191 protein-coding genes (2 of these 191 cut by a window edge) are annotated in these 230,686 nt (G+C 71.5%); 113 read left to right on the plus strand and 78 right to left on the minus strand.

Annotated elements, in window-relative coordinates; genetic code table 11:
* Together aceB and OG514_RS24815 are read right to left on the minus strand one after the other, a co-directional pair.
* Positions 1 to 1,046 carry the 5' portion of a malate synthase A gene (gene aceB / locus OG514_RS24810; RefSeq protein ID WP_266898355.1) on the minus strand. It extends 586 nt beyond the left edge of the window, so only the first 1,046 of its 1,632 coding nucleotides appear in the window; the start codon lies at positions 1,044 to 1,046; its stop codon lies off the left edge, out of view.
* 226 nt (positions 1,047 to 1,272) lie between these two features.
* Positions 1,273 to 1,899, minus strand: a complete 627-nt coding sequence (locus OG514_RS24815) for an NTP transferase domain-containing protein (RefSeq protein ID WP_266898357.1) — start codon at positions 1,897 to 1,899, stop codon at positions 1,273 to 1,275.
* A 196-nt stretch (positions 1,900 to 2,095) separates the two neighbouring features.
* Here OG514_RS24815 and OG514_RS24820 point away from each other — a divergent pair, with 196 nt between their 5' ends.
* A complete protein-coding gene (locus tag OG514_RS24820; protein ID WP_266898359.1) occupies positions 2,096 to 2,431 on the plus strand; it encodes a DUF5955 family protein in 336 nt (111 codons plus the stop codon).
* 8 nt (positions 2,432 to 2,439) lie between these two features.
* On the opposite strand, the gene OG514_RS24825 is transcribed toward OG514_RS24820, so the two are convergent.
* Together OG514_RS24825 and OG514_RS24830 are read right to left on the minus strand one after the other, a co-directional pair.
* The gene (locus tag OG514_RS24825) at positions 2,440 to 3,069 is read right to left on the minus strand and encodes a response regulator transcription factor (protein ID WP_266898361.1); all 630 of its coding nucleotides are present in this window, start codon (positions 3,067 to 3,069) and stop codon (positions 2,440 to 2,442) included.
* A gap of 3 nt (positions 3,070 to 3,072) precedes the next feature.
* Entirely contained in the window at positions 3,073 to 4,284 is a 1,212-nt protein-coding gene (locus OG514_RS24830) for a sensor histidine kinase (RefSeq protein ID WP_266898363.1), read from the minus strand.
* Positions 4,285 to 4,396: 112 nt separating this feature from the next.
* Here OG514_RS24830 and OG514_RS24835 point away from each other — a divergent pair, with 112 nt between their 5' ends.
* A complete protein-coding gene (locus OG514_RS24835; protein ID WP_266898365.1) occupies positions 4,397 to 5,476 on the plus strand; it encodes an ABC transporter permease in 1,080 nt (359 codons plus the stop codon).
* A complete protein-coding gene (locus OG514_RS24840) occupies positions 5,473 to 6,153 on the plus strand; it encodes an ABC transporter ATP-binding protein (protein ID WP_266898367.1) in 681 nt (226 codons plus the stop codon). The genes OG514_RS24835 and OG514_RS24840 overlap by 4 nt, the downstream gene beginning before the upstream one ends.
* 59 nt (positions 6,154 to 6,212) lie before the next feature.
* Here the strand turns inward: OG514_RS24840 and OG514_RS24845 are convergent, their stop codons facing one another.
* Complete coding sequence (locus OG514_RS24845; RefSeq protein ID WP_266898369.1) at positions 6,213 to 6,614, minus strand: helix-turn-helix domain-containing protein; 402 nt, start codon at positions 6,612 to 6,614, stop codon at positions 6,213 to 6,215.
* Positions 6,615 to 6,682: 68 nt separating this feature from the next.
* Here OG514_RS24845 and OG514_RS24850 point away from each other — a divergent pair, with 68 nt between their 5' ends.
* Positions 6,683 to 7,375: a nitroreductase family protein gene (locus OG514_RS24850; RefSeq protein WP_266898371.1), complete on the plus strand. Its 693-nt coding sequence runs from the start codon at positions 6,683 to 6,685 to the stop codon at positions 7,373 to 7,375.
* Positions 7,376 to 7,444: 69 nt separating this feature from the next.
* Here OG514_RS24850 and OG514_RS24855 read toward each other — a convergent pair whose 3' ends face one another.
* Positions 7,445 to 8,251 carry an IclR family transcriptional regulator gene (locus OG514_RS24855; protein WP_266898373.1) on the minus strand — a complete coding sequence of 269 codons (807 nt, stop codon included), beginning with the start codon at positions 8,249 to 8,251 and terminating at the stop codon, positions 7,445 to 7,447.
* 336 nt (positions 8,252 to 8,587) lie between these two features.
* Here OG514_RS24855 and allB point away from each other — a divergent pair, with 336 nt between their 5' ends.
* Both allB and alc read left to right on the plus strand, forming a co-directional pair.
* Positions 8,588 to 9,922, plus strand: coding sequence for an allantoinase AllB (gene allB / locus OG514_RS24860; protein WP_266898375.1), 1,335 nt, complete (start codon positions 8,588 to 8,590; stop codon positions 9,920 to 9,922).
* A 3-nt stretch (positions 9,923 to 9,925) separates the two neighbouring features.
* Positions 9,926 to 11,044 carry an allantoicase gene (alc, locus tag OG514_RS24865; protein ID WP_266898377.1) on the plus strand — a complete coding sequence of 373 codons (1,119 nt, stop codon included), beginning with the start codon at positions 9,926 to 9,928 and terminating at the stop codon, positions 11,042 to 11,044.
* 371 nt (positions 11,045 to 11,415) lie between these two features.
* Here alc and OG514_RS24870 read toward each other — a convergent pair whose 3' ends face one another.
* Positions 11,416 to 12,156, minus strand: coding sequence for an SDR family NAD(P)-dependent oxidoreductase (locus tag OG514_RS24870; protein ID WP_266898379.1), 741 nt, complete (start codon positions 12,154 to 12,156; stop codon positions 11,416 to 11,418).
* Positions 12,157 to 12,327: 171 nt separating this feature from the next.
* Here OG514_RS24870 and OG514_RS24875 point away from each other — a divergent pair, with 171 nt between their 5' ends.
* The 3 genes from OG514_RS24875 (at position 12,328) to OG514_RS24885 (ending at position 14,352) form a co-directional block, all read left to right on the plus strand.
* Positions 12,328 to 12,936 carry a dihydrofolate reductase family protein gene (locus tag OG514_RS24875; protein ID WP_266898381.1) on the plus strand — a complete coding sequence of 203 codons (609 nt, stop codon included), beginning with the start codon at positions 12,328 to 12,330 and terminating at the stop codon, positions 12,934 to 12,936.
* Positions 12,937 to 13,054: 118 nt separating this feature from the next.
* Positions 13,055 to 13,987: a DMT family transporter gene (locus OG514_RS24880; protein WP_266898383.1), complete on the plus strand. Its 933-nt coding sequence runs from the start codon at positions 13,055 to 13,057 to the stop codon at positions 13,985 to 13,987.
* 11 nt (positions 13,988 to 13,998) lie between these two features.
* Positions 13,999 to 14,352: a hypothetical protein gene (locus tag OG514_RS24885; RefSeq protein ID WP_266898385.1), complete on the plus strand. Its 354-nt coding sequence runs from the start codon at positions 13,999 to 14,001 to the stop codon at positions 14,350 to 14,352.
* Between the two features lie 17 nt (positions 14,353 to 14,369).
* Here OG514_RS24885 and OG514_RS24890 read toward each other — a convergent pair whose 3' ends face one another.
* On the minus strand, positions 14,370 to 14,591 hold the full coding sequence (locus OG514_RS24890) for a hypothetical protein (protein WP_055602027.1): 222 nt from the start codon (positions 14,589 to 14,591) through the stop codon (positions 14,370 to 14,372).
* A gap of 146 nt (positions 14,592 to 14,737) precedes the next feature.
* Here OG514_RS24890 and OG514_RS24895 point away from each other — a divergent pair, with 146 nt between their 5' ends.
* From OG514_RS24895 to OG514_RS24905, 3 genes are read left to right on the plus strand one after another with little or no spacing between them, the layout of a single operon-like run.
* Positions 14,738 to 15,952, plus strand: coding sequence for a sensor histidine kinase (locus tag OG514_RS24895; RefSeq protein WP_266898391.1), 1,215 nt, complete (start codon positions 14,738 to 14,740; stop codon positions 15,950 to 15,952).
* Entirely contained in the window at positions 15,949 to 16,623 is a 675-nt protein-coding gene (locus OG514_RS24900) for a response regulator transcription factor (protein ID WP_266898393.1), read from the plus strand. Before OG514_RS24895 ends, OG514_RS24900 begins: the two co-directional genes overlap by 4 nt.
* Positions 16,624 to 16,660: 37 nt before the next feature.
* Positions 16,661 to 17,839, plus strand: coding sequence for a cytochrome P450 (locus OG514_RS24905; RefSeq protein WP_266898395.1), 1,179 nt, complete (start codon positions 16,661 to 16,663; stop codon positions 17,837 to 17,839).
* A 48-nt stretch (positions 17,840 to 17,887) separates the two neighbouring features.
* Here OG514_RS24905 and OG514_RS24910 read toward each other — a convergent pair whose 3' ends face one another.
* Positions 17,888 to 18,886 carry a Gfo/Idh/MocA family oxidoreductase gene (locus OG514_RS24910; RefSeq protein ID WP_266898397.1) on the minus strand — a complete coding sequence of 333 codons (999 nt, stop codon included), beginning with the start codon at positions 18,884 to 18,886 and terminating at the stop codon, positions 17,888 to 17,890.
* Between the two features lie 139 nt (positions 18,887 to 19,025).
* Between OG514_RS24910 and OG514_RS24915 the strand changes: the two genes are divergently transcribed.
* The 6 genes from OG514_RS24915 to OG514_RS24940 all read left to right on the plus strand — a co-directional run bounded on the left by OG514_RS24915 (position 19,026) and on the right by OG514_RS24940 (position 24,565).
* Positions 19,026 to 19,745 (plus strand): GntR family transcriptional regulator, encoded by a 720-nt coding sequence (locus OG514_RS24915; RefSeq protein ID WP_266900951.1) that lies wholly within the window; start codon positions 19,026 to 19,028, stop codon positions 19,743 to 19,745.
* Between the two features lie 123 nt (positions 19,746 to 19,868).
* A complete protein-coding gene (locus tag OG514_RS24920; RefSeq protein ID WP_266898399.1) occupies positions 19,869 to 20,888 on the plus strand; it encodes a sugar ABC transporter substrate-binding protein in 1,020 nt (339 codons plus the stop codon).
* On the plus strand, positions 20,885 to 21,955 hold the full coding sequence (locus OG514_RS24925) for an ABC transporter permease (protein ID WP_266898401.1): 1,071 nt from the start codon (positions 20,885 to 20,887) through the stop codon (positions 21,953 to 21,955). Before OG514_RS24920 ends, OG514_RS24925 begins: the two co-directional genes overlap by 4 nt.
* A complete protein-coding gene (locus OG514_RS24930) occupies positions 21,952 to 22,758 on the plus strand; it encodes an ATP-binding cassette domain-containing protein (protein ID WP_266898402.1) in 807 nt (268 codons plus the stop codon). Before OG514_RS24925 ends, OG514_RS24930 begins: the two co-directional genes overlap by 4 nt.
* 56 nt (positions 22,759 to 22,814) lie before the next feature.
* Positions 22,815 to 23,990: an ROK family glucokinase gene (locus OG514_RS24935; protein WP_266898404.1), complete on the plus strand. Its 1,176-nt coding sequence runs from the start codon at positions 22,815 to 22,817 to the stop codon at positions 23,988 to 23,990.
* Positions 23,987 to 24,565, plus strand: a complete 579-nt coding sequence (locus OG514_RS24940) for a hypothetical protein (RefSeq protein ID WP_266898406.1) — start codon at positions 23,987 to 23,989, stop codon at positions 24,563 to 24,565. The genes OG514_RS24935 and OG514_RS24940 overlap by 4 nt, the downstream gene beginning before the upstream one ends.
* A 37-nt stretch (positions 24,566 to 24,602) precedes the next feature.
* Here OG514_RS24940 and OG514_RS24945 read toward each other — a convergent pair whose 3' ends face one another.
* Complete coding sequence (locus OG514_RS24945) at positions 24,603 to 25,043, minus strand: MarR family winged helix-turn-helix transcriptional regulator (protein ID WP_266898408.1); 441 nt, start codon at positions 25,041 to 25,043, stop codon at positions 24,603 to 24,605.
* A gap of 170 nt (positions 25,044 to 25,213) precedes the next feature.
* On the opposite strand from OG514_RS24945, the gene OG514_RS24950 reads away from it, so the two are divergent.
* From OG514_RS24950 to OG514_RS24980, 7 genes are all read left to right on the plus strand, one after another.
* On the plus strand, positions 25,214 to 26,755 hold the full coding sequence (locus tag OG514_RS24950; protein ID WP_266898410.1) for an MFS transporter: 1,542 nt from the start codon (positions 25,214 to 25,216) through the stop codon (positions 26,753 to 26,755).
* A gap of 435 nt (positions 26,756 to 27,190) precedes the next feature.
* Positions 27,191 to 27,409 (plus strand): hypothetical protein, encoded by a 219-nt coding sequence (locus OG514_RS24955; protein WP_266898412.1) that lies wholly within the window; start codon positions 27,191 to 27,193, stop codon positions 27,407 to 27,409.
* Between the two features lie 130 nt (positions 27,410 to 27,539).
* Positions 27,540 to 28,343 (plus strand): biotin/lipoyl-containing protein, encoded by an 804-nt coding sequence (locus tag OG514_RS24960; RefSeq protein ID WP_266898414.1) that lies wholly within the window; start codon positions 27,540 to 27,542, stop codon positions 28,341 to 28,343.
* 170 nt (positions 28,344 to 28,513) lie between these two features.
* Positions 28,514 to 30,640, plus strand: coding sequence for an NHLP family bacteriocin export ABC transporter peptidase/permease/ATPase subunit (locus OG514_RS24965; protein WP_266900952.1), 2,127 nt, complete (start codon positions 28,514 to 28,516; stop codon positions 30,638 to 30,640).
* A gap of 1 nt (position 30,641) precedes the next feature.
* Positions 30,642 to 33,506 (plus strand): NHLP bacteriocin export ABC transporter permease/ATPase subunit, encoded by a 2,865-nt coding sequence (locus OG514_RS24970; RefSeq protein WP_266898416.1) that lies wholly within the window; start codon positions 30,642 to 30,644, stop codon positions 33,504 to 33,506.
* A gap of 179 nt (positions 33,507 to 33,685) precedes the next feature.
* The gene (locus OG514_RS24975; protein ID WP_266898418.1) at positions 33,686 to 34,240 is read left to right on the plus strand and encodes a hypothetical protein; all 555 of its coding nucleotides are present in this window, start codon (positions 33,686 to 33,688) and stop codon (positions 34,238 to 34,240) included.
* A gap of 83 nt (positions 34,241 to 34,323) precedes the next feature.
* Entirely contained in the window at positions 34,324 to 36,003 is a 1,680-nt protein-coding gene (locus OG514_RS24980; protein WP_266898420.1) for a long-chain-fatty-acid--CoA ligase, read from the plus strand.
* 70 nt (positions 36,004 to 36,073) lie between these two features.
* On the opposite strand, the gene OG514_RS24985 is transcribed toward OG514_RS24980, so the two are convergent.
* From OG514_RS24985 to OG514_RS25015, 7 genes are all read right to left on the minus strand, one after another.
* On the minus strand, positions 36,074 to 36,505 hold the full coding sequence (locus OG514_RS24985) for a hypothetical protein (RefSeq protein WP_266898422.1): 432 nt from the start codon (positions 36,503 to 36,505) through the stop codon (positions 36,074 to 36,076).
* Positions 36,502 to 37,632: an NAD(P)/FAD-dependent oxidoreductase gene (locus tag OG514_RS24990; protein ID WP_266898424.1), complete on the minus strand. Its 1,131-nt coding sequence runs from the start codon at positions 37,630 to 37,632 to the stop codon at positions 36,502 to 36,504. Before OG514_RS24990 ends, OG514_RS24985 begins: the two co-directional genes overlap by 4 nt.
* Before the next feature lie 103 nt (positions 37,633 to 37,735).
* Positions 37,736 to 51,016: a non-ribosomal peptide synthetase/type I polyketide synthase gene (locus OG514_RS24995; RefSeq protein ID WP_266898426.1), complete on the minus strand. Its 13,281-nt coding sequence runs from the start codon at positions 51,014 to 51,016 to the stop codon at positions 37,736 to 37,738.
* A 145-nt stretch (positions 51,017 to 51,161) separates the two neighbouring features.
* The gene (locus OG514_RS25000) at positions 51,162 to 60,788 is read right to left on the minus strand and encodes an SDR family NAD(P)-dependent oxidoreductase (protein WP_323181599.1); all 9,627 of its coding nucleotides are present in this window, start codon (positions 60,786 to 60,788) and stop codon (positions 51,162 to 51,164) included.
* A 383-nt stretch (positions 60,789 to 61,171) separates the two neighbouring features.
* A complete protein-coding gene (locus OG514_RS25005) occupies positions 61,172 to 61,531 on the minus strand; it encodes a hypothetical protein (RefSeq protein ID WP_266900953.1) in 360 nt (119 codons plus the stop codon).
* Between the two features lie 56 nt (positions 61,532 to 61,587).
* A complete protein-coding gene (locus tag OG514_RS25010) occupies positions 61,588 to 62,160 on the minus strand; it encodes an RNA polymerase sigma factor (RefSeq protein ID WP_266898430.1) in 573 nt (190 codons plus the stop codon).
* A 440-nt stretch (positions 62,161 to 62,600) separates the two neighbouring features.
* The gene (locus OG514_RS25015) at positions 62,601 to 63,146 is read right to left on the minus strand and encodes a hypothetical protein (RefSeq protein ID WP_266898431.1); all 546 of its coding nucleotides are present in this window, start codon (positions 63,144 to 63,146) and stop codon (positions 62,601 to 62,603) included.
* 201 nt (positions 63,147 to 63,347) lie between these two features.
* Between OG514_RS25015 and OG514_RS25020 the strand changes: the two genes are divergently transcribed.
* The gene (locus OG514_RS25020; protein ID WP_266898433.1) at positions 63,348 to 65,702 is read left to right on the plus strand and encodes an LPXTG cell wall anchor domain-containing protein; all 2,355 of its coding nucleotides are present in this window, start codon (positions 63,348 to 63,350) and stop codon (positions 65,700 to 65,702) included.
* Between the two features lie 68 nt (positions 65,703 to 65,770).
* On the plus strand, positions 65,771 to 66,409 hold the full coding sequence (locus OG514_RS25025; protein ID WP_323181600.1) for a hypothetical protein: 639 nt from the start codon (positions 65,771 to 65,773) through the stop codon (positions 66,407 to 66,409).
* Between the two features lie 57 nt (positions 66,410 to 66,466).
* Here the strand turns inward: OG514_RS25025 and glsA are convergent, their stop codons facing one another.
* Positions 66,467 to 67,798: a glutaminase A gene (gene glsA / locus OG514_RS25030; RefSeq protein WP_266898435.1), complete on the minus strand. Its 1,332-nt coding sequence runs from the start codon at positions 67,796 to 67,798 to the stop codon at positions 66,467 to 66,469.
* 352 nt (positions 67,799 to 68,150) lie between these two features.
* Here glsA and OG514_RS25035 point away from each other — a divergent pair, with 352 nt between their 5' ends.
* The 8 genes from OG514_RS25035 (at position 68,151) to OG514_RS25070 (ending at position 74,835) form a co-directional block, all read left to right on the plus strand.
* Positions 68,151 to 69,401: an alpha/beta fold hydrolase gene (locus OG514_RS25035; protein ID WP_266898437.1), complete on the plus strand. Its 1,251-nt coding sequence runs from the start codon at positions 68,151 to 68,153 to the stop codon at positions 69,399 to 69,401.
* Between the two features lie 9 nt (positions 69,402 to 69,410).
* Positions 69,411 to 70,043, plus strand: a complete 633-nt coding sequence (locus OG514_RS25040) for an MBL fold metallo-hydrolase (protein ID WP_266898439.1) — start codon at positions 69,411 to 69,413, stop codon at positions 70,041 to 70,043.
* A 63-nt stretch (positions 70,044 to 70,106) separates the two neighbouring features.
* Positions 70,107 to 70,886 carry an exodeoxyribonuclease III gene (locus OG514_RS25045; protein WP_266898441.1) on the plus strand — a complete coding sequence of 260 codons (780 nt, stop codon included), beginning with the start codon at positions 70,107 to 70,109 and terminating at the stop codon, positions 70,884 to 70,886.
* Positions 70,887 to 71,034: 148 nt separating this feature from the next.
* On the plus strand, positions 71,035 to 71,478 hold the full coding sequence (locus tag OG514_RS25050; protein ID WP_266898443.1) for a DUF6278 family protein: 444 nt from the start codon (positions 71,035 to 71,037) through the stop codon (positions 71,476 to 71,478).
* A gap of 161 nt (positions 71,479 to 71,639) precedes the next feature.
* Positions 71,640 to 72,386: an amino acid ABC transporter ATP-binding protein gene (locus OG514_RS25055; RefSeq protein WP_266898445.1), complete on the plus strand. Its 747-nt coding sequence runs from the start codon at positions 71,640 to 71,642 to the stop codon at positions 72,384 to 72,386.
* A 14-nt stretch (positions 72,387 to 72,400) separates the two neighbouring features.
* Positions 72,401 to 73,318 carry a glutamate ABC transporter substrate-binding protein gene (locus tag OG514_RS25060; RefSeq protein WP_266898447.1) on the plus strand — a complete coding sequence of 306 codons (918 nt, stop codon included), beginning with the start codon at positions 72,401 to 72,403 and terminating at the stop codon, positions 73,316 to 73,318.
* 18 nt (positions 73,319 to 73,336) lie between these two features.
* Positions 73,337 to 73,981 carry an amino acid ABC transporter permease gene (locus OG514_RS25065; RefSeq protein WP_266898449.1) on the plus strand — a complete coding sequence of 215 codons (645 nt, stop codon included), beginning with the start codon at positions 73,337 to 73,339 and terminating at the stop codon, positions 73,979 to 73,981.
* Entirely contained in the window at positions 73,978 to 74,835 is an 858-nt protein-coding gene (locus OG514_RS25070) for an amino acid ABC transporter permease (protein WP_266898451.1), read from the plus strand. Before OG514_RS25065 ends, OG514_RS25070 begins: the two co-directional genes overlap by 4 nt.
* A 38-nt stretch (positions 74,836 to 74,873) precedes the next feature.
* On the opposite strand, the gene OG514_RS25075 is transcribed toward OG514_RS25070, so the two are convergent.
* Together OG514_RS25075 and OG514_RS25080 are read right to left on the minus strand one after the other, a co-directional pair.
* A complete protein-coding gene (locus tag OG514_RS25075) occupies positions 74,874 to 76,442 on the minus strand; it encodes an alpha/beta fold hydrolase (protein ID WP_266898453.1) in 1,569 nt (522 codons plus the stop codon).
* A 114-nt stretch (positions 76,443 to 76,556) separates the two neighbouring features.
* Complete coding sequence (locus OG514_RS25080) at positions 76,557 to 77,822, minus strand: hypothetical protein (RefSeq protein WP_266898455.1); 1,266 nt, start codon at positions 77,820 to 77,822, stop codon at positions 76,557 to 76,559.
* 89 nt (positions 77,823 to 77,911) lie between these two features.
* Between OG514_RS25080 and OG514_RS25085 the strand changes: the two genes are divergently transcribed.
* Positions 77,912 to 79,201, plus strand: coding sequence for a cytochrome P450 (locus tag OG514_RS25085; protein ID WP_266898457.1), 1,290 nt, complete (start codon positions 77,912 to 77,914; stop codon positions 79,199 to 79,201).
* On the opposite strand, the gene OG514_RS25090 is transcribed toward OG514_RS25085, so the two are convergent.
* The gene (locus OG514_RS25090; protein ID WP_266898459.1) at positions 79,152 to 79,886 is read right to left on the minus strand and encodes a hypothetical protein; all 735 of its coding nucleotides are present in this window, start codon (positions 79,884 to 79,886) and stop codon (positions 79,152 to 79,154) included. The two genes, OG514_RS25085 and OG514_RS25090, sit on opposite strands and share 50 nt — an antisense overlap.
* Before the next feature lie 105 nt (positions 79,887 to 79,991).
* Between OG514_RS25090 and ggt the strand changes: the two genes are divergently transcribed.
* Positions 79,992 to 81,794, plus strand: coding sequence for a gamma-glutamyltransferase (ggt, locus tag OG514_RS25095; protein ID WP_266898461.1), 1,803 nt, complete (start codon positions 79,992 to 79,994; stop codon positions 81,792 to 81,794).
* A 61-nt stretch (positions 81,795 to 81,855) separates the two neighbouring features.
* Here the strand turns inward: ggt and map are convergent, their stop codons facing one another.
* Positions 81,856 to 82,623, minus strand: a complete 768-nt coding sequence (gene map, locus OG514_RS25100) for a type I methionyl aminopeptidase (protein ID WP_266898463.1) — start codon at positions 82,621 to 82,623, stop codon at positions 81,856 to 81,858.
* A gap of 32 nt (positions 82,624 to 82,655) precedes the next feature.
* Between map and OG514_RS25105 the strand changes: the two genes are divergently transcribed.
* A complete protein-coding gene (locus OG514_RS25105) occupies positions 82,656 to 82,907 on the plus strand; it encodes a helix-turn-helix domain-containing protein (protein WP_266898469.1) in 252 nt (83 codons plus the stop codon).
* Between the two features lie 105 nt (positions 82,908 to 83,012).
* A complete protein-coding gene (locus OG514_RS25110) occupies positions 83,013 to 83,585 on the plus strand; it encodes a DinB family protein (RefSeq protein WP_266898471.1) in 573 nt (190 codons plus the stop codon).
* 119 nt (positions 83,586 to 83,704) lie between these two features.
* Here OG514_RS25110 and OG514_RS25115 read toward each other — a convergent pair whose 3' ends face one another.
* On the minus strand, positions 83,705 to 84,412 hold the full coding sequence (locus OG514_RS25115) for an NAD(P)-dependent oxidoreductase (RefSeq protein WP_266898473.1): 708 nt from the start codon (positions 84,410 to 84,412) through the stop codon (positions 83,705 to 83,707).
* A gap of 61 nt (positions 84,413 to 84,473) precedes the next feature.
* Between OG514_RS25115 and OG514_RS25120 the strand changes: the two genes are divergently transcribed.
* The 7 genes from OG514_RS25120 to OG514_RS25150 all read left to right on the plus strand — a co-directional run bounded on the left by OG514_RS25120 (position 84,474) and on the right by OG514_RS25150 (position 91,735).
* Positions 84,474 to 84,848, plus strand: coding sequence for a helix-turn-helix domain-containing protein (locus OG514_RS25120; RefSeq protein WP_266898475.1), 375 nt, complete (start codon positions 84,474 to 84,476; stop codon positions 84,846 to 84,848).
* Between the two features lie 90 nt (positions 84,849 to 84,938).
* Positions 84,939 to 85,322 (plus strand): PPOX class F420-dependent oxidoreductase, encoded by a 384-nt coding sequence (locus tag OG514_RS25125; protein ID WP_266898477.1) that lies wholly within the window; start codon positions 84,939 to 84,941, stop codon positions 85,320 to 85,322.
* A gap of 115 nt (positions 85,323 to 85,437) precedes the next feature.
* Positions 85,438 to 86,811 carry a UL36 very large tegument protein gene (locus OG514_RS25130; RefSeq protein ID WP_266898479.1) on the plus strand — a complete coding sequence of 458 codons (1,374 nt, stop codon included), beginning with the start codon at positions 85,438 to 85,440 and terminating at the stop codon, positions 86,809 to 86,811.
* A 283-nt stretch (positions 86,812 to 87,094) separates the two neighbouring features.
* Complete coding sequence (locus OG514_RS25135) at positions 87,095 to 87,937, plus strand: nitrilase-related carbon-nitrogen hydrolase (RefSeq protein ID WP_266898481.1); 843 nt, start codon at positions 87,095 to 87,097, stop codon at positions 87,935 to 87,937.
* Positions 87,934 to 89,214, plus strand: a complete 1,281-nt coding sequence (locus tag OG514_RS25140) for an aspartate aminotransferase family protein (protein ID WP_266898483.1) — start codon at positions 87,934 to 87,936, stop codon at positions 89,212 to 89,214. The genes OG514_RS25135 and OG514_RS25140 overlap by 4 nt, the downstream gene beginning before the upstream one ends.
* Positions 89,215 to 89,269: 55 nt before the next feature.
* Positions 89,270 to 90,673: a dihydropyrimidinase gene (gene hydA / locus OG514_RS25145; protein ID WP_266898485.1), complete on the plus strand. Its 1,404-nt coding sequence runs from the start codon at positions 89,270 to 89,272 to the stop codon at positions 90,671 to 90,673.
* Between the two features lie 45 nt (positions 90,674 to 90,718).
* Positions 90,719 to 91,735, plus strand: coding sequence for a TIGR03842 family LLM class F420-dependent oxidoreductase (locus OG514_RS25150; RefSeq protein WP_266898487.1), 1,017 nt, complete (start codon positions 90,719 to 90,721; stop codon positions 91,733 to 91,735).
* A gap of 64 nt (positions 91,736 to 91,799) precedes the next feature.
* Here the strand turns inward: OG514_RS25150 and OG514_RS25155 are convergent, their stop codons facing one another.
* Complete coding sequence (locus OG514_RS25155; RefSeq protein ID WP_266898489.1) at positions 91,800 to 92,234, minus strand: hypothetical protein; 435 nt, start codon at positions 92,232 to 92,234, stop codon at positions 91,800 to 91,802.
* A 239-nt stretch (positions 92,235 to 92,473) separates the two neighbouring features.
* On the opposite strand from OG514_RS25155, the gene OG514_RS25160 reads away from it, so the two are divergent.
* Positions 92,474 to 93,037, plus strand: a complete 564-nt coding sequence (locus OG514_RS25160) for a GNAT family N-acetyltransferase (protein WP_266898491.1) — start codon at positions 92,474 to 92,476, stop codon at positions 93,035 to 93,037.
* Positions 93,038 to 93,228: 191 nt separating this feature from the next.
* Complete coding sequence (locus OG514_RS25165; RefSeq protein WP_266898493.1) at positions 93,229 to 94,800, plus strand: NCS1 family nucleobase:cation symporter-1; 1,572 nt, start codon at positions 93,229 to 93,231, stop codon at positions 94,798 to 94,800.
* Here OG514_RS25165 and OG514_RS25170 read toward each other — a convergent pair.
* The 3 genes from OG514_RS25170 to OG514_RS25180 all read right to left on the minus strand — a co-directional run bounded on the left by OG514_RS25170 (position 94,754) and on the right by OG514_RS25180 (position 97,824).
* Positions 94,754 to 95,566, minus strand: coding sequence for a serine protease (locus OG514_RS25170; protein WP_266898495.1), 813 nt, complete (start codon positions 95,564 to 95,566; stop codon positions 94,754 to 94,756). The genes OG514_RS25165 and OG514_RS25170 overlap by 47 nt on opposite strands.
* Positions 95,567 to 95,797: 231 nt before the next feature.
* Positions 95,798 to 96,685: a hypothetical protein gene (locus OG514_RS25175; protein ID WP_266898497.1), complete on the minus strand. Its 888-nt coding sequence runs from the start codon at positions 96,683 to 96,685 to the stop codon at positions 95,798 to 95,800.
* A 71-nt stretch (positions 96,686 to 96,756) separates the two neighbouring features.
* Positions 96,757 to 97,824: a biotin/lipoate A/B protein ligase family protein gene (locus OG514_RS25180; RefSeq protein ID WP_266898499.1), complete on the minus strand. Its 1,068-nt coding sequence runs from the start codon at positions 97,822 to 97,824 to the stop codon at positions 96,757 to 96,759.
* Positions 97,825 to 97,936: 112 nt separating this feature from the next.
* Between OG514_RS25180 and OG514_RS25185 the strand changes: the two genes are divergently transcribed.
* From OG514_RS25185 to OG514_RS25230, 10 genes are all read left to right on the plus strand, one after another.
* Positions 97,937 to 98,773 carry an inositol monophosphatase family protein gene (locus tag OG514_RS25185; protein ID WP_266898501.1) on the plus strand — a complete coding sequence of 279 codons (837 nt, stop codon included), beginning with the start codon at positions 97,937 to 97,939 and terminating at the stop codon, positions 98,771 to 98,773.
* Between the two features lie 81 nt (positions 98,774 to 98,854).
* Entirely contained in the window at positions 98,855 to 100,273 is a 1,419-nt protein-coding gene (locus OG514_RS25190) for an NAD(P)/FAD-dependent oxidoreductase (RefSeq protein ID WP_266900955.1), read from the plus strand.
* Positions 100,274 to 100,282: 9 nt separating this feature from the next.
* Entirely contained in the window at positions 100,283 to 100,903 is a 621-nt protein-coding gene (locus OG514_RS25195; protein WP_266898503.1) for an L-threonylcarbamoyladenylate synthase, read from the plus strand.
* Positions 100,904 to 101,016: 113 nt separating this feature from the next.
* The gene (locus OG514_RS25200) at positions 101,017 to 101,778 is read left to right on the plus strand and encodes a metallophosphoesterase (protein WP_266898505.1); all 762 of its coding nucleotides are present in this window, start codon (positions 101,017 to 101,019) and stop codon (positions 101,776 to 101,778) included.
* A 103-nt stretch (positions 101,779 to 101,881) separates the two neighbouring features.
* A complete protein-coding gene (locus tag OG514_RS25205) occupies positions 101,882 to 103,366 on the plus strand; it encodes an AlkA N-terminal domain-containing protein (RefSeq protein WP_266898507.1) in 1,485 nt (494 codons plus the stop codon).
* Positions 103,367 to 103,372: 6 nt separating this feature from the next.
* Positions 103,373 to 103,870 (plus strand): methylated-DNA--[protein]-cysteine S-methyltransferase, encoded by a 498-nt coding sequence (locus OG514_RS25210; protein WP_266898509.1) that lies wholly within the window; start codon positions 103,373 to 103,375, stop codon positions 103,868 to 103,870.
* A 29-nt stretch (positions 103,871 to 103,899) separates the two neighbouring features.
* Entirely contained in the window at positions 103,900 to 104,103 is a 204-nt protein-coding gene (locus OG514_RS25215) for a type II toxin-antitoxin system VapB family antitoxin (RefSeq protein WP_266898511.1), read from the plus strand.
* A 171-nt stretch (positions 104,104 to 104,274) separates the two neighbouring features.
* Positions 104,275 to 104,823, plus strand: coding sequence for a hypothetical protein (locus tag OG514_RS25220; protein WP_266898513.1), 549 nt, complete (start codon positions 104,275 to 104,277; stop codon positions 104,821 to 104,823).
* A 103-nt stretch (positions 104,824 to 104,926) separates the two neighbouring features.
* Entirely contained in the window at positions 104,927 to 109,120 is a 4,194-nt protein-coding gene (locus OG514_RS25225; protein WP_266898515.1) for an SGNH/GDSL hydrolase family protein, read from the plus strand.
* 1 nt (position 109,121) lies between these two features.
* A complete protein-coding gene (locus tag OG514_RS25230) occupies positions 109,122 to 109,556 on the plus strand; it encodes a hypothetical protein (protein WP_266898517.1) in 435 nt (144 codons plus the stop codon).
* 51 nt (positions 109,557 to 109,607) lie between these two features.
* On the opposite strand, the gene OG514_RS25235 is transcribed toward OG514_RS25230, so the two are convergent.
* Positions 109,608 to 110,705, minus strand: a complete 1,098-nt coding sequence (locus tag OG514_RS25235; RefSeq protein WP_266898519.1) for an ADP-ribosylglycohydrolase family protein — start codon at positions 110,703 to 110,705, stop codon at positions 109,608 to 109,610.
* Between the two features lie 52 nt (positions 110,706 to 110,757).
* A complete protein-coding gene (locus OG514_RS25240) occupies positions 110,758 to 112,446 on the minus strand; it encodes a BCCT family transporter (protein WP_266898521.1) in 1,689 nt (562 codons plus the stop codon).
* 112 nt (positions 112,447 to 112,558) lie between these two features.
* Between OG514_RS25240 and OG514_RS25245 the strand changes: the two genes are divergently transcribed.
* Complete coding sequence (locus OG514_RS25245; protein ID WP_266898523.1) at positions 112,559 to 113,710, plus strand: glycerate kinase; 1,152 nt, start codon at positions 112,559 to 112,561, stop codon at positions 113,708 to 113,710.
* 191 nt (positions 113,711 to 113,901) lie between these two features.
* Positions 113,902 to 114,330, plus strand: coding sequence for a pyridoxamine 5'-phosphate oxidase family protein (locus OG514_RS25250; protein ID WP_266898525.1), 429 nt, complete (start codon positions 113,902 to 113,904; stop codon positions 114,328 to 114,330).
* A 66-nt stretch (positions 114,331 to 114,396) separates the two neighbouring features.
* Here the strand turns inward: OG514_RS25250 and OG514_RS25255 are convergent, their stop codons facing one another.
* The gene (locus OG514_RS25255; protein WP_266898527.1) at positions 114,397 to 115,596 is read right to left on the minus strand and encodes a CdaR family transcriptional regulator; all 1,200 of its coding nucleotides are present in this window, start codon (positions 115,594 to 115,596) and stop codon (positions 114,397 to 114,399) included.
* A 205-nt stretch (positions 115,597 to 115,801) separates the two neighbouring features.
* Here OG514_RS25255 and OG514_RS25260 point away from each other — a divergent pair, with 205 nt between their 5' ends.
* From OG514_RS25260 to OG514_RS25280, 5 genes are read left to right on the plus strand one after another with little or no spacing between them, the layout of a single operon-like run.
* Positions 115,802 to 116,620, plus strand: coding sequence for an ABC transporter ATP-binding protein (locus OG514_RS25260; RefSeq protein WP_266898529.1), 819 nt, complete (start codon positions 115,802 to 115,804; stop codon positions 116,618 to 116,620).
* On the plus strand, positions 116,617 to 117,540 hold the full coding sequence (locus OG514_RS25265) for an ABC transporter ATP-binding protein (protein ID WP_266898531.1): 924 nt from the start codon (positions 116,617 to 116,619) through the stop codon (positions 117,538 to 117,540). Before OG514_RS25260 ends, OG514_RS25265 begins: the two co-directional genes overlap by 4 nt.
* Positions 117,537 to 118,427 carry a branched-chain amino acid ABC transporter permease gene (locus tag OG514_RS25270; protein WP_266898533.1) on the plus strand — a complete coding sequence of 297 codons (891 nt, stop codon included), beginning with the start codon at positions 117,537 to 117,539 and terminating at the stop codon, positions 118,425 to 118,427. The genes OG514_RS25265 and OG514_RS25270 overlap by 4 nt, the downstream gene beginning before the upstream one ends.
* Before the next feature lie 40 nt (positions 118,428 to 118,467).
* Positions 118,468 to 119,556: a branched-chain amino acid ABC transporter permease gene (locus tag OG514_RS25275; protein WP_266900956.1), complete on the plus strand. Its 1,089-nt coding sequence runs from the start codon at positions 118,468 to 118,470 to the stop codon at positions 119,554 to 119,556.
* The gene (locus OG514_RS25280) at positions 119,553 to 120,818 is read left to right on the plus strand and encodes an ABC transporter substrate-binding protein (protein ID WP_266898535.1); all 1,266 of its coding nucleotides are present in this window, start codon (positions 119,553 to 119,555) and stop codon (positions 120,816 to 120,818) included. Before OG514_RS25275 ends, OG514_RS25280 begins: the two co-directional genes overlap by 4 nt.
* A gap of 13 nt (positions 120,819 to 120,831) precedes the next feature.
* Here OG514_RS25280 and OG514_RS25285 read toward each other — a convergent pair whose 3' ends face one another.
* A complete protein-coding gene (locus tag OG514_RS25285) occupies positions 120,832 to 121,671 on the minus strand; it encodes an NAD(P)-dependent oxidoreductase (RefSeq protein ID WP_266898537.1) in 840 nt (279 codons plus the stop codon).
* A 58-nt stretch (positions 121,672 to 121,729) separates the two neighbouring features.
* Here OG514_RS25285 and OG514_RS39400 point away from each other — a divergent pair, with 58 nt between their 5' ends.
* Entirely contained in the window at positions 121,730 to 122,731 is a 1,002-nt protein-coding gene (locus OG514_RS39400) for a GNAT family N-acetyltransferase (RefSeq protein ID WP_323181602.1), read from the plus strand.
* 72 nt (positions 122,732 to 122,803) lie between these two features.
* Here the strand turns inward: OG514_RS39400 and pssA are convergent, their stop codons facing one another.
* The 9 genes from pssA to OG514_RS25340 form a co-directional block, all read right to left on the minus strand.
* Positions 122,804 to 123,670, minus strand: a complete 867-nt coding sequence (gene pssA / locus OG514_RS25300; RefSeq protein ID WP_030320135.1) for a CDP-diacylglycerol--serine O-phosphatidyltransferase — start codon at positions 123,668 to 123,670, stop codon at positions 122,804 to 122,806.
* Positions 123,663 to 124,319 (minus strand): phosphatidylserine decarboxylase, encoded by a 657-nt coding sequence (locus OG514_RS25305; RefSeq protein WP_266898539.1) that lies wholly within the window; start codon positions 124,317 to 124,319, stop codon positions 123,663 to 123,665. Before OG514_RS25305 ends, pssA begins: the two co-directional genes overlap by 8 nt.
* 169 nt (positions 124,320 to 124,488) lie before the next feature.
* Complete coding sequence (locus OG514_RS25310; protein ID WP_015037484.1) at positions 124,489 to 125,694, minus strand: acyl-CoA dehydrogenase family protein; 1,206 nt, start codon at positions 125,692 to 125,694, stop codon at positions 124,489 to 124,491.
* A 2-nt stretch (positions 125,695 to 125,696) separates the two neighbouring features.
* A complete protein-coding gene (locus OG514_RS25315) occupies positions 125,697 to 126,221 on the minus strand; it encodes a MaoC family dehydratase (protein ID WP_229315537.1) in 525 nt (174 codons plus the stop codon).
* 5 nt (positions 126,222 to 126,226) lie between these two features.
* Complete coding sequence (locus tag OG514_RS25320; protein ID WP_055640579.1) at positions 126,227 to 127,192, minus strand: CoA ester lyase; 966 nt, start codon at positions 127,190 to 127,192, stop codon at positions 126,227 to 126,229.
* Positions 127,189 to 129,210, minus strand: a complete 2,022-nt coding sequence (locus tag OG514_RS25325; protein WP_266898556.1) for a protein meaA — start codon at positions 129,208 to 129,210, stop codon at positions 127,189 to 127,191. Before OG514_RS25325 ends, OG514_RS25320 begins: the two co-directional genes overlap by 4 nt.
* Before the next feature lie 14 nt (positions 129,211 to 129,224).
* On the minus strand, positions 129,225 to 130,562 hold the full coding sequence (gene ccrA, locus OG514_RS25330; RefSeq protein ID WP_266898558.1) for a crotonyl-CoA carboxylase/reductase: 1,338 nt from the start codon (positions 130,560 to 130,562) through the stop codon (positions 129,225 to 129,227).
* Positions 130,563 to 130,947: 385 nt separating this feature from the next.
* Positions 130,948 to 131,778, minus strand: coding sequence for a TetR family transcriptional regulator (locus OG514_RS25335; protein WP_266898560.1), 831 nt, complete (start codon positions 131,776 to 131,778; stop codon positions 130,948 to 130,950).
* 115 nt (positions 131,779 to 131,893) lie between these two features.
* Positions 131,894 to 133,675: a 3-hydroxyacyl-CoA dehydrogenase family protein gene (locus OG514_RS25340; RefSeq protein WP_266898562.1), complete on the minus strand. Its 1,782-nt coding sequence runs from the start codon at positions 133,673 to 133,675 to the stop codon at positions 131,894 to 131,896.
* A 300-nt stretch (positions 133,676 to 133,975) separates the two neighbouring features.
* Between OG514_RS25340 and OG514_RS25345 the strand changes: the two genes are divergently transcribed.
* The gene (locus OG514_RS25345) at positions 133,976 to 134,578 is read left to right on the plus strand and encodes a HEAT repeat domain-containing protein (protein WP_266898564.1); all 603 of its coding nucleotides are present in this window, start codon (positions 133,976 to 133,978) and stop codon (positions 134,576 to 134,578) included.
* Here the strand turns inward: OG514_RS25345 and OG514_RS25350 are convergent.
* The 3 genes from OG514_RS25350 to OG514_RS25360 all read right to left on the minus strand — a co-directional run bounded on the left by OG514_RS25350 (position 134,549) and on the right by OG514_RS25360 (position 137,846).
* Positions 134,549 to 135,028 carry a RidA family protein gene (locus OG514_RS25350; protein WP_266898566.1) on the minus strand — a complete coding sequence of 160 codons (480 nt, stop codon included), beginning with the start codon at positions 135,026 to 135,028 and terminating at the stop codon, positions 134,549 to 134,551. The two genes, OG514_RS25345 and OG514_RS25350, sit on opposite strands and share 30 nt — an antisense overlap.
* A 77-nt stretch (positions 135,029 to 135,105) precedes the next feature.
* A complete protein-coding gene (locus OG514_RS25355; protein WP_266898568.1) occupies positions 135,106 to 136,698 on the minus strand; it encodes an alpha/beta hydrolase in 1,593 nt (530 codons plus the stop codon).
* 116 nt (positions 136,699 to 136,814) lie between these two features.
* Complete coding sequence (locus tag OG514_RS25360) at positions 136,815 to 137,846, minus strand: Rv2578c family radical SAM protein (RefSeq protein WP_266898570.1); 1,032 nt, start codon at positions 137,844 to 137,846, stop codon at positions 136,815 to 136,817.
* Positions 137,847 to 137,993: 147 nt separating this feature from the next.
* On the opposite strand from OG514_RS25360, the gene OG514_RS25365 reads away from it, so the two are divergent.
* Together OG514_RS25365 and OG514_RS25370 are read left to right on the plus strand one after the other, a co-directional pair.
* Positions 137,994 to 138,437 carry an SRPBCC family protein gene (locus tag OG514_RS25365; protein WP_266898572.1) on the plus strand — a complete coding sequence of 148 codons (444 nt, stop codon included), beginning with the start codon at positions 137,994 to 137,996 and terminating at the stop codon, positions 138,435 to 138,437.
* A 253-nt stretch (positions 138,438 to 138,690) separates the two neighbouring features.
* Positions 138,691 to 141,159: an MFS transporter gene (locus tag OG514_RS25370; RefSeq protein ID WP_266900958.1), complete on the plus strand. Its 2,469-nt coding sequence runs from the start codon at positions 138,691 to 138,693 to the stop codon at positions 141,157 to 141,159.
* Positions 141,160 to 141,241: 82 nt separating this feature from the next.
* Here OG514_RS25370 and OG514_RS25375 read toward each other — a convergent pair whose 3' ends face one another.
* Positions 141,242 to 144,427: a hypothetical protein gene (locus OG514_RS25375; protein ID WP_266898574.1), complete on the minus strand. Its 3,186-nt coding sequence runs from the start codon at positions 144,425 to 144,427 to the stop codon at positions 141,242 to 141,244.
* Positions 144,428 to 145,029: 602 nt separating this feature from the next.
* Between OG514_RS25375 and OG514_RS25380 the strand changes: the two genes are divergently transcribed.
* Positions 145,030 to 153,042 carry a ricin-type beta-trefoil lectin domain protein gene (locus OG514_RS25380; RefSeq protein ID WP_266898576.1) on the plus strand — a complete coding sequence of 2,671 codons (8,013 nt, stop codon included), beginning with the start codon at positions 145,030 to 145,032 and terminating at the stop codon, positions 153,040 to 153,042.
* Positions 153,039 to 153,611 (plus strand): hypothetical protein, encoded by a 573-nt coding sequence (locus OG514_RS25385; RefSeq protein ID WP_266898578.1) that lies wholly within the window; start codon positions 153,039 to 153,041, stop codon positions 153,609 to 153,611. The genes OG514_RS25380 and OG514_RS25385 overlap by 4 nt, the downstream gene beginning before the upstream one ends.
* A gap of 107 nt (positions 153,612 to 153,718) precedes the next feature.
* On the opposite strand, the gene OG514_RS25390 is transcribed toward OG514_RS25385, so the two are convergent.
* Positions 153,719 to 154,879 carry a hypothetical protein gene (locus tag OG514_RS25390; protein ID WP_266898580.1) on the minus strand — a complete coding sequence of 387 codons (1,161 nt, stop codon included), beginning with the start codon at positions 154,877 to 154,879 and terminating at the stop codon, positions 153,719 to 153,721.
* 57 nt (positions 154,880 to 154,936) lie between these two features.
* Between OG514_RS25390 and OG514_RS25395 the strand changes: the two genes are divergently transcribed.
* From OG514_RS25395 to OG514_RS25420, 6 genes are all read left to right on the plus strand, one after another.
* Positions 154,937 to 155,554 carry a hypothetical protein gene (locus OG514_RS25395; protein WP_266898582.1) on the plus strand — a complete coding sequence of 206 codons (618 nt, stop codon included), beginning with the start codon at positions 154,937 to 154,939 and terminating at the stop codon, positions 155,552 to 155,554.
* A gap of 247 nt (positions 155,555 to 155,801) precedes the next feature.
* A complete protein-coding gene (locus OG514_RS25400) occupies positions 155,802 to 156,635 on the plus strand; it encodes a M55 family metallopeptidase (RefSeq protein WP_266898584.1) in 834 nt (277 codons plus the stop codon).
* A complete protein-coding gene (locus tag OG514_RS25405; RefSeq protein ID WP_266898586.1) occupies positions 156,628 to 157,962 on the plus strand; it encodes a M20/M25/M40 family metallo-hydrolase in 1,335 nt (444 codons plus the stop codon). The genes OG514_RS25400 and OG514_RS25405 overlap by 8 nt, the downstream gene beginning before the upstream one ends.
* A 99-nt stretch (positions 157,963 to 158,061) precedes the next feature.
* Entirely contained in the window at positions 158,062 to 160,065 is a 2,004-nt protein-coding gene (locus OG514_RS25410; protein WP_266898588.1) for a prolyl oligopeptidase family serine peptidase, read from the plus strand.
* The gene (locus tag OG514_RS25415) at positions 160,062 to 161,039 is read left to right on the plus strand and encodes an LD-carboxypeptidase (RefSeq protein ID WP_266898590.1); all 978 of its coding nucleotides are present in this window, start codon (positions 160,062 to 160,064) and stop codon (positions 161,037 to 161,039) included. Before OG514_RS25410 ends, OG514_RS25415 begins: the two co-directional genes overlap by 4 nt.
* A 170-nt stretch (positions 161,040 to 161,209) precedes the next feature.
* The gene (locus OG514_RS25420; protein WP_266898592.1) at positions 161,210 to 163,006 is read left to right on the plus strand and encodes a CocE/NonD family hydrolase; all 1,797 of its coding nucleotides are present in this window, start codon (positions 161,210 to 161,212) and stop codon (positions 163,004 to 163,006) included.
* 40 nt (positions 163,007 to 163,046) lie between these two features.
* On the opposite strand, the gene OG514_RS25425 is transcribed toward OG514_RS25420, so the two are convergent.
* Both OG514_RS25425 and OG514_RS25430 read right to left on the minus strand, forming a co-directional pair.
* Positions 163,047 to 164,141 (minus strand): adenosine deaminase, encoded by a 1,095-nt coding sequence (locus OG514_RS25425; RefSeq protein WP_266898595.1) that lies wholly within the window; start codon positions 164,139 to 164,141, stop codon positions 163,047 to 163,049.
* A 100-nt stretch (positions 164,142 to 164,241) separates the two neighbouring features.
* Positions 164,242 to 165,045: a GntR family transcriptional regulator gene (locus tag OG514_RS25430; RefSeq protein WP_266898597.1), complete on the minus strand. Its 804-nt coding sequence runs from the start codon at positions 165,043 to 165,045 to the stop codon at positions 164,242 to 164,244.
* A gap of 209 nt (positions 165,046 to 165,254) precedes the next feature.
* Between OG514_RS25430 and OG514_RS25435 the strand changes: the two genes are divergently transcribed.
* The 3 genes from OG514_RS25435 (at position 165,255) to OG514_RS25445 (ending at position 166,503) form a co-directional block, all read left to right on the plus strand.
* Positions 165,255 to 165,506: a lipopolysaccharide assembly protein LapA domain-containing protein gene (locus OG514_RS25435; protein WP_266898599.1), complete on the plus strand. Its 252-nt coding sequence runs from the start codon at positions 165,255 to 165,257 to the stop codon at positions 165,504 to 165,506.
* Positions 165,503 to 165,850, plus strand: a complete 348-nt coding sequence (locus OG514_RS25440; protein ID WP_266898601.1) for a hypothetical protein — start codon at positions 165,503 to 165,505, stop codon at positions 165,848 to 165,850. The genes OG514_RS25435 and OG514_RS25440 overlap by 4 nt, the downstream gene beginning before the upstream one ends.
* Positions 165,851 to 165,915: 65 nt before the next feature.
* Complete coding sequence (locus OG514_RS25445) at positions 165,916 to 166,503, plus strand: GNAT family N-acetyltransferase (protein WP_266898603.1); 588 nt, start codon at positions 165,916 to 165,918, stop codon at positions 166,501 to 166,503.
* On the opposite strand, the gene OG514_RS25450 is transcribed toward OG514_RS25445, so the two are convergent.
* Positions 166,491 to 166,823, minus strand: coding sequence for a DUF6204 family protein (locus tag OG514_RS25450; RefSeq protein ID WP_266898605.1), 333 nt, complete (start codon positions 166,821 to 166,823; stop codon positions 166,491 to 166,493). The genes OG514_RS25445 and OG514_RS25450 overlap by 13 nt on opposite strands.
* A 176-nt stretch (positions 166,824 to 166,999) precedes the next feature.
* Between OG514_RS25450 and OG514_RS25455 the strand changes: the two genes are divergently transcribed.
* Positions 167,000 to 169,018 carry a DUF5107 domain-containing protein gene (locus OG514_RS25455; RefSeq protein ID WP_266898607.1) on the plus strand — a complete coding sequence of 673 codons (2,019 nt, stop codon included), beginning with the start codon at positions 167,000 to 167,002 and terminating at the stop codon, positions 169,016 to 169,018.
* A gap of 304 nt (positions 169,019 to 169,322) precedes the next feature.
* On the opposite strand, the gene OG514_RS25460 is transcribed toward OG514_RS25455, so the two are convergent.
* Complete coding sequence (locus OG514_RS25460; protein WP_266898609.1) at positions 169,323 to 170,282, minus strand: YafY family protein; 960 nt, start codon at positions 170,280 to 170,282, stop codon at positions 169,323 to 169,325.
* Positions 170,283 to 170,378: 96 nt separating this feature from the next.
* Here OG514_RS25460 and OG514_RS25465 point away from each other — a divergent pair, with 96 nt between their 5' ends.
* From OG514_RS25465 to OG514_RS25475, 3 genes are all read left to right on the plus strand, one after another.
* The gene (locus OG514_RS25465; protein ID WP_266898611.1) at positions 170,379 to 171,368 is read left to right on the plus strand and encodes an NADP-dependent oxidoreductase; all 990 of its coding nucleotides are present in this window, start codon (positions 170,379 to 170,381) and stop codon (positions 171,366 to 171,368) included.
* Complete coding sequence (locus tag OG514_RS25470) at positions 171,365 to 172,498, plus strand: winged helix DNA-binding domain-containing protein (RefSeq protein ID WP_266898613.1); 1,134 nt, start codon at positions 171,365 to 171,367, stop codon at positions 172,496 to 172,498. Before OG514_RS25465 ends, OG514_RS25470 begins: the two co-directional genes overlap by 4 nt.
* 148 nt (positions 172,499 to 172,646) lie before the next feature.
* A complete protein-coding gene (locus OG514_RS25475) occupies positions 172,647 to 174,011 on the plus strand; it encodes a hypothetical protein (protein WP_266898615.1) in 1,365 nt (454 codons plus the stop codon).
* Positions 174,012 to 174,018: 7 nt separating this feature from the next.
* On the opposite strand, the gene OG514_RS25480 is transcribed toward OG514_RS25475, so the two are convergent.
* Positions 174,019 to 174,864: a methyltransferase domain-containing protein gene (locus tag OG514_RS25480; protein ID WP_266898617.1), complete on the minus strand. Its 846-nt coding sequence runs from the start codon at positions 174,862 to 174,864 to the stop codon at positions 174,019 to 174,021.
* A gap of 91 nt (positions 174,865 to 174,955) precedes the next feature.
* Positions 174,956 to 175,474, minus strand: a complete 519-nt coding sequence (locus OG514_RS25485) for a GNAT family N-acetyltransferase (protein ID WP_266898619.1) — start codon at positions 175,472 to 175,474, stop codon at positions 174,956 to 174,958.
* A 280-nt stretch (positions 175,475 to 175,754) separates the two neighbouring features.
* On the opposite strand from OG514_RS25485, the gene OG514_RS25490 reads away from it, so the two are divergent.
* From OG514_RS25490 to OG514_RS25500, 3 genes are all read left to right on the plus strand, one after another.
* Entirely contained in the window at positions 175,755 to 177,011 is a 1,257-nt protein-coding gene (locus OG514_RS25490) for a sulfite oxidase (protein ID WP_266898621.1), read from the plus strand.
* Between the two features lie 131 nt (positions 177,012 to 177,142).
* Positions 177,143 to 178,375, plus strand: a complete 1,233-nt coding sequence (locus OG514_RS25495; protein ID WP_266898623.1) for an aminotransferase class I/II-fold pyridoxal phosphate-dependent enzyme — start codon at positions 177,143 to 177,145, stop codon at positions 178,373 to 178,375.
* A gap of 127 nt (positions 178,376 to 178,502) precedes the next feature.
* The gene (locus OG514_RS25500) at positions 178,503 to 179,561 is read left to right on the plus strand and encodes an MBL fold metallo-hydrolase (RefSeq protein ID WP_266898625.1); all 1,059 of its coding nucleotides are present in this window, start codon (positions 178,503 to 178,505) and stop codon (positions 179,559 to 179,561) included.
* Here OG514_RS25500 and OG514_RS25505 read toward each other — a convergent pair.
* Positions 179,541 to 180,206 (minus strand): DedA family protein, encoded by a 666-nt coding sequence (locus OG514_RS25505; RefSeq protein WP_266898627.1) that lies wholly within the window; start codon positions 180,204 to 180,206, stop codon positions 179,541 to 179,543. The genes OG514_RS25500 and OG514_RS25505 overlap by 21 nt on opposite strands.
* Positions 180,207 to 180,240: 34 nt before the next feature.
* A complete protein-coding gene (locus OG514_RS25510; RefSeq protein ID WP_266898629.1) occupies positions 180,241 to 181,020 on the minus strand; it encodes an MBL fold metallo-hydrolase in 780 nt (259 codons plus the stop codon).
* A gap of 136 nt (positions 181,021 to 181,156) precedes the next feature.
* On the opposite strand from OG514_RS25510, the gene OG514_RS25515 reads away from it, so the two are divergent.
* The 4 genes from OG514_RS25515 to OG514_RS25530 all read left to right on the plus strand — a co-directional run bounded on the left by OG514_RS25515 (position 181,157) and on the right by OG514_RS25530 (position 184,727).
* The gene (locus tag OG514_RS25515) at positions 181,157 to 181,573 is read left to right on the plus strand and encodes a hypothetical protein (protein ID WP_266898631.1); all 417 of its coding nucleotides are present in this window, start codon (positions 181,157 to 181,159) and stop codon (positions 181,571 to 181,573) included.
* A gap of 173 nt (positions 181,574 to 181,746) precedes the next feature.
* Positions 181,747 to 183,888, plus strand: coding sequence for a phage holin family protein (locus OG514_RS25520; protein WP_266898633.1), 2,142 nt, complete (start codon positions 181,747 to 181,749; stop codon positions 183,886 to 183,888).
* A 169-nt stretch (positions 183,889 to 184,057) separates the two neighbouring features.
* On the plus strand, positions 184,058 to 184,441 hold the full coding sequence (locus tag OG514_RS25525) for a hypothetical protein (protein ID WP_266898635.1): 384 nt from the start codon (positions 184,058 to 184,060) through the stop codon (positions 184,439 to 184,441).
* Between the two features lie 64 nt (positions 184,442 to 184,505).
* Positions 184,506 to 184,727 carry a hypothetical protein gene (locus OG514_RS25530; RefSeq protein WP_266898637.1) on the plus strand — a complete coding sequence of 74 codons (222 nt, stop codon included), beginning with the start codon at positions 184,506 to 184,508 and terminating at the stop codon, positions 184,725 to 184,727.
* Between the two features lie 234 nt (positions 184,728 to 184,961).
* On the opposite strand, the gene OG514_RS25535 is transcribed toward OG514_RS25530, so the two are convergent.
* From OG514_RS25535 to OG514_RS25575, 9 genes are all read right to left on the minus strand, one after another.
* Complete coding sequence (locus OG514_RS25535) at positions 184,962 to 186,143, minus strand: low temperature requirement protein A (protein WP_266898639.1); 1,182 nt, start codon at positions 186,141 to 186,143, stop codon at positions 184,962 to 184,964.
* A 272-nt stretch (positions 186,144 to 186,415) separates the two neighbouring features.
* Entirely contained in the window at positions 186,416 to 187,585 is a 1,170-nt protein-coding gene (locus OG514_RS25540; protein ID WP_266898641.1) for a tyrosine recombinase XerC, read from the minus strand.
* A 67-nt stretch (positions 187,586 to 187,652) separates the two neighbouring features.
* Positions 187,653 to 187,880, minus strand: a complete 228-nt coding sequence (locus OG514_RS25545; protein ID WP_266898643.1) for a DNA-binding protein — start codon at positions 187,878 to 187,880, stop codon at positions 187,653 to 187,655.
* A gap of 297 nt (positions 187,881 to 188,177) precedes the next feature.
* A complete protein-coding gene (locus OG514_RS25550; protein ID WP_266898645.1) occupies positions 188,178 to 189,719 on the minus strand; it encodes a YfjI family protein in 1,542 nt (513 codons plus the stop codon).
* Positions 189,716 to 190,018 (minus strand): hypothetical protein, encoded by a 303-nt coding sequence (locus OG514_RS25555; protein WP_266898647.1) that lies wholly within the window; start codon positions 190,016 to 190,018, stop codon positions 189,716 to 189,718. Before OG514_RS25555 ends, OG514_RS25550 begins: the two co-directional genes overlap by 4 nt.
* Positions 190,015 to 190,929 carry a bifunctional DNA primase/polymerase gene (locus OG514_RS25560; RefSeq protein WP_266898649.1) on the minus strand — a complete coding sequence of 305 codons (915 nt, stop codon included), beginning with the start codon at positions 190,927 to 190,929 and terminating at the stop codon, positions 190,015 to 190,017. Before OG514_RS25560 ends, OG514_RS25555 begins: the two co-directional genes overlap by 4 nt.
* Positions 190,926 to 191,654, minus strand: coding sequence for a DNA methylase (locus OG514_RS25565; protein WP_266898651.1), 729 nt, complete (start codon positions 191,652 to 191,654; stop codon positions 190,926 to 190,928). The genes OG514_RS25560 and OG514_RS25565 overlap by 4 nt, the downstream gene beginning before the upstream one ends.
* Before the next feature lie 85 nt (positions 191,655 to 191,739).
* The gene (locus OG514_RS25570) at positions 191,740 to 192,102 is read right to left on the minus strand and encodes a hypothetical protein (protein WP_266898653.1); all 363 of its coding nucleotides are present in this window, start codon (positions 192,100 to 192,102) and stop codon (positions 191,740 to 191,742) included.
* Positions 192,086 to 192,367, minus strand: a complete 282-nt coding sequence (locus tag OG514_RS25575; RefSeq protein ID WP_266898655.1) for a hypothetical protein — start codon at positions 192,365 to 192,367, stop codon at positions 192,086 to 192,088. Before OG514_RS25575 ends, OG514_RS25570 begins: the two co-directional genes overlap by 17 nt.
* Before the next feature lie 63 nt (positions 192,368 to 192,430).
* Between OG514_RS25575 and OG514_RS25580 the strand changes: the two genes are divergently transcribed.
* Entirely contained in the window at positions 192,431 to 192,757 is a 327-nt protein-coding gene (locus OG514_RS25580) for a hypothetical protein (protein WP_266898657.1), read from the plus strand.
* A 34-nt stretch (positions 192,758 to 192,791) separates the two neighbouring features.
* Here the strand turns inward: OG514_RS25580 and OG514_RS25585 are convergent, their stop codons facing one another.
* From OG514_RS25585 to OG514_RS25625, 9 genes are all read right to left on the minus strand, one after another.
* Entirely contained in the window at positions 192,792 to 193,268 is a 477-nt protein-coding gene (locus OG514_RS25585; RefSeq protein ID WP_266900959.1) for a hypothetical protein, read from the minus strand.
* A gap of 239 nt (positions 193,269 to 193,507) precedes the next feature.
* The gene (locus OG514_RS25590) at positions 193,508 to 195,601 is read right to left on the minus strand and encodes a hypothetical protein (RefSeq protein WP_266898660.1); all 2,094 of its coding nucleotides are present in this window, start codon (positions 195,599 to 195,601) and stop codon (positions 193,508 to 193,510) included.
* 2 nt (positions 195,602 to 195,603) lie between these two features.
* The gene (locus OG514_RS25595) at positions 195,604 to 197,217 is read right to left on the minus strand and encodes a hypothetical protein (RefSeq protein ID WP_266898662.1); all 1,614 of its coding nucleotides are present in this window, start codon (positions 197,215 to 197,217) and stop codon (positions 195,604 to 195,606) included.
* Positions 197,218 to 197,297: 80 nt separating this feature from the next.
* Positions 197,298 to 197,513, minus strand: coding sequence for a hypothetical protein (locus OG514_RS25600; RefSeq protein ID WP_266898664.1), 216 nt, complete (start codon positions 197,511 to 197,513; stop codon positions 197,298 to 197,300).
* A 14-nt stretch (positions 197,514 to 197,527) separates the two neighbouring features.
* Positions 197,528 to 197,848 (minus strand): hypothetical protein, encoded by a 321-nt coding sequence (locus tag OG514_RS25605; protein ID WP_266898666.1) that lies wholly within the window; start codon positions 197,846 to 197,848, stop codon positions 197,528 to 197,530.
* Positions 197,849 to 197,862: 14 nt separating this feature from the next.
* On the minus strand, positions 197,863 to 198,192 hold the full coding sequence (locus tag OG514_RS25610; protein WP_266898668.1) for an RRQRL motif-containing zinc-binding protein: 330 nt from the start codon (positions 198,190 to 198,192) through the stop codon (positions 197,863 to 197,865).
* Positions 198,189 to 199,193, minus strand: a complete 1,005-nt coding sequence (locus OG514_RS25615; protein WP_266898670.1) for a DUF2637 domain-containing protein — start codon at positions 199,191 to 199,193, stop codon at positions 198,189 to 198,191. Before OG514_RS25615 ends, OG514_RS25610 begins: the two co-directional genes overlap by 4 nt.
* Complete coding sequence (locus tag OG514_RS25620; protein ID WP_266898672.1) at positions 199,190 to 199,528, minus strand: hypothetical protein; 339 nt, start codon at positions 199,526 to 199,528, stop codon at positions 199,190 to 199,192. Before OG514_RS25620 ends, OG514_RS25615 begins: the two co-directional genes overlap by 4 nt.
* Positions 199,525 to 199,791 (minus strand): DUF6284 family protein, encoded by a 267-nt coding sequence (locus OG514_RS25625; RefSeq protein WP_266898674.1) that lies wholly within the window; start codon positions 199,789 to 199,791, stop codon positions 199,525 to 199,527. Before OG514_RS25625 ends, OG514_RS25620 begins: the two co-directional genes overlap by 4 nt.
* Before the next feature lie 712 nt (positions 199,792 to 200,503).
* Here OG514_RS25625 and OG514_RS25630 point away from each other — a divergent pair.
* The 7 genes from OG514_RS25630 (at position 200,504) to OG514_RS25660 (ending at position 208,291) form a co-directional block, all read left to right on the plus strand.
* Complete coding sequence (locus OG514_RS25630; RefSeq protein ID WP_266898676.1) at positions 200,504 to 201,385, plus strand: sigma-70 family RNA polymerase sigma factor; 882 nt, start codon at positions 200,504 to 200,506, stop codon at positions 201,383 to 201,385.
* 1 nt (position 201,386) lies between these two features.
* Positions 201,387 to 202,196, plus strand: a complete 810-nt coding sequence (locus OG514_RS25635) for a protein phosphatase 2C domain-containing protein (protein WP_266898678.1) — start codon at positions 201,387 to 201,389, stop codon at positions 202,194 to 202,196.
* A 301-nt stretch (positions 202,197 to 202,497) separates the two neighbouring features.
* On the plus strand, positions 202,498 to 203,379 hold the full coding sequence (locus OG514_RS25640) for a hypothetical protein (RefSeq protein ID WP_266898680.1): 882 nt from the start codon (positions 202,498 to 202,500) through the stop codon (positions 203,377 to 203,379).
* Between the two features lie 119 nt (positions 203,380 to 203,498).
* Positions 203,499 to 203,879 (plus strand): hypothetical protein, encoded by a 381-nt coding sequence (locus OG514_RS25645; RefSeq protein ID WP_266898682.1) that lies wholly within the window; start codon positions 203,499 to 203,501, stop codon positions 203,877 to 203,879.
* Between the two features lie 14 nt (positions 203,880 to 203,893).
* Positions 203,894 to 204,283: a hypothetical protein gene (locus tag OG514_RS25650; RefSeq protein WP_266898684.1), complete on the plus strand. Its 390-nt coding sequence runs from the start codon at positions 203,894 to 203,896 to the stop codon at positions 204,281 to 204,283.
* Positions 204,284 to 205,365: 1,082 nt separating this feature from the next.
* Positions 205,366 to 206,439, plus strand: a complete 1,074-nt coding sequence (locus OG514_RS25655) for a hypothetical protein (protein ID WP_266898686.1) — start codon at positions 205,366 to 205,368, stop codon at positions 206,437 to 206,439.
* Between the two features lie 634 nt (positions 206,440 to 207,073).
* Complete coding sequence (locus tag OG514_RS25660) at positions 207,074 to 208,291, plus strand: DUF3578 domain-containing protein (protein WP_266898688.1); 1,218 nt, start codon at positions 207,074 to 207,076, stop codon at positions 208,289 to 208,291.
* A gap of 68 nt (positions 208,292 to 208,359) precedes the next feature.
* Here the strand turns inward: OG514_RS25660 and OG514_RS25665 are convergent, their stop codons facing one another.
* Complete coding sequence (locus OG514_RS25665) at positions 208,360 to 211,323, minus strand: ATP-dependent DNA helicase (protein WP_266898690.1); 2,964 nt, start codon at positions 211,321 to 211,323, stop codon at positions 208,360 to 208,362.
* Positions 211,324 to 211,802: 479 nt separating this feature from the next.
* Here OG514_RS25665 and OG514_RS25670 point away from each other — a divergent pair, with 479 nt between their 5' ends.
* The gene (locus OG514_RS25670) at positions 211,803 to 212,243 is read left to right on the plus strand and encodes a hypothetical protein (protein ID WP_266898692.1); all 441 of its coding nucleotides are present in this window, start codon (positions 211,803 to 211,805) and stop codon (positions 212,241 to 212,243) included.
* Between the two features lie 10 nt (positions 212,244 to 212,253).
* On the opposite strand, the gene OG514_RS25675 is transcribed toward OG514_RS25670, so the two are convergent.
* Positions 212,254 to 213,081 (minus strand): helix-turn-helix domain-containing protein, encoded by an 828-nt coding sequence (locus OG514_RS25675; RefSeq protein WP_266898694.1) that lies wholly within the window; start codon positions 213,079 to 213,081, stop codon positions 212,254 to 212,256.
* A 90-nt stretch (positions 213,082 to 213,171) separates the two neighbouring features.
* Between OG514_RS25675 and OG514_RS25680 the strand changes: the two genes are divergently transcribed.
* Positions 213,172 to 213,477 carry a 4a-hydroxytetrahydrobiopterin dehydratase gene (locus OG514_RS25680; protein ID WP_266898696.1) on the plus strand — a complete coding sequence of 102 codons (306 nt, stop codon included), beginning with the start codon at positions 213,172 to 213,174 and terminating at the stop codon, positions 213,475 to 213,477.
* Between the two features lie 67 nt (positions 213,478 to 213,544).
* Positions 213,545 to 214,291, plus strand: coding sequence for a class I SAM-dependent methyltransferase (locus OG514_RS25685; RefSeq protein ID WP_266898698.1), 747 nt, complete (start codon positions 213,545 to 213,547; stop codon positions 214,289 to 214,291).
* Positions 214,292 to 214,309: 18 nt separating this feature from the next.
* Here the strand turns inward: OG514_RS25685 and OG514_RS25690 are convergent, their stop codons facing one another.
* Positions 214,310 to 215,221: an NmrA family transcriptional regulator gene (locus OG514_RS25690; RefSeq protein WP_266898700.1), complete on the minus strand. Its 912-nt coding sequence runs from the start codon at positions 215,219 to 215,221 to the stop codon at positions 214,310 to 214,312.
* Positions 215,222 to 215,316: 95 nt separating this feature from the next.
* On the opposite strand from OG514_RS25690, the gene OG514_RS25695 reads away from it, so the two are divergent.
* Entirely contained in the window at positions 215,317 to 216,249 is a 933-nt protein-coding gene (locus OG514_RS25695) for an AraC family transcriptional regulator (RefSeq protein ID WP_266898702.1), read from the plus strand.
* Positions 216,250 to 216,380: 131 nt separating this feature from the next.
* Positions 216,381 to 217,328 (plus strand): class I SAM-dependent methyltransferase, encoded by a 948-nt coding sequence (locus OG514_RS25700; protein WP_266898704.1) that lies wholly within the window; start codon positions 216,381 to 216,383, stop codon positions 217,326 to 217,328.
* A gap of 34 nt (positions 217,329 to 217,362) precedes the next feature.
* Here OG514_RS25700 and OG514_RS25705 read toward each other — a convergent pair whose 3' ends face one another.
* The 4 genes from OG514_RS25705 to OG514_RS25720 form a co-directional block, all read right to left on the minus strand.
* The gene (locus OG514_RS25705; RefSeq protein ID WP_323181603.1) at positions 217,363 to 217,830 is read right to left on the minus strand and encodes an RICIN domain-containing protein; all 468 of its coding nucleotides are present in this window, start codon (positions 217,828 to 217,830) and stop codon (positions 217,363 to 217,365) included.
* 147 nt (positions 217,831 to 217,977) lie between these two features.
* Entirely contained in the window at positions 217,978 to 218,766 is a 789-nt protein-coding gene (locus OG514_RS25710; RefSeq protein WP_266900960.1) for an aldo/keto reductase, read from the minus strand.
* Between the two features lie 200 nt (positions 218,767 to 218,966).
* Positions 218,967 to 220,790, minus strand: coding sequence for a long-chain fatty acid--CoA ligase (locus tag OG514_RS25715; RefSeq protein ID WP_266898708.1), 1,824 nt, complete (start codon positions 220,788 to 220,790; stop codon positions 218,967 to 218,969).
* Positions 220,791 to 221,075: 285 nt separating this feature from the next.
* Positions 221,076 to 221,942 carry a LysR substrate-binding domain-containing protein gene (locus OG514_RS25720; RefSeq protein ID WP_266898710.1) on the minus strand — a complete coding sequence of 289 codons (867 nt, stop codon included), beginning with the start codon at positions 221,940 to 221,942 and terminating at the stop codon, positions 221,076 to 221,078.
* Positions 221,943 to 222,274: 332 nt separating this feature from the next.
* Here OG514_RS25720 and OG514_RS25725 point away from each other — a divergent pair, with 332 nt between their 5' ends.
* The 9 genes from OG514_RS25725 to OG514_RS25765 all read left to right on the plus strand — a co-directional run.
* On the plus strand, positions 222,275 to 223,348 hold the full coding sequence (locus OG514_RS25725) for a bile acid:sodium symporter family protein (RefSeq protein ID WP_266898711.1): 1,074 nt from the start codon (positions 222,275 to 222,277) through the stop codon (positions 223,346 to 223,348).
* Between the two features lie 25 nt (positions 223,349 to 223,373).
* Complete coding sequence (locus tag OG514_RS25730) at positions 223,374 to 223,970, plus strand: isochorismatase family protein (protein WP_266898713.1); 597 nt, start codon at positions 223,374 to 223,376, stop codon at positions 223,968 to 223,970.
* The gene (locus OG514_RS25735) at positions 223,967 to 224,350 is read left to right on the plus strand and encodes a (2Fe-2S) ferredoxin domain-containing protein (RefSeq protein WP_266898715.1); all 384 of its coding nucleotides are present in this window, start codon (positions 223,967 to 223,969) and stop codon (positions 224,348 to 224,350) included. The genes OG514_RS25730 and OG514_RS25735 overlap by 4 nt, the downstream gene beginning before the upstream one ends.
* Positions 224,351 to 224,524: 174 nt before the next feature.
* Positions 224,525 to 225,481: a beta-ketoacyl-ACP synthase III gene (locus OG514_RS25740; protein WP_266898717.1), complete on the plus strand. Its 957-nt coding sequence runs from the start codon at positions 224,525 to 224,527 to the stop codon at positions 225,479 to 225,481.
* A gap of 260 nt (positions 225,482 to 225,741) precedes the next feature.
* Positions 225,742 to 226,299, plus strand: a complete 558-nt coding sequence (locus OG514_RS25745; RefSeq protein ID WP_266898719.1) for a hypothetical protein — start codon at positions 225,742 to 225,744, stop codon at positions 226,297 to 226,299.
* A gap of 111 nt (positions 226,300 to 226,410) precedes the next feature.
* Positions 226,411 to 227,091 (plus strand): class F sortase, encoded by a 681-nt coding sequence (locus OG514_RS25750; protein WP_266898721.1) that lies wholly within the window; start codon positions 226,411 to 226,413, stop codon positions 227,089 to 227,091.
* A 233-nt stretch (positions 227,092 to 227,324) separates the two neighbouring features.
* Positions 227,325 to 228,506 (plus strand): ROK family transcriptional regulator, encoded by a 1,182-nt coding sequence (locus OG514_RS25755; protein ID WP_266898723.1) that lies wholly within the window; start codon positions 227,325 to 227,327, stop codon positions 228,504 to 228,506.
* Positions 228,507 to 228,697: 191 nt separating this feature from the next.
* Entirely contained in the window at positions 228,698 to 230,185 is a 1,488-nt protein-coding gene (locus OG514_RS25760; RefSeq protein WP_266900961.1) for a sugar ABC transporter ATP-binding protein, read from the plus strand.
* Positions 230,182 to 230,686 carry the 5' portion of an ABC transporter permease gene (locus OG514_RS25765; RefSeq protein WP_266898725.1) on the plus strand. 497 nt of this gene lie beyond the right edge of the window, so only the first 505 of its 1,002 coding nucleotides appear in the window; the start codon lies at positions 230,182 to 230,184; its stop codon lies off the right edge, out of view. The genes OG514_RS25760 and OG514_RS25765 overlap by 4 nt, the downstream gene beginning before the upstream one ends.

Below are 230,686 nucleotides of genomic sequence, written 5' to 3' on the forward strand. Positions count from 1 at the left end.
ACCTTGTTGACCTCGGCGTCCTTGCGGGAGGGGATGAACGCCGCCATGCCGCCGATCGCGTGCGCGCCGCGCTTGTGGCAGGTGCGCACGAGGAGCTCGGTGTAGGCGCGCATGAACGGGGCCGTCATCGTGACCGCGTTGCGGTCCGGAAGGACGAACTTGGCGCCGCCGTCACGGAAGTTCTTGACGATGGAGAAGAGGTAGTCCCAGCGGCCCGCGTTCAACCCGGCGGCGTGGTCGCGGAGTTCGTAGAGGATCTCCTCCATCTCGTACGCGGCCGTGATGGTCTCGATGAGGACCGTGGCGCGGACGGTGCCCTGCGGGATGCCGACGTAGTCCTGGGCGAAGACGAAGATCTCGTTCCAGAGGCGGGCCTCAAGGTGCGATTCCGTCTTCGGCAGGTAGAAGTAAGGACCCTTGCCGAGGTCGATCAGCCGCTGGGCGTTGTGGAAGAAGTACAGGCCGAAGTCGACGAGCGCGCCCGGCACGGGGCGTCCGTCGAACGTGAGGTGACGCTCCTCCAGGTGCCAGCCGCGGGGCCGCATGACGACCGTGGCCAGCTCGCCGGCGGGCTTGAGGGCGTACGACTTGCCCGAGCGCGGGTCCGTGAAGTCGATCTTCCGGCCGTACGCGTCGATCAGGTTGAGCTGGCCCAGGACCACGTTCTCCCAGGTCGGTGCCGAGGCGTCCTCGAAGTCGGCGAGCCAGACCCTCGCGCCGGAGTTGAGCGCGTTGATCGTCATCTTGCGGTCGGTCGGGCCGGTGATCTCGACACGGCGGTCGTTCAGGGCCGCCGGGGCCGGCGCGACCTTCCAGGAGTCGTCGGCGCGGATCGCCGCGGTCTCCGGCAGGAAGTCCAGGGTGGACGTACGGGCGATCTCGGCGCGACGCTCCGCTCGGCGGGCGAGGAGCTCGTCCCGGCGCGGGGTGAACCGCCGGTGCAGTTCGGCGACGAAGGCCAGGGCGGCCTCGGTGAGCACCTCTTCCTGACGCGGCAGGGGCTCGGCATCGACGACGGCCAGGGGGGACGGCGCTGGTGCGGACATGAACTGTCACTTCCTTCAGCGGACTTCACGGGCGGTGCCATGCGGCCGCCGGGCGTCGTGGGACGGCACGGAGTGCCGCAGGCGCCGAGATACGGCCGCGAGCGCCTTCTGAACGAGCAAGCGCTTCTGAACAGTGGATACTAGTTTCCTCATGGTGGAAGTTCAATGGTTTGTTGATATCGAGATTCTCCGGATCGACAGACCATGGCTCTGGGTGCCACGCCCTTCACTCCAGGTGCGCCAGGTCCGCCTCCGTGTCGATGTCGTAGGGCTCGGCCACATCCGAACAGTCCACGGGCGTGATCGCATCCCGGTGCGCCGCCAGATAGTCCCGCGCGCCCCGGTCGCCCACCGCGAGCTCGGCGATCCCCGCCCAGTGCCCCGCGCCGAACAGCACCGGATGGCCCCGCTGCCCGTCGTACGAGGCCGCCGCGAGCGAATCCCGAGAGGTGTACGCCGCCCGGACCCGGGCCACCGCCTCCGCCCCGATCCCCGGCTGGTCGACCAGGAGGACCAGTGCCGCGTCCACCCCGCGCGGGTCGGCGGCCAGCGAGGCGAGCCCCGCCCGCAGCGAGGAACCCATCCCCTCGGCCCACTCCGGGTTGTCCACGAGCACGCATCCGGGCAGCTCCGCCCGCTCCCGTACGACATCGGCCGACGCGCCGAGGATCACGTGCACCACCTCGCACCCGGCCCCGCGCAGCACCCCCACGGCGTACTCGACGAGGGGGCGGCCACGGTGGGGGAGCAGCGCCTTGGGTCGCCCCCCGAGCCGCCGCCCGCCCCCGGCGGCCAGCAGCAGGCCGGCGACGACGGGCGTGTGGACATCCGTTCGGTCATGCGCTGTTGTCATGGGGACTGCATACCTCATCAGGCGGAATAACACGGTCGCCTGAATTACGCGGGCGAAGGGTGGCGCGCCGGGGTGGCGAAGGAGTTAACTGACCGCGACTCACGGCGCCCGACCACCGTCCGACGGGTCGGCTCCGGGCGGGCGGTGTGTTCGGGGTACGGCATTCTGCGCACAGTGTCGTGCGAGGGGGAGAGCCATGTTGCGAAGCGTGGGGCAGAGGCGAGTGACCGGCGAGGGCATGGACCCGAGGGTGGCCGAACTGCGGTCCGCCGTGTCCCGGCTCCGGCGTGAACTGGCGGCCCACCGCGTAGAGTTCGCCGACCGGGGCATCGCCGAGGACGAACTCGCCGCGCTCGACGCGATGGCGCTCAGCGGCGCCCCCGAGGTACGGCGGCTGCGCCGCTCGCTGCTGCTCGTCGCGGGATCGGTCGGCTCCGTCAGCGCCCTCGCGGCAGGGCTCGCCGGGGTCCGGCGGGCGGTGGAACTCTTCGGACCGCCGACACCGCCGGCACCCAGCGATCCGGTCGACTGACCCTCGGACTACCGCCTGATCAGGCGGCGTGCCGTCGCCGTCGCCACCGCCGCCGTGCGGGAGTCGACGCCCAGCTTCGCGAAGATGTGCACCAGATGGGACTTCACCGTCGCCTGGCTCAGGAACAGCACCTTGCTGATCTGCTGGTTCGACAGGCCCTCGCCCACCAGCTGGAGCACCTCCAGCTCGCGCTTGGTCAGTGCCTCCGCGGGGGTCCGCATCCGGTCCATCAGCCGGTGCGCCACCGCCGGGGCGAGCGCCGACTGCCCGGCGGCCGCCGTCCGGACCGCCGCCGCCAGCTCCTCCGGCGGGGCGTCCTTCAGGAGGTAGCCGGAGGCGCCCGCCTCCACCGCCGCGAGGATGTCCGCGTCCGTGTCGTACGTCGTCAGGACCAGCACCTTCGGCCCGCCGGGCGCCGCCGTGATCGCCGCCGTCGCCTCCGAGCCGTGCATCCCGGAGCCGAACTGCAGGTCCATCAGGACCACGTCCACGTCCCCGGCGGCGGCCAGCTCCACCGCGCGCTCGGCGGTCGCCGCCTCCGCGACGACGGCGAAGTCGGGCTCCGTGTCCAGGACCGCGCGCAGGCCCGCCCGTACCACCGGGTGGTCGTCGGCGAGGAGAAGGCGGATGGTGGTCATGGTTCAGGCTCCAGCGGGGAGAGGGAGGGAGACGGCGACGGCCGTGCCCTGGCCGGGGGCGGACTCGACGGTGAACGTGCCGCCCAGCGACTCCGCGCGCGAGCGCATCGCCGGGAGCCCGAAACCGCCGTCGGAGGAGGGGCGTACCGAACCGGGCTCGAAGCCCTCGCCGTCGTCGACCACGTCCAGGGTCACCGAGGCGTCCATGAACGACAGGGTGATCTCCGCCCGCGAGGCCGCCGCGTGCCGCACCGTGTTCGCGAGCGCCGACTGGGCGATACGGAGCAGTGCCACCTCGTAGGGGGTGGGCAGCTCGACCGGCGTACCGCTCACGGAGAAACGGACCCGCGGCCCCGGGCCGTACGGACTCGCCGTGGCGCCCCCGCCGGCCCCCGGCTCGCACAGGCGCTCAAGGGCCGCCGCCAGGGAGCCGTGCTCCAGGTCCGGCGGGGACAGTGCCCGGACGAAGCGGCGCGCCTCCGCCAGGTTGTCCTGGGCCGCCTGCCGGGCCCGGTCGATGTGGTCCGCGGCCGGCGAGTCGGGCGGCAGCGACCGCTCGGCCGCCCGCAGCAGCAGCTGGATCGAGGACAGGCCCTGCGCGAGCGTGTCGTGGATCTCGCGGGCGAGCCGCTCCCGCTCGGCGAGCGTCCCCGCGTGCCGCTCCGCCGCCGCCAGCTCCGCCCGCGTCGCGATCAGCTCCTCGATGAGCCGACGCCGCCGCTCGCTCTCCCGGTAGAGCGCCTGGTAGCCGAGGACCGTCGCCACCGCCACCGCCGCGCCGAGCAGCGGCCCGATGAACACCCCCGGATTGAGGGCGGCGCCGTGCCCCACGTACGAGAGGATCGCCGCGCCGGCCGTCAGCGCCACCGCCGGCAGCGACCAGCGGGTCGGCAGCAGGTGCAGCTGGAGGAAGTAGAGCGGGAAGGCCAGCCAGAGCGCCTCCGGGGTCAGCCAGAGCAGGGCGAGCCAGGACGCGCCCAGGGCGCCCAGCCACAGGGCCGCGGCCCGCTGCGAGTCCCTGACGGACGGCAGGTACGACCCGGCCGCGTAGACCGCGCCCGTCACCACCGCGAGCGCCGCCCCGGCGGCCGAGTCCGCCCGCACCGCCGCGAGGGCGAGCAGGCCCGCCATCAGCAGGTGCAGACAGAGGCGCAGCGCGCGCAGGGCGGGGGTGGGGGAACGCCGGGCGGGGTGGAGGGAGAGACTCGGATCCATGTTCCCTCCAGCCTAGACAGCGGCAGACAATCCGGACTCAACCGAAAGTTTGATTGCGGAGCCATCCGTGGCGCGATGCCCGGGGGCCGCCTCGCGGACCACTCTGGTCAGCATGTTCGTGGCATGGAGAGACCTCAGATTCGCCAAGGGGCGATTCGCCCTCATGGGCACGGTGATCGTGCTGATCACCCTGCTCGTGGGGTTGCTGTCAGGGCTGACCGCCGGGCTCGCGCGGGAGAACATCTCCGCGATCACCGGTCTGCCCGCCGACCGGCTGGCCTTCGCGGCGCCGCCGTCCGGGCAGTCTGTCTCCTTCACCAACTCGACGGTGACGGAGGAGCAGTGGCGCCGGTGGGCGGAGCGTCCGGGGGTGGCTTCGGCGGCGCCGCTCGGCATCCGTACGCTCAACGGCGCCGCCGGGGACCGTACCGCCGCCGTGTCCGCCTTCGGTACGGAGCCGGAGGCCGGGCTCGCACCCGTGGCGCCCGCTTCGGGCAAGGCCGTCCTCTCGGAGTCGGCCGCCGAGGAGCTGGGCGTCTCGGCCGGTGACTCCGTCCGCCTCGGCACCCTGGAGCTGACCGTCACGGCGGTCGCCGGTGACGCCTCGTACAGCCACACCCCGGTGGTGTGGACCTCCCTCGACGACTGGCAGCGGCTCGGCCACACCGGCACCACGGCGGAGGAACAGGCGACCGTCGTCGCGCTCCGGGGCGGTGGGGAGGCCGACTGGGCGGCCGGTGACAAGGCCGTCGGCACCGAGGCGCGGACCGTCGACGAGGCCCTCACCGCCATAGGGTCCTACCAGGCCGAGAACGGCTCGCTCCAGCTCATGCGCGGCTTCCTCTTCGCCATCTCGGCCCTCGTCATAGGGGCCTTCTTCACCGTCTGGACCATTCAGCGCAGCGGCGACGTCGCCGTCCTCAAGGCGCTCGGAGCCTCGACCCCGTACCTCCTCAAGGACGCCCTCGGGCAGGCGGTGCTCATGCTCACGGCGGGCACGTTGCTCGGAACCGCGCTCGCGGTCGGCATCGGGGTGCTGGTCAGCGGCGGGAACGTGCCGTTCGTGCTGCAGCCCCTGACCGTCCTCGGGCCGGCGGCCGTGATGGTGGTACTCGGTGTGCTCGGGGCCGCGCTGTCCATTCGGCGGATCACCGCCGTCGATCCCCTCACCGCGCTCGGGAGTGCCCGATGAGTCTCGTCCTCGATGCCGTCACCCTCACCTACCCGGACGGGGACGGCCGGCTGACCGCCCTCGACGCGGTGTCCCTCGACGTCCCCGCGGGTTCCCTCACGGCCGTCGTCGGTCCCTCCGGATCCGGCAAGTCCAGCCTGCTCGCCGTCGCCGCCACGCTGGTGACCCCGGACCGGGGCCGGGTCGAGGTCGCCGGTACGGACACGGGCGCGCTGGACGCTGCCGGGCGGGCGGCACTGCGGCGGGAGCGGATCGGGATCGTGTTCCAGCAGCCCAACCTGCTGCCCTCGCTCACGGCGGCGGAACAGCTCCAGGTGATGGCGCACCTCTCGGGGCGCCCGCCGAAGTCGGCCCGGAGCCGGGCCATGGAGCTCCTCGACGCGGTGGGCCTCGCGGACCTGGCGGGGCGGCGGCCGCACCAGCTGTCCGGCGGGCAGCGGCAGCGGGTCAACATCGCACGCGCCCTGGTGAACGAGCCGGCCGTCCTCCTCGTCGACGAGCCGACGAGCGCGCTCGACCACGAGCGGGGCGCGGCGGTGATGGAGCTGCTCGCCGGGCTGACGGTGGGGCGGGGGACGGCGACGGTGCTGGTGACCCATGACCGGACGCATGTCGCTCGCGCGGCGCGGGTGGTGGAGGTGAGGGACGGCCGCCTGTCGGAACGCGCGACCGTCTGACCACCGGCCCGCCCCTCGCCGGGGATCGTGTCACCGCCTGACGGATGCGGCGCGGTGGGTCACGGCGCCTGGGTGCTCCTCGCTGCCGCGGTGGCGTGGGCCCGGGCCCGTTCGATCTCGTTGATGTGGGTCTCCGTCCATTGCCGGAGTGCGGTGATCGGCCCGGCGAGGCTCCGGCCCAGGTCCGTCAGGTCGTACTCGACCCTGGGCGGGATGGACGGGTACACCGTGCGGGTGAGGAAGCCGTCGGCCTCAAGGCCGCGGAGGGTCTGGGTGAGCATCTTCTGCGAGACGCCCTCGATGCGTCGGCTCAAGTCGGTGTAGCGCATGGTGCCTTCGAGGAGGGCATCGACGACCAGGATCGTCCACTTGCCGGCGATGTGGTCGAGGACCTGGCGCGTCGGGCACTTCGCGGAGTAGGCGTCGGCCGGTAGTCCGGAGGATTCCACGACGGTCTTCATGCCGGGAGAGTAACGCACCAATAAGTGCCTTCTTCCCAAGGGAGAGTGACTCTCCAATAGTTCGTGTCATGACGAACCACACGCTTTCCGTCGCCGACGCGATCCGCACGCGCCGCACCGTCCGCCACTACCGGCCCGACCCGATCCCGGACGACGCCCTCGCCACGCTGCTCGAACTCGCGGTCCAGGCACCCTCCAGCTGGAATCTGCAGGACCGGTCGATCGTCGTCGTCACCGACGACGAGGGCCGTGACGGACTGACCTGGGCCACCGGAGGCCAACCCCAGCCGCGGGAGGCCCCCGTGGTCCTGGTCTTCGTCGCCGAGCCGCAGTCCTGGCGTGACGATCACAGCGACGTCTACGACCGGGCCCGCCGCAACGGCGCCTGGGACGACGAGTTCATCGCCCTGTTCTCCGCCGCCTCGACCGCGTTCCAGGAAGACCTCGACCGGCGTGGTCTCCTGCGGGAGTACGCGGTGAAGGACGCCGTGATCGCGGCATCCTTCCTGATGCTCGCCGCGACCGAGCTGGGCCTGGCCACCTCGCCGATGAACGGCTGGGACGAGGCCAAGGTGAAGAAGGTGATCGGGATCGGCGACCGGGACGACCTGGCCATCGCCCTGCTCATGTCGGTCGGCTACCCGGCGGAGGAACGGCGCCATCCCGGCCGGCGCGCCATGGAACGCAACGTCTTCTACGGACAGCACGGTGCGTTCTGCGGACAGCGCGGCGCGAAGGAGAGCGCCGCACGCCGGGAGTAGGCGCCTTGCGCCCGCACGGCGGGGGCGGGCGGGCGCCGCCCGCGCCGTGGTGGGCAGGGGAGCGGGGCGCTACGACCCGTTGTTGCCCGTCGTGTTCGCCAGGGCCGCCGAGAGCTCTCGGGCCACTTCCTGGAGGATCGGGACGATCTTCTCCGTGGCCGCTTCCGTCACGCGGCCCGCCGGGCCCGAGATGGAGATCGCCGCGGCGGTGGGGGAGTCCGGGACGGAGACCGCGAGGCAGCGGACTCCTATTTCCTGCTCGTTGTCGTCGACCGCGTACCCCGTCTCGCGGACCGCGACGAGCGCGTCGAGGAAGCCGTCCGGCGTCGTGATGGTCTTCTCGGTGGCCGCGGGCATGCCGGTACGGGCCAGCAGGGCGCGGACCTCCTCCGCCGGGGTGTGGGCCAGCAGCGCCTTGCCGACGCCCGTCGAGTGCGGCAGCACCCGCCGGCCGACCTCGGTGAACATCCGCATCGAGTGCTTGGACGGCACCTGTGCCACGTACACGATCTCGTCGCCGTCGAGCAGCGCCATGTTCGCCGTCTCGCCGGTCTCCTCGACGAGCCGCGCCAGGTACGGGCGCGCCCAGGTGCCGAGGAGGCGGGAGGCGGATTCGCCGAGCCGGATGAGCCGGGGGCCGAGCGCGTACCGCCGGTTGGGCTGCTGGCGTACGTAGCCGCAGGCGACCAGGGTGCGCATCAGGCGGTGGATGGTGGGGAGCGGGAGTCCGCTGCTGGCGGAGAGCTCGCTCAGCCCGACCTCGCCCCCGGCGTCGGCCATCCGCTCAAGGAGGTCGAAGGCACGCTCAAGGGACTGGACGCCACCGCTTGCGGCGGGCTTGGCGGCGTCGGTGGTGCTGGCGCTGGACGTCGGCACGTCAACGGTCCTTTCGGGGCAGGCGGGCAAGGCAGCAGCCTACCGGCCCATCGGCCGGGCCACACGGTCCGGCTGTCGGCGTCAGGGCCGGTCAGGACGTGTTTGTCCGGTGTCGGTGACGGCCCGGAGCGGTCCGGGTCAGCCCCGCATGTACGGAGCTACGTTCTACTGTACGAAATTTATATTCCACTTCGTGGAAACATCCAAGCGACGTTCGGCGGCGGCCGATGGAGGCGGCCATGCTGGAAGTGTGCCCTTGACGACATGTCGTCCGGAAGTGAAGACTCCTTCAACAGTTCGTTGAATTTTTCCCGAAGCACTGGAAGAGGGGTACGGGTGGACGTCAACCTGGTCCTGCGCTCGACGCGTGTCATCACCCCCGAGGGGACACGCCCGGCGTCGATCGCCGTCTCCGGAGGGACGATCGCGGCCGTGCTGCCGTACGACGCCGAGGTACCCGCCGGTGCCCGGCTGGAGGACGTCGGCGACGACGTCGTCCTGCCCGGACTCGTCGACACCCATGTGCACGTGAACGACCCCGGCCGCACCGAGTGGGAGGGCTTCTGGACCGCCACCCGCGCCGCCGCGGCCGGTGGCATCACCACCCTGCTCGACATGCCCCTCAACTCGCTGCCCCCGACCACCACCGTGGAGAACCTGCGCGTCAAGCAGGAGGTCGCCCGCGCCAAGGCCCACGTCGACGTCGGCTTCTGGGGCGGCGCCCTGCCCGACAACGTCAAGGACCTGCGTCCGCTCCACGACGCCGGTGTCTTCGGATTCAAGTGCTTCCTGTCGCCGTCCGGCGTGGAGGAGTTCCCCGAGCTCGACCAGGAGCAGCTGGCCACCTCACTCGCCGAGATCTCCGGCTTCGACGGCCTGATGATCGTGCACGCCGAGGATCCCCACCACCTCGCTGCCGCCCCCCAGCGCTCCGGCGGCGCGTACGCCGACTTCCTCGCCTCCCGTCCCCGGGACGCCGAGAACACGGCCATCGAGAACCTGATCAACCAGGCCCGCCGGCTGAACGCCCGCGTCCACGTCCTGCACCTCTCCTCCTCGGACGCGCTGCCGGTCATCGCCGCCGCCAAGGCCGAGGGCGTCAAGGTCACCGTCGAGTCCTGTCCGCACTTCCTCACGCTCACCGCCGAGGAGATCCCGGACGGCGCCACCGAGTTCAAGTGCTGCCCGCCGATCCGCGAGGCCGTCAACCAGGACGCGCTGTGGCAGGGGCTCGCGGACGGCACGATCGACTGCATCGTCTCCGACCACTCCCCGTCCACGACCGACCTCAAGACGCCCGACTTCGCGTCCGCCTGGGGCGGCATCTCCTCCCTCCAGCTCGGCCTGCCCGCCATCTGGACCGAGGCCCGCCGCCGCGGCTTCGACCTGACGGACGTCGTGCGCTGGATGTCGGAGGGCCCGGCCCGGCTCGCCGGACTCACCCGCAAGGGCGCCATCGAGGCCGGCCGCGACGCCGACTTCGCCGTCCTCGCCCCCGAGGCCACCTTCACCGTCGACCCGGCCGAGCTCCAGCACCGCAACCGGATCACCGCCTACGCGGGCAAGACCCTCCACGGCGTCGTCACCTCCACCTGGCTGCGTGGCGAGCGGATCGCCGACCACGGCACCCTCGCCGAGCCCTCCGGCCGCCTCCTCGAAAGGAACAACTGACCCGTGAGCACCGGCATACCCTCCTTCACCGGCGACGCCAGCCCCTACGGCGGCGGCGACCCGTACGCCGACTACCGGACGGCCGACTTCCCCTTCACCCAGTACGCGGACCTCGCCGACCGACGCCTCGGTGCGGGCGTGATCGCCGCCAACGACGAGTTCTTCGCCGAGCGCGAGAACCTGCTCAAGCCCGAGGCCGCCGAGTTCGACCCCGAGCACTTCGGCCACAAGGGCAAGATCATGGACGGCTGGGAGACCCGCCGCCGCCGCGGCGTCTCCGCCCAGCAGCCGCACCCCACCGAGGACGACCACGACTGGGCCCTCGTACGGCTCGGCGCGCCCGGCGTCGTCCGCGGCATCGTCCTCGACACCGCCCACTTCCGCGGCAACTACCCGCAGGCCGTCTCCGTCGAGGCCGCCTCCGTCCCCGGCTCGCCCTCGCCCGAGGAGCTCCTCGCCGACGACGTGAAGTGGACGACGCTCGTCCCGCGCACCGCCGTCGGCGGCCACGCCGCCAACGGCTTCGCCGTCGACGTCGAGCAGCGCTTCACGCACCTGCGCGTCAACCAGCACCCCGACGGCGGCATCGCCCGCCTCCGCGTCTACGGCGAGGTCGCCCCCGACCCCGCGTGGCTCGGGGTCCTCGGCACCTTCGACCTCGCGGCCCTGGAGAACGGCGGCCAGGTCGAGGACGCCTCCGACCGCTTCTACTCCCCGGCCACCAACACGATCCAGCCGGGCCGCTCCCGCAAGATGGACGACGGCTGGGAGACCCGCCGGCGCCGCGACAAGGGCAACGACTGGATCCGCTACCAGCTCGTCGCCGAGTCCGAGATCCGCGCCGTCGAGATCGACACCGCGTACCTCAAGGGCAACAGCGCCGGCTGGGCCGCGCTCTCCGTCGCCGCCGAGGGCTCGGAGGAGTGGACCGAGATCCTGCCCCGGACCCGCCTCCAGCCCGACACCAACCACCGCTTCGTGCTCGGCACCCCGGCGGTCGGCTCCCGCGTCCGGATCGACATCTACCCGGACGGCGGCATCTCCCGCCTCCGCCTCTTCGGCTCCCTCACGGAGGCCGGTACGGCCCGGCTCGCGGCCCGCCACCAGGAACTGGGCGGCTGACCGCCCCGTACGAACAGGCCGGCCGGGGCTCCGGATCCGGGCGGCCGACACCGCCCGGCTCCCGGGAGCCCGGCCACCCCAAGAACTGGGCGGGACACGACACCCCGCCCGGCCCGCGAGGGCGCACCGGACCGACAGCACCGGTGCGCCCTCGCGTAACCCCACTTTTTTCGGGCTCGGTTCGCCTCCGGGCGCCTTGAGCCGATGGAACGACCCCGACCGTGCTCGACCCCCTCGTTCCTCGGGGGCCTCCGCGCGCTCGGGGTCGTTCCATCGGCGGCGCCCTTCGACTCACTCGCCGGCCCTGGCCGCGGGCGCTTCGAGTCGGCCCACGTACGGGCGGTGCTGCGCCGAGCGCCCCCTTGCGGGTGCTACGCCGCGTGCCCGCCGTCCACCGAGAACTCCGCGCCCGTCACGTACCGTGCCTCCGGGCCCGCCAGGAAGGCGACCATGGAGGCCACCTCGGCCGGGGTGCCGAAGCGGCCCAGTGCCGTCATGGCCGCCTGGCCCTCCGCGTACGGTCCGTCCGCCGGGTTCATGTCGGTGTCGACGGGGCCGGGGTGGACGAGGTTCGCCGTGATCCCACGGCCGCCCAGCTCCCGGGCCAGCGCCTTCGTGAGGCCGGTCAGGGCCGACTTGCTCATCGCGTACAGCGTCCCGCCGGGCCCCGGCACCCGCTGTGTCATGCAGGTGCCGATCGTGATGATCCGCCCGCCGTCAGGCAGCCGCCCGGCCGCCGCCTGTGAGGCGAGGAACGCCGCCCGGACGTTCACGGCGAGGACCCGGTCCACGTCCGTGAGGGCCAGGGACTCCAGCGGCCCGAGGACCCCGGCACCGACGTTGTTGACCAGGACGTCGAGCCGGCCCAGGGCGTCCGCCGCCCAGTGCACCGCGCCCGCCGCGTCCCCGGCGTCGGCGGCGTCCGCCCGCAGGGGCAGCGCCTTGCGGCCGGTCGCCTCGATCCGTGCGGCGACCTCCTTGGCCCGCACCTCGTCCCGGACGTAGGTGAAGGCGACGTCGGCGCCCTCCTGCGCGAGGCGTACGGCGGTGGCGGCGCCGATCCCGCGGCTGCCGCCCGTCACCAGTACCGCCGTGCCGTTCATCGTGGACATCCCGAAACCTCCGTGGCAGGAAACCGTATGTGGTTGCGGGTTCAATGAAAGTCGCCGGGGCGTCCCGAGGCTGGCACGAATCGGACGCCGACCCGATCACCGATGAGTTCCGCCGGGCGGCACGGTCCGAACTGCTGAGACACGATGGACCGGAGACGAAAGGGCACCACCATGGCCACGCTCAGCCTCACCCAGTTCCTGACCCTCGACGGCGTCCACCAGGCCCCCGGCGGCCCGGAGGAGGACCCCAGCGAAGGCTTCACCCACGGCGGCTGGTCCGTGCCGTTCGGGGACGAGGACTTCGGACGGTTCATGGACGGGGTCTTCACCCGGCCGACCGCCTTCCTCCTCGGCCGCCGCACGTACGACATCTTCGCCGGTTACTGGCCGAAGCAGACGGACCCCGCCAACCCGATCGCCACGAAGCTCAACGCACTCCCCAAGTACGTCGCCAGCACCACCCTCGAATCCGCCGACTGGGACGGGACCACCGTGCTCCGCGGGGACGTCGTCGAGGAGGTCAGGGCACTCAAGGAGCGCACCGACGGTGAGATCCAGATGCACGGCAGCGGCGGTCTCGCCCGGACCCTGCTCGACCACGACCTGATCGACACCCTGCATCTGCTCGTCTTCCCGGTGATCCTCGGCACCGGCCGCCGCCTCTTCACCGACGGCGTCCGTCCCACCGCCTTCCGGCTGACCGACGCGCGCACCACCGGCGCGGGCGTCACCCTCACCACGTACGAGCTCGCGGGCCGCCCCGAGTACGGCAGTTACTGAGCCGACGGCGGGCAACAGAAACATGTAGCCACCACAGGCCCGTCCCGGTACGGTGATCGCTCCACGTGCGAGCCGTCGAAGTCTCCACCCCACCCAGAGAGTCGGAGAAACGGCCGCAATGTCAGCTTCGTCGATCGCCGCCCCCGTGCCCCTCGGCGCCCCGCGCCGGGCCTGGCTCACCGACCTGCCCGTTCTGCTCGTCGCCGTCGTCTGGGGCGCCAGCTATCTCGCGGCCAAGGGCATCACCACCACCCACACCGTCATCGCCGTCCTCGTGCTGCGGTTCGCGGTGGTGCTGCCCGTCCTCGTCGTCGCGGGGTGGGCCAGGCTCCGGACGCTGAGCGCGGCCCAGTGGCGCGGCGCCGGGGCCCTCGGGCTGATCCTCAGCGGGATCTTCCTCCTGGAGACCTACGGCGTCGTCCACACCTCCGCCACCAACGCGGGCCTGATCATCAGCCTCACCATGATCTTCACCCCGCTCGCAGAGGCCGCCGTCACCAAGGTCAGACCGCCCCGCGCGTTCCTCGGCGCCGCCGCGCTCTCCGTGGCCGGCGTCGTGCTCCTCACCCAGGGCGGCGGCTTCACCGCCCCCTCCCTCGGCGACCTGCTGATGCTGCTCGCCGCCCTCGCCCGTACCGTCCACGTCCTGGCGATGTCCCGGATCAAGGCGGTCCGGTCTGCCGACTCGCTCCCCCTCACCACCGTGCAGCTCGGCTCCGCCGTGGCCGTCTTCGCCGTCATCGCCGCCTTCCCCGGCACCGGCGCCTCGCCCTGGGCCGTGGCCCTCGACTTCGGCCCGCGCGAATGGGCGGGGCTGCTCTTCCTCTCCGTCTTCTGCACGCTCTTCGCCTTCTTCGTGCAGATGTGGGCGGTCCGCCGCAGCTCCCCGTCGCGGGTCAGCCTCCTCCTCGGTACGGAGCCGCTCTGGGCAGCCGGCGCGGGCATCGCCCTCGCCGGCGACCGCCCCGGCGTCCTCGGCCTCGCGGGTGCGATCCTCGTTCTGGCGGGCACCAGTTGGGGCCGCAGGGCCGCCGACGACGACGCCCGGTAAGTTCTTCGATCATGCGTTCACTTGCTTACGACACCGCCTTCCGCGCCCGCGCCCGACGTACCCAGGGCTGGGGCCTCGGCCTGCTGACCCTGGCCGCCCTGCTCTGGGTCTGGTTCGGCGTCCTCCTCCTCACGCCGTACGAGCCGGCCGACAGCAGCAACACCTGCCCCGCGCTGCTCACCAGCGAGTACCTCCACGACAAGGCCTGCGAAGAGTCCCGCGACTGGCCCGAACTCGTGGGCGTCATCGGTGCCTCCGTCCCCCTCGCGGTGATCGGCGCCGTCCTCTACACCAGCGGCTCGGTCTCCCACCGGATGGCCGAGCACCTTGCCGAGGTGAACCGCCTCGAATCCGCGAGCGCCTGACCCCGGGAAGGGACCCGTCAGGACTTCGCCACCCGGTCCGACACGATCATGAGGACCAGGCCGAGCACCGCGATCACGATGTTGGTGAACAGCTCCCGGCCCTCCAGGAACCACACGTTCTCGGTGAGGAACCGGGTCACGCCGAGGAGCCGGAACCAGCCGTCCGTCAGCTCGCGCACCACCCCGGCCACACCGAAGAGGGCGAGCAGGAAACCGGCGACCTCCAGAAACTTCTTCATGAAGTGATCATGACGCGGCCGGGAGAGCGGCCGCGTCCGCCTCCGGTCCAGAGGCACCGCGACCGAAGTATCGACCTCCGCGACTTCGGTAGCGGCCCCACCGCCGATGCCCCGCACGGCGCCCCCGGCTGCGTACATTTGCCGACATGACTCGTACGGACCGGCAGCGCTGGCTGCTCCCCTCCCACCTGGTCGAACCGGGCGGGAACGGGGCGGCGCGGCCCCGCCGTACCGTCCGCGACTGGATCGTGGACACCTCGCTCTTCCTCCTCGCGGCCTTCGTCGGCCTCATCGCCGCCGACACCAGCGCGCAGTACACCAGCGGGGCCGTCACCCTCGTCGACCAACTCCTGGGCGCCGCCGCCTGCTGCGCCCTCTGGCTGCGCCGCCGCTGGCCCGCCGGGCTCGCCATCGGCCTCTCGCTGCTCAACATCGTGGCCCCGGTCGCCGCCGGCGCCCTCCTCGCGAGCCTGTTCAGCGTCGCCGTACGCAAGCCCTTCCGCGAGGTCGCCGCGATCGGCGCGCTCGCCGTCGCCGCCTCCACCGCGCAGGCGTTCATCCGGCCCGACCCCACCACCCACACCGGGCTCTCCATCGCCCTCGGTTTCATCCTCATCCTGCTCGTCACCGCCTGGGGCATGCTCGTCCGCTCCCGCCGCCAGCTCGTCGAGGCCCTCAGAGAACGCGCCCGCCGCGCCGAGGCCGAAGCCGAGCTGCGCGCCGCCCAGGCCCAGCGGCTCGCCCGTGAGGCCATCGCCCGCGAGATGCACGACGTCCTCGCCCACCGGCTCACCCTGCTCAGCGTGCACGCCGGAGCCCTGGAGTTCCGGCCCGACGCCCCGCCCGAGCAGGTCGCCCGCGCCGCCGGGGTCATCCGTGACAGCGCCCACGAAGCGCTCCAGGACCTCCGCGAGATCATCGGCGTCCTGCGCGCACCCGGCGAGAACGGCGAAGGCGGCGACCGGCCGCAGCCCACCCTCGTCACCCTCGACGCGCTGATCGAGGAGTCCCGCGAGGCCGGGGCGGACGTCGTCCTCGACACCACCGTGGACGAACCGGCCGCCGTGCCCGCCGCCACCGGCCGTACGGTCTACCGCATCGCCCAGGAGGGCCTCACCAACGCCCGCAAGCACGCCCCCGGCACCACGGTCACCGTCACCGTGCGCGGGCGTCCCGGCGAGGGCCTCACCGTCGACATCCACAATCCGGCGCCCGCCGGACCGGTCCCGCACGTCCCCGGCTCGGGCCAGGGTCTCATCGGGCTCACCGAGCGCACGGCCCTCGCCGGCGGCCGGATGGAACACGGACCGGCCCCCGACGGCGGATTCTCGCTCCATGCATGGCTACCGTGGCCCCCATGACCATCCGGCTGCTCATCGTCGACGACGACCCCCTGGTCCGCGCGGGCCTCGCCTTCATGCTCGGCGGTGCCGAGGACCTGGAGATCGTCGGCGAGGGCGCCGACGGCCGCGAGGTCCCCGAACTCGTCGCCCGGTACGCCCCCGACGTCGTCCTCATGGACATCCGCATGCCCCACGTGGACGGGCTCACCGCCACCGAGCGGCTGCGCGCCGCCGGGCCCGGCGCGCCCGAGGTCGTCGTCCTCACCACCTTCCACGCCGACGAGCAGGTGCTGCGCGCCCTGCGGGCGGGCGCCGCGGGCTTCGTCCTCAAGGACACCCCGCCCGCCGAGATCGTCGCCGCCGTCCGCCGGGTCGCCGCAGGGGACCCGGTGCTCTCCCCGGCCGTCACCCGCCAGCTCATGACCCATGTCGCCGAACAGCCGGAGCAGTCCCCGCGCACCGCGGCCGCCGGACGTCTCACCGAACTCGCCGACCGCGAGCGGGAGGTGGCCGTCGCCGTGGGCCGAGGCCTCTCCAACGCCGAGATCGCCGCCGAGCTGTACATGAGCGTGCCGACGGTCAAGACCCATGTCTCGCGGGTACTCGCCAAACTCGGTCTCAACAACCGCGTCCAGATCGCCCTCCTCGTCCACGACGCCGGTCTTCTGGACGAAGACGGCCGGAACTGATCGTTTGGGGCCCGGAACGGTCGGCTAGTCTGCGTTGATGTCCGTCATCGAACTGGGGGAGTACGGCGCGGACTTCACCGCGAACCCGTACCCCTACTACGCCAAGTTCCGCGAGGCCGGCCCCGTCCACGAGGTGCGGATGCCCGACGGCTTCCAGTTCTGGCTGGTCGTCGGCCACGAGGAGGGCCGCGCGGCGTTCGCCGACCCCCGGCTCGCGAAGTCCCCGCACGTGATCGGTGTACGGGCGCCGGAGGAGGACATCATCGGCGTCCACCTCCTCTCGGCCGACGCGCCCGACCACACCCGGCTGCGCCGCCTGGTCACGGGCGAGTTCACCGGCCGCCGGGTGGAAGCCCTGCGGCCCCGCATCGAGCGGCTCACCGCAGACCTCGTCGACGCGATGGAACCGGCCGGTCGGGCCGACCTCGTCGACGCCTTCGCGTACCCGCTGCCGATCACCGTCATCTGCGAGCTCCTCGGGGTCCCCTCGGCGGACCGCGACACCTTCCGCCGCTGGTCGACGGAGCTGGTCACCCCCACCGGCGACGAGAGCTTCACCCGGAGCATGGTGGACTTCGGCGCCTACCTCGACGCGCTCATCGAGGACAAACGGGCCGCGGGCCCCACCGACGACCTGCTCTCCGGTCTGATCGCCGCCCGCGCCGAGGACGGCGACCGGCTCTCCGGTCCCGAACTCCGGGCCATGGCCTATCTGCTGCTCATCGCCGGCCACGAGACCACCGTCAACCTGATCGCCAACACCGTCCGCAACCTGCTCACCCATCCCGACCAGCTCGCGGCCCTGCGCGCCCACCCGAGCCTCCTGGACGGGACGATCGAGGAGTCCCTGCGGTACGACGGGCCGGTGGAGACCAGCACCTTCCGTTTCAGCCGGGAGCCCGTCACCCTGGGCGGCACCGAGATCCCGGCAGGTCAGAGCGTTCTCGTCGCCATCGGGGCGCTCGACCGCGACCCGGCCCGCTTCCCCGACCCCGACCGCTTCGACATCCGCCGGGACACCAAGGGTCATCTGGCGTTCGGGCACGGCATCCACTACTGCCTGGGCGCCCCGCTCGCCCGGCTCGAAGGCCGGATCGCGCTCCGGACCCTCCTCGACCGCTTCCCGAACCTGGAACTCGACCCCGAGGGCGAGCCCTGGGAATGGCTCCCCGGCCTCCTCATGCGCGGAGTCCGGCACCTCCCGGTCCGGTGGTGACCCCGGTGGGCCGCTGAACGGATGTCCCGTCGACCGGGCCGCGCTCGCCTAGCCGATGTCGTCCACCCGCACCGGACGCCGCTCCTGCCGCGAGCGCTCGCACGCCTCGGCGATCCGGAGCGCCGCCAGGGCCTCCCGGCCGTCGCAGGGGTTGGGCGCCTCGCCGCGCACCACGCGTACGAAGGCGTCGAGCTCGGCCTCGTACGCGGGGGCGAACCGCTCCAGGAAGCCGGTCCAGGGTTTCCCCGGCGGGGCCGGAGCCCAGGGTTCCACCGAGGCGAGCGGGGTGCGGTCGTCCAGGCCCACCGCGATCTGGTCCCGGTCGCCCGCCAGCTCCATGCGGACGTCGTACCCGGCGCCGTTGCAGCGGGTCGCGGTCGCCGTGACCAGAGTGCCGTCGTCCAGGGTGAGCAGCGCGGCGGCCGTGGACAGGTCACCGGCCGCACGGAACATCGCCGGTCCGGCGTCCGAACCCGTCGCGTACACCTCCACCACCTCCCGCCCGGTCACCCAGCGGACGATGTCGAAGTCGTGCACCAGACAGTCGCGGAAGAGACCGCCGGAGAGCGGCAGGTACGCGGCCGGCGGCGGCTCCGGGTCGGAGGTCGCCGCCCGTACGGTGTGCAGCCGGCCGAGCCGACCCGAGCGCACCGCCTCGCGCGCCGCCCGGTATCCCGCGTCGAAGCGCCGCATGAAGCCGAGCTGGAGCTCCGTACCGGCTTCCGCCACCGCCGTGAGCGCGGCGGTCGTTCCCGGCACGTCCAGGGAGATCGGCTTCTCGCAGAAGGCCGGGAGCCCCGCGCCCGCGGCGCGGGCGATCAGCTCGGCGTGCGCGGCCGTCGCGGAGGCGATCACCACGGCGTCCAGGGCGTGCGCGAACAGCGCGGTGACGTCCGGCGCGGCCTCCGCCCCGAGCGCTCCCGCGACCCCGGCGGCCCGGACGGCGTCCGCGTCCGCCACGACCAGCGACTCGACCTCCGGGTGGCGGGCCAGCACCCCCGCGTGGAAGCTCCCGATCCGTCCCGTACCGATGAGTCCGATGCGCATGGCCCCACCGTGGAGCTGTCCGTCCCCGGTGTCAAGGATTTGTCAGGACAACCGGACGTCACGACTTCCCGTCATCAGCGCACCGGGCTACGCTCCCCCCGTGTCCAAGCAGTCAGGCTCCGCCCTGCCCCCGCTCTCCGTGGACCGCACCAGCCCGGTCCCGCTCTACTTCCAGCTGGCCCAGCAGCTGGAGAGCGCCGTGGAGAACGGGACGCTGACCCCGGGCACCCTCCTCGGCAACGAGATCGACCTCGCCACCCGCCTCGGCCTCTCCCGCCCCACCGTCCGCCAGGCCATCCAGAGCCTCGTCGACAAGGGCCTCCTGGTCCGCCGCCGGGGCGTCGGCACCCAGGTCGTGCACAGCACGGTCCGCCGCCCGCTGGAACTGAGCAGCCTCTACGACGATCTCGACGCCGCCGGACAGGTCCCCGCCACCCGGGTCCTGGTCAACCGCCTCGAACCCGCCACCGGCCAGGTCGCCGCGGCCCTCCGCGTACCCGAGGGGAGCGAGGTCCTCTACCTCGAACGGCTCCGTACCGCACACGGCGAGCCCATGGCGTACCTGCGCAACCACCTCCCCGCCGGACTCGTCGACCCGGACACCGCCCGTCTGGAGGCCACCGGCCTCTACCGGATGCTCCGCTCCGCCGCGCTCACCCTGCACAGCGCCCGCCAGGCCGTCGGCGCCCGCGCCGCGACCGCCGCCGAGGCGGCCCTGCTCGACGAGCGGGAGGGTGCCCCGCTGCTGACGATGGAGCGCGTCACCTTCGACGACACCGGCCGCGCCGTCGAGTACGGCTCCCACCTCTACCGGGCCGCCCGCTACTCCTTCGAGTTCCAGCTGATGGTCCGTCCGTAGGCCGTACCCCACCGGCGGGAAGGGCCGGACACAGGCCCCCTGACAAGTGCCACGACCCGCATGACCGATACTGCAATGCACGACTGCAATGCACGCAAAGGACACATAGGAGGGCACGGCCTCGTGACCAGGCTTCGGACAGGAGGGGTACGGGCCGCAGTCGGCGCCGTGCTCGCGCTCGCGCTCACCGGGGCGCTCGCCGGGTGCAGCAGCACCGGCGGAAAGCGGGCGGAGGACGCCCGCAAGGCCGCCGAGGCCCAGGGCAGGGCGGCCGTCGACACCCCCCGCTGGACCTTCGCCATGGTGACCCACTCGGGTGACGGCGACACCTTCTGGGACATCGTCCAGAAGGGCGCCAAGCAGGCCGCCGTCAAGGACAACATCAACTTCCTCTACGCCCACAGCGACGAGGCCCAGCAGCAGGCGCAGCTGATCGACTCGTACGTCGCCAAGGGCGTCGACGGTCTGATCGTCACGCTCGCGAAGCCCGACGCGATGAAGGCCGCCGTCGAGAAGGCCGTCAAGGCCGGCATCCCGGTGATCACCGTGAACTCGGGCGCCGAGCAGTCCAAGGCGTACGGGGCGCTCACCCACATCGGCCAGGACGAGGCCGTCGCGGGCGAGGCCGTCGGCGAGGAACTCGACAAGCGGGGCAAGAAGAAGGCGCTCTGCGTCCTGCACGAGCAGGGCAACGTCGGCCACGAGCAGCGCTGCGCCGGAACGAAGAAGACCTTCGGCGGCGAGCTGGTCAACCTCTACGTCGACGGCACCAACATGCCCGACGTGAAGGCGTCCATCGAGGCCAAGCTCCAGTCCGACAAGGACGTCGACGCCGTCGTCACCCTCGGCGCCCCCTTCGCCGATGCCGCCGTCCAGGCCGCCAAGAGCGCCGGGAGCAAGGCCGAGGTCGACACCTTCGACCTCAACGCCAAGGTCGCGACCTCCCTCCAGGCCGGCACCCTCGGCTTCGCCGTCGACCAGCAGCCCTACCTCCAGGGCTACGAGGCCGTCGACCTGCTCTGGCTGTACCGCTACAACGCCAACGTCCTCGGCGGCGGCAAGCCGGTCCTCACCGGCCCGCAGATCATCACCAAGGACGACGCCGCCCAGCTCGTCGAGTACGCGGAGCGGGGCACCCGATGAGTTCCACCGCCCCGGCGTCCGGACCCTCGGGCCCCTCGGGCATCGACCACGTCGACGAGCGGCTGCTGCGCACCACCCCGCTGAAGAAGCTCCTCGCCCGCCCCGAGCTCGGCTCGGTCGTCGGCGCGATCGCCGTCTTCGTCTTCTTCTCGGTGGTCGCCGACAGCTTCCTGAACCCGTCCAGCCTGGGGACCGTGCTCTACGCGGCCTCCACCATCGGCATCATGGCCGTCCCCGTCGCGCTGCTCATGATCGGCGGCGAGTTCGACCTGTCCGCCGGCGTCCTGGTCACCAGCTCGGCCCTGATCTCGTCGATGTTCAGCTACCAGATGACGGCGAACGTCTGGGTCGGGGTCGGCGTCTCGCTGCTCGTCACGCTGGCGATCGGCGTCTTCAACGGCGTCATGCTGACCCGTACCAAGCTGCCCAGCTTCATCATCACGCTCGGCACCTTCCTCATGCTGACCGGCCTGAACCTGGGCCTCACCAAGCTCATCAGCGGCACCGTCTCCACCAAGACCATCGCCGACATGGAGGGCTTCTCCTCCGCCCGCAAGCTGTTCGCCTCGCAGCTGACCATCGGCGGCGTCGAGTTCAAGGTGACCATCCTGTGGTGGTTCGGCCTGGTCGCGCTCGCCACCTGGATCCTGCTCCGGACCCGCTTCGGCAACTGGATCTTCGCGGTCGGCGGCGGCGCCGACGCGGCCCGTGCGGTCGGCGTCCCCGTCTACCGGACGAAGATCGGCCTCTACATGGGCGTGGCGTTCTGCGCCTGGATCTCCGGCCAACACCTGCTCTTCTCCTTCGACGTCGTCCAGTCGGGCGAGGGCGTCGGCAACGAGCTGATCTACATCATCGCGGCCGTCATCGGCGGCTGTCTGATTACCGGCGGATACGGCTCCGCCATCGGCTCGGCCGTCGGCGCCCTCATCTTCGGCATGACCAGCAAGGGCATCGTGTACGCCGAGTGGAACCCGGACTGGTTCAAGTTCTTCCTGGGAGCGATGCTCCTCCTGGCGACCCTGCTGAACGCCTGGATCCGCAAGCGCGTGGAGGCCACCAAGTGACGACGGCCACGAAGACCGAGTCCGTTCCGCTCGTCGAGCTCGACGACGTCAGCAAGTACTACGGCAACATCCGCGCCCTCGAAGGGGTCTCCCTGGAGGTCCGCTCCGGCGAGATCTCCTGCGTCCTCGGCGACAACGGCGCCGGCAAGTCCACCCTCATCAAGATCGTCGCCGGGCTGCACCGGCACGACGCGGGCACCTTCCGCATCGAGGGCGAGGAGGTCACCCTCGCCAACCCGCGCGACGCCCTCGACCGGGGCATCGCCACCGTCTACCAGGACCTCGCCGTCGTCCCGCTCATGCCCGTCTGGCGGAACTTCTTCCTCGGCTCCGAGCCCACCAAGGGCTCCGGCCCGTTCAAGCGGCTCGACGTCGACCTGATGCGGACCACCACCCGCGAGGCGCTGCTCCGCATGGGCATCGACCTGCGCGACGTCGACCAGCCGATCGGCACCCTCTCCGGCGGCGAGCGCCAGTGCGTGGCCATCGCCCGTGCCGTCCACTTCGGCGCCAAGGTCCTCGTCCTCGACGAGCCGACCGCCGCGCTCGGCGTCAAGCAGTCCGGCGTCGTCCTGAAGTACGTGGCCGCCGCCCGCGACCAGGGACTCGGCGTGGTTCTCATCACCCACAACCCGCACCACGCCTATCTCGTCGGCGACCGGTTCGTCCTCCTCAAGCGCGGCGTGATGGCCGGCAGCCACACCAAGGGCTCCGTCACGCTCGACGAGTTGACCCGGCAGATGGCCGGCGGCACCGAGCTGGAGGACCTCCGCCACGAGCTGGAGCGGCCTTCCGGGCCGTAGCGGCGCCGCCCCGATGTGACGGCCCCTTGACACCCCACCTGGCAGAATCGGAGCCGATGAGTACCTACCGTGACCTCGCGCACCGGGGCTCCGCCCGCGGCACCGTGCTGCGGACCGTCGGCACCCGGGAGCGGCGCTCCCATCTGACGGCGCCCCGGGTGCCGACCGTCGGCATCGACATCGGCGGTACGAAGGTGATGGCCGGTGTCGTCGACGCCGACGGCAACATCCTGGAGAAGCTCCGCACGGAGACCCCGGACAAGTCCAAGAGCCCCAAGGTCGTCGAGGACACCATCGTCGAGCTGGTCCTGGACCTCTCCGACCGGCACGACGTGCACGCCGTCGGCATCGGGGCGGCGGGCTGGGTGGACGCCGAGCGCGCCACCGTGCTCTTCGCCCCGCACCTCGCCTGGCGCAACGAGCCCCTTCGGGACGCCCTCCAGGGCCGTCTCGCCGTCCCCGTCATGGTCGACAACGACGCCAACACCGCCGCCTGGGCGGAGTGGCGCTTCGGTGCCGGACGGGGCGAGGACCACCTCGTCATGATCACCCTCGGCACCGGCATCGGCGGCGCCATTCTGGAGGGCGGCCAGGTCAAGCGCGGCAAGTACGGGGTGGCCGGCGAGTTCGGCCACATGCAGGTCGTCCCCGGCGGTCACCGCTGCCCCTGCGGCAACCGCGGCTGCTGGGAGCAGTACAGCTCGGGCAACGCGCTGGTCCGCGAGGCCCGCGAGCTGGCCGCCGCCGACTCCCCGGTCGCGTACAACATCATCGAACGGGTCAAGGGGAACGTCCCGGAGATCACCGGGCCGCTCATCACCGAGCTGGCCCGCGAGGGCGACGCCATGTGCGTCGAGCTGCTCCAGGACATCGGCCAGTGGCTCGGCGTCGGCATCGCCAACCTGGCCGCCGCCCTCGACCCCTCCTGCTTCGTCATCGGCGGTGGTGTCTCGGCCGCCGACGACCTGCTCATCGGCCCCGCGAGGGACTCCTTCCGTCGCCACCTCACCGGCCGCGGCTACCGTCCCGAGGCCCGCATCACCCGCGCCCAGCTCGGCCCCGAGGCGGGCATGGTCGGCGCCGCCGACCTCGCCCGGCTCGTCGCCCGCCGCTTCCGCCGCGCCAACCGGCGCCGGTTGGAGCGGTACGAACGGTACGAGCGTTACGCCCAGGCCCTGCGCAACGGGACCTCGGGCCGGGCCGCCCGTACCCCCGAGGATCCGCCTTCATGACCCTGCCCCACCAGTCCACCCCGCCGCGCGACCCCCGGGGCAAGCTTCCCGAGGACCGTCGGCACATGATCCGCCGCCGCTGGATCACGGCCGTCATCATCGTGCTCCTGGTCGGCATCCCGGCCGGCTATCTCGTCATCTCCGCAGGTCAGAGCCGGGACAGCGGACGCGACAAGGAACGCGAGTCCTCGGCGGCCGGCCTCCAGGCCAACTGGCCGTCGCTGATGAAGCGCCGGGTCTTCGAGGTCCCCGTTCCCGGCGGGGCCTGGGGCGTCGCGTACTACGAGACCAGCAACTGGAAGACGAGCCGGCTGTACGTGCAGTTCACGACCACCGCGGCCGGCCTCGACGGCTTCCTCGCCGAGTCCGGGTCCGGTCGCGCGGAACTCACCCCGGGCCGGATCACCGTCGGCGAACGCGACGCCGACATCGCGGGCTGGACCTTCGCCGAGGGCATGAGCTGGGCCGGTACGACGGTGAAGCGCGAGGAACCGCGCCCGACGACCGACATCACGGTCGACCTCACCGACCCGGCGTTCCCCCGGGTGTACGCGGTCTCCGCGACGAGCCCCTGAGGTCTCCCCGGATTCCTCCGGGCCAGGTGTCCCCGGGTCAGGCGTTCTTCTCCATGCCCGGGCGCAGCCGGGCGAGCAGGGCGTAGAGCGTCGTGCTCTCGTCCTCGTCGAGGGTGTCGAGCGCCCCGCTGGTGGCCTGCATCTCCTCGCGGACGCGACGGATGATCTCGCGGCCCTCGTCGGTCGCCACGACGTTCTTGACGCGGCGGTCGGCGGGGTCGGGCTCGCGGCGGACCAGGGAGCGGGCCTCCAGGCGGTCGATGATCCCGGTGACGTTGGACGCGTCGCACACGAGCAGGGTGGCGAGGGCGCGCATCGGCAGTGGGCCGTTGAGCTGAGCGAGGACCTTCGCCTGTGTGGAGGTCAGTCCGTGGTGGGCCGCGGCGGCCGCGAAGTCGCGCCACTGGGCCGTGCCGATGGCGGCGAGGAGCTCCAGGAGCTGGAGCTTGGTGGGGGTCACGGGGGTCGTCGCGCTCATGGTTCGAGCGTACTCAGAACACTTGACATTATCAATTGTTTACTTGACCACATCAAGTATCGGGGTCTAACGTCGGCGAAGTACTTGATGACATCAAACATCGACGATCTGAAGCAGTGACGCTCCGAAGCGCCGACGTTGCCGAAGCACTGAAAAGGCCCTCCTCTGCCATGAGCCACGCCCCCACGACGTCCACCGCCGATCCCCGGCGCGAGACGGTCATCGTCTTCGCCCTGAGTCTCGCCGCCATGGTCGTCTCGATGATGCAGACCCTGCCGGTCCCGATCCTCGGCCTCATCCGGGCCGACCTCGGCACCTCGACCGCCAACGTGAGCTGGGTGACCACCGCCACGCTGCTCTCCGCCGCCGTCTTCACCCCGCTGCTCGGCCGCTTCGGCGACCAGCACGGCAAGAAGCCGACCCTCGTCGCCGTGCTCGGCGTCATGGTCGTCGGTTCCGTGGTCGCCGCCCTCGCGACCTCGCTGCCCCTGCTGATCCTCGGCCGTGTCCTCCAGGGCGCCGCCACCGCGATCTTCCCGCTCGCCCTGTCCGTGCTCCGCGAGGAGGTCAGGCCGCAGCGGCTGCCCGGCGCCATGTCGCTCGTCAGCGGCACCCTCGCGTTCGGCAGTGGCCTCGCGCTCGTCGCCACCGGCCTGCTCACCTCCGGCTCCGACGCCGACTACCGCAGCGCCTTCTGGATGGCCACCGGCTTCGCGGCGCTCGCCCTGCTCGCGGTCGTCTTCCTCGTCCCCGCGACCCGCCACAAGACGGGCGGCCGGACCGACTTCCTCGGCGCGCTGACCCTCGGCATCACGCTGCTGCTGCTCCTGCTGCCCATCTCGCAGGGCCACGAGTGGGGCTGGGCCTCGGCCCGTACGCTCGGCAGCTTCGCCGGTGCCGCCGTCATGGCGGTCGTCTGGGTCCTCGTGGAACGGAAGGTCCGCGAACCGCTCGTCGACATGAAGATGTTCGTGCACCGTCCCGTGCTCATGGCCAACCTGGCCGGCATCCTCGTCGGCTTCGGCATGTTCGCGAACTTCCTCGGTGTCTCCTACCTCGTCCAGATGCCCGAGGCCCTCACCGGCTACGGCTTCGACGCGTCCATCCTGCGCGCCTCCGTGGAGTTCCTGCTGCCCGGCGCGATCGTCTCGCTGCTCGCCTCCCCGATCGGCGGCCAGCTGGTCCGCCACCGCGGCCCCCGCGCGGCCCTCGCCCTGGCCGCCGGCCTCGGCGCCGTCGGCTTCGCCTGGCTCGCCCTCGACCACGGCCACACGGCCTCGGTGATCGGCGCGGGTGTCGTGGTCGGTGCCGCCGTGAGCTTCGGTTACGCGGCCATGCCGGCGGTCATCATGTCGAGCGTCCCGCACCACCAGAGCGGCATCGCGAACGGCATCAACTCCATCTCCCGCTCCACGGGCAGCGCGATCGGCAGCGCGGTCGTCACCACGATCCTCGCCTCGCAGACGATCGAGCACCTTCCGGCCGGGGTGCCGCCCCTGCCCGCCGAGTCCGGCTTCACCCTCACCTTCTGGATCGGCGCCACGGCCTTCGCCCTGGTCGCGGCGATCGCGGGGCTGGGTCTGCGCGGGCGGCAGACGCCCCGCACGACTCCGGCGACGGCCGACGACTCCGCCTCCGCTTCCGCCCCTGCCTCCGCTTCTGCCTCCGCCTCCCATTCGGAGGAGGCGACGGTGACGGTCGCGGCGTCCTAGGCGAGGCCCTCTTCGCCGGAGCGGCGCTCGGGTTCGGACGGCACCTGGTGTGCCGTCGCCGTCACCGAGCGTCGCTCCGGCGAATCTTCACATCGTGCGAGTGGAGGGGACGCCTCCCCTTGTGTCCTTCCTCGACCCGCCGGCCGTGCTCCCGCAGTTTGGGGCGTCTATGTCCCCTTCCGTTCCGCCAGGTCGACGGAGGGTCGATTTCTGTTACTCGATCCTGCGGAGAACCTGTGGCGATCTGCGGGCGATCTTCCAAGTGGATCGAAACGCCCTTCGTTTCGGTGATGAATTCGTGTGCCACGGCACGTCAACTCGGTTGGCCGGGCAACCCGTTCGCGTGCTTACATCTGCCCATCGCGGCCGCCGTCGGAACGGTGCTTGATTCCGGCCGGGGTAAAAACATTCACACGAATTGAAGGGTGCGCACACATGCGTAACGACATCGAGACCCGTGAGATCGCCGACGCCGAGCTGGACGCCGTCTCCGGCGGCCTCGCCATCACCGGTGGCCTCGCCGGCGCCGTGATCGGCGACGTCAGCACCGTCCTGGGCACCGTGACCTCCCTCCAGACGGTCCAGGGCGTCCAGGCCGTGCCGGGCGTCGTCACGGGCCTCGCCGGTGTCAACGTCGGTATCGCCGGTCTCTGAGCGGCATATCCGTGAACCCCGGAACGCTTTCCCGTTCCGGGGTTCACGGCTGCCCGTCACGCCCTTGGCCGACGGGTTTCGGCCGGTCAATTCGGCAGCCCTGTAAAGAATGCAGTCGAAGGAAGAGTCCGTGCAGTTCCGTCAGAAGGCGCTTTCCAAGCTGCAATCGCCCGAAGAACTCGACCTGCCCGTACGGTTCGCGCGCCCGCCCGGCCGGCTCGTGCTGGCCGTCACGGTCGTCGTCATGGCCGCCGCGGCCTTCTGGGCCTTCACCGGATCCGTGTCCCCCAAGCTGAGCGCGCCCGGCGTCCTCACCCGCGCCGAGGGCAGCTACCTCCTGCAGAGCCCGTACGCCGGACAGGTCACCGAGGTCCTCGCCGAGGAGGGCCAGCTGCTGTCCCCCGGCGCACCCCTCCTCACGGTCCGAACGGACAAGGGCGACCGCGAGGTCAGCGTGGTCGAACGAGGGCGGGTGACCGGTCTCCTCGCCAAGACCGGTCTCGTCGTCACCACCGGCGCCGACGTGGCGACCGTGGAACGCGTCAGGAACCAGGACGACCCCCTGGTCGCCATGCTCTACGTACCCGGCGGCAGCGGCGCGGCCATCCCCGTCGGCGCCCAGGTCGACCTAGGCGTCCAGTCCGCGCCCCGCCAACGGTTCGGCGTGCTGCGCGGCCGGGTCAAGGCGGTCGGCCGAGCCCCCCAGACGCAGGCGCAGATCATCGGCTTCCTCGGCGACGGCAGGCTCGCCGCGCAGTTCACCCGGCAGGGCGACCCCGTCGCGGTGCTCGTCCAGCTGGAGCGCTCCGCCACCACGTCCGGCTACCGGTGGTCCTCGGCGGACGGGCCCCCTTACGCCGTCGACTCCACCACGCCCGTCACCGGAACCGTCCACCTCGCCGCGCAGCGCCCCGTCGATTGGCTGCTCCCGTGACCGCGTCGCCCGACACGACCCCCCGGCTCCCGTCCACCGGACACCGGCGCCATCGCCCGGCGCCCCAGAGCTCCACCCGGCGCCGCCGCCCGGAACCGGCGGGCCGCAACCCCCGGCGCCGCCCGTCCGTCCCCAAGGGCCGTACGCCCCGTCCCGTACGCACCCCCACCGTGCTGCAGATGGAGGCGGTGGAGTGCGGCGCCGCCGCGCTCGCGATGGTGCTCGGCCACTACGGCAGGTTCGTCGCCCTGGAAGAGCTGCGCATCGCCTGCGGGGTCTCCCGCGACGGGTCCCGCGCCAGCAACCTCCTCAAGGCGGCGCGCGGTTACGGCCTGAAGGCCAAGGGCATGCAGATGGACCTGGCCGCGCTCGCCGGCGTGGGCCCCCCGGCCGTCCTCTTCTGGGAGTTCAACCACTACGTCGTCTACGAGGGCATCGGACGCCGCCTCGGCCGCCGTGGCGTGTACATCAACGACCCGGCCAAGGGCCGGCGGTTCGTCCCCATGGACGAGTTCGACACCAGCTTCACCGGCGTCGTGCTCACCTTCGAGCCAGGCGAGGGCTTCCGCCGCACCGGGCGCAGGCCCGGCGTCATGGGCGCCATGCCGGCCCGGCTGCGCGGCACGTCGGGCACCCTGCTCGCCGCCGTGCTCTCCAGCCTCCTGCTCGTCGCGGTCGGGGCGGCGGTGCCCGCGCTGAGCCGCACGTACATCGACATGTTCCTGATCGGGGAGCAGACGTCCCTGCTCGGCGTGCTCTTCGCGTCGATGGCCACGGCCCTGGTGCTCACGGCGGTGCTCACCTCCGTGCAGCAGGCCAACCTGCTGCGCGGCCGCATCATCTCCTCCACCCTGGGCAGCGCCCGCTTCCTGCGACACCTGCTCAGACTGCCCGTCACCTTCTTCTCCCAGCGCAACCCGGCCGACCTGGTCCAGCGTCTGCAGTCCAACGACGCCGTCGCCGAGACGCTGGCACGCGACCTCGCCGCCGCCGGTGTCGACGCGGTGGTCGTGGTCCTCTACGCGGTGCTGCTGTGGACGTACGACCCGCAGCTCACGGTCGTCGGCATCGGCATCGCCCTGCTCAACGTCCTCGCCATGCGGATCGTCATCCATCTGAGGGCCACCGACACCCAGAAGCTGCGCGCCGAGAACGCCCGGCTCACCAACACCTCGTACAGCGGCCTGCAGCTCATCGAGACGATGAAGGCCACCGGCGGCGAGAACGGCTTCTTCCGCCGCTGGGCGGGCCAGCACGCCGTCACCCTCGACGTACAGCAACGCCTCGGCGTCCCCAGCATGTGGCTCGCGGTCGTCGCCCCCACCCTGGCCGCGCTCAACAGCGCGCTGATCCTGATGATCGGCGGCCTGCGCGCGGTGGAGGGGCACCTCTCGGTCGGCCTGCTCGTCGCCTTCCAGGCCCTGGTCACCAGCTTCACCGCGCCGATCACCCGCCTCAACGGCGTCGCCGGACGCATCCAGGACTTCGCGGCCGACGTCGCCCGCCTCAAGGACGTCGAGAACTTCCCCGTCGACCCGATCTACTCACGGCGCGAGCCGCCCGCCGCCACCCGGCGCCTCAAGGGCCATGTGGTGCTCGACGGCATCACCTTCGGCTACAGCCCGCTGGACGCGCCGCTGCTCCAGGACTTCTCGCTCTCCGTCGGCCCCGGGCAGCAGGTCGCGCTCGTCGGCGGCTCCGGCAGCGGCAAGTCCACCGTCTCGCGGCTGATATCAGGGCTCTACGCCCCCTGGGAGGGCACCATCCGCATCGACGGCGTGCGGATCGAGGACATCCCGCGCGGCGCGCTCGCCGCCTCCGTCTCCTTCGTCGACCAGGACGTCTTCCTCTTCGAGGGCACCGTCCGCGACAACGTCGCCCTGTGGGACCCCTCCATCCCCGACGAGGCGGTCGTGGCCGCCCTGGAGGACGCCGCCGTGTACGAGGTGATCGCGCGCCGCCCCGGCGGCATCCACAGCCGGGTCGAGCAGGACGGCCGCAACTTCTCCGGCGGCCAGCGCCAACGCCTGGAGATCGCACGGGCGTTGGTGCGCCGCCCCAGCGTCATGGTCCTGGACGAGGTGACCAGCGCCCTGGACGCGGCGACCGAGCAGCTCGTCATCGACAACCTGCGGCGCCGGGGCTGCGCCTGTGTGGTCATCGCCCACCGGCTGAGCACCGTGCGCGACAGCGACGAGATCGTCGTCCTCGAACGCGGCACGGTCGTCGAACGCGGGCGTCACGAGCACCTGCTCGCCGCGCGGGGCGCGTACGCCGAACTGGTCAAGGAGCACTGAGGTGACGTCCCCCCACCCCCCACACGTCGCCGTGGATCCGGTCGTGGCCGCCCTGGGCGGACTCGGCTCGCCCGTCGACTGCACGAGCATGCGCAGCCTGTCCCTGGAGGGTCCGCTCGTCCTGTGGCTGGTCGTCGAGGGCGCGCTGGACCTCTTCGCGATCGACGCGGCCCAGGAGGGCCACTGGCACTTCCTGGGCCGCCTGGAACCGGGCACGCTGCTGCTCGGCCCGGCCGAAGGCCCCGGCCACACCCTGATCGGCCGCCCCCTGTCGGGCTGCCTGCTGCGCCGCATCGAACTGCGCGAGCTGCAGTACGGATACGGGCCGTACGGATCCGGCCCGTACGGATCCGGGCAGTACGGCGACGCCTCCGAGGTGCCCCTGAGCCCGCTGGAGAACGCCTTCGCCCTCGGCATCGGGCGCGGCCTGCGCGTCCTCTACCAGGCGCCGCTGGAGAGCCGGGCCACCGCGGGCCCGGGCGCGGCCGACGACGACATCCTGTGGATGCAGATCACCCCGGGCAGCGTCCAGTACGGCGCCTTCTACGAGGGGTACGAGGGGTACGACACAACGGGCGCGCTCCTCGTCGACGGGGCGATGTGGCAGGGCATGGTCGACCAGCAGTACCGGCTGCTGTACGCCCTGGACCACTGGATCGAGCAGGTCGAGCGCGCCCACGAGGACCGCACGGCGGCCGGCATCGAGGCCGGTGAGGCCGCCCGCACCCAGGCCGACCAGGCGCTGCTCGCCTCGATCGGCCGCTCCGGCGACCGGTCGCGCGGGGCCGCCCGGCGCGGCGCGAGCGACGATGCGGTCTTCGCCGTGTGCCGGCTGGTCGCGCGCGAGGCGGGCATCGCCCTGTCGGAACCGGTCGGGAGCGGCGCCGACTCCGGGCATACGGACCCCGTCGAACGCATCGCGCTCGCCTCGCGGATCCGCACCCGCGTCGTACGGCTCCACGGCCGCTGGTGGCGGGAGGACAGCGGACCGCTGGTGGGGCGGCGCGAGGAGGACGGCGCACCGGTCGCCCTGCTGTGGCGGCGCGGCGGATACGAGGCCGTCGACCCCGCCACCGGCAGCCGGGAGCGGGTCGGCTCCGCCGACGAGGACGCCTTCGAACCGGGCGCCGTCATGTTCTACCGCCCCCTGCCCGACGGGAAGCCGGGCCTCCTGCGGCTGCTCCGCTTCAGTCTGCGCGGGACCGGCGGGGACCTGCGCAGCCTCCTCGTCGGCGGTCTCGTCGCGGTCGGCCTCGGCGCGCTCGTCCCCCTCGCCACCGGCAAGGTCCTCGGCGAGTACGTACCGCGGGCCGAGGACAGCCTCATCGTGCAGACCGCGCTCGCGCTCATCGCGACCAGCGTCGTATCGGCCTCCTTCATGCTGCTGCAGAACATGGCGATCCTGCGGATGGAGGGCCGTATCGAGGCCACCCTGCAGCCGGCCGTCTGGGACCGGCTGCTGAGGCTGCCGGTGACGTTCTTCGCCGGCAGCTCCACCGGTGAACTGGCGAGCGCGGCCATGGGGATCAGCTCCATCCGCAGCGTGCTGTCCGGCATCGGCTCGGTCTGTCTGCAGGCGGGCACCGTCGGCACGATGAACCTCGTCCTGCTGCTCTTCTACAGCGTGCCGCTGGCCATGGCCGCGCTCGCCATGCTGCTCGTCATCGCCGCGCTCTTCCTGGGGCTCGGACTCTGGCAGCTGCGGTACCAGCGGCAGCTGCTCAGGCTCGGCAACAAGCTCGACAACCAGGCGTTCCAGACCCTGCGAGGGCTGCCCAAGCTGCGGGTGGCCGCGGCCGAGAGCTTCGCCTACGCGGCCTGGGCGCGGGAGTTCGCCCGCACCCGGGAACTGCAGCAGCGGATCGGCCGGATCAAGAACGTGATCACGGTCCTCAACGCGGTCTGTGGGCCCCTGTGCATGCTCGTGATGTTCATGCTGCTGGCCGGCCCGGCCCGGGGCAGCATGTCCGCCGGTGAGTTCCTCACCTTCAGCACCGCCGTGACGATCCTGCTGTCCTCGGTCACCCAGCTGACCGGCGCGCTCATCTCGGCCGCCGCCGTACAACCGATGTTCGAGCAGATCAGGCCGGTCTTCGAGGAGACCCCCGAGATACGCGGCTCCAGCACGCGACCGGGTGTGCTCGCCGGGGGAGTCGAGGCACGGAACCTGTCCTACCGGTACACCGAGGACGGTCCGCTGGTCCTGGACGACGTGTCGGTGCGGGTGCGGCCGGGTGAGTTCGTCGCGATCGTCGGGGCCAGCGGCTGCGGCAAGTCGACCCTCCTCCGGCTGCTCATCGGCTTCGACCGGCCGGTCGCGGGCAGCGTGCTGTACGACGGGCAGGATCTGGCGGCGCTCGACCGGGCGGCCGTGCGCCGTCAGTGCGGCGTCGTCCTGCAGAACGCGCAGCCGTTCTCCGGCTCGATCCTCGACTGCATCCGCGGCGCCGAGCCGTACCCGCCGGAGGAGGCGTGGGAGGCGGCCGCCATGGCCGGTCTCGCCGAGGACATCAAGGCCATGCCCATGGGCATGCACACCATGCTGTCCGACGGCGGCGGCACCGTCTCGGGCGGTCAGCGCCAGCGGCTGATGATCGCTCAGGCCCTCATCCGCAAGCCGCGCATCCTCTTCCTCGACGAGGCCACCAGCGCCCTGGACAACGAGGCCCAGCGCGTGGTCATCGACTCGACGCGCACGCTGCGCTCCACCCGTGTCGTGATCGCCCACAGGCTGTCCACGGTCATGGACGCCGACCGGGTGATCGTCATGGCGGAGGGGAGGGTCGCCCAGCAGGGCCCGCCCGCCGAGCTGCTCGCCGACACGAGCGGCCCGTTCCACGAGCTCGTACGCCGCCAGCTCGGCTGATCGGCGCCCCCGCGCGGGGCGGCCGCGGATACGTGGGGAGGGCACGTTTCGGAATCCGACCCTCCCGGAAGGAAAAGCCGGAATGCCTCGACGGAAGGGCTTTCGATCGGGGAAGCTGTCCTCAACAGGCCTTCATATAGGCGTAGTTGGGCAATTTCTGCATCATTCCGGGGGAGAAGATGGCAACACTCGCACACCGCTGGCTTGCGCGCGCGGCAGGCGCGGCGGCCGCGGCGGTACTGATAACCGGCGGTACGGCCGGCGTCACGTTCGCCACCGAGACGGACCGCGCGTCCGTGGTCGCCGAAACGTGGCTGCCCACCGTCGACATCGCCTCGAACTTCGGCGTGGTCGCGACCGCGCATCCGGACACCGTGGGCTGCAACGGATACAACGTGGTCGGTACGGGGACCGCCACGGGCAAGCCGATCGGCAGCGCCACCTGGGCACAGACCGAGGTGGTGTGTACCGCGACCATCCCCGGCAAGTACGACATCAAGGGGACGCTGACGCTCACCGAGGCCGACGGTGACAAGCTCAACCTCAGCTACGCGCTCACCGCGCCGCTGACCACGGCGACCCTGGTCTACCCGACCGGCACGTTCAAGATCACCGGCGGCACCGGCAACTACGCGATGGTGGCCGGCAGCGGCAAGATGAACGCCCGGGTCAACCTCCTCGACCACGATCATGTCAGCGCCACGCTGGTGGGGGACATCCAGTACCTGGGCTGATCCCGTCACCCACCCCCGGAGCCGGCTCCGTCCTCGGGGCCGGCTTCGTCCTTCCGGCGACGCAACCTCCAAGGGGCCGCACCATGAAGAGCACGATGCAGGACCGCGAGCTGCTGGTCCGTGACCTCCTCGCCCACGGCCAACGCGTCTACGCGGACAGCCGGGTGATCCGATGTGCCGACGGGTCGACCGCACGGTCCTTACAGACCTTCGCCGGCATCGCCGAGCAGGCCGAGCAACTCGCCGCCGCGTTGGCCGGGTTGGGCGTGCAGCTCGGCGAGCGCGTCGCCACCCTGGCGTGGAACACCCCCGAACACCTGGTGGCCTATCTCGCCGTACCGAGCATGGGTGCCGTACTGCACACGCTCAACCTGCGCCTCCACCCGGACCAGTTGGGCTACATCGTCGAGCACGCCGAGGACGCCGTCCTCCTGGTCGACTCGACCCTCCAGGACATGCTCGTCCCCCTGCGGGACCGGCTCGGCAGCGTACGCCACGTGGTCGTCATCGGCGGTGCGCCGGAGGTCGACCTGCCCGCGCACATCGCCGTGCACCGCTGGGACGACCTCCTCGCGGCCGAGCGGCCCGGCTTCGTCTGGCCCGACCTGGACGAGCGGGAAGCGGCGGCGCTCTGCTACACGACCGGCACCACCGGGGACCCCAAGGGCGTGGCCTACAGCCATCGCTCGATCACCCTGCACACCCTCGGCGTCTCGGGCGGCTCCGGATTCGCGATGCACGACGGCGACCGCGTCCTGCCGATCGTGCCGATGTTCCACGCCAACGCCTGGGGCTGGCCGTACTCCGCCTGGCTGGCCGGCTCCGACCTGATCATGAACGGCCGACAGCTGCACACCCCGGACCTGGCCCGGATCATCAACGAGGAGCGGCCCACCGCGGTCGCCGCGATCTGCACGATCTGGAACAGCCTGGTCCACCACGGCGAGCAGCACCCGCTGGACCTGAGCAGCGTACGGCTCGCGGGCTGCGGCGGCGCGACCCCGCCGCGCGCCCTCCTGGAGCGGCTCAAGGACCGCTACGGGGTCCGCCTGACACAGGGCTGGGGACTGACCGAGACCAGCCCCCTGGCCACCTTCGCGGTCCCCCCGCACGGCACGCCCGACGAGGAGGAGGTCGGCTGGCTGGCCAAGAGCGGCCGCGTGATGCCGTACGTCGAAGTACGGCTGATCGCGGAGGACGGCAGCGAACAGCCCTGGGACGGAACCTCGGTGGGCGAACTGGAGCTGCGCGGGCCCTGGGTCACCGGGTCGTACTACAACACCGAGGACTCCGCGGAGAAGTTCCACGAGGGCTGGCTCCGCACCGGCGACCTGGGGGTCATCGAGCCGGGTGGCTGGGTGGTGGTCAGCGATCGGCTCAAGGACGGCATCAAGAGCGGCGGCGAGTGGATCTCCACCATCGAGCTGGAGAACGCGATCATCGAGCACCCCGCGGTCCTTGAGGCGGTCGTGGTCGGCGTACCCGACCCGCGTTGGGAGGAACGACCCCTGGCCGTCGTGTCGTGGGTGCCGGGCACCGGGACCGGCGTGGACGAGCTGCGGGATTTCCTCACCGGGCGGGTGGCCCGCTGGTGGATACCGGAGCGGTGGTCGTTCGTGGACGCGGTGCCCAAGACCAGCGTCGGCAAGTACGACAAGCGGGCGGTACGGACGCTGTACGCGCAGGACGCGCTGGACATCCGCGTCCCCGGCGCCCCCGACGTACAGGCGCCCACGGAGTCCGGGCCGTCGCCGCAGGAGTGAACGACGGAGCGGCGCCCGTACGGCCCGGAGTACCAGGACCGTCCCGGGCGCCGCTCTCGGCCCCGGTGCCTCAGGCCGCCAGTCGGCTCGCCGCCTCGGCCAGCAGCTCCCGCTGCTGGTCGGGGTCGAGGCCCAGCTCCCGTACCAGTCGGAGGGTCAGCACCAGACGGGCCTGGATCGTCGTCTCGGGATCCGGGTGCTCCCCGCCGGGCGCCGTGCCGTGCAGGCCGTCGGCGATCAGCCCTTCGAGGAACGCCGGGTCGAAGTCCTCCGCGCCCGCGTCCAGCGAGCCGAGGACCTCCGCGACGTAGCCGCCGATCCCCTCAGGTGTCGCGCCCCGCGGGAAGCGACGACGGGCCGCGAGACCGAAGGCGGCGCCCACCGCCTGCCCGTAGTGCGGGTCCGCGGGGTCGAGGGCGGCGGACTTCTGCGCGAACCCGATGAAGTCGAACGCCAACAGCGCTCCCAGCACATCGAGTTCGGTGTCGGTGGCACTGGTCATGACGCCCGGCCTTCAGTCGTGGGAGGAGCGGTCGTGGTGCCGCGGGCGGTGGTGGTGATCGCCGCCGCGACGTGTTCGGCGTCCCGGCCGACGAAGCCGATCAGCGCCGAGCCGCGGGTACGCATCCGGTAGAGCCCCAGGTAGTAGCTGCCGGGCAGCGCCCCGATGCCCTCGGTGTGCCGGGGTTGTCCGGCGTCGTCGAGCATCTCCGGGTCGAGCCAGCTCCAGTCCGTGGCGTAGCCGGTCGCCCAGATCACCGTGGACGGCTTGACGCGTTCGCCGTCCGCGACCAGCAGCTCGGCGCCCTCGGCAGCCGTGATCCGGCCCACCGTACGGATCCCGCCCGCCGCGACCAGCTCCGGGACGCGGTCGCCGACGACCGGGTCGGGCGCCTGCATGTTCACCGGCAGACGCATCACGCCGAGGACGCTCATCCACCAGAACATGTCCCGTCCGACGACGGTCTGCGGCAGGGGCGGTGAGACGGCCTCGCCGCAACTCAGCACCACACTGTGGGTCGTGGACAGCTCGGCGGCTATCTGACGACCGGAGTTGCCGTCCCCGACGACCACCACGGTGCCGGGCGCCACCTGCGCGGGGCCTTCGTACGCGCTGGTGTGCAGGGTGGGCACGTCCGGGCTCAGCCCGGCCGCGAACTCCGGCAGGCGGGGGACGCCGAACGCCCCGGTCGCGATCACGATCTGCTCGGCCCGGCATTCACCGTGCGTGGTGCTCAGCAGATAGCCGTCACCGTCCCCGCGTACCGACAGCACCCGGTGGCCGGTCAGCACCGGGAGGTCGAACCGCTCGGCGTAGTCCCGCAGATACGCCACCACCTCGTCCTTGCCGGGGTAGTGCCCGGCGTCGCCGGGGAAGGGCAGGCCGGGCAGCCCGGAGAACTGCGCGGACGTGAACAACCTCAGTGAGTCCCAGCGCCGCTCCCACGTCTCGCCGACCTCGCTCCCCGCGTCGAGCAGCACGCACCGTACGCCGGCCTGCCGCAGGTGGTACGCGGCGGCGAGGCCGGACTGGCCCGCTCCGACGACGGCGACCGGCACGGTGGCCGGCAGCGCGCCCCTCGGCTCGTCCGCCTGCCGGCCCTTCGGGTCGGCCTGATCAATTCGCATACCGAATGTCCTCACTTCTCGGACCTGGACCCCGCGGCACCCGCGGGGTCCAGGTCCGGGTGGACCGGCCGGGCCGCCGGAGCGGCGGTCCGGCCGGTTCGGGTCAGTGGGCGTCGAGCGCCCGGCTCAGCTCGGCGGCCAGGACGCGCAGCCGCTCGCCCCGCATCACCGTGTAGTGGTCGCCGGGGACGTCGACGAGGGTGGCGTCGCCGGGGAAGTACTCCATCCAGCGGGACGCGGTCTCGACCGTCGCACCGCCGTCGGCGGCCCGCAGCGACAGCACCCGCCCGGCGAAGCCGCTGGGCGCGTACCGCAGGAGGGCCCGGTAGTTGCTCTGGAACCGGCCGACGATGGAACTCAGCGTGTCGAGGTCGATGTCCTCGGACAACGCCCCCGCGGCACGGGCCTCGGCGTGCAGCACCTCCACCGGCGGGCGCCCGTCGAACACCCCCGGGGCCAGTACCCAGTCCACTCCGGCCAGACCCGCCAGGTCCCGGGCGAACCAGGACAGCAGCACCTCGTCGGAGACGGGCGCGCCCCCGGCCGGACCGGGCTGCTCCATCAGATCGACCACGGCCAGGAGGTCCACCTCGGCGCCCGCCGCGGTGAGCTGGGCCGCCATCTCCAGGGCGATCACCCCGCCCATCGACCAGCCCCCGAGCCTGTACGGGCCTTCGGGCAGCGCCTCGCGGACCGCCGCGACATAGTGGGCGGCCATGTCCTCGACGTCGAGCAGCTCCGTGTCCGGCAGCTGCAGGGCGTAGAACGGCTGGTCGTGGCCGAGGAGTTCGGCGAGCTCCGCGTAACAGAGCACGTCACCGCCGACCGGATGGACGAACACCAGCGGAGTCCGCCAGCCGGTCGTGCGTACCGGCACCAGCGCCCTGCGGCCCTCCTCGCCGCTTCCGGCCTCCCGGACCGCCCGGGCGAGCAGTTCGATGGTCGGCCGGGCGAAGAGGGTGGACAGCGGCAGGCTGCGGCCCAGACCGCGGGCGATCCTGGCCATCAGCCGCACCGCGAGCAGGGAGTCCCCGCCGAGGTCGAAGAAGCTCGCCGTCACCCCGATCTCGGTCACACCGAAGAACTCCGCCCAGATGTCGGCGAGCCGGCGCTCCACGTCGTCGCGGGGCGCGACGAACCCGGCGCCTTCGACCCCGATCTCGTCGGGCGCGGGCAGCGCCGCCCGGTTGACCTTCCCGTTGTCGCTGAGCGGCAGTTCGTCCAGGACCAGGATGCGCTGCGGCACCAGATGCTGCGGGACCTGCTTGCGCAGCGCCTCGGTGATCCGCTGCTCACTGTCGTCCCGGCCGTCGTCGAGGACGACGTAGGCGATCAACCGCTTGGGTCCGTGCTGCTCGCCCGCCGCGACGACCGCGGCGGCCCGTACCCCCTCGCACTGGGTGAGCGCGGCTTCCACCTCGCCCAGCTCGATGCGGTAGCCCTGGATCTTGACCTGGGAGTCCTGCCGGCCGAGGAACTCGATGGTGCCGTCCGGCAGGAATCGCCCCAGATCGCCCGTGCGGTAGAGACGTTCGCCGGTGACCGGGTGGTGCAGGAACGCGGCACGGGTCTTGGCCTCGTCGTTCAGATAGCCGCGGGCCAGACCGACCCCGGCGATGTAGAGGTCGCCCGGCACCCACACGGGACAGGGCCGCATCGCGCTGTCGAGCACATGGAAGCGCTGGTTACGCATCGCCTTGCCGTAGGGAATGCTCACGCAGTCGTCCCTGACCTCCCCGATGGGGTGCAGGATCGACCAGATCGACGCCTCGGTGGCGCCGCCGAGGCTCCACAACCCGGCGTCCGGCAGCAGCAGTCGGATCCGGCCCGGCAGCGTCACCGGGATCCAGTCCCCGCTCATCATGACCAGCCGCAGCGGCAGCCCGGTGAGCCGGTTCGCGAGGGCGTGCTCGGTGAACATCTCCATCAGCGCGGGCACGCTGTTCCAGATCGTCACCCCGTGCTCGGTGACCAGCTCCGCCCAGCGGGCGGGCTCGCGGTGCGCGGACGGTTCGGGCAGCACGAGCGCGCCGCCCACCGACAGCAGGCCGAACACGTCGTAGACCGACAGGTCGAAGTGCATCGCGGACAGTCCGAGTGCCCGGTCCGCCGCTGTGACGCCGTAACGCTCGTTGACGTCGACCACCGTGTTCAGGGCCGCGCCGTGCTCGATCATCACGCCCTTGGGCAGCCCCGTGGAGCCCGAGGTGAAGATCACGTAGGCGAGGTCCGTGGCCTTGGCGCCGGACGGGCCGAGCGGCTCCGCCTCTCCCTCCCCACCCTCGTCGTCGGCCCGCACCACGGTCCTGGCCACGCCCTGCGGCCAGTCGGCCGTGTCGTCCACCCACGGCTGGGTGACGACGCGGCCGATCCCGGCGCTCTCAAGGAGCACGTGCAGCCGCTCGGCGGGCACCCGGGCGTCGATCGGGACGTACGCCGCCCCGGCCCGCAGGATGCCGAGAGCCGCCACGACCTGCTCCCAGCCCTTGTCCATGACGATCGCCACCAGGTCACCGGGACCGGCACCCTGAGCGCGCAGCCGCTGCCCCACCTGGTGCGACCTGCGGTCGAGCTCCCCGTACGTCAGGGTCAGCGCTCGCGAGATGACCGCGGGCGCGTCGGGCGTGGCCGCGGCCCGGGCGAGGACCGCGTCGTGCAGCAGCCCCTCCGGTACGGGCCCGTCGGTGGCGTTGGCCTCGTCCCGTACATCCAGGTCGGCGGCCGGTACGAGGGCGGGCCTGGGCCGCTGCCAGGCCTCCGGGTCACGGGACAGGTCCCGCAGCGTCCCCTGGTAGGCGGCGAACATCGCGTCGACGCAGCCCGCCGGGAACAGTTCCTCGATCACGTCCCAGTTCAGGTGGAGTTCACCGGCCTCCTCGACCACCTGGTGGTCGAGCCACACCTGCGGGGTGCGGACCGAGCTGCTCACCTGGCGGCCGTTCTCACCGATCCCGGCCAGGTACCGCACCACTCCGCCCTGCTCGGCGTCCTGCTGCCCCCCGAGGTTGACCAGGCTGGTGAAGACGACCGGCGCGGCGGCCCGCATCGAGGCGCCCCGGGCCCGGTTCAGCTCCCTGAGCACCTGCACACCACTGACCTGACTGTGCTCCATGTCGCTCCACAGCCGGTTCTGCACGTCGGCGGCGCGAGCGGCGAACGCGTCGCCGGCCGAGTCACGGATCTCCAACATCAGGGTCGTGGAGAACTGGCCGATGACGTCACCGACCTGCGGATGCAACGGCAGCCGGTTGAAGTAGAGCAGGTTCAGCGAGAAGTCGGGAGTGGCGCTCCACTCCGCGATCACCTGCGCGTACGCGGTGCACAGGGCCGCGGAGGGGCTGACCCCGGCTGTCGCGGCGTGCTGCTTGAACCGGTCCCAGTCCTCCTTCGGCAGCGTCGCGCCACGGTGGTTGAACACCGGCCGGTCCAGGCTCGACGGATCGACGGCCAGCGGCAGTTGGGGCGCGGGCGGCAGGGTGTCGAGCCGATCCCGCCAGTAGGCGAGCGCCCGGTCGTACTCGGCTCCACCCTCAAGGGCGCGGGCCTCCCGGACGTAGTCCCGGTAACGCAGGCTCAGTTCGGGCAGCGTCTCACCGCGGTACCGCGCGGCCCACTCCTTGAACAGGATCGACGTACTGAAACCGTCGATGATCAGGGCGTCGAACCCGGCGTGCAGCCGGATCACCCGGTCGTCGATCCGGGTCACCCGCACGTCGAACAGCGGCCAGCGGGAGGTGTCGAAGACCTGATGCCGCATCTCCTCGTGCACCGCGGTCAGTTCGGCCTCGCGCGCGGCCGGATCCAGGGCGGAGACGTCGGTCTCACGGATCACATAGGCCGGGACATCGCGCCGCACGCGCTGCTCGCCCTCGGGGGTGAAGACCGCCCGCAGCATGTCGTGGCGTTCGATCATCGCCCGGAAGGACGAGCCGAGCCGGTCCAGGTCCACGTTCTCCAGGTCGATCTCGATCTGGAAGTAGGTGGAGGTGTTGCCGAGTTCGAAGGCGTCGCCACGGCCGACGAGATACGCCTGCTGGAGGTCGGTCAGACCGAACGGCTCGTAGCGCTCCGCGTCGTCCCCGTCGGCGGTGGTGGCTGCGTCGCCGGATGCCTGCGGGGTCTCCGCCTCTTGTTCCGCTTCGGTGCCGGTGCCGGTGCCGGTGCCGGTGCCGGAGTCAGTGCCGGTTTCAGTGTCAGTGCCGGAGCTGGTGTCGGTGTCGGTTTCGGACCCGAGGGCGGACAGTACGTCCTCGGCGAGGTCGTCTGTGCTGCGGCCGTTGAGGAACGCCGTCATCGGCAGCAGGACGTCGAACTCCTTGTTCAGCGTCGTCCGGATCCTCATCGCGATCAGCGAGTCCAGACCGAGCGCCTGCAACGACTGCCGGGCGTCGAGCCGGGCCGCCGTGGTGCCCATCGCCCGGGCGACCGTGCGGGTCACGAAGGCCCCGACTGCCTCGGGTGCGATGGCGGGCGTCAGGTCGGTTGCGGATGCCGATGCCGATGCCGGGGCCGTGGTGGTGGCCGCCGGGGCCGCGACGCGCGGGCGCGGCTCGGGTGCCGGAGCGGGCGCCCGTACAGCCTCGGGTACGGCTTGCGCCGTGGGTGCCTGTGCCGTCTCGGGTTCCGCCACCGGCCGGGTCGGGACGGGGGTGAAGCGCACGCCGTCGGCCTCGGCGACCAGCCGGCCGTTCGCCGAGACGAGCCGGATACGTGCCCGGGTACCGCCGTCGAACAGTTCGGCGTGACATCGGAGCCCGTCGAGCGGACCGCCGCGGTCGTAGTGCACGAAGCGGTCGAGACCGACCGGCACGAGGGCCGGGCCGTCCGTGGGGAAGCAGGCCAGCGCGGTCTGGAACATCGCGTCGACGAGTCCGGGGTGTATCACATAGGGCTCTGCCTCACCGGGCACGGCGGGCCGGATCTCGGCGGTGGCCTCGCCCCGGCCGAGCCTGATCCGCTCCACCCAGCGGGCGGCGGAGCCCAGATACAGGGCCCGCTGCCACAGCAGCCGGTACAACTCGTCGCCGGTCAGCTCGCGGCCTGACCCACCCGCCGCGAGCGCCACCGTCGGCGCGGCCGCCGCGCCCGACTGGACCCGGGCCCGCGCGTGCAGCTGCCAACCACCGGCCGAGTCCTGCGCGTAGTAGTCGAACTGGGTTCCATTGACGGTGAGTTGAGCCGCACGCTCGGTGATGGCCGGCGCGAGCGCCAGATCGACGGGCAGTTCCAGGTCCTCGACGGACACCGGTCCCGGCCCGACGAGCTCGGTGACCGCTTCGATCAGCGACTCCACGAACACGCCGGCGCTGACCACCGGCCGACCGCCGACCACGAAGTCGTCGAGGCAGGGGTGCGCCGACGCGTCGAGTCGCGGGGAGAACTGCGCCTCTGCGAGCGGCGACGACGGCAGTCGTGCGCCCAACAGGCTTTCGGACTCGGCGGCCGGCACCACCGATCGCGGCGCGCCGGCGGGGGCCGCTGTGACGGGTGTGGGTTCGAGCCAGTAGTGGTGGCGTTGGAAGGGGTAGGAGGGGAGTTCGACGGTGTGGGGGTGGTAGGGGTTCAGGAGTGTCGGCCAGTCGATGGTGGTGCCGTGGGTCCATGCTTCGGCGGCGGATTCCACGAAGCGGTGGAGTGCGCCGTTGTGGCGGTGCAGGGTGCCGACGGCGGCGCCGGTGTCGCCGATGGTTTCCGAGATGCCGGAGGTGAGGACGGGGTGTGCGCTGACTTCGATGAACACGAGGTCGGGTGCGGCGAGTTGTTCGATGACGTCGGTGAGGCGGACCTTGTTGCGCAGGTTGCGGAACCAGTAGGCGGAGTCCAGTTCGCTGGTGTCGAGTGGGCTGCCGGTGACGGTGGAGTGGAAGGCGATGTGCCCCGTGCGGGGGGTGATGTCCTTCAGTTCGTTTGCGAGGGTGTCTTGGATCTGGTCGACGTGTGCGGAGTGGGAGGCGTAGTCGACGGGGATGCGGCGGGCCCAGATGTTGGTGGTCTCGCAGTGGGCGAGGAGTTCGTCGAGTGCTTCGGGTCGGCCGGCGACGACGGTGGAGGAGGGGCCGTTGACGGCTGCGACGGAGAGGTGTCCGGGCCAGGCGGTGAGGATTTCCTGGGTCTGGGTTTCGGGGAGGCTCATCCAGGCCATGCCGCCGCCACCGGACAGTACGCGCAGTGCTTTGGAGCGGAGGGCGACGACGCGGGCGCCGTCTTCCATGGACAGGCCGCCGGCGACTACTGCGGCGGCGATTTCGCCTTGGGAGTGGCCGACGACGGCCATCGGGTGGACGCCGGCGGCGCGCCAGAGTGCGGCGAGGCCGACCATCATGGCCCAGGAGGCGGGCTGGACGACGTCGACGCGGTCGAGACCGGGTGCGCCGTCCTGGCTGCGCAGGACCGCGGTCAGGGACCAGTCCACGAAGGGTGTGAGTGCTGTCTCGCACTCCTCGATGACGCGGGCGAAGACGGGGGAGGAGTCCAGCAGCTCGACCGCCATTCCGACCCACTGCGACCCCTGCCCCGGGAACACGAACACGACAGAAGCACCCGAGGCGCGCCCCGGCTTCGCACCGGAGACGGCCGCGGCGACCGCGTCGACCTCGCGGGAGGCGAGTGCGTCGAGGCCCGCGAGGAGTCCGTCCCGTCCTTCGGCGGCGGGGACCATGGCCCGGGACTCGAAGGCGGAACGGTTCGCGGCCAGCGAGAACGCCACATCGGCCGTGCTGAGCTCGGGCCGCGCCCGTACGTACTCGGCCAACCGGCCCGCGGCCTCGGCCAGCGCGTCGGCCGATCGCGCCGACACCATCCATGGCAGGCCTGCCTCGGGACGCTCCGTGACGTCCTCGGTGCCCGGCTCGGCCGTCGGTGCTTCGGCGAGGATGACGTGGGCGTTGGTGCCGCTGATGCCGAACGAGGAGACGCCGGCCCGTCGGACCCTCCCTTCCGTGGCAGGCCAGGGGCGTGCCTCGGTGAGTACTTCGACGCCGCCGGACTCCCAGTCGACGAGTTCGCTGGGCTTGCTCACGTTGAGGGAGGCGGGTACTTCGCCATGGCGCAGTGCCATGACCATCTTGATGACGCCGCCGACTCCGGCGGCGGCTTGGGCGTGGCCGAGGTTGGACTTGAGCGATCCCAGCATCAGGGGCCGGTCACCCTCGCGCTGGCTGCCGTAGGTGGCGAGGAGGGCTTGTGCCTCGATCGGGTCGCCGAGGACGGTGCCGGTGCCGTGGGCCTCGACGGCGTCGACTCCGGAGAACGACACTCCGGCGTCGGCCACGGCGGCGCGGATGACTCGTTCCTGTGCGGGTCCGCTGGGTGCGGTGAGTCCGTTGGAGGCGCCGTCCTGGTTGACGGCGGTACCGGCGACCACCGCAAGCACGTCGTGCCCGAGTCGTCGTGCGTCCGAGAGCCGCTCCACGACGAGGACGCCGACACCCTCCGCCCACGCCGTACCGTCCGCATCGGCGGAGAACGACTTGATGCGACCGTCGGCCGCGAGACCCCGCTGACGCGAGAACTCGATGAAGGTGTTGGGGGTGGACATCACCGCGGCGCCGCCGGCGAGGGCGAGCGAGCATTCGCCGGACCGCAGGGCACGTACGGCCAGGTGCAGTGCGACCAGGGACGACGAGCAGGCCGTGTCCACCGTCAGGGCAGGGCCCTGCAGGCCCAGCGTGTACGCCACCCGGCCGGTGGCGACGCTGCCGGCGGTGCCGGTCAGGAAGTGGCCTTCGGCCTCCTCCGGAAGCCGGCCGCCACCGCCGTAGTCGTGGTACATCACCCCGGCGAACACACCGGTGTCGCTGCCGTGCAGCGATCCGGGTGCGATGCCGGACCGCTCCAGGGCCTCCCACGACACCTCAAGGAGGAGCCGCTGCTGGGGGTCCATCGCCAGTGCCTCGCGCGGCGAGATCCCGAAGAACGCGGGGTCGAACTCGGCGGCCTCGTGGAGGAATCCGCCGGTGCGCACATACGACGTGCCGGAGTGGTCCGGGTCCGGGTGGTAGAGCCCGTCGAGGTCCCAGCCCCGGTCGGTGGGGAAGCCCGATATGACGTCGCGCTGCTCGGCGACGACCTGCCACAGCGCCTCGGGCGAGTCCACCCCGCCCGGGAATCGGCACCCCATGCCGACGATCACGATCGGATCGTCGTCCGCACGGTCGGTGCGGTCCGTACGTGGGGCGACGGAGCCGGCGGGCTGAGGGGCGGCGCTCTCGGCACGTTCCCGCGCGAGCGCGAGCGTGAAGTCGACGACGGCGGCCGGCGTGGGGTGGTCGAAGACGAGGGTGGCCGGAAGGCGCAGGCCCGTGGCGGAGTTGAGGCGGTTGCGCAGCTGCACCGCGAGGAGCGAGTCGACGCCGAAGCTCTTGAACGGCTGGTCCGGATCGATCCCGTCCGACGAGTCGCTGCCGATGACGGCGGCGAGCTGGGTGCGTACGAGGTCGAGCAGCAGGCGGCTGCCCTCCTCCTCGGACATCCGGCCGAGCCTGCGGCGCAGGCCGGACTCGCCGGGGCGCCGCTGCGGGACCCGTACCAGCGAGCGCAGGACCGGGGACATGGTTCCGTTGAGCGCGTCGGTGCGCAGCGCGGCCGGGTCGAGGCGGGCCGGCACGAGCATGGCCCGGTCGTCGGCGAGCGCCCGGTCGAGGAGTTCGAGCCCCTGCTCCGTGGAGAGCGGGGCGATGCCTCGGGTCGACAGGGTGCCATCGTCCAAGTGGCCGGTGAGGCCGGTGCGTTCGGCCCACAGGCCCCAGGCGAGCGAGGTCGCGGGGAGGCCGGCGTCGCGACGGCGGGCGGCGAGCGCGTCGAGGAAGACGTTGCCCGCGGCGTAGTTGGCCTGGCCCGGGTTTCCGAGCACGCCCGCCACCGAGGAGAACAGGACGAACGCGGCGAGGTCCTGGTCCGCGGTCAGTTCGTCGAGGTGCGCGGCGGCGTCCACCTTGGGGCGCAGTACCGCGGTGAGCCGGTCCGCGGTCATCGTCTCGACCACGCCGTCGTCCAGGAGGCCCGCGGTGTGGACGACGGCGGTGAGCCGTACGTCGGCCAGCAGCTGGGCGAGCGCGTCGCGGTCGGCGGTGTCGCAGGCGGCGAGTACGACCTCCGCCCCCAACGTGGCCAGTTCGGCGGAGAGTTCCTCGGCGCCGGGCGCGTCGGCGCCGCGACGGCTGACGAGGAGAAGACGGCGAGCACCGTGCTCGGTGACCAGGTGCCGCGCGACCGACGCGCCGAGCACCCCGGTTCCGCCGGTGATGAGCACGGTGCCTTCCGGATCGAGCCGGGTGGAACCGGCCGGGTCGGCGACGGTGGCGTGCCGGACCAGCCGAGGGGCGAGAACCGTGCCCACCCGCAGGGCGAGCTGGGGGTCGGTGAGTACGGCCCCGGGCACGGTGCCGTCCTGATGGGCCTCGTCCGAGTCCAACAGGGAGAAACGGTCGGGGTGTTCGGACTGTGCGGTCCTGATCAGGCCCCACACAGTGGCCTGGGCGGGGTTCCTGACGTCGGGGCCGGCGGCGCCGTCGGTCAGTACCAGCAGCCGCGAACCGGTGAAGCGGGCATCGGCCAGCCACTCCTGGACCAGACCGAGCGCCCAGCTCGCCGCCTGATGTGCGTCCTCCGCGAGGCCGACTCCCGTGCTGTGCGAGTCCTGCGATGAGCCCGGACATCGCACACCGACGAGCTGGGGTACGGGGTCCGGGACCTCGGCCAGGTCCGCGACCAGACACACCTCGGCGTCGACCGTGGCCGCCGGGACCGGCTGCCACTCCAGCCGGAACAGCGAGTTGCCTGTCCGTCCGGCGGCGAGGTCGGCGGTGAACGGCCGCATCGTGACGGACTCCGCGGACAGTACGGGCTTTCCCTCGCCGTCGGTGACGCGCAGCGTCACCCCGTCCTCGCCCCTCGCGCCGAGCCACACCCGCAGGGCGTCCGCGCCCTCGGTGTAGCGGGTCACGCCGGACCAGGAGAAGGGCAGAACGGTTCCGCCGTCCTCGCGCAGCAGGCCGACCGCGTGCAGGGCCGCGTCCAGCACCGCCGGGTGCACCCCGAACGAGGTGCCGTCCAGCTCGGCGGGCAGACCCACCTCGGCGTAGACGTCACGGCCGGAGCGCCAGGCGGCACGCAGGCCCTGGAAGGCGGGACCGTAGTCGTAACCCGCTTCCGCGAGCGTCTCGTACCGGGACTCGACGTCGATCTCGTGGGCGCCGGGCGGCGGCCACTCGACGAGGTCGAAGTCCGCGGTGTCCTCGTCGATGTCGAGCAGCGCCGCGGCGTGCCGTGTCCAGGGGGCACCCGGGTCGGCGTCCTGCGGCCGGGAGTGCACGGCCAGCTCCCGCTGCCCGTTCGCGGTCGGCGGTTCGACGGTCACCCGGAGCTGTACGGCTTCGCCGGGCTGGAGCACCAGCGGGGCCTGGAGGGTGAGTTCGGCGAGCTTCCGCCAGCCCATCCGGGCGCCCACGGCCATCGCGAGTTCGAGGAACGCGGTGCCGGGCAGCAGCACGGTGCCGTGCACGGCGTGATCGGCGAGCCACGGCTGCGTGTCGAGGGCGAGCCGCCCCGTGTACACCAGCCGGTCCTCCTCGACGAGTTCGACCACGGCACCCAGCAGCGGGTGCCCTGCCGAGGCCAGACCCAGTCCGCGGGCATCGGTAGCGGCGGGTGTGGGTTCGAGCCAGTAGTGGTGGCGTTGGAAGGGGTAGGAGGGGAGTTCGACGGTGTGGGGGTGGTAGGGGTTCAGGAGTGTCGGCCAGTCGATGGTGGTGCCGTGGGTCCATGCTTCGGCGGCGGATTCCACGAAGCGGTGGAGTGCGCCGTTGTGGCGGTGCAGGGTGCCGACGGCGGCGCCGGTGTCGCCGATGGTTTCCGAGATGCCGGAGGTGAGGACGGGGTGTGCGCTGACTTCGATGAACACGAGGTCGGGTGCGGCGAGTTGTTCGATGACGTCGGTGAGGCGGACCTTGTTGCGCAGGTTGCGGAACCAGTAGGCGGAGTCCAGTTCGCTGGTGTCGAGTGGGCTGCCGGTGACGGTGGAGTGGAAGGCGATGTGCCCCGTGCGGGGGGTGATGTCCTTCAGTTCGTTTGCGAGGGTGTCTTGGATCTGGTCGACGTGTGCGGAGTGGGAGGCGTAGTCGACGGGGATGCGGCGGGCCCAGATGTTGGTGGTCTCGCAGTGGGCGAGGAGTTCGTCGAGTGCTTCGGGTCGGCCGGCGACGACGGTGGAGGAGGGGCCGTTGACGGCTGCGACGGAGAGGTGTCCGGGCCAGGCGGTGAGGATTTCCTGGGTCTGGGTTTCGGGGAGGCTCATCCAGGCCATGCCGCCGCCACCGGACAGTACGCGCAGTGCTTTGGAGCGGAGGGCGACGACGCGGGCGCCGTCTTCCATGGACAGGCCGCCGGCGACTACTGCGGCGGCGATTTCGCCTTGGGAGTGGCCGACGACGGCCATCGGGTGGACGCCGGCGGCGCGCCAGAGTGCGGCGAGGCCGACCATCATGGCCCAGGAGGCGGGCTGGACGACGTCGACGCGGTCGAGACCGGGTGCGCCGTCCTGGCTGCGCAGGACCGCGGTCAGGGACCAGTCCACGAAGGGTGTGAGTGCTGTCTCGCACTCCTCGATGACGCGGGCGAAGACGGGGGAGGAGTCCAGCAGCTCGACCGCCATTCCGACCCACTGCGACCCCTGCCCCGGGAACACGAACACGACACGGGAAGGCGACACGTCGTTCTGGCTCTCGAACTCGCCGGAAGCGAGCGCGTCGAGGCCTGCGAGGAGCCCGTCCCGTCCGTCGGTGCCAGGGACGGAGGCCCGTGCCTCGAAGACCGAGCGGCCGGTGGCCAGGGAGTAGGACACATCGGCCGTGCTGAGCTCGGGCCGCGCCCGTACGTACTCGGCCAACCGTCCGGCGGCCTGAGCGAGCGCGTCGGCGGAACGCGCCGACACCATCCATGGCAGGCCTGCCTCGGGACGCTCCGTGACGTCCTCGGTGCCCGGCTCGGCCGTCGGTGCTTCGGCGAGGATGACGTGGGCGTTGGTGCCGCTGATGCCGAAGGAGGAGACGCCGGCCCGTCGGGTCCTGTCCTCGGTGGCGGGCCACGGCCGGGAGTCTGTCAGGACCTCGACGCCGCCTCCGGCCCAGTCGACGAGTTCGCTGGGCTTGCTCACGTTGAGCGAGGCGGGCAGCTCTTCCTGCCGTAGTGCCATGACCATCTTGATGACGCCGCCGACTCCGGCGGCGGCTTGGGCGTGGCCGAGGTTGGACTTGAGCGATCCCAGCATCAGGGGCCGGTCACCCTCGCGCTGGCTGCCGTAGGTGGCGAGGAGGGCTTGTGCCTCGATGGGGTCGCCGAGGACGGTGCCGGTGCCGTGGGCCTCGACGGCGTCGACTCCGGAGAACGACACTCCGGCGTCGGCCACGGCGGCGCGGATGACTCGTTCCTGTGCGGGTCCGCTGGGTGCGGTGAGTCCGTTGGAGGCGCCGTCCTGGTTGACGGCGGTACCGGCGACGACGGCCAGCACCTTGTGCCCGAGTCGTCGTGCGTCCGAGAGCCGCTCCACGACGAGGACGCCGACACCCTCGGCCCACGCCGTACCGTCCGCGTCGGCGGAGAAGGACTTGCACCGGCCGTCGGCTGCGAGGCCTCGCTGGCGGGAGAATTCCACGAAGATGCCGGGTGTCGACATCACGGTCACACCACCCGCGAGGGCGAGCGAGCATTCCCCGGACCGCAGCGCACGTACGGCCAGGTGCAGTGCGACCAGGGACGACGAACAAGCGGTGTCGACCGTCAGCGCAGGGCCCTGTAAGCCCAGGGTGTACGCCACCCGGCCCGAGGCGACACTCGACGTGGTTCCCGTCAGCCCGAACCCGGTCGCGCCCGCACCCGCCTCACCCAGCCGCGGACCGTACTCCTGGGCGATCGCACCCAGGAACACGCCCGTCGACGTGCCGTGCAGCGATCCGGGGGTGATGCCGGACCGCTCCAGGGCCTCCCACGACACCTCAAGGAGGAGCCGCTGCTGGGGGTCCATCGAGAGCGCTTCACGGGGCGAGATCCCGAAGAACGCGGGGTCGAACTCGGCGGCCTCGTGGAGGAATCCGCCGTTGCGCACGTACGACGTGCCGGAGTGGTCGGGGTCCGGGTGGTAGAGGCCGTCGAGGTCCCAGCCCCGGTCGGTCGGGAGCCCGGAGATCACGTCGCGCTGCTCGGCGACGACCTGCCACAGCGCTTCGGGCGAGTCCACCCCGCCCGGGAATCGGCACCCCATGCCGACGATCACGATCGGATCGTCGTCCGTGCCGGCCTCCAGCTCGCGGACCCGCTGACGGGACTGGTGGAGGTCGACGGTGAGGCGCTTGAGGTAATCGACGAGTTTGTCGTTGTCCGGTGTTGTCATGGTGATGATGCCCCCGTAGGCGTCGTGAATCCGTGCGTGCGCGCGGTCGCGGTCAGGGCATGGCTGCCCGTGAAGCGTGCCCGGGCGTCCCGCGCGCGGTGAACAGGATGGGCTGGGTGAGGGTCCGGGTGATGCGGACGTGGAGTCAGAGTTCGGAGTCGATGAACGCGAGCAGTTCGTCGACGGACGCCGACTCGACCCGCGCGGTCACATCGCTGCTGTCGGTCCGGGTCCGCTGAGCCGGTACACGGGCCGCCAGTGCCTGGAGTCGTTGGACGATCTCGTCTCGGATGTCGTCCTGGGTGTCGTCCGGCAGTTCGGCAAGCGCCGCTTCCAGCCCGTTGAGTTCGATCAGACCGGGTACGGCCGTGGAGTCGGTGGAACCGGTGGAATGGGTGGAGCCGAAGGAGCCGGTGGAGTCGGCGGATTCGCTGTCGGTCGGGGCCAGTTCGGTGCTCAGGTGGGCCACGACCGCGAGCGGCGTCGGGTAGTTGAAGAGGAAGGTGGCGGGCAGCCGGAGACCGGCGCTGGTCTGCAGCCTGTTGCGCAGCTCCACGAGCGTGAGCGAATCGCAGCCCATGTCCTTGAAGGACCGGTCGGCGGGAATGCCGGACGCGGAGGAACGACCGAGTACGGCGGCGGTCTGCACCCGGACGAGGTCCAGGAGCAGTTCCTGCCGCTCGGCCGGGTTCAGCGCGGCGAGCCGGTCGCGCAGGGTCGCGGTCGTCGGGGCCGTGGTGGCGGTCGCAACCTGGGTCGGGCGCGGTGCGGCCGGAGCCAGGTTCCGTAGCACCGAAGGCAGTTGAGCGCCGAGTGCGCCGAGCGCGGCACGGTCGAAGGGTGCGGGCACGAGCGCGGCGACGTCCATGCGCAGTGCCGCGTCGAGCAGCGCCAGGCCCTCCGCGCGGTCGATGGGTGCGAGGCCGGTTCGGGCGATCCGTCCCCGGTCGGCCTCGGACAGGGCACCCGCCATTCCGGCGGCTCCCGGCCGTCCCGCGGTGTCCGCCCACATGCCCCAGGCCAGGGAGAGCGCGGGGAGGTGCTGTGCCCTACGGTGCTGGGCCAGGGCGTCCAGATAGGCGTTGGCGGCAGCGTAGTTGCCCTGGCCCGCGCCGCCGACGACACCCATCACGGAGGAGAAGAGGACGAAGGCCGCCAGGTCCTGGTCCGCGGTCAGTTCGTGCAGGTTGCGGGCCGCGGTGGCCTTCGGGGCGAGCACCGTGTCGAGGCGGTCGGGGCTGAGCGCCGTGATCACGCCGTCGTCGAGCACTCCTGCGGCGTGGACGACGGCGGTGAGCCGTACGCCGGTCAGCAGTCGCGCGAGCGCGTCGCGGTCGGCGGTGTCACAGGCGGCGAGGGTGACCTCGGCGCCCGACTCGGCGAGTTCCGCCGCCAGTTCCTTGGCATCCGGGGCGTCGGGGCCGCGGCGGCTGACAAGCAGCAGACGGCGAGCGCCGTGCTCGGTGACCAGGTGCCGCGCGACCAGTCCGCCGAGGGCGCCGGTGGCACCGGTGACCAGGACCGTGCCGGCCGGATCGAGGACCGCGGGCAGGGTGAGGACGACCTTGCCGATGTGCCGGGCCTGGCTGACGTGACGGAACGCCTCCGGTGCCCGGCGGACGTCCCAGGTGCTGTGCGGCAGTGGCGTCAGTGCCCCTGAGGACAGCAACGTGAGTACATCGGTGAGCAGTTCGGCGATCCGCTCGGTCGGTTCCTGGAGCAGGTCGAAGAAGCGGTAGTCCACCCCGGGGTGATCGGCAGCGACGACGCCCGGCTCGCGTAGATCGGTCTTGCCCATCTCCACGAAGCGGCCGCCGTGCGGCAGCAGCCTCAGCGAGGCGTCCACGAACTCACCGGCGAGGGAGTTCAGTACGACGTCCATGCCGCGGCCTTCGGTGGCCGCGCCGAACGCGGTCTCGAAGTCCAGGGTGCGCGACGACGCCAGATTGGCCCCTTCCAGGCCGAGGGAACGCAGGGCGTCCCACTTGCCCGGGCCCGCCGTGCCGTAGACCTCCGCTCCCAGATGTCGGGCCAGTTGGACGGCCGCCATACCGACGCCACCCGCGGCGGCATGGATCAGGACGCGCTCGCCCGCGGCCAGGCCGGCGAGGTCGACCAGGGCGTGGTAGGCGGTCAGGAACACGATGGGCGCGGACGCCGCCTGGGCGAACGTCCAGTCGGCGGGCAGCACCGCGACCCGCCGGTGGTCGGTGACGGCCACCGGGCCGAACGCCCCGGGGAACAGGCCCATGACCCGGTCTCCGACACCGAGACCGCTGACGCCGGGCCCGACCTCGGTGACCACACCGGCCCCTTCGAGGCCGAGCAGACCGGGGTCGCCGGGGTAGAGGCCGAGGGTGTTCAGCACATCGCGGAAGTTGACGCCCGCGGCGCGCACCGAGATGCGTATCTCGCCGTCGCCGAGCGGGGCCTGGACCTCCGGGCAGGGTTCGAGCGCCAGGTGGTCCAGGGTCCCGCGGTCGCGCACTGCCAGCCGCCAGGCGGTCACCCCGGCAGGGGGAACCAGGGTGCTGCCGGCTGTCGCCCGGCCGATCACGGGCACCAGCAACGCGTCCTCGCGTGCGGCGAGTTGGTGCTCCGTGCCGATCAGCGGCAGTGCGGTACGGCAGTCGGCGGCCGACTCCACGTCGAGGAGTCCGACCCGTCCGGGGTTCTCGGTCTGCGCCGAGCGGGCCAGACCCCATACGGCCGCGGCGTCGGGGTCCACATCGGCGTCGGGTGCCGTGGCCACGGCCGCCCGGGTGACGAGCACCAGCCGGGAGTCGGCGAGCCGGTCGTCGGCCAGCCAGGCCTGGAGCAGGGCGAGCGCGCGGTGCACGACGGGCCGGTCGCCGGCCGCGGAACCTTCCACGAAGTCCGTCGGCGCGCCGAGGTCCGCCAGGTCCGCGAGCGGTGCGAAGACCACCGCGGGGGCGGGTAGCCCCGCGGTGAGGGCCTGGCCGAGGGTCGCGAGGTCGGCGTACTGCGGGCCGACGCCCAGATCGGCGGTGCCGAGTGCGACGGCCGACGGGGACGGTTCCCGGTCCGCCGTGGCCGGCGTCCAGTCCAGGCGGTGGAGCGAGCGCGGGACGGCGACGTCGTCGCTCACCGGACGCAGGACCAGCTCCTCGACCTCGGCGACCACCGCGTGGGACTCGTCGAGCAGGGTCAGCGACACCGCGTCCGGCCCGGTGTCGCCGATCAGGACGCGGGCGGTGCGGGCGCCGGGCTGGTGGACGGTCACGCCGCGCCAGGAGAAGGGCAGCAGACGGCGGTTGCCGCCGTCCAGCGCGGTCATGACGATCGGGTGCAGGGCCGCGTCGAGCAGCGCCGGATGCAGCCCGTAGGAGCCGGCGTCGGTGACGGACGTCGGCAGGGCGACCTCGGCGACCAGGTCCGCGCCGTGTCGCGACGCGGCGCGCAGGCCACGGAAGATCGGGCCGTAGGCGTAGCCCGCGGCGGCCAGGTCGTCGTAGCAGCCGTCGACGGTCAGTGGCTCGCCCTCGGCGGCGGGCAGGCCCGGGGCGGTCGCGGGGCCTCCGTCGTGCGGCGCGAGGGTGCCGGTGGCGTGCAGGGTCCACGGCTCGGTGGTGCCGTCCGGCGTCTCGGTGCGGGCGTGGACGGTCACCGTGCGCTGTCCGTCGTCGTCGGGCGCGGCCACGACGACCTGTACCTCGGTGCGGCCCTCCTCGGGGATCACCAGCGGCGCGAGCAGGGTGAGTTCGGCGACCCGCGGCGCACCGGTCTGCGAGCCCGCCCGTGCGACGAGTTCGAGGAAAGCGGTGCCGGGCAGCAGGACCGAGCCCAGAACGGCGTGGTCGGCGAGCCAGGAGTGGGTACGGCGGCCGAGCCGGGCGCTCAGTACGGCCTGCCCGGATTCGGCGAGTTCGACGGCGGGGCCCAGCAACGGGTGACCGGCCGGTCCTTCGGTGCCCTGCGCGGTCAGCCAGTACCGCTCCCGCTGGAAGGCGTACGTGGGCAGGCCGGGGGTCGGCCCCGGGCCGAACACGGCCCGCCAGTCCGGGCTCCGGCCCCGGACGTGCACGGTGCCGAGCGCGGAGGTCAGGGTGCGGCGTTCGGACCGGCCGCGGCGCAGCACCGGGAGGAACGCCGACGCGTCGTCGTCCAGACAGTCCTGGCCCAGGGCCGACAGCACACCGTCCGGGCCGAGTTCGAGGAAGGTCCGCATCCCGAGGTCGTGGAGTGCGGCGAGACCGTCGGACATCCGCACTTCCCGGCGCACCTGCCGGACCCAGTAGTCGGCGGTGACGTCGACGGTCCCGCCGGTGACGGTGGACACCATGGGGACGCGCGGCTCCGCGTACCGGATTCCCGCGGTGACGGCGGCGAACGCGTCGAGCATCCCGTCCATGCGGTGGGAGTGGAAGGCGTGACTGACGGTGAGCCGGCGCGTCTTGCGGCCGGCGCCGGCGAACACGGCGGCGACCTCTTCGACGGCCTCCACGTCACCGGAGACGACGACGGCCGTGGGGCCGTTGACGGCGGCGATGCTCACTTCGTGCTCGCGGCCCTCCACCGCGGCGCGGACCTCGTCCTGCGACGCCTGGACGGCCGTCATCGCACCGCCGGACGGCAGGGCCTGCATCAGCCGACCGCGCGCGGCGACCAGGGCACAGGCGTCGGGCAGGGTGAGGATCCCGGCGACGTGGGCAGCGGCGAACTCACCGATGGAGTGGCCGAGTACGGCGTCCGGCGCCAGGCCCCGGTGCTCAAGGAGCCGGAACAGGGCGACCTGGAGGGCGAAGAGCGCGCACTGGGTGTTCTCGGTCCGGTCGAGGGCCTCGGCCTCGTGGAACATCACCTCGCGGATCGGCGGTGTGCCGGGCACGGAGGTGCGGCAGGCGTCGAGTTCGGCGCACACCGCGTCGAGGGCGTCGGCGAAGACCGGCTCGCTCTCGTACAACTCGCGTCCCATGCCGACGCGTTGGCTGCCCTGCCCGGTGAAGAGGTAGGCGAGACCGTCGTCGGGACGTGCCGAGCCGAGCGCCAGCGCGGAGTGCGGTTCACCGCGACCGAGAGCGGCCAGCGCCGCGACGGCCTCGGCGTGGTCCTCGGCGGTGACGGCCGCGCGGTGGTCGAGGGCGGTACGGGTGGTGGCCAGGGCGCGGCCGAGGTCACGGACGGACCCCTCGTCGAGGGTGTCCAGGGCGTCGACGAGTGCGGTGGCCTGGGCGCGCAACGCCGGCTCGGTACGGCCGGACAGCACCCACAGAGGCGCGGAGCCGTCCTCTCCGGAGCCGGTTCCGGACGCGACCGGCTCGGCTGTCGGTGCTTCGGCGAGGATGACGTGGGCGTTGGTGCCGCTGATGCCGAACGACGACACTCCGGCCCGTCGGGTCCTGTCTTCGGTGGAGGGCCAGGGGCGTGCCTCGGTGAGTACTTCGACGCCGCCGGACTCCCAGTCGACGAGTTCGCTGGGCTTGCTCACGTTGAGGGAGGCGGGTACTTCGCCATGGCGCAGTGCCATGACCATCTTGATGACGCCGCCGACTCCGGCGGCGGCTTGGGCGTGGCCGAGGTTGGACTTGAGCGATCCCAGCATCAGGGGGCGGCCGTCGCGCTGGCTGCCGTAGGTGGCGAGGAGGGCTTGTGCCTCGATGGGGTCGCCGAGGACGGTGCCGGTGCCGTGGGCTTCGACGGCGTCGATGCCGGAGAACGATACTCCGGCGTCGGCCACGGCGGCGCGGATGACTCGTTCCTGTGCGGGTCCGCTGGGTGCGGTGAGTCCGTTGGAGGCGCCGTCCTGGTTGACGGCGGTACCGGCGACCACCGCAAGCACGTCGTGCCCGAGTCGTCGTGCGTCGGACAACCGCTCCACGACGAGGACGCCGACACCCTCGGCCCAGGCGGTGCCGTCCGCGTCGGCGGAGAAGGACTTGCACCGGCCGTCGGCCGCGAGGCCTCGCTGGCGGGAGAACTCCACGAAGATGCCGGGTGTCGACATCACGGTCACACCACCCGCGAGGGCGAGCGAGCATTCCCCGGACCGCAGCGCACGTACGGCCAGGTGCAGTGCGACCAGGGACGACGAACAAGCGGTGTCGACCGTCAGCGCAGGGCCCTGTAAGCCCAGGGTGTACGCCACCCGGCCCGAGGCGACACTCGACGTGGTTCCCGTCAGCCCGAACCCGGCGGCGCCCGCACCCGCCTCACCCAGCCGCGGACCGTACTCCTGGGCCATGACACCGGCGAACACCCCTGCCTGGGTGCCGCGCAGGGAGTCCGGGGCGATACCGGCCCGCTCCAGGGCCTCCCAGCAGGTTTCGAGGAAGGCGCGCTGCTGGGGGTCCATCGCCAAGGCCTCACGCGGCGAGATCCCGAACAGTTCGGCGTCGAACTCGGCGGCGTCTTCGAGGAAGCCGCCGTTACGCACATAGGTGGTGCCCACGTGGGCGGGGTCCGGGTGGTAGAGGCCGTCGAGGTCCCAGCCGCGGTCGGACGGGAAGCCCGAGATCACGTCGCGCTGCTCGGCGACGACCTGCCACAGCGCCTCGGGGGAGTCCACCCCGCCCGGGAAGCGGCACCCCATGCCGACGATCACGATCGGATCGTCGTCCTGTTCGGAGCGGGCCTCGGGGGCCGCCGCGTCGTGCTGGGCGTCGGCGAGCAGGGCGGCCAGCTCGGCGGGGCTGGGGTGGTCGTACACCACGGTGGTGGGGAGCTTGCGTCCGGTGGCGCTGACGAGCCGGTTGCGCAGCGCGACGACCATGACCGAGTCGATGCCCAGTTCCTTGAAGGTCCGCCGTGGCTCGATCTCGGCGGCGGAGTCGTAGCCGAGGACGGCGGCGGTGTGTGCCCGGACCAGCTCCAGGGCGGCGGGGCCGGTCAGCGGGCGGTTCGGCTCGGACTCGGGTCCGTCCGCGGCGTCCTCCGGGAGCGCCGGGTTCCGTGGTGCCGTCGCGGTGCCGGCCGACGGCAGGGTCCGGGCGGTGCCGGGCTGACCGGAGATCCAGTGGCGGCGCCGCTGGAAGGCGTAGGTCGGCAGCTCGGCGCGGGCGGTACGGGCGGTGCCGGCGGGCAGGACGGCGGACCAGTCCACCTCCGCGCCGTGGCAGAACGCCTCGCCGAACGCGAGCAGCAGTCGCTCCGGGCCGCCCTCGTCGCGGCGCAGTGTGCCCAGTGCGGCGACCGGCAGGTCCGCGGCCTCCGCGGTCTGCTGGACCGCGAGCGAGAGCACGGGGTGCGGGCTCATCTCGATGAACAGCTCGTGCCCCGCGTCGAGCAGGGCCCGTACGGCGGGCTCGAACCGCACGGGTTCCCGCAGGTTGCGGTACCAGTAGGCGACGTCGAGCTCGGCGCCGTCGAGCGCCGTGGCGGTCACGGTGGAGTGCAGCGGCACGCTGCCCGCGCGCGGCGCGATCCCGTCGAGCTCGGCCGGCAGGGTGTCGCGTACGGCGTCGACGTGCGGGCTGTGCGAGGCGTAGGCGACCGGGACGCGCCGGGTACGGACGTCCTCGCCGTACCGCGCGGCCAGTGCGTCGAGGGCGGCGCCGTCTCCGGCGACCACGGTCATGCCGGGGGAGTTGACGGCCGCCACACTCAACCCCGGGTATGCGGCGAGATCTTCACGCACCCGGTCGGCGGGCAGGGACACGGTGAGCATGCCGCCGCCGCGGCCTGCCAGCGTGCCGAGGGCGGCGCTTCGTACGGCGATCAGCCGGGCCGCGTCGTCCAGGGTGAGGGCGCCGCTGACAGTGGCGGCGGCGATCTCGCCCTGTGAGTGACCGACGACCGCGGCCGGTTCGACACCCGCCGACCGCCACAGCGCGGCCAGTCCGACCATCACGGCCCACAGGGCGGGTTGTACGACGTCGTCGCGTTCGAGGGCGGGCGCGCCCGGGCGTCCGCGCAGGACATCGGTGAGCGACCAGTCGCGGTACGGGCGCAGTGCGCGCTCGCAGTCCTCGATGACCCGGGCGAACACGGGAGCGCTGTCAAGGAGTTCGGCGGCCATTCCGGCCCACTGCGAACCCTGGCCGGGGAAGACGAACACCGCCTCGCGGACGGCCCGGAGGCTGCTGCCCTCGACCGCGGCCCGGGTGACCCGGGAGTCGGCGACCGCGTCCAGGGCGGTCAGCAGCGCGTTGCGGTCGGCGCCGACCAGAACGGCCCGGTGGCTGAAGGCGGTGCGGTCGTGAGCGAGGGCCCGGGCGGTCTCGGCGGCACCGACCTCCTGGTGCGCGGCGAGGTGTTCGCGCAGACGGGCGGCCTGGGCGCGCAGTGCCTTGTCGCCGCGCCCGGACAGCACCCAGGTGAGGGAACCGTATGCGCCCGATTCAGTCGGCCTTTCAGCAGGCTGCTCCGCTGTTTGTTCTGTCGCTTGTTCCGGCTTGTTCTCGGCGGTGGTGGCGGTGGCGCTGTCGGGCCACTCGCTGAGTACGAGATGACAGTTCGTGCCCCCCATTCCGACCGATGTCACACCCGCGACGAGCGGCCCGTCGGGATTCGGCCACGGACCGGCTCCGGTGGCGGCGGCGAGCCCCAGATCGGTGAAAGGTATCTGTGGATTGGGGGTGCGGTAGTTCAGGGTCGGGACGATTTCCCGCTCTTTGAGGCAGAGAATGGTCTTGACCAGTCCCGCGATGCCTGCGGCGCCTTCGAGGTGGCCGATGTTCGTCTTGACGGATCCGAGCCTGAGCGGATTGTCCGCAGTGCGGGACGAGGCGAAGACAGCGCCCAGAGCAGAGGCTTCAATGGGATCGCCGACCCGGGTGCCCGATCCGTGGATTTCTACGTACTGTGCTTGTTCCAGCGGTATTCGCGCATTTTCCCAGGCGTCGCGTATGACGCGTTCCTGGGCCTTTCCATTCGGAGTGGGGAGGGTGTCGCTCGCGCCGTCGTTGCCGATGGCGCCACCGCGCAGGAGGCAATGGATGCGGTCCCCGTCGGCTAAAGCCCGGCTGAGGAGTTTCAGCGCGACCACACCGCCGCCCTCGCCCCGGACATAGCCGTTCGCCCGGGCGTCGAGTGCGTAACATCGGCCGTCGGGCGAGAGGCTGCCGAAGGCCGCCAGGGCGTGGGTGCTCTCCGGTGCGAGGTTGAGGTTGACGCCGCCGGCCAGCGCGACGACGGACTCGCCGCGGCGCAGGCTCTCGGCGGCCAGATGCACCGCGACCAGCGCTGATGACTGTGCGGTGTCGACCACCATGCTGGGTCCTCGCAGGCCGAGGACGTAGGAGACGCGGTTGGCGATGATGCCGCGGTGCAGGCCGGTCACCGTGTGCGCGGAGGTGGCTTCGGGGCCGGCGGCCTGGGTGAGGGCCGCGTAGTCGTCGGCGATCGCGCCCACGAAGACGCCGGTCGCGGTGTCGGCGAGCGTGGCCGGGACGATGCCGGCGTCCTCCAGCGCCTCCCAGGCGAGCTCAAGGACGAGCCGCTGCTGCGGGTCCATCGCGGCAGCTTCGCGCGGCGATATGCCGAAGAACTCGGCATCGAAGGTGTCGACACGGGGCAGGAATCCGCCGGGGCGCGGCGACCCATCGCCCAATAAGGCCAGGTGCGCGCGATCCGCGGGCGGCTCCGCTATGGCGTCGCGGCCGTTCCTGAGGAGATCCCAGAATTCGGCGGGGTTTGCCCCACCGGGAAATCGGCAGGAGAGTCCTACGACGGCAACAGTGCGGTCGTCAAGACTGTCCGGCGGCGTTGCTGCCGCCTCAATTTGGGCATGGTGGATCATGGCTTTCTTGCTCCCCCCGTGAAGCACGATCAACGGCACTGCCGACCAGGCGGCACCACCGCATTCAATCTCCATTTGGACCCTAGCAGCGAGTCGCCACGCCGTAAACCAAAGGCCGGGCCATGGAGTTGCTATCCGGAATCAATATTCCGGGTAATCGGGGGGATTCGGCTTCCTCGTGACCGTACCGTCAACCGCAAGGAAACAACGCGTACTTCTGGTGGGACATGGGGCGGGCCGCCTGCGCTTTCCGGCCACGGCACTCGGGTGCCGCCGGAAGTGGTCCGCCACTTCGCCGACCGATGCCTCCCGGCCTGGTGACACCACCTCCGGGACGGTCGACGGGGGCGGAGGTCAAGCCGGGCCGGGACGCCGGCCGCCCCGGGGCCGAGGCCACGGAGAAGCCGGCGGATCGGGCGTTCGCGGGTTCGCCGTATACGGTCCGGACCGTGGCCCGATCACCGCGAAGCGGCCGGAACCTTGCTGTCGACGCTCGGCTCGCCGGCGTGCTGCGCCGCCGGGTGGGCCTTGGTCAGCGTGCAGACGCCGTCCACGCACTGGCGCTCCAGACGCCCACGGGAGATGGTCTGAGCCAGGCCGACCATCCAGCAGGTGGGGCAGCCGCGGAAGGCGATCAGGGCCAGTGGGGCCGCGAGCAGGGTGGCCGGGCCGGCGGCCGGCACCATGGCGATCGAGCCGATGATCAGCCCAAAGCCGATGACGCCGCGCGCCAGGTGGCGCGGGACGGACTTGCTGGCGAAGTCGGGTGCCGCGGACTTCGCGTTCGTCCGGATCTTCACGTCCGGTGCGGGCTTCACTGTGTTCACGGTCGTGACTCTCCTCCGACTGGGTGGTCGATGGCTCGATCGGGCGCCTAGGCGGCGGCTTGATCGGATGCTTGTTCGGTCGCTTCCAGGGCGTCGCGCACCGTCGCGCGTGCCCTGTGCAGCCGCGACTTCATCGCGGCGGTGCTCAGACCGAGCGCATGGGCGACGGTCCTGCCGGGCAGGCCCTGGACGTCCCGCATGATCAGGACCTGCCGCTGGTCACGGGGCAGAGCGCTGACCGCGGCCGCGATCCGCTCCACCTCCAGCCTGTGCAGCACCGCCTCCTCGGCGGACGGTTCCGGGGACGCCTCCGATTCGGCCGACGGCTCGTCGTTGCGCGAGACGAGCAGCCGCACCTGCCGGAGGCACTCGTTGCGCACGATCCGGAACATCCATGAGGCGAGCGCGCCGGTGGCCCGCAAGGTGCCGATCTTCCGGTAGAGGATGATCAGCGCCTCCTGCGCGGCGTCCTCGGCATCCTGCGGCGAGGCGCACAGCGACTTGGCGAACTTGCGCACATGAGGCTGCGATTCCATGACGACGGTGGTGAGCGACGTGACGTCGCCGTCCTGAGCGGCCTTGATCAGCCGCTCGTCCGGCCAGGAGAAACGTTGGTTCATGTGCTACTCATACCCGGCGGGCGTCCTGCGCGCAGGCACTCGTCAGCTTCGGCTCTTGAAGCGGCGCATGAGGTGCCAGCTGCACGCGCCCACGAGCAGGACTCCGATGACTACGATGGCCGTGACCATGGTGTTTCTCCTGTGTTCTGCCGGCGCCGTTCGGCCGGTACACACATAAGAGACGGCGAGGTCCCCAGAGGATTCACCTCCCGCCGAAGTTTTTTCCCGGACGGCCGCGGCCGCGCCGGCCGCCCCGGTCAGGGCCGGGACGACGATCCCCTTGATTCATTGCGGTGGGACGGCCTCCGGACGTACGTCTCGGTCCGCCGGAACAAGTCGGCCGTGCCCAACCTGGAGCGACGAGTGAAGAAGAGAAGCGGCAAGCTGTCGGTGCCACCCGCAGCGACGACGCATACCGCGGCCCGCGAGGGAGCGCGGCATCACACCTCGTCGTCGCCGGCGCCGGGCTCGTAGTCGTCCAGTTCGCTTCGCAGTGAGGCCGGGCCGGACGTGGGGCCCTCCCGGAGGAGGGTGAGGAAGCTGCTGAGCGGGTGGTGCTGGGGCCGGGCGTCGTAGTCGATGCCCTCGGGGTCCCGGTACTCGTCCAGATGGGCGAAGGGCACGATGACGTACGGGCGTTGGGACCACGGGTGGCTGTCGGCGGGATCGGGGTCCATGCGCCACTCGGTGCCACGTGTGCGGTTGTGGACTTCGCCGACGTACCAGCAGGCGGTCTGGATCATCGGGGTGTGCTCACGGACGAACAAGTCGTCGACGGATGTGACGTGTTCGCGGATCAGGGCTTCCATACGGTCGAGGGAGCGTTCGTCGAAGTCCCATCCACCGCCGTGGCGGCGGCTCCACTCGTCGAAGCGTCCCTGCTGCTCGCCCAGCCACGCCGTCAGGCGGGGGTTGTCGGCGTGCGCTCTGTCGATGCGCTCGGCGACGGCGTGCTCGTCCTCATGGTCCCAGATGTCATCGCTCACAGCCGCTAAGCCTAGCCCTCGATATGACGGCAAGAATCAGTGATCTGCACGGAGTTAACACATGCCACGCCGCCTAAATGGCATTGCGGCGGCAAAGCGCGGCCCTAGGATCGGACCGCTTGTGCGGCGCCGACATGAGCAACGGGGGCCCTGGCGCCACACAGCCGGAACCGAACCCGTGGGGCTCCCGGGGAGAGCACTGTGAAGCCAGCACGAATAGCGCGCCGCTGGCGTGCGCTCAGGAACAGCCTGCTAGCGCTCGCCTGTGCCACCGTCATCACCGTCACCGGCCAGCCGGTCGTCGGTGTCACCGGCGTCGCCGAAGCCGCGCCGCTGCCACGGCCGAAGCCGGGCAAGCGCTGCGACGAGATGTACGGGGTGAAGAACGTCCCCACCGGCGGCCTGCCCCAGGGGGACGCCTCCCGTGCGGTGGACCGTTGGGACACGTACGACTACACCAACCCGGGTCTCCAGTTCGACGGCCTGAACCCCACCCAGGCCGAGCTCGACGCGGCGGGCACCGACTACAAGAAGTACGACCACAGCGACCCGCGGCGCATCTACGCCCGGTTCAACGCGCAGAAGCGGTGGAAGGTCTTCGGCGACTACCTGGCGAAGGTCTACATCCCGAACCAGGGCCACGACGCCCGCGGCAAGGCCTTCATGGCCAAGGTCGTGCGCGAGATGGGTCTGACCGGCCCGGACTGGATCTGCGAGAAGGAGTTCTACTTCGTCGATCCCGACAACCCCCGCGACCGCCACCTGCGCCGGCCGGACGCCTACAACAAGCGCACCCGGGAAATCGTGGAGGTCAAGTCCAACGGCAGCCCCGCCACGAGCGAGAAGGCCGCGGACCGGGCGTGGGCCAAGCACCCGGGCTGGCGCTCCTACAAGTACACCTATGTGTTCGCCGAGAACCAGACCCGCGACGCCAAGAACTTCATGAAGGAGCTGAAGGACAGCGCGGGCAAGGACGCGCTCGGCCGCGACCGGCTCCGTACCTACGACTACCAGTCCCATCACAGGGGACTGCCGCCCAAGGGCACCGAGAACGGCCCGTACCGCGCGAACGGTACGACGATGTCACCGGGCAACGGCACCTCCACCGGGTCCCGCGGCTCCGGCAACCAGGTGATCAACCAGTCCCCGGCGAACCCGCAGACCCTCAAGGAGCAGCTCGACCGGCTGGGCAAGACCGGACAGCGGTCCTTGATGAACCGCGGCCTCGGTGGCATCGACTTCACCACCCTCGACCTGCGGTACATCGGCAAGGCCAAGAGCGGCAAGGGACTGGACTACGCGTTCTCCGCCAAGTCGGTGGAGGACGAGTACGCGGCCGGGTGGGGCGGTCAGGAGAAGGGCAACCTGATCTCCGACGCGTTCTTCACCTGGCTCGCCCTGGACCCGTCCACGTTCTGGGTGAACCTCAACCCGGACGAGCCGAACCGCATCATCGACAAGGACTTCGGCAAGACCGACGCGGGCCGGGTGCTCCTGGAAGCGGACCTGGAGCTGAAGCACGACATCTTCAAGGCCATGGACCCGGAGACGGACGCGGGCCGCAACTTCATGAACGCCCTGCCCAAGCGCAACGGCTTCCCCTGCTGGGCCGGTTTCCGCTACTGGATCGAGCCGGAGACCGCGGTCGTGCGCGAGCAGGACGGCGGCATCCACATCCTCGACACCCCGCTGAAGCTGTCCACGGTGCCGCAGGAGACCACCACGCAGCCGCCCGGCGGGAAGGGCTGCGACCTCACCGAGGCGGAGACGCAGCAGTCCGACCGCGTACTCGACCAGTACATCACCCCCCTGGTCTCGGAGAAGGTCAACAACGGCGACTACTACGCCGACCTGCGCCGCGTCTACACCGCCCGCGTCGCCGCCGAGTGGGTCCGTCAGAACGCCGCCGACATGCCCGCCGAGTACCGCAGGATCATCAACAGCAACGACGTGAAGCGCTGGGCGCTGCGCGCGCCGCATCAGGACTGGACCGGCAAGCAGGTCTGGGAGCGCTACTACAAGGCGTTCACCGAAGGCACCTTCAAGTACAAGTGGTCCAACGGCGAGGACGTCTACGTCTACACCGTGGGCGGGGTCGACTTCTCCAAGCAGCCCAAGAGCAACATGAATCCGGTGCGTTTCCGCACCGAGCAGCGCTACAAGCCCCGCACGGTCGGATTCGCGGTCGACACGCTCGCAGACGATCCGAACAAGAAGGGCTATCTGATGTTCGGCGGAAACAGCGCCGGACACTCCGATGCCGGCACCCCCGGTCCCACTCCCACCCCCACGGGGACCGGAGAGCCGACCCAGACGGCGACCCCGACCCCGACGGGTACGGGGACGCAGACCCCGACCCCGACGGATCCGGCACCGACCGCCAGCCAGTCTCCCGGGGCCACCACCCCGCCCGGCCCGAAGGACCCCGACGGTGACCTCGCCGACACCGGCAGCAGCACGCCCCTGGGCCTGATCGGCGGCATCGCGGCCGCAGCGATCGCCGCGGGCGGCGCACTCGTCTGGTGGCGCCGCCGCCGGGCGACCAGCGGCAGCTGACCGGCACCGCACCTTCGGAACAGCACAGCAGAGGGGTCCTTCCCGCCCACGGGAGGGACCCCTCCCGCATGGCGGCGCTGTCCTACTCCTACGACGGCGGCACCACCTGGACCGACGCGCCGACGAGGCAGCTGGGCGGCAAGTGGACAGCCGTCGTGGACCACACCGGCGCCACCGGCAAGCAGGTCATGACGAAGGCGAGCCGGGCGCTCGCGCACTCGTTCGGAGTAACTGAACGATCGCTCCCGGACCTACGGCCGGACGATGAGCCCATGAGCCAGAACACCGCACCGCGCCCGCCCCGCGCCGATTCAGGCGCCACAGGGGCCTCCGGCGGAACCCTTTTCGCCGGAGTCCTCATGGTGGTCGTCGGTATCCTGGACATCCTCCAGGGCATCGTCGCCATCGCCAAGGACGACATCTACACCCGCGTCGGCGACTACGTCTTCGAGTTCAGTCTGACCAGCTGGGGCTGGACCCACCTCATCCTCGGCATCCTCGTCGCCCTCGCCGGCGCCGGAATCCTCAAGGGCTCCGAGTGGGGGCGGATGGGCGGCATCACACTCGCCTCCCTGAACGCCGTCGCCCAGTTCCTCTTCCTGCCCTACTACCCCTGGTGGGCGCTCTTCTCGATGGCCGTCTCGATCGTCGTGGTCTGGGCGCTGGCCACGGACGACACGTCCTTCCGGAAGAGCGGCGCGGCGTGATCCCTCATCCGGCGATGGCGGACGGCTGAGGCCCGAAGGGGCGCGTGTACGCACCTGTCACGAGGGCAGCCGTGCCCACTCGACGGCGGCGGACCGTGAGGCGAGCATGGTCCCTCGGGCGCTGAACGGCACCGCGGCGTCGCCCACGAAACCGATGAGGTGCCCCATGGCGGTGACGCGTTCCAGGACGACGCGAATGACGCCTTCCGCGGCCGTGTCGACGGCGGTGACGCGCACGAGATCGATGACAGCGCGTCCACGGCCGACCTCGGGCAGGCGCTCCGCCAGGGCGCAGACCAACTGTTCGGCGGCTGTGAAGTCCAGCTCTCCTTGCGCCGCGACCCATGCGGGCAGATCGCCGGTCGCCGTCCCGCCCCCGGCCTGGCGCCAGGCGGCCTCATCGGGTCCGTCGCCCGGGCCGGGGCGGATGATCGTCGGGGCGCCGGACGGAGGGTTGTGCATCAGATGGAGCCCGAACTCTCGCGACAGCTCGGCCAGCGCCGCGACCGCCCGGACGGGGTTCCCGGCGGCGTCCAGCAGAGGGCTGTAGCAGCCGACTCCGGATCGCCCCGGCCTGACCGCCACCAACCCCCCGGAGACGCCGCTCTTCGCGGGAAGCCCCACGCGCAGGAGCCAGTCGCCCGAACCGTCGTACATCCCGCACGTCGCCATGACGGCCAGGACCTGCACGGTCACCGGCTCCGGGACGACTCTCGCGCCGGTGACAGGATTGACGCCTCCGTTCGCCAGCGTCGCGGCCATCACCGACAGGTCGAGGGCGGTGACCCGGATCGCGCACTGCCGGAAATAGACGTCCAGCACGCCTGAGGGATCACCCGCGAGGGATCCCGCCGCGCGCATCAGGTGCGCGAGGGCGATGTTCCGGTCACCCGTGGCCGCCTCGGCGCGGTAGACCTCGTCATCCACGTCCAGGGACCGCCCGGCGAAGCTGCCCAGCGTCTCCAGGATCCGCGTGAACCGCTGCTCCGCACTCGCGGCCGGCACCAGGGCGGTGGTCGCGATGGCCCCCGCGTTGATCATCGGGTTCGCCGGTCGGCCCGTCTCCGGATCCAGACTGATCGCATTGAACCGCTCGCCGCTCGGCTCGGCGCCCACCCGGCGGAAGACCTCGTCCGCGCCGAGTTCGGTCAGCGCGAGCGCCAGGACGAACGGTTTGGACACCGACTGGATCGTGAACGTCTTGTCCGCCTCGCCCGCCTGATAGCGATGCCCCTCCGCACTGGTCAGCGCCATGCCGAAGTCCCCGGGCTCCGCCCGCGCCAGAGGCGGAATGTACGTGGCGACGTGCCCGCTGTTCAGTTCACGGAACTCACGGCAAAGGTCCGCCAGGACGGCGTTCACTGCGTCGAACACGACACGTTTCACCATGCTGTCATCCTTGTCCACAATGACCGTTTCGCAACGCAGGCGCCCCTCAGGGACGGGAACTCATCGCCGACGCAGGCCTGTTGTGGCATCAGCGTCGCCAGGCCAGGCTTGCCCCTCGGCCGCGAGAGCGGGCCGTGGGGCCGGCGCGAAACACCGGCCGACGCGAGCGGACGGCTCCTGTGTCCGCCGGGCTCAGGTCGGGGCACCGCCGCATCGAGGAGGGCGAGACCCGGCGCGAAGCCGTCAGACGCCTCGAACGCTGTGCTGCCCGGAAGGGCTTCCACCTGCTCGAACCCGCGCAGTCGTGCCCCCAGTCACAGCGGCGGTCGGGAGAGATGAGAGGGTCTTGCGGGTGAGTGAGACACCGACGAACACCCTGCAATACCGACTCGACGGCCGCGAAGACGCTCCGGTCCTGGTCCTGGGACCCTCGCTGGGGACGACCTGGCACATGTGGGACCGGCAGATACCGGAGCTCACCCGGGACTGGCGGGTCGTCCGGTTCGACCTTCCCGGGCACGGCGGCGCACCCGCCGAACCCTTCACCTCCGTCGCCGAGCTCGGCGACCGGCTCCTCGCCACCCTCGACTCGATCGGCGTCCAGCGCTTCGGGTACGCCGGCTGCTCCCTCGGCGGAGCCGTCGGCCTCGACCTGGCCCTGCGCGCGCCCCACCGGGTCGCCTCCCTGGCCCTGGTCGCCACCTCGCCCCGGTTCGGCACCGCCGACGAGTTCCGCCAGCGCGGAGTCATCGTCCGCGCCAACGGCCTGGAGCCGATGGCCCGCACCGCGCCCGAGCAGTGGTTCACCTCGATGTTCGCCGGCGCGCAGCCCGCGATCGTGGACTGGGCCGTGCAGATGGTCCGTACGACCGACCCCGGCTGCTACATCGCCGCCTGCGAGGCCCTCGCCGTCTTCGACGTCCGGGACGCCATGGACCGGATCGCCATCCCCGCCCTCGTCCTCGTCGGCTCCGAGGACCAGGTCACCGGCCCCGCCGAGGCCCGCACCCTGGTCGCCGGCATCGCCGACGCCCGGCTCGCCGTCGTCCCCGGCGCCTCGCACCTGGCTCCCGTCGAGCAGCCCGCCGCCGTCACCGACCTGCTCATCGAGCACTTCTCGGGTACGGCCCCGGACACCAGCGGCACCCTGACCGCGCCGCCCCTGCCCGCGGCCCCGGCGCCCGTCGCCGAGCCCGCCCCGGCCGCCGAGCCCACCGAGGCCGGCCGCCCCGACCCGTACGAGCAGGGGCTCGGGCTGCGTCGTGAGGTCCTCGGCGACGCCCATGTGGACCGGGCACTCGCCGACGACCCCGACGGCGTCTTCCAGGGCCTCCTCACCCGGTACGCCTGGGGCGAGGTCTGGAGCAGGGACGGTCTCGACCGGCGCACCCGGAGCGTCGTCACCCTCACCGCACTGATCGCCGGAGGCCACCGGGAGGCCCTCGCCGACCACACCCGCGCGGCCCTCCGCAACGGACTGTCGGCCGAGGAACTCCGCGAGATCGTGCTCCACGCGGGCGTGTACTGCGGCTTCCCCGCCGCCGAGACCGCGCTGCGCGTCGTGGCCCGAGTGGTCGAGGAGGAGACGACGCCCCCGGCGTAACCTGGCCCCGTGAAGCTGACGAAGAAGTCCCACGCGTGCGTGCGGCTGGAGAAGGACGGGCGGACGCTCGTCCTCGATCCCGGCATGTTCACCGAGGAGGACGCGGTCCTCGGGGCCGACGCCCTGCTCGTGACGCACGAGCACCCCGACCACTTCGACGAGAGCCGCCTCCGGGCGGCCCTGGACGCCAACCCGGCCGCCGAGATCTGGACGCTGCGCAGCGTCGCCGACCAGCTCTCGGCGGCCTTCCCCGGCCGGGTGCACACCGTCGGTCACGGCGACGCCTTCACGGCGGCCGGCTTCGACGTCCAGGTGCACGGCGAGCTGCACGCCGTGATCCACCCGGACATCCCGCGCATCACGAACGTCGGCTATCTCGTGGACGGCGCCGTCTTCCACCCCGGCGACGCGCTCACCGTGCCCGACCAGCCGGTGGACACGCTGCTGCTCCCCGTCATGGCCCCGTGGAACAAGATCTCCGAGGTCATCGACTACGTCCGTGAGCTCAAGCCGCGCCGGGCCTACGACATCCACGACGCGCTGCTCACCGATCTCGCCCGGCCCATCTACGACCGTCAGATCGGCGCCCTCGGCGGGACCGACCACCAGCGGCTCGCCCCCGGCGCCTCCGCCGAGCTCTGAGCCCGGCGCGGCAGCAGCCCGGCGAGGCACCGATTGTCGGACCCCGCACGTAGGCTTGCGCTCATGCGCATCGCCACCTGGAACGTCAATTCGATCACCGCCCGGCTGCCCCGGCTCCTGGCCTGGCTGGAGAGCAGCGGCACGGACGTGCTGTGCATCCAGGAGACCAAGTGCACCGCCGAGCAGTTCCCCACCGAGGAGCTGCGCGCCCTGGGGTACGAGTCCGTGGTCAACGCCACGGGCCGGTGGAACGGCGTGGCCCTGGTTTCCCGCGTCGGCCTCGCGGACGTGGTGACGGGCCTGCCCGGCGGCCCGGAGTACGACGGGGCCGAGGAGCCCCGGGCGATCTCCGCGACCTGCGGCCCGGTCCGCGTCTGGTCGGTGTACGTGCCGAACGGCCGGGAGGTCGCCCACGACCACTACGCGTACAAGCTGCGCTGGCTGGAGGCCCTGAAGGCGGCCGTCGCGGAGGACGCGGCGGGGGACCGGCCCTTCGCGGTCCTCGGCGACTACAACATCGCGCCGACCGATGACGACGTCTGGGACCGGTCGGCCTTCGAGGGCCTGACCCACGTCACGGAGCCCGAGCGGGCCGCGCTCGCCGGCCTCCGTGAGACCGGTCTGGCCGATGTGGTCCCGCGCCCCCTCAAGTACGACCACCCCTTCACGTACTGGGACTACCGCCAGCTCTGCTTCCCGAAGAACCGGGGCATGCGCATCGACCTGGTCTACGGCAACAAGCCCTTCGCCGAGGCCGTCACGGACAGCTACGTGGACCGCGAGGAGCGCAAGGGCAAGGGCGCGTCGGACCACGCGCCCGTCGTGGTCGACCTCGACGTCTAGACGCACGGACGTGTCGACGTGGCACCGGTAGGTCGCCCCGTGGCGGGTGCCTGACCTCGGTGTACGGCGACCCCGGACCGACCCGGCGGCGGAACGATCTCCGCGCGCCGGGTGGTCGACCGGGAGGTGACGGTGCAAGGCTGTTCGGATGAACATTCCGTTTCTGGACAACTGGCTCAAGCGGCACGAACGCGAGTCGCCCGACGCACCGCTGGTGGCGGCCTTCGACCGTGACCCCGAGGGCGTGGCCGAATTGCTCGCCGAGTGCGAGCTGCTGCGTGCCCGGGTCACGGAGTCCGGGGTGGCGCTCGACGACACCCCGCGCTCCCTCCAGGAGCTCGACCAGCTGCCGCCCCGCTGGCGCGACGATCCGGAGGAGCTGCCCTGGATCGGGAACGACGCCGGGCTCTACCTCGGCACCGTGATCGTGCGGAACGTGCCGGGCGCCCGCTGGCAGGTGTGGCCGGGCGGCGGCCCGGTGGTGCGGCTCGCCTCCGGCCGGGAGATCCAGGTCGTCGAGTCGGGTCTCGACTGGGCGATGACGGGCTCGCCGGAGCTCTCCCAGGTGTACGCGGAGGCCGCCGAGCAGTGATGCGGGTGGCCCTCGTGGGCAAGGTCCGCACCGTCGCCTCCACCACCCTTTTGCAGTAAATACGGCTTATTCCTGTTTCATGCGTGTCGGGCGTGAAGTCCCTTTTCTGGTGGATAGCTTGCGCTGACTCGACACCGCCGAGAAATGGGGCAGGGCAGCGTATGGCCGTCGTCGATCCGCTGATCGAACTGCGTGGTGTCAACAAGCACTACGGCACGTTGCACGTCCTCCAGTCCATCGATCTCACTGTCGGCCGGGGCGAGGTGGTCGTCGTCATCGGCCCGTCCGGATCCGGCAAGTCCACCCTCTGCCGGGCGATGAACCGCCTGGAGAGCGTGGAGTCGGGCGAGATCGTCATCGACGGACAGCCGCTTCCCGAGGAAGGCAAGGCACTTGCCCGGCTGCGCGCCGAGGTCGGCATGGTCTTCCAGTCGTTCAACCTCTTCGCGCACAAGACCGTCCTCGCGAACGTCTCCCTCGCGCAGATCAAGGTCCGCAAGCGCAAGAAGGAGGAGGCGGACCGGCGTTCACGCGAACTCCTCGAACGCGTCGGACTCGCCGCGCACGCCGACAAGTACCCGGCGCAGCTCTCCGGCGGCCAGCAGCAGCGCGTGGCCATCGCCCGCGCCCTCGCCATGGACCCCAAGGCGCTCCTCTTCGACGAGCCGACCTCGGCCCTCGACCCCGAGATGATCAACGAGGTCCTGGAAGTCATGCAGCAACTCGCCCACGAGGGCATGACGATGGTGGTCGTCACCCACGAGATGGGCTTCGCCCGCTCCGCCGCCAACCGGGTCGTCTTCATGGCCGACGGGAAGATCGTCGAGGACCGCGCGCCGGAGGACTTCTTCACCGCCCCGCGCAGCGAGCGCGCCAAGGACTTCCTGTCCAAGATCCTCAAGCACTGAGCGGGGTGGGAACCATGCAGCGCACGCACCGCACCCTGCCCGCCCTCGCCCTGCTGCTCGCCGTGACGGCGGTGCTCGGCGGCTGCGGCAGAGAGGGCAGCCCACCCGTCAAGGGCCCACAGCCCGACCAACTCCCCGTCTACCAGGTCCAGTCGGGCTTCACTCTGCCCGACTCCCCTACCTGGACCCGGGCGAAGAAGCGCGGGCATCTCGTCGTCGGCGCCAAGGAGGACCAGCCCTACATGGGCGAGCGGGACCCGGCCACCGGCCGCTACTCCGGCTTCGACATCGAGATCGCCAAGATGATGGCGGCCTCCCTCGGCTTCGACCCGGCCGGCATCGACTTCCGTACGATCGCCTCGGCCAACCGCGAGACCGCCGTGCAGAACGGGCAGATCGACTACTACGTCGGCACCTACACCATCAACGACAACCGCAAGAAGCTCGTCGGCTTCGCAGGGCCCTACTACCTCGCCGGACAGTCCCTCCTGGTCCGCACCGACGAGAGCGACATCAAGGGCCCCCGGGACCTGGCGGGCAAGAGGGTCTGCTCGGCCGCCGGCTCCACCCCGTACCAGCGGATCGAGAAGGACTACCCGGAGGCCGAACTCGTCGCCTACGACACGTACTCCGCCTGTGTGGACAACCTGCTGACCTACCAGGTCGACGCGGTCACCACCGACGACACGATCCTCATGGGCTATGCCGCCAAGGTCCCGGACGAACTCAAGGTCGTCGGCGAGCCGTTCTCCGAGGAGCCCTACGGCATCGGCGTCCCGCGCGGTGACAACGCCCTGCGCTTCGCGCTCGACGACGCCCTCGCCGTCCACGAGAAGAACGGCGACTGGAAGAAGGCCTACGACGCCACCCTCGGCCTTTCCGGGGTCCCCGCCCCGACACCGCCCCCCATCGACCGCTATCCGGCGAGCTGACGAGAGGAGCATCCCGACATGGACGTCCTGACCGAAAACTTCTCGCTCTACGCCGAGGGATTCTGGGGAACCGTCGAACTCACCGTCTACGCATCGGCGTTGGCCCTGGTCCTGGGCTTCCTCATGGCCTCTTTCCGGGTCGCGCCCGTTGGCTCCTTCCGGGTCTTCGGGACGGTCTGGGTCACCGTCCTGCGCAACACCCCCCTGACCCTGCTCTTCTTCGCCGTCATGCTGGGCCTGCCCCGGTTCGGGCTCGTGCTGCCCTTCCAGCTGTTCGCGGTCCTCGCCCTCGGCTGCTACACCTCGGCCTTCATCTGCGAGGTGCTGCGCTCCGGCATCAACACCGTGCCGCGCGGCCAGGGCGAGGCCGCCCGCAGTCTGGGGATGAGCTTCTCCCAGTCCCTCGGCACGGTCGTCCTGCCCCAGGCCTTCCGCACCGTCATCCCGCCGATCGGCTCCACCCTGATCGCCCTCGCCAAGAACTCGGCGATCGCCGGAGCGTTCAGCGTCACCGAACTCCTGGGCACCTACAAGACCTTGAGTGAACTCGGCTACAACATCGTCTGGACCTTCGTCTGGATCGCCGTCGGATACCTGATCATCACCCTCACCATCAGCGCCGTCTTCCATGTCCTGGAGAAGCGCTGGGGAGTCGCCCGATGACCGAGTCCACCGCCCTCTACGACCTGCCCGGGCCGAACGCCCGCCGACGCCACCTCCTCTACGGCGTCGCGTCCACCGTCGTGCTCCTCGCGCTGGCCGGCTGGATCCTCTATCTCCTCTTCGACACCGAACAGTTCACGTACACCAAGTGGTCGCCCTTCCTCTACGAGGGCATCCAGGAACTGCTGCTCGAAGGGCTCGGCAACACCCTCAAGGCCTTCGCCTACGCCTCGGTGCTGTCGCTCGCCCTCGGCGCCGTCCTCGCCACCGGGCGCCTCTCCGTCCACCGGGTGCTCCGCTGGATCTCGACCCTGCTCGTCGAGTTCTTCCGCGCCATGCCCGTCCTCGTGATGATCTTCTTCATCTTCGTCGCGCTCAAGGTGCAGCCGCTGCCCGCGCTGGTCGCCGGACTGACCCTCTACAACGGCTCCGTGCTCGCCGAGGTCTTCCGCACCGGCATCCACGCCGTCGCACGAGGCCAGGGCGAGGCCGCGTACGCGCTCGGCATGCGCAAGACACAGGTCATGACCTACGTCCTGGTGCCGCAGGCCGTCCGCGCGATGCTGCCGGCCATCATCAGCCAGCTGGTCGTCGCCCTCAAGGACACCTCACTCGGATTCCTCATCACCTACGAGGAGTTCCTGCACGCGGGCAAGCTGATCGCCTCCAACCTGGACTACGACCTGCCGTTCATCCCGGTCGTCCTGGTGATCTCACCCATCTACATCGGGATGTGCATGCTGCTCTCCTGGTTCGCCACCTGGGTGGCCGGAAGAGAGCGCCGCAGCCCGAAGACGAAGGCCGTGGACGTCGCTCCGGCCGACCCAGGGACGCTGCTGCCGGGACCGCAGTAGCGAGCGAGGAGCCGCACCCGCCCGGCAGCAGCCGGTGATCACTCCTTCCGCAGAGGTACCGACACGTACGACGGGTCGGCCGAAGGGGAGGAGAAGGTCAGCTGCGCGCCGGTCGGGTTGTGCTCGATGTAGAGCGGGTCGACGGTGTCGACGACGAGCGCGAGCCGGTGCCCCGCCGGTACGTCGTACGCCGTGGAGAACAGCTCCAGATCGACGCCGAAGGACTTACCCGGCGTCCGGTCGTGGAAGGTGTACGGCGCGTTGCTGACCAGCTTGCCCACGCCGAGCGGGCCCACGTCGTAGAGGTAGGCGACGAGGGTGCCGCTCTCCTTGGTGGAGGTGACGGTGGTGTGCACCTTCACCGTGCCGCGCACCCGTTGCGGGGTGTCGTACCGCTCCGACTGCCAGACACCCGCGAAGGCGCGGGGGAGGAGGGGGACGGAGACGACGGGCGGGGTGCGGAGGAACTGGTCCAGGGCGTTGGTGAGCAGGGTGATGCCGCCGTTGGCGCCGGAGTCGATGTTCGCCCAGACCCGCTGCGTACCGCCGAGGTCGAACTTCCGCTGGTTCGCGTGCACCGACTTCCAGTCCGCGTAGCCCTCGTAGCCTCCGGTGGACCGGGACTTGAGCTGGACGGGCTGCTCGCGGTCGATGCCGTTGTCGACGCCCTTGAGGTAGCGGTCGAACCAGCGGTGGGCGCTGGTCCAGGTGTCGTTGGGCAGGCCGAACAGGCCGGTGGCCTCGGCGGTGGCGTGGTCGCCGGGACGGAATTCGAGGCGCTTGGGGCCGGTGAGCTTCTCGAAGAAGCTCGCGTACTGGTTGGGCGGGAAGATGGTGTCGCCCCAGGCGTTGCCGAGCATGATCGCGGTGCCGTTGGCGTTGATCCGGTCCAGCTGCTCGACGGCGGAGCGCTTGCGGCCCCAGGCGATCATGTCCTCCTCCTTGTCCAGGTCGGAGGAGAGGAAGTCGCCCAGGATCTGCTGGAGTTCGGGACCGGGCCGGCCGGTGAGGTAGCCGGCGCCGCCGAGCAGGGCGGCGGCCTGAAGGTGCTGGGTGCGGCCGCTGTAGATGGACTCGATGAGGTCGGCCCAGCCGCTGAGCGCGGCGACGGCCTTGATCCGCGGGTCGTGGGCGGCGGCGAGGAGGCTGATCCCGGCACCGTACGAGACGCCCGCCATGCCGATGTGGGCGGGGTCGGCGGCGGTATGGGCGAGGGCCCAGTCGATCACCTTGGAGGCGTCGGCGATGTCCTTCGGCCCCGCGGTCTCGATCTCCCCGCCGGACTGCCAGAAGCCGCGCGAGTTGTAACTCACCACGATGTAACCCGAGTCGGCGAGCTGCTTGGCCTGGGCGAGGTACTCGACCTGCGGCATCGCCCAGCTGGTGGGCAGCACGATCAGGGGGTGGCGGCCGGTGCCGGTGGACCCCGCGGGGGTGACGACGTTCGCCTTGAGGACGGTGCCGCCCTCCCCGGTGATGTCCACGAAGCGGATGCCGGTGCCCGCCGTCTCACCGGCCTCACCGGCCTGGGCGGCGGGCGCGAGCGCGAGGGCCGTCCCGGCCACGAGGGCGGCCGAGACGGCGAGGGCCAGGGGTGTGCGTCGCACGGGTCACTCCTCACTGGGGCGCTGCTGGGTGGGCAGCACCGGGCACTGATGGGGGGCAGTGAAAGTGACCCGACGGTAACCTGGGCGCTTTACCCGTGGTAACCGGTCGGTAAGTTACGTGCGGGTAACGATTGATGGCGTTGTGGTGCCCTCCAGGAGGGCGACGGCCTCCGCGAAGTCCGCATGGGCCTCCCCGTACGAGTGGGCGGCGACGAGGAACAGCGAGCGGTCGGTCAGTGCGCGGGCGACGGCTTCCCGCGCGCCCGGCAGGCGCCGGGCGAGTGCCACGCCCTCGTCGAAGAGGGGGCGCAGCCGCTCCTCGAACTGGTAGTGGTGTCCTTCACGGGCGACGGTGGAGCGCCGGATCAGGCGGTGGTGTGCCGCCACCGCCTCGAAGAGCCGTCCTGAGTCGGTCAGTTCTGTGACTTCTTCCGCAAGGACGGGGATCTCGGCGAGGTAGGCCTCCTTCGAATCGGGGGACCAGTGGTGGGAGTCGATGCCGAAGGGTGGCGCGGGGGCCTGCCGGGACGCGGCCGGCTCATCGGCCCGGCCCGACAGGGCGAACAGGGCGGTCCATGAGGCGAGGCTGCCGAAGTACCTGTTGGTGGGCTCGCCGCCCTCCGCGAGGCGGGCGAGGAGCCGTAGGGCCTCCTGCCGGTCCGTTCCGGCCCCGCCCCTGTCGCCGGCGGCTTCGAACAACTGTGAACGGTAGGCGAGTTGCCACACCAGCTCGGCCAGGGACGCCGCCTCGGCCTCGGCCTCGGACCGGGTCTGATCCACGAGTGCCGTGAAGACGGTCAGGGCCTCCTCGTGCCGTCCTGCGGCGCCCAGGTCAGCCGTCCAGGCGACCGTTGTCCCGAACCAGACCCGCTGTCGTGATGGCCGGGCGCCCCGCTCGCGGAGGCCCGCCGCCTCGCCGTGTCGCCCCTCCTCGGTGAGCATGTCGGCCAACCGATCCTGCCCCTGGGTCGGACAGGACACGTGCCCCGGCTCGTAGTCGAGCCGCCCCGCCTCGGCCATCTCTTCGCACACCGCGAAGGCCTCGGCCCGCCGCCCGACGACGAGCAGCGTGCGCTGGTACGAGTCCAGGGCGCGGAGGAGTGTCTCGATCCGGTTCGGCTGCTCGGGGTCGACGCGCCGTGCGGCCTCCGCGGCCTCCGTGTGCAGCGCGAGCCGCAGGTCCGGCCCGCCCTTGCGCGCGACGTCGTACCCGTACGAAGTCAACGCGGCGGCCAGCTTCGGCAGATAGGCCGCCGGGCTCACCCGTGCGAGCACCCGGTACGCCTGGACCTGCTGCGACAGGCTCGGCCTGTCGGATCCGAGCAGCATCGTCCGTGCCTGCAGCACCGCATCATGATCGACGTTCTCGGAGTGATTCATGACGGCGATTCTGGGATCCGGGGGAGGGGTCGGACAAGGCTGTCGAAGTGTGCGATCAGTCCTACGAAAACCGCCTCTGACCTGTCATGATGGATACGTCATCACCCCTGACGGGAGGTGCGGTGGAGGATTCGAGCGGCGTACCCGACGTCTTCGACCCGCGGATCTACGCGACCGGGATCCCGCACGACCGCTTCCGCGCCCTGCGCGACCACGCGCCCGTCGCGTGGCAGGAGGAACCCGAGATCCTGGGGTGGCCCGCCGGTTCAGGATTCTGGGCCGTCACCCGGCACGCCGATGTCGTGCGGGTGTTGAAGGACTCGGGTACGTACTCCTCGTGCCTCGGCGCCACCCAGATCCGCGACCCCGACCCCGCCGATCTGCCGTTCATCCGACGCATGATGCTCAATCAGGATCCGCCCGAGCACGGGCGGTTGAGACGACTCGTCAGTCGAGCCTTCACGCCCGGTCGGATCGAGCGTTTCGGTGCCACCGCGCGGGATCGGGCCCGACAGTTGGTCATGGGGGCTGTCACGGCGGGGGGCGAGGTGGACCTCGTCCGGGCCGTCACCGACGACTACGCCCTGCTCAATCTCACCGATCTGCTCGGCGTGCCCGCGAGCGACCGGGGCCTGCTGCACACCTGGACCGAGCGGGTCATCGCGTACCAGGACCCCGACGAGCCGCCCGTCCTCGACGCAGCGGGACGACCCGTCAATCCGCGCTCGCCCGCCATGCTCGCCGAGATGTTCGACTACGCCCAGGAACTCGGCGCGTACAAGCGGAAACACCCCGCCGACGACGTCATGAGCACGCTCGCGGCCTCCGAACTCGCCGACGCCGAACTGGAGATGTTCTTCTTCCTGCTGACCGTCGCCGGAAACGACACGGTCCGCAGTGCCGCCCCCGGCGGACTCCTCGCCCTCGCCGAGCACCCCGACGAGCAAAGCAGGTTGTGGAACGGCGAGGTCGGCATCGATACGGCGGTGGACGAACTCCTCCGCGTGCACCCGCCCGTGCTCTCGTTCAGGCGCACGGCCGCAGCCGACACCCGACTCGCCGGGCAGGCCATCCGACGCGGCGACAAGGTCGTCGTCTTCCACGCCTCCGCCAACCACGACGAGCGGGTCTTCCCCGACCCGCACCGCCTGGACCTCGGCCGGAGTCCGAACCCGCACGTCTCCTTCGGTGACGGCCCGCACGTCTGCCTCGGCGCCCACTTCGCCCGGCTTCAGCTCCGGGTGCTCCACGAGGAGGTACGTCGGGCCTGCGGCGGCCTGGAACTCGCCGGACCGCCCCGGCGCCTCGTCTCCAACTTCATCAACGGCATCAAGTCGCTGCCGGTTCGGCTACGGGAGCCGTCCGCGCCGCGCGCGTGACATCGGCCACGAGCTCCACGACATCGGGGCCGTACGCCTGCGAGTTGACCACCTTCAGGAGCAGCGCGAAGGAACCGTCCGATCCGTACTTGCCGGCCAGCTCCCGGTGGTGGCGGGCCAGATGCCGCGCCGCGGCCTGATTGGTGACCGCGGCCTGGCCGCAGAGCAGGAACACCGGCCGGCCGCCCTCGCCGCGGGTGACGCGCGCGAGGACGACGTACTCGTTGACGCCCCACTCCGGGCGGTAGGTCTCGCCCGCCACGGTGAACATCCCCCGGTCCTCGGGAGGCTCCTGCTCGACGTTCATCGTGAGTCCCGGCAGCAGGTTCGGCAGATGGGCTGCCATGCGCCGATTGGAGTAGGGGCCGCCGATGCAGAACTCGGCTATCTCGCCGAGTCCCTGACGGGCCGTATCGTGCTGCACGATGCGGGGTCGCGCCCCGCAGTCCTTGACCAGCGCCGACAGTTCGAGCAGTGCCGAGACGTCGGTGGCGTGCACGCCGCGTTCGCTGCCGGCCAGGCGGTTCACCACGAGCAGACAGTCCGAACCGGAGGGCAGCCCGAAGAACTCCTGCTTGCGGCGGAGCTTGCGCCGCCAGAAGTATGTGCGGCCCAGCCAGCCGAAGGATGCGCTGACACCCGTCGCGAGCACCCCGAGCACGATGTTGCGCAGGTCTTCGTCCATGGGCGCGCATGCTAGCGGGGAAACGACCCCTTGTTCGAGGCGGTCCTGACGGGAGGGGCCGCGGGAAGTTACGCTGCGCGGACGGTCATTGACTGGAGGTAGGGAATGCGTCGTTCCGCCGCTGGGCAGGTCTCCGTTCTCGCCGTCGCGGCGACGGTGCTCTCGATGGGTGCCGCCGCTCCGCCCACGGCCGCGCCGCCACCCCCGGTCAAGGAACCCGTCGCCGTCGGCTACGGCGGTGCCGTCGCCAGTGTCGACGCCGACGCCTCGGCCGCCGGTGTCGAGGTCCTCCGCAAGGGCGGCAACGCGGTGGACGCCGCCGTCGCCGTCGCGGCCGCCCTCGGCGTCACCGAGCCCTACTCCGCGGGCATCGGGGGCGGTGGCTACTTCGTGTACTACGACGCGAAGAGCCGCACCGTGCACACCGTCGACGGACGCGAGACCGCGCCGCGCTCCGCCGACGCGAACCTCTTCGTGGAGAACGGGGCGCCGATCCCCTTCGAGGAGGGCATGACCAGCGGCCTCGGCGTCGGTACCCCCGGCACCCCGGCGACCTGGAGGACCGCCCTCGACGCCTGGGGCAGCAAGCGGCTCGGCACCCTGCTCGAACCCGCCGAGCGGCTTGCCCGCGAGGGCTTCACCGTCGACGCCACCTTCCGGGCGCAGACCGCGGGCAACGAGGCGCGGTTCCGCGACTTCCCGGCCTCCTCCGAACTCTTCCTGCCGGAAGGGCAGTTGCCCGTGGTCGGCTCGGTCTTCAAGAACCCCGACCTGGCCCGTACGTACAAGACGCTCGGCCGCGAGGGCATCGGCGCGCTCTACCGGGGCCCGCTCGCCCGGGACATCGTGAACACCGTCCGGGCGCCCCAGGTGCGCGAGGGCGCCACCCGGAAGGTCCGTCCCGGAGATCTGACGGAACGTGATCTCGCCGCGTACCGCACCGAGTTCCGCAAGCCCACGAAGGTCGCGTACCGAGGACTCGACGTCTACGGCATGCCCCCCTCCTCCTCAGGCGGTACGAGCGTCGGTGAGGCCCTCAACATCCTGGAGGGCACCGACCTCGCGAAGGCCTCCCCGGCCCGCTATCTGCACCGCTTCATCGAGTCGAGCCGTATCGCCTTCGCCGACCGGGGCCGCTGGGTCGGCGACCCCGCCTTCGAGTCCGTACCGACGCGCGGCCTGCTCTCCCAGCGGTACGCCGACTCGCGCGCCTGCCTGATCCGCGACGACGCCGCCCTGACCAGCCCGCTCGCGCCCGGCGACCCGAACAGCCCGGTGCCGTGCGCGAGCGGCGGCACGGCGGCCCCGACCACGTACGAGGGGGAGAACACGACCCATCTCACCGTGGCCGACAAGTGGGGCAACGTCGTCGCCTACACCCTCACCATCGAGTCCACCGGCGGCAGCGGCCTCACCGTGCCCGGCCGGGGCTTCCTGCTCAACAACGAGCTGACCGACTTCTCCTTCGCCCCGGCGAACCCGGCGGTGCACGACCCGAACCTGCCGGGACCCGGCAAGCGGCCGCGCTCCTCCATCTCGCCGACGATCGTCCTCGACGGACACGACCGGCCCGTCCTCGCGCTCGGTTCGCCGGGCGGCGCGACCATCATCACCACGGTCCTCCAGACCCTCACGGGGGTCGTCGACCGGGGCCTGCCGCTCGTCGACGCGATCGCCGCGCCGCGCGCCAGCCAGCGCAACCAGGCCACCACCGAACTCGAACCGGGTCTGTGGAACAGCCCGGTCAGGGCGGAGCTGGAAGGCATCGGGCACGGCTTCCGGCAGAACCCGGAGATCGGCGCGGCGACGGGTGTCCAGCGTCTGCCGGACGGCCGCTGGGTGGCCGCCGCGGAGACGGTCCGCAGGGGTGGCGGGTCGGCGATGGTGGTCAGGCCGGCGGGGAAGTAGCGGCGGGAGGGGGCACACGGGTGCCCCCCTCTTCTTCCTCCGCCTCCGGCGGACGTGCGTCCTACAGCGCCGTCAGCACCCGCGGGCCCTCGTCCGTGATCGCCACCGTGTGCTCGGCGTGCGAGGCGCGCGAGCCGTCGAGCGTCCGGATCGTCCAGCCGTCGCGCGCCGTGTAGTGGTCGTCCGTGCCGCCGCCGATGAGCATCGGCTCGATCGCGAGGACCATCCCTTGGCGCAGCTTCATGCCGCGGCCCGGTCGTCCCTCGTTGGGGACGCCCGGGTCCTCGTGCATCGTGCGGCCGATCCCGTGGCCGCCGAAGCCGTCCGGGATGCCGTAACCGGCGGCGCGGCACACCTGCCCGATCGCGTGCGCGATGTCGCCGATGCGGTTGCCGACGACGGCGGCCGAGATGCCCGCCGCCAGGGCCTTCTCCGCCGCGGCGATCAGCCGGGTGTCCTCCGGCCGGGCCGGGCCGACCGTGAAGCTGATCGCCGCGTCGCCCGCCCAGCCGCCCAGCAACGCCCCGCAGTCCGCGGAGACCAGGTCGCCCGGGGCGAGCCTCGTCCCGTCCGGGATGCCGTGGACGATGGCGTCGTTCACGGAGAGGCACACGACCGCCGGGAACGGCACCGGAGCCCACTCCGGGTGGTAGTCGAGGAAGGGCGATCCGGCGCCGGCCGCGGCCAGGACCTCCCGCGCCGCCCGGTCGAGCTCGGACAGCGTGACGCCGGGCGCCGCCTTCTCCCGTACGGCCGCGAGGGCGCGGGCCACCACCCGCCCCGCCTCACGCATCGCGGCCAGGTTCTCGTTCGTCTTGATCTCCACCATTCCAATTACTATACCGGTATTAGAATGGTGGCATGGTGCGCACACCCCTGACCCCCGAAGAGCGCGAGCGCGGCGAGCGCCTCGGCCTGTTCCTGCGCGAGGCGCGCGGCGAGCGGTCCATGGCCGAGATCGCCGCAGCGGCCGGACTGTCCGCCGAGACCCTCCGCAAGATCGAGACCGGCCGGGCCCCGACCCCGGCGTTCTTCACCGTCGCCGCCCTCGCCGGCGTCCTCGGTCTCTCCATGGACGAGCTGATCGTCCGGTGCGCGCTCGTGCCCGTCTGACGGCCGGACCCGAGCCCCGGACCCGAGCCCTGGAGGCGGGCCCCGGACCCGGGGGCGAACGCCGAAGCGAGAATTCGATGGCGGATCGGACCGGCGCGGACGATCATGCGACGCATGAGCGACGAACCCGCACGATGGACCACGGCGACCGTCTACCCCGACATGTGGGCGGATCCGGACGACGACCCCCGCAACAACAACGGCGGTTCCAGTCCGGAGGGCGAGGTCGCGACGCTGCAGGACTCCCTGCGGGACTACCGCCTGACCCTGCGGATGAAGTGCGAGGGGCTGGACGCGGAGCAGCTCGCCCGCAGGTCGGTCCCGCCGTCGACCATGTCGCTGCTCGGCCTGATCCGGCACCTCGCCGAGGTGGAGCGGGACTGGCGCAACTGGATCACCGACGGTGAACCGCTGCCGAAGCTGTACGGCAAGAAGGACGCGGACTTCCACGGGGCCGTCGCCGAACAGGCCGTGGTCGACGCCGCGTACGCCGATCTGGAGCGCGAACAGGCGGCGCTCGACGCCGAACTGGCCGAGCACCCGGACCTGGGCGCGCGGGTGGGCAGGGACAAGATCGCGATCCGGGAGCTGATGGTGCACCGGATCGACGAGTACGCCCGCCACTGCGGACACGCCGACCTGCTGCGCGAGTGCGTCGACGGCCGGGTGGGCCAGTGACGCCCTCCGGGCGGGTCCGGGCCGTGTACGGAGAGTCCCGCGCGGCTCGACCCGGGCCCCGTACCTAGAGGCTGTCTGACCATTCACGTCGGGGCCCGACGCCAATGGTCAGACAGCCCCTAGACCGAGACGGCCAGCTGTACGCGGCTGTGGCGCGGGTGCTCGATCTCGTCGAGGAGCGCCCGGGCCAGGTCCCCGTGGGCGATCCGGCCGGGGCCGTCGATCACCGTGCCGACGGCCGTCCGGTAGCCACCGGTGACTTCGGCCTCCGTGTTCAGGTCCTGCGGCGGCACGACCATCAGCCAGTCGAGCTCCGGCCCTGCCTCGGCCGACAGCAACGCGAACTCGGCCACGTGCCCCTGCGAGAACACGCGCCACTGCTCCGGGAATTCCGGTGCGTCCATGATCCGCACCCCCGGTTCCGTCTCCAGCGTCGTGGCGATCCCCAGGGTCAACAGCCTCCGCACGCCCGCCTCTTCGAGGCCCGCGATGAGCGCCATGGCCGCCGCGGTGAAGTACTCCTCCGACGAGACGTCGAGACGGACCGACGCGTTCACGGCCGCGTCGTGGCCGGCCGCCAGGGCGGCCACCGATGCCGGGTCGGTGACATCGCCCCGTACCAGGGTGACCGAACCACCCTCCAGGTCCCGGTACTTCGACGGATCGCGCACCACCGCGGTCACCCGGTGGCCACGGGCCACCGCCTCCGCAAGCGCCGCCCGGCCGACCCGTCCACCCGCCCCGAAAACGATGATGCTCCTGCCATTGCCATTGCCATTGCCATTGCCATTGCCGAAGCCGATGTCGTTGCTCGTGTCGTTGCTCATGGCGGGACCGTAGAACCGGAGTACCTGGTTACTTCAACGGTACTGGGCTAGCTTCGAGGACATGAAGCAGCCGTTGCCCGCCGACCTCTTCCACGACCCGGACTGCTCCGACCGGGCACAACCCATCCGCGTCGGCGGCAAGTGGACCGCCATGGTCCTCCGCTGCCGGCAGGACGGTGAGCCGCGCCGCTTCTCCGAGCTGCGGGTCCCGCTCCACTGGATCACCCCCAAGGTGCTCACCGAGACCCTGCGCACCATGGAGCGCGACGGCTTCCTCACCCGCACCGTGTACGACGAGAACCCGCCCCGCGTCGAGTACGCCCTGACCGCCCTCGGTCGCTCCCTGATCGATCCCCTCGACACCGCCTGCGCCTGGGCGCGCGCCCACGTTCCGGAGATCACCGTGGCCAGGACCGCGTACGCGCAGAGCGGCTGACCCCCGGGCCGGGCGGTACGGACGGCCTCTTCGTCGCCCGGGAGGCCCTGGCCCGCGCCTCCGGCCCGACCCCGGCATAGGCTCCCGGGCATGATGCCCGAAGAGCTGCGGCGCGGCCGCTACGTCAGCCTGACCACGTACCGCAAGAACGGGACGGGGGTCGCGACACCCGTCTGGTACGCGGTGGACGGCGACGAGCTGTACGCCTGGACCCGCACCGACTCCTGGAAGGTCAAGCGGCTGCGGAACGACCCGAGGGTCGAGGTCGCCGTCTGCGACCTGCGCGGCAACATCGCCGAGGACGCCGGGCGCTTCACCGGCGAGGGCCGGCTGGTGACGGGGGAGGAGCTGCGCCGGATCCGGGGGCTGCTCTCGCGCAAGTACACCTGGCAGTACTGGCTGACCGACGTACCCGCCATGATCGTCCGGCTCGGGAAGCGCCCGCACACCGGGATCGTCGTGCGTTTCGGGTGAATTGGGCGGCAGGGCACGCGCAGGAAAACGGTCCGTAGTCGTCCCGTAACACGACTGCGGTCCAATACCCGCGGACCGGAAGGTTCCAGTCGACTGCGGGGCAGGTGCGTATCGCATGACCGTGTATCAACTCCCGGTGGAAGTCGCCACGTTCAGGCGCTGGCTGACGGAGCTCGCGAGCCGCATCAGGCCCGACGGCGGCTGGTACGGAGTCTTCGCCGAGCGCGACCCCGAGGGGCTGCGGGCCTGCTTCGACGGGACGGAGATCCTGCCCTGGGACGTCGTCGAATCCCTGCTCCAGGACGCCGGGGAGGTCGCCGACGGGCCGCTCGCCCTCCGCGGCAGGACGTTGTACGCGGCGGCCGCCGGCGCCCACGACCGCCGCCCCGGCGGAGCGGCCGCGCTCACCGAGCGCCGGGAGCTGATGGAACGCGAACGCCGGTACGCCGAGACCCGGGTCCGCGAACTGCTCGACCGGCTCCGCGCGGCCCCGGCCCCGGACCCCGAGGAGACGGCCAGGCTGGAGCACGACCTCGCCTGGACCCGCGACGACCACACGAGGGCGGTGTCACGGGTCGTCGACCTGACGGCCCGGTCGGCACGGCTGGAGGAGCCGGGTACGGGCGGGGCGCTGTCAGGACGGGCGGAGGCGGCACCGGGCCGTGTCACGGAAGCCCCGGGGCGCGCCCCGGGAGTCCCGACTCCGCCGGGAGGGCGACGCGGAGCGGCGGCTCCGGCCGCGGTCCAGGAGGCCGGCAAGGCCAGGCGTCGCCCCCGTGGCGCCCGATACGCCTGGCTGGAGGCCAGTGCCGAGGACCAGGGGCCCGAGACCGCGCCCCTGTCCGTACCCGTACCCCCGGCCGGGGGAGCGGCACCCCGAGGGGCCCGGTTCGGTGGGGCCGCCGCGCCCGAAGGGGCGGGCGGTACCGCCCCGGCCGTCCCCGAGGCCGACGCCGACGAGGCGGCCCGCGCCGCCGCCAACGCGGTCTACGCACTTCAGCGGCTCCGCGCCCAGGGCCGTAGCGGCGAGGCCCACGCCCTGCTCTGCGAGGCGCTCAGCGGGCCGCCCGCCCGGTTGCCCGCCCTCGCCGGGGAGCTGCACCGGGCCGGGCTCGACGCCGACTGGTCCATCCTGCTCTGGGAGGCGGCCTCGCTGCCGCCCGGAAGGCTCGCCGCCGTCGCCGGGGTGCTCGCCGACGCCGGTCGGGCCGCCGACTGCGAGCAGCTGCTCCGCCAGGGCGTGGCGCGCCCCGTCGAGGAACTGGCCGGGGCGTGCGCCGCCCTGCGGGCCGAGGGGCACCACCGCGAGGCCCACGCGCTGCTCACCGCCTTCGTGCGGGTCCGTGCCCCCGAGGACGCGGCCCGCCTCGCCACCGAGGATCCGCGCGGGCTCGCTCCTCAACTCCTGGAAGCCGCCCGATCGGTGTCCGTGGCCCGCGAGCGCGACCTGCTCCACGCCCTCCGCGTGGCGGGCCTCGCCGGCGCCTGACGGGCACGGGGCCGGGCGTCGCGGACGGGCCGGACGCACGGGTGACGTGCGGGGGACGTGCGGCGGACGCCCGTCCCGCGAAGGGACTCGGCACGCACGTGTCAGTCATGCCCGTACGTGTCGGTACGTGTCCGACGTGGACCACTCGGGTATGAAACATGATCGACCCAGCCGCTTCCCGGCGGCGGTCTTGCTCCGGGGTGTGACGGGGCTTACGTTCTCCTCCTACGCACCGCATCTACGTGCGTAGAGGCTCTCTGACGCCGTGCCGAAGGAGCAGATCATGACCGACGTCGTACGCGCCGCGCTCGTCCAGGCGACCTGGACCGGCGACACCGAATCCATGATCGCCAAACACGAGGAGTACGCCCGGGAGGCCGCCCGGCAGGGTGCCAAGGTGATCGGCTTCCAGGAGGTGTTCAACGCCCCCTACTTCTGTCAGGTCCAGGAGCCCGAGCACTACCGCTGGGCCGAGCCCGTCCCCGACGGCCCCACCGTCAGCCGGATGCGGGAGCTCGCCCGGGAGACCGGAATGGTGATCGTGGTGCCCGTCTTCGAGGTCGAGAGCGAGGGCTTCTACTACAACACCGCCGCCGTGATCGACGCCGACGGCAGCTACCTCGGCAAGTACCGCAAGCACCACATCCCCCAGGTCAAGGGATTCTGGGAGAAGTACTACTTCCGCCCGGGAAACGCCGGCTGGCCGGTCTTCGACACCGCCGTCGGAAGGGTCGGGGTCTACATCTGCTACGACCGGCACTTCCCCGAGGGGTGGCGCCAACTCGGCCTCAACGGAGCCCAGTTGGTCTACAACCCCTCGGCCACCCACCGCGGCCTCTCCTCCTACCTCTGGCAGCTGGAGCAGCCCGCCGCGGCCGTCGCCAACGAGTACTTCGTCGCCGCCATCAACCGCGTCGGCATCGAGGAGTACGGCGACAACGACTTCTACGGCACGAGCTACTTCGTCGACCCGCGCGGCCGGTTCGTCGGAGACGTCGCCTCCGACAAGACCGAGGAACTCCTCGTCCGCGACCTCGACTTCGGGCTCATCGAGGAAGTGCGCCAGCAGTGGGCGTTCTACCGGGACCGGCGCCCCGACGCGTACGACGGGCTGGTGCAGCCGTGAGCAGCCTCTTCGACCGGCACAAGGCCGTCATCCCCGACTGGGTCGCCCTCTACTACAAGGACCCCATCGAGATCACCCACGGCGAGGGCCGCCACGTCTGGGACGCCGACGGACGCCGGTACCTCGACTTCTTCGGCGGCATCCTCACCACCATGACCGCCCACGCCCTGCCCGAGGTCACCAAGGCGGTCGCCGAGCAGGCCGGGCGGATCGTCCACTCCTCGACGCTCTACCTCAACCGCCCGATGGTGGAGCTCGCCGAGCGGATCGCCGGACTCTCCGGCATCCCCGACGCCCGTGTCTTCTTCACCACCTCCGGCACCGAGGCCAACGACACGGCACTCCTCCTCGCCACCACCCACCGCCGCTCGAACCAGATCCTGGCCATGCGGAACAGCTACCACGGCCGTTCCTTCTCCACCGTCGGCATCACCGGCAACCGCGCCTGGTCGCCCACCAGCCTCTCGCCGCTGCAGACCCTGTACGTGCACGGCGGCGTCCGTACCCGAGGCCCCTACGCCCAGTACACCGACGAGCGGTTCATCGAGGCCTGCGTCGCGGACCTGGAGGACCTCCTCGGCCACACCCGGGACGTCGCCGCGCTCATCGCCGAACCCATCCAGGGCGTCGGCGGCTTCACCGCCCCGCCCGACGGTCTGTACGCCGCCTTCCGCCGGGTCCTCGACCGGCACGGCATCCTGTGGATCTCCGACGAGGTGCAGACCGGCTGGGGTCGTACCGGCGAGCACTTCTGGGGCTGGCAGGCGCACGACCAGGCCGGGCCGCCCGACATCCTCACCTTCGCCAAGGGCATCGGCAACGGCATGTCCGTCGGCGGGGTCGTCGCCCGCGCCGACATCATGAACAGCATCGACGCCAACTCCATCTCCACCTTCGGTGGTTCGCCCGTCACCATGGCGGCCGGGCTCGCCAACCTCTCGTACCTCCTGGAGCACGACCTCCAGGGCAACGCGCGCCGGGTCGGCGGCCTGCTCATCGAGCGGGTCAGGGCCGCCTGCGCCGGAGTCGAGGCGGTACGGGAGGTCCGCGGCCGCGGCCTCATGATCGGCATCGAGCTCACCGAACCGGGCTCCGACCGCGCCAACCCGGACGCGGCAGCCACCGTCCTGGAGGCCGCCCGCGAGAACGGCCTGCTGATCGGCAAGGGCGGCGGCCACAACACCAGCACCCTGCGCATCGCCCCACCGCTCTCGCTCACCGTCGCCGAGGCGGAGGAGGGCGCGGCGATGCTCGAAGCAGCCCTTCGACAGCTGTAGCCACACCGTCCCGCCGTATCGAGATCGGCCCGCCGTATCGAGCAGGGAGAGTCCCGTGAGCACCCGTACCGTCATCCGGGGCGGCCTCGTCGTCACCGCCGCCGACGAACTCCACGCCGACGTGCTGATCGAGGACGGCCGTGTGGTCGCCCTCGCGGCCCACGGCTCGGACGTGGCGGCCGGCTGGACCGCCGAACGGACGATCGACGCCACCGACCGCTACGTGCTGCCCGGCGGCGTCGACGCCCACACGCACATGGAGCTGCCCTTCGGCGGCACCTTCGCCTCCGACACCTTCGAGACCGGCACCCGCGCCGCGGCCTGGGGCGGCACCACCACCATCGTCGACTTCGCCGTCCAGAGCGTCGGCCACAGCCTGCGCGAAGGGCTCGACGCCTGGTACGCCAAGGCCGACGGCAACTGTGCGATCGACTACGCCTTCCACATGATCCTCTCCGATGTCAACGAGCACACGCTCAAGGAGATGGACCGGCTCGTCCAGGAGGGCATCACCTCCTTCAAGCTCTTCATGGCCTACCCCGGCGTCTTCTACAGCGACGACGGCAAGATCCTGCGGGCCATGCAGCGCTCCGCCGACAACGGCGGGCTGATCATGATGCACGCCGAGAACGGCATCGCGATCGACGTCCTCGTCGAGCAGGCCCTCGCCCGCGGCGAGACCGACCCCCGCTATCACGGGGAGGTCCGCAAGGCGCTCCTGGAGGCGGAGGCCACCCATCGGGCGATCCAGCTCGCGCGGGTGGCGGGGGCGCCGCTGTACGTCGTCCACGTCTCGGCGGAGGAGGCTGTCGCCGAGATCGCGACCGCCCGAGACAAGGGGCTGCCCGTCTTCGGCGAGACCTGCCCCCAGTACCTCTTCCTCTCCACCGACAACCTCGCGGAGCCGGGCTTCGAGGGCGCGAAGTACGTGTGCAGCACCCCGCTCAGGCCGAAGGAGCACCAGGCGGCGCTCTGGCGCGGGCTGCGGACCAACGACCTCCAGGTGGTGTCCACCGACCACTGCCCGTTCTGCTTCACGGGCCAGAAGGACCTCGGAATCGGAGACTTCTCGAAGATTCCCAACGGTCTTCCCGGGGTGGAGAACCGCATGGACCTCCTCCACCAAGCGGTCGTCGACGGGCACATCTCACGGCGCCGGTGGATCGAGATCGCCTGCGCGTCACCGGCCCGGATGTTCGGCCTCTACCCGCAGAAGGGCACGATCGCCCCCGGCGCCGACGCCGACATCGTCATCTACGACCCGCACGCCGTCCAGACGCTGTCCGTGGACACCCACCACATGAACGTCGACTACTCGGCGTACGAGGGGAAGACGGTCACCGGCCAGGTCGAGACCGTCCTCTCGCGCGGCGAACTCGTCGTCGACCAGCGTAAGTACGTCGGTCACGCCGGCCACGGCACCTTCACCCCCAGGTCCACCTGTCAGTACCTGGGCTGAGCCACCCCAGGACCGAACCGCACCGAACGAACCAGGAGGTCCCGCGTGGACTTCGGACTTGTCCTGCAGACCGACCCGCCCGCCTCGCAGGTCGTCGGCCTGATGCGCCGGGCGGAGCGGAACGGCTTCCGCTACGGCTGGACCTTCGACTCCGCCGTGCTCTGGCAGGAACCCTTCGTCATCTACAGCCAGATCCTCGCCAACACCACGAAACTCCACGTCGGCCCCATGGTCACCAACCCCGGGACGCGTACGTGGGAGGTAACGGCCTCCACCTTCGCCACCCTCAACGACATGTACGGCAACCGGACCGTCTGCGGCATCGGCCGCGGCGACTCCGCCATGCGGGTCGCGGGCCGCAAGCCCAACACCCTCGCCCGGCTCGGGGAGGCCATCGACGTCATCCGCGACTTGGCGGAGGGCCGGGAGGCCGAGGTCGACGGCAACGCGATCCGCATCCCGTGGATCAAGAACGGGAAGCTCCCCGTCTGGATGGCGGCCTACGGCCCCAAGGCGCTCGCCCTCGCCGGACAGAAGGCCGACGGCTTCATCCTCCAGCTCGCCGACCCGTTCCTCACCGAGTGGATGGTCAAAGCCGTCCGGGAGGCGGCCCGGGAGGCCGGCCGCGACCCCGACGCCCTCACGATCTGCGTCGCCGCCCCCGCGTACGTCACGACCGACGACTCACCGGAGGCCCTGGCCCACGCCCGGGACCAGTGCCGCTGGTTCGGCGGCATGGTCGGCAACCACGTCGCCGACCTGGTGTCCAAGTACGGCGAGCACTCCTCGATGGTCCCGGAGGAGCTGACGGCCTACATCAAGGACCGGCAGGGCTACGACTACTCCCACCACGGCCGCGCCGACAACCCCGACACCACCTTCGTCCCCGACGAGATCGTCGACCGCTTCTGCCTCCTGGGCCCCGCCGAGGCGCACATCGAGAAGCTGCGGCACCTCAGGGACCTCGGCGTCGACCAGTTCGCCGTCTACGACATGCACGACAACCGCGAGGGCACCATCGACGCCTACGGCTCCGACATCATCCCCGCGATCAACGCCTGACGCGGGCCACCGAACCTCCGCCCGGCCGGCACGACGTCGCGCCGGCCCACCGGGCCCCCACCACTCAGAGGGGACAGCCGTTCAGCTTCCGGCTCGTGACAAGCGCTCCTGCCTTCAGCCCGTCCGGAAACGTGAACGCATGGCACTGGGAGGACTTTTCTTCACCCGGCATCGGATACTTCACCACGATGCGCGGCGGTGTGTGGTCCCGCTCCGCACGCCATTCTCCGCCCGCCGCTGCCTGGCCGATCTCCAGGTCGGTCAGCGTGCCGTCCTCCAGCGCTTGGCCGAGGCGGTACCGGGTCAGTCCTACTTGCTTGCCGACCACCTCCTCCGGGACTGGATCGGGTCGGTCGAAGAACGCCGGCACGGCAAAGGCCATCAGCAGGGCGACGGCCACGAAGGCCAGTACGGCCGCACCGAGGACCACGCCCGCGCACCCGTTCAGCCTGCTCATCAGAGGGGCTGACCAGGTACGCGGGCCCGGTTCTTGCGTCATGTCAGATACCTTTGTATCCGATCTCGTTCAGGCGGGTACCCATCACCTGGGCGTAGCCCGTCGTACCCGAACCCTTCGGATGGAAGGACTCACGGCTGAGGCAGTCTCCGCCGAGCCACTCCCATGTGCAAGCCTGGGAGGCAGGGTCTCCGGCCTGGAAGTCGCCGTCACCGTTCGGGCCTATGACGATCTTGTTGCCGGGCCGGCCGCCGCGTTCGGGCGGGATCTACGATCAACCGATGAACGCCACCGTCCTGCTCACGTCGGCCGCGACCCCGACCGCTCCCGCTCTCCTCCTCCGCCCCTGGTCGGTGGAAGACGTCGCGGAGTTGGTCGAGTCGCACCGGGATCCCGAACTGCGCCGTCGGGCGCCTTCGCCGATGGAGAGCGAGGGCGACGGACTGGCGTGGGTGCGGGTCCAGGAGGAGGGCTGGGCGGCGGGCGTCCGGTTCGGCTTCGCCGTCTTCGAGGCACCCCTCGACGGGGAGCCGCCGCGCCTCGCGGGCGGCGTCGCGCTCAAGGAGGTCGCTTCCGGCAAGCAGTCCGCCGAGGTCGGCTACTGGACGGCGGCAACGGCCCGGGGGCGGGGTGTGGCCCCCCGAGCCCTGGAAACGCTGACCGGCTGGGCGTTCGACACCTTCGGGACCGACGGCCTCGAACGCCTCGAACTCCTCCACCAGGTCGACAACCAGGCTTCCTGTCGCGTGGCGGAGAAGTGCGGCTACGCGTTCGACAGGCTTCTGCCCTCGGCGCCGCCCGCCTTCCCGCTGGACGGCCATCTGCACGTACGGGGGCGGTCGTAGGCGCCTCGCGCACGCCGACGTGATGCGCGGGTCTACCCGCGTCGCACGGCGAGTGGAAGAATCGGGCCCCAACTCCTTGGCCTCAAGTAGTTCTTGACGGACCGCCACGGAATCGATCCGGCATGGCACCCCTCGCCCTCCTCGGGCGACACCTCGTTCCGTCCTCCCCGCCGAACGAAGGGTTCCTCCGTATGACCGCAACCGTCCCCCCGGGAAGCCCGACCGAACCCGCCGGCCCCGCCGGCCGCTCCGCACCCGCCGCGGCCGGCGACCGCGTCGAACTCGCCCCCGGCGCCGCACGGCCCGCCGATCCCCGCTTCGTCAACGACGACCTGCTCCCCGTCCCCGTCGCCCAACGCCGCTGGACCACCTACAACTTCGCCGCCCTCTGGGTCGGCATGGCCCACAACATCCCCTCCTGGATGCTCGCCTCCGGTCTCGTCGCCCTCGGCATGGACTGGAAGCAGGCCGTCCTCACCATCGCCCTCGCCAACGTCGTCGTCCTGCTGCCGATGCTGCTCACCGGACACGCCGGACCCAAGTACGGCATCCCCTTCCCCGTCCTCGCCCGCGCCTCCTTCGGGCTGCGCGGGGCGAACCTGCCCGCCCTCATCCGGGCCGGGGTCGCCTGCGCCTGGTTCGGCATCCAGACCTGGATCGGTGGCCAGGGCGTCTTCGTCCTGCTCGACAAGGTCTTCGGCGGCGGCTGGGCGGACGCGTCGACGATCGGCGGCCAGCCCTGGACGCTCTGGCTCTGCTTCGTCCTCTTCTGGGCTCTCGAACTCGCCATCATCTACCGGGGGATGGAGGCCCTGCGTCGCTTCGAGAACTGGGCCGCGCCCTTCGTCATCGTCGGCGCGCTCGTCCTCCTCTGGTGGGTCGCCGCCAAGGCGGGCGGCCTCGGGCCGCTGCTCGACCAGCCGTCGAAGCTCGGCTGGGGCGCCGACTTCTGGTCCGTCTTCTTCCCCGCCCTCATGGGCATGATCGCCTTCTGGGCGACGCTCAGCCTCAACATCCCCGACTTCACCCGCTTCGGCGCCGGCCAGCGCTCCCAGGTCCTCGGTCAGACCCTCGGACTCCCCACCACCATGACCCTGTTCGCGCTGCTCTCGGTGCTCGTCACCTCCGGCTCGCAGGCCGTGTACGGGGCGCCCGTCTGGGACCCGGTGGCGCTCGCCGCGAAGACCGACAACGTCTTCGGGTTGCTGTTCGCCCTGGTGACGGTGCTGGTCGCCACCCTGTCGGTGAACATCGCGGCGAACGTGGTCTCCCCGGCGTACGACCTCGCCAATCTCGCCCCGAAGCTCATCGACTTCCGTACGGGCGCGCTGATCACCGGCGTCGTCGGCGTCCTCATCATGCCGTGGAAGCTCACCGCCACCCCCGAGCTGTACATCTTCACCTGGCTCGGCCTGGTCGGCGGGCTCCTCGGTACGGTCGCCGGCATCCTCATCGCCGACTACTGGCTCGTCCGCCGGACCGTCCTCGACCTGGAGGGGCTCTACCGGGCCGACGGACCCTACTGGTACCGGAGCGGCTGGAACCCGGCTGCCGTGCTCGCCTTCCTGGTCGGCGGCGTCCTCGCCGTCGGCGGCTCCCACTCGGCCCCGGGTACCGGCCCCTTCCCCGAGGACGGTCTGATCCCGTTCCTGAAACCCCTGTCCGACTACGGCTGGGCCGTCGGCCTCGCCGCCTCGCTGCTCCTCTACACCGTCCTCATGAGGCGCGGGGCGGCCGGCCGATCGTCCGCTCGATCCAGCTGAGATAGGAGCGCACGCGGGTGTTCACGGCGGGAGTGTCGGTGGCGCACTCCTTGCCGTAGGACACCAGGCCGACGACGTACGGCCGCCCCCGGATCACCCGGACCAGGGGGCCGCCGGAGTCGTACTGGCAGGTGTCACGCCCGGGGGCGTACGTGCAGATCTGGGTGGGGGCGACCTGCGCCATGCCTCGACTCGCGCAGGCCGAGTTGCTCATGGTGGAGAGGGCCACGGTCCGCAGCACGTCCGACGTGCGGCCGCCGAACGAGGTGGTGCCCCAGCCCGGCACCTCGACCTGGGTGCCGTCGACGCTGCCGGGGGCGGGCGTCACGGGCAGCCCGATCGGACGCACGTCGCGGTTGAGGGCGAGCGGTTCGGCGAGCTCGACCAGGGCGATGTCGTTCCGCTGGGTGCCGGGGTCGTAGTCCGGGTGGGGGACGAAGCGTGCCGGCGAGGCCAGGACCGCGTGGGGACTGTCGGACCCGGTCGTCAGGTCGTGGTCGCCGAGAAGTACGCCCACCCGCGTGGGATCGCTGTACGAGCCCGTCAGGCAGTGCGCGGCGGTGAGCACGTACCGGTCGCCGATCAGCGCCCCACCGCACATCACCCGCCGTTCGAGGACGTCCACGAGTCCCGCCATGAAGGGGTACTGGTGGGGCCGTGCCTCCTGTCCGCCGACCACCGCCTGCGCGGGCGGCGCGATCCCGAGGGGGCTCACCGTGAGCACCGCGCCCGCGACCGCCGCCAGCAACCTCTTCGCCCGTGCCACCTGATCTCCGTACCGTCGACGCCGTGTTCCCGGGGCCGTCGGTGTGCGGAGACGTTTCCGCACGTCCACCGCACGCCGTTCCGGCCCGCACGGGCTCAACGACGCGGGCCGGATACGGTCACCTGTCCGCGGGGCCGGACCGGTGACCGATGCCGTGACCAACGCCGTGACCGATGCCGTGCCCAGGTGCCCAGGTGCCCAGGTGCCCAGGCGGCATGGCGACCTGGTGAGTCAGCGGTCGGCGTCCGGGGCCCAGCCGGGGACGTGCGTCGCCGCTGCCGCGTCCCAGGCGGGGGCACCGCCGGGGAAGGGCCAGGCCCGGGTGAGGTCGTACCCGCTGGTGATCGACGTCAACTCGGCCGCGAGGCGGCGGCTCTGGTGCGCGATCCGCGACGCGGCGAGCGGCCCGTCCAGAGCGGCGACCCGCTTCTCGTACTCCACCACGGCACGGGCGGAGAGGGGCGCCACCCACGGGTTGTCCGCGGACGCCCGCGAAAGGATCAGCACCTCCGGCCGCCCGCCCTCCGCGAGCACCGCCGTCAGGCGGTCGTGACCGTCCAGCACCACGGGGGAGTTGAGTCCGCTGATCCACCAGGCGAACACCGGCGGCAGGACACCCTCCCGGTACTGCCGGCGGTACGCCTTCACCCGCGGCGCCTCCGGGGCCGACAGCGCCCGCAGCGGCAGCAGGTCGCGCGCGTCCTCCACCGGATCGCCGTATCCGAACCAGGTCAGATGCCCCCGGTCCGGATCGTGGGTGAGGAGTTTGGGCCAGTTGACGGTGTTGAACCACCGGTGGACGTCCGGGACCAGCAGCCACTCGCCCGCGTGGAGCGGCCCCTCGGCGGCCCCGCGCAGCTCCACTTCCGCGTGCGCTGCCCAGCGCTTCGACCACTCCGCCGACCCCGGTGGCGCGAACTCCGCGACCGCACGCGCCCGTTCGGCCCGCAGCGGGGCGAACGGGGAGGCGTACCGGCCGGTGCGCGCGTAGTGCAGGCCGTAGTGGGTGGCCCGCTGCCGGGCGAAGAGCACGGGGGTGGCGCCCTGCATCAGCACCAGCCGCCGCCCGTCGGCGCACTCCATCCGCAACCCCGGCTTCGCCGGCCCCTCGACACGCATGCCGCCACCCTACGCAGCGGGCGCGCCCGCCGGGCGCGGGGCCCGGGCGGCGACCTGGGCCCGCGCCGCGGCTACGGCACCCGCCCCGTCCACTCCGTCGTCCCGAACTTCGTCTCCGCGAGCTCCTTCGCCCGTGTCAGCTCGTCCTCCGTGACGTGGCCCTCCGACAGGCCGTACCGGCCCCGGAAGGAGGCGATCATCCGCTCGATCACCGCCTCGCGCGGCAGGCCGGTCTGGCGCCGCAGCGGGTCCACCCGCTTCTTCGCGCTCTTCGTGCCCTTGTCGGAGAGCTTCTCGCGGCCGATCCGCAGCACCTCCGTCATCTTGTCCGCGTCGATGTCGTACGCCATCGTCACGTGGTGCAGCACCGCGCCCTCGCCCGCCACCATCCGCTTCTGCGCCGCGCCCGCGATCTTGCCCGCGTCCGTGGCGATGTCGTTGAGGGGCTGGTACCAGGCCCGGATGCCCATGTCGCCGAGCGCCCCGAGCACCCAGTCGTCGAGGTAGGCGTAGCTGTCGGTGAAGGACAGGCCCTGCACGAGGGCGTCGGGCACGGAGAGCGAGTACGTGATCGTGTTGCCGGGCTCGATGAACATGGCCCCGCCCCCGCTGATCCGGCGCACCACCTGGATGCCGTGCCGCTCGGCGGCCTCCGGGTCGACCTCGTTGCGCAGGGACTGGAAGCTGCCGATGACCACCGCGGGGGCGCCCCACTCCCAGACCCGCAGGGTCGGCGGGCGGTGTCCGGCGGCCACCTCGGCCGTGATGACCTCGTCGAGCGCCATGTGCAGGGCGGGGGACTGCGGCGGCTCGTGGATCAGCTGCCAGTCGTAGTCGGTCCAGTCCGTGGCATGGGCGAGGGCGCGGCGGACCGCGACCCCGATGCCCTCCGTGGTCAGCCCGAACATCTGCGTGCCCGCCGGCAGCGCCGCGTCGATCCGCGCCGCGAGCCCGGCGGCGTCCGTGTCGACGGGCGCGCCCTCCAGGGCACGGTCGATCGCCAGGATCGCCTCGTCCGGCTCCAGGAAGAAGTCGCCCGCCACCCGGACGTTCCGCAGGACCCCGTCCTCGGCGTCGAGGTCGACGACCACCAGCTTCCCGCCGGGAACCTTGTACTCACCGTGGTACGCGCCGTGCACGGAACCCTCCCTGCGTGTAAGGGGTGAACTCGGCCAAAGGGTACTCCCGGGGGAAACGGCGGGTGACAAATGCGCCGGTCCGCTTGTCAGCGCCCCGTGCTTAGCTGGACCCATGAGCGATGAGTTCCTTGACCAAGTCCTCGGCGGCCGGACGACCGAGGTGGAGGAGGCGGTCCGCAAGGCGGCCGCCGCCGAGATCATGCCGCGCTTCCGGCAGCTCGCCGCCGACGACATCGTCGAGAAGAACGGTCCGCACGACCTGGTCACCGTCGCCGACCGGGCCGCCGAGGCCCATCTCACGGCCTCCCTGACCGCCCTGCTCACCGGATCCGTGGTCGTCGGCGAGGAGGCGGTCCACGCCGACCCCGCCGTCTACGACGCCCTGCGCGGCGACGCCCCCGTCTGGATCGTCGACCCCGTCGACGGCACCCGCCAGTTCGTCCACGGCGACCCCGCCTTCTGCACCCTCGTCGCGCTCGCCCAGCACGGCGAGCTGCTCGCCTCCTGGACCTTCGCACCCGCCCTGGACGAGTTCGCCGTGGCCGTCCGCGGCAGGGGTGCCACGCTCAACGGACAGCCGCTGCACGCCGGTTCGCCCGCCCCCGGCGCGGTCCTGGAGGTCGCCACCTCGCACCCCGACTACACCACCCCGGACCAGAAGCGCGCCCTGCTCGGCCTGGTCACCGAGGGCGTCGCCCCCCGCCCGTGCGGCTCCGCGGGGCTGGAGTACCTGGCCGTGGCACGCGGCACGCTGGACGGAACCGCTTTCGGCTGGGAGTACGCCTGGGACCACGCGGCCGGGCTGCTCCTCGTCACCGAGGCGGGCGGCACGCACACGACCCTCGCGGGGGAGCCGTACCGGATCACCGGGGGCAACGCGCTGCCGTTCACCGCGGCCCGGGACGCCGAGACCGCGGAGCGGATCCGGACCCTCCTCGGGGGCCAGTGAGGGCGGCACAACCACCCGCCTATCCTGGGGGCCTTGGCCATCGGCTGACGAAGGAGTCCGAAGGTGTCGAAGAAGACGTCGATGCTCGATGCCGTCGTCGTGGGGGCGGGGCCCAACGGACTGACGGCCGCCGTCGAACTGGCCCGCCGCGGCTTCTCCGTGGCCGTCTTCGAGGCCAAGCCGACCGTCGGCGGCGGCGCCAGGACCCAGGAGCTGACCCTCCCCGGCTTCCGCCACGACCCCTGCTCCGCCGTGCATCCCCTCGGGGCCGGTTCGCCGGTCTTCAAGACGATGCCGCTGAAGCGGTACGGACTGGAGTGGCTCCACGCCGAACTGCCCATGGCCCACCCCTGGGACGACGGCACCGCCGCCGTCCTCTCCCGCTCCGTCGCCGAGACCGCCGCCTCCTTCGGGCCGCGCGACGCGGGCGCGTACCGCAGACTCGTCGCCCCCTACACCGGCAAGTGGGACACCCTCGCCCGGGACTTCATGCAGCTGCCGCTCACCGCGCTGCCCCGCGACCCGGTCACCCTCGCCCGCTTCGGCCTCACCGGACTGCCGCCGTCCACCTGGCTGATGCGCCGCTTCCAGGACGAGAAGGCCCGCGCGCTCTTCGCCGGGCTCGTCGGCCATGTCATGGCCCCGCTCGGCGGCTTCGCCACCGGCGCCGTCGGCCTGGTCTTCGCGCTCGCCGCCCACGCCGGCGGCTGGCCCCTGCCCCGGGGCGGCTCGCAGTCCATCTCCGACGCCCTCACCGCGTACCTCGAGGACCTCGGCGGCGCCGTCCACACCGACTTCGAGGTCAAGCGCCTCGACGACCTGCCGCCGGCCCGCGCCTACGTCTTCGACACCTCACCGACGGCCCTCGCCCGGATCGCCGGCTTCGGCGGCCACTACGACCACTACCGGTACGGCGCGAGCGCCTTCAAGGTCGACTACGCCCTGGACGGCCCCGTGCCGTGGACCGCCCAGGAAGCGCGGCGCGCCGGAACCGTCCAGGTCGGCCCCACCGCGGGGGAGATCGACACCGCGTTGCGCCAGGCCTCCTCCGGCACCGCCCCCGACGCGCCCTTCCTCATCACCGCCCAGCCCAGCCTCGTCGACCCCTCCCGCGCCCCCGAGGGCAAGCACGTCTTCTGGGCGTACGGCCATGTGCCCAACGGCTGGAACGGCGACCTCACCGAGGCGATCGAGCGTCAGATCGAGCGCTTCGCCCCCGGCTTCCGCGACCGCGTCCTGGCCCGCGCCACCGCCGGACCGCCCGAACTCGCCGCCCACAACGCCAACTACGTCGGCGGCGACATCGCCTGCGGCGCGGCCCGCGGCCTCCAGCTCCTGCTGCGCCCCACCCTCTCGCTCCGCCCCTACGCCACACCGCACCCGGCGGTCTTCCTCTGCTCCTCCGCCACCCCTCCCGGCCCCGGCGTACACGGCATGTCCGGCCACAACGCGGCGAAGGCGGTCTGGCGTCGGCTGCGCGCCACCGCCGGCGAAAATTAGACTGTCCCCATGGCGAAGTACTTCGACGTGCACCCCGACAACCCCCAGCCGCGCACCATCGGCACGGTGGCCGACAGCATCCGGAACGGTGCGCTCGTCGCGTACCCGACCGATTCCTGCTACGCGCTGGGCAGCCGACTCGGAAGCAAGGACGGCATCAGCCGCATCCGGGCGATCCGCGACCTCGACGACCGGCATCACTTCACACTCATGTGCCAGAACTTCGCCCAGCTGGGCCAGCTCGTGCACATCGACAACGACGTCTTCCGTGCGGTCAAGGCCGCCACCCCCGGCGCGTACACCTTCATCCTCCCGGCGACGAAGGAGGTACCGCGCGCGATGCTCCACCCCAAGAAGAAGACGGTCGGCGTCCGCATCCCCGACCACGTCGTCACCCAGGCCCTGCTCGCCGAACTCGGCGAGCCGCTGCTCTCCAGCACCCTGCTGCTGCCCGACGAGGCCGAGCCGCTGACCGTGGGCTGGGAGATCAAGGAACGGCTCGACCACCTGGTGGACGCCGTCCTCGACTCCGGCGACTGCGGCACCGAACCCACCACGGTCGTCGACTTCTCCAGCGGCGAGCCCGAGGTCCTGCGCCGCGGGGCGGGGGACACCGCGCGCTTCGAGTAGCGGACGCGCCGGGAGCAGGCCACCGCTCGCGAAGCGGCCCTTACGGCACGGACCGTGATCATCGTACGGTCGGCCGGGCACCCGCCCACCGACCGTACGGAGGACCGAGTCACGTGATCGTCATCGCCCATGTCAGCGACATCCATGTCGACCTGGAGCAGCGCAGCGCCGACCGCACCCGCGCGGTCATGCGTTACCTGGAGGACCTGCCGTACGACCTGGCGGCCGTGCTCGTCACCGGGGACATCGCCGACCACGCGACCCCGGACGAATACGCCGTCGTGCGGGAGCTGCTGACCTCCCGTCACCCGCTGCTCGTCTGCCCGGGGAACCACGACGACCGTGCCGCCCTCCGGAAGGTCCTCCTCCCCGAGACGACCGGAACGCGCCCGTACGCCCCCGTCAACCAGGTGCTCCGGGGCGAGGGCTTCGTGGTCGCCCTCTGCGACTCCTCCGTCCCCGGCAAGGACGAGGGCTTCCTGGAGGACGAGACGATCGAGTGGTTGGACGGGGTCCTCGCCGCCACGCCGCGCGAGGTGCCCGTCCTCGTCGGCTTCCACCACCCGCCCGTCCCGCTGCACACCCCGTACGTGGACGAGATCCGACAGTTCGGCGAGGAGCGGCTCGCCGCGCTCGCCGACCGGCACCCCCACCTCACGGCCTTCCTCGCGGGCCACGCCCACACCGCCGCGGCCACGACCTTCGCCGGGCGCCCGCTGCTCGTCGCCCCGGGCGTCGTCTCCTCGATCCGGCTGCCCTGGGAGCGCCCGGTGACGCATCCGCACGTCCACTTCGACCAGCCGCCGGCGCTCGCCTTCCACGTCGTCGGCGAGGACGGCAGGGTCACCACCCATTACCGGACCGTCACGGTCTGAGCACACCGGACGGTCCGAGCGCGCCCGGCCACGACCACGGCCGTCCGACGGCCATGTCGTTTTCTCGCCAGCCCGGGAGCCGTCCGTCCCCGATTCTGGACTCATGCACACCGACACCGAGCGCTGCGTCCGGGCCGTCCAGTCGAAGGACGCCCGTTTCGACGGCGTGTTCTTCACCGCCGTCCGCACCACCCGGATCTACTGCCGGCCCAGCTGCCCGGTCGTCCCGCCCAAGCCCGAGAACATGGAGTTCCACGCCAGCGCCGCCTCATGCCAGCGCGCCGGATTCCGGGCCTGCAAGCGGTGTCGCCCCGACACCAGCCCCGGTTCGCCGGAGTGGAACGTCCGTGCCGACGCCGTCGCCCGGGCCGTGCGGCTCATCCAGGACGGCGTCGTCGACCGGGAGGGCGTTCCCGGGCTCGCCCGGCGGCTCGGCTGGTCCACCCGCCAGATCGAACGCCAGCTCCTCGCCGAGCTGGGCGCGGGCCCGCTGGCCCTGGCCCGCGCCCAGCGCGCCCAGACCGCCCGGGTCCTCATCGAGACGACCTCGATGCCCCTGGGCGAGATCGCCTTCGCGGCCGGCTTCTCCGCCATCCGCACCTTCAACGACACCGTCCGCGAGGTCTTCGCGCTCACCCCCGGCGAGCTGCGCGCCCGCGCCGCCCGCCCGGCCACCGACCGGGCCCCCACCCCGGGCGTGATCAGCCTCAGGCTGCCGTTCCGCACCCCACTGGAGCCCTCCAACCTCTTCGGCCACCTCGCCGCGACCGCCGTCCCCGGCGTCGAGGAGTGGCGCGACGGCGCCTACCGGCGGACCCTGAGCCTCCCGTACGGGCACGGCATCGTCGCCCTCGCGCCCCGCGCCGACCACATCGCCTGCCGCCTCTCCCTCACCGACCCCCGCGACCTCACCCACGCCATCAGCCGATGCCGCCGCCTCCTCGACCTCGACGCCGATCCCGTCGCCGTCGACGAGCGGCTGCGCGCCGATCCGCTGCTCGCGCCGATCGTCGACGCGGCGCCGGGCCGCCGGGTGCCCGGGACCGTCGACCCCGCGGAGTTCGCCGTACGGGCCGTCCTCGGCCAGCAGGTCTCCACCGCCGCGGCCAGAACCCACGCCGCGCGGCTCGTCACCGCGCACGGCACCCCCGTCGACGACCCCGAGGGCGGCCTCACCCACCTCTTCCCGAGCCCCGCGGCGCTCGCCGCCCTCGACCCCGAGACGCTCGCCCTGCCCCGCAGCCGGCGCACCACCCTCCTCACCCTGGTCGGGGCGCTTGCCGACGGCTCCCTCACCCTCGGTCCCGCCGACGACCGCGAGGAGGCCCGCGCCCGGCTGCTCGCGCTGCCCGGGTTCGGCCCCTGGACCACCGAGATCATCGCCATGCGGGCCCTCGGCGACCCCGACGCCTTCCTCCCCGGCGACCTGGGCGTCCGCCGCGCCGCCGAAGGACTCGGCCTGCCCGGCACCCCGGCCGCCCTCACCGCCCGCGTGGCGCACTGGCGCCCCTGGCGCGCGTACGCCGTCCAGTACCTCTGGGCGACCGACGACCACCCGATCAACCACCTGCCCAGCGAAGGACACTGAACCGCCATGGCCCCCACCGTCCGGCACACCGTCGTGGACAGCCCGTACGAGCCGCTGACCCTCGTCGCCGTCGACGGCGTCCTCAGCCGCGTCCACATGACGGGGCAGCGTCATCGTCCGCCCGAGGAGACCTTCGGCGAGCCCGACCCGCGCCCCTTCGGCGAGGCGATCCGCCAGCTCGACGCCTACTTCACGGGCGAACTCACCGAGTTCGACCTCCCCTTGCACCTCGTCGGCACCGAGTTCCAGCTCCGGGTCTGGGGTGAGCTGTGCCGCATCCCGTACGGGGAGACCCGTACGTACGGCGAACTCGCCGAGCTGCTCGGGAATCCAGGTGCCTCCCGTGCCGTGGGCCTCGCCAACGGCAAGAATCCGGTCAGCGTCATCGTCCCCTGCCACCGGGTGGTCGGAGCGGGCGGCGGCCTCACCGGTTACGGGGGCGGCCTCGACCGCAAACAGCGGCTGCTCGCCTTCGAGTCGGGGCGCGACGCCACCCTCTTCTGACGGGGCGCCTCCCGGTGTAGGTTCCGGGCATGGCCAAGGTCAACATCGCGCTCGACGCCGAACTCATCGTGGAAGTCATGGTCCTGGCCGGCATCGGCAACCCCCAGGACGCCGTCGAGGCGGTCGTCCGTGACTACATCGCCCGTGGACACCGCACGGAGGCGCGAGCCGTCAGCCGCGACGAGGCCGAGCGCACCGGCGGGATCGTTCCGCCGGAGCCTCCGCAGGGCTGAGTACCCGCGGGGCTGCGGCCGTTGACCTGTCGACGTTCTCCCGGCCTGATTCCTTCCGTAAATTCCCTGCCGTCCCGACCATGATCGAAGTAGTGTGCGACCCGCCCGCGTGTGGCATGCGCATGTCGGGCCTATGTGGACGAAAAGTTCGGCAACAGGAGAGAACTCACCATGCGCGTCAAGAGAACCGCCCGACTCGGGGCGTCCGTCGCCGCCTTCGCGATGGGCGTGCTGTGTCTGGCAGCACCCCAGGCCCAGGCCACCGGCTCCGCGGCGACGGCCGCCGCCACCGTCGCACCGGACTGCCAGGGGATGTGCGTACTCGGCGTACGCGCCGCCACCCACCCGGAGTTCGACCGCTTCGTCATCGACCTGGGCGAGGGCGCCATCCCCACCTGGACGACGAGCGTCCAGACGACCCCGCTGACCTGCTGCGGCGACGAGACCAACGAGCACGTCGTCCCGATCCAGGGTGCGCAGTACCTGAAGATCTATCTCTCCCCGGCGACCCGCTACGACTTCGCCAACCAGACGTCGGTGTACACCAGCCCGGACTTCCAGACGTACGGCTTCCCCAGCCTCAAGGGCCAGGGCCTGACCGACATCGTCGACCCCGAGGCGCGCGCGTTCCACATCGGACTGGCCCTCGGCGACCACTCCTCGTACCGGATCTTCAAGCTCACCGCCCCGAACCGCATCGTGGTCGACATCAACCACTGAGGTTCACGCACCACCGGCTGTGTCCCGCACCATCCTCCCCTTGTGTAAAGGACAGAACCTCGTGCAACCTCGCATACGTCCGTCAGGACGTAGTGGATCGACCATGTCCGGCGGCTCCGCCGGACGCGGTCGCACACGTCTGACGGCGGCCCGTTTCACCACGGCCGCCGCGACCACCGCGCTCCTCGTGGGCCTCCTCCCCGGCCTCGCCCTGGCCGCCGACACACCGCCGCCCGGCGCCGCCGCCGGCTGGTCGGCGCAGACGAAGACGAAGCCCGGCGGCACGGGGACCCCCGACCGGGTTCCCGCCGCCGATCGCGCGAAGACCATCGGCTCCGGGTACCGCACGTCCAAGGACAGGGCGTGGACCACGTCCGGGGACGCCCAGGGCTTCCACGTCCTGGTCGCCGACGCCAAGGACGGCTACGCCTGGAAGACGGCCGCCACCCTCTACGAGCCCGGCTTCGACGCCGACGCCTGGATCGGCAACGCCTGTCTGACCCGCTCCGGCAAGCGGGCCGTGGTGGCGTACGCGCCCCGCACCTTCACCAACAAGCCCGAGCTGATGGCCCGCGGCGCCTTCACGGCCGTCGTGGACCTGACCACCGGCAAGGTCACCAAGCTGGCGAGCACCGCCTCGCTCGCCTACTTCTCCCCGGGCTGCGGCACCGGCGAGAAGGCCGTCCTCACCCAGCTCACCCACGACGGCGAGAAGCAGAACGCCACCCGCCTGATCAGCGTCGACACCGCCACCGGCAAGAGCTCCGCGCCGCTGCGCCTCGACGGCCAGGTCACCTCCGCGGTCCCCACCGACCAGGGCATCGTCGCCGCCCACGGCACCCGCCTGGTCCGCATCGGCACCGACGGACGCGAGACGGAGATCGCCCGCACGGCCTCGATCCCCTTCCAGCTCCGCCCCGACCGCTCCGGCGGCGTCACCTACATCGAGCGCCTTCCTCAGGCGTCCGGTGCCAAGTCCGCCGGGGCCAAGTCCGCCGGCACGCAGGCCACTTCGGCGACCGCCGACGAGAGCGTGGCCCGCCGCGTCGACGCCCGGCAGATCCGTCAGGGCAAGGCCGCCCCGGCGACCCTCGCGCGCGGCCCGCTCGTCGGCTGGGACCTGTCCTCCGCCGCCGACGGCACGGTGTACGTCACCGGAAAGGCCGCGACCCAGGGCACGCTGCCCGAGGCGGTGAAGAACCCCGGCACACTCGCCAAGGACGACCGCATGTCCACCCTCGGCGACGCCGCCGTGGGGACCTCCTGGGCTCCCGGGTCCGACGCGCCGCTCGCCTCCCAGGAGACGGCTGACGAGCCCCGCTCCGTGCGCACCCGGCTGAGCGTCCTCGACACCGGCGCGAAGGTGACCCTGGAGACCGAGCCCGGTGCCGAGCCCGTGGCGCCGCAGCAGGTCGCGGCCGGCGGCGAGACCTCGCCCGCCCTGCGGGTCGCCCCGGCGACCTCCGCCACCGCGTCGGGCGCCAAGGCCGGGTCCGCCAAGACGGCGGCCGGGGCCAAGGCCTCCGCGGCGACGACCTCCGCCCTCGCCGCAGCGGCCGCTTCGCCCAACGACCCGGTGGAGGCCGAGCGCATGTGCGCCGTGCCCCGCGGTGACGTGAAGAAGCAGGCCCTGCAGCCGACGCCCCGCCAGGCCGAGTGGGCCGTGGACCAGGCCGTGATCGACGGCCTGTACATGTGGGCGAACCGCCCCGCCAACTGGAACAACACCGGGATGTCCCCGTACAGCCCGCAGGTGCTCTTCCCGCTGCCCGTCCTGGAGGGTGACCCGAACGGCGTGGTCGATCGCGCCGACGAGTACCACATCCCGGCGCAGATCCTGCTCGGTGTGACCGCGCAGGAGTCCAACATGTGGCAGGCCGCCCGGACCGTGGTCCCGGGTGTGTCGGGCAACCCGCTCATCGGCAACTACTACGGCATCGCGTACTCCGCGAGCGGCAACCAGGCCGACCCCTGGGCCGTCAACTGGGCCAAGGCCGACTGCGGTTACGGCATCACGCAGGTCACCGACGGCATGCGAGTGTCCGACACCCAGCTGTCGCTCAAGCAGAAGGAGGCCGCGGCGCTCGACTACTCGGCGAACATCGCGTACGGCGCGCAGATCCTCGCCTCCAAGTGGAACGAGACCCGGATCGCCGGCATGACCGTCAACGGCGGCAAGCCGAAGTACATCGAGAACTGGTTCTTCGCCCTGTGGGCCTACAACTCGGGCTTCCACCCGCAGTCCGCGGCCGGCAGCAACGGCGGCAAGTGGGGCGTGGGCTGGACCAACAACCCGGCCAACCCGCTGTGGAAGGAGAACCGTCTGCCGTTCCTGGAGTCCTCCTCCGGCGGAGACGACTACTCGCACGCCGCGCGCCCGCAGGAATGGCCGTACCAGGAGAAGGTCATCGGCTGGGCGGCCCGCCCGATCTCGGCGCTGTTCAAGCCGGGTGACATGCAGGCCGGTTACCGCGCCGCGTGGTGGAACAACAACCCGGCCCGCACCCGGGCGAAGCCCCCGAACATGCTGTTCTGCACCGCGTCCAACGACTGCGACCAGAGCAAGATCGTCGACGGCGCCTCCAACAAGACCGGCATGGGCCCGTGCACCCTGCCCGGCGACCCCGACGAGAGCAACCCGCTCTACCTGAAGTGCTGGTGGCACGAGGCGGTCACGTGGAAGAACTGCGAGGCGGCCGCCGAGTGCGGCAACCCCGTCCACCGCTTCAACAACAGTGACTATCCCGAACAGCCGAACGAGAACTCCTCGTACCCGCCGCGGTGTTCCTCCGGTCTGCCGTCCGGCACCTTCATCGTGGACGACGTCGCCAACGGCGTGACACCCATGGGGCAAACGGGACACACCTGCGGCGTCAGCAACTCCGCCGGAAGCTTCGGCTTCACCTTCACCGACTCCAACGGCACCTACCCCGGCAAGATCGACCTGCACCAGATCGGCGCCGGCTACGGCGACCACTTCTGGTTCACCCACACCCGCAAGGCGTCCGACACCGACGGCGCACGCCTGAAGACCACCGGCACCTGGACCCTGGGCCGCACCCTGGACCAGTGGGTCCGCGTCATGGTGCACGTCCCCGACCACGGCGCCCACACCCAGCAGGCCAAGTACGAGATCGACACCGGCAGCGGCTCCTTCACCCGAAGCCGCACCTTGGGCCAGGAGTACAAGGCCAACACCTGGGTCTCGCTCGGCGTCTACAAGGTCTCCGGCACCCCGCGCGTGCGGCTCGCCAGCACCACGCTCGACGGCACCGGCGACGCGGACGTGGCCTGGGACGCCGTCGGCTTCCAGCCGCTGGCCGCCAAGCCGAAGCACATCGTCGCGGTCCTGGGCGACTCCTTCACCTCCGGTGAGGGCGCCGGTTCCTACTCCGTGGAGAGCAACAAGGACCACGGCACCAGCGAGTGGAACGCCTGCCGGCGCAGCTCCAACGCGTGGGCACGCAAGCTCGTCCTGCCCGGCACCACCGAGTCGCTCGGCGCCATCGCCGACACCCGGGGCTCGGCCGCCGAGCTGGGCTTCGTCGCCTGCTCGGGCGCGATGACGAAGAACGTCGCCTACGTGCCGAGCGGGAACAGCCCGCAGAACCACGGCGAGGGCCAGTTCGGTGAGGTTCGCCAGGTCGACTCGGGTGTGCTGAGTGCCGACACGACCCTGGTCATGCTGACCCTCGGCGGCAACGACGAGGGCGGCTTCGCCACCGCCATGCAGGAGTGCGGCAGCCTCTCCGACTGCAGCAAGGACTCCGGCTTCCTGCCGAAGTACAAGGCGATCGTCGACCGCATGATCGCGGACCTCCGGTACGTCGTGGACGACATCTCGGGCAAGGCCCAGAACGCGCAGATCATGCTCATGGGCTACCCGGAGCTGCTCAGCCGTACGGTGAAGTGCGCCGGTTCGCTGTACTACGACATGCCGGAGGTCAACGCCCTGGCGCAGCTCGTCAACTACGCCGACGACCAGCAGAAGGCGATGGCCGACGGTCTGCGTGCGACCGGCATGAAGATCGAGTACGCCAACCCGGTCGGCGCGTTCGTCGGCCACAGCGGCTGCGACGACCCCGAGTGGATCAACAAGTTCGTCCTCGGCCCCAACGGCGACGGCGACTTCCACCTGGGTGACCCGGCGGCCGTCCCGGCCTCCTGCCTGTGGGGAGCCATGGGCGGCAGCTGCATCAGCCGCGAGTCCTTCCACCCCAAGAGCGCCGGTACCACTGGTTACGCTGACGTCATGCGGCAGCGGTTGAGCGCCATCGGTTACGCCGGAACCCCCTGACGTGTCAGGAGATCCCGGCCGACGCACCCGCCTGCCCGCGGGCGGGTGCGTCTGGGCCTTCCTCGGCGCGCTGTTCCTGGTGGTCGTCGGCCTGCTGCTGGCGTCCGTCATGGTGACGGGGTTCTTCGACCGTCCCGAGGAACCGCCCAAGAAGGACCTCGGTACGGCGTCCGGGGCAGAGGTGACCCGGCTCAAGCTGCAGGACGCGGCCGCCGACGGCACGCTGGGGTCCGAGGAGATCGCAGGGGCCGCCGGCGCGGGCCGGTGGCACCGGGTGATCTCGGACACCGAGATCCGGATCACCGTCACCTACCCGGACCGCCCGAGCGCACCGGGGGACTGCTATCGCTTCGTCGTCCCGCTCCCGCTCGACCAGGACACCCGCGTGGCGCTGCCGCCGCGGGGCGAGGGATGTGAGGGAACGGGCGAGAAGTGAGCCCGGAAGGGCCGGCCGGAGTCTCTCCGGTCGGCCCTTTCCGTGCCACCGTCATCCCGGCTGCTCGGCCAACCGCACCGTCCGCTCCGCCAGTTCACCGATGCCCACCCCGTCGAAACCGAAGACGGCACTGCGCACCCGGTCCCGCAGCGGCTCCGACCACTGCGGCGGGATGGCCGCCGCCCCGCACATCACCCCCGCCACCGAACCGGCCGTCGCCCCGTTGGAGTCCGTGTCCAGGCCCCCGCGTACGGTCAGCGTGATCGTGCGGGTGAAGTCCCCGTCCCCGTACAGGAGTCCGGCGGTGAGCACGGCCGCGTTGGGGACGGTGTGGATCCAGCCGAGCCCCGCCGTCCGCTCCGCCTGCGTGGTCAGGGTGTCCGGCCACTCCAGCCCCGCCTCGTACAGCGCGATCGTGTCCCGTACGGTCCGGGCCAGCCGGCAGCTCGCGGGGATCCGCTCCAGGGACGACTCCAGGGCGGACCCGACGTCCGGCGCGGTGAAGGCCGCCGCGATCAGCGCCGCCGCCCACATCGCCCCGTACACCCCGTTCCCGGAGTGCGAGAGGACCGCGTCCCGCCGCGCCAGCGAGGCGGCCCGGCGCGGATCCCCCGGACTGGTCCAGCCATGGACGTCGGCCCGGATCAGCGCACCGATCCACTCCTGGTACGGATTGTCGTACGTGGCGGTCAGCGGCGGCCGCAGCCCGTTGGCGAGGTTCCGGTACGCGGCCCGCTCGGCGGTGAAGGTCTGGAGGTACGGCAGCCGCAGCAGCCACTCCCGGCCCACCTGCTCCGTCGTGAAGCCGGAGCCGTACGTCTCCAGAAGGTGCAGCCCCAGGATCGACCAGTCGATGTCGTCGTCCCGGCAACTGCCCTCGATCCCGCCGCGCACGCACCGCTCCCACTCGGGGCGCAGCTCGAAACCGGCGGCGCCGGGGGGCGGGGGCGGCAGGTAGTCGGTGAGCGGGAGCGCGTCGGTCAGTCGCAGATAGGCGTCGATGCGGTCCCGGGTCCAGTGGTCACCCTGCTCCACGGGCTTTCCGAGCATGTTGCCGGCGATCCGGCCGGTCCAGCCGCCCAGGACGCGGTCCGCGAGCTCCCCGTGGGCGAGTTCCGGGTGGGGGCGTTCCCCGTGCGTGAGGCCCATACCTCCGGTCTACCGAATCCGGCGCCCGGCCGCGCGCCGAAGGCCCTACCGGTCAGCCCTCGCTCTCCGGCGGCTCCGGGTCGGTGCGGCCCTTCGCCGGCCGGCCCGGCCGGTGGTGGCGGGTCCCGTCCTGTTCCGTCATCGCCTCGCCGACCAGGGTCCGCACCGCGTCCTTGAGGCCGTGCAGGGCGTGGTGCCGGGCCGGGCCCGCGCCCGGGTCCTCCCGCAGCTCCTTCAGGAGCGCCCAGCACAGCACCAGCATCACGACCACGAACGGCAGCGCCACCAGGATCGTGGCGGTCTGGAGCGAGCTCAGACCGCCCACCACGAGCAGCACGGCCGCCACGGCGGCCATCAGGACTCCCCAGGACACCACGAGCCAGGTCGGCGGGTTCAGTGAACCGCGACTCGTCAGCGAACCCATGACCAGGGAGGCCGAGTCCGCGCTGGTGATGAAGTACGTCATCACCAGGATCATCGCGATGACCGAGGTGACCGTGCCGATCGGCAGCGCCTCCAGCATCGCGAACAGCGAGGCCTCCGCCCCGTCCTTCACCGCCGTCGCCAGATCCGCCGCGCCCGTGGACTGCAGCCGGATCGCCGTACCGCCCATCACGCAGAACCACACCACCGTCGCCCCGGACGGCACGAGCAGCACGCCGACCAGGAACTCCCGGATCGTCCGGCCGCGCGAGATCCGGGCGATGAAGGTGCCGACGAAGGGCGCCCACGACAGCCACCACGCCCAGTAGAAGATCGTCCACGCCCCCAGCCACTTGCGGTCGGTGAACGCGCCCGTACGGCTCGCCATCGGCAGCAGCTGGTGCAGATAGCCGCCGACCGAGGCCGGGATCGTGTCCAGGATGTAGACGGTCGGGCCGAGGAGGAAGACGAACAGCATCAGACAGGCCGCGAGGACGATGTTGATCGTGGACAGCCACTTCACGCCCTTGTGGAGGCCCGAGAAGGCCGAAAGGACGAAGGCCGCGGACAGCGACACGATGATGATCAGCTGGGTGGACGTGGAGTTCTCCACGTCCATGGTCAGATGCAGCCCCTCGGCGACCTGGAGGGCGCCGAGGCCCAGGCTCGTCGCCGTGCCGAACACCGTCGCGAACACCGCGAGCAGATCGATCGCCTTGCCGGGCCAGGACTTCGCCCGGCGCGCCCCGATCAGCGGCACGAACGCCGAGCTCAGCCGGTTCCCGCGGCCCTTGCGGAAGCCCGCGTACGCCAGGGCGAGCCCCGCGATGCCGTAGATCGCCCACGGGGTCAGCGTCCAGTGGAAGAACGAGTACTCCAAGGCCGTACGGGCCGCCGGACCGGTCCCCGCCGGGACGCCGGTCGCCGGGGGAGGGGCCAGGAAGTGTGTGAGCGGCTCCCCGACCCCGTAGAACATCAGCCCGATGCCCATGCCGGCGCTGAACATCATCGCGATCCACGCCAGATCGGTGAACTCGGGCTCCGAGTCGTCCGGGCCCAGCCGGATCCGGCCGTACCGGCTCAGCGCGATCACCACGCACAGCACCAGGAAGGTGTCCGCGGCGACCACGAACAGCCAGGCGAAATTGTCGAGCACCCACCGCAGGGCCGAGGACGAGGCGCTGTCGAAGGAGTCCTCACCGAGGGCCGCCCAGCCGACGACCGCCACCACCGCCGCCATCCCGATCCCGATGATCTTGCCGTCGGGTGTGGGCGTGTCCTGCTGGGATGGGGTCCGTTCGGCCGGTTCCGTACTCATGTGACCCCACTATGGTGCGAAATATGCGTCTATCTGGGGGTGGCACGCCGTCCGGCCGTACGGATAGGGTCGGCCTCGGCGCGACTGCACGTTCGAAAGCAAGGGATGCAAGGTGACGGACGGGGCAGCAACTCAGGTCGCTCACGTGCTCGTGGCGGCCGACAAGTTCAAGGGCTCGCTCACGGCCGTACAGGTCGCGGAGCGGGTCACAGCAGGACTGCGACGGGTCGTCCCGGAGCTCACGGTGGAGACGCTGCCCGTCGCGGACGGCGGCGACGGCACCGTCGCGGCAGCCGTCGCGGCCGGATTCGAACGCCGCGAGGTCCAGGTGACGGGACCGCTCGGCGAACCGGTCACCGCGGCCTTCGCGCTGCGCGACACCACCGCGGTCGTCGAGATGGCGGAGGCCTCCGGCCTCCAGCTCCTCCCGCCCGGCGTGTTCGCCCCGCTGACCTCGACCACCTACGGCTCCGGTGAGCTGCTCCGCGCCGCACTCGACGCCGGCGCGACCACCGTCGTCTTCGGCGTCGGCGGCAGCGCCACCACCGACGGCGGCGCCGGCATGCTCGCCGCCCTCGGCGCCCGTTTCCTCGACGCGTCCGGCGCGCCCGTGGGGCCCGGCGGCGCGGCCCTCGCCGACCTCGCCACGGCCGACCTCACCGGCCTCGACCCCCGCTTCGCCACGGTCGACCTGATCCTGGCCAGCGACGTCGACAACCCGCTCACCGGCCCCAAGGGCGCCCCCGCCGTCTACGGGCCGCAGAAGGGCGCCACCCCGGACGACGTACGCACCCTGGACGCGGCGCTCGCCCACTTCGCCACCGTCCTGGAGAAGGCCATCGGCCCCAAGGCGGCCGAGGCGGCCCTCGCCCCCGGCGCCGGCGGCGCGGGCGGCATCGGCTACGGCGCGCTCATCCTGGGCGCGAGCTTCCGCCCCGGCATCGAGCTGATGCTGGAGGTGCTCGGCTTCGCCCCCGCCCTGGAGCGCGCGACCCTGGTCATCACCGGCGAGGGCTCCCTCGACGAGCAGACCCTCCACGGCAAGGCCCCGGCGGGCGTCGCCGCGGCGGCCCGCGCCGCCGGCAAGGAGGTCGTCGCGGTCTGCGGCCGTCTGGCCCTGCCTCCCGAGGCCCTCGGCAAGGCGGGCATCCGCCGCGCGTACCCCCTCGCGGCGCTGGAGCCGGACCCGGCGAAGTCCATGCCGAACGCCGGCCCGCTCCTGGAAGAGGTTTCGGCGGATATCGCCCGAGACTTCCTGACGTAGTGCCTGCTGGTTCCTCATGCACGTGGCCTCCCCCGGACTCGGTCCGGGGGAGGCCACGTGCATGAGGGGTCGAGGTGTCGACGGGCAGGGCCATAAGTGAGACCGAAATCGATAGTCTGCAACAAAACTATCTGCTACGGTCTTCCTTGTTGCCCCGCCCCGACCAGCCCCGACCAGCGAAAGGCCGTCCCATGAGTGTGCAGACCGCCACCGAGACCACCCAGAACGACGGCCCGGCCCCCAGGGTGCTCTCCGACCAGGAGCTCTCCCGACTGCTGAGCCGACAGCAGTTCGGTGTACTCGCGAGCGTCAGGAGCACCGGCCACCCGCACCTGTCGACCATCCTCTACGACTGGAACGCCGAGGAGCGCGTCCTGCGGGTCTCCTCCACCGCCGACCGCCTCAAGGTCCGCCAGTTGCGCCGCGACCCGCACGCCTCGCTGCACGTCAGCGGCCCGGACGTCTGGTCGTTCGCCGTGGCGGAGGGCGAGGCGGAGATCGTGGACCCGGCCGACCGGGCGGCCCCCGGCGAGCAGCCGCTGCCCGACCGGCGCGTGACCATCCTGATCCGGGTCTCCCGCCTGTACGGGACCGCCCTGGACATCCCCGCCCAGGACTGAGGAACCAGTGCGTACCCCGGCTCGCGGAAGGACCGGCCACCCGGGGCGGGGAGGGGAACCGCCCGGCTACCCCGACGCCGTCAGCCGGAACGCGTCCAGGGCCAGCGTCATCTCCGTCAGGTCCCGCGGCCGGGACAACGACCGTGCCGTCAGCTGCTCAAGGCGTCGCAGCCGGTTGAACACCGTGTTCCGGTGGCAGTACAGCCGGCCCGCCGCCCGCCCCGCCGACCCCTCGCACTCCAACCACGCGTCCAGCGTCTCCAGGAGCACCGCCCGGTCCGCCGGGTCCAGTTCGAGCAGGCCCCCCAGGACGTCCGAGACCAGCAGGCTCGCCACCTCCGGCTGACCCACCACCAGCGCGCCCGCCATCCGCCGGTCGAGCCGTACGATCTCGCGGCTGCCCGGCGGACACGTCCGCAGCGCCAGCTCCGCGAGCCGCCGCGCCCGGCCCAGCTCGGTCAGCCCCACCACCACCGGACTGATCCCGCCCGGGCCCGGGCACCGCCCGTCCAGGAGTTCCGACAGCGCGTCCAGACCGGTGTCCCCGGCCAGCGCCACCACCCCCAGCTCGCAGTCGGCCCCCATCCGCCACAGGAACCGCACCCCCTCGCCCTGCACCTGCCGGTGGAACGGCTCCCGCTCCTCCCGCCGGTCGTAGCGCAGCACCACCACCGCGTACCGCCCCTGCTCCGGCAGGTCCAGGCCCGCCGCCGCCCGCGCAATCAGCTCGGGCGAGCGCTGGCCCTGGAGCAGCGCGTCCAGGAGCGCCTGGAGCTGCTCGTCCGTGCGGCGGCGCAGTTCGAGCTCCGTCGTCCGGTACGCCTCCGACGCCGTGTCCGCCTGCGCGTCCACCGCCGACCACACCGTCGTCGCCGACTGCATCAGCGCCGCGAGCTGCGCCGTGTCCGCCCCCGCGCCCTCGATCAGCGCGTCCCAGACCAGGTGCCCGGCATGCCGGTAGGCGTGCACCACCAGTTCGAGGGGCATGCCCTGCGCCGCCCGCCGCCGGCCCATCTCGTCCGCGTGCTCCAGGTCCCGCCGGGGGGAGCTACGGGGCGCCGAGATCATCTCGATCCCGATCCGCATCGCCTCCTCGGCCTCCTGCCAGTGCCGGTCGTACGGCAGGATCCGCCCGTAGGCGGGCTCGTACGCGTGGAGTTCCCTCAGATGCTCGTCCACCAGCTCCGGCACCCGCTCCAGAAGCGCCGTGCACGCCTGCGCGAGCACCTTCCAGTCGTCACCGGTCCGCCGTCTGCGCCGTCCCATGCCCGGAGGATCCACCGCCCCGGCCCCCGCCGCACAGCCCTGACGCGCAGCGTTGTGCGCATGCACAGCCCTTCGGCGCGCCCGCTGGTCACCGGCAGCGATTCGGCCGCGGGCCGTGGACGCGCGGTCCGGCGCGGTGTTGGGGTGAGCGCCATCGAACGGCCGAGTAACAAGAAGCGGCCGGGAAAACCGGAAAAGGGGAGCCATGGGAGGTACCGCACCCGCCCTTGAGGTGACGGACCTGACGGCGGGATACGGACCGGTACGCGCGTTGCGGCAGGTGTCGCTGACCGTACCGGCGGGCGAGATCGTCACCGTCCTCGGAGGCAACGGAGCCGGCAAGTCGACGCTGCTGCGGGCGGTCTCGCGCACCCTGCGGTTCCACGGCGGCGCCGTGGTCTCCGGCACGGTGCGCCGCGACGGCCGGCCGCTCGACGGGCTGCCGCCCGACCGCGTCGTCGCGGCCGGCGTCTCCCAAGTGCCCGAGGGCCGCCAGGTCTTCGCCCGGATGACGGTCGAGGACAACCTGCGCGCCGGAGCGCTCGGCAGGCGCGGCGGCCGGACGGCGAAGGCCGCCGCGCTCCGCCGGGTCCACGAGCTCTTCCCGGTCCTCGCGGAGCGCGCCCGCCAGCCCGCGGGGCTGCTCTCCGGCGGCGAACAGCAGATGCTGGCCGTCGGCCGCGCCCTGATGGCCGGACCGGGCCTGCTCCTGCTCGACGAACCCTCGCTCGGGCTCGCCCCGCTGATGGCGGCCCGGATCGCGGACGCCGTCCGGGAGATCAACGTCCAAGGCACGGCGGTGCTCCTCGTCGAGCAGAACGCGGCGCTCGCGCTGCGGCTCGCCTCCCGCGCGTACGTCCTGGAGGTCGGCGAGGTCACCCTCTCCGGCCCGGCCGCCGAACTCGCCGCCTCCGACGAGGTACGCCGCCGCTATCTGGGCGTGGTCGACGAGGACGCCGCCGCCGACGCGGCCCGCGCCCGTGCCACGCACCCGGTCCTGTCCCGCTGGGAGGAACCCCGATGACAGCACGGCCGACACCGCACCAGCCCCCGGGACCCGAGCCGGAGCCCGGACCCGACGGCCCCACGGCCCCCGGCCCACAAGCAGCGACCACCCCCGGCGCCCCCGGCCCCCAAGCAGCAACCACCCCCGGCGCCCCCGGCCCCGCCACACCACTCGCTCTCGAAGTCCGCGACCTCACCGTCCGCTTCGCCGGCCTCACCGCCCTCGACAGCGTCGGCTTCACCGTCCGGCCCGGCACCGTGCACGCCCTCATCGGGCCCAACGGCGCCGGGAAGTCCACCTGTTTCAACGTCCTCTCCGGCGTCTACCGCGCCACCGAGGGCTCCGTACACCTCGGCCCGCACGAGCTGACCGCGCTACCCCCGCACCGGATCGCGGACCTCGGCGTCGGCCGTATCTTCCAGAACCTGGCCCTGCCGCCCCGCGCCACCGTCGAGGACAGCCTGATGCTCGGCCGCCACCGGCTGACCCGTACCGGCTTCGTCGCCGCCGGACTCCGGCTCCCCTCCGCCGCCCGCGAGGAGGCGCGCCACCGCGCCCGGGTCCGGGAGATCGCCGCCTTCGTCGGCCTGGAGCAGCAGCTCGGGCGGCCGGCGGGCTCCCTCCCGTACGGGCAGCAGAAGCTCGCCGAACTGGCCCGCGCCCTCTGCATGGAGCCGAAGCTCCTGCTGCTCGACGAGCCCGTCGCCGGCATGACCGCGGACGAGCGGCGCCGTACCGCCTCGGTCATCGCCGGGGTCCGCGACAGCCTCGGCATCTCGGTGCTCCTCGTCGAGCACGACATGGGCCTGGTGATGCGGCTCGCCGACTCCGTCACCGTCCTCGACTTCGGCCGCCGGATCGCCGACGGGGCACCCGCCGACGTCCAGAACGACCCGGCGGTCGTCCGCGCCTACCTCGGAGAGGAGTCCGCCGCGTGAGCACCTTCGCCGAGTTCCTGATCAACGGCATCTCACTGGGCTCGATCTACGCCCTCATCGCCCTCGGCTTCGTGGTCATCTTCCGGGCCACCGAGGTCGTCAACTTCGCCCACGCCTCCCTCCTCCTGGCCGGCGGCTACGTGACCGCCGTCCTCCACGACGAGATCGGCTTCTGGCCCGCCCTGCTCGCCGGCATCGCCGGCGCGGCGGTGGTCGGCGCGGCCGTCGAGTTCTTCGTGATGCGCCGCCACAGGGGCGGCGACCACAGCGTCCTCGCCATCGTCACCATCGGCGTCGACATCCTGCTCGCCACCGAGCTGACCCGCCGGATCGGCACCGACATCCTCGCCCTCGGCGACCCCTGGGGCGACGCCGTCGTCACCGTCGGCGGGGTCACCATCGCGGAGACCCGGATCGCCGCCCTGCTCGCCGCGGCCCTCCTCATCACCGCCTTCCTGCTGGCCTTCCGGTACACCTCCTGGGGCGTCGCCATGCGGGCCGCCGCCGAGAACCAGGAGACAGCCGCCCTCATGGGCATCCGGCTGGGCCGGGTCTCGATCGGCGCCTGGGCGGTCGCCGGCGGTCTCGCCGCCGTCGCCGCACTCTTCCTGACCGTCTTCCCGACCCCGGGCCTGGAGCGGGCGACCTCGCTCGCCGCGCTCAAGGCCTTCCCCGCCGCCATCCTCGGCGGCCTCGACTCCACCACGGGCGCCCTCGTCGGCGGCCTCCTCGTCGGCATCACCGAGTCCCTCGCCACCGGCTACCAGAGCGACCTGGCGTTCCTCGGCCGGGGGATCGGCGACCTCGCCCCCTATCTCGTCATGGTCGCGGTGCTCCTGATCCGCCCGGCCGGACTCTTCGGCACGAAGGAGCTCGCCCGTGTCTGAGACCCTCGCCCGGGGCGGCCTGCGGGTCCGCACCCCGGCGCTGTACGGAGGGGCCGCCGCCGGCCTCGTCCTCCTCGTCCTGCCCTTCTACCTCGACCGGTTCTGGCTCCAGGCCGGACTGTTCGCGATGGCCGCCGCCCTCGGCGCGATCGGCATCAACCTGCTGACCGGCGCCACCGGCCAACTCTCCATGGGACACGCCTTCTTCCTCGCCGTCGGCGCCTACGGCTACTGCGCCTTCGCCGGGGACGGCACCGACGGACTCGCCGGGCTCGGCCTGCCCGGCTGGCTCGCCGCCGTCCTGGCGGTCGCCCTCGCGGGCCTGACGGGCGGGGTGTTCAGCCCCATCGCGGGTCGGCTGCGCGGCGCGTACCTCGGCATCGCCACCCTCGCGCTGATCTTCATCGGCCAGCACGTGCTCTTCAACGCCCATGACCTCACCGGCGGTTACAACGGCCGCGCGGTCCCGCCGCTCTCCCTCTTCGGCCTCACCTTCGACGACACCGAACTCCTCGTCGCGCAGGTGCCGTTCGGGGCGGTGGAGAAGCTCTGGTACCTCGGACTGATCCTGCTCCTCGGCGGGGTGCTCTTCGCCCGGGGCGTCCTGAAGGGCCGCCCCGGACGCGCGATGAACGCCATCCGCGACCACCGGATCGCCGCCGGCGTCATGGGCATCCCCGTCGCCCGCTACCGCGCCGCCGTCTTCGTCCTGTCCTCCATGTACGCGGGCCTCGCCGGCGTCCTGCTCGCCCTGGTCTTCCAGCGCACGGTGCCGGAGTACTTCGGCATGGCGCTCTCCCTCGAATACCTGGCGATGATCGTCATCGGCGGCCTCGGCTCGGTCGCGGGCGCGGTGGCCGGAGGCGTCTTCGTCTCCCTCCTGCCCCAGCTCCTCAACCGCTACAGCGACGCGCTCCCGCTGGTCTCCGCCCCGGGAACGGGCGGCATCGCACCGGGGGAGGCCGCGCGCTACCTGTACGGCACCGCCGTCGTCGCGGTGGTGCTCTTCCTACCCGGAGGCCTGGCCCGGCTCGCGGCCCGAAGGCCCGGGAAACCCGGAAGCGGCAAGAGTTCCAAGAACCCCACGCACACCCCTACCACCACCGAACCCTCAGGGGAGACACGATGACCCACAGACGACAGGCCGTGCGGGGCCTGGCCGCCGCGCTCGCCGCACTGGTCGCCCTCACCGCCGCCGGATGCAGCTCCAAGGCGAAGACCGGAGACGGCAAGCAGACCGGCGCGGGCGGGGTGAAGACCGGCGAGGGCGTCACCGACAAGGTGATCTCGCTCGGCGCGCTCACCGACATGACCGGCGTGTACGCCACCCTCGGCAAGAGCGTCACCCAGGCCCAGCAGCTGTACGTGAAGCAGGTCAACGCCGCCGGCGGGATCTGCGGCCGGCAGCTGGAGCTGACCGTCCGCGACCACGGCTACGACCCTCAGAAGGCCCTGGCCGCCTATACCGAACTGGAGCCGAAGGTCGTCGGCTACACCCAGTTCATCGGTTCCCCGTTCGTCGCCGCCGTCAAGCCCCGGGTCGACATCACGGACAAGGGCCTCGTCCTTCCGCAGGCCTGGTCGGCCTCGCTGCTGGGCTCCCCGTACATCCGCGTCCTGGGGGCCACGTACGACGTCGAGACGATCAACGCCGTCGACTTCCTCGTGACGGAGAAGGGCCTGAAGTCGGGCGACAAGCTCGGCCACGTCTACTTCGAGGGCGACTACGGCGAGAACGCCCTCAAGGGGTCGAAGTACGCGGCGGAGAAGGCGGGACTGACCGTCGTCGAGCAGAAGATCAAGCCCACCGACAACGACATGTCGGCGCAGGTCGCGGCGCTCAAGCAGGCCGGGGTCAAGGGCATCGTCATCAGCGCGGGCCCCCGCCAGGCCGCCTCCCTCGTCGGGGTCGCCGCCGCCACCGGCCTCAAGGTGCCCGTCATCGGCAACAACTCCGCCTTCGCCCCGCAGCTCCTCGGCACCCAGGCCGGTCCCGCCCTGGAGAAGATGTACTGGTTCGCCTCCCCGAGCCTCCCCATCGGCGCGGACACCCCGACCGCGAAGAAGCTCGTCGCCGACTACAAGGCCGCCTACCCGAGCGACTCCCTCGACAACGGCATCGTCGCCGGCTGGACCGCGGCGAGCGTCTTCGGCGAGGCCCTGAAGAAGGCCTGCGAGAGCAAGGACCTCACCCGCGACGGTGTCGACAAGGCGCTCCTGACACTGACGTCCTACGACGCCGGCTTCGGGATGAGCCACAACCTCGGCGACCCCAAGGCCCCGTCGTCCCGGGAGTCCGTCATCATCCAGCCGGACAAGAAGGTCCCCGGCGGCATGCGCACCGTCCGTCAGCCGTTCGTCGCCGACGCCGCGAAGTCCTACACCCCGTAACGGGTCGGCCGGATCAGCCCGGGTCCCGGTCCGCGAAGCCCGTCCGCCAGGACGGGTGGGCCGGGGCCCAGCCCAGCGCACGGGCCCGCGCGTTCACCGCTCCCCGCCCCCACGGCACCCGGCCCTCGCTCCGCGCCGGGGCCGGGACGCCCAGGGCCTCCGCGAGGACCGGCAGCCAGGCGTGCCCGGGCGCGGGCTCGTCGTCCACCACGTTGTACGCGCCCGAGGGCCACGCGAGGGCCCGTACGGCCGCCTCGGCGGCGTCGGCGACGTGCACGAAGGAACTCACCGAACCGTCGGCCGCCGTGCTGCCGAGGAACCGGGCCGCCGGGTCCCCGGCGAGCGCGGCGGCCACCGCGCCACCCGGCGCGTACCAGGTGCCGGGGCCGTACAGGATCCCGTACCGCAGGACCACCGCCTCGGGCAGTTCGGCCACGGCGGACTCCAGGGCGCGCACCCCGGCGACGATCCGCGACCGGGGCACCCCCTCCGTGGGATCGAGCGGTACGGACTCGTCGGCGGGCGCGTCCCCCGGGGCGTACGCCCAGCTGATCGACTGCGCGACGATCCGGCCGACGCCGGCCGCGCGCGCCGCGTCCACCAGGTTTCGGGTGCCCTCGACCCGTACCCGGTTGTTCGCGGCCCCGTCCGCCGCCCCGAGATCCGTGAGCTGGTGGACCACCGCGTCCGGCGCCGCCTCGGCCACCGCCCGGTGCACCGCCCCGGCGTCCAGCACGTCCACGGGGTTCGGCCCGCGCCGGGACAGACCCACGACCTCGTGGCCGGCCGCCTCCAGGCGCGGCACGAGCTGACGACCTACGGCGCCCGTGGCGCCCGCTACCAGTACACGCATGGCCCCAGCGTAAAAGATCTTCACGTTCCCGAAACATCGCGGTGTGAAGCTCGGGCCCATGACTGCACGCATCGAGGAGAACCGCTCCCACCCACGCCTCCCTGACCTGCTGGCCGCCTACCACCTGGTCAACCAGGCCGAGAAGGGGACGGCGGTGGAGGCGGTCGCCCAGCTCCCCGCCGTATACCGCGCAGAGGTCGAGGACCCGGCCGGCGCCTTCGCCGCCGACACGGTCCTGCTCGCCACCCCGCCCGGCGACGACCTCCCGGCCGGCTGCGTCGTCCTCAAGGCCCCGTACGGGGGCCGGGCGCCCGAGATCAAGCGGCTCTGGGTGGCGCCCGAGGCCCGCCGCAAGGGGATCGCGAAGGCCCTCATGACCGCGGCCCTGCGCCGCGCGGCGGTCTCCGGCGCCGCCGCCGTACGCCTCACCGTCTGGAACTGGCGGGAGGAGCCACTGGCTCTCTACCGCGCTCTGGGCTTCGAGACGGTCGCCTCCTGGGACGAGCGGCCCGACCTGCTGTGCCTGGAGAAGCCGGTCGACGTCATCGAGCGCCTCACCCCCGACGCCGTACGGGCGCACGCCTCCGCCGGTCTCGCCGCGCTCCTCGTCGACGCCGTGGACTCCGGCGCCTCCGTCGGATTCCTGGCGCCCCTCGCGGCCACCGAGGCCGCCGCCTGGTGGTACCGCGTCGCCGAGGAGGCGGCCGAGGGCGCCCGGGACGTCTGGGCGGCCCAGGGCCCCGACGGGACCCTCACCGGCGTCGTCACCCTCGTCCGCGGGGGCACGGCCAACGGCAGGCACCGCGGCGAGATCGCCCGCCTCCTGGTGCACCGCTCGGCCCGCGGCGGAGGCCTCGGCCACCGGCTGCTCGCCACGGCCGAGGCCCACGCCACCGCCACCGGCCTCAGCCTGCTCGTCCTGGACACCCAGACCGACAGCCCGGCCGAGCGCCTCTACCGGGGCACGGGCTGGACGGCCGCGGGCACGATCCCGGACTTCGCCGCCGACCCGGCGGGCGTCCTGCGCGCGACCACGCTCTACTACAAGCGCCTCGGCTAGTCCGCGGGAACGGAAGGGGCCCCGGAGGCGATATCGCCTCCGGGGCCCCTTCTCGTACGTACGTGTCCTGCGCTACGGCAGCTGTGCCGCCCGCGCCTCCCGGCTCTCACGCCGGTTGCCGCGGAAGGTGTTCACCCGGCGGGCCGTCGCGAAGAGGGGGATCACGGCGCCCATCACGACCTGGAGCGCACACCCGGTCTGGAGCAGGAACTGTCCGCCCGGAGCGTCGAACGCCCAGGCCGCCAGCATGCCCATCGCACCGACGATCCAGCTGAGCATCGCCACCGCGAGGATGCCCCGCGGCTTCGGGTACTCGACCCGGCTCACCATCAGCCAGGCGACACCGATGATCGCGAGCAGCGTCGGGATGAACGGCAGCTCCAGGAGCACGATCGAGACCACCGTCAGCGCGCCGAAGGGGCTCGGCATGCCCTGGAACATGCCGTCCTTCATGGTCACGCAGGAGAATCTCGCCAGCCGCAGCACCACCGCGAGCAGCACCACGATCGCGGCCACCGCCGAGACCTTCTGCTGCGCGCCGGGCGTGACCATGCCGTACACGAGTACGAAGTAGGCCGGGGCCAGACCGAAGCTGATCAGGTCCGAGAGGTTGTCGAGCTCGGCGCCCATCGGTGACGAGCGCAGCTTGCGCGCCACGATGCCGTCGAACAGGTCGAAGATCGCCGCGGCCAGCATCAGGATCACGGCGGTGGCGGCGCTGTTGCGCGCCATGCCGGTCTCCGTGCTGCCCGTGAGGTGCGGGATGAGGATGCCCGTGGTGGTGAAGTACACCGCCATGAATCCACACGTGGCGTTACCGAGCGTGAGGGCGTCCGCTATGGACAGCCTCAGCGACAGCGGCATCTCCTCGGCCTCTTCGGCCCCTTCCGCATCGGTGCCGGCGACCCAGTCGGCGGCCCGTGTGTCGGGATCAATCACGGTCAATGCGAGTCACCCCCGCTGTGGTGGCCTGGCCGACCTCGACGGCGACCTCGACACCCTCGGGGAGGTAGATGTCGACGCGCGAGCCGAAGCGGATCAGACCGATACGGTCACCCTGCTCGACCTTGGTCCCCTGCGGGATGTACGGCACGATGCGGCGGGCCACGGCCCCCGCGATCTGCACCATCTCGATGTCGCCGAGCTCGGTGTCGAAGTGCCAGACAACGCGCTCGTTGTTCTCGCTCTCCTTGTTGAACGCCGGGACGAACCCACCGGGAATGTGCTCCACGGACGTCACGGTGCCGGCCAGCGGCGCGCGGTTGACGTGGACGTTCAGCGGGCTCATGAAGATGGCGACCCGGGTCCGTCCGTCCTTCCACGGCATGATGCTCTGCACCACGCCGTCGGCGGGGGAGATGACCCGGCCCTGAGCGATCTCACGCTCGGGGTCGCGGAAGAACCACAGCATGCCGGCCGCGAGCGCGGTGACCGGCACGGCGATGGCCGCGGCACGCTTCGACTTGCGCGCACGCACGAGACTGAGCGCCGCGGTGGCGACGGTCGGCAGAAGCCACGGCGATGCTCCGCGCGCGAGGCGTGCGCCCGTGAGGCTGTCGCGGTGTGCAGAGGTTTGGCTGTGGGGCATGGATGACCTTCGTAGCGGATGATGCCGCACTGGCAACGGGGGACGGCGGCTTTCCCTCGATGCTATCGGTTGCGGGGCGCAACTGGGTAAGCCAGGAACCGAGTCGACGGCCGGAAGACGAACACAGGGTGTGATCTTCTTCGCGGCCGAAACGACTCAAAACCGACAATCAACCCTGGAATCGGTACTCCTCGAGCAGCCGACGACCAATGATCATTTTCTGGATCTCGGCGGTACCTTCACCGATGAGCAGCATCGGCGCCTCGCGGTAGAGGCGCTCGATCTCGTACTCCTTGGAGAACCCGTAGCCGCCGTGAATGCGGAAGGCATCCTCGACGACCTCCTTGCAGTATTCGGAGGCGAGGTACTTCGCCATCCCTGCTTCGAGGTCGTTTCGTTCCCCGGAGTCCTTTTTGCGTGCTGCATTCACCATCATCGCATGAGCGGCCTCGACCTTGGTAGCCATCTCGGCGAGCTTGAACTGAATCGCCTGGTGCTGGGCGATCGCCTTGCCGAAAGTGTGACGTTGCTGGGCATACGAGACACCGAGCTCGAAAGCACGCTGAGCGACACCGCAGCCACGGGCCGCCACGTTGACGCGGCCGACCTCGACGCCGTCCATCATTTGGTAAAACCCTCGGCCGGTGACCCCGCCGAGGACCCGATTGGCCGGAATGCGCAGTCCGTCCATGATGAGTTCGGTCGTGTCGACGCCCTTGTAACCCATCTTGTCGATCTTCCCGGGGATGGTGAGGCCGGGGCGGACCTCTCCGAAGCCGGGCTCCTTCTCGACGAGGAAGGTGGTCATCGACTTGTGGGGGGCGGTGCCCTCCGGGTGTCCTTCGTCACTTCGGACGAGAACGGCGACCAGCGTTGACGTTCCGCCGTTCGTCAGCCACATCTTCTGGCCGTTGAGGACGTACTCGTCGCCGTCCTTGACCGCCTTCGAGGTGATGGCCGACACGTCCGAGCCGAGGCCCGGCTCCGACATCGAGAACGCGCCACGCGTCTCGCCGGCGGCCATCCGCGGAAGGAAGTAGTCCTTCTGCTCCTGGGTGCCGTGCTGCTTCAGCATGTACGCCACGATGAAGTGGGTGTTGATGATGCCGGAGACCGACATCCAGCCACGCGCGATCTCCTCCACGCACAGCGCGTAGGTGAGGAGCGACTCACCCAGACCCCCGTACTCCTCGGGAATCATCAGACCGAACAGACCGAGCTCCTTGAGCCCGTCGACGATCTGCTGGGGGTACTCGTCGCGGTGCTCCAGCTCGGTGGCGACCGGGATGATCTCCTTGTCGACGAACTCCCGGACGGTCTTGAGGATCTCCTGCTGGACGTCCGTGAGCCCGGCGGTCTGGGCGAGTCGGGCCATGGCTACTTCTCCGTCTTCTTGGCGGGCTCGATCAGCTCGGGGCGGCCGGGCTGCTCGCCGCCGCGCTCCTTGATGTACGTCTCGGTGGGGACCATCACCTTGCGGCGGAAGACACACACGAGGGTGCCGTCCTGCTTGTAGCCCTTGGTCTCGACGTAGACGATGCCGCGGTCGTTCTTCGACTTCGACGGGGTCTTGTCGAGGACCGTGGTCTCGCCGTAGATCGTGTCGCCGTGGAAGGTCGGCGCCACGTGCCGCAGCGACTCGATCTCCAGGTTGGCGATGGCCTTGCCGGAGACGTCCGGCACGGACATGCCGAGCAGCAGCGAGTAGATGTAGTTGCCGACGACGACGTTCTTGCCGAAATCCGTCGTGTTCTCGGCGTAATTCACATCCATGTGCAGCGGATGGTGGTTCATCGTCAGCAGACAGAAGAGATGGTCGTCGTACTCGGTGACCGTCTTTCCGGGCCAGTGCTTGTAGACGGCGCCGATTTCGAACTCTTCGTAGGTGCGGCCGAACTGCATCGGGATCAGGCCTCCGGGATCTCGAACTTGCTGGTGCGCTGCATGCCGGCGGCGCGGCCCTTGCCCGAGATGACCAGGGCCATCTTGCGGGAGGCCTCGTCGATCATCTCGTCGCCGAGCATCGCGGAGCCCTTCTTCCCGCCGGCCTCGGACGTGTAGTAGTCGTACGCGTCCAGGATCAGCTCGGCGTGGTCGAAGTCCTCCTGCGAGGGCGAGAAGATCTCGTTCGCGGCGGCGACCTGGTCCGGGTGCAGCACCCACTTGCCGTCGAAACCGAGGGCGGCGGCGCGCTGCGCGACGGCCTTGTAGCCCTCCGGGTTGCGGATCTGGAGGTAGGGGCCGTCGATCGCCTGCAGGTTGTTGGCGCGGGCGGCCATCAGGATGCTCATCAGGATGTGGTGGTACGCGTCCGCCGGGTAGCCGGGCGGCTGCTCGCCCACGACCAGCGACTTCATGTTGATGGAGGCCATGAAGTCGGCCGGGCCGAAGATGATCGTCTCGACGCGCTGGGAGGCCTGCGCGATCGCGTTGACGTTGGTCAGGCCCTGGGCGTTCTCGATCTGCGCCTCGATGCCGATCTTGCCGACCTCGAAGCCCATCGTCTTCTCGATCTGGGTCAGCAGGAGGTCGAGCGCCACGATCTGCTGGGCGTCCTGGACCTTCGGCAGCATGATGCAGTCGAGGTTCTGGCCGGCGCCCTCGACGACGGTGACGACGTCACGGTACGTCCAGTGGGTCGTCCAGTCGTTGACGCGGACGACACGGGTCTTGCCGGTCCAGTCGCCCTCGTTCAGGAACTTCACGATGGTGTGCCGGGCCTCGGGCTTGGCCAGCGGGGCGCACGCGTCCTCCAGGTCCAGGAAGACCTGGTCGGCCGCGAGGCCCTGGGCCTTCTCCAGGAAGCGCGGGTTGGAACCGGGGACCGCCAGGCAGGAGCGGCGGGGGCGGAGTCGGTTCACGGGGCTGGTCATGCGGGGACCTCCGTACTTTCAAGGGGGTGGAGCTTGTTCGCTGTCCGGATCTCGTCGACGATACGTCCGATGATCTCCGTGATACCGAAGTCCTTCGGTGTGAAGACGGCGGCCACACCCGCACGCTTCAGTTCTGCGGCGTCGGCGTTCGGGATGATCCCGCCGACGATGACCGGCACGTCGGTAGCGCCCGCCTCGCGGAGGCGGTCGAGGACGTCCGGGACCAGCTCGGAGTGCGAGCCGGAGAGGATCGACAGACCCACGCAGTGCACGTCCTCGGCGAGGGCGGCGCTCACGATCTGCTCGGGCGTCAGCCGGATGCCCTGGTAGACCACCTCGAAACCGGCGTCACGCGCGCGTACGGCGATCTGCTCCGCCCCGTTGGAGTGCCCGTCCAGGCCCGGCTTGCCGACGAGCAGCCGCAGCCGCCCGACGCCCATCTCCTCGGCGGTCCGCGCCACCTTGTCCCGTACGAGGGCCAGCGGCGTGCCCGCCTCGGCCGTCACCGCGACCGGGGCCGAGGACACGCCCGTCGGGGCGCGGAACTCGCCGAAGACGTCCCGCAGCGCCCAGGACCACTCCCCGGTCGTGACGCCCGCACGCGCGCACTCCAGGGTGGCGGCGAAGAGGTTGCCGTCACCGGCAGCCGTCGCCTTCAGCGTCGCCAGGGATTCCTGGGCGCGGGTCTCGTCGCGGTTGTCGCGCCACTCGTGGAGGGCCGCGACGACCCGCGCCTCGTTCGCCGGGTCCACCGTCATGATCGCGGTGTCCAGGTCGGCGGTGAGGGGGTTCTCCTCGGTCGCCTGGAAGATGTTGACGCCGATGATCTTCTCGTCGCCGGCCTCGATCCGGGCGCGCCGTTCGGCGTGCGAGGAGACGAGCTGCGACTTGAGGTAGCCGGACTCGACGGCGGCCATCGCGCCGCCCATCTCCTGGATCCGCTCGATCTCCGCCAGGCACTCCTCGACGAGCGAGTCGACCTTGGCCTCGATGACGTGCGAGCCGGCGAAGATGTCCTCGTACTCCAGCAGGTCGGACTCGTGGGCGAGGACCTGCTGGATGCGGAGCGACCACTGCTGGTCCCACGGCCGGGGCAGTCCGAGCGCCTCGTTCCAGGCGGGCAGCTGCACGGCACGCGCGCGGGCGTCCTTGGAGAGGGTGACGGCCAGCATCTCCAGGACGATCCGCTGGACGTTGTTCTCCGGCTGGGCCTCGGTCAGACCGAGCGAGTTGACCTGCACGCCGTAGCGGAACCGGCGCTGCTTCTCGTTCTCGATGCCGTACCGCTCGCGGGTGACCTTGTCCCAGATGCGGCCGAAGGCGCGCATCTTGCACATCTCCTCGATGAAGCGGACGCCCGCGTTCACGAAGAAGGAGATACGGGCGACGACCTCGCCGAAGCGGTCCGCCGGGACCTGGCCGGAGTCGCGTACCGCGTCGAGCACCGCGATCGCGGTGGACATCGCGTACGAGATCTCCTGGACCGGAGTGGCCCCCGCCTCCTGCAGGTGGTAGCTGCAGATGTTGATCGGGTTCCACTTCGGGATGCTGTTCACCGTGTAGGTGATCATGTCCGTCGTGAGGCGGAGGGAGGGGCCGGGCGGGAAGACGTGCGTCCCGCGCGACAGGTACTCCTTCACGATGTCGTTCTGGGTGGTGCCCTGGAGCCGGGTGACGTCCGCGCCCTGCTCCTCCGCCACCACCTGGTAGAGCGCCAGGAGCCACATCGCCGTGGCGTTGATGGTCATCGAGGTGTTCATCTGGTCCAGGGGGATGTCCTGGAACAGCCGCCGCATGTCACCGAGGTGCGAGACGGGGACGCCGACCCGGCCGACCTCGCCGCGGGCGAGGATGTGGTCGGGGTCGTAGCCCGTCTGCGTCGGCAGGTCGAACGCGACCGAGAGGCCGGTCTGACCCTTGGCGAGGTTGCGTCGGTACAGCTCGTTGGACGCCTCGGCGGTCGAGTGACCGGCGTACGTCCGCATGAGCCACGGCCGGTCCTTCTGGCGCTCAGTCATCTATGGTCCCGGGCTCAGATGTTGCGGAAGCGGTTGATGGCGTCGATGTGCTGGGCGCGCAGCTCCGGGTTGCGGACGCCGAGGCCCTCCTCGGGCGCGAGCGCCAGGACGCCGACCTTGCCCTGGTGCAGGTTGCGGTGGACGTCGTAGGCGGCCTGGCCGGTCTCCTCCAGGGAGTAGACCTTCGACAGGGTGGGGTGGATCTTGCCCTTGGCGATCAGGCGGTTGGCCTCCCACGCCTCGCGGTAGTTGGCGAAGTGTGAGCCGATGATGCGCTTGAGCGACATCCACAGGTAGCGGTTGTCGTACTCGTGCATGTAGCCCGAGGTGGAGGCGCAGGTGGTGATGGTGCCGCCCTTGCGGGTGACGTAGACGCTCGCGCCGAAGGTCTCGCGGCCCGGGTGCTCGAAGACGATGTCGATGTCCTCGCCGCCGGTGAGCTCGCGGATGCGCTTGCCGAAGCGCTTCCACTCCTTCGGGTCCTGGGTGTGCTCGTCCTTCCAGAACTTGTAGCCCTCGGCGTTGCGGTCGATGACCGCCTCGGCGCCCATCGCCCGGCAGATGTCGGCCTTCTCGGGGGAGGAGACGACACAGATCGGGTTGGCGCCGCCGGCCAGGGCGAACTGCGTGGCGTACGAGCCGAGGCCGCCGCTCGCGCCCCAGATGAGGACGTTGTCGCCCTGCTTCATGCCGGCGCCGTTGCGCGAGACCAGCTGGCGGTACGCGGTGGAGTTGACGAGACCGGGGGAGGCCGCCTCCTCCCAGCTCAGGTGCCCGGGCTTCGGCATCAGCTGGTTCGACTTCACCAGGGCGATCTCCGCCAGGCCGCCGAAGTTGGTCTCGAAGCCCCAGATGCGCTGCTCGGGGTCGAGCATCGTGTCGTTGTGTCCGTCCGAGGACTCCAGCTCGACCGAGAGGCAGTGCGCGACGACCTCGTCACCGGGCTTCCACGAGTTCACACCGGGGCCGGTGCGCAGCACGACGCCCGCGAGGTCGGAGCCGATGACGTGGTACGGCAGGTCGTGGCGCTTGCTGAGGTCGCTGAGCCGGCCGTAGCGCTCCAGGAAGCCGAAGGTCGAGACCGGCTCGAAGATCGAGGTCCAGACCGAGTTGTAGTTCACGGAGCTGGCCATGACGGCGACCAGGGCCTCGCCCGGACCGAGCTCGGGCACCGGCACGCTGTCGAGGTGCAGCGACTTGCGCGGGTCCTTGTCACGGCTGGCGAGCCCGGCGAACATCTCCGCCTCGTCCTTGTGGACGGTGATGGCGCGGTACGACTCGGGGAGCGGGATGTTCGCGAAGTCGGCGGACGTGGAGTCCGAGGACTGGATCGCGTCCAGGATGTCCTTCACGGGGTTGCCTCCGGCGGTGCGGCGTCCTGAGGGGGGACGCGCTGAGAGTTACGTCTGGGGCTGCTGCTGTGGAGGTGTGCCGTCGGTTCGGCGGGGGTGGTGCGGCTGCGCCTGGTGGGCGCGGTGGGTGCCTGTGACGCAGGCGTCCGGGCGCACGAACACGATCGCTTGTGGGGACAGCCGGCGCACGAGGAGACCTCTGCGCGCCGACCGCCCGGACACCCTCAACGTATGGCACGGCGTGTCACGTGACAAGGCACTGCGTGCCAACAATTTCACTCAGATGCAATCTGCCGGTCACAGATGAGCGATGATCGATCGAACCGCAGGTCAAAACCGGCGAAGGCCGCCCCCGGAGGGGCGGCCTTCGCCGTGGGAAGGGGGGTCAGCTCTTCGTCAGCGCCTGCTGGATCGTGCGCATGACCTCGTCGAGCGGTGCGTCCGTACGGGCCACGGCGACCACCACGTCACCGGTGGTGGAGGCACGGACGGCCGGAGCCGGCTCGGCGGTGCCCGGGGCGGACGAGGAAGGGGCCGGGCGGCCCGCGCCTATGCCCGAGCCGAAGGTCTCCCGGACGATCGCGAAGGCGTGGTCCAGCTGGGACTCCACGTCGCCCTGGCCCCCCGCCCGCAGCCAGCGGCGCAGGACGTGGTTGTGGGCCGTGACGACCGCCGAGGCCGCCACCTCGGCGAGCAGCGGGTCGTCGTTGCCGTCGTGGTGGTCGCGCTCGTCGAAGTGCCCGAGGAGATAGCGGGTGAACAGCCGCTCGTAGCGGGCCACCGAGGCGATCTCCCGCTCCCGCAGGGTCGGCACCTCACGCGTGAGCCGGTAGCGCTCCACGGAGACCGCCGGGGACCCCGCGTACATCTTCATGACTTCCTTGATGCCCCGGCACACCGTGTCGAGCGGGTGCTCGTGCGGCGGGGCCGCGTTCAGCACCGCCTCCGCCCGCACGAGGGTGTCGTCGTGATCGGGGAAGATCGCCTCTTCCTTCGAGCGGAAGTGACGGAAGAAGGTCCGCCGCGCGACCCCCGCCGTGGCCGCGATCTCGTCGACCGTCGTGGCCTCGTACCCCTTGGTCGCGAACAGCTCCATCGCGGCCGTGGCGAGCTCCCTGCGCATCTTGAGCCGCTGGGCGGCGGCGCGAGTACCCGCCGCGCTCTCCGGAGCGTCGGACGGGGACGTGGCACGGGGTGTCTTCGCGGCCTTGGGCATGGTCCGAACGTACTGCATCGGAGGGGGAGTGTGCCCAGGTGGGGGCGGGGAGCCCTCCCGGGCACCGACGGTGCCCGGGAGGCTCAGCAGACCGCCCCAGCCGGCCGCTCCCGGCTCAGCGTCGGGCATATTCGCGGAAGCCGCGCCCCGTCTTGCGGCCCAGGCAGCCCGCCGCCACCAGATGCTCCAGGAGCGGGGCCGGGGCGAGACCCGGGTCGCGGAACTCGCGGTGCAGCACCTGCTCGATCGCCAGCGAGACGTCCAGGCCGACCACGTCGAGCAGCTCGAACGGGCCCATCGGGTACCCGCCGCCCAGCTTCATCGCGGCGTCGATGTCGTCCAGGGTCGCGTAGTGCTCCTGGACCATCTTGATCGCGTTGTTCAGGTACGGGAAGAGCAGCGCGTTCACGATGAACCCGGCCCGGTCGCCGCAGTCCACCGGGTGCTTGCGGATCTTCGTGGTGACCGCGCGGACGGTGGCGTGGACGTCGTCGCCGGTCAGCACCGTACGGACGATCTCGACCAGCTTCATCGCCGGAGCCGGGTTGAAGAAGTGCATCCCGATGACGTCCTGTGGGCGCGAGGTGGCGCGGGCACAGGCCACGACCGGCAGCGAGGAGGTCGTGGTGGCCAGCACCGCGCCCGGCTTGCAGATCTTGTCGAGCCGCGCGAACAGCTCCTGCTTGACCTCCAGGTCCTCGGCGACCGCCTCAAGGGCCAGGTCGACGTCGGCGAAGGCGTCCAGCGTGCCCGCCGGCGTGATCAGGGCCAGCGTCGTGTCACGGGCCTCGCCCGTCATCCGGCCCTTGTCGACCGAGCGGGCCAGCGACTTGGCGATCCGGGCCTTGGCCGTGTCCGCCTTCTCCTGGGAACGGGCGGCGAGGACGACCTGGTACCCGGCCTTGGCGAAGACCTCGGCGATGCCGGAGGCCATCGTGCCCGAGCCGGCGACGCCGACCGAGCGGATCTCGCGGCCGCCGGCGGCCTCCGCGGAGCCGAGCGGGGTGAGTGCGTCCCGCACGACCTCGCCGGAGCCCGGCGCCTCGTACGTGTAGAAACCGCGGCCCGACTTGCGGCCGGTCAGACCCGCCTCGCTGAGCTGCTTGAGGATCGGGGCCGGGGCGTGCAGCCGGTCGTGGGAGTCCGCGTACATGGCCTCCAGGACCGTACGGGCCGTGTCGACGCCGATCAGGTCGAGCAGCGCGAGCGGGCCCATGGGGAGACCGCAGCCCAGCTTCATCGCCGCGTCGATGTCCTCGCGGGAGGCGTACTTCGCCTCGTACATGGCGGCGGCCTGGTTCAGGTAGCCGAAGAGCAGCCCGTCGGCGATGAAACCGGCACGGTCGCCGACCGCCACCGGCTCCTTGCCGAGGTCCAGGGCGAGCCGGGTGACGGCGTCGACGGCCCGCGGGTCGGTCAGCACGGAGGAGACGACCTCGACCAGCTTCATGGCCTGGACCGGGGTGAAGAAGTGCAGGCCGAGGACGCGCTCGGGGTGCGCCGAGTCGGCGGCGAGCCGGGTGACGGAGAGCGCGTTCGTGCCGGTGGCGATGATGGTGCCGGGCCGGACGATGCCGTCGAGGGCCCGGAAGACCTCCTGCTTCGCCTCGTACGACTCGGGCACGACCTCGATCACGAGATCGGCCTCGGCGGCCGCGTGGAGGTCGGAGAAGGTACGGAAGCGGGCCAGGACGTCCTGCCGCTCCTCCTCGGTGATCCGCTCACGGGCCACCGCACGGGCGGTGGAGGCCTCCAGGGCGGCGACGGCCTGGGCGGCGGCGGTGTCGCTGATGTCGATGCCGATGACCTCGCGGCCGGCCCGGGCGAGGACATCGGCGATACCGGTGCCCATGGTGCCGAGACCGACGACGGCGATGGTGGAGAGAGGGGTGTCCATCAGGGGACTCCTGAGAGGAAGAGTGACGACTGAGGGCAGTGCGCGCACGAAAGGCGCGGGAAAGAACGAGGGCGCGGCCCGGAGAAAGGGCTATGCCCTGGGAAAAGGGGCGACGGACTCTGTCCCGGAGTCACGTCGAAACTGCCGAACCGACAAACACCCACAACGGCTGCGTCACCAGGCCGTTGTGAGAAGCGCGGGGGGTGCCCCGCTCACCTGAGACTAACCGGCCGGTAACGAGCGCGCCAGTCCCGGGAAGTTGAGGAAAATGTGATCTGGATCGCGGATAGGCTCGGATTCATGGAATACGCCGAGGATCCGGAATTCTGCTCGATGATCGATCGATTGCGGGACGAGATCGAGAATGACACCGGAACCGTCCCGGCGGCATTCGAACATCTCGCGGAAACCACCGATCCCGAGGAACTGCACCACGTCCTCACGGCACCCGCGCAGCCCCTCTGGGCCCGCGAGATCGCCGCCTACGCCCTCGGCGTCGCGGGCGACCCGCGCGCCTTCGAGGCCCTCGTGCTCCTCCTCAACCACCGCGACCCGGAGCGCTGCGTCACCGCCGCCCACGCCCTGACCCGGCTCGGCGACCCCCGTACCGCCCGCGCGGCCGCCGCCCTCGCCACCAACGAACTCCGCGTCGCCTACGCCCTGCTGCCGATCCGGCTGCTCGCCGCCCTCCGCGCCCCCGAGTCCGTACCCGCCCTGATCACCGTCCTCGAACGGCGGCTGCCCGCCGACGACCCGCACTGGCGGGTCGGCCTCGCCTGCGTCGAGGGCCTCGGCACCCTCGGTGATCCGCGGGCCCGCCCGGCCCTGGAGGCCGCGCTCCCGCACCCCCGGCTCGGCGCCGAGGCCGAACGGTCACTGGGCCGACTCGGCACCGCCCACTGACCGAAGACGCGGACGGGAGACATCGGTCGTACCGGACTCTTCTTCCGCCCGCGTCGGGACCAGCGCGAACGCCTCGATCTCCACGAGCAGTTCCGGGCGGACGAGCGCCGACACCTGGACCGCCGAGCTCGCCGGCAGCGGTGCCCCCGCGAAATGGGCGTCCCTGGCCTCCCGTACGGCCGGAAGATGGGCGACGTCCGTGACGAAGTACGTCAGCTTCACCACGTCCTGGAACCCGGCGCCCGCCGCGGCGAGGCAGCGGTCCAGGTTCGCGAAGACCTGACGGGCCTGCGCCACCGCGTCACCCTCCCCGACCACCGCGCCCGAGGCGTCGAACGCGCACTGGCCGGATATCGCTACGAAGCGGCCCGTCCCCCACACGACATGGCTGTACTGGGGGCTGGCGGCGATGCCGTCGGGAGCGGGGACGTGGGTCAGGTGGCTCGTCATGTCGCACATCCTCGCGCACGGCACTGACAATGCCCGCCCCCTTGCGGCGGCGGGCACGGTCGGTGGGCGGCCCGAGGTCAGCGCACGTGGCCGAGGAATCCGTGCAGGGTGGCACCGGCCGACTCGGCGAGGGGCGGCGCGGACCGCGTCAGCGGCTCGGCCTTCGGCTCAGGGAGCGTCGCGCAGACGGCGTCCACCTCGCCCTCGCCCTCGGCGCGCGGGACCTTGCCCGTGGCGAGATAGGTGGACAGGTGCCCGTCCATGCAGCCGTTCCCGCCGAGGGTGACCCCGTGGTTCCCGCCGCCCTCCTCGACGACCAGGCTGGAGCCGCGCATCAGCCGGTGCAGCGCGACCCCGCCCTCGTACGGCGTCGCCGCGTCGTCGGTGGCCTGGAGGATGAGGACCGGCGGCACCTGGTCGTTGGTGACGTCCGGCGGGGTCAGCGACTCCACCGGCCAGAACGCGCACGGCGCGTTGTACCAGGCGTTGTTCCAGGTGGAGAAGGGCGCCTTGGCGTGCACGTCCCAGTTGTCCTTGCGCCAGACGCTCCAGTCACGGGGCCAGGCCGCGTCCCGGCACTGCACGCTCGTGTAGACCGAGTAGCCGTTGTCGGCGGCCGCGTCGGCCTCCGCGTACCGCTCGTACGCCTCCTTCAGCGGCACCGCGTCCGCGTCGTTGACGTACGCCGAGAAGGCCTTCGCGAGGCGGGGCCAGTAGCCGTTGTAGTACGCGCCGGGCAGGAAGGTGTCCTCCAGCTCGCCCGGTCCCACCTTCTCGCCGGCCGGCTTCGCGCGCAGCGCGTCGCGCATCCGGTACCAGGCCGCCTCGACCGCCGCCGGGTCGGTGCCCAGCTTGTACACGGCGTTCTGCTGGGCCACCCAGGCCATGAAGTCCTTGTGGCGGGTGTCGAAGGCGTAGTCCTGCGCGATGTTGTCCTCGTACCAGACGCCGTGCGGGTTCACCACGGAGTCCAGCGCCATGCGCCGCACCCGGTCCGGGTGGAGCCGCGCGTACACCGCGCCCAGGTAGGTGCCGTACGAGTAGCCGAGGTAGTTGATCTTCTGTGCGCCGAGCGCGCGCCGGATCACGTCCATGTCCCGGGCGGTGCTCACGGTGTCGATGTACGGCAGCACGTCCGCGTACTTCTTGCCGCAGGCCGCGGCGAAGGCCTGTGCCCGCTCGATCGCGAGCCGCTCGCCCTTGGCGTCGCTCGGCACCGAGTCCTGGCGGACCGGGTCGAAGTGGCCGGGCTTGCAGTCGAGCGCGGGCTCGCTCTTGCCGACCCCGCGCGGGTCGAAGCCGATCACGTCGTACTCGGCGGCCACCTTCGGGGGCAGTGAGGACGCCACGTATCCGGCCATGCCGCGGCCGCTGCCGCCGGGCCCGCCCGGGTTCACGAGCAGCGGCCCCTGGAAGGTCTTCGCGGTGTGCGGGATCCGGGTGAGGGCGAGGGTGACGGTCCGGCCGGCCGGGTCGTCGTGGTTGAGCGGCACCCTGAGGGTGGCGCACTGGAGCTTCGGGTACGCCTCGGTGGCGCAGCCGGTCCAGGCGAGCGGGGGGAACGGGCGGGGGGCCGGTTCACCGGCGCCCGCGGGGGCGGCGGGCAGGACGGTGACCGTCCCGGCGACCAGCGCTCCTGCGGCGATCAGCATTCCTGCGCGTGGGGTCATAGGGCGTTTGTGTCCCGAACGGGCGTGGAGAGGACCTGTTTCGCCGAGAGTTGACCCGAACGGAGGGGGATCCGACGGCGTGTCAGGTGACCGGACCGATGATCGGAGGAGCGTGCTCAGAGGAGGGTGAGCTGCTCGGGGACGGCCGCGAGGGACGGCTCCTCCGGTACGGGCGTCCGCCGCGTCGCGCCGCGATGCGCGGGACCGATGCCGAACTCGGCGGCCAGTTCGTGCACCTGACGGGTGATCCGGCGCTGGTACCATGTGGGCGCGTAGGCCCCGTCCGCGTACATCCGCTTGTACCGCCCGACCAGGCCGGGGTGGTGGCGTCGCAGCCACTGCATGAACCACTCGCGGGCGCCCGGCCGCAGATGCAGGACGAGCGGGGTGACCGAACTCGCCCCGGCCTCGGCGATCGCGCGGACCGTGTCGCGCAGCTGCTCGGGCCGGTCGCCGAGGAAGGGCACCACGGGGGCCATCAGGACCCCGCAGTCGATGCCGTGCTCGCCGAGCGTGCGGACCACGTCGAGCCGGCGCTGCGGGGAGGGGGTGCCGGGTTCGATCGTGCGCCACAGCTCCTCGTCGGTGAAGCCGACGGAGACGGAGATGCCGACCTCGGTGACCCGGGCCGCCTGGGTGAGGAGCTCCAGGTCGCGCAGGATCAGCGTGCCCTTGGTGAGGATCGAGAAGGGGTTGGCCCGGTCCCGCAGGGCCGTGAGGATGCCCGGCATCAGACGGTAGCGGCCCTCGGCCCGCTGGTAGCAGTCGACGTTCGTGCCCATCGCGATGTGCGCGCCCTGCCAGCGGGCGGAGGCGAGCTGGCGGGCCAGCACCTCCGGGGCGTTGACCTTGACGACGATCTGGGAGTCGAAGCCGAGGCCGGTATCGAGGTCGAGATAGCTGTGGGTCTTGCGGGCGAAGCAGTACACACACGCGTGCGTGCAGCCCCGGTACGGGTTGACCGTCCATTCGAACGGCATCCGGGAGGCGCCCGGCACCCGGTTGAGGATCGAGCGGGCCCGTACCTCGTGGAAGGTGATGCCCCGGAACTCCGGGGTGTCGAAGGTCCGGGTGGTCACCGCGTCCGTACCGAAGAGGGCGACGTCGGCGGGAGCGGCAGGGGTGTCGCCCAGATTGTCCCAGCGCATGGACGCCTCCTCGATGGCTCTGCTTCGACCGTTCGGTCAGAATAGAACACCTGTTCCCTTGATCGTTGCAACCCGGATTTCGTGCCCCGGAGCCCACGTGGTTCTCTTGGCCCACACCCCTGAGGAACCACGAGCTGGAGGAAGTCAATGGCGCAGGTCGAGGCCACCACGGAACGGATCATCGCCGCGGACGCGGAGACGGTGTTCGACGCGCTGGCCGACTACAGCGGCACGCGCGCGAAGCTGCTCCCCGAGCACTTCAGCGAGTACGAGGTGCGCGAGGGCGGCGACGGCGAGGGCACCCTCGTCCACTGGAAGCTGCAGGCCACCAGCAAGCGCGTCCGCGACTGCCTCCTGGAGGTCACCGAGCCCACCGACGGGCAGCTCGTCGAGAAGGACCGCAACTCCTCCATGGTCACCACCTGGCTCGTGACCCCGGCCGGCGAGGGCAAGTCCAAGGCCGTCGTCACCACCGTCTGGGACGGTGCCACCGGCGTCGGCGGCTTCTTCGAGCGGACCTTCGCGCCCAAGGGCCTCGGCAGGATCTACGACGCCGTTCTCGCCAAGCTGGCGGACGAGGTCGAGAAGTAACGCCCGGAGCGTTCACCGATTCGAGTGGATCGCCCGCACCCCCGTAACGGCGCCCCCGTGCGCCGGGGGGCGCGGGCCTCCTCGTAAACGCGCTGATGAGCGACCCAAGTGCGCCGTGGCGCAGTGGCGTTCGGCTCACCGGACGCCACTGACCTCCCGGACCGCCCGACTTGCTCCCCCTTCGCGCCCAATGTGAAGAATGGCGCGGCGCAGACGCCGTGACGAGGGGAGCAGGTACGTGGGTGCGATCACGATGGCGAAAGCCGCCAAGGACGCGGCGGGCGCCGACGGCACGGAACCGCTCGCCGCGGGCGGCCCGCCCACCGACCTCGCCCCACCGCCCGACCCCGCACCGGCCGACCACCTCGACCCCCGCCGCGTCCGGCTCGTCTTCTGCGGCCTGATGCTCGCGCTGCTCCTCGCCGCGCTCGAGCAGATGATCGTCGCCACCGCCCTGCCGAAGATCGTCGGCGAACTCCAGGGCCTCGACCGGATGTCCTGGGCGATCACCGCCTACCTGCTGACCTCCACCATCGGCCTGCCGATCTACGGAAAGCTCGGCGACCTCCTCGGCCGCAAGGGCGTCTTCCTCTTCGCCATCGTCGTCTTCGTCATCGGCTCGGGCCTCGCCGGCTGGTCCCGCAGCATGGACGAACTCATCGCCTTCCGCGCGATCCAGGGCATCGGCGCAGGCGGCCTGATGATCGGCGTCCAGGCGATCATCGCCGACATCGTGCCCGCCCGGGAACGCGGCCGGTACATGGGCCTGATCGGCGCCGCCTTCGGCCTCGCCTCCGTCGCGGGACCCCTGCTCGGCGGCTTCTTCACCGACCACGTCTCCTGGCGCTGGTGTTTCTACTTCAACGTGCCCTTCGGGCTCGTCACCCTCGCCGTCGTCGCCGGCGTCCTCAAACTCCCCAAGCCCACGCCGCGCGGGCGCTTCGACGTCCTCGGCGCCCTGCTCCTCGCCGCGGCCTCCACCTGCCTGGTCCTGCTCACCAGTTGGGGCGGCACAGAGTACGCCTGGGACTCCCGCGTCGTCATCGCCCTCGCCTGCGGGGCCGCCGGAACCACCCTGCTCTTCCTGGTCGTCGAGCACCTCGCGCCCGAACCCCTCATCCCGCTCCGGCTGTTCCGCGACTCCGTCTTCACCCTGACCGCCCTCGTCGGCGCCGTCGTCGGCATCGCGCTCTTCGGCGCCGCCAGCTACCTCCCCAGCTTCCTGCAGATGGTCGAGGGCGCCACCGCCACCGAGTCCGGCCTCCTGATGCTGCCCCTCATGGGCGGCATCGTCATCGCCTCCGTCGTCTCCGGCCAGCTCATCAGCCGCACCGGCCACTACAAGATCTACCCGCTGCTCGGCGGGGCCCTCTCCGTCCTCGGCATGTGGCTGCTCTCCCACCTGGACGCCGACACCCCGCGCCTCCAGCTCAGCCTCTGGCAGGCCGTACTCGGCACCGGCATCGGCCTGGTCATGCCGGTGCTCGTCCTCGCCGTGCAGAACTCCGTACGCCCCACCGACCTCGGCACCGCCACCAGCGCCCACAACTACTTCCGTCAGATCGGCGGCAGCGTCGGCGCCGCCGTCTTCGGCACCCTCTTCGCCTCCCGGCTCGACGACGCCCTCGGCGACCGGCTCTCCGGCGTCCTCTCCGGCGGCGCGACCTCCCTGCCTCCCGCCGAGTCGATCACCCCGCAGACGGTGCACACCCTGCCGCCCGCCGTCCGCGACGCCTACATCCAGGCGTACGCGGACGCGATGCCGCGGATCTTCCTCTACCTCGTGCCGGTCCTCGTGCTCGGCCTCGTCCTCGCCTTCTTCCTCAAGGAGAAACCGCTGGTGACCCACCACAGCCCCACCACCGAGGCCACCGGAGCCGACGAGTTCGGCGGCGTCCAGGCCGTCCCGCACGCCCGGCACGCGGCCCCCGTGTCCGCCCCCGCGTCCTTCGCCCCGCCGCACTCCGGGCTTCCCGTCTGCGGCACCGTCCAGCACCACGACGGCAGCCGCGTCCCCCGGGCCGCCCTCACCCTCATCGACGTCCAGGGCCGGCAGATCGGCCGGGGCGCCAGCGGCGAGGACGGGCGGTACGCGCTCAGCGTCCCCGGCGGCGGCGCGTACGTCCTCATCGCGGCGGCCGGCGGACACCAGCCCCAGGCCGTCTCCGTGACCGTCGGCGACCGGCCCGTCGAACTCGACGTCGTCCTCGGCGGGGCCGGGCGGCTCGCGGGCAGCGTCGTCACCGCCGACGGGACGCCCGTACGGGACGCGGCCGTCACGCTCACCGACGTACGCGGCGAGGTCGTCGCCTCCACCCGCAGCGGTCGCGAGGGCGGGTACGTCATCTCCGAACTGGTCGCCGGCGAGTACACGCTCGCCGCCAGCGCCCCCGCCTTCCGGCCCGCCGCGCTCCCGGTGAGCGTCCAGGCCTCCCGCGAGACCCGCCAGGACATCGAACTCGCCGGCGGGGCGGTGCTGCGCGGCACGGTACGGGCCGGGGGCGGGCGCCCGGTGGAGGACGCCCGCGTCACCCTGCTCGACGCCGCGGGCAACGTCGTCGACACCCTCACCACCGGCGCCGACGGCACCTTCCGCTTCGTGGACCTGTCCTCCGGCGAGTACACCGTCATCGCCGCCGGCTACCCGCCCGTCGCGACCGTTCTCCAGATGGCCGGCGGAGGCCGCACCGAGCGCGACCTCCAGCTCGGACACCAGGACTGACCGGCTCGTGCCAAAGACCGAGCCCCGGTCGCCTGCTGCGAGGCAGACGGCCGGGGCTCGGGATCAGCGGACGGGGGCGGGATCAGCCCAAGGCACGGATGCCCCGCCAGTCGACGCCCAGGACGGTCCTGGCCGGAGCGTTGGTGTTGGTGGTGGAGGGGTAGTAGAGCTTGACGTTGCCGGTGTCACCGAAGCGGGCCCAGATGTCGGGCACGCCGTCCTTGTTGACATCGGGGATGCCGATCGCGGACATGACGTTGGCCTCGGTCCACGTCGTGCCGAACGCGACGTCACCGTTGAGCGAGTTGACCGCCACCTTGATCGACTCCAGGTCGATGCTGCCGGCGCCGCCCGTACCGGGCTTGCCGTGGCGGACGTACATGTTGCCGTTGTCCAGGTTGCGCCACAGCAGGTCGGGCGTGCTGTCCTTGTTCATGTCCGCGATGTTGACGATGTCACGGCGGGCCCATGCGGTGCCCTCCATCAGCGTCGCGGTCTGGAAGGTGGCGCCGGTGTAGCCGGACAGCACCCAGAACGCCGGCCCGGCCCGCAGGGCCAGATCGGGCAGCTTGTCGCCGGTGATGTCGCCGATCGCCTTCAGCTGCGTCCAGGTGGACGGCGCGGGGGCGTTGGCCGGCAGGCGGACCTCGATCCGCTCGTCGACGTTGAAGCTGCCGTAGCCGTCACCCGGGTAGATCCAGAATCGCTTGTCCGGGGTGACCGCGAACAGGTCGGTCGAACCGTCGCCCGGGTACGTGTCGTTGTAGTGCGCGATCAGCGACGCGGTGCCGGCCGTGTCGATCCAGTGGTTCGGCGGGTCGACCTTCTTGTCCTTGGTCACGTACGAGGCGGCCAGGCAGCTGTACAGCTCGCCGCCGGTGCCGGCGACCGCCGGGTCGGCGGGCGCACCCACACAGTTCTTCAGCTTGCCGTCCGGGTAGAGCACCAGCAGGTCGGCGATGTCGTCGCCACCGGTGTCCATCGGACCGTCGGCGCGGTCGCGCGGCGGCAGGTAGAAGGAGTAGTCGCCCTTGATGCTCTGATTGCCGTTGACGTCGTAGGCGTAGACGTACAGGGCGGTCGGACCCGCGTGCCGGGGACGGACGTCGGGGAGGGTGATCTTGCCGTTCGTGGGAGGCGGCGTCTCGATGAGACTCTCGCCCTCGAAGGCGTACTTGAACTTGGTCGCGCCGGCGGCACTGAAGGTGAAGTCACCCGAGGTGCCGTACTTGACCTTGGCCCAGGTCTTGCCGTCGGGCGTGGCCTCGGTGAACACGGTGCTGGTGATGTCCGGCTGCGGTGGTGCGGTCGGGTCCACGGTGATCCGGCACGGCTCGTCGCCGAGCGGGAAGAACGTGGAGACCGCTCCCGCCGCGTCCTCGGCGCGAACGTCCCAGGAGAAGAGGGTGTTGCCCGTGAGGCCCGTCAGCAGCGCGTTGTCGGCCTGGATGACCATCTGGCCGTAGCCGGTGGAGTCCGCGGTGGCGAGGTACTCGGTCTTGGTGGCCGCGCCGGACTTCCAGAAACGGAACCGCAGCTTGGGAATGGTGTCGTCCGCGTCGTAGCCCTTGGCCCTCAGGGTGATGGTGGTCCGGCCGATGGTGACGCTGTTGGTCGGTCCGGGCACACACGCGCCGCCCGGTGAGGACGTGCCGTTGGTCGGCTGGGAGGGGGCACGGTTGAAGTCACCCTCCACGACGGCGGACGTCGCGAGGAACTTGCGCCAGGTCTGGGTGTCGCCCTCGCTGGTGGCCCGCATGCCGAAGGTGAGGGTCGAGGCGCCCGCGTCCGCGCTCTTCTGGACGCCCGCCAGCACGTTGAACGCCTCGTACGCGTCAGGGCAGCCGCTTGAGGACCAGCCGTGGGCGAAGGACTGCCAGTCCAGCTTCGTCGACCAGCTCGGCTGGGCGTTCCAGGTCGTACCGGACGAGATGGAGCCGGTCTGCCAGAACTGGAACTCACGCGCGGTGCAGGACCAGGAGTGGTTGTTCTTGACCTTGAAGGTGGCCCGGGTGAACTTGGCGCCCTCGTAGCTGGAGGAGAACTTCATCCGCCAGAAGGAGCGGCCGAGGCCGCCGGTGTCGCTCTCGTAGCCGACGCGGGCGTCGGAGGTGCCGGAGGAGAAGTTCGTGCCGTTCCAGAAGCTGGAGCTCGGGTACTTCTTGTACGCGGTCGTCCAGGCCGCCCAGCCGCTGTTGAGCGGCGGGTCGATGAAGACCGGGTACTTCGTGTCCGGGTGGTCGAGGAGGCCGGTCCGGCCCAGGCCCAGGTTCAGGGTGGCCGTACCGGTGTCGTCGCCGTCGAGCGCGATCGGGAGCTGCGCGGAGCGCGCGCCCGGCTCGATGCCCGTCAGACCCGACAGCTTCAGTACGTCGGCGGGGGCGGCGACCGAGGTGCGCTGAGGGGTGCCCGGCCGAAGCTCGGGGTCCCGGCCGCTGGAGTCCCAGGCGAAGGGGGTCGGGATGGTGCCGACCTCCGTGCCCGTCTTGTCGAGGACCTGGATCCGGTTGGCCTTCGCGTCCTGACGGAAGACCGCGGTCTTCGACCGCAGGCCGTAGGAGACGGTCGCGAGGTCCTTGTTCCGGGCGGCCTCGCGGTTCTTGACGATCAGAAGCTGGCCGAAGCCGCCCTCCTCACGCGCCACGAGGAGCAGGTCGACGCCGGGAAACACCTCGGAGTAGAGGGCCCGCGGGCCGTCCAGCACCGGCTTCGGCAGGGCGCCGGGCCAGGTGTAGGCGATGGTGTGGCCGCCGAGGTCGACCTCGGCGAGGACGGACGCGTCGCCCGCGCCCTCGGCGAGCGGCAGACGGGCGAACGAGCGGTCGGCGCGATCCTCGCCGGAGGTGCCCCCGGAGAAGCGGACGGGCACGGCCGGGTTGACCGGGCGGACGGCCAGAGCGCCGGCCTTCTCCGTCCGGCGCAGGGTGTTGTCGATGGGCGCCCACTTGCCCTGGGCGTTCTTCGCGCGCTGGGGCAGCGCGTGGATCTGGGTGCGCATCTGGCCGTTGGGCAGCGCCCAGATCAGCTCGGTGGCGGTGGTCGCCGTGTCGACGAGCACCTTCTTGCCGGTGCGCTTGGCCTCGGCCGCGGCAGCGGCCTCGTCCTTCGGCCCGGTCGACGCCTGCTTGGCATCCGTGCGGGGGGAGTTGGGCGAGCTGGGGGAGCTGGCGGTCGGAGGCGTGCTCGGCTGCCACCAGGGCAGGAGCGCGGCGGTGAGTGCGGCCAGGACGAGGCCGAGGGTGAGTGTCAGCCGTGTGCGCGTGCGCACGAACGGGCTGAGAAGACGAGGCGGCGCGGGCACGGCGGTCTACTCCCGTGGGACCAGAGGGATTTTCGGACAGCGCAGACAGCGCCCCGACGGACCGTCCGTGGGGCACAAGGCGCGCACACGATCACACGTTCGCCACGTGAGGTCCATATCTGAAGACTTAATTAAGGTGTTATACATCCTGCGATGCGAACCTGCCGACGTGTCATTCAGTCCTGGTTCGAGCCTTTCTGACGCCGCTTTAGGTCTGAATGCGTTCGGCGTCTGATCTGTCGCGAAGATCGGCAGTGTGAGCTTCTGTTTGCGACTGCACCGTGGCGAATCTCACTTTCGGGGCAGCCTCGACCGCTTGGGAGATCTTGAAAATGGAGCGCACATGACACAGAGTGCGCACGCACGCGCCTGATCCAGGCGCGTGCTCTTTGGTGTTTCCGCACCTCCTCCGTTGTCTTGTTCGTCTGGGTGGGAGTCGACGCGTGATGCGTGCTTCAGAACCACTGTCATGGTCAGGGCGAAATCGCCTTGCCATGACGGAGTCACAACGACGGCGCCGTCGGCGAAGCCGCACGGCGACCGTCCTTCTTTTGTCATCGGTATTGACGGTGACGAGCCTGGGCGGGCAGGCCCTGGCCGTTCCCGGCGACGGGATGAGCCGTGAGCAGACGACCTCCCAGGTCGACCTGCCGGACATCCCGGAGAGCACCGCGCTCGCCGACGACACCGGCGCCGACAAGGCGCTGAGCCTCGGGGACGAGCAGAAGGTCGTCCCGTACGCGCCGGAGAGCGTCTCCCCGTGGGCGGAGGATGCCGGCAAGGCGCCGCTGACGGCGCAGACCCAGCCCGGCACCACGGTCCCCGTGGTGAACGAGACCACGTCGGTCGGTCTGCCGGTCGCGGTCGGCGTGCCGCTCGGTCAGGACCCGACGATGGTCGACGGTGACTGGCAGGTCGCGGTCAAGTCGACCACCACGTCGGAGGACACGGGCGTCCCGGGCATGATCCTCGAGGTCATTCCGCCGGCGGACGCCGATCCGGCCGCGCAGGTCACGCTCGAGGTCGACACCACCGGATTCGCCGACCGCTACGGCCCCCAGGCCGCCGAGCGCTTCGGCCTGGTCCTGCTGCCGAACTGTGTCATCGACTCCCCGGACTCCGGTGACTGCGCCCCGGACACCGGCGTGGAGACCATGTCCGGCACGACCGAGGTCGCCGACGACATCGAGCGGCTGCGGTCCACGGTCAAGGAGGTGCCGGCCGCCAAGGCCCCCACCAAGGTCAAGCTCAAGAAGAACGCGCCCACCCGCACGATCCTTTCCGGATCGGTGCCGGTCGCGAACCTGCTCGAGGACGGCGCCGCCCGCTCGAAGGTCTCCGGCGTCTCGGCCCGGCAGGTCGCCCTCCCGGCCGTCGACTCCTCCGGCCGCCAGGTCGTCGGCGCGATGGACACCGGCGCCTCGGCGAACGGCGACTTCACCGCCTCGCCGCTGCTGTCCGCCGGCTCCTGGGCCGCGGGCTCGTCGAACGGTGCCTTCACCTACGGCTACCAGGTGCAGGTCCCGGAGGCCGCCGGCGGTCTGACCCCGAAGGTCAGCCTGGGCTACTCGTCGCAGACGGTCGACGGCCGTACCTCGGCGTCCAACAACCAGGCCTCCTGGATCGGTGACGGCTGGGACTACAACCCGGGCTCCATCAGCCGGACGTACGTCAACTGCCGCCAGGACTCCAAGAAGGCCGGGTCGAACAACGCGACCCACAAGACCGCCGACCTGTGCTGGGGCTCGGAGAACGCCACCCTGTCGCTGGGAGGCATGACCACCGAGCTGGTGTGGGACGAGACCAAGCAGAAGTGGTTCAGCGCCAACGGTGACGGCTCGAAGATCGAGCGGTTCAAGGACACGTCCAAGGACCTGCGTTCGGGCATGAAGGACGCCGACGGCGAGTACTGGGTCGTCACCACCAGGGACGGCACGAAGTACCACTTCGGCCTGAACAAGCTCCCGGGCTGGTCGGACAACGGCCCCGACGTCGCCGACGACCCGTACACCGACTCCGTGCTCGCGGTGCCGGTCTACGGCAACCACCCGGGCGAGCCCTGCTACAAGGGCTCGACCACCACCGACTGGAAGGCCTCCGCCTGCAACCAGGCCTGGCAGTGGAACCTCGACTACGTCGAGGACGTCCACGGCAACGCCATGTCGCTGTGGTGGGCGCGCGAGAAGAACTACTACGCGAAGAACTTCTACTTCAAGGGCCCGGTCGAGTACCACCGCGGCGGCTACCTGAAGCACATCGACTACGGCCAGCGCAAGGACACCGTCTTCAGCGCCACGGCCCCGGGCCGCGTGCGCTTCACCGTCGACGAGCGCTGCTACAACGAGGGCGCGCTGACCTGCAGCGACGAGAACTTCACGTCGAGCGACCCGGGCAAGTACCGCATCTGGTACGACACCCCCGCCGACCTGCGGTGCCAGGCGGTCACCGCGACGGACAAGAAGAAGTGCTGGAACGCCGGCCCGACCTTCTGGTCCACCAAGCGCCTGGACAAGATCATCACCTCGGCCCAGCGCCGCACCGACACCACCGCGCGCCAGGACGTCGACCAGTACCAGCTCACCCAGAAGTTCCCCGTCCTCAAGACCGGCCCGAACACGGCCCTGTGGCTGGAGTCCATCCAGCGCACCGGCTACGCCCGCAACGGCTCGACGGACGCCTCGGTCGAGCTCAACCCGATCCGGTTCGAGTCCAACGAGGAGGAGATGCCGAACCGCGTCCTGCTGCGCAAGACGGAAGGGGCGGAGAAGGGCGACCCGATCGACCCGCGCCCCGGCTTCGCCAGGCTGCGCATCGGTCGCGTCATCAACGAGTACGGCGGCGAGACCGTCGTCACCTACAAGATGCCGACCTGGGGCGACGCGGCGGACGGCTGCGCCAGCAGGACGGGCCTGCCCGGCAAGACGGACACCGCCGCTCTGAAGGCCAACACGCGTCTGTGCTACCCGATGTACTGGCACCCGGACGCCGAGGTCGAGGACATCGACTGGTTCCACAAGTACGTGGTCGACTCCATCGAGGAGCTGCCGAACGTCGACGGCTCGTACTCCACGCGGACGTCGTACGACTACAAGAACGCCGGCTGGAAGCTCGCCGAGGCGGAGTTCAGCAAGAAGTCCACGCGCACGTACTCGCAGTTCGCGGGCTTCGAGCAGACCGCCGTCGTCACGGGCGAGCGGAAGGTCGCCGCCGACAACGGCGAGGGTTCCACCCCGGGCGAGGACACGCCGGGGACAGAGGGACCGAAGACCAAGGCGGTCACCCGCTTCTACCGGGGCATGGGCGACACCGTCCCGATGAAGAACATCGCGGGCGCCACCCTCACCCACGACGGTGCGACGGTCTACGACCGTGAGGCCTTCGCCGGCCGAATATCCGAGGAGTTCAGCTACTCCGACGCGACCGACGCCGACGGCGACTGGCTCACCCGCAGCCTCACCGTCCCCGAGGCCACCGAGCTCGCCAGCCGTACCCGCGGCGACGGCCTCGACCCGCTGAAGGCGTGGCGGGTCACCGAGCCCGAGGAGATCGCGTACACGAAGTCGTCGGGCACGGGTGACGACACCCGCACCCTGCGGAGCGTCCGCACCAGGACGACGTTCGACTCCACCCACGGTCTGCCCACACAGGTGGAGTCGTTCGGCGACGCCGACCCCACCAAGACCGGTGACGAGTCCTGCACCAAGCTTGAGTACCTGCACAACACGACCAAGAACATCATCGGTCTGACCAAGCAGGTCCTCGTCTCGCCCACGGCGTGTGCCGACGCGAACTGGGCCGATCTCAAGACGCTGACCGCCGGGTCACGGACCTCGTACGACAACACGGCGTACGGCACGGCGCTCGCCGACACCACCCGTGGTATGGCCACCGAGACGTGGTCCCTGAAGGCGGACGGCACCGGCTTCCAGACCGGCGGCACCGTCGTCTTCGACGCCATGGGCCGTGTCACCAAGCAGATCGACCAGGACAAGAAGGAGTCCTCGATCGCCTTCGACCCGCCGACGGGTCAGGTGTTCAAGATCACCCAGACGAATCCGCTGGGCCACACCCAGGTCCAGGAGGTGGAGCCGGGCCGCGCGGTCACGCTGAAGACGACCGATGCCAACGGCCACGTCAGCCAGGCGAGCTTCGACCCGCTGGGCCGTCTCGCCGAGGCCTGGGCCCCCGGCCGGGCACCGGGTGGGGGCAACGTACCGGACTTCAAGGCCGAGTACGTGACTCCGGACGAGGAGCCCGACCCGGACGACCCGAACGGCGGCACGCTCCGCAAGCCCCCGTACATCACGACCTACAGCCGCGGCTACGAGAACCGGATCGAGAAGTCCGTCACGATCTACGACGGTCTCGGCCGCGAGCGCCAGTCGCAGGAGGAGGCGGACGGCGGTGGCCGTCTGATCACCGACACGCTGTACAACAGTGCCGGTGAGGTCTACCAGACCAACAACGCCTACCTCAACGAGGACACCCCGAGCGGCGAGCTGTTCAGCCCGCGCGCCGACACCACGGTCCCGAACATCACCCGGTACAAGTACGACGGCCTCGGCCGTGTGCTCGAGGAGATGCCGGTCCTCAAGGTGAAGGCCCCCGGGACCACCGAGGCCATCTCGCAGGAGGTGCCCGAGAAGGCGACCCGCTACCAGTACGGAGCCGACTGGTCGAAGGTGATCCACCCGCAGGGCGCCTCGGCCTACAAGGTCTACACCGACGCCCTCGGCCGCACCGTCCGCACGGACACCACCAACCCGGCGGCGCCCGACGGCTACACGTCGACGCGCTACACGTACGACAGCCGCGGTCAGCTGACCAAGGCGACGAGCTCGGTCGACCCGACCCACCCGTGGTCGTGGACGTTCGACATGCGTGGCCGGATGGAGACCGCGACCGACCCGGACACGGGCACCACGCGGATGACGTACGACGACCGTGACCGGCCCCTGACCACGACCGACGCGCGTGGCGTGACGATCTGGAACGGATACGACGAGCTGTCCCGGCCCAAGGAGCAGCGCCTGAGCGGCTCCACGGGCACGCTGCTCGCCGGCTTCTCGTACGACTCCGTCGCCGGCGGCAAGGGCATGCCCGCCTCCGCCACCCGGTACACCGACGGCCTGGCGTACACCCAGAAGGTCAACGGCTACACGACGGACTACCAGCCGACCTCGACGACGCTGTCCCTGCCCTCTTCGGTGGCCGGCACGTGGGGCATCCCCGCGGACTACCAGTACGACTACAAGTTCTCCGACAACGGCATGCTGGAGGAGGCGCACCTTCCCAAGGCCGGCAAGTTCGACCCGGAGAAGCTGGTCATCCGTTACAACAAGGACGGCAACCCGCTCTCGATCTCCGGCAAGGACTGGTACGGCTCGGAGACGGTCTACTCGCCCTACGGCCAGGTCATGCGCTCGACCATGGGCGCGGTGCCGTACCGGGTGTGGGCACAGAACTCGTACGACGAGTCCACCGGCGAGCTCCAGAACCAGATGGTCTACCGGGAGCAGACGGTCGGTGCCGGTCCGGTCGAGGGCAACCTGGTCTCGAAGCGCGAGTACGCCTACGACCCCGCGGGCAACGTCACGGGCATCCGTGAGCACGCCACCGGGATCGAGGAGCGGCAGTGCTTCACGTACGACCCGCTGGGTGAGCTGAAGACCGCCTGGACCTCCAAGGACCAGGAGAACTGCACCGCTCCGAAGAACGCGGACGGCACGCTCAACGTCGCCGCGGGCAAGGACACCTCCGGCTACTGGCAGGAGTACGAGTACGACCTCCTCGGCAACCGCACCAAGCTGGTCGAGAAGGACCTGACCGGCGCCACGGCCAAGGACGCGACCACCACGTACGAGTACGGTGTGGGCGCGGCCAAGAGCCAGCCGCACACGCTCACCAAGGTCTCCAAGACCTACACCACCCCCGCGGGTGCGCAGGTCAAGGCCGAGGCCGAGCGCCTGTACGAGCTCACGGGTCAGACGAAGTCCGTCACCTCGCTCGACAACGGTGACAAGCAGACGCTGACCTGGACGCCGGACGGCAAGGTCGACCGGATCACCGGTGCGGGCGCCGGCGGCAAGACCCCTTACATGGGCCTGGCCGACAAGTGCTTCGACCTCAAGAGCGGAATCCCGGCCGCGGCACAGGCGGTCCAGCTGTACACCTGCAACGCCTCCGCGGCGCAGAGCTGGAAGTTCACCCCCACCCCGAGCACGCCGACGACTCCGCAGATCGACGCCAACCGGGGCGCGCTGTCGGTGCTCGACGACTGGTGCGTCCAGCCGGCAGCCAACACTCTCGGGTCCGCGGTACAGGTCCAGAAGTGCGCCGCCACCCCCGCGGCCGCCGCGGCGCAGGAGCTGAGGCGCAACGCCGCCGGCCAGCTGACGCACATCGCGTCCAACCTGTGCCTGGCGGTGCAGGGTGCCAACTCGGCCAGCGGCACAGCGATCGTCCTGGCCACGTGCGACGGAGCCTCCGCCGCACAGCTGTGGGCGCCGCAGAACGACACCCGTCACATCTACGGTCCCGGTGGCGAGCGTCTGCTCACCATCAACGGCAAGACGGCCACCCTGAACCTGGGTGACACGGAGGTCACCGTCCAGCAGGGCGGCGTCCTGGTCAACTCGCAGCGCACCTACACCACCCCCAGTGGCTCGGTCATGCGCTACGCCTACGGCACCGCTGCGGACCGGCTGGTCGCTCTGACCACGGACCACCAGGGTTCCACCTACACCGAGGTCGCGCTGAGCGCCTCGATGGACGTGCGGATCCGCAAGCAGGACGCGTTCGGCAACCAGCGCGGTGCCGGCACGGTCGGCGCCAACATGCAGGCGCACACCGGGTTCCTCAACAAGACCCGGGACGACGCCTCCGGCTACACGCTGCTGGGCGCCCGACTCTACGACCCGGTGGTCGGACGATTCCTGTCCGCCGACCCGCAGATGGATCTGAACGACCCGCTGCAGGCCAACGGGTACGTCTACGCGCACAACAACCCGGTCACCCACGCGGACCCGACCGGTGAGGCGATCACCCTGACCGCCTCGGAGAAGGCAGCGGCCCTCCTGGGCGCGGGTCTGTCCGCGGCGCAGGTCGCGCAGGCGCAGTCCACCTCGGGCAAGTCACTGACCTCGGTGATCCTCGCCGCGGCCTGGAGCGTCCTGAGCGACTTCATCGGCCTCACCGACGCCATGGCCTGCTTCGGCGGTGACATGTGGTCCTGCGGCAGCCTGATCATCGGGGCGATCCCGTGGACCAAGCTGGGCAAGATCCCTTCCGTCCTGAGGGCGGTCGACCGCACGATCAACGCCATCCAGGCGTTCAAGAAGGCGAAGGCGGCCGCGGAAGCCGTCCTCAAGGCGGCCAAGGCGGCCGAGGCCGCGGCTCTGAGAGCCAAGAAGATCGCCATCGAGAAGGCGAAGAAGGAGGCCGCGCAACGGGCCAAGAAGAAGGCAGCCGAGGCCGCCAAACGGAAGGCCGAAGCGGCGGCGGCCGCCAAGAAGAAGACCGGTAACCCGGCTCAGAAGAGCTCCCAGGCCAAGGCCGCTCCCAAGTCCTCCTCGCAGGCGGGCGGAGGCAAGGGGGGCAAGTCCGGCGGGTCCAAGCCGGGCGGAAGCTCCGGCGGTTCCTCCCGCAGCAACGGTGGATCCAGCGGCGGCGGCGGCTCCGGCAAGGCCGGCTGCAACAGCTTCGTGCCCGGCACGAAGGTGCTGATGGCCGACGGCTCCACCAAGCCGATCGAGAAGGTCAGGACCGGCGACAAGGTCCTCGCGACCGACCCCGACTCCGGTCAGACCCGGGTCGAGACGGTCACCGCGGAGATCACGGGCCAGGGCCTCAAGCACCTCGTCAAGATCACCGTCGACACCGACGGCAAGGCCGGATCGAAGACGGCCCAGGTCACCGCGACCGAAGGCCACCCGTTCTGGGTGCCCGCACTCCGTGCCTGGCTCAAGGCCACCGACCTGACGTCGGGCCAGTGGCTGCAGACCAGCGCCGGAACCCGGGTCCAGATCACCGGCATCGAGCGCAGGACCGCCCAGGCGGCCACGGTTCACAACCTGACGGTCTCCGACCTCCACACGTACTACGTGATGGCGTCGGGCACCTCGCTCCTCAACCACAACGACAGCTGCCCGACCGGTGGCGAGGAAGTCGACCCGTACTCGCCGGAGCTCACGGAGAAGCGCCAGGCGGAGAACGCGCAGAACTGGTCCGAGATCCCGGGTGACGTTCACGCGACCGTGAACCGTGTGGAGAGCGGTCGGCAGGCTCAGCGGGTCAACAACAACGGTCTCGACTGGTACGACGCCCGCAGGGTGCGAAACGGTGTGACCACCTACAACACCAACAACCCGTGGTACGACGCGACGGTGTACACCGTCCTGGACAGGCGAGGCAGGGACACCCTGAACCGCGTTCTCGTCCGCTCCGACGGCGTCGTCGGGTACGTCCTGGGCCACAATTACAATACGGTCCACGAATACGGATATGCCGGGCGCCTGCCAGGCAGGTGGAACCAGCCAGGATCCGGTTGGTACGCGAGTCATGGAGGTGGGTCTCCCCGATGAAGCCGCCGGCCGCAGTGGACTCACTGGCCGCAGCGGGTCTGTCGCTCGTCGACGGATGGACCGAGCCCGATGGGCTTATTCCGCCCGCCGTCACCGGCCAGGCCGCGAGCTGCCCGCCTTCGGACGGGCGCGTCGAAGCCATGCTGGACGTCCTTGAGCCGCAGCTGCACGAGAGGGCGAACGCCGACTGGTACCGGCTGGCGGTCGAAGGAGGGCTCTTCTCCGAGACCGACCGAAGGTTCCTGCTCGCGCTGGACACCGCGGACGACGACGGCTTGCAGTGGTTCTGCGTCGAGCTGCAGAGCGAATGGGACATCATGGGCGCGGGAGCCGCCGGGCCACTCGGCAGCGCCCCCTGCCGTCCCGAGTTCCGCATGCTCTCGCTCGACGGGAACGTGCTGCTCTTCGCGACGACGTGGGAGCACGAGATCAGCACCTCGGTGCTGAAGGCGCCGCATCGTTCGCGGGTGCTCCGGGAGTGGGCCGAGGATCTGGCGGCCGGATTCCTGGACTATCCGGACGAGCCCCCGCTGAGCCCGGCGGCACGCCGCTGGCTCGACGCTCACTAGGAGCGTGGCCGGGCCGGTCGTACCGGCCCGGCCGCATGCGAAGCAGTAGGGGAGCCCCGACCGAGACATCGGTCGGGGCTCCCCTTTTCAGGACTGAGCCGTTGCCCTCAGGGAGTGGTCGTCGCCTTGCGCAGCGCGCTGATGCAGGTGCCGATCGCCTCCTGGAGGGCTTCGAGGCGCTGGAGCATGTCCGCCTCGTAGATGTCCTCCTCCATGACCTCGTCCAGGGTCAGCTCCTCGAAGACCTTCGTCGCCTTCTGCAGGCTGTTGTAGAACTTGGTCCGCCGCTCCTGGACCCGCAGCGCCGGATCCTCCTCGACCGCCTTGGCGACCAGGCCCTTGACGGTGTCGTACGCCTCGCCGGCCCACTCGCCGGCCTCCTCCGAGTCGTCGAGCTCGTCGAGGAGCGACAGATGCCGCTCCGCCTCGGCCCGCAGCTCGGCCGGCGCGTCCACGGTCTGCCCGGCCGGGGTCTTGATCTGACCGTTCTCGACGATCTGGCGCACGTACCCGATCCGGTCGGCCGCCTTCGCCTCGCTCGCCACCGCCTTCTTCAGATCGTCGGTCCGCGCGAAGGCGCGGGCCATCTCGGTCTGAAGGGCCGGGTCCTCCTTCATGCGGTCGAGGAGCGCGCCGCGCGCCGCCTCCGCCGTCCCCGGGTCGGCGAGGATCGCGGCCCGCAGCGCCGTCGGGTTCTCCGCGACCTCAAGCGCCTTCGTCGGCCGGATACCCTCCGCCTCGGCCGCCGCGCTGATCGCCTGACCGCGCACCGACGAGGCACTGTTGCGGGAGGTGTAGTACGAGAGCCAGACGTCCGCGTCGGGCAGCTCGACGTCCTCACCCGGCACGAGCACCTCGAACTGCGGGACGAGACCGTCGTCGGCCGCCATGTCCCAGGCCTTGTAGTAGCGCATGACCCGCTCCGGCGAGCACCCCGCGAGCTCCGCGAACGCCTTCGCCGACACCTTCGTCGCGGCCGTCCCCTCGGCGGGCTGGCCGCCGGGCCGGACACTGCGTGCCACCTTGAGGGCGAAGGCCCAGCCGCCGGTCCGCGCGTAGACCCCGAAGTCCAGGGCGTCACGGACGACGACGGGGTCGAGGTCGGCGGCGGCGCCGGGGCCGAGGTCGTCGGCGGGCTCGTCGGAGGGCTCGTCGACGGGAGCCTCGGCGGCCGGCGACTCGGGCTGCTGGACCCAGAACCCCTCCGACGTGTCGGCGGGCGCGGGGACGGCGGGGGTGGTGTCGGACGGGTCGAGGGCGATGGTCACCGAGAGCACTCCGGAGGTCGGGTACGAGAACTGCGGCCGACAGCCTATACGCACCCCTTGGCGATGTTTCGTCCGATTCCATGCATCGGGCCTCGGGAAAACCGATGGTGCGCCCGCGCCCAGGAGCTGCCCCCGCTCCTCGGTCACCAGGCCCGCCTGGTCGCACTCGCCCTCGACCTGCACAGCGGCGCCGCGCACCTCCTCGCCTGGCCACCGGGACGCAGACGGGAACTGATCGGCGTCCTCCTGGACGCCGTCGGGGAGCCGGAGACCCCCACCGACCCGGAGGACCGGCGGCGCGCCGACTGGATCCGCCGTACCGCACGGCAGCTCCGCGCCGCCCGGACCGAGGAACCCGCCGACACACCGACTCTGCGGATCGAGGTCGCCGTCGCCGACCCCGGCGACCCGGACGGCGTCGAGCCCCGCTTCCTCGTCGACGGGCGGCCCCTCGTCCCCGAGGCCTACGCCCAGGGGTCCGGGGAGTCGCCCGAGCAGCTCCTGGAGAACGGCGCCCTGCGGGCCGGGCCCGAGCCCCGGGAGGTGCGGCTCGCGGAGGCGTACTGCACCGAGGGCTGCTGCGGCGCCCTGGGTGGGGACTGGGAAGGGGCTGGATCTCGACGGACCTCCGCGCACCGGACACCACCGTCGTCACCTTCGAGGGCGTGCCCCTGACCGCCGACGGCGCACCCGAAACGGAACGGTTCGTACGCCAGTACCTCTGGCGCATCCCGGACGACGGCACACCGCCTGCGGGCCAGGCCGCAGCCGCCCTGCGCCGCCTCGCCGAGGAGGACCCCAGGGGTGTCCGAAGGCCCCGGGGTGAGCCGTACGGCCGTTCCGGTGATCGCCAGTGGTCCACTCCAACGACGGTTTTCCACAGGGGTGGTGAGGCCGCCGGGCGGCGCGTACGGTGCCAGACATGAAGATCCTCATCAGCGCCGACATGGAGGGCGCGACCGGTGTGACCTGGCCCGCCGACGTGCTGCCCGGGACGCCCCAGTGGGAGCGGTGCCGCTCGATGTTCACCTCCGATGTGAACGCCGCTGTCCTGGGCTTCTTCGACGGCGGCGCGGACGAGGTCCTCATCAACGAAGCGCACTGGTCCATGCGGAACCTGCTCCTGGAGCAGCTCGACGAGCGGGCCGAGATGCTCACCGGACGCCACAAGTCCCTCTCCATGGTCGAGGGCGTGCAGCACGGTGACGTCGACGGCATCGCCTTCGTCGGCTATCACACGGGCGCCGGCACCGAAGGGGTCCTCGCGCACACCTATCTCGCCAACTCGATCACCGGCGTCTGGCTCGACGGCGAGCGAGCCAGTGAGGGCCTGCTCAACGCCCACGTGGTCGCGGAGTACGGCGTCCCCGTCGTACTCGTCACCGGCGACGACCTCACCTGCGAGGACGCCCTCGGCTACGCGCCGGAGGCACCCAAGGTCGCCGTCAAGGACTACGTCTCGCGGTACGCGGCGGTGTGCCGGACCCCGGCCAGAACCGCCGCCGACATCCGGGCGGCGGCCAAGACCGGCGTCGCGCTCGCCGTGCGCCAGGAGCCGGTCCGCGGCGGCCCCTTCACCGTGGAGCTGGAGTTCGACGCCGAGCACTTGGGCGCCGCCGCCACGGTGGTTCCCGGCGTGGCGCGAAGCGGAGAGCGGCGCGTCACGTACACGAGCGGGACGATGTACGAGGCAATTCGCACGTTCAAGGCGGTCACGACCATCGTCTCGGCCGCAGTGGAGGAGCAGTATGGCTGAGGAGGTCCGGGGCCCGGACACGACGGCGCTCGACGAGGTGGTCACCTTCACCTCCGAGCTCATCCGCATCGACACCACCAACCGGGGCGGCGGCGACTGCCGTGAGCGTCCCGCCGCCGAGTACGTCGCCGAGCGGCTCGCCGCCGTCGGCATCGAACCCACCCTCCTGGAACGGACCCCCGGCCGTACCAACGTGGTGGCGCGCATCCCCGGCACCGACCCCTCGGCCGAGGCACTCCTCGTCCACGGGCATCTGGACGTGGTGCCCGCCGACCCCGCCGAGTGGACCACCCACCCCTTCTCCGGCGAGGTCCGCGACGGGGTCGTGTGGGGGCGCGGCGCCGTCGACATGAAGAACATGGACGCGATGGTCCTGGCCGTCGTCCGCTCCTGGGCCCGGCAGGGCATCCGGCCGCGCCGCGACATCGTCCTCGCCTACACCGCCGACGAGGAGGCGAGCGCCGAGGACGGCTCCGGCTTCCTCGCCGAGCGGCACGCCGCGCTCTTCGACGGCTGCACGGAGGGCATCAGCGAGTCCGGCGCGTTCAGCTTCCACCCGCAGCCCGGCACCACGCTGTACCCGATCGCCGCCGGGGAGCGGGGCACCGCCTGGCTCAAGCTGACGGCCCACGGCCGGGCCGGTCACGGCTCGAAGGTGAACACGGCCAACGCCGTCACCCGCCTCGCCGACGCCGTCGCCCGGATCGGCTCGCACACCTGGCCGGTCCGCCTCACCGCGACCGTCCGCGCCGCCCTCGCCGAACTGGCCGCGCTGTACGCCCTCGACATCGACACCCGCGCGCCCGACCTCGACGTGGATCTCCTCCTGGACAAGCTCGGGCCGGCTGCCGCCCTCGTCGCGCCGACCGTCCGCAACAGCAGCAACCCGACGATCCTCGACGCCGGTTACAAGGTCAACGTCATCCCGGGCCAGGCCGTCGCCTACATCGACGGGCGGACGCTGCCGGGCACCGAGGAGGAGTTCGCCGCGACCATGGACGAGCTGACCGGGCCACACGTGGAGTGGGAGTTCCACCACCGAGAGGTCGCCCTGGAGGCGCCCGTGGACTCGCCGACCTTCGCGAAGCTGCGGGCCGCCGTCGAGCGCTTCGACCCCGACGGGCACGTCGTGCCGTTCACCATGTCCGGCGGCACCGACGCCAAGCAGTTCTCCCGGCTCGGCATCACCGGCTACGGCTTCTCACCGCTCCGGCTGCCCCCGGACCTCGACTACGGGGCCCTCTTCCACGGCGTCGACGAACGCGTCCCCGTGGACGCCCTGCACTTCGGCGTGAGAGTGCTCGACCACTACCTGAAGACGGCGTAGAACCGTGGACGGCACAGAACCGTGACCGTCCGCGGAGCGCCATGACCGTCCGCGTGACGCCATGACCGTTCGCGCAAGACCGTGACAGGGGGAGTTCAGATGGCCACGACCACGGCCGCCTACGGCAGCTGGCCGTCACCCGTCGACGCGGCACTCGCCGCCGCCCACGACGGGCGGCCCGAGTACCTCGGCGTCGTCGGCGACGAGCTGTGGTGGACCGACCCGCGTCCCGCCGAGGGCGGCCGGCGCGCCCTCGTCCGGCGGCGCGCCGACGGCACCGAGCAGAGCATGCTGCCCGCCCCGTGGAACGTTCGCAGCCGGGTGATCGAGTACGGCGGACGGCCCTGGGCCGCGGTCGCCCGCCCGGCGGGCGGACCGCTCGCCGTGTTCTGTCACTTCCCCGACCAGCGGCTCTACGCGTACGAGCCCGATGCCGCTCCCGGCGCGCGGCCCAGGCCCCTCACCCCCGTCTCCGGGACCGGCGGCGGACTGCGCTGGGTGGACCCGGTGATCCACCCGGACCGGGGCGAGGTGTGGTGCGTCCTGGAGGAGTTCACCGGCCCCGCCCCGACCGATGTGCGCCGGGTGATCGTCGCCGTACCCCTCGACGGCTCGGCCGCCGAGGACCGCGCGGCGGTGCGTGAACTCTCCGACGGGCGGCACCGGTTCGTGACCGGACCCCGGCTCTCCCCGGACGGGCGCCGGGCGGCCTGGATCGCCTGGGACCACCCCCGGATGCCCTGGGACGGCACCGAGGTCCAGCTGGCCGAGGTCGCCCCCGACGGCACCTTCCGGGAGACGAGGACCGTCGCGGGCGGGCCCGCCGAGTCGATCCCGCAGGTCGACTGGGACGCGGCGGGAAGGCTGCTCCTCGTCAGCGACCGCACCGGCTGGTGGAACCTCTACCGGGCGGAGATCGACACCGACGGCGGTCTGGGCGAACCGGCCGCGCTCTGCCCCCGCGCCGAGGAGTTCGGCGGACCGCTCTGGAAGATCGGGCTGAACTGGTTCACGCCCCTGGAGAACGGCCTCATCGCCGTGGTCCACGGCAAGGGGACCACCGCCCTCGGCATCCTCGACCCCGAGCGCGGCGCACTCGTCGACGCCGTCGGACCCTGGACCGAGTGGGCCTCGACGCTCGCCGCCCACGACACCCGGGTCGTCGGCGTAGCCGCCGGACCGCACAGCTCGTACGAGATCGTCGAACTCGACACCCGCACCGGACGCACCCGGGTCGTGGGCGCCGCGCACACCGACGCCGTCGACCCCGCCCACCATCCCGAGCCCCGCCTCCGTACGTTCACCGGCCCCGGCGGGCGGGAGATCCACGCGCAGATCTACCCGCCCCACCACCCCCGGTTCACCGGGCCGGAGGACGAGCTGCCGCCCTATGTGATCTGGGCGCACGGCGGACCCACCGGACACGCCCCGCTCGTCCTCGACCTGGAGATCACCTACTTCACCTCGCGGGGCATCGGGGTCGCCGAGGTCAACTACGGCGGCTCCACCGGCTACGGCCGGGAGTACCGCGAGCGGCTGCGCGAGCAGTGGGGCGTCGTCGACGTCGAGGACTGCGCGGCCGTCGCCCGGGCCCTCGCCGCCGAGGGGACCGCCGACCCCGCCCGGCTCGCCGTGCGCGGCGGCAGCGCGGGCGGCTGGACGAGCGCCGCCTCCCTCGTCGCCACCGACGTCTACGCCTGCGGCACGATCATCTACCCCATCCTCGACCTGCGGGGCTGGGCCACCGACGAGACCCACGACTTCGAGTCCCAGTACCTCCACGGACTCATCGGGTCGATCGACGACGTACCCGCCCGCTACAAGGAGCGCTCGCCGATCGAGCACGTCGACCGCGTCACCGCGCCCTTCCTGCTGCTCCAGGGCCTCGACGACGTCATCTGCCCGCCCGCGCAGGCCGAGCGTTTCCTCACCCGCACCGCAGGCCGGGGCGTCCCGCACGCCTACCTCGCCTTCGAGGGGGAGGGGCACGGCTTCCGCAGGGCCGACACGATGGTGCGCGCCCTGGAGGCCGAACTCTCCCTGTACACACGGACCTTCGGCGTCGACCGGACGGACGTGCCCGACCTGGAGTACCGCACGTGACCGCCCCCGATGCCGACCTCCGCGCCAGGGCGGAGGCCCGGCCGCCCGTCAGGTCGCTCACCCGTCCCGACCGGCTGCGGCCCGGCGCGCGGGTCGCGGTCGTCGCGCCCAGCGGGCCCGTCCCCGAGGAGCGGCTGCGCGCGGGGCTCGACATCCTGCGCGGCTGGGACCTCGATCCCGTCGTCGCCCCGCACGTCCGGGACACCCACCCCACCCTCGGCTACCTCGCGGGCGCCGACCGGGCCCGCGCCCGGGACCTGACCGAGGCCTGGTGCGACCCTTCGGTCTCCGCCGTCCTCTGCGCGCGCGGCGGCTTCGGGGCGCAGCGCATGGTCGACCTCGTCGACTGGAGGGCGATCCGGGAGGCCGGACCCAAGGTGTTCGTCGGCTACAGCGACATCACCGCCCTCCACGAGGCCTTCGCCGTCCGGGCCGGTTACGCCACCCTGCACGGTCCGATGGTCGCCGCGGGCACCTTCCTCTCGGACCCGCGCACCCAGGAGTCGCTGCGGGCCACCCTGTTCGAACCCGAGTCGGTACGGACGCTCGGCCTGGACACGGCACGGACCCTGGTACCGGGCCGGGCCAGGGGCGTGACGCTCGGCGGTTGCGTCAGCCTCCTCGCCGCCGACCTCGGCACCCCGCACGGCCGGCCCTCGGCCCGCGGCGGGCTGCTCCTCCTGGAGGACGTGGGGGAGGAGCCGTACCGCCTCGACCGCATCCTCACCCAACTCCTGCGCTCCGGTCTGCTCGACGGCGTCACGGGCATCGGCCTCGGCTCCTGGGCGGAGTGCGGCCCGTACGAGGAGGTACGGGCGGTGTTCGCGGACCGGCTCGGCGGTCTCGGGGTGCCGGTCGTGGAGGAACTGGGCTTCGGGCACAGCGAGACGGCGCTGACCATGCCGCTGGGGGTGTCCGGCGTGCTGGACGCGGACAAGGGCACGCTCACGCTGGACGTACCGGCGCTGCGCTGAGCGGGATGCGGGCGCGGGGTCGCCCCGGACGCCCGGACGGCCTTCACTGAATCTCCGTCAATAACCTTCGTCCGGCGCATTGACGGCCTCTGACACGTGTCACAGCATGGGCGCTGCCCGGGTACCTACCAGTCGGTAGTTGCGGTGGGTCTCTCGGCGTCGTCCTCAGCGTGGAGGTCTCTGTGTCCCGTGCCGTGCCCCGTTCCCGCAAAGCCCTCGCCCTCGTGGCCGGTGCGGCCGCGCTCGCCGCGCCCCTGGCTCTCGCCGCGCCCGCGAGCGGCGCCGAGGCGGAGGCCGTCACCGGCTCCTACACCGTCACCCCGCTCCGGTTCACCGTCGAGGCGGGCGCCCGGAGTTGTGCCGTCGACGCCGACCTCTACCGGCCGGCGGGCGTGGACGCCGGACATCCCGCGCCCGCCGTCCTCGCCACCAACGGCTTCGGCGGCAGCAAGAGCGACGGTTCCACCGACGCCATCGGCAAGGCCTTCGCCGAGCGCGGTTACGTCGGCCTGGTCTACTCGGGCCTCGGTTTCGGGAAGTCCGGCTGTCTGATCTCCCTCGACGACCCGGAGATCGACGGCCGCGCCGCCGCCCGGCTCGTCGACTTCCTCGCCGGCGGCCGGGCGGCCGACGACGGCACGCGCGTCGACTTCGTCACCCGCGACGGCGCGGGCGACCCGCGGGTCGGCATGATCGGCGGCTCCTACGGCGGGGCCGTACAGCTCGCCGCCGCCTCCGTCGATCGCCGCATCGACGCCCTCGTCCCCCTCATCACCTGGAACGACCTCGCGTACTCCCTCGCCCCCAACGCCGCCGACCGCGCCACCCCCGGTGTCTTCAAGTGGCAGTGGGCGAACGGCTTCTATCTGATGGGCGAGGGGCAGCCGCTGCTCGTCCCCTCCCTGGACCCCAGCCGGATCAACTCGCTCGGCTGTCTCCACTTCGTCTCCGACGCCTGCGACACCGTGCGGCTCCTCAACTCCGGCCGTTACCCCAAGGCCGAGACGGAGAAGATGCTCGCCTACGCCCGCAGCGTCTCCCCGGTCTCGTACGTCGACCGGGTCACCGCACCCACCCTGATCGTCCAGGGCCAGGCCGACACCCTCTTCAACCTCAACGAGGCGCGGGCCACCTACGACCGGCTGCGCGAGCGCGGCGTCGACACCCGGATGATCTGGCAGTCCTGGGGCCACAGCGGGGGCCAGAAGCCCGGCGAGCTCGACCTGGGCCAGGGCAACCTGGAGTCCAGCTACGTCGGGCAGCGCGTACTCGCCTGGTTCGACCGGTACCTGCGCAAGAACCGGACCGCGGACACCGGCCCCGCCTTCGCCTGGTACCGCGACTGGCAGAGCGGCTACGGCACGGCGGCCGGCGTCCCGGCGCTCAGTCAGCGGCTGTACCTCTCCGGCGACGGCAAGCTCGTCGACAACCGTACGAAGGTGGCCCGGGGATCCAGGACGTACAGCAACTGGCTGTTCCCGACGAGCCATTCGGAGTCCTCGCTCGCCGGGACGATCGGGCTGCCCGACCCCCGGCCGTACGACACCCCCGGCACCCACCTCGGCTGGACCAGTGCCCCGCTCGCCGGGCCGGTCGATCTCGTCGGCGCCCCGAAGGCCACCCTGAAGGTCGTCTCTCCGGCGACCGAGCGGGTGCAGGGTTCCGGTGACGCCGCCGACAAGCTCGTGCTCTTCGCCAAGCTCTACGACCTCGCCCCCGACGGCACCAAGACCCTGGTCAACCACCTTGTCGCGCCGGTGCGGGTGCCGGACGTCACCCGCCCCTTCACGGTCGAGCTGCCCGCCGTCGTCCACCGCTACGAGACCGGCCACCGGCTGGAGCTGGTGATCGCGGCGAGCGACACCGCGTACTCCGGCAACCACGGCATCAAGCCGGTGACCGTCGTCAGCGCCCCCGAGAACGCGGGGACTCTCGAACTCCCCCTGATCCAGGGGAGGGTGGGGTGACCCCGCGTCGGGCGGCGGATCAGGGCAGGACGTTCGGGCCCTAGACCCCGAGCGCCGCGTACCCCGGGCGGACGATCTCGTCGATCAGCCGCTGCCGGTCCGGCAGCGGCAGGAAGGCGGCATCGAGCGCGGCGACCGTGAACTCCTCGAAGACCTCGGGGCCGTACCCGAAGGCGTCCGCCATGTGCTGGAACTCCTCGCTCATGGTGGTGCCGGAGACCAGCCGGTTGTCCGTGTTGAGCGTGATCCGGAAACCGAGGCGGCGCAGCTCGTCGATCGGGTGCGAGGCGTAGTCCTTCGCGGCGCCCGTCTGGAGGTTGGAGGTCGGGCAGACCTCCAGGGCGATGCGGTTGTCCCGGACGTACGAGGCGAGCCGGCCCAGGGTGCCGTCCTCGGCTATGTCGTCCGTGATCCGCACGCCGTGGCCGATCCGCTCGGTGCCGCAGACCTGCACGGCCTCGTGGATCGACTCCGCGCCGACGGCCTCGCCCGCGTGGATCGTGAAGTGGCAGTTCTCCCGCTTCAGGTGCTGGAAGGCGGGGAGGTGGCGGGCCGGCGGGTTGCCGATCTCGCCGCCGGCGATGTCGAATCCGGCCACACCCTTGTCCCGGTGTGCGACCGTGAGCCGCGCGATCTCCAGGGAGCGGTCCGTGTGGCGCATGCCCGTCAGGAGGGTGCGGACGGTGATGCGGCCGCCGGAGCGGCGCTCGCCCTCACGGAAACCGTCGTTGACGGCCTCGACGACCTCGTCGAGGGTCAGACCGCCCTCCAGGTGCTGCTCGGGGGCGTAGCGGATCTCGGCGTAGACGACACCGTCCGCGGCCAGGTCCTCGGCGCACTCGGCCGCGATGCGCGTGAGCGCCTCGCGGGTCTGCATCACCGCGCAGGTGTGGGCGAAGGTCTCCAGGTAGCGCTCCAGCGAACCGGAGTCGGCGGCGTCCCGGAACCAGACCGCGAGCGCGGCCGGGTCCTCGGTCGGCAGCGCGGCGTAGCCGCACTCCCGTGCCAGCTCGACGATGGTCGTGGCGCGCAGTCCACCGTCGAGGTGGTCGTGGAGGACGGCCTTGGGGGCCCGGCGGATCCACTCGGAGACGGTGGCGGCGGCAGGCGTGGCAGGGTTGTCAGACAAGTGCATGGCGGGGAAGTGTACGCCACGGGAGAGGGGGCCGCTGTGACGGCCCTGACGGGGGCTGGGGCAGGAGCCCCGGAAGAGGCGTGCGCGGCCTCGGGCGTGCCTAGTGGGACTGCAGTACGGGCAGTGCCGGGGCGCCCGTCGGGAGCATGTGCTTGGCGGCCAGGACCGGGGTCTCGCCGACCCGGACGACCTGGGTGACGAGTACGGCCGGGGTGTCCGCCGGGCGACCCAGCTGGTCCCCGCGCCGCCGTCCGAGCAGTGTCGCCGTGATGCCGCTGTGCGCGCTGAGGGCGGTCTCGCGCGAGGCTCCGACCAGGACCGAGAGCATGGAGACGGCAGGCCTCCGCTCGGAGCCGCCGGCCGTCCTCGCCAAGGGGCCCGCCTCCGCCCGGCTGCCCGTCTCCGTCGCCCGCAGGGCGCGCGCGAACTCGGGGTGCACCCGGTCGAGCAGCTCGTCGGGCGCCGCCCACTCGTGGCTCAGCGCCGCCGCCGTACCCTCCCCGGTCAGCACGGACTCCCAGAACCGCAGCTCGGCGCGGGCCGGGGCCAGCAGGTGCTGGGTGGTGAAGTCGGTCGGTTCCTCGACCGTCCGCAGCAGCGCCCGCACCCGCAGCGGCGTCCCCGCGCCGATCAGTTCCTCAAGCGGTTGGACGTGCTCGAACCCGCGCCGTGGCGGCCGGTCGTTCACGGTCCGGCCCACCCCGCGCCGTACGGTCAGCAGACCGTCCTCCTGGAGCAGCAGCAGCGCCTCGCGCAGGGCGGGCCGGCTCACGCCCAGCTCGGCGGCGAGCTTCGGTTCGGAGGGGAGTGTCGAGCCCGGCGGGTAGGTGCCGTCGTGGACGGCGTCCGCGATCCGTTCGTAGAGCGCCACGACCGGTCGCCGCCGCTGTCCGCTGACCGCCACGGCCGCTCCTCGTCTCGAATCCGGTCGGTTCCGGGCGGTTCCGGCCCCGGGTCCCGACGGTGTCAGGCACCACGGTAGTCGGCCCACGTTGTCTGACAAGTCACTCGTACGGCTCTCCTCGCCGTCACGGTGAGGCTCCGCCCACCTCATTCTGGTCCCACGGCTGTGGACGGGTACGACCGACGGCACGACGGAGGAGAGGGCCGGGCATGAGTCCCAAGGAGACGTCACGGACAACGGACGGGGGCAGATCCCGGTTCACCGAAGCCCTCACCCCCGGCCGGATCGGGATGATGGCGCTCGCCGCCATCACCCTGGTCTTCATCTTCCAGAACACCCGCGAGGTCAAGATCCGGCTCCTGATCCCCGAAGTGACCATGCCGCTCTACCTGGCCCTGCTCGCCACCGCGCTCCTCGGCGCCGCCTGTGGGTTCTACGTCGCCGCCCGGAGGCAGAAGTGAAGCGGCGCGCCGTCGTCGGGGCGGGCGCGGTCCTCGCCCTCGCGGCCATAGCCGTCACCTCGACGGAGGCCTCTGCCGCGGCCGACGACGGCGGGACCCGCCCGGTGCCCGACTTCCTCGACCGCGGCCTGTGGCGCGTCTTCACCCGGCTGGACCCCCGTACCCGACTCGACGTCCACGACGTGAGCGGGCGGGACCGGCGGGTGATCTGGCCGCCGCGATGGCAGGTCGTCACGCAGTACCCGGCGGCGGGCACGGGCCTCGACCGCCGCACCACCGTCATGATCGGAGTCGTACGGAAGGGGGAGAGCTGCCCGCCCCGCGTGCGCACGGCGCGCCGATGAGCGGGCCGCTGAGCGCGCCGCACCCCCTCCGTGGCTCGCTCCTCGGTGCGGCTTAGCCTGGCCGTATGCCCGACGATCTTGGCCGTTACCTCACCGCCGGGCCCCGCGTGGGCCTGCGCGCCTTCACCCTCGACGACGCCGAGGAGTTCACCGCCCGCGCCCGCGAGAGCCGGGAACTCCACCGGCCCTGGCTGTTCCCGCCGTGCACGGCCGAGGCCTACGGCGGCTACGCGTCCGCCCTCATCGAGGAACCGGCGCGCGAGGGGTTCCTGGTGTGCGAGCACGGGGACGCGGGCGGCGGGATCGCCGGCTTCCTCACCGTCAACAACATCGTCCGGGGCGCCTTCCGCAGCGGCGCCCTCGGCTACGGCGCCTTCGCGCACGCCGCCGGGCGCGGACTGCTCACCGAGGCCCTCGGACTGCTCCTCGCGTACGCCTTCGGGCCGCTCGGACTCCACCGTCTCGAAGCGAACATCCAACCCGGCAACGCCCCCTCCCGCGCGCTCGTCCGCCGCGCGGGCTTCCGGCTGGAGGGCTTCTCGCCCGCCATGCTGCTCATCGACGGAGCCTGGCGCGACCACGAACGCTGGGCGATCACCGCCCCGGAGCCCGAAGGCGCGACGGGCGGGGGCGAGACCGCTCAGCGCTTGTAGTTGATCTTCATGGTGTCGAGGTCGGTCACGGTCGAACGCAGCGCCTTGTACCCGTGGCCGAGCTCCCCGAGCGCGGTCTCCACCCGGTCCTCCGCGAGCGCGCCCGCCATCTCGTCCCCGTCCTCGGCGTCGGAGACGACGACCAGGCGGTACGAGAAGTGCTTCAGCGTCCGGTCGTAGGCCAGCGAGCCCTCCTCCGTGAACCGCATCGCGGTCAGCCCGTGCGCGTCCACCTCGGCGAGCAGCCGGGTGCGGCTCTCTTCCGACAGACCGTCGAACGTGCCGCGCACGATGACCCGGTAGGTGTGCTGCGTGCCCATTCCTCGTACTCCCTGTGTCACGGTTCCCCGGCCGCCCGACGGCGTGCCGACCCTCCACCCTAGGGAGTGTCCTGCCGATCAGGCCGGGAATTTCCGGGGCCCCCGCCCTCGGCTTTGCCGAAGCCTGACGCGGAGAGCCCCTGGTCAGGACGGCCGTCGGCGTGTTCCATGGGGCGATGACGACCGTACGACGTGCCGTACTGACGCTGCCCGCAGCCCCGTTGGGCCCGGACAACCCTCTTCCCGCCCTGCGGGCCCCCGCCGGTGCCGGGGCCCACGCGGTCGACGCGCGGACCCTCGCGGAACTCCCGCGCGACATGGCCCGCGGCATCGGGCGGGCACCCCTGCGCAGCCTGCTGCCCGCTCCCGTCCGCGACGGCTACGGCCGCGATCGCACCCCTGCCGACCTCGACACGATCGTGATCGAGAACGACCGGCTCCGGGTGACCGTGCTGCCCGGCCTCGGCGGCCGCGTCCACTCCCTCCACCACAAGCCCACCGGACGCGAACTCCTCTACCGCAACCCGGTGTTCCAGCCCGCCGCCTTCGCCCTCAACGGCGCCTGGTTCTCCGGCGGCATCGAGTGGAACATCGGGGCCACCGGCCACACCACCCTGTCCTGCTCGCCCCTCCACGCGGCGACCGTCCGCGCACCCGACGGCGGACCGATGCTCCGCCTCTGGGAGTGGGAACGGCTGCGCGACCTGCCCTTCCAGATAGACCTGTGGCTCCCGGAGGGCTCCGACTTCCTGTACGTCGGGGTCCGGATCCGAAACCCCCACGAGCGCCCCGCCCCCGTCTACTGGTGGTCCAACATCGCCGTCCCCGAGGACCGCCGGGTCCTCGCCCCCGCCGACACGGCCTGGCACCACGGCTACGAGCGCGGCCTGCGCCGGGTCCCCGTGGCGCGCACGGAGGACGGCATCGACCGCTCGTACCCGCTGAACAGCGCACACGCCGCCGACTGGTTCTACGATCTGCCCGAGGGGCAGCGCCGCTGGATCGCCGCTCTCGATCCGGACGGCGGTGGACTCGTCCAGACCTCCACCGATCCGCTGCGCGGTCGCAAGCTCTTCGTGTGGGGCACCGAGCGCGGCGGCCGGCGCTGGCAGGAGTGGCTGACGGAACCCGGCACCCCCGGTTACGCCGAGATTCAGGCCGGACTCGCCCGCACCCAGCTGGAACACCTGGAACTCGCGGGCGACGCGGAGTTCAGCTGGCTGGAGGCGTACGGCCCGCTCGCCGCCGATCCCGCCACGGCGCTCGGCGACGACTGGGCCGCCGCCCGCTCCGACGTCGAGCACAAGCTGGCCGGTGTGCTGCCCCGCGCCGCCGTCGACGCGGCGTACACGGCCTGGCGGGAGAGCGCGGCAGACACCGCTCCGGACGAGGTCCTCGCGGCCGGCTCCGGCTGGGGTGCGCTCGAAGTCCTGCGCGGTGGATACGAGTTGCCCGGGACGCCGTTCCCCGAATCGACGCTCGGACCCGATCAGGAACCCTGGCGGGAGCTGCTGCACACAGGCGTCCTGCCGGCGCCGTCAAAGTCGGCGCACGGCGCGGCACAGGGCGCTGTGCGAGGCGCGGCACCGGGCACGCCCCTGATCGCGCCGCTCGTCGCATCGCCCTGGCGGGACATGCTGGAGACCGCCCCCGCCGACCCCACCACCGAGTACCACCTCGGCATCGCCCAGTGGCACGCCGGTGACCGCGCCCAGGCGGTACGCAGCTGGGAGCGGGGGCTCAAGGAGGCCGCCGTGCGCTGGCCGCTGCTGTACTGCCTGGCCGTCGCCGACCGGGAGGACGGGCACCCGGAGCGAGCCGCCGAGCACTTCACGGAAGCCTTCGCCGACCACGCGGGAGCAGACGGCGGACCTGAGGAGGGTGCGGGGGAGACCCTCGCCGCCGCCCTCGGCCGCGAGGCCGTCGACGCCCTCCTCGCCGTCGGCCGGCCCGACCGGGCCAGGGCCCTCTGGCAGCGGCTGCCCGAGCCGGTCCGGCAGCGCGGTGCCTTCCGGCTGCTCGACGCCCGGCTGCTGATCGCCGAGGGCCGGCCGGACGAGGCCCGTGCCGTCTTCGACGCGGGCTTCGAGGTCGCGGACCTGCGCGAGGGCGCCGAGATCCTGGGCGAGCTCTGGGCCCGGCTCACCGACGAACTCCTGCCGGACGCCTACGAGTTCAGGATGCGGCCGAGCTGAGGGTGGGGGGCGGACCGGGGGCGCGGTCGCTACCCTGGAGACCGCGAAAGCACGGTCGAGCGCGGAGACCGCGGGGGATCGGAGGTCCGGAGATGGCGGCCTGGGCGACACAGGAGTGCCGGTGCGGACATCCGCGCTTCCGCCACGGGGAACCCCGGTTCTCGGGCACGTGCGGAGCGTGCCTCTGCGGATCCTTCGAGCTGCCCCCGGCTCCGGCCCTCGCGGACGAGCCGCCCCCACCCCCGGAGCGGGACCGCACCCCCCATCCGAGCTGCCCCCTCCAGGACCCGGACTGCCTCGGGTATCACGACCTGTCCTGAGGGGCCGCGCGCAGGAAACGGGCACCCCACTCCCGGAGGTGTGCGGCGAACTCCGGCGGGCCCAGGACCTCGAACTCGGCCCCCACGTTGCCCAGCGCCTGCGTCGGCCAGTCGAGAGACGTCGAGGTCATGGTGAGCCGACAGCTGTCCCGGTCGACCGGCTCGACCGTGCCCCACCGGCCGACCGTCCGCCGCACCCGCGCCGACGGCGCGTGGACGAGGACCTCGACCGTGTAAGGCGCGGGGGCCCCGCTCGCCTCCCGGACGAAGGCCGCGGCGTCACCGGCCGGGAGCGGACGGGACAGGAAGCGGGCGCCGGTCGCCGTCGGCCCGGTCAGCCGGTCGAGGCGGAAGCTGCGCCAGTCGTGCCGGTCCAGGTCGTAGGCGACCAGGTACCAGCGCCCGCCGAGGGCGACGACGCGGTGCGGCTCGACCTCGCGCTCGGTGGCAGCGGAACCCCGGGCGGTGTAACCGAACCGCAGCCGCTCCTCGTCCCGGCACGCCTGGGCGACCGCGGTGAGCACGCCCGCCGCGACGGCCGGCCCTGCCGCGGAGGCGGAGACGGTCATCGCGCGCAGGGCGTCCACCCTGGCGCGCAGCCGGGGAGGCAGGACCCGCACCACCTTGGTGAGCGCCCGCAGGGACGCGTCCTCGATCCCCGCGATCCCGCTCTGCGCCGCGTCGCCGATGCCGACGGCGAGGGCCACCGCCTCCTCGTCGTCGAGCAGGAGCGGCGGCAGGACGGCGCCGGGCGCGAGCTGGTAGCCGCCGTCCGTGCCACGGGCCGCGCCGACCGGGTAGCCGAGCTCGCGGAGCCGGTCGATGTCGCGGCGCAGGGTCCGCTCGGAGATTCCGAGCCGGCCGCACAGTTCCGGGCCGGGCCAGTGGCGGTGGGTCTGCAGCAGGGAGAGCAGCCGGAGGGTCCGTGAGCTGGTGTTCGCCATGCCGGAATACTGCCCGGAGTTCCGGCCGGAAAGTGACCGGAAGTGTCCTTAGAGTCGATTTCGAAAGCCCCACCGGACCGATGTGAGGACCGAGAAATGATCACCCGTGAGATCCGGCTGACCACGCAGATCACCGGCGTCCCGACACTCGACCACTTCACCGTCGCCGAGACCGAGGTGGACGGCGAGGTCCTGGTACGCACCGAGGAGGTGGGCCTGGCCGCCGCGTACCTGGAGCTGATGCGGGCCGACTGCACCCTCCCGGTGCCGGCCTGGCGGCCGGGCCGGCGGGTGGGACTGGTCACCGTCGGCACGGTCGTACGCTCCGGGAGCCCCGCGCTCGCGGTCGGCGACCTCGTCCGGACGACGGCCGGCTGGAGCGAGTACTCGGCGGGTCCGGCGTCCGCGTACGTCAAGCTCGACCGCGGCTTCTTTCCCGACCCCGGCCACCACCTCGGCCAGGGGCCGACCGCCTACTACGGGACGGCCGACGTGGCGGCCGTCGGCGAGGGCGACGTGGTGTTCGTCTCCGGCGCGGCGGGCGGGGTCGGCTCGCTGGCCGGGCAGATCGCCCGGTGCCTCGGCGCGGTGCGGGTGATCGGCAGCGCCGGAAGCCCGGCGAAGGCCGCGTACCTGGTGAACGAGCTGGGCTTCGACGCCGCGTTCGACTACCACGACGGCTCCCCGGCCGACCGGCTCCAGGAGCTGGCGCCCGAGGGCATCTCGGTGTTCTTCGACGTCGTCGGCGGCGAGCAGTACGACGCCGCCCTGCGAGCCGCCCGGCCCGGGGCGCGCTTCGCCCTGTGCGGCTCGCTGTCGAGCCAGCTCGGCGACGCGGCGGACCGCTTCCCGCAGCCCGACCGCGCGGCGGCCGAGGCCAGGGGCGTCGAGCTGCTGCCCTTCTCCTGCCACCACACGCCCGATCAGATCGAGTCCTGGCAGAAGCACTTCCGAACGTGGCTGGGCGAGGGCCGCCTCGTCTACCCGCGGACGGTCGTCGAGGGTGGGATCGAGGACGTGCCGGGCGCGTTCCTCTCGCTGCTCCAGGGCTCCTACCGGGGCAACGTCTCGGTGCGTCTGCCGTGACCACGCTCTCCCTCCGCGCCCTGAACCGGGCGCTCCTCGACCGCCAGTTCCTGCTCGCGCGCACCGACCGCACTCCCCTTGAGGTGATCGGACGCCTTGTCGCACTCCAGGCGCAGGAGCCCAACTGGCCCTACGTCGGACTGTGGAGCAGGATCCACGGCTTCACCCGGGCGGAGCTCACCGCGCTCGTCGAGGACCGGAAGGTCGTCCGGTCCACCCTGCTCCGCAGCACCCAGCACCTCGCCGCCGCCGACGACTTCCGCCGGTTGCGCCCGCTGGTGCAGCCCGTGCTCGACCGCACGGCGGGCTCGCCGTACTTCACCCGGAACCACAGCGCACGTGGCGACTCCACCGGGCACGGCGTGGGCCTGGACCCGGCGTCCCTGGTCGCCGAGGGGCTCGACCTGCTCGGCGACGGGACGCTGCCCCGCAGGGAGCTGGCCCGCGGACTGGCCGACCGCCACCCGGGGCACGACGGGCGGATCCTGGCCGGGGAGGTCGAACTGCGCACTCCGCTCGTCCATGACCCGGCCACCGCCGCCTGGGGTTCCTGGGGCAACCGGTCGGCGATCTCCGTCACGCCCGCCGAGGCATGGCTGGGACGGCCGATGGCGACCACGACCGAGACGGCGAAGGAACTGGTCCGCCGCCATCTGGCGGCCTTCGGCCCGGCCCGTGTGAAGGACGTCCAGGTCTGGTGCGGACTGACCCGCCTGGGTGAAGTCGTCGCGGAGATGGACGACGAACTGCGCCGCTACTCCGGCCCCGGAGGCGGGGAGCTGTTCGATCTGGCCGAAGCGGAGCTGCCCGACCCCGAGACCCCCGCCCCGGTGCGACTGCTGCCCGCCTTCGACAACATCCTGCTCGCCCACGCCGACCGGACGCGCATCATCGGCGACGAGGACCGCACCCGTGTGATGCCCGGCGGGGCGCAGGTCCGGCCCACCTTCCTGGTGGACGGCCGGGTGCACGGAACATGGTCGCTCGGCGCCGGGACGCTGCGGCTCGCCCCGTTCCGGCCGCTCCGCGCCGCGGACAGGGCGGCCCTGGAGGAGGAGGCCGGGCGACTGCTGCCGTTCGTGGGAGGCACGACGGTGGCCTACGGCGACCCGCCGCCGCCCGCGACCTGATCGCCGTGAGGTGCCGCCCGGCCGCCCCGGTCACCCCGGCATCTCCGGTTCGGAAGGGGCGCCGGACACGCACTGCGACGAGCATGGGAACAGGCACCCCTCGCGCCGACGGGCGCCCGTTCCGCACAGGAGGCAGGAGGTACGGGAAATGGCGCGCACACGCGAGGTCTACTCCTACGACTACGCGACCGACTTCGGGCTCAGCGGCTTCGCCGGCGCGCTGTGCGCCCGTGCGACGCTCCGCCTCGACGAACCGGTCGTGCTCGATCTCGCCGAGTCCGAGGCGGAGGACGACGACCACCAGCTCGGCGGGGACGTACGCCTCCTCCTCGACTCGCCGCTGCCCGACGAGGTGCTCCACACCGTGTGGCTGGCGGCCGGACGCCGCTGCTTCGACCCGGCCGAGGAGGGTGCGGCCCAGCAGGGCGCCGTCGAGCGGGGCACCGCCGAACAGGGCATCGCCGAGCACGGCACGGGCACCCGGGGCTGGCTGGAGCGGGTCGCGGAGCTGTGCCCGCCGCGCGCACCGGAGCGCGACCCGTACGAGGCGAAGTCCCTCGACGATGCACGGCCCGTGGTGCCGGAGGGGGAGCTGCGGACGGCCGTGGTGGCGGAGATCGAGTCCGCCGCGGCCGGTCTTGAGCTCCGCGTCGCCGTACCGGGGATCGTCCCCGCCCTCCTCCGGGTCGTGCGCCAGGCGGATGCCGACCTCGGGTTCCGGCTGTTCCTGAGGACGCTCAAGGCGTACTCCGTGCCCGTCGACGCGGATACGTACGAGCGGCTGCTCGCCCTCGGGGACAGGCTGGCCTACCCCCGGGCCGCCGTCCATGACGAGCTGACCGTGCGCTGGCGTCCTCTCGATCCGGGCCTGCGCGACTTCGCCTCCGGCCGGTTCGGGCTGCCGATGCTCGCGGCCGCTCTCCACGGGTCGGCATGGAGGTACGGCGGCAGCCCGCGCGAGCACATCCAGCGGATCGCCGACGACGGCCAGGGCCGCGCCCCGGGTGCCTACGCCGCAGTACTCCTCGACGACGTGTGGCGCCTCCTCGACTCCGCCCTTTCGAAGCAGGCGATCGGTCTGCTCTGGCGGACCGCGGCCGGGCGCCTGAACGTCCTGGACGAGGACGAGGACGAGTTCGACGCCGACGGGCGGGACTGGCTCGACCAGATCTCCCAGGTGTGCCACGCCCACCTGGCGGAGGTCGACCCCACCTACGCGCCCTTCCTGGCCCCTGCCAGGACCGAACTGACGGAGGCGGTGCTGCGAGAGGTGCGCGAGGCGGTCCACGTCGGGGCGGGGCAGGTACGAGGGGCGGCGCGGGTCCTGGAGGACGTGGTCACGGCGGTCGACCCGGACCTCGGCTTCCGCCTCCTCCTCCAGGTTCTGACCACGTACGAGATCCCCGTCGGCGAGGCCCGGCGCGACCGCTACCGAGCGCTCGCCGCGCAACTCGGTTTCAGCGAGGACCACGTGGACGACCGACTGCCCGACGATCGCCGCGGGGTCTCGTAGCCGCCCCTCAGGACACCCGGCACAGGATCTCGCCGTGCGGGACCATGAACCACGCGTCCTCCCGCGTGCCCCACTCCCGCCAGGCCTCCGCGATCGACGTCAGCTCGGCGGCGGTCGCGTGGCCGCCGGACACGGCCAGGTCCGCGTAGTCGGAGCCGGTCGTACGGTCCGCCCACAGACCGCTCCACCAGGCACGCTCGTCGGGCGTGGCGAAACACCAGGTGGCGGCCGTCGTCGTGATGTCGGTGAAGCCGGCCTGCCGCGCCCAGGAGAACAGGCGCCGTCCCGCGTCCGGTTCGCCGCCGTTCGCGCGGGCGACCCGGTGGTACAGGTCCGACCAGTCGTCCAGGGCGGGCCGTTCGGGGTACCAGGCGAAGGCGCCGTAGTCGCTGTCGCGGGCCGCCACGACACCGCCGGGGCGGCACACCCGCCGCATCTCGCGCAGCGCCTGGACCGGGTCGCCGACGTGCTGGAGCACCTGGTGGGCGTGGACGACGTCGAAGGAGTCGTCGGGGAAGTCCAGGGCATGGACGTCGGCGACGGCGAACCCGACGTTCTCCAGGCCGCGTTCGGCCGCCACGGCACGGGCCTTCGCCAGCACGCCCTCGGCCGCGTCGACCGCGGTCACCCGGCCCGGCGCGACCAGCGCGGCCAGGTCGGCGGTGATGGTGCCGGGTCCGCAGCCCACGTCCAGGACGTCGAGGCCGGCCGAGAGCGCGGGCAGCAGATAGGCCGCGGAGTTGGCGGCGGTCCGCCAGGTGTGCGAGCGCAGGACGGACTCGTGGTGACCGTGGGTGTAGACGGCCGTCTCATGGGCCGCGGGGTGCGCGGAAGGGGCGGAGGCATGCGTCATCGAAGCGACTCCCTCGGTGTGGGTGCGTGCTCACCACCGTACGCACGAATGTCGAATGATGAGACCCGTGTCTTGGGATGTGGACACTGGTTCAGGTGAACAGGTCGCGCCGGTACCGGAGTTCGTCGAGGGTCCGGCCCCCTGTCTCCTCCTGTACGACCTTGCCGTCCGGTCGCCAGCCCGCGGCCTCGTAGAAGCGGCGGCCCCGCGTGTTCCCCGCGAGCACCCAGAGCGCCGCCGTGCGGAACCCGGCCTCCACGAGCGCCTCCGTGGAGGCCGCGAGGAGGGCCCGGCCGACTCCGGTTCCCCACACCTCCAGCAGGGCGTAGAGGGCGGCCAGTTCGGCCGTGGTCCCCGGGGCGAACTCCTCGTCCGGCCAGGCCCGGAAGCAGGAGAAGGCCCGCACCTGCCCGCCGGTGTCCGTCGCGACCAGGACCGTGGGCCGGTCCGGGGCCGTGAGACGGGCCCGCCACACGACGGTCCGCTCCTCGACGTCCAGGGCGTCCAGATACGGGCGGGGGAGCAGGTCGCGGTAGGCCGCCCGCCAGGACAGGACGTGCACGGCGGCGACGGCCGCCGCGTCCTCGGGAAGGGCTTCTCGTACGGTCATGCGGCATTGTCGGCCGACCGGCACCCCGGCCGCCTCCGTAATTCGGGCGCCGGCCCCCTCGGCAGCCGCTGTCGGTCCGGCCGCGCGCGCCGGGCCCCGTTGCCGGCCGCCGACGCAGGTGCGGACGTCGTTTTGGCAGGCCCGCCGGCCCGCCGTCCGCGCCGACCTGACGAACCCCCTGTGACAGCACCGTGAACGGACCGTCCGGACCGCCTCCGCGCGCCTAGGATCGGCCGCGCCGCCGCCCGGTGGCGCGCCTCCCCCTGTGCCGAGGAGTCCCGTGTCGAACTCGCCCGCGCCCGTCCGCCGCTCCCTGCTCAAGGTCCTCGCAGCGGCCCCCGCGGTCTCCGCCCTCGGCGGGCTCGCCACCGCCGCGCCCGCACACGCGACAGCCCGGACCGGCGGAGCCACCGGCCCCGCCGGTCCGCCACCCCCGTCCGGGGCTCCCCTCGCCGCGCCCGGCATCGTCAAGGCCCTCCCCGCCGAGTACTTCACCGTCCGGGGCACCAACGCCGAGGCGCGCTTCGACGGCTTCGGGGACACCGGTTCGCTCACCCCCGTGGACCGCTTCTTCGTCCGCAACCACACCACCACCCCCGTCCTCGACGCCGCCGACTGGCGGCTGACCCTCTGGGGCGACGGACTGCACGGCCGCAGCCCCGTCCACTTCACGTACGGACAGCTCCGCGACCTGCCCTCCGTCACCCGTACGGCCCTGATCGAGTGCGCCGGAAACGGCCGCAGCCTCTACGCGAGCCAGCAGGGCGAACCGGTCACCGGCACCGCCTGGACCCTCGGGGCCGTCGGAGCCGCCCGCTGGCGCGGGGTGCGCCTCGCCGACGTGCTCCGGCGGGCCGGGATCGCCCGCGACGCCGTCGACCTCCAGCCGCGCGGCCTCGACGACCCGTACGTCTCCGGCGGCGTCGACCACGGCCGGGTGCGGCGCCCGCTGCCGGTCGCCAAGGCCTTCGACGACGTGATCCTCGCGTACGAGATGAACGGCGAGCCCCTCCCGTACGACCACGGTCACCCGGTCCGGCTCGTCGTGCCCTCCTGGGTCGGCATCGCGTCCGTCAAGTGGCTCGGCGACATCGAGGTCTCCACCCGCCCGCTCACCTCACCCTGGTCCACCGACTGGTACCGCCTCTTCGGCCCCGCCCACCCCGAGGGCGGCTCCACCCCGATCAGCCGCCAGACGCTCAAGTCCGCCTACCAGCTGCCCTTCGGTGCCACGCTGGAGGCCGGACGGGTCCACCGCCTGACCGGCCGCGCGTGGTCGGCACTCGCGCCCGTCCGGACGGTGGAGGTGTCCACGGACGGCGGGGCGCACTGGCGGCGGGCCCACCTCCACGACACGCCTCGGCGGGACGGCTGGGTCCGCTGGAGCGTGCCGTGGCACCCGCGCGGCACCGGGCCGGTCACCCTGCTGTCGCGCACCACCGACACCGCCGGCAACACCCAGCCCGAGCGGGCCGTCCACAACACCCAGGGCTATCTCTTCAACGCGATCGTGCGACACCCGGTGACCGTCGTCTGACCCCCTGGCGGAGCCCCGCTCACCGTTCGTCGCCCGAAGCGACGCCTGGAGCGGCGGAACCGCCCGAACCTTCGTATAAAGGGCACGGGGGTGCCGTGCCGGCGCCCCCGTGCGCTCAGGAGGTACGGGACATGCGGCAGACGGCTCCGGACGGCCGTGGCCCGGTGCGCTACGGCCCTCCCGCCCCCGACACCGGCCTCCCCGTCCTGCCGGGGCTCGCCGGACTCCTCGCGGCCGCCGCCGGACGGACCACCCCCGAGCCGCCCGGCGGCGGCCCCGTCCTGCGCGAGGCCGCCTCCGGCTACTGGTGGCGCCGGGGCCTGCGCACCCACCCCGAGGACGTCGTGGCGGGCCCGGGCGCCCCCGCGCTGCTGCTCGCCCTGATCGCCGCCCACGGCGGCGACCTCCTCCTGCCCCGGCCCTGCCCCGCCTGGTGGACCCCGCAGGCCCGCCTCCTCGGCCGCCCGGCGTACCACGTGCCGACCCCCGCCGAATGCGGCGGCGTCCCCGACCCGTACGCCCTCCTGGAGACCGTCCGGCGGATCCGCGCCGAGGGCGGCACCCCGCGCGTCCTGCTGCTCTCCGTCGCCGACGACCCCACCGCCACCGTCGCCCCGCCCGAACTGGTCCGCGAGGCCTGCGAGGCCGCCGTCGCCGAGGGCCTGCACGTCATCAGCGACGAGACCTGGCGCGACACCCGCCATCACCCCGAGGACACCGTGTTCCTCAGCCCCGCCGAGATGTGCCCGGACGACGTGACCGTCCTGTCCGACCTCGGCGGCGCGCTCACCCCGGCCGCCTGGCCCTGCGCCGTCGCCCGTTTCCCGCCCACCGACCCGTCCCGCGCCGACCGGTGGACCGACCGCAGGGCCCGCGTCCTCGACGTGCTCACCGCCCTCGGGGCCGTCGTCCCCGGGCCCGTCGCCCCCGCCGCCGCGCACGCCCTCGACGAACCCGAGGACGTCACCGTACGGGCCGGGCGCGCGGCCGCCGTCCACGGGCGTCTGGCCGCGGCCGCGCACCGCGCCGTCCTCGCCGCCGGGGCCCTCGCCCGGCCTCCGCAGGCCGGCCGCCACCTCTACGCCGACCTCGGGCGGCTGCGGGCCGGTCTCGCGGCCAGGGGCGTCACCGACTCCCTGGAGCTGGAGAGTCATCTCACCGCGCGGCTCGGCGCCCCGGCGACCGGCGGCCACCGCTTCGGCGACGAACTCGGCGCCCTGCGCGTCAGGTTCGGCACCGGCATGTTCCTGGGAAGTACGGAGGAGGAGCGGGCGGAGACGCTCGGGGCACGCAACCCGGAGGAGCTCCCCCATGTGGCGAGGAGACTGGCGGAGTTCGGAGGAGCCCTGGAGGAACTCCGGTGACAGAGACCCGGGATGACCTCCGACGGCAGCCCCCACCCCGTACCGCGCCAGGGCGTAGCGCCCCGCACCGGTGGAGCCCCGCCCGCCCCGCACGATCCGCACGAGCCGCGCAGAACGGAGCCCGCAGATGACGGAACGGACGGCACACCCCGCGCGGGCCGCACAGGCCCCGCACCAGCCCGATCCCGCCACAGCTCCGGCTCCCTCGCCCGCCCCCGCCCCCGTCCTCCAGCCCCTCGGGCGGCTGCGCCTCGACTGGCCGCGCACCTTCGCCGACCGGCTCACCGCACCCCTTCCCGGCGTGCGGGCCCTGGCGCGCCTGGCCCGCGAGGGCGCCGTACGACCCCGTCCCGAAGGCCTCCGTGACATTCCGCTGCTGCCCTTCGAGCCGGGCCCGCTGCCGCCCGCCGGGCCCGACACCCTCGCCATCACCTGGGCGGGGCACGCCAGTTGGGTGGTGAGGCTGGGTGGGCTCACCGTCCTCACCGACCCGGTCTGGTCCCGCCGCATCTTCGGCACCCCCGCCCGGCTCACCCCCGTCGGCGTCCGCTGGGAGGACCTGCCGCGCGTCGACGCCGTCGTCATCAGCCACAACCACTTCGACCACCTCGACGCCCCCACCCTGAAACGGCTGCCCCGCCACACCCCGGTCTTCGTCCCGGCCGGCCTCGGCCGCTGGTTCGCCCGCCGCCGCTTCAGCCGGGTCACCGAGCTCGACTGGTGGGAGGCGGCCGAACTCGACGGCGTGCGCTTCGACTTCGTCCCCGCCCACCACTGGTCCAAGCGGACCCTCCTGGACACCTGCCGCTCCCTGTGGGGCGGCTGGGTGCTCACCGACCGGGCCGGGCGACGCGTCCACTTCGCGGGGGACACCGGCTACGGCCACTGGTTCGGCGAGATCGGCCGCCGTTACCCCGGCATCGATCTGGCGCTGCTCCCCATCGGCGCCTATGACCCCCGCTGGTGGCTCAGCGACGTCCACACCGATCCGGAGGAGGCGGTCCGCGCCCACCAGGATCTCGGGGCGCGGCGGATGGCCCCCATGCACTGGGCGACCTTCGTCCTGTCCTCCGAACCGGTCCTCGAACCCCTCACCCGGGTCAGGACCGCCTGGGAGCGGGCCGGGCTGCCCCGGGAGGACCTGTGGGACCTGCCGGTCGGCGGCTCACGGGTGCTCGTGGCCTGACACCTCGCCCACCTTCGCCCGCCCCCGGAGACGCCGCCACAGGGCGGGCACCGCGCTGATGAGCACCGTGAGGCCCACCGCGGCGACGACTCCCTGCCAGGGCTCCGGGAAGAGCGAACCGCCCAGGATCCCGATCAGCTGGTACGTCGCCGCCCACGCCAGACAGGCCGCCAGGTCGCCCCGGACGAACCGCCGCAGCGGCATCTCCGACAGCAGGCACGCCAGCATCACCGGGATGCGCCCCGCCGGTACGAGCCGGGACAGCACGAGCACCGACACCTGATGGGTGTCGAGCCGCTCCTGAGCGTGGGCGAGCCGGTCCGGCGTCACCCGGCCCCGCAGCGAGGCGAGCCACCGCGAGCCGTTGCGGGAACGGACCCCGCGCTGCCCGAGCCAGTAGAGGACGGTGTCGCCGAGGAGCGCGGCGAACGCGGCCACCAGGAACACGAAGAGCAGCGAGAGCGGCGAGGACTGGTGGAAGGCGACCACCGCCGCCGAACTGACGATCGCGCCCGTCGGCACGATCGGCACGAGCGCCCCGAGCGCCACGAGGAGGAACAAGGAGGGGTAGCCGACGGCGTGCTGCGTCGACTCCGGCGGCAGCTCCCGCACCACCGCCGCGATCCCGGTGAGCCCATGGATCACCGGGCGACCTCGGGTCGCACCGTCGTCGCGCGCCTCACCGGGCGACCTCCGGCCGCACCCGCTCGCCGTGGGCGAGCAGATGCACCGCCACCTTCGGCGCGAGCCGCGCCGCGTGCCGTACGAACTCGTCCCCCGGTGCGTGGAACTCGTGCGGCCGGATCCCGTCGAGCCCGATCGGCCAGTACGTGCCGTAGTGCACAGGTACCGCCGCCGCGGGCGACAGCGCGGCGAGCGCCTCGGCGGCCCGGCCCGCGTCCAGGTGGCCGTGTCCGAGGTACGGGCCCCAGCCACCGACCGGCAGCAGCGCCACGTCCACCGGTCCCACCGCCTCCGCCATGCCGTCGAAGAGCCCGGTGTCGCCGGCGAAGTAGGTCCGCGCCTCGCCCTCGACGACGTATCCGAGTGCGGGCGCCCGGTGCGGTCCGACCGGGAGTCGCCGCCCGTCGTGGAGCGCCGGCACGGCCCGTACCGTGACGCCCTCGACCGTCACCGTGTCACCCGCCTCCACCTCGGTCAGCCGCAGCCCGTTCCCGTCGAGCCTGCGCAGCCCCGGTACGGCGGCGGGAGCACCCCGCGGCACGACGAGGAGCGTCCCGGGCGCGAGCCGGGCCAGCGAGGGCAGGTGCAGATGGTCGGAGTGCAGGTGCGAAACGAGGACGACCTCGGCGACCGCGGCCTCGGGCGGCGGCAGGGCCCCGCGCCGCCGCCGCAGATGCGCGAGCCGCCGGGCGAACAGCGGATCGGTGAGGAAGCGGACCCCGGAGTCCTCGACCGTGCAGGTCGCGTGACCCCACCAGGTGACCTCCACCGGCATGCCGCCTTCCGTCGTCGCGGGCGCCGGCCGCCGTTCACGATGTCCGCGGTCGTACCCTCACTCCGTATCGAGGGTAAATGTCCGGAGCGTGCGCCGGAGGATGTTCGACCGTGCCGTCCCGCAGTAGGGTCGGCCCATGGACGACGTTCGGGTGGCGGCGATCGCCAGCCTCACCCCGCTCGAAGAGCTGGACAGCGACCCCTTTCTTGTCGACACGCGCGGTCAGCACGCGGTGTGCGCCCGCTGGGCCGACGACAAGGGGTACGTGGTCGCCCGCCAGCTGCTGTTCTACGGGATCCGGCCCGACCACGAGGCGCTGTGGGCGGACGTGGAGGCAGGGGCGGTCGACCTCTTCGTCGCCGCCAACGAGCGGGTCCTCGCGCGCGCGTTGACCTCCGTGCCCGGTTTCCGCGCCGAGTGCGCGCGGCGCGGGGTACGGGTGGAGACCGCCTGTCCCGACGAGCCGGCGTACGAACCGACGTACGACGCGGCGGCCAAGGCGGGGGTGCACCGGAGGCTCTCCATGCCGACGGCCGGGTACGACGGCTGCTGAGCAGTCGTACCCGGTACGACAGCTGCGGAGCAGGCCCCGTTCCTCCTCCGCACACGACCGCCCCGACGTGCGACCTGACACACCCGGGCCGGGCGCCGTCGACCCGTTTTCCCCGCCGATCGTGGGCGTTGTGCCACGCTTGAGGCAGGAAACGGGCGAAAGGTGAAGCGGGCGTGGGTGACGGGCGATGGGGTGGCGCCGACCGCTGGCGGTCCGCGGGCAGTGCACTCGGGCGGGTGATCGTGGTGTGGGCGGTGTCCACGCTCACGATGCTGATCCTCGCCGGGCTGCTTCCCGACTTCGAGCTGCAGTCCGCCGACGGCGACAGCTTCACGAGGACGGCGCTCACCGCTGCCGCGGCGGCCGGCGCGTTCGGTCTGCTCGGCGCGCTCGTGTGGCCGGTGATCGTGCGGGCCCTGCTGCTCGTCCCGGCCCTCGTCCTCGGCCTGCTCGTCTTCTTCCTCAACGGTTCCATGCTGCTCGTCGCGCTCTGGCTGATCCCCGACGGGCGCGGCGCCGCGAACCCCGAGACCGCCGTCGTGGTCGCCGCCGTCATGTCCGCCGTCGCCTCGGCGACCTCCACCGGCCTCGCGGTCCGCGACGACGGCGCCTATCGGCGCCGTCTCTACCGGCTGACCGGCCGCACCCGGCCCCGTGCGTCGGACGACGCACCCGAGCAGGTCCCCGGCACGGTCTTCCTCCAGCTCGACGGCGTCGGGCACCACGTCCTGCGCGGCGCCGTCGCCGACGGCCTCATGCCGACCGTCGCGGCCTGGCTGGACGCCGGCCACCACCTCACCCCCTGGCGCACCGACTGGTCCAGCCAGACCGGCGCGAGCCAGCTCGGCATCCTGCACGGCTCCAACGAGGACGTGCCCGCCTTCCGCTGGTACGAGAAGGACACCGGCCGCCTCATGGTGTCGAACCGCCCGGCCAGTGCGGTGGAGCTCCAGCGCCGGGCCGTGCGCCGCACCGGGGACGGCGGCCTGCTCACCTTCGACGGGGCCTCGCGCGGCAACCTGTTCAGCGGCGGCGCCGACCAGCTCGCGCTCGTCCTGTCGATGGCCGCCCGGCGCGGCTCGCGCAACCGTTCGCGCGCCGGCTACTTCGCGTACTTCTCCGACCCGGCCAACGCCGTCCGCACTGCCGGATCGCTGGTCACCGAGTGCGTCCGCGAGATGTTCCAGTCCACCCGGGCGCTGCTGCGCCGCGAGACCCCGAGGGTCTCCCGCGGCGGCACGTACCCCTTCGTCCGCGCCTTCGCCACGGTCGTGGAGCGGGACGTCGTCGTCTCCGCCGTGATGGGCGACATGCTCGCCGGACGGACCGCCGTCTACGCCGACCTCGTCGCCTACGACGAGGTGGCTCACCACTCGGGCCCGCACGGCCGGGACACCGACCAGGTGCTGCGGCGCCTCGACCGCTCGATCGGGCTGATCGCCACCGTCGCCGAGCACGCCCCCCGCCCGTACCGGATCGTGCTCCTGTCCGACCACGGGCAGAGCCCCGGCGAGACCTTCGAAGGGGCGTACGGGCTGACGCTCAAGGAGCTGGTCAGGGCGGGCTGCGGCCTTCCGGTGCCGCGCCGGGTGCGCCGGACCCGCAGCGGCTCGGAGGCGCGCGACGCGGCCAGGGACGCGCTGCGTCTCGCGCTGCACCGGCCGGTGGACGAGACCGGCGAGACGGCACGGGAGCTGCCCGCCCGGCCCTCCGAGCCGGTCGTCCTCGCCTCCGGCAACCTCGGTCTCATCTCCTTCCCCGACGTGCCGCACCGGATGACCCGGGAGGAGATCGACCGGCGCCATCCGGCGCTGCTCCGCACCCTCGCTCACCACCCGGGCGTCGGCTTCGTGCTCGTGGCGAGCGCCGAGCACGGCTCGGTGGTGCTCGCCCGCGACGGCGCGGAGGTGCCGGTCGCGGAGCTCGACGACGGGGGACCGCTCGCCGTCTTCGGGCGGGGCGCGGCGCGGGCGGTACGGCGTACGGACGGCTTCCCGCACGTCGCGGACATCATGGTCAACTCGATGTACGACCCGGCGACCGGGACCGTGCACGCCTTCGAGGAACAGATCGGGTCCCACGGCGGCCTCGGCGGCGAGCAGTCGCACCCCTTCCTCCTCTCGCCGCCGGAGCTGTCGCCGCCCGTCGGCGCGGGGGAGGAGCTGGTCGGCGCGGAGCACGTGCACCGGGTGCTGCGGCGCTGGCTGCGCGAGTGCTCGGGGCCGCAGGTGCCGCTGGAGATTTCACCGCCCGCAGGCGGATCGGAATCACTTCTTCCGGTCGACGGGCCGGTCGCGCAGGACAAGAACCACTGATTCGTACGTCCTGACGGCCGACACGATCGCGGTACGACGGTGGTGCGGCCGCCGCGCGACCCGACGATGTGGTGAATCGGTGAACAAAGGGCCCCGCTCTTAGGCCGCACGGGCGGATCTCGGCCCCGGAGCGCCGTGCCGCGACCCCGACGGGGCAGTACGGATCTCCGTGAGCCCCGCGCCCGACCCGACCCCCGCGCCCGCCACCCCTGCGGGCCGCCCGGCGCGCCCGGACCCCCGAGGGCGCCGCTGGATCGTGCTGCTCCTCGTCCTCGCCGCCCTGTTCGGCACCGGGGCCGGCCTGCTCACCGGCGGTGCCGAACTCCGGCCCGCTGCCGCTTCCCCGGCGTCCGACCCGAGCGGCGAGACCCACGAGCCGGCCGCCACCGAGGCCGGACTCCCCGGCCGCTCCCGACGGCACCGGACGGGCCTCCGCCCGGTCCGGCCCCAGCGCCTGTGGCGCGGCGCCGGAAGGCACCACAGGACCCCGGCCCCCGCCCCCGTACCCGCCCCGCGTGGCGACGCGCTCCGGTGCGTGGTGATGCGCTGCTGAGAGGCCCATGCCTCCCCGCAGTCCCCCCAACATCACCCCCCCCTGCACCACGAGGAGCTTCGCCATGCCCGTCGACCCGTTCGCCGTTCTCCAGGCCCTGCTGCGCGCCGAGGCCTCCCGGGCCCAGCGATCCGAACGCCCGGCGCCCGACCCCGCCGCCCCGGCCGCGGAGCCGGCCCCCGCCCCCGCCCCGGCGCCCGAGCCGCTCACGTTCCGGGACGAGCCCATGTACGGGAAGGAGGCGTACCGGAAGGAGTCCACGTACCGGGAGGGCCCCGTCCGCTGACCCTCCGTCACGCCCCGACGCGGGCCACGGCGAAATCCGATTTGCGTACCGGTGTTCGGGCGTACGAGGGTGTTCCGATGACCTCGACCGACCGGAACACCAGCCCCGATCGGTCCGCCGGACCCGCGTCCGGCGAGGAGCCGGAGACCGCGCGGGGCCCCGAGGCCACCGCCGGCGCCCCCTGCCTCTGCCCCCTTGGCCCTCTGCCTCTGCCCCCTCTTCCGGCCCTCTCCCTCAGGCCGCTTCCACGGCCTCGAACGTCCGGGCCCGCCGGCGGCCGTGCAGCCAGACCAGGGCCGCCACGACGGTGGCGAGGGCGACGAGCGCCACCATGGCCGGGACGAGGCCGACGAGCGGGCCCGCCGCCAGACAGCACACGCCGCCCGCGGCCAGGGCGGTCGGCCGCCGGCCCGTGGTACGCAGCACGATCGCCGCCGCCCCGACGAGGTACACCCCGACGCCACCCGTCAGCGACCAGGCGACGACCCCGTGCAGCGGCTCGGCGAGGCCGTAGTGGCCGGTGTCGGCGACCTGTTGGAGGACCTTCTTCATGCCGAGCGCGCACAGCACCACGCCCGCGACCAGCGGAAGGTGCAGGAAGGTGTACACGTCCCGTGCGAACCGCGTGCGGTCGTCGCCCCGGAGACCGGCGAGCCGGTGCTCGGCCGCCTCGCCGAGCTGCCGGAAGTACAGCCGCCACAGGCCGGCCGACAGCAGCAGCCCGGCGGCCGAGGCGCCGAGCACGGCGAAGGTGAGCGGGAGTCCGGAGACGCCGACGCCCATCGCGACGATCGACTCACCGAGCGCGATGATCACGATCAGACCGTGGCGCTCGGAGAAGTGCCCGGGGGAGTTGACCCGCCAGCCGGAGGAGCCGGTGACGAAGATGCCGAGGTAGTCGACGACCACCGCCCCCAGCCACAGCAGGAGTTGGACCCGTCCGCTGTACGCGCTGCCGATCAGGAGCAGCACCAGCGGCGGGACGACGGACGTCAGGGCCGTACGGCGCAGGGTGGCGCGCAGGGTGGGGTCGCCGGGGCTGGAGATCCAGTACGAGGCCAGGTGCAGCACGCGCACCGCCCCGTAACAGAGCACGAACACCAGTGGCGCCGACAGCCCACCCGGCTCGTCCGCGAACACGTCCGGGACGGCGAGCGACACGATCAGGACGACGGCCATGACCGTGACGAGGACCCCGAACAGGGCGCCGGAGTCGGCCCGTACGACATTCCCCAGCCAGGCGAAGCAGCACCAGCACCACCACAGCAGCGCGAGCACGACCATCGCGCCGACCACCCGCACCGGCGAGGGAGCGGCCGCCATCAAGGCGGTGACCTGGGTGATCGCGTACACGAACACCAGGTCGAAGAAGAGCTCCGCGGGCGTCACCGCGTGATCGTCCCCGGTGGCCACCATGCGAGCCCGTTCCCTGTTCCACGCCATGTGTCTCTCCCCCTTCGGGGAGGCCACTCCCGGCCACCCCGGCGCGAACAATACTCACGCCGGGCGACCGGCGACGCGGTGTTCCGAAACCGGCCGGAGGGCCCCGGAACGCCGCCCCGTCGCACGCGCATTACCTCGCACGTAACGCCTTGGTTCGCGGCTGGGCACCGTGCCCGCAGGTCACAGCCATCGACTAGCGCCGGAAGGGCGGCGGGGGAGCCAAGTAGGGAGCCACGGCAGACCAGTTACGCCTCGTCGGGTCGGAAGATCTCATCCATGGCTTCCGCCCCCTCCGTGATTACGGGACGGAGCTGCTTGCGGTAGACCGTCTCCGTCGTCGCGGTTCCACTGTGACCGACCAGCCTGGCGATGACTTCGATCGGCGTCCCGTGATCTGAGAGGAGGGAGACGAAACTCGTTCGGAGCTCTCGGGTCGTCCAGGCCTTCGGTGTCGAGAAACCGGAGCTCTTGAGCAGGGACCGCAGCTCGCGCAGGACGTTCGTTGAACTCCGCTGCGTGCCGTCGGAGTGGCCAAAGACAAGCCGCTCCTCGGACCACTCGACCCCGCCGGCGACGCACTCTTCCTGCTGGGTCTGGCGATGCCGTGTCAGAACAACAGCCGCATGATGAGGCATGGTCAGCGACCGCTTGCTCTTGCGTGTCTTCGTCTCGCCCTTCTTCCTGACCGACCGCCAGACATCGACGTAAGGGCGGTCGTCTCCATCGGTATCGATGTGGACATGCGACCAAGTGAGGGGCCGCTCTTCCTCCGTGCGGACACCCACGAGCAACGCCAGCACTACATAGGCGTGAATCCAGCTTCCCTGCCCGGTGTGAAGGACGGCGTGTGCCTCTTCCAAGGAGAGGGACTTACTGGGACGGCCCTCCTTCCCCTGCGCCAGTTCGACGAACTCGACTACGTTTCGCGTCACTTTCCCGTCGCGTTGAGCCAGAGCGATCGACCGGCGGAGAACGGAACGGATCCTCTTCAGAGTCTCATGAGAGACCTCTTCGGACTTCGCAGTCAGCCACTCGTCGACCTCGTCGGAGGAGAGCTCGTGAACCTTGGCTTTCCCCAGGTCAGGGATGACGTGGTTCTTGGCCAAGCTTCGGTACGTCTTGATGCTGCCTTCGTCCCGGCCGCGCAACCCACGGTTGAGCCAGGTGTTCACGACGGTCTCGACGGTGTTCTTCGCAGAGGACTGAACGCCCGCCTCCAGCTCCTTCCTGAGCTTGCGAAGCTTGCTTCGAACTTCCGTCTTCGTCTTCCCTGAAACCTTCGTACGTCGTCGAGTCCCGTTCGGTTCGTATCCGAGCGAGATGGCTCCGATGTATCGGTTCTTGGACTTGTCCCAGTAGATCGAGTCCTCACCGTTCGCTGCCTTCCTGCGCGGTGTGGGTTCGCTGTTGGTCAAAGTGTGAGGGCCTCTCGGAAACGGCGGAGGCCGCGCCTAACGGCGCGGCCTCCGAGGTGTCGGCTTGTCAGGCGGCGTCGGCTTCGCGCTTCAGCAACTCGATGTACTCCTCGATGTACTCCGTGGGTACGAGTCGGCGCCGGCCGACGCGAACGGTCCGGAGGCGGCCGAGGCGGATCTCCTCCCACGCGGTGGTGCGCTCGAAGCCGAGCACGTAGGCGGCGTCGAGAACGGGGTGGAGGCGCCGCTGGAGCGGCATGGAGGTGACGGGCTCGGGCGTCGTGGTGGTTGCCATCGGGCTCCTTCAGCTCGGTCCGGGGCGTGAGAACCCCGGAAAGTGCTGACAGAACTGACAGAACCTCGCCATGTGGCCGTTGACCTGCGGGTTTGGTCGTTTCCAGCGTCGTGACAAAACCTCAAGAAACTCTGACAGAACCTCCGGGTGGGGGTTCTGTCAGTGCGGGGCCCTCGGGCGGGGTCGAGGTTTTGTCAGAGTTTTCGGAGGTTTTGTCAGAGCTCCGAAAGTGGCTGTTTCCGCAGGTCATGTGGCTGGTCGGGAGGTTCTGTCAGTTCTGTCAGAGGGTGGGGGGTTTCAGGCGCCAGGGGTGGTGCGGGGGTGGGTCTCGTAGCGGGGGGAGGGCGGCCGGCCACCGCGTCCGCTTCGGGGCGGCGGGGGCTGCTGGCGGACCCAGCCGTGTTCCTCCAGGAGGGCGAGCGCGGGTTCGAGGTCGCTCATGGCGGGGAAGTCGCCGCGGGCGAGGCCCCGGAACAACTCCCGCTTGGTGAAGGTGGCGGTGCGGGTCTCGCGCAGGTGGGTCAGAAGGGTGTGGGCGGTCTCCTGGGCGGGGTCGGCGCCCATGGCGTCGAACACGTCGAGGGCGTGGGCGGTGAAGTAGTCCCCGAGGCGGGTGGCGGCGGCCATCGTCTCGGCGGCGATCGGCCGCGTCCACGCGTCGGCGGGGTGGGCGGCGAGGTGGAGGAGCCCGGCGATGCGAGCGACGGCTCCGTCGCGCTTGCTGGACCACTTGATGATGGGTCTGAGGGATCCGCCCTTGTCCTGGCGGGACTCGGTGACGCGCTGGTAGGCGAGGAGCACCGCGTCGGCCTCGGCTGTGAGTGTGAGCTCGGAGGGCTCGGTCCAGGCCGCGAGGGTCAGTGCGAGGTGCCCGAGCTTCTGGGCGTAGGCGGCGGCCGTGTCGGCCGAGAGCAGCGCTGGGGTGAGGTTGCGGCGGCCGACGAGGGACTCGGGCTTGGAGTAGAGGAACCGGGCGAGCAGGCCGCGGCCGTCGGCGCCCTTGATCTGCCCGATGGAGTCGAGGACGTCGGGCTGCACGGCCAGGCCCATGGTGATGGCGGGACGTTCGATGTGCTGGGCGTCGCGGCCCATGCGGTTGACCCGGACCATGTCGCCGGCGTGGCCCTTGAGGAAGATCCCCATGTTCGGCGCGCCGGAGTAGCGTCCGGCGATGATCTCGAAGATCTCGCCCTCGGGGGACAGGATGCCGATGCGGCCGTCCTGCTGGGCGAGGGTGGTCGTCAGACTCTCGGCAGTGATGTCGTCGGCGACGAGCTGTGGCTCGGCGGGGATGGTGGCCTGCTCGGCCGCTTGGGAGAGTGAGACAGCCTCGGCAGTCAGCCCGGCCCGCTTGTCCGACTCGGCGTTCGCGGCCTTCGCCGCGGCTTTCTCAGCGGCGGCCTTCGACATCCGCGCCGATGCGGCGGCCTCGGCCCGCTGCGGGGCGGTCAGCTCGACGAGGGCTTTCTCAGCCGCGAGGAGAGGCTGCGTCATGAGGGAGAACACGGCGCTCTTGCGGTTGCCGGGCGGCAGGGCGACGGCGGTGTAGAGGTTGACCGGCTCGCGCCACTGGCCCCGGACGTGGACGACGACGCGTCCGCCGGCGGCGGTGCCGAGGACGGCCAGCGCGAGGCACCCAGCGAGGTCGACAGGGGTCTGGGTCTCCTCGGCCACCTCGGCGGCCATGGTGCCGAGCCAGTCGGGTAGCGCGTCCACGGGGAAGACGGGGAGTTGGCCGCGCGGGGTGAGGGGTACTGGCTCGTCCCAGACGGGCCCGGCGACGTCCTCGGCGGTCATCTCCTCAAACCCGGCCCAAAGCTCAGGGTCATGCGTGCTCATGCGGCTTCCCTTCCTTCGGTCAGGAGCGGGCAGAGGGCCCGGTGGGCGGCGTGGTCGTCGACGAGGGCGAAGACCCGGCGGTGTCCGACGGCGAACAGGTCGCGTCTGCACTGGCAGCGGGACGTGGCCGTGGGGATGGTGTTGCGGTCGGGCAGGGTGATGTGGAGCATCCCGACGATCCGGGGCCCGGCGGTCGGGCGCGGGTCAGGACCAGAAAGGACGCCTTCGGCGACGACCGTCGGCGCGCTACTGCTGTGGGTGGTCGGGGCCGGTTCGGCGGAGCGGGGGTGGTGGGTCATTGGGCACCGGACAGGGCGTTGCGGGTGCTGCGGCGGATGCCGTCGCGGATGCTGGATGCCGTCCGGGACGCGGTGAGGCCCTTGGCAAGCGCGGCTTCGGTGAGCCGGTCGGTGACCTCCTGCTCCGAGAGGCTTCCGGCGGCGATGAGGCGTCCGAGCGCGTACGCGGCCCGGTAGAGGGTGAGGTTGTGCTCGCCGTCCGGGGCGGCGTCCAGCTTGGCCAGCTCGCCGTTCATGGCGGCGGTGGCGTACCGGTCCGCGCGCCCGATCCCGGCCCGCAGCGTGGCCACGGACAGGGGTGCGGGTGCGGGCGGCGGGGTGAGGAGGTCACAGAGCCACGTGGGGAGGGGGATCGGGTCCACCGCGTTGACGACCTCGTACGGCCGGCGGTGGACCACGCTTCCGGGGGCCACCACGTACCCGCCCCAGGCTCGCGTGTCGACCTTCCACCCCAGACGCCCCGCGCTCCCACGTAGCCGCTTTCCCTCAGGCGCGGTGAAGTACAGGTGCAGCCCGCCGCGCCCGGTGCGCACGGTGTACGTGTCGGCCGGTACGGGATGTCCCGCGCGCTCGCAGACGGCCGCGAACACCTCGATCCCGTCCCGGAATCCCTCCCACTCCGGGGGCGCTGCCTTGTCTGCGGCCTTCGGGAGGTCCAGGTCGACCACCACCAGCCCGGCCGGGCCGGTGGCCAAGCCGACGTTGTAGGGCTTGTGGGTCCAAGCGGCCATGATCTGGACCCGGTCGGTGGTGGCCCGCTCCTCCGGCGTGCGGTGCCCCGCCACGCACCGGCCGGTGCCGGGGCAGCGCTCCTCGGCGTGACCGGCGGGTCGCTTGTCGCCGGGCCGGAGCGGGAACACCGGCCAGCCGCGCGCGGCCGCTTCCAGAGCGGCGTCCAGGAACGCGTTCATGCGGCCACCGCCTTGCGGGTCTGGGCGAGGAAGGCGGCACCGATCCAGCGGGTGTAGGCCGGGGGGATGGCCTCGGTGAGTTCCTCGCGGACATCGGTCCAGTCGATGCCCATCGCAGCCTGAAGCTCCGGAACGGACGGCTTCCCGCCGCCGTTGCCGTATGCGGCGACGTAGGGGCCGTCGAAGTACTCGCCGTGCCGCCACCCCCGCACCCGGCCCCGATGGGGGACGTGCACGGGCTGGGCGACGCTCCAGCGGCCGAGTTCGAAGTTCCGGTGCCGCAGCACGCCGAGACCGAACTGCTCGCCGCACAGCCACAGGTCCTTGCGGATCTCCGCCTTGCCGTTGGGCTGCTCGATCACGTACGGCAGCCCGGACGCCTCCAGCAGTTCCCGGGTCGGAGGCACCAGGTCGACATGGGTTCCACCCCAGCCCTTGGACTTGTTCGTGCCTACGGTCAGTGCGCACTTGTCCTGACAGGGCGGGGAGGAGTGGATGAGCGCGTACCGCTCGATCTCGCCGGATTCGATCAGGGCGGAGAGGTACTCCAGGGCGTCGGCCTGGACGAAGGTGAAGGGGTAGTTGGGGCGGGGTCGGATGTCGACGCCGTGGACGTCGAGTCCGGCCCAGTTGTAGCCGCGTCCTGCGCCGCCGGCGCAGGAGTACAGGTCCAGCAGGAGCGGCCGGGCGGCGCGCTCTCGCCGGATCGGGGTGGGTTGGGTCATGCTGGAGACCTCCACAGGTCTGTTGAGGATCGGGAGATGAGGGCGGCCCCGGACTTTTGCCGAGACGGGGCCGCCCTTCGTGCTGCTAGGCGGCGAACAGGTCGCGTTGCCCCGGCTCGAGGTCGATGTCGACGGCGGCGGGCGGGGCGTCGGTGGTGACCGGGGTGAGGACGGTGACCCGCTGGTCGGTGATGGGGCCGTCGTTGTGGAACCGCCAGGTGCCGACGTCGTGCTGGGGCCGGTTCAGTCCGGGTCGGGTGTAGCGGCGGGGCTCTCCGGGGTGGGTGGCGTTCCAGTCCTCGGCGCACACCTTGTGGACGGGCTCTGAGGCGTGGGACCGCATCGGGGTGGGCCTGCCGCACAGGCAGCAGGGCCGGTCCTGGGTGTGGTCGAAGTGCCGGGCGTCGCCCCAGTTGAGGTTCATGGCCGGGTCAGAAGGGCGGTTCATCGGAGTACCCGCCGGGTCCGCGCGGGTTGGTCACCGGGGTGCGGTGGCGGGGCAGGGACGGGAGCGGGAGGAGGACCCAGCGGCGGTTCGCGTCCCAGCAGGCGCAGGTCTCCCACTCGGCGTACTCGCGGTAGGAAGGAAGGTCGTTGAAGGCGCGCACGTAGTCGCCCCACCCCTCGCACGCCTGGCACTCGGGCTGAGGGGTGTCGGTCAGGACCAGGGCCCGTCGGGGCCCAGCGGCCACGGTGAGGCGGAGTCGGCTCATGCGGGCCTCCTAGGCGGGGGTGCGGGTGGGGAGGATCGGCTGGTTGATGTGGCGGTGGTGGGTGTGGACGTAGTCGTCGAGTACGGACAGGTCGGCGGCGAGGAGTTCGGCGACGGCGACGGAGCGGCGCCGGCCGCCGTAGCAGTGGACGTGGACGTCGATGTGCTGTTCGACGTCCGCGATGCGCTGCTCGACGCTGCGGCGGGCGGTCTCGATGAGGTCGTGGGCGCCGGGGGTGGCCAGGACGTAGGCGGCGACGTCGGGTGCCGTCCGGTGAGCTGGGTCAGCGTCTCGCGGACGGTCGGGTCGGCGGGCGGGTTGTGCAGCGCGGTGGTGTCGACGACGACCGGGTCGGGCACGGTCGGGTCGTCGCCGTGTCCGGTGCCGTAGGAGGTGATCCGGATGTGGGCCATGCGGGTGCTCCTCAGTGGTGGTTGATGGTGCCGTTGGCGCGGCCGAACAGTCCGGTCGCGGTGATGTTCTGCGTGATGTGCGTCGTCGAGCTGGTCCCGCCACCGCTGCCGGTGGTCCGGCGGGCGGTGCGGATGAGGACGGGGACGACGATGACGGCGGCGACGACGAGTGCGGCGGCGGACCAGAGGGCGTGGCTCATGGCGATGAGTCCCGGTGCGGCGTAGGAGAGTCCGATGCCGGCGGCGGCGATCCCGCCTCCGACGGTGGGCGCGAGCAGGGCGGTGGTCTTGGCCCATGCCGGGATCGGTTGCGAGGCAGCCGCGGGGGCGGTGGGCGTCGGGGTGGGCTGGGTGTAGGCGAGGGTGCGGACGCCGTTGGGGAGGGTGACCCAGTCGACGCCGGGCGGGATCTCCGCGGGCAGGATCACCGGCTGCTGCACCGCGGCGGGGCGGTGGTGCGGGTCGCCGTAGCGGGTGGTGGGGGTGATCTCGTACGGGGTCTGGGAGTGCACAACTCGGTCCCTTCAACGGCGGCGGGCGGCGCCTCTTGGTGAGGTGCCGCCCGCCGGGCCTGGTGACGCTGCGTGGATCTAGTGGTCAGTGGACAGTGGCTACTGGATAGTGGAAACAGCCCAGTTCAAGACCCCTGAGTGTCCAGTAGAGGGCCTCTCTACTGGCTAGTGGAAAGTTTCCAGTGACCACTGACCAGTAGCTCTCTGTGCCGCTGTCAGGCGTGGTCCGGGTGGACGTAGACGGAGTGCGGACCCCGGTCGCGGTAGACGAGTTCGCCCCGCTCTGCCGCTGCCTTGAGTACCGCCCGGACGCCGTGCCGGCTCCGCCCGACGGTGTCCGCGACGGCGGAGGGCTTCATGCCGTCCGGCCCGGCGGCCTTGATCGCCTCGATGGCGGCGGGCAGCCAGTCCGGGCCGCCCTGGTCCTCCCGGTCCTTGCGGAGGGCGGACAGGTTGAGTCCGGCGGGCGGGGGCTCGTCCTCGGCGCCGGTGTCGGGCTCGGCGGGAGTGCGGCCGTACTCGGCGTCGACCAGGGCCATGAACCGGGCGTCGATCGCGTTCTCGTCCAGGGTGGACGCGGGGGCGGGCGGCCGCTCGTCGCGGTGGGCGGACAGGTTGAGCCCCGGCCGTCCCGGAGTCTCCTCGGTAGCCGTGGGGTTGTCCGTGGTGGTGAGGGTGTCGCGCATCCAGGCGGTGCGGGCCTGGTCCCAGCGGCGGGCGTAGTCGGGTCCGGCGGCTTTGGCGGAGGTGTCGTCGAGGCGGGGGTGGAGGGCGGCGGTGGCGCGGACGATGTCGCCGATCTGCTTGGGCTTGATCCGCCAGGACTTGAACAGCCCGGCCGGGGACTCCGGCGTGCCCATGAACCCGGCTCCCTTATACGGGGCCTGGGAGACCTTCAAGCCTCGGGCTCCGGGGAAGACCTTGGACAGGTCCATGCCGTCGACCTCCCCGCCCGTCAGACAGACACGGGCCTTCGCCTCACGCCGGATCATCAGGTTGCCCAGCACCGAACCCGTCGCCCCAAGAGCGGTCAGGACGGTGCGGATGCCCATGGCCCGCAGCAGCCGGATGACCTCCAGGATCTTCGCGGCCAGCTTGCGCATCTTCGGGTCGCTGCTGGCGAGGATCTCGGCGCCCTCATCGATCACGATCATGATCTGCGGGATCTGAGCGGAGACTGGCAGCAGGTCGGTGTCGGCCCTGGCCATGAGGTCCTGGTAGGCGACCTTGCGGTGCTTGCCGATTCGCACGGCCGCGTCCAGCATCAGCGACGCTTCCTCGTAGGTGGCGGCGAGCCAGTCGACCCCCGGACGGATCGCCTGCCCCTCCTGCCCGGTGGCGAGGGCGGGGCGGATCCAGGGCAGGCCGGCGGATCCGGCGTTGAGGTCGATGACCCAGGTCAGAACATCGGTGGCGCGGGCGAACCCGGCCAGGATGGTGTGGACGAAGTTCGTCTTGCCTGACCCGGTCGGCCCGACGATCAGGCCGCACTGCTCGCGCAGGTAGGCCAGCACCTCCCGCCCGTCCGGCCGCACCCCCCACGGCAGCCCCGTGTGCAGGGACAGCGGCGTGTAGTCGGTGGGGTAGACGATCTCGCCGACCAGGACGTTGACGGTGGTGACGTCGATCAGGACGCGGCCCTGGTCGATGCCCTGGGAGGCGGTGGCGGTGCAGCCGTGCGGGAGACGGGCGTCGGCGGACAGCTGCGCGCTCGCCTGAGCGATCCGCTCGTAGGTGACACCGCCCGGAGGGAGTTCGGCGTCGATGGTGAACCCGGTTCCGGTCGGCCACATCTCCACGGCGAGGACCCGCAGGGTGATCCCGCCGCACACCCGCTGGACCCGGTCGACCCACTCCGCGGCGATGGCACGCCGTTCGGCCGACAGTTCACGCGACACCTGCCGTTCTGCGGCGGCGATGGTCTCCAGTTCGCGGGCTTCCTCGTGGAGGAGGGTGGAGCGGGCGGCGGCGCCGATGCCGACGCCGAGGGTGGCGAGGGAGCCGAGGGCGGTCCAGGTGAGGGGGCCGTGGGTGATGGCCCAGGTGGTCCATCCGGCGCCGAGGAGCCAGGATGCGGCGCGCATGGAGATGGTGCGGGCGGCGAGGCGTTCGCGGAGGCTGGTGACGGTGTGGCCGATCGCTCCGGCGGCGCCGGCGGCGAGGGCCCATCCGGCGGGCATGCCGGTGGCGGCGCCGGTGGTGGCGAGGGCGAGGGCTCCGGTGGTGGCGGACAGGGCGCCGGTCACGGGTCCGTGACCGGCGGCCCAGTCCCACACCGGCCCCGTGGTGGTGGCGGTGTTGGCAGGCATGATCAGACGTTCCATCCCTTCTCGGCCTCGGGCCCGTTGCGCGGGTCCTCGTGACGGGCGATGTCCTGCTCGTGGGCCTGCCGGAACAGCGGCCCCATGTCCTCCGCGACCGCGACCGCGCTCATGAGGGCGCCGTAGATGTCGCTGAAGCCGTCCGCGACCTCCTTCTCCAGCGGGAACTCGGAGTCGGCGCGCTCGGCCAGGATCTTCATCACGTTCGCCACGCTCGTGAGGGCGGCGGGGAGCCCTTCGACCATGGCGAGGATCTCCATGGCGTCCTCGGGCTCGTAGCTGTTGGCGGCCGCTTCCATCTCCGCCGCGTACTCCTCGAACCGGAAACCCGACACGATCTCTCCCTCGCTGTTTCCACTGGTGGGCGTGGTGGGGACGACACCGGCCGGACGCTCGGCCGTGTCCCCGATCTGCTCGCCGTCCTGCTCGGCCGCCTCCGCGTCGGCGGCGGCCTCATCGGTCTCCCGCTGGTCGCGGATCGCCTCGTCGCGGCCCTCCCGCTCGGCGAGGGCCTGCTTCATGAGGCGGGCGTAGAGGCGGCGGCCGGGGTTCTGCAGCCAGGCCCAGCCGAGCTTCCGGCCGAGCGGGGTCGTCAGCATGCCGACGATGCCGAGCGCCCCGGCGAGCAGGGCCGCGAGGAGGCGGCGGCCCTGGAACCGGGCGGCGGATTTCCACAACTGCTTGCGGGCCTGGGCCCGCGCCGGGGCCTTGCGGACCTCCGACCGCTGCTCGGCGACCTTCCCGGCTGCCGAGGTGTCACGGGACTTACGCAGCCGTCCTATGGCCGTCCCACGGGCGGATCCGATGTGGCCGGCGGCCTTACCGACCGTCCGGCCGACCGGTCCCTTCCTCGCGGCGGCGGTTGTGCGGGCGGTGTCCTTCGCGGCCCGGCGTGCGTCGGCGACCTGACGGCGAGCCGTTGTGGTGTCCGCGCGCCGCTCGGCCTTCGACGGCGAGGCCGTACGGGCCTGGTCACGCAGCGCTTTGACCTGCCCGACCCGTCCCCGCGGCTTCACCGACGAACCGCCGGACCCCTTGCCGGACGCCCGCCCCTTCAGGCCGGAGACCTTCGACCCGGACGCGGCCGAGACCCCGACCGGGCCGCTGTTCTTCCGGCCGCTGCGCTGACCGGCCGAAGGCCCACTCGCCGAGCGGAGCGTGCCCGACGCGGCCCCGGAGCGAGCGGACTTCCGCCCCTGAGCGGAGGAACTCGCTCCCGCACGGGTCCCGGAGGCGGAAGCGCGGTTGGGCTGGGACGGGACTCGTCCCGCCTCACCGCGCGCGGTGCCGTGCTTGCCCGCCTTCGCCTGCCGGGCCTGCTTGGCGGTGGTCTTGTTGGTGCGGGCGGTGATCGCGCCCAGAACGACGGCGCCGGTCGCGGCGACGGCCGCCGCGATGGGCCCGCCGACCAAGGCGGCCCCGGCGAGGAGCGTCACCGTGGCGTTCGCGCCGGTCAGGGCGAGCGGAACGACCGGCCACCCACCCGCCGTGTGCTGCACCGCTTCGGCCGGCGCCACCGTCTCGGTGGTGGCGGGCGGCGGGGACTGGGGCACGTCCGGCGGGGCCTGCTCGCCCACTACCGGCTCGATGCTGACATCGGTCATGCTTGCTACCTCCCTAGGGAGACGAGAGGGCCCGGCCGGGACTGTGGAAGGAAGCGGCCGGGCCCTTGTGAATGTGCAGGTCAGAGTGCGTTGGACTCCAACGCGAAGAACGTGACGTTGGCGCGGGCGAAGTCCGGGCGGTCGGCCGTCACGTGCTTCCTCAGGAAGACGTAGACGTCGTACCGGGTGTCGGCCGTGCCGGGGGTGACCGTGCCGGTCCAGGTCGCCATCTCCCGGCCGGGCAGGTCCAGGGTCAGGACGTAGTGGTGCGTGCCCTGCGGCTGCTCGTTCTGCATGGTGAACCTCCGGCTCAGGGACGGGGGATGCGGTGGTCGGGGTGGGCGGCGGCGGCTTCCTGCCAGCGCCTGTGCTCGGCCGGACCGGCCCAGCGCAGGCGGGCGGAGAACGTGCAGCCCGGCATCGTGCACCCGTACGTCGACTCGCTGAGCGAGTGGGCCGCGAGGGAGGCGAGCGTGATCAGCCCGGAGGCGATCGCGTAGCCGCACGACGCCGACAGCCAGAGCGGCACGGCGTAGGAGTCCAGCCGCAGCGCGACCCAGAAGCCGTAGGCGACGGCCGCGAGTCCCGCGCTCGCCATGATCGTGTTGTGGAGCCGAATCTTGGTGTTCACGAGGAACCTCCAGGTCAGGCAGCGAGTTGGGGAGCGTCCGCGCACGGGACGCACATGCCGAGCGAGGACGGGATCCGGTACCCGGCGTCCCGTCCGCACTCGGGGCAGATCCGCCGGGCCGCGTTCGCCCGCTCCAGGGCCGCCCACCGGGCCGGCGTCATCGGCCGGACCGGCCGGGCCAGGTCGACGCGGTAGAGGAAAGCGACCAGCGGTTCACGCCGGCGGCGGGGACGTTCGAGCTGGGCCACCACCGGCTGACCACCCGGCCGCAGCCCCAGGGTGCGGAGCTGCCGGAAGGTGGCCAAACCCTCAGGGGCCAGGCGCCAGCGGTAGACGGGGATCACTGCGCAGCCCCCTCAAGAGACCGGGCGGAAGCCTGGTCGCGGAGTTCCTGGTAGCGGCTGGAGACCCAGCCGATCGACCAGCCGCACAGCTCGGCGGCCTGCCGCACCGGCACCCCCGCCGTGTAGGCGGCGGCCACGGTCTTACGGGCCTGCTCCTCGCCCTGCTTCTTCTGCGCCGGACCGGCGGCGAGGAGTTCGGCGCGTTCACGCTCGACGCGCTCGGCCTGCTCGCGCTGTTCACGCCGGGTCCGCTCCTCACGCTCCCGACGTGCCTGCTCGGCGCGTGCGGCGGCCTCGCGTTCAAGGCGTTCACGCTCGGCCTGCTGCTGTTCACGCTCCCGCTCACGGCGTTCACGCGCGGCCCGCTCCGCCTGCTCGGCGGCCTCGATCCGCTCGCGCTCCTCACGCCGTGCGCGCTCCTCACGGTCGGACTGTTCACGGGCCAGGGAAGCCTCGTGCTCGCGCTCTTCACGCGCCATCCGAGCGTCGAACTCCCGCTTCTCGCGGGTCCGCTGCTCGTCCGCCTCGGCACGTTCGGCAGCGGCCGTTTCCCGCTGCTGTCGCTCGGCCTGTTCACGTTCATGCGCCGCGTTCAGTGCCTCTGTGATCCCCTGGCGGTAGGCCAGACCGGTCTCCGCCGTGACGATCAGCAGCAGCGGTGCCACCGCGTGCACCGCTACTCCGACCAGGTCTTTCTTGAGGGCGGAGTCTGCGACGTTCAGGGCCAGGGTCATGCAGCCGGTCATCCACCGCAGCACGACCGGCCACCTGCCGCCATTCCCGCCGAGACGGGCCAGGACGGAGTCGAGACGGACCACGATGACGACCGCCGCGTCCACCACGAGCGGCAGAATCGGCGCCGTCCAGTCCCACTCATCCGGCGTGTGCGCCCGCATCAGCGGGGTGACGGTGAGGATCGAGTAGAGCATCGCGCCGGACACGATCAGCCACGTGCCCACCGACAGGGCCCGCTCCGCTGAACGGATCTGAACACCGTTCACGAGACCGCCCCCGAACCCGCCAGCACCGGCACCGGGGCCGGGACCTTCGCGTAGCCGATCAGCATCAGCTCGGCCCCGGCGAACGTCGCGTGAACGCGCAGGACGCCGGTCTGACCGCCGAGCTGAACGCGGTGAACGACCGACTCGGGGGCGATGTTCAGGGCCTCGCGCCACGCCTCGAAGGCGGCGAAGTCGTCGTGGAACGACAGCTCCAGCCGCTCCGGGTAGATCGGCGAGACCTCCACCGTCGGCGCCGGCATGTGGGCGAACTCCGCGCCGAACAGCCGCAGCGCCAGCAGCGGGGCGGACAGGTCCGCCAGCGTCCGGGCCCTCACGCGGCACCGCCCGTCATGGCCAGGGCGGCGCGGTTGGTGAGGTCCCGGCGGGCCGCCACGACCCGGTGACGGGCCCGGCGGATCCGCCGCTCGTCCAGCTTGGTCGCCGGACGGTCCAGCGTGTTGATCACCGCGTCGAGCAGCTCGACGTCCGCCAGGATCAGCGGCATCTCCAGCTCGATCACGTCCAGCTCGGCGTCCGACGGCTCACCATCGAACGGGGTGGCCGTAACAACGGCCTGAAGTGCAGCGATGGACAACATTGGGTGTGTTCCTCTCAGACAGGAACGGCCCGAACCGACCCCCCGGTGCTCGAACACCGGGGGGTCTCGCCGTTAGAACCAGGGAATCTCTCCGGCTCCCCGCCACTCCGCCCGTACGGCAACCCGTGAACGGGGCCGGACGGGCGGAGGAGGCAACCGGCCGCAGCCGAGTGGCTCCGGAGGTTAGGTGACTCGGTGGGCGTGGCCGTCGTGCCGGTCGGGCAGGGACGGCGCCCAGGGTCTTCGTCGATGCATTGAGGGCTCCCGCAGGTCACAGAAGCAGGGCAGAGGCTTCACGAAGGCCCTGTTGCCACAGGCCGTCGCCCCGAGCCGGATCGGGTGCGTCATCGTCACTGCTCTGACGCCAGCAGGGCGGCCGTGTGCCAGGTGGCATCCGAGCGGCTGACCTCCCAGAAGGGGAGGGATGATCCAGTCGGATGGTCTCCAGAGCTGCACAGGAGCAAGGTGCCGCCGGGCGGCCCTACCTGGCCGCCGCAGGGGCGGGGAGTTTCACCCCGCCAGATCGCGCTCTGTTGAGTTCTCAAGCCATCAGTCGCTTCCATCGAGCCGACCCGCCTTCGCGGAGCTCTCCGGGCGTCGAGCACCTGGCAAGGGGGGGTTACCACCCGAGCCGTCCGGAACCACTCCTGTTAAGGGGGGGTTGCCACAGAGCATGCCGGTGGCTGGCGGTTGATGTCAACCCCCCCTTAACATGGGGTCTGAGAGGTACTCCCTGAACCGATACGCGAGGCAGACATTGATCGAGGAAGTTCGGCGGGTCTCGGCGATGCAGGACCACGCCCTGCGCGCCAAAGCTGCTGCTGATCTCATGACAGAGCTGCAAGCCGCTGTCATCGAGACCTCACGCATGCGCAAAGAGAGCATCGCGTGGCTGCGGAAAAACGGTCATTCAATGGCCGACGTGGCAAAGCTCATGGGTGTGAGCCGAGCACGCGTCGCCCAGCTCAAGGACGCCGGACCGCGTCCGGAGCGCGCGTTCCTCGGGACCCAGCACGTGCAGGTGGCTGTGCCGACGCGGCCCGGTGAGCGGGAGTACGTGGCGGTGGAAGACAGTTCCACGGGACAGAAGATGCTGGCCCTGGCCCAGAGCCTCCAGCTCGAAGGAGAGCTCCAGTACATCCCGGTCTCGGGAGAGATCGACCTCAACCGTGATGATCTCGTCGTCGTCTGTGGACCGAAGTCCTCTGCCGCAGCTGCTGCCGCGCTCAGCCTGGACCCCCGGCTTTCGTTCGAGACTCTGCCCGATGGGCGATGGGCTCTCGTCGAGCGAGAGAGCGGCAAGGCCTATACGTCGCCGAGTGACGACCCACAGGGCGCGGCGCCGGCGGATGTGGCCTACCTGGGAAGGCTTCCTCGGCCGGACGGACAGGGGACCTTCATCCTGATCGCTGGAGTACACGCAGTCGGGTCGCTGGGCGTTGCCCACTACCTGACTGCGAATCTGGCCTCTCTCTACGAGGAGGTGGGCACGTCGCCGTTCTCCATGGTCGTGGCGTGCGACTACGCCCCCGAAGATAAGTCGGTGAAGGCGAGCCGAGCGGCAAGCGGCGTGCTGCTTCACGAGGCAGCCTGACATGCGTGTCGAGGCATTTAGCAGCGGTCGCCCAGGTCGCGAAAACGAGGACTTCGCGATCTGGGATGACGGCGTGGCCGTACTCCTGGACGGCGCCGGCATGCCCGACGCGCTACGTCCCCCGTGTGTCCATGGCGTCTCGTGGTTCGCCAGGACCTTGGGGGCCGCGCTGCGCTCCGCAGCAAGCAGCAGTGAGACGCTCCAGGACGCCCTGGCCTTGGCGATCGCCCATACAGCAGACCTGCATCGTGGCACCTGCGCCGTCGAAGACGCGCTCTCCCCCTCGGCAACGGTTGCTGCGCTCCGGGTGCGCGAGGATGCCGTCGAATGGCTCGTGTTGGGTGACTGCACCCTCCTTCTTGAGCGCGGGCACTCGGTGGAGGCGATCTCGGATGACCGGCTGGCGTCCGTGGCCCAGGAGGATCGGGCCGCCATGAACGCCGCACCGCCGGGCTCTGCCGAGCGGCGCCAGCTCCACTCCCTCCTTGTGCAGGCGGAGCGAGCGCTCCGGAACCGCCCGGGTGGCTACTGGGTAGCAGCGGCAGACCCGCGAGCCGCCGAAGCGGCCCTGTTCGGGTCCTGCCCCAGGGAGGATGTGGTGCGGGCGGCCCTCCTGACAGATGGAGCTGCACGGCTGACGGAGACGTTCGCCCTGACCGACTGGACGGGGTGCCTCGACATCCTCGAAGACCAGGGGCCGGAGTCGCTGATCAGGCGAGTCCGTGAAGCGGAGCTGACGGATGCCTCCATGACCCACTGGCCACGCAGCAAGCCGCACGATGACGCCACTGCGGTGTACGTCCGCCCCTAGTCTCGGGAGACTGCACCGGAGCACACCAACGCACAGGGCAACACCCTTCGAAACGAAGGCGGGCCCTTGTGTCCGGGCTGCTGATGCTGGGCCGTGCGAGTGGTGGTGTGCCGAAGCACGATAGGTGTCACCACCGGCGCCCACTGACCTGGCAGAGGGGCCCCGCAAGGCACGCCGGTTGTCACCAGATTGGCGCGCTACCTGTCACCAAGCGCACGCGAAGCAGGAGGCATGCTGAAGTCAGCGGACGGGCATCTGTCGCAGCCGTACCCCACGGGGGCCGTGTTCTATCGTCTGTCAGGTGTCTGAGACCCACGATCATCTCTTCAACTCCGCCCGGCGGTGGGCCGAAACAGCGCTCGACTCGTATTCCGATTCCGCTGGCCCAGACGACTCCGACTTCGCTATCCACCACATGGCAGTCGCCATTGAACATCTCTGCAAGTCGTACCTGGCCTCGATCGACGAAGCACTCCTCATGCCGAACGAACGGCTCACCGACGCCAACCGGCTTGCACTCAGCGACAGCAAGACTCGCCACAAGCCGCACACCATCGGCGGCAAAATAGCCATGGAACGCGCAGAGACCCGGCTCGGCAAGCCGTTCCAGAGGAGCGATGACTTGGTCGCGCTCCGGGACAACCGCAACGGACTCACGCATATGGGTTCGGCCACTCCCAGCGACTGTCGGCAGCTGCTGACCGCTGGGATCTTGTGCGTGGAACAGCTCCTTCCCGCGATGTCCCGGACTTCCGAGTCCTTCTGGGGACCACACCACGCCCTGAGCGAGCAGATCGTGGAGACGTCCATCGGAGAGCAGCAGCTCCGCTACGACATGAAGATCCGGAAAGCCCGGAAGGCGGGGAGCGACTTCACACACCGCCTCGACAGTACGCCCGATCGCGAGGCCCTCAAGGCAAGCCTCGCCTCTGCGGAGATCTGGGGGCTGAGTCTGCCCATGACCTGCCCCGCCTGCAATAGCCAAGGCAGTGTCCGCGGCCGGGAGTGGACATCTGGTGACCCGCATGACGGGGAGTGGTTCCTCCCCCGCCAGTTCACCTGTCTGCCCTGTGGGCTTGACCTGTCACGAGACGAACTCGAATTGGCCGGAATGACCATGGAGCGCTTCAGCGACTACGAGCAAGACCCTGGCTGGGAACCTGACACCGCCCCGTTCGACTAATTCGACGGCCCAGTGACAACAGGCCTGCCTTGGTGACACCTATCGCGCTTCGGCACAGGTGGTTTCCGCGAGTCGGGGCGTGGACCATCCACATAATCGAACAGACGTCTGATTCGAGTGTGGCTGACACCCCTCCCTTCCCTGATGACCTGATCGAGACCCAGCAGCGTCTCCACCAGGCCCGCGCCGAGTACACGGCCCTGTGCCGGGCTCTCCCCTGGTCTGTGGAGCCGTTGCCAGGCTGGCCCGGTACAGCGCACCCGCACACGGGAGAGGTCACGGGCGGCCGCGACGCGTCCCCCGGATACACGCCGGAGCAGGAGGCCGAGGAGAAGCGCCTGTGGGACCTCGTCCGGGAGCTGTCGGTCGCCGTTTCCACACACCCGTACTGGGCCACCTTGGAGAAGGACGCGGGGCTGGTGAAGGCTCGTTTGGAGCTGAAGCTTCACCCGAAGGCCCAGCCGGACGCCGCTAGCGCCGCCGGCGGCGGGGCGGCGTGAGCAGGGACTCCGCCATGGGGATGCCGATAGCCGATCGGTTGGAGAAGAAGCGGACGCTGCTGGAGTGGCTGCGCTACCAGGCCGCGGTCACCGAGCGGGAGATCCACGAGCTGGAGGCCCAGGACGCCGAGGAGAAGCGGCGCCGGGAGGTCGCGCGCCGCGAGCAGGCGTGGGTGGTCTCGGCGCCCCAGACCCTCGAAGGCCATTCGATGCTCCACCGGGGAAACTGCGGCCTCAGGGCCCGGTGTGGGGCCGGGGAGCTCCTGGACCTCGACGGTGTGATGGGCGCGGTCGAGGAGTACACGGACCTGGAGATGTGCGACGTGTGCGCGCCGCGGGGGAGTCTCGGCATCGACAAGCCCGCCGACCGGCCCGCGCGGCCGGCGGAGGTCGAGTTCCCCTAGAGTTCCTAGGATCTCCGTCCAGAGGTTCCGGGCGGGATTCGAATCCTGCAGAGCGTGGACGGGCGAGAAGCCCGGACGAAGGTTCGGGCCTCGCTCGCTGCACGGGGTGTGCAGCAGCCCAGCACGGCAGCTTTCTCTGGCTGATCATGGCCCGCGCACAGCGCGGGCGCGCGCCGCCTCTGCGGCGCGGCCTGCCTCCTGTCTTCGCCCCGGCTGGCCGCGCCCGGCGGCGCGCTCGCGGCTGCGGGCATGAAGTGGGGGACACTCTCTGTGGCTGGGCCGGTCGGCTCCACAGCTTTAGGCAGCCACGTCGGGGCGAGCCTCTAAGATCACGGCCCCAACGTCGTGCTTTGCCGGGCAGGTCCACAGACTGCCCGACGCGCTGGAAGCTTACGGGGCCATGATCACTCGCCCCAAAGCAGATCCAGTCCAAAGCCGCTCCGCCGACCTCAGGGCGCAAGTGATCGTGAAATCCCGAGATGCGTCTCTCCCATCTCAAGCGCAAGCTGAAGGCAAGAACTCCATACGACCATCTCGACACCAGTGAGCATCTGGGGTATAGCGCGGACACCCACAGTTGCGTGTGTCGATTGCCACACGCAAGAGGCAACTCTGGAGTGGCATCATGAGGTTACCTGTAGCCGCTGTGACTTATCGCGACACTCAGCGGTCAGGCCGTGAATACACATGGCCTTTACCTCACAAGAAGCGGATTGTCCCTTGATGCTCCATGGCCCAACTAAAGTGGAGGTAGCGTGCCCACTTTCAAGCGCTCACCTACGGCGTCGAACGATGAGGGTCACAGCCGAATGAGCGAGGAAAACACCGGGGACCACGACCTTCAAGAAATGCACGCTGCGGTAACACGTCGACGGAGGGAAGCCCGGAGCCACAAGGAGCCGGGCACGCTTAGGGAATTCGCATTTGGTCGCCTCCCTGAAAGCCAGCTTAGCAGTATTCGCGAGCATGTGGAAAAGTGCAACCAATGCAGCGAGACAGTTGAAGCCTTCGCAAAGTTCGGGGAAGAGTACTCTGACCGAATGCCAGTAATTGACTGCTAGCGAATCGCGGAGGCGACGCCGATGCGACACGTTCACATTGGCGCAGGCGCACTCGGCCTTGGCCTAATAATTCCGCTGACGGCCCGGCATTTCGATATTACCCTAGCCCACAGGGCGTCGAGCATATCTTGGGAGCTTGTCCAAGGCATACAAAGGGCCGGTTCATATGTACACGAGTTCCCCTCGCTGGCGGGCGGCCGAGATCGCAATCGAGTCGAACTCGGCAGCAGTTTCAGGGTCGTAGACTCGAAGAACCTTGAGGAACTCGTAAACTCTATATGTAGCCCCGACGTACGCCTTTTGACCATGGCGCTCACCGAGCGAGGCTTGGAAGATTTCACAGGGGATCTCCGCAAAGCGCTAACAGCACGCAGGAAGAGGGACGACTGCGACAGTCTTTGCGTCCTCGCATGCGAAAATACGGTCGGACCTAATTACACCGCGCTGACTCAGGAATTCCACGGGGCCGGCATAGAGTTTCCACTCTGCATGGTCGATCGAATCTGCTTCACGCCCGAATTGCGCGATGGAATCGTGACATCCTTCACCGAGCACTACGGAAGTTGGATAATAGAATGGACGCCCGGATCTGGGCCAATCAAGCAGGTCCTAGCACTTAATGGATACATAGAATTCGTTAACGAAATCGCAGGACCACGCAAGAAGAAGCGTCTGCTTGTCAATGCACCCCACCTAGTGGTTGGCCTCCATGCCAAGGATGCCAAGGTTGCCCACATAGATACATTCCTTCAGGGGGGCGAAGGTAGAACACTTTTGAGGCGCACGCAGGAGGAATGCACGAAGGCCCTGATGACTTACCCGTTCACCTTTCAACTTGACGACCTTCAGCAATTTAACGAGTCCGTTGCCAACCGCTTCTCAATGCTTCATTTTGAAACTGATAATGTGCTGCAACGCCTACAAAAGGACAGACTCGAATCCCTGATGACGGCGGCTGACGAGCTCCTGGTTGAACCCTCTGGACAGTACCTGGAGGCATATGGAAGCTTTCCAGGGGCCTTGACCCTTGCACTTCACACGCTGGTCACGCTCGTGTCTGAGCGGCGGTATGCCGAGCCCCGGCGTTGCGCGTGAGGCAACCCGGCCAAGGCCTGTCGCCGTACACCTGAGCGCCCTCCCGGGCCGTCCTCGGGCCGTGGAAGGGCGCTCAACGATGACCAACGTCGACAACTGCCGACAGCTCAGCAGCAGGTCAGAGCGTTGGTCGGTTAGGCGGCCGCAGGTCACGGTCGCCGGTGATCAGTTGTGGCTGTGCTGAGCGAGCGGCCTTCAGGTGGAAGTGCGGCCAGCAGAGATGGGGGCGCGGTGCTCGACCTGCTCGACACAACGCAGAGGCAGCGTGGTTGAGGCCGGTGGGGGTGGAGCGAGGAACACGCGCGCCTGGTCGTTCGGCAGGCCCGCCGTCGTGGCTGGCTGTCGTCGGCTGAGGCCCAGGCGGACGCGAGCGAATTTGCTGGTTGTCGGCCGAACGGCAGGCCCCGTACCGATCAATGCTGGGCCGTCTATGGGCCGTGCGAGGGCGGCCCATAGGCACCAACACCCACCGGCAGTCACCGTTCCTTGGCCGCTGCGACCTGGATTAGCAGCAAGCGCCTGAGGCTGGAGGGGAGGCCCGCCACTTCCTCCGCAACAAGCAGCAGGAGGGTGCATCGGCATGAAGAACGTCCTTCCCACCCCGGTGTCCGAGGGGAGGTCTACGCTCACATGTGTGGACGATCTCTTGAGCAAGGTCCTTGACCTGCAGGGCGCATGGACGGCCCAGAACACGGAGGAGATGCAGAAGCGAGGGGTCTGCATCCGTCAGGAAATACCGGATCTCTTGCGGGAGCAGTCCGCCGGTTTGGCTGAGGCTCTAGGGGTGACAAGGGACATGCTGGGCATTGAAGGGCGGGACGGTACCGGCCTCAAGACTGAGGTCCCGTGGGTTCGCGTCTGTGACCCGGTGATGTCGCCAAGTGCCACAACTGGTTGGTACGTCGTGTACCTGTTCAGCGGCACTGGCGATCGTGTCTACCTGTCCCTGAACCAAGGCACAACGGTGTGGACAGGCGGCGACTTCAAGGCGCGCAGGATCGAAGACCTCAGAGCCAGGGTCGGATGGGCTCGTCCGCTCCTCGCAGAGAAGATGGCCACCCGCACCGATCTCTGCGAGGAAATCCGTCTGGACGCGCGCACACCGCTAGGGCGTGGCTACGAGCCGGGAAACGTCGTGGCGATCGAGTACTCACGTGAGGCGCTGCCGGCGCAGGAGCGGCTTCTGGCGGACCTGTGCTACATGTTGGGTCTGCTTCAGACGGTCTACGCAGCCGAGCGCCTGACTCCACACATCCCTGGCGATCCGTCACCTGAAGTTCTGGAGGCGGAGCGCAGCGCGGCGGCTACTGCTGGACGCCGCGGGCGGGGCGCCTCCCGGACGGGTCGGTCCGGGCAGGGTTACAGGCTCACGAGCGCCGAACGGCAGGCGATCGAGCGCCGCAGCGTGAACGTCGCATCGGCGTTCTTCGCGGCGCAGGGGTGGAAGGTGCAGGACGTCGGTACACGGGAGTCCTTCGACCTCCTGCTCAAGCGAGGAGACGAGCGACTGCATGTCGAGGTGAAGGGGACGACGTCCGCTGGCCACGACGTGATCCTCACCAGGGCCGAGGTGGAGAAGCAGCGCAAGTACTACCCGGCCAACGCGCTGGTGGTCGTGCACTCCATCCATCTCGACCGCACTGGAGTCGAGCCTGTCGCCTCTGGAGGAAATCTCCACTGCACGTCCCCCTGGAAGATCGCCGACGAAGACCTCTCCGTGATCTCCTACGCGTACCGCACAGCGGTTGGCCGCGATGACGGCGACGCAGAGGTTCAGAGCGCGCTCGAAGTTCTCAAGAAGGGGCCGCGCCGAGCTTCACCAGCGCTCCAGGCCCCGGCGGGCCCGCAGTAGTCGCATGGGCAGTTGCCCGTGGGGCCGCCTCGGTGCTGGCGGCCCCACACTGCTTTTCCCCTACTCGATCAGCATCCGGGCCCGGTCTGCGAGAACGCGGCGATGTGGCGGAAGACCTTCCCTCCGGTCCCGTCCGGCAGGTGGAGCTCCGGCGGCACCTTCGAGGTGGCGAAGTCCTCTACCTTCTGGGCGCACAGCTGGACGAAGTCGCAGCCGTCGCACTTCCTCTCGGATGCGCGCTGGGGAAAGTCGCCTTCGGTAATGCGGTTGACCGCCCACTCCACGTTGGCGACCGCCGCGTCGACGGCGTCCTGGTCGACGGGCACGTCGATCCTCTGGCTGTCCTTGAGGAGGTGAACCGCGCCCGTGCGGGCGTTGGCTCCGTGGACCAGGTCGGCTCCGCGGCCGTACAGCTGCACCTGGAGCGAGAGGTCTTCCCAGTGGAGGTCCGGGTTGTTCACGGCGTCCGGGCCGCCCTGCATGGTCTTGAAGTCGACGACCTTGGCGTCCTGGATCTTGTCGGTGTCGTCGACGCTGAGCAGGAGGTCGATGGCGCCGGAGATGACGGCACCCGTGACGGGGATCTCGAAGGGAAGCTCGACCTGCCGCTTCGTCTCGAAGTCCTCGGCGTAGTCCTTGGCGTAGTCAGCCACGATGTCCGAAGACTTCTGCAGAGCACGTTCGTAGGCGCCCGGCCGGTTGACCGGGTCCGAACTCGGCGAGACATGCTTGAGATGGAAGAGGTCCTCCGCGATGGACCGGGCCTCGTCGGGCGTGGGCGCACTGCTGTTGGTGTAGGCCTGGTGCAGCTTGCCCACTGCAGCGTGTACCGCCCGCCCGAACCCGAAGAGCTCCGGAATGTGCGGCGAGAAGCCGTTGACCACGCTGAGCTTGTAGGCGTGCGGGCAGCGCATGAAGGTGTGGATCTGGGAGTACGTCGTCGGGAGCACGGACTCGTCGCCACGCCGTCGCGGCTGGGCAGCGGGAGGTGCCACGAGCGGAGGCGCACCAGACTCCAGAAGGTCACGCCGGATCTCGGCATGCGTCAGGCGGGCCGCGAAGGGGGAAACCCGCGCCGGCCGCTTGCCACCGGGAAGCTGAGCGGAACCGGTGACGTAGAGGTGGCGTTCGGCACGGGTGATCGCGGTGTAGAAGAGCCGCGCCTCACCGGCGGTCCCGGTCTGGTACGAGCCGTTGTCCAGCGCCTGCTGGATCAGAGCCGCGGGGATCCAGCCGTCGTAGTTGTGCCGCCGGCCGGGAAAGCGGTTGGCCTCAACGTCGACGACGAAGACCACCGGGAACTCCAGCCCCTTGGCCTTGTGGACGGTGGAGACGGAAACGGCGTCGGGCCGGGTCATCATCTGTCCGTCGGTGTCGTAGCCAGTGCCGGCCACGTTCTGCAGGAAGTTGAGGAGCTCCCCGAAGCGGGACTTGCTGTCGATGGAGACGTAGACCGACTCCACGTCCTGCATGATGCGGCTGAACGTTCCCAGGTCCGTCATGACACCGTCGTCGAAGCCGCTGGCGGCAACGTTCAGGGATTCCAGCAGGTCGTGCAGGAGCTTCTGCGGGAAGAGCCGCTGACGGGGCACACCCGGCGCGATGGGCATGTGGATGCGTCGCCCCCAGTCGGCGAAGACGCGCCTTACCCGCTCAAGCTGAGCCAGGGGAAACGCCTTCGAGAGCTCGGCGTGGAACAGGTGATCGACCTGACTCCGGTCCGGGGTGCCGTCCCGCATCAACTCGAAGGCGTTGCGGAGAGCGGCCGGCTGAGCACGATCGAAGAGCTGCGCACCCGAGTCCAGGTCGTAGACGATGTTCCGGGCGGAGAGTGCGTTGACGAAGGCAGTGTGTCGCTTCGTCTCGTCCTGTTCCTCGGTGTTCGTAGAGCGCATGAGGATGGCGAAGTCCGCAGGGGTGAGCCCCCTGCGGGTGCCGTCGGGCTCCTCGTACTCCGTACCGAGAAGGCTCTCGATGCGGTCGGCGACGAAGGCAGCTTCTTCCTGCCTGCTGGGGTACTGCTGGACGGCGAACTCCCGCGGGCTGTGGTTGGCGTGTGCCCGGAGTACCTTCGGCAGCCGCATCGCGCCCACCTCTGCCGCAACGAAGTCTCCCGCCGTCTCGACGATGGCGGACGTGGAACGGAAGTTGGTGAGCAGCTTGTGCACGGAGGCTTTGGGGTAGCGCTTGTCGAACTCCAGGATGTTCGTCACGTCGGCGCCGCGCCATCCATAGATCGCCTGGTCGTCGTCGCCCACGACGAACAGGGTCTCGGAGTGCTCGTGCATGAGCGCGATGAGTCGCTCCTGGACCACGTTCACGTCCTGGTACTCGTCCACGAGCACGTGGCGGAGCGGGGCGAGTGCCTGCACCGCCCCCTGGTCTCCAGATTCGAGGGCCTCCACGACGAGCCGCTGCATCAGCGAGAAGTCGATGAAGTGGTCGTTTTCCATGTTGGATCGCAGACGTTCCAGGACGGCCGCGAGTTCGGGATCCTCGCCGGCGACCTGCTGCGGGTCCAGCAGCTCGTCGTTCATCATCTGCCACGCGCGGCTGATCTGCTTGAGCGCCTCGAAGTATCCGCGGCGGGCGCCCTTGGCCGTGGGGTGGGCATCGCGAACCGCGTTGATCGCCAGCTTGGGGTACCGAGAGATCAGGTAGATCCGGAACTGCATCTCGTCGAGGACATCGAACTGGCGGTACCGGGCGTCCATGTCACCGAGAACACGGCGACACCACGCGTGGATGGTCCCGATGTACATGCCACCGACAAGGAGCGGGTCCAGGCCACACTCCTGGAGAGCGGCCGCGACGCGGGTCTTGATCTGCTCGCCCGCCTTCTCCGTGAAGGTGAACGCGACGATCGACTCGGGGGCAGACCCGGTGGCGATGCGGTGCGCGACTCTTCCCGCGAGCGCGCGGGACTTGCCGGAACCCGCGCCGGCCAAGGCCAGTACTTCCGGCTCCGGCGCCACCGCAGCGGCGTACTGCTCAGGCGTGAGCCAGCTCTTGAGCGCCTTCTCAGTCTGCAAGTTGGGACCCCTCCCGATGGTGCCGTTCATTGCAGGACAGGCTGTCACGGAGCACTGACAATGGGGCTTCACTGGACAGAAGTTGGTTCTGAGCTGGGACTTCGAGTGACCGGATGGTTGGGCCGGCGGAGCCGCGTGCTCTGCAGTGTTCCAGGCCGCTCCCAGCCCCGGAGGGGCGGAGGGCGTGGTGTGCCTGACGGCCAGGAGCGGCTCCCTGCCGGCTCGGGGAGCCAGACGGGGAGCCACGCGCGGCGACACCCAGCGGACGTAGGCGGACTTCAGCGAACGTTGTGGCCCTCAGTACATGGGGGAGCGGGTGGTGTGAGCGAGCCCGCAAGACGGGCCGCATTACCTCGCACGTAATCGACCCCCTCCGCCCCGCCCGGCATGCTCATGAACACCGGAACCCGGGCGGCGCACTCCGCTCGGGCTCCGGGCCCACCACCAGCGCGAACGTCCCCCATGGAGGGTGATCCGTCATGTCCCAGGCCCTGCTCGCAGGTCTTGCCCGCACCACCCGACCCCAGTCCGCGGTGCGCCGCTTCCTCGCCCTCGACGCCGTCGTCACCGGAGCCAACGGGATCGCCTACGCCGTCGCCTCCGGCCAGCTGGGGGAGTTCCTCGGGGTCGACGAGGGGCTCCTGCTCGAACTCGGCATCCTGCTCACCGTGTACGCCGCCGGCGTCGCCTGGCTCGCGAGCCGCCCGCAGCCCCCGGCGCTCGGCGTGAAGCTCGTCGTCGACATCAACGCGCTCTGGGCCGTCCTCAGCATCGTCGCCCTCGTCGCCTGGCTGGAGCCGACCACCGCGGGCCTGGTGTGGACGCCGATGCAGGCGGCCACCGTCGGCGGCTTCGCCCTCGCCCAGTGGGCGGCCCTGCGGGCCGTCGCCGCTGGGCCGTCTCCTTCGGATCTTGCCTGACGGAGACGACCTAGCCGCTGAACGGCGGCAGGGCCTGGAGGTAGGCGACCGTCGCCGGGTCGGCCGGGAGGAACGTCTCGATGGCCAGCTCGGCGACCGTCACGTCCAGCGGGGTGTTGAACGTCGAGATCGACGACACGAAGGACAGCACCTGCCCGTCGTGCTCGATCCGCAGCGGCAGCGCGAAGTACGGGTACACGTCCTCAGGCCCGGGGGCGCCCGATGCGCCGTCGGCGTCCGCGCCCGGCGGCAGCGGATACGCCGACACCTCCTCGTACAGCGCACGCAACGACTCCGAACGGGCGAGCCCGATCTGACGCTCCATCTGGTGCAGCAGGTGCCCGCGCCACTCCGGCAGATTCCGGATCCTGGGCGCCAGACCCTCCGGGTGCAGGGTGAGCCGCATCGCGTTCAGCGGCGACGTCAGCAGATGCTCCGCAACCCCGTCGAGGAGCAGCCCGATGCCCCGGTTGGCCGCCACCACCGTGTACGAGCCGTCCACCACCAGCGCCGGATACGGCTCGTACCCCTGCAGCAACCGCTCGATGCCCTCCCGCAGCGTCTCCAGCCGCGGGGCGTCGAGCGGCGACTCCGCGTACCGGGGCGCGTATCCGGCGGCGAGCAGCAGCGCGTTCCGCTCGCGCACCGGCACCTCCAGGTGCTCGGCGAGCTTCAGCACCATCTCCTCGCTGGGCCGGGAGCGACCCGTCTCCACGAACGAGATGTGCCGCGCCGAGGAGTCCGCGCGCAGCGCCAGCTCCAGCTGGCTCAACCGCCGCTGCTCACGCCAACCGCGTAGCAGCGGCCCTACCCCCGTGTCGCTCACGACAGTTGTCATGGCCAGACGGTATCCCAGAGGGGGACCCGGGTAGTTTCCCCTGGGACCCCTGTCCGTCACCCGCGCCACCCGACCGGAGGGAGCACCGCCGTGCCCACACAGCCGCTGTCGCAGAAGGAGATCGAGGACCGACTGCGGGAGCTCCCCGGTTGGTCCGTCGGAGACGACCGCCTCACCCGTGAGTACCGGCTCGGCGACCACTTCGCGGCGACCGCGCTCGTCGTCCACGTGGCCCAGATCCAGCAGGAGCTCGACCACCACTCGGATCTGACCCTCGGCTACAACACCGTCGGCCTGTCCGTGAACACCCACTCCGCCGGCGGAGCCGTCACCGAGAAGGACTTCGAACTCGCCGAGCGGGTGGAGAGGATCGCCCCGGGCCACGGCGCCGCCTGACGTACGGTCACCTTCTTCTGCTTCCTCGCGTGATCACTCGCTTCGGCGTTCTCGTACGATCATCGGCATGGCGGAGACCGTGCTCGACTACGAGGCCGAGGCAGCGCACTACGACCGGACCCGGGGCGGGGTGCCCCGGGCCGGCGCGGCGGCCGAGGCCGTCCTGCGGCTCGTGCCGCCCGGCGCCCGGACCCTGCTCGACCTGGCCTGCGGCACCGGCCTCGTCACCGAGCGGCTCACCCGGCCCGGACTGCGCGTGTACGGGGCCGACGCCGCCCAGGCCATGCTCCGGGTCGCCGACGGACGCGTACCCGGCCGGGTCGTCCGCTCCGACGCCCGTCGCCTGCCGCTGCCCGACGCCTCCGTGGACGCGGTCGGCGCCGTCTGGCTGCTGCACCTCGTGCCGTTCGCGGCGGAGATCGTCGCCGAGGCGGCCCGCGTCCTGCGCCCCGGCGGCGTCCTCGTCGCCACCGTCGACAAGGACGCCGCCCACGACGTCGGCAGCGACATCGACGAGATCCTCCGCCCGCACCGCTCGGCCGCGGCGGCCTCCGACCGCGCGGACCTGATCACCGGACACGCCGCCGCCCACGGCCTCGAACCGGCCCCCGGCACCCACTTCACGGGGTACGGCCAGGGCGCCACCCCGCGCGACACCGTACGGAAGCTGCGTGTCGGGCACTTCGCCTCCTGGTTCCCGGGCGACCCGGCGACCGCCGAGACGCTCACCGCCGCCCTTGCCGTCCTCCCGGACCAGGACCGCCCCCGGGCCGAACCCCGGTACCGGCTGGCCTGCTTCGTCCGTCGGGGCTGAGTCCCGCGCGGAACGGGCTCAGGCCTCCTCCCTCGCCCAGGTCGCGTCCGCGAACGCCGTGAAGGAGCGCGGCTCGCGGCCCAGGACCCGCTTGACCCCGTCCGTCACCGAGGCGTTGTGGCCGTCGAGGAGCGTCGCGAAGAGCCCGGCGAGCCATGCCGCCTCCGGAGCCGGGAGCCCGAACCCGGTGAGGAGCCCGGCGTAGTCGGCCTCCGACATCGCCTCGTACGCCACCGGACGGCCCGAGGCACGCGAGATCTCCGCCGCCACCTCCGCGAAGCCCACGGGCCGGGGCCCTGTCAGCTCGTGCACCCGCCCCGCGTGACCGTCCGCCATCAGGGTCTCGACCACCACGTCCGCGAGGTCGTCCAGGTCGATGAACGGCTCGGCCGTGTCCCCCGCCGGGAAGACGATCACGCCCTCCGCCAGCCCCTCCGCGAGCAGCCCCTCGGAGAAGTTCTGCGCGAAGAACGAGGCCCGCACGACGGTCAGTTCCGCCCCTTCGGCCGCCGCGCGCAGGGCCTCCTCCGCCACGATCGCCTCGGGCTCTCCGCGCCCGGACAGCAGCGTCAGCCGCCGTACGCCGTTCTCCACGGCCAGCCGGCCGAAGGCCTCCATCGCCTCGACCGCGCCGGGTGCGGCGAGATCCGGGTAGTAGGCCACGTACGCGGCGTCCGCGCCCCGCAGCGCCGGGGCCCAGGTCTCCGGGGCCTCCCAGTCGAACGAGGTCGCGCCGGTACGGGACCCGGCGCGCACGGTCACCCCGCGCGCCGCGAGGCGCTCGGCCACGCGCCGCCCGGTCTTGCCGGTGGCGCTCGTGACGAGAACCGTCTGCGTGCTGTCACTGCCCTGAACGCTCACCGTGTTCTCCGTGTTCTCCGTGTTCCGAGTGGTCTGCGTGGTCTGCGAGTTGTTCGTCTGCGTCGTCATGGTTCAAGACTCCCGCCCGGGGCCCCCTCAGCCCATGCTCCGCAGTCTCACGCCCCTACGCGTCCGTCTCACCCGGCCGCTTACCCTTACGACCCATGGACGCACTCGCCGGACTCCTCGACGGACCCCGCGCCCGGGGCGCCTTCCTGCTCCGCATGATCATGGAACCGCCGTGGTCCGTGCGCATCGAGGACGGCGCCCCGATCTGTCTGATGTGCGTCACCGAGGGCGAGGCCTGGATCGCCCCCGACAGGGGGGAACCCGTCCTGCTGCGGCCCGGGGACATCGCCATCGCCCGCGGTCCGGAGCCGTACACCGTCGCCGACGCCCCCGACGCCCCGCCCCGCGCCGTGATCGGCCCCGACGGCGACTGCACCACCCTCTCCGGGGAGCCGCTCGCCGAGACCATGCGGCTCGGCGTCCGCACCTGGGGCAACGCCCCCGACGGCGGCACCACGCTCCTCGTCGGCACCTACCGGATGGACGGCGAGGTCGGCCGCCGGCTGCTCGACGCCCTGCCGGGGCTGCTGCACCTGCCCGCCGAGGAGTGGCACTGCCCGCTCACGCCCTTCCTCGGCGAGGAGATCGCCCGCGACGAACCCGGCCAGACCGCCGTCCTCGACCGGGTCCTCGACCTGATGCTCATCACCGGAGTCCGGGCCTGGTTCTCCCGGCCCGGCGCCGAGGCCCCCGCCTGGTACCGGGCCATGGGCGACCCGGTGGTCGGCCGCGCGCTCCGGCTCCTCCAGAACGATCCCGCCCACCCCTGGACCGTCGCGTCGCTCGCCGCGAAGACGGGCGTGTCCCGGGCCGCGCTCGCCCGCCGGTTCACCGAACTCGTCGGCGAGCCCCCGATGGCGTACCTGACCGGCTGGCGGCTCGCGCTCGCCGCCGATCTGCTGCGGGAGACCGACGTCACCGTCGAGTCCGTCGCTCGTCAGGTCGGCTACAGCGGCGCGTTCGCGCTGAGCGCCGCGTTCAAGCGGGTCAGAGGGGTCAGCCCGCAGGAGCACCGCGCCGGGGTGTGACGTTCCGGGCAGGTTCCCGGCAGGTTCCGGGCAAGACGGCGGGATGACGTTCCGGGCAACACGGGATCGATCTTCTTGCCGAAACGGCAACACTTCTCGCACTCCGGGCCGACGCGCCGCACGCTGGACCCATGAGTCAGCACACCGCATCGCACCACGACCACCCCCACGGCGAGGGGCACGGTCACCGGCACACCCCCGGGCACAAGCACACCCACGGCCACGACCACGACGGCACCCATCTGGACTGGAACGAGCTCGGTCCGCTCCTGGAGCGACAGGCCGAGACGGAGGGCTCCGCCTACGCGGACGCCGCCGCCTGGCTCGGCACGCTGGCCCCGGTGCCGGGCGTCCGCCGGATCCTCGACGTCGGCAGTGGCCCCGGTGTCGTCACCGGCATCCTCGCCGAGGCCTTCCCGGCCGCCGAGGCGGTCGCCGTCGACGGCACCCCCGAACTCCTCGTCCGCGCCCGTGAACGTGCCGAGGCACGCGGCCTCGGCTCCCGGGTCTCCACCCTCCACGCCGAACTCCCCGAAGGCATCGTCGACCTGGGGAAGGCCGACCTGATCTGGGCGGCCAACTCCCTGCACCACATCGGCGACCAGCGGGCCGCGCTCGTGGAGTTCGCCGGGCTGCTGAACCCCGGCGGCCTGATGGTGCTCGTCGAGGGCGGGCTGCCCGCCCGGCACCTGCCCTGGCACATCGGCTTCGGCCGGCCGGGCCTGGAGGCGCGCCTCGACGCAGCCAACGCCGACTGGTTCGGCGAGATGCGCGCCTCGGTCCCCGGGCACAAGGACGAGCCGGACGACTGGCGGGCGCTCCTCGCCGACGCGGGCCTCACCCCCGCCGGCACCCGCACCTTCCTCACCGACATTCCCGCGCCGGTGTCCCCGGTCGTACGGGAGCTGGCCCTCACCCACTACGGGCGGATCCGGGACGGCTTCGGCGACCGGCTCGAAGCGGACGACCGGGCGATGCTCGACCGGCTCCTCGACCCGGCCGACGAACTGTCCCTGCACCACCGCACGGACCTGTTCCACCTCACGGCCCGCACGGTCCACACCGCCCGCAAGGGCTGAGGACCGACGCGCCCGTCCGCCGCACCCCGGCGGCTCAGGACACCGGCTCCAACCGCCACCACTGGAACGGGGAGTCGGTGTCCTCCCACTGCCGTACGTTCCCGCCGTCGTCCTTCGAACCGTCGGCGACCTCCAGGAACAGCCCGCTGATGAAGCTCACCAGAGCGACCGTCCCCGGCGACTGGAGATCCTGCTCGATGATCCACTCCTGCGCACCGAAGTTGTTCGCCTTCCACTGCTGGATGTTGGCGCCGTTCTCCGTGGACGCGTTGGCGACGTCGAGCCGCTTGCCGCTGGCCTCGTTGACCAGGTGGTAGAGCCCGCCGCCGTTCGGCACGGCCGTGATGCGCCAGTGCTGCCCGGGCGTGCCCTTCTCGGCGCCCTGCTGCACGTTGGCGCCGCTTCGGCTCGACCCCTCGTACACCTCCAGAAGCAGCCCACTGGCCACGTTCCGCACGCGGTACAGGCCCTCCTCGACGGGCACCGGAGAACCACCACTCACCGAATCGACTCCCTCACTCGCCACTCCGCTCCAAGATCCGCCGTCGACTCTATGCCGGGGGTACGACAACGGCGCCGAGGTCCGCGTGGACCTCGACGCCGTCGTCATCACGCGACCGTCGGCGCGCGAACGGTGTCGCGCGAACGGTCAGGCGCCGAACTCCGCCGGGTTCGGGCCCAGACGACGGTTCTCGTCGAGCGCGGCGATCGCCGCCAGGTCCTCGGCGTCCAGCTCGAAACCGAAGACGTCGATGTTCTCCCGGATGCGGGACGGGGTGACCGACTTGGGAATCACCACGTTCCCCAGCTGGAGGTGCCAGCGCAGCACGACCTGGGCCGGAGTCCGCCCGTGCTTGCGGCCGATCGCCACGATCGCCGGCACGTCCAGGAGCCCCTTGCCCGAGCCCAGCGGCGACCACGCCTCGGTCGCGATGCCGTACCGGGCATGGGCCTCGCGGGAGGCCTGCTGGGGGAGCTGCGGGTGGAGCTCGATCTGGTTGACGGCGGGCACGACCGAGGTCTCGCCGATCAGCCGCTCCAGGTGCTCCGGGAGGAAGTTCGAGACACCGATCGCCTTGGCGCGGCCGTCCGCGTGGATCTTCTCCAACGCGCGGTAGGTGTCGACGTACGCGTCCTTCGAGGGCACCGGCCAGTGGATCAGGTACAGGTCGACGTAGTCGAGACCCAGCTTGTCGAGCGAGGCGTCGAAGGCCTTCAGCGTCGAGTCGAAGCCCTGCTCGCTGTTCCACAGTTTGGTGGTGACGAACAGGTCCTCGCGGGCGATCCCGGACGCGGCGACGGCACGGCCCGTGCCCTCTTCGTTCCCGTAGATCGCGGCGGTGTCGATGGAGCGGTAGCCGGCCTCCAGGGCGGTCGCCACGGCCGCCGCGGCCTCGTCGTCCGGCACCTGCCAGACACCGAAGCCCAGCTGCGGCATCCGGACGCCGTTGTTCAGGGTGACCGAGGGAACCTTGCTGTCCGTGCTCACGTGGGAGGGATCCTTACGTTGTCGCGGGTCTTGCGTAGGTACTCCAAGCGTCAACGATCACAGGCTGCCCCGCATTCCGCTTCCCGCATTCCGCTTCTCGTTCTCCACTCCCGCATTCAGCGTTCCGCTTCCCGCGCTGCGCCCCCGGCTCAGCCGTACAGCGCCGCGACCTCCGCCGCGTACGCCCGCTCGATCGCCTTCCGCTTGAGCTTCAGGGACGGGGTGAGCAGCCCGTGCTCCTCGCTGAACGGATGCGCGAGGATCCGGAAGGTGCGGATGGACTCGGCCTGCGAGACCAGCGTGTTGGCCGCCACCACGCCCCGCCGGATCTCCGTCTCCAGGGACGGATCCCGTACGAGTTCGGCCGGCGCGAGCGGTGCCCGTCCCTGCATCGCGAGCCAGTGCTCCACCGCCTCCTGGTCGATCGTGACGAGCGCGGCGATGTACGGGCGGTCGTTGCCGACGACGATGCACTGGGCGATCAGCGGATGCGCCCGCACCCGCTCCTCAAGGCCCGTCGGCGCGACGCTCTTGCCGCCCGAGGTCACCAGGATCTCCTTCTTGCGCCCGGTGATCGTCAGATAGCCGTCCTCGTCGAGGGAGCCCAGGTCCCCGGTGGCCAGCCAGCCGTCGTTGAGGACGGCGGCGGTCGCCTCGGGCGCGTTCAGGTAGCCGGAGAAGACCTGGCCGCCGTGCAGCCACACCTCACCGTCCTCCGCGATGTGGACGGTCGTCCCCGGGACGGGCTGCCCCACCGTGCCGTACCTCGTCCGCTCCGGCGGGTTCGCGGTCGCGGCGGCCGAGGACTCCGTCAGGCCGTACCCCTCGAAGACCGTGACCCCCGCGCCCGCGAAGAACAGCCCCTGCCGGCGGTCCATCGCCGACCCGCCCGACATCGCGTGCCGCAGCCGTCCGCCGAGGGCCGCGCGGACCTTCGCGTACACCGTCTTCTCGAAGAACTGGTGCTGCACGCGCAGCGCCGCCGAAGGCCCCGGGCCGGTGCCGAAGGCCTTGTGCTCAAGGGCCTCCGCGTAGGCGACGGCCACCTCCACGGCCTTGTCGAACGGGCCCGTCTTCCCCTCCCGCTCCGCCTTGCGCCGCGCCGCGTTGAAGACCTTCTCGAAGACGTACGGAACGGCCAGGACGAAACTCGGCCGGAACGCGGCGAGGTCCGGGATCAGCTCCGCGGCCGCCATCACCGGCTGGTGCCCCAGCTTCACCCCGGTCCGGACCGCCGCGACCTCCACCATCCGCCCGAAGACGTGCGCGAGCGGCAGGAACAGCAGCGTCGACGCCTCCTCGCCCGGCCGGGAACGGAACACCGACTCCCAGCGGCCCACCAGCATGTCCGTCTCGAACATGAAGTTGGCGTGGGTGATCACGCAGCCCTTGGGGCGGCCGGTCGTCCCCGAGGTGTAGATGACCGTCGCCACCGTCTCCGGGGTCACCGCCCGCCGGTGCCGGTGCACGACGTCCTCGTCGATCTCCGCCCCGACGGCCGTCAGCTCGGCCACCGCGCCCGCGTCCAGCTGCCACAGGCGCTGCAGCCGGGGCAGCCGGTCGACCACCGAACCGATCGTCATCGCGTGGTCCTCGTGCTCCACCACGCAGGCCGTGACCTCGGAATCGTGCAGCATCCAGAAGACCTGCTCGGCGGAGGACGTCGGATAGATCGGCACGGGCTGCGCGCCGAGCGTCCACAGGGCGAAGTCGAAGAGCGTCCACTCGTAGCGGGTGCGGGCCATGATCGCGACCCGGTCACCGAACCGCACCCCCTCCGCGACCAGCCCCTTCGCGAGGCCGAGGACCTCGTCCCGGAACCGTGCGGCCGTCACGTCCCGCCACTCGCCGTCCGGGCCCTTCTGGCCGAACGTGATCCGGTCCGGCTCCGTCAGGGCACGCTCGAACACGGCGTCCGCCAGACCGCCGACCTGAGGCGCCGCCTCGACGGGCGGCACGGTGAACTCGCGCACTGACCTGCTCCTCGACGGCTCGATGGCTGGAAAAGCTCGTTGTAGCGCTCCGTACGGCGCGGGTGACGGTACCCCACCCGCCTGCCCGGCGGGAGGGCCTTCACCAAGCCGGGACATTCCGTGTTCCCACAGGTCAGGGTGGGTGGGGGAGTCAAGTCACGGGTGTTGCGGGGCCGTTACCGACCGCTCGGTACGTCGGCGGGGCGTGAATCTCCACGGAATCTGTACGGGCCGCTCACGGGCCGCCGCCCCACGGGCCACGGCACCCGCACCGGCCGGGTCCCCTCAGCCGGGCCGGTGCAGCCGGTCGCCGCCCGCCAGGATCGCCTCCGCCAGTGCGTCCGCCGCCTCCTGCACCGCGCCGCCCCGGCGCCCCGCGCGCAGCACGAAGCCCACCTCGCCGAGCTCCGGCAGCCCCGCACGCGCCGGAACCGGCACGAGCCCCGGCGGCACCAGGTCCCGCGTGTGCGCCATCACGCCGAGCCCGGCGCGGGCCGCCGCCACGTTCGCGCTCAGGCTGGAACTCGTACACGCGATCCGCCACGCCCGGCCCTGCGCCTCAAGCGCCTCCAGGGCCCGCGCCCGGGTGATTCCCGGCGGTGGGTACAGGATGAGCGGCACCGGGCGGTCGGGATCCAGCCGAAGTCCCGGCGCCCCGATCCAGATCAGGGCGTCCTCCCACACGAGCCGCCCCTCGCTCTCCCCGCCGCGCCGCTTGGCCAGGATCAGATCCAGCCGGCCCGCCGCGAGCCGGGCCTGGAGCGTCCCGGACAGCTCGACCGTCAGCTCCAGGTCGACCTCCGGGTGCTCACGCCGGAAGGACTCCAGGATCTCCGGCAGCCGGGTCGTCACGAAGTCCTCCGACGCGCCGAAACGCAGCCGACCGCGCAGCCGGGTCCCGCCGAAGTACGCCACCGCCCGCTCGTGCGCCTGCAGGATCGTGCGCGCGAACCCGAGCATCGCCTCACCGTCCTCCGTCAGCGCCACGCGGTGGGTGTCCCGGGTGAACAGCGGCCGGCCGGTCGCCTCCTCCAGCCGCCGTACGTGCTGGCTGACGGTCGACTGGCGCAGCCCGAGGCGCTCGGCGGCCCGGGTGAAGCTCAGCGTCTGGGCCACGGCGAGGAAGGTGCGCAGCTGGGTGGGCTCGTACACAGGACGACGGTAGCGCCTGCCCGGCCCGTTCATCGCCTTTCGTGATGACAGTCAGAGCGCTGTACGGGATTCCCGATCACCGACCCGTGGAGCAGGATGAGAAGGCGCGACCCCACCCCGGCCGCGACCCGACCTGCCCCGGCCGCACCGCGACCTGCCCCGGGCCGCACCCCGACCCCACCCCGGCCGCGACCCGCCCCCGACCGCACCGCGACCCGCCCCCGACCGCATCCCGATCCGCTCACCCGGCCGCACCTTGCCCCGGCACCCCGACCCGCCCCCGGCCAAGGCCCCGGCCACCGCCCCCCGCAGTGCACGAAGCAGTGGAGCCCATGACCGTCCGTACACCCGCCCGCACCCCACGCCGTACCCTCCGGCTGCCGTCCTGGCTGCCCGTCGACGGATACGTCCTGGCCCTGCTCGGCACGGTCGCCCTCGCCGCGCTCCTCCCCGCGTCCGGGGGCGCGGCCGCTGTCGCAGAAGGCGCGTCGACCGGGGCCGTGGCCCTCCTCTTCTTCCTCTACGGGGCCCGCCTCTCCACCCGCGAGGCCCTCGACGGCCTCAAGCACTGGCGGCTCCACCTCACCGTCCTCGGCAGCACCTTCCTGCTCTTCCCGCTCCTCGGACTCGCCGCGCGGGGTCTCGTCCCCACCGTGCTCACCCCGCAGCTCTACACCGGCCTGCTCTTCCTCTGCCTGGTGCCGTCCACCATCCAGTCCTCCATAGCCTTCACCTCGATCGCCCGCGGCAACGTCCCCGCCGCGATCTGCGCGGGTTCCTTCTCCTCGCTCGCGGGCATCGTCCTGACCCCCCTGCTCGCGGCGCTGCTCCTCGGCAACAGCGCGGGCGGCCTCTCCGCCGACGCGCTCCTGAAGATCGTGCTCCAGCTCCTCGTACCGTTCCTCGCCGGACAGTTCCTGCGACGCTGGGTCGGAGGGTTCCTCACCCGCAACAAGAAGGTCCTGGGCCACGTCGACCGGGGCTCGATACTCCTCGTCGTCTACACCGCCTTCAGCCAGGGCATGGTCGCCGGCATCTGGCACCTGGTGACCCCGGCCCGGCTCGGCCTGCTGCTCGCCGTCGAGGCCGTGCTGCTCGCGGCGATGCTGGCCCTGACCTGGTACGGGGCCGGGCGCCTCGGCTTCGGCCGGGCGGACCGGATCGCGATCCAGTTCGCCGGCTCGAAGAAGAGCCTGGCGGCCGGACTGCCGATGGCGAGCGTCCTCTTCGGCCCGCAGGCCGCACTCGCCGTGCTCCCGCTGATGCTGTTCCACCAGATGCAGCTGATGGTCTGCGCGGTGATCGCGAAGCGCCGCGCACGTGACGAAGAGGTGACCGCGGGGACGGGGGAGACCGGTGATGCCCCCTCCGTAGGCCGGATCACACCCATGACCGCCCCGCGATGATCATCCGGGCCGCTACGGTGCTCCCATGCCCGCACCCGATCCCGGCCTCACCGCGCTCGATCCCCGCCGTACCGTGCTCGTCCTCGTCGACCTCATGGAACGCATCGTCGCGCTGCCGCTCGCACCCCGCCCCGGCACCGACGTCCTCGCGGCCGCGGCCCGGCTCGCCGACACCTTCCGGGCCGCCGACGCCCCCGTCGTCCACATCCGGGTCGAGCGGCCGAACGTCGACGCACAGCCGCCCGGCAGCGAGCTCGTCCCCGACCTGGTCCGCGACGGCGAGCCCGTCGTCGTCAAGCGCACCATCGGCGGCTTCCACGACACCGGACTCCACGAGCTGCTGACCACGTACGGCGCCACCACCCTGGTCCTCGGCGGCATCGCCACCAACCTCGGCGTCGAGTCCACCGCCCGCGCCGCCGCCGACCTCGGCTACGACCTCGTCTTCGCCGAGGACGCCATGACCGCGCTCACCGCCGACGAGCACCGCGCCTCCGTCGGCCTCGACTTCCCCCGCCTCGGCACCGTCGCCCCCGTCTCCGCGATCACGCTGGGCTCCGCGACCACCCCGGACGACGCCGACGCTCCGTACGGCCCCGACACCCTGGACGGCCCCGAGTGACCCCGGTCCCGATACGGTACGGGGCCCGCCCCTGCTCCCTCGTCGTCTGCCGCGGCTGCTGCTGCGGCGACGCCCGCAAGAACCCCGGCACCGACCACACCGGCCAGCTCGCCCGCCTCCGGGAAGCCGCAGCCGCCTCCGGCGGCCGACTCGTCGTCCGTACGAGCGACTGCCTCGGCCCCTGCGCCCAGGCCAACATCGTCGTCGTCCAGCCCTCCACCGAGGGCCGCCGACGCGGCGGGCGGGCCGCCTGGGTCGCCTTCACCCTCGACGACGACGCCCTCGACGACATCCTCGCCTGGACGGCGGCCGGCGGGCCCGGAATCACCCCGCCCCCGGCCACCCTCGCCCTGCAGATGATCGATGCGCCGAAGAACTGACCCCACACACGGTGCCCGCCCTAAGCCGTGGGGCCCGTGTGGCGCCCGGGTCCTTGTCACGGTCGGCCAAGGGGTACGGGTGAATCTTGGTGGTTTACGTCACCTGTTACCCATCAGTCGCTGGCAAGACTGGGGAATCCTGCCGGACGATCGAACCACCGAGGGGGTCCCGGGATGACGGGCACTCGCATTGCCGCGCTCGGGCACTACCAGCCCGCCAAGGTGCTCACCAACCATGACCTCGCGGAGTTGGTCGACACCGACGACGCGTGGATCACCAGCCGGGTCGGTATCCGCACCCGGCACATCGGAGGCCCCGACGAACCCGTCGACGAGCTCGCCGCGCACGCGGCGGGCAAGGCCCTGGCCACCGCCGGGCTCACCCCCGACGACATCGACCTCGTCCTCGTCGCCACCTCCACGGCCATCGACCGCTCGCCCAACACGGCCGCACGCGTCGCCGCCCGCCTCGGCATGACCTCGCCCGCCACCATGGACCTCAACGTGGTCTGTGCCGGGTTCACCCATGCCCTGGCCACCGCCGACCACGCCGTACGGGCCGGCGGCTCGCGCCGCGCGCTGGTGATCGGCGCCGACAAGATGAGCGACGTGGCCGACTGGACCGACCGCACGACCTGCGTCCTCGTCGGCGACGGCGCGGGCGCCGCGATCGTCGAGGCCGTGGAGGACGAGGAGGCGGGGGCCGCCCCGGGCATCGGCCCGGTCCTGTGGGGCTCGGTGCCGGAGATGGGCCACGCCGTCCGGATCGAGGGCACCCCGCCCCGCTTCGCGCAGGAGGGCCAGAGCGTCTACCGCTGGGCCACCCAGCAGCTGCCCGCCCTCGCCCGGCAGACCTGCGAGCGGTCCGGCATCACCCCGGAGGAACTGGCGGCCGTCGTCCTCCACCAGGCCAACCTGCGGATCATCGAGCCGCTCGCCGCGAAGATCGGCGCAGTCAACGCGATCGTCGCCCGCGACGTCGTCGACTCCGGCAACACCTCGGCCGCCTCCATCCCGCTGGCCCTGGCCAAGCTGGTCGAACGCGGCGAACTCGCCACCGGCGCCCCCGTCCTCCTCTTCGGCTTCGGCGGAAACCTCTCGTACGCGGGCCAGGTCGTCCGGGTGCCGTAGCGCGGCCTTCGGTCCGCCCCCTGCGACACCCCACGGGGCGTCGCAGGAGACGGGCTGTCGGTCCGCCCCCGGGGCGTCGTAGGAGGGTCCTCCCGTCCGCCCGCGCCACGGCCACGCCCGGTCGCCGCCGTGCCCCGTTCGGCGGAGCCCGGTGGCGGCGCGCCGGTGGCGGACCTAGCTTCGATCGCGGTGAGGGTCGTCGCCTGACGGGCACGGAATCGCTCCGTGGCCGAGCCCCTCCCGTGATCTGGAGGACCGCCATGCGCGCGATACGTGCCGCTTCCGTCGTCCTGCTGAGCGCCGCCGCCGTGGTCACGGTCGCGCCGTTCGCCCTGGCGGGCGACGAAAACCACAACATCACGTCGTTCGGCTTCTCCGTCACCCCCGAGACCGTCGCCCCCGGCGGCACCGTGACGCTGAAGTCCGACGGCTGCGAAGTGCCGTCGGTGACCGTCACCTCCGGAGTCTTCGACACCGTGACCCTCACCGAGGGCCGTTCGGGCAGCGCGACCGTGGACGTCGACGCCAAGGCCGGCGCCCAGTACGAGATCGCCTTCGACTGCAAGGGCGAGCGCGGCACCACCACCCTCACGGTCGCCCAGGGCAACACCGGCGGGAACACCACCGGGCACAACGAGTCCATGCCGCCCGGAGCGCACAAGGGCGTGAAGGCCGGCTACGGAACCGCCGCCGCCGCCCGCGCGGACACCGACGGCCTCGGCGTCACCGAAGTGGTCACGGGCGTGCTGCTCATCGTCGGAGCCCTCGGCGCCGCCGTCGTCCTGGCCCGCCGCCGCGACGCCGCCGGCCGCGTCTGACGGCCGGGACCCGGGGGGGCCTGAAACGGCCCCTCCGCCCCGGTGTGACGAGGTCCGGGACGGAGGGGCACCAGAAGAAGGCGCGCTCACGGCGCGAGGAGGAGGGCGGACGTGGGGCGGTCGGACGCTTCGGGGCGACCGGACGCGACGGGGCGGCACGGCGCCTGGGGTCTCATCGCCGTCGTCCTCCTCGTCGGCGTCCACCTCGTGCGCGGTGGTACGGGCGGCACGGACGAGCTCGGGTCCGACGGTCCACCCCAGCCGCACTCCGCCGCCGCACCCGACCGCACCCGGGTCGAAGCCGCCCTCGTCCCCGCGTCCGTACCCGATCCCCTGCCCCCGTCGACCCCGGTCCGGGTCCGCGCCCCCGCCGTCCGGATAGACGCCCCGATCACGAAGGTCGGGCTCGACGCCGACGGCTGGATCGAGGCCCCGCCGCCCGAGGAGAACCGGCTCGCGGGTTGGTTCACCGGTGCGGTCACCCCCGGCGAGCGCGGCACCGCCGTCGTCGTCGGCCATGTCGACACCCCGAGCGGCCGGGCCGTCTTCTACGACCTCGGAGCCCTCCGCAAGGGACACCGCGTGGAGATCGCCCGCCGCGACGGCCGGACCGCCGTCTTCGCCGTGTACGGGGTCGAGGTCGTCCCCAAGGAGACCTTCCCCGCCGAGCGCGTCTACGGCGACGCCGGGGTACCCGAACTGCGCCTGATCACCTGCGGGGGCACCTTCACCGAGGAGAACGGCTACGCGGGCAACGTGGTGGTCTCGGCCCGCCTGGTCGACGTCCGCTGACCCCGGCCCTGCTCCCTCCCGTCCCGGCCTTACTCCCTCCCGACGCCAGCCCTACTCCCTCCCGATCTCAGCCCTTCTCCCTTCTCCACCCCGTCTTTGTCCCCAACCGGGAAAAAGTCGGGGTCGATTCATGCTCAACTTCTTCCCACCCCGGTACGCCGCTGCTACGTTCCCCTCGAAAGCCCGCAGACGAGCGTCGGCGAGAGTGCGAGAGGGAGGGGCGCGTGAGACGCATGACGGCACGACCTGCCAACCGGCATCAGGCGCGACTCCTCAGGCTGTTGCGTGACGGAGGACCCAACTCCCGCGCCCAGCTGGGAGATCAGATCGATCTCTCCCGATCCAAGCTCGCCGTCGAGGTCGACCGGCTCCTGGAGACCGGTCTCGTCGTCGCCGACGGCCTCGCCGCCTCCCGGGGCGGCCGCCGCTCGCACAACATCCGACTCGCACCCGAACTCCGCTTCCTCGGCATCGACATCGGCGCCACCTCCATCGATGTGGCCGTCACCAACGCCGAGTTGGAGGTGCTCGGACACCTCAACCACCCCATGGACGTCCGCGAGGGTCCCGTCGCCGTCTTCGAACAGGCCCTGTCGATGGCGGCGAAACTCCGCTCCACCGGAATCGCGGAAGGCTTCGACGGCGCCGGCATCGGCGTCCCCGGACCCGTCCGCTTCCCCGAGGGCGTCCCCGTCGCGCCGCCGATCATGCCCGGCTGGGACGGCTTCCCCGTACGGGAGGCCCTCAGCCAGGAACTCGGCTGCCCCGTCATGGTCGACAACGACGTGAACCTCATGGCCATGGGGGAGCAGCACGCCGGCGTCGCCCGCTCCGTCGGAGACTTCCTCTGCGTCAAGATCGGCACCGGCATCGGCTGCGGCATCGTCGTCGGCGGAGAGGTCTACCGCGGTACGACGGGCAGCGCCGGCGACATCGGACACATCCAGGTCGAACCCGACGGCCGCCCCTGCGCCTGCGGCAACAACGGCTGTCTGGAAGCCCACTTCAGCGGCGCCGCCCTGGCCCGCGACGCCGAGGACGCGGCGCGCGGCGGCAGGTCGGAGGAGCTCGCAGCCCGGCTCGCCGCGGCCGGGCACCTCACCGCCGTCGACGTCGCCGCGGCCGCCGCCGCCGGTGACGCCACCTCGCTCGCCCTCATCCGAGAGGGCGGCAACCGGGTCGGGCAGGTCATCGCCGGGCTCGTCAGCTTCTTCAACCCCGGTCTGGTGGTGATCGGAGGCGGTGTCACCGGCCTCGGTCACAACCTCCTCGCCAGTGTCCGCACCCAGGTCTACCGGCAGTCACTGCCCCTGGCCACCGGCAACCTTCCCATCGTCCTCGGGGAACTGGGCCAGACTGCCGGCGTCACCGGCGCGGCCCGCCTCATCAGCGACCACCTCTTCTCCCCGGCGTAACAGGGGATCGTGGGCACCCGTTCCGCAAGGGCGGAACGGGTGGGTGCAAACCCACCACCGGCCCGCACCCGCCGCACCACCCCCGCACGCCCACTCGCCACAGCGCACGCGCACCCGTACCCGCCGGACGGCCACCCGTACCCGCCGAGGGGATCTCCGCCATGCCCGAAGCACACCCGCCCCTGCTCACCATGTCCGGAATCACCAAGTCCTTCCCCGGCGTCCGAGCCCTCGACGGCGTCGACCTGGAGGTCGCGCCCGGCGAGGTCCACTGCCTCCTCGGCCAGAACGGCGCCGGAAAGTCCACCCTCATCAAGGTCCTCGCCGGCGCCCACCAGCCCGACGAGGGCCGGATCACCTGGAACGGCGAACCCGTCCGGCTCCGCTCCCCGAGCGCCGCCGTCCGCCTCGGCATCGCCACCATCTACCAGGAACTCGACCTCGTCGAAGGCCTCTCCGTCGCCGAGAACGTCCACCTCGGCCACGAGCCCACCACCGCCGGATTCGTCCGCAGACGGGCCGCCCGCACGGCCACCGCCGCACTCCTGAAGCGACTCGGCCACCCCGAGATCGACCCCGCCCGCCGCGTCGGCGAACTCTCCGCCGCCCAGCGGCAGATCGTCTCCATGGCCCGCGCCCTCTCCCACGACGTCCGCCTCATCGTCATGGACGAACCGTCCGCCGCCCTCGACCCCGACGAGGTCGCCAACCTCTTCCGGATCGTCGCCGACCTCACCGCCGACGGCGTCGCCGTCGTCTACATCTCCCACCGCCTCGAGGAGATCCGCCGCATCGGCGACCGCGTCACCGTCCTCAAGGACGGCCGGGCCGTCGCCCGCGGACTGCCCGCCGCGACCACCCCGACCCGCGAGGTCGTCGCCCTCATGACCGGCCGGGACGTCCCGTACGTCTTCCCCGAACGCCCCGCCCGACCACCGACGGGCCACCCCGTCCTCCGCGTCCAGGGCCTCGCCAGAAAAGGGGAGTTCGAGGCACTCGACCTCGAACTGCGCCCCGGCGAGATCGTCGGCCTCGCCGGGCTCGTCGGCTCCGGCCGCTCCGAGATCCTGGAGACCGTCTACGGGGCGCGGAAACCGACCACCGGCCGGGTGATCGTCGACGGACGGCCCCTTCGCCCCGGCAGCGTCCCCGCCGCCGTCGCCGCCGGACTCGGCCTCGCCCCCGAGGAACGCAAGGCGCAGGGCCTGCTCCTCCTCGAATCCGTCACCCGCAACGTCTCCGTCTCCTCCCTCGCCCGCTTCTCCCGGGCCGGCTGGATCGACCGCGCCACCGAACGCGAGACCGCCAGGACCGCCACCCGCGCCCTCTCCCTGCGCCCCGATCTCCCCGACGCCCCCGTCCGCACCCTCTCCGGCGGCAACCAGCAGAAGGCCGTCCTCGCCCGCTGGCTGCTGCGCGGCTGCCGTGTCCTCCTCCTCGACGAACCCACCCGAGGCGTCGACGTCGGTGCCCGCGCCGAGCTGTACGCCGTCATCCGCGGCCTCGCCGACGACGGCCTCGCCGTCCTCCTCGTCTCCAGCGAGGTGCCCGAGGTCCTCGGCCTCGCCGACCGCGTCCTGGTGCTCCGCGAAGGCCGGGTCGTCCACCAGGCACCCGCCCGTGACCTCGACGAACACCGCGTACTCGACCTCGTGATGGAAGGGAGCCCTGCGGCATGACGCTCACCACCCCGGCCAAGGCGCCGACCCAGGAGGGACGTTGGCGCACCCTCGGCCTCCGGGCCGACGTACGCAACCTGTCGCTGCTCGGCGTGCTCGCCGTGCTCATCGCCGTCGGCGGCCTCACCCGGCCCGCCGAGTTCCTCGCCACCTCCAACCTCCAACTCGTCCTGACCCAGGCGTCCGTGATCGGTGTCGTCACCGTCGGCATGACCTTCGTCATCACCAGCGGAGGCATCGACCTGTCCGTCGGCGCGATCGTCGCCCTCGCCTCCGTATGGGCCACCACCCTCGCCACCCAGGAGTTCGGCTTCGCCGGCATCCTCTTCACAGCGGTCGCCGTCGGACTCGGCTGCGGGCTCGTGAACGGCGTCCTCGTCGCGTACGGCGGCATGGTCCCGTTCATCGCGACCCTGGCCATGCTGGCCTCGGCCCGCGGTCTCGCCCTGCAGATCACCGACGGGAAGACGCAGATCGTCACCGTCCCCTCCGTCCTCGACC

Origin of the sequence: Streptomyces sp. NBC_00572 (assembly GCF_026341815.1) — a bacterium.
In the GTDB taxonomy this organism is placed as follows: Bacteria; Actinomycetota; Actinomycetes; order Streptomycetales; family Streptomycetaceae; genus Streptomyces.

Coding starts and splice junctions, on each gene's coding strand:
- OG514_RS24815 (WP_266898357.1), bottom strand. CDS start 1,899: ATGACAACAGCGCATGACCGAACGGATGTCCACACGCCCGTCGTCGCC.
- OG514_RS24820 (WP_266898359.1), top strand. CDS start 2,096: ATGTTGCGAAGCGTGGGGCAGAGGCGAGTGACCGGCGAGGGCATGGAC.
- OG514_RS24825 (WP_266898361.1), bottom strand. CDS start 3,069: ATGACCACCATCCGCCTTCTCCTCGCCGACGACCACCCGGTGGTACGG.
- OG514_RS24830 (WP_266898363.1), bottom strand. CDS start 4,284: ATGGATCCGAGTCTCTCCCTCCACCCCGCCCGGCGTTCCCCCACCCCC.
- OG514_RS24835 (WP_266898365.1), top strand. CDS start 4,397: ATGTTCGTGGCATGGAGAGACCTCAGATTCGCCAAGGGGCGATTCGCC.
- OG514_RS24840 (WP_266898367.1), top strand. CDS start 5,473: ATGAGTCTCGTCCTCGATGCCGTCACCCTCACCTACCCGGACGGGGAC.
- OG514_RS24845 (WP_266898369.1), bottom strand. CDS start 6,614: ATGAAGACCGTCGTGGAATCCTCCGGACTACCGGCCGACGCCTACTCC.
- OG514_RS24850 (WP_266898371.1), top strand. CDS start 6,683: ATGACGAACCACACGCTTTCCGTCGCCGACGCGATCCGCACGCGCCGC.
- OG514_RS24870 (WP_266898379.1), bottom strand. CDS start 12,156: ATGTCCACGATGAACGGCACGGCGGTACTGGTGACGGGCGGCAGCCGC.
- OG514_RS24875 (WP_266898381.1), top strand. CDS start 12,328: ATGGCCACGCTCAGCCTCACCCAGTTCCTGACCCTCGACGGCGTCCAC.
- OG514_RS24880 (WP_266898383.1), top strand. CDS start 13,055: ATGTCAGCTTCGTCGATCGCCGCCCCCGTGCCCCTCGGCGCCCCGCGC.
- OG514_RS24885 (WP_266898385.1), top strand. CDS start 13,999: ATGCGTTCACTTGCTTACGACACCGCCTTCCGCGCCCGCGCCCGACGT.
- OG514_RS24890 (WP_055602027.1), bottom strand. CDS start 14,591: ATGAAGAAGTTTCTGGAGGTCGCCGGTTTCCTGCTCGCCCTCTTCGGT.
- OG514_RS24895 (WP_266898391.1), top strand. CDS start 14,738: ATGACTCGTACGGACCGGCAGCGCTGGCTGCTCCCCTCCCACCTGGTC.
- OG514_RS24900 (WP_266898393.1), top strand. CDS start 15,949: ATGACCATCCGGCTGCTCATCGTCGACGACGACCCCCTGGTCCGCGCG.
- OG514_RS24905 (WP_266898395.1), top strand. CDS start 16,661: ATGTCCGTCATCGAACTGGGGGAGTACGGCGCGGACTTCACCGCGAAC.
- OG514_RS24910 (WP_266898397.1), bottom strand. CDS start 18,886: ATGCGCATCGGACTCATCGGTACGGGACGGATCGGGAGCTTCCACGCG.
- OG514_RS24925 (WP_266898401.1), top strand. CDS start 20,885: ATGAGTTCCACCGCCCCGGCGTCCGGACCCTCGGGCCCCTCGGGCATC.
- OG514_RS24935 (WP_266898404.1), top strand. CDS start 22,815: ATGAGTACCTACCGTGACCTCGCGCACCGGGGCTCCGCCCGCGGCACC.
- OG514_RS24940 (WP_266898406.1), top strand. CDS start 23,987: ATGACCCTGCCCCACCAGTCCACCCCGCCGCGCGACCCCCGGGGCAAG.
- OG514_RS24945 (WP_266898408.1), bottom strand. CDS start 25,043: ATGAGCGCGACGACCCCCGTGACCCCCACCAAGCTCCAGCTCCTGGAG.
- OG514_RS24950 (WP_266898410.1), top strand. CDS start 25,214: ATGAGCCACGCCCCCACGACGTCCACCGCCGATCCCCGGCGCGAGACG.
- OG514_RS24955 (WP_266898412.1), top strand. CDS start 27,191: ATGCGTAACGACATCGAGACCCGTGAGATCGCCGACGCCGAGCTGGAC.
- OG514_RS24975 (WP_266898418.1), top strand. CDS start 33,686: ATGGCAACACTCGCACACCGCTGGCTTGCGCGCGCGGCAGGCGCGGCG.
- OG514_RS24980 (WP_266898420.1), top strand. CDS start 34,324: ATGAAGAGCACGATGCAGGACCGCGAGCTGCTGGTCCGTGACCTCCTC.
- OG514_RS24985 (WP_266898422.1), bottom strand. CDS start 36,505: ATGACCAGTGCCACCGACACCGAACTCGATGTGCTGGGAGCGCTGTTG.
- OG514_RS24990 (WP_266898424.1), bottom strand. CDS start 37,632: ATGCGAATTGATCAGGCCGACCCGAAGGGCCGGCAGGCGGACGAGCCG.
- OG514_RS24995 (WP_266898426.1), bottom strand. CDS start 51,016: ATGACAACACCGGACAACGACAAACTCGTCGATTACCTCAAGCGCCTC.
- OG514_RS25000 (WP_323181599.1), bottom strand. CDS start 60,788: ATGGAGATTGAATGCGGTGGTGCCGCCTGGTCGGCAGTGCCGTTGATC.
- OG514_RS25010 (WP_266898430.1), bottom strand. CDS start 62,160: ATGAACCAACGTTTCTCCTGGCCGGACGAGCGGCTGATCAAGGCCGCT.
- OG514_RS25025 (WP_323181600.1), top strand. CDS start 65,771: ATGGCGGCGCTGTCCTACTCCTACGACGGCGGCACCACCTGGACCGAC.
- glsA (WP_266898435.1), bottom strand. CDS start 67,798: ATGGTGAAACGTGTCGTGTTCGACGCAGTGAACGCCGTCCTGGCGGAC.
- OG514_RS25045 (WP_266898441.1), top strand. CDS start 70,107: ATGCGCATCGCCACCTGGAACGTCAATTCGATCACCGCCCGGCTGCCC.
- OG514_RS25050 (WP_266898443.1), top strand. CDS start 71,035: ATGAACATTCCGTTTCTGGACAACTGGCTCAAGCGGCACGAACGCGAG.
- OG514_RS25055 (WP_266898445.1), top strand. CDS start 71,640: ATGGCCGTCGTCGATCCGCTGATCGAACTGCGTGGTGTCAACAAGCAC.
- OG514_RS25060 (WP_266898447.1), top strand. CDS start 72,401: ATGCAGCGCACGCACCGCACCCTGCCCGCCCTCGCCCTGCTGCTCGCC.
- OG514_RS25065 (WP_266898449.1), top strand. CDS start 73,337: ATGGACGTCCTGACCGAAAACTTCTCGCTCTACGCCGAGGGATTCTGG.
- OG514_RS25070 (WP_266898451.1), top strand. CDS start 73,978: ATGACCGAGTCCACCGCCCTCTACGACCTGCCCGGGCCGAACGCCCGC.
- OG514_RS25080 (WP_266898455.1), bottom strand. CDS start 77,822: ATGAATCACTCCGAGAACGTCGATCATGATGCGGTGCTGCAGGCACGG.
- OG514_RS25085 (WP_266898457.1), top strand. CDS start 77,912: ATGGATACGTCATCACCCCTGACGGGAGGTGCGGTGGAGGATTCGAGC.
- OG514_RS25090 (WP_266898459.1), bottom strand. CDS start 79,886: ATGGACGAAGACCTGCGCAACATCGTGCTCGGGGTGCTCGCGACGGGT.
- ggt (WP_266898461.1), top strand. CDS start 79,992: ATGCGTCGTTCCGCCGCTGGGCAGGTCTCCGTTCTCGCCGTCGCGGCG.
- map (WP_266898463.1), bottom strand. CDS start 82,623: ATGGTGGAGATCAAGACGAACGAGAACCTGGCCGCGATGCGTGAGGCG.
- OG514_RS25105 (WP_266898469.1), top strand. CDS start 82,656: ATGGTGCGCACACCCCTGACCCCCGAAGAGCGCGAGCGCGGCGAGCGC.
- OG514_RS25110 (WP_266898471.1), top strand. CDS start 83,013: ATGCGACGCATGAGCGACGAACCCGCACGATGGACCACGGCGACCGTC.
- OG514_RS25115 (WP_266898473.1), bottom strand. CDS start 84,412: ATGAGCAACGACACGAGCAACGACATCGGCTTCGGCAATGGCAATGGC.
- OG514_RS25120 (WP_266898475.1), top strand. CDS start 84,474: ATGAAGCAGCCGTTGCCCGCCGACCTCTTCCACGACCCGGACTGCTCC.
- OG514_RS25125 (WP_266898477.1), top strand. CDS start 84,939: ATGATGCCCGAAGAGCTGCGGCGCGGCCGCTACGTCAGCCTGACCACG.
- OG514_RS25130 (WP_266898479.1), top strand. CDS start 85,438: ATGACCGTGTATCAACTCCCGGTGGAAGTCGCCACGTTCAGGCGCTGG.
- OG514_RS25135 (WP_266898481.1), top strand. CDS start 87,095: ATGACCGACGTCGTACGCGCCGCGCTCGTCCAGGCGACCTGGACCGGC.
- OG514_RS25155 (WP_266898489.1), bottom strand. CDS start 92,234: ATGACGCAAGAACCGGGCCCGCGTACCTGGTCAGCCCCTCTGATGAGC.
- OG514_RS25160 (WP_266898491.1), top strand. CDS start 92,474: ATGAACGCCACCGTCCTGCTCACGTCGGCCGCGACCCCGACCGCTCCC.
- OG514_RS25165 (WP_266898493.1), top strand. CDS start 93,229: ATGACCGCAACCGTCCCCCCGGGAAGCCCGACCGAACCCGCCGGCCCC.
- OG514_RS25175 (WP_266898497.1), bottom strand. CDS start 96,685: ATGCGTGTCGAGGGGCCGGCGAAGCCGGGGTTGCGGATGGAGTGCGCC.
- OG514_RS25185 (WP_266898501.1), top strand. CDS start 97,937: ATGAGCGATGAGTTCCTTGACCAAGTCCTCGGCGGCCGGACGACCGAG.
- OG514_RS25190 (WP_266900955.1), top strand. CDS start 98,855: ATGCTCGATGCCGTCGTCGTGGGGGCGGGGCCCAACGGACTGACGGCC.
- OG514_RS25195 (WP_266898503.1), top strand. CDS start 100,283: ATGGCGAAGTACTTCGACGTGCACCCCGACAACCCCCAGCCGCGCACC.
- OG514_RS25205 (WP_266898507.1), top strand. CDS start 101,882: ATGCACACCGACACCGAGCGCTGCGTCCGGGCCGTCCAGTCGAAGGAC.
- OG514_RS25210 (WP_266898509.1), top strand. CDS start 103,373: ATGGCCCCCACCGTCCGGCACACCGTCGTGGACAGCCCGTACGAGCCG.
- OG514_RS25215 (WP_266898511.1), top strand. CDS start 103,900: ATGGCCAAGGTCAACATCGCGCTCGACGCCGAACTCATCGTGGAAGTC.
- OG514_RS25220 (WP_266898513.1), top strand. CDS start 104,275: ATGCGCGTCAAGAGAACCGCCCGACTCGGGGCGTCCGTCGCCGCCTTC.
- OG514_RS25225 (WP_266898515.1), top strand. CDS start 104,927: ATGTCCGGCGGCTCCGCCGGACGCGGTCGCACACGTCTGACGGCGGCC.
- OG514_RS25235 (WP_266898519.1), bottom strand. CDS start 110,705: ATGGGCCTCACGCACGGGGAACGCCCCCACCCGGAACTCGCCCACGGG.
- OG514_RS25240 (WP_266898521.1), bottom strand. CDS start 112,446: ATGAGTACGGAACCGGCCGAACGGACCCCATCCCAGCAGGACACGCCC.
- OG514_RS25250 (WP_266898525.1), top strand. CDS start 113,902: ATGAGTGTGCAGACCGCCACCGAGACCACCCAGAACGACGGCCCGGCC.
- OG514_RS25255 (WP_266898527.1), bottom strand. CDS start 115,596: ATGGGACGGCGCAGACGGCGGACCGGTGACGACTGGAAGGTGCTCGCG.
- OG514_RS25260 (WP_266898529.1), top strand. CDS start 115,802: ATGGGAGGTACCGCACCCGCCCTTGAGGTGACGGACCTGACGGCGGGA.
- OG514_RS25265 (WP_266898531.1), top strand. CDS start 116,617: ATGACAGCACGGCCGACACCGCACCAGCCCCCGGGACCCGAGCCGGAG.
- OG514_RS25280 (WP_266898535.1), top strand. CDS start 119,553: ATGACCCACAGACGACAGGCCGTGCGGGGCCTGGCCGCCGCGCTCGCC.
- OG514_RS25285 (WP_266898537.1), bottom strand. CDS start 121,671: ATGCGTGTACTGGTAGCGGGCGCCACGGGCGCCGTAGGTCGTCAGCTC.
- OG514_RS39400 (WP_323181602.1), top strand. CDS start 121,730: ATGACTGCACGCATCGAGGAGAACCGCTCCCACCCACGCCTCCCTGAC.
- OG514_RS25305 (WP_266898539.1), bottom strand. CDS start 124,319: ATGCCCCACAGCCAAACCTCTGCACACCGCGACAGCCTCACGGGCGCA.
- OG514_RS25310 (WP_015037484.1), bottom strand. CDS start 125,694: ATGGCCCGACTCGCCCAGACCGCCGGGCTCACGGACGTCCAGCAGGAG.
- OG514_RS25315 (WP_229315537.1), bottom strand. CDS start 126,221: ATGCAGTTCGGCCGCACCTACGAAGAGTTCGAAATCGGCGCCGTCTAC.
- OG514_RS25320 (WP_055640579.1), bottom strand. CDS start 127,192: ATGACCAGCCCCGTGAACCGACTCCGCCCCCGCCGCTCCTGCCTGGCG.
- OG514_RS25325 (WP_266898556.1), bottom strand. CDS start 129,210: ATGACTGAGCGCCAGAAGGACCGGCCGTGGCTCATGCGGACGTACGCC.
- OG514_RS25335 (WP_266898560.1), bottom strand. CDS start 131,778: ATGCCCAAGGCCGCGAAGACACCCCGTGCCACGTCCCCGTCCGACGCT.
- OG514_RS25340 (WP_266898562.1), bottom strand. CDS start 133,675: ATGGACACCCCTCTCTCCACCATCGCCGTCGTCGGTCTCGGCACCATG.
- OG514_RS25345 (WP_266898564.1), top strand. CDS start 133,976: ATGGAATACGCCGAGGATCCGGAATTCTGCTCGATGATCGATCGATTG.
- OG514_RS25350 (WP_266898566.1), bottom strand. CDS start 135,028: ATGACGAGCCACCTGACCCACGTCCCCGCTCCCGACGGCATCGCCGCC.
- OG514_RS25355 (WP_266898568.1), bottom strand. CDS start 136,698: ATGACCCCACGCGCAGGAATGCTGATCGCCGCAGGAGCGCTGGTCGCC.
- OG514_RS25360 (WP_266898570.1), bottom strand. CDS start 137,846: ATGCGCTGGGACAATCTGGGCGACACCCCTGCCGCTCCCGCCGACGTC.
- OG514_RS25365 (WP_266898572.1), top strand. CDS start 137,994: ATGGCGCAGGTCGAGGCCACCACGGAACGGATCATCGCCGCGGACGCG.
- OG514_RS25370 (WP_266900958.1), top strand. CDS start 138,691: ATGGCGAAAGCCGCCAAGGACGCGGCGGGCGCCGACGGCACGGAACCG.
- OG514_RS25385 (WP_266898578.1), top strand. CDS start 153,039: ATGAAGCCGCCGGCCGCAGTGGACTCACTGGCCGCAGCGGGTCTGTCG.
- OG514_RS25400 (WP_266898584.1), top strand. CDS start 155,802: ATGAAGATCCTCATCAGCGCCGACATGGAGGGCGCGACCGGTGTGACC.
- OG514_RS25405 (WP_266898586.1), top strand. CDS start 156,628: ATGGCTGAGGAGGTCCGGGGCCCGGACACGACGGCGCTCGACGAGGTG.
- OG514_RS25410 (WP_266898588.1), top strand. CDS start 158,062: ATGGCCACGACCACGGCCGCCTACGGCAGCTGGCCGTCACCCGTCGAC.
- OG514_RS25425 (WP_266898595.1), bottom strand. CDS start 164,141: ATGCACTTGTCTGACAACCCTGCCACGCCTGCCGCCGCCACCGTCTCC.
- OG514_RS25435 (WP_266898599.1), top strand. CDS start 165,255: ATGAGTCCCAAGGAGACGTCACGGACAACGGACGGGGGCAGATCCCGG.
- OG514_RS25445 (WP_266898603.1), top strand. CDS start 165,916: ATGCCCGACGATCTTGGCCGTTACCTCACCGCCGGGCCCCGCGTGGGC.
- OG514_RS25450 (WP_266898605.1), bottom strand. CDS start 166,823: ATGGGCACGCAGCACACCTACCGGGTCATCGTGCGCGGCACGTTCGAC.
- OG514_RS25455 (WP_266898607.1), top strand. CDS start 167,000: ATGACGACCGTACGACGTGCCGTACTGACGCTGCCCGCAGCCCCGTTG.
- OG514_RS25460 (WP_266898609.1), bottom strand. CDS start 170,282: ATGGCGAACACCAGCTCACGGACCCTCCGGCTGCTCTCCCTGCTGCAG.
- OG514_RS25465 (WP_266898611.1), top strand. CDS start 170,379: ATGATCACCCGTGAGATCCGGCTGACCACGCAGATCACCGGCGTCCCG.
- OG514_RS25475 (WP_266898615.1), top strand. CDS start 172,647: ATGGCGCGCACACGCGAGGTCTACTCCTACGACTACGCGACCGACTTC.
- OG514_RS25480 (WP_266898617.1), bottom strand. CDS start 174,864: ATGACGCATGCCTCCGCCCCTTCCGCGCACCCCGCGGCCCATGAGACG.
- OG514_RS25485 (WP_266898619.1), bottom strand. CDS start 175,474: ATGACCGTACGAGAAGCCCTTCCCGAGGACGCGGCGGCCGTCGCCGCC.
- OG514_RS25495 (WP_266898623.1), top strand. CDS start 177,143: ATGCGGCAGACGGCTCCGGACGGCCGTGGCCCGGTGCGCTACGGCCCT.
- OG514_RS25500 (WP_266898625.1), top strand. CDS start 178,503: ATGACGGAACGGACGGCACACCCCGCGCGGGCCGCACAGGCCCCGCAC.
- OG514_RS25510 (WP_266898629.1), bottom strand. CDS start 181,020: ATGCCGGTGGAGGTCACCTGGTGGGGTCACGCGACCTGCACGGTCGAG.
- OG514_RS25515 (WP_266898631.1), top strand. CDS start 181,157: ATGGACGACGTTCGGGTGGCGGCGATCGCCAGCCTCACCCCGCTCGAA.
- OG514_RS25530 (WP_266898637.1), top strand. CDS start 184,506: ATGCCCGTCGACCCGTTCGCCGTTCTCCAGGCCCTGCTGCGCGCCGAG.
- OG514_RS25535 (WP_266898639.1), bottom strand. CDS start 186,143: ATGGTGGCCACCGGGGACGATCACGCGGTGACGCCCGCGGAGCTCTTC.
- OG514_RS25545 (WP_266898643.1), bottom strand. CDS start 187,880: ATGGCAACCACCACGACGCCCGAGCCCGTCACCTCCATGCCGCTCCAG.
- OG514_RS25550 (WP_266898645.1), bottom strand. CDS start 189,719: ATGAGCACGCATGACCCTGAGCTTTGGGCCGGGTTTGAGGAGATGACC.
- OG514_RS25555 (WP_266898647.1), bottom strand. CDS start 190,018: ATGACCCACCACCCCCGCTCCGCCGAACCGGCCCCGACCACCCACAGC.
- OG514_RS25560 (WP_266898649.1), bottom strand. CDS start 190,929: ATGAACGCGTTCCTGGACGCCGCTCTGGAAGCGGCCGCGCGCGGCTGG.
- OG514_RS25565 (WP_266898651.1), bottom strand. CDS start 191,654: ATGACCCAACCCACCCCGATCCGGCGAGAGCGCGCCGCCCGGCCGCTC.
- OG514_RS25570 (WP_266898653.1), bottom strand. CDS start 192,102: ATGAACCGCCCTTCTGACCCGGCCATGAACCTCAACTGGGGCGACGCC.
- OG514_RS25575 (WP_266898655.1), bottom strand. CDS start 192,367: ATGAGCCGACTCCGCCTCACCGTGGCCGCTGGGCCCCGACGGGCCCTG.
- OG514_RS25590 (WP_266898660.1), bottom strand. CDS start 195,601: ATGCCTGCCAACACCGCCACCACCACGGGGCCGGTGTGGGACTGGGCC.
- OG514_RS25595 (WP_266898662.1), bottom strand. CDS start 197,217: ATGACCGATGTCAGCATCGAGCCGGTAGTGGGCGAGCAGGCCCCGCCG.
- OG514_RS25600 (WP_266898664.1), bottom strand. CDS start 197,513: ATGCAGAACGAGCAGCCGCAGGGCACGCACCACTACGTCCTGACCCTG.
- OG514_RS25625 (WP_266898674.1), bottom strand. CDS start 199,791: ATGTTGTCCATCGCTGCACTTCAGGCCGTTGTTACGGCCACCCCGTTC.
- OG514_RS25630 (WP_266898676.1), top strand. CDS start 200,504: ATGGGGTCTGAGAGGTACTCCCTGAACCGATACGCGAGGCAGACATTG.
- OG514_RS25635 (WP_266898678.1), top strand. CDS start 201,387: ATGCGTGTCGAGGCATTTAGCAGCGGTCGCCCAGGTCGCGAAAACGAG.
- OG514_RS25650 (WP_266898684.1), top strand. CDS start 203,894: ATGGGGATGCCGATAGCCGATCGGTTGGAGAAGAAGCGGACGCTGCTG.
- OG514_RS25655 (WP_266898686.1), top strand. CDS start 205,366: ATGCGACACGTTCACATTGGCGCAGGCGCACTCGGCCTTGGCCTAATA.
- OG514_RS25670 (WP_266898692.1), top strand. CDS start 211,803: ATGTCCCAGGCCCTGCTCGCAGGTCTTGCCCGCACCACCCGACCCCAG.
- OG514_RS25675 (WP_266898694.1), bottom strand. CDS start 213,081: ATGACAACTGTCGTGAGCGACACGGGGGTAGGGCCGCTGCTACGCGGT.
- OG514_RS25685 (WP_266898698.1), top strand. CDS start 213,545: ATGGCGGAGACCGTGCTCGACTACGAGGCCGAGGCAGCGCACTACGAC.
- OG514_RS25690 (WP_266898700.1), bottom strand. CDS start 215,221: ATGACGACGCAGACGAACAACTCGCAGACCACGCAGACCACTCGGAAC.
- OG514_RS25695 (WP_266898702.1), top strand. CDS start 215,317: ATGGACGCACTCGCCGGACTCCTCGACGGACCCCGCGCCCGGGGCGCC.
- OG514_RS25700 (WP_266898704.1), top strand. CDS start 216,381: ATGAGTCAGCACACCGCATCGCACCACGACCACCCCCACGGCGAGGGG.
- OG514_RS25710 (WP_266900960.1), bottom strand. CDS start 218,766: ATGCCGCAGCTGGGCTTCGGTGTCTGGCAGGTGCCGGACGACGAGGCC.
- OG514_RS25725 (WP_266898711.1), top strand. CDS start 222,275: ATGACCGTCCGTACACCCGCCCGCACCCCACGCCGTACCCTCCGGCTG.
- OG514_RS25730 (WP_266898713.1), top strand. CDS start 223,374: ATGCCCGCACCCGATCCCGGCCTCACCGCGCTCGATCCCCGCCGTACC.
- OG514_RS25740 (WP_266898717.1), top strand. CDS start 224,525: ATGACGGGCACTCGCATTGCCGCGCTCGGGCACTACCAGCCCGCCAAG.
- OG514_RS25745 (WP_266898719.1), top strand. CDS start 225,742: ATGCGCGCGATACGTGCCGCTTCCGTCGTCCTGCTGAGCGCCGCCGCC.
- OG514_RS25755 (WP_266898723.1), top strand. CDS start 227,325: ATGACGGCACGACCTGCCAACCGGCATCAGGCGCGACTCCTCAGGCTG.
- OG514_RS25760 (WP_266900961.1), top strand. CDS start 228,698: ATGTCCGGAATCACCAAGTCCTTCCCCGGCGTCCGAGCCCTCGACGGC.